The sequence below is a fragment of the Flavobacterium sp. HSC-61S13 genome (assembly GCF_024171535.1).
Classification (GTDB): domain Bacteria; phylum Bacteroidota; class Bacteroidia; order Flavobacteriales; family Flavobacteriaceae; genus Flavobacterium.
Window position 1 is genome coordinate 173,014 of the sequence record NZ_JALJZV010000001.1, and the last position, 230,686, is coordinate 403,699.

At 36.4% G+C, this 230,686-nt stretch carries 184 protein-coding genes, 4 tRNA genes and 3 pseudogenes (2 of these 191 running past the window's edge); 97 read left to right on the plus strand and 94 right to left on the minus strand.

Annotated features, from left to right (window positions below; all coding sequences use genetic code 11):
- On the plus strand, positions 1 to 303 hold the end of the coding sequence (locus L1275_RS00725) for a hypothetical protein (protein WP_253468711.1). Its footprint begins 876 nt before the window's first position; the window shows 303 of its 1,179 coding nt (coding positions 877-1,179); its start codon lies beyond the left edge, outside the window; its stop codon occupies positions 301 to 303.
- Positions 303 to 2,564, plus strand: coding sequence for a hypothetical protein (locus tag L1275_RS00730; protein WP_253468713.1), 2,262 nt, complete (start codon positions 303 to 305; stop codon positions 2,562 to 2,564). The genes L1275_RS00725 and L1275_RS00730 overlap by 1 nt, the downstream gene beginning before the upstream one ends.
- Positions 2,565 to 2,597: 33 nt before the next feature.
- Here L1275_RS00730 and L1275_RS00735 read toward each other — a convergent pair whose 3' ends face one another.
- The 3 genes and pseudogenes from L1275_RS00735 to L1275_RS00745 form a co-directional block, all read right to left on the minus strand.
- On the minus strand, positions 2,598 to 2,990 hold the full coding sequence (locus L1275_RS00735) for a DNA-binding response regulator (protein WP_253468714.1): 393 nt from the start codon (positions 2,988 to 2,990) through the stop codon (positions 2,598 to 2,600).
- Positions 2,991 to 3,262: 272 nt separating this feature from the next.
- Positions 3,263 to 3,562 (minus strand): helix-turn-helix domain-containing protein, encoded by a 300-nt coding sequence (locus L1275_RS00740; RefSeq protein WP_253468716.1) that lies wholly within the window; start codon positions 3,560 to 3,562, stop codon positions 3,263 to 3,265.
- Positions 3,543 to 3,855 (minus strand): annotated as a pseudogene (locus L1275_RS00745) (helix-turn-helix domain-containing protein). Before L1275_RS00745 ends, L1275_RS00740 begins: the two are co-directional and overlap by 20 nt.
- 216 nt (positions 3,856 to 4,071) lie before the next feature.
- Between L1275_RS00745 and L1275_RS00750 the strand changes: the two are divergent.
- Together L1275_RS00750 and L1275_RS00755 are read left to right on the plus strand one after the other, a co-directional pair.
- Positions 4,072 to 4,821 carry a hypothetical protein gene (locus tag L1275_RS00750; RefSeq protein WP_253468720.1) on the plus strand — a complete coding sequence of 250 codons (750 nt, stop codon included), beginning with the start codon at positions 4,072 to 4,074 and terminating at the stop codon, positions 4,819 to 4,821.
- Between the two features lie 162 nt (positions 4,822 to 4,983).
- Entirely contained in the window at positions 4,984 to 5,787 is an 804-nt protein-coding gene (locus tag L1275_RS00755; protein ID WP_253468722.1) for a TIGR02391 family protein, read from the plus strand.
- 39 nt (positions 5,788 to 5,826) lie between these two features.
- Here the strand turns inward: L1275_RS00755 and L1275_RS00760 are convergent, their stop codons facing one another.
- Positions 5,827 to 6,123: a molybdenum ABC transporter permease gene (locus L1275_RS00760; RefSeq protein ID WP_253468724.1), complete on the minus strand. Its 297-nt coding sequence runs from the start codon at positions 6,121 to 6,123 to the stop codon at positions 5,827 to 5,829.
- 246 nt (positions 6,124 to 6,369) lie between these two features.
- Positions 6,370 to 6,972, minus strand: a complete 603-nt coding sequence (locus L1275_RS00765; RefSeq protein ID WP_253468726.1) for an NAD(P)H-dependent oxidoreductase — start codon at positions 6,970 to 6,972, stop codon at positions 6,370 to 6,372.
- A 96-nt stretch (positions 6,973 to 7,068) separates the two neighbouring features.
- Here L1275_RS00765 and L1275_RS00770 point away from each other — a divergent pair, with 96 nt between their 5' ends.
- Positions 7,069 to 7,416: a helix-turn-helix domain-containing protein gene (locus L1275_RS00770; RefSeq protein WP_253468728.1), complete on the plus strand. Its 348-nt coding sequence runs from the start codon at positions 7,069 to 7,071 to the stop codon at positions 7,414 to 7,416.
- Between the two features lie 54 nt (positions 7,417 to 7,470).
- Here L1275_RS00770 and L1275_RS00775 read toward each other — a convergent pair whose 3' ends face one another.
- The 11 genes and pseudogenes from L1275_RS00775 to L1275_RS00825 all read right to left on the minus strand — a co-directional run bounded on the left by L1275_RS00775 (position 7,471) and on the right by L1275_RS00825 (position 16,498).
- Positions 7,471 to 7,920, minus strand: a complete 450-nt coding sequence (locus L1275_RS00775; RefSeq protein ID WP_253468730.1) for a DUF3872 domain-containing protein — start codon at positions 7,918 to 7,920, stop codon at positions 7,471 to 7,473.
- 12 nt (positions 7,921 to 7,932) lie between these two features.
- Positions 7,933 to 8,493: a conjugal transfer protein TraO gene (locus tag L1275_RS00780; protein ID WP_253468732.1), complete on the minus strand. Its 561-nt coding sequence runs from the start codon at positions 8,491 to 8,493 to the stop codon at positions 7,933 to 7,935.
- Positions 8,494 to 8,514: 21 nt separating this feature from the next.
- Entirely contained in the window at positions 8,515 to 9,408 is an 894-nt protein-coding gene (traN, locus tag L1275_RS00785) for a conjugative transposon protein TraN (RefSeq protein ID WP_253468734.1), read from the minus strand.
- 23 nt (positions 9,409 to 9,431) lie between these two features.
- A complete protein-coding gene (gene traM / locus L1275_RS00790; RefSeq protein ID WP_253468735.1) occupies positions 9,432 to 10,766 on the minus strand; it encodes a conjugative transposon protein TraM in 1,335 nt (444 codons plus the stop codon).
- A pseudogene (locus L1275_RS00795) lies at positions 10,753 to 11,039 on the minus strand (nitrogen regulatory IIA protein). The gene traM and the pseudogene L1275_RS00795 overlap by 14 nt, the downstream one beginning before the upstream one ends.
- 10 nt (positions 11,040 to 11,049) lie before the next feature.
- On the minus strand, positions 11,050 to 11,673 hold the full coding sequence (gene traK / locus L1275_RS00800) for a conjugative transposon protein TraK (RefSeq protein ID WP_253468737.1): 624 nt from the start codon (positions 11,671 to 11,673) through the stop codon (positions 11,050 to 11,052).
- A 23-nt stretch (positions 11,674 to 11,696) separates the two neighbouring features.
- The gene (gene traJ, locus L1275_RS00805; protein WP_253468739.1) at positions 11,697 to 12,692 is read right to left on the minus strand and encodes a conjugative transposon protein TraJ; all 996 of its coding nucleotides are present in this window, start codon (positions 12,690 to 12,692) and stop codon (positions 11,697 to 11,699) included.
- A 2-nt stretch (positions 12,693 to 12,694) separates the two neighbouring features.
- Positions 12,695 to 13,327 carry a DUF4141 domain-containing protein gene (locus tag L1275_RS00810; RefSeq protein WP_253468741.1) on the minus strand — a complete coding sequence of 211 codons (633 nt, stop codon included), beginning with the start codon at positions 13,325 to 13,327 and terminating at the stop codon, positions 12,695 to 12,697.
- Between the two features lie 20 nt (positions 13,328 to 13,347).
- Positions 13,348 to 15,852: a TraG family conjugative transposon ATPase gene (locus L1275_RS00815; protein ID WP_253468743.1), complete on the minus strand. Its 2,505-nt coding sequence runs from the start codon at positions 15,850 to 15,852 to the stop codon at positions 13,348 to 13,350.
- The gene (locus L1275_RS00820) at positions 15,849 to 16,181 is read right to left on the minus strand and encodes a DUF4133 domain-containing protein (protein WP_074590698.1); all 333 of its coding nucleotides are present in this window, start codon (positions 16,179 to 16,181) and stop codon (positions 15,849 to 15,851) included. The genes L1275_RS00815 and L1275_RS00820 overlap by 4 nt, the downstream gene beginning before the upstream one ends.
- 11 nt (positions 16,182 to 16,192) lie before the next feature.
- Entirely contained in the window at positions 16,193 to 16,498 is a 306-nt protein-coding gene (locus tag L1275_RS00825; protein WP_074590696.1) for a DUF4134 domain-containing protein, read from the minus strand.
- A gap of 253 nt (positions 16,499 to 16,751) precedes the next feature.
- Between L1275_RS00825 and L1275_RS00830 the strand changes: the two genes are divergently transcribed.
- From L1275_RS00830 to L1275_RS00850, 5 genes are read left to right on the plus strand one after another with little or no spacing between them, the layout of a single operon-like run.
- Positions 16,752 to 16,967, plus strand: a complete 216-nt coding sequence (locus L1275_RS00830; RefSeq protein ID WP_253468745.1) for a helix-turn-helix domain-containing protein — start codon at positions 16,752 to 16,754, stop codon at positions 16,965 to 16,967.
- A 7-nt stretch (positions 16,968 to 16,974) separates the two neighbouring features.
- Entirely contained in the window at positions 16,975 to 17,871 is an 897-nt protein-coding gene (locus L1275_RS00835; RefSeq protein ID WP_253468747.1) for a hypothetical protein, read from the plus strand.
- Positions 17,868 to 18,149 carry a hypothetical protein gene (locus L1275_RS00840; protein WP_253468749.1) on the plus strand — a complete coding sequence of 94 codons (282 nt, stop codon included), beginning with the start codon at positions 17,868 to 17,870 and terminating at the stop codon, positions 18,147 to 18,149. Before L1275_RS00835 ends, L1275_RS00840 begins: the two co-directional genes overlap by 4 nt.
- On the plus strand, positions 18,115 to 19,926 hold the full coding sequence (locus tag L1275_RS00845; RefSeq protein ID WP_253468751.1) for a DUF2326 domain-containing protein: 1,812 nt from the start codon (positions 18,115 to 18,117) through the stop codon (positions 19,924 to 19,926). Before L1275_RS00840 ends, L1275_RS00845 begins: the two co-directional genes overlap by 35 nt.
- A complete protein-coding gene (locus L1275_RS00850; protein ID WP_253468753.1) occupies positions 19,927 to 20,739 on the plus strand; it encodes an endonuclease in 813 nt (270 codons plus the stop codon).
- A 16-nt stretch (positions 20,740 to 20,755) separates the two neighbouring features.
- Here L1275_RS00850 and L1275_RS00855 read toward each other — a convergent pair whose 3' ends face one another.
- From L1275_RS00855 to L1275_RS00865, 3 genes are read right to left on the minus strand one after another with little or no spacing between them, the layout of a single operon-like run.
- A complete protein-coding gene (locus tag L1275_RS00855; protein WP_253468755.1) occupies positions 20,756 to 21,391 on the minus strand; it encodes a conjugal transfer protein TraD in 636 nt (211 codons plus the stop codon).
- Positions 21,392 to 21,394: 3 nt separating this feature from the next.
- Positions 21,395 to 21,835 carry a DUF3408 domain-containing protein gene (locus tag L1275_RS00860; protein ID WP_253468757.1) on the minus strand — a complete coding sequence of 147 codons (441 nt, stop codon included), beginning with the start codon at positions 21,833 to 21,835 and terminating at the stop codon, positions 21,395 to 21,397.
- Positions 21,836 to 21,839: 4 nt separating this feature from the next.
- Positions 21,840 to 22,607: a ParA family protein gene (locus L1275_RS00865; protein WP_253468759.1), complete on the minus strand. Its 768-nt coding sequence runs from the start codon at positions 22,605 to 22,607 to the stop codon at positions 21,840 to 21,842.
- A gap of 725 nt (positions 22,608 to 23,332) precedes the next feature.
- On the opposite strand from L1275_RS00865, the gene mobA reads away from it, so the two are divergent.
- The 26 genes and pseudogenes from mobA to L1275_RS00995 all read left to right on the plus strand — a co-directional run bounded on the left by mobA (position 23,333) and on the right by L1275_RS00995 (position 53,026).
- The gene (mobA, locus tag L1275_RS00870; RefSeq protein ID WP_074590682.1) at positions 23,333 to 23,770 is read left to right on the plus strand and encodes a conjugal transfer protein MobA; all 438 of its coding nucleotides are present in this window, start codon (positions 23,333 to 23,335) and stop codon (positions 23,768 to 23,770) included.
- Positions 23,771 to 23,772: 2 nt separating this feature from the next.
- On the plus strand, positions 23,773 to 25,059 hold the full coding sequence (mobB, locus tag L1275_RS00875; protein ID WP_253468761.1) for a conjugal transfer protein MobB: 1,287 nt from the start codon (positions 23,773 to 23,775) through the stop codon (positions 25,057 to 25,059).
- A 101-nt stretch (positions 25,060 to 25,160) separates the two neighbouring features.
- Positions 25,161 to 27,155, plus strand: a complete 1,995-nt coding sequence (mobC, locus tag L1275_RS00880; RefSeq protein ID WP_253468763.1) for a conjugal transfer protein MobC — start codon at positions 25,161 to 25,163, stop codon at positions 27,153 to 27,155.
- 86 nt (positions 27,156 to 27,241) lie between these two features.
- Entirely contained in the window at positions 27,242 to 27,571 is a 330-nt protein-coding gene (locus L1275_RS00885; RefSeq protein WP_074590670.1) for a helix-turn-helix transcriptional regulator, read from the plus strand.
- Positions 27,572 to 27,630: 59 nt separating this feature from the next.
- Positions 27,631 to 28,095: a DUF6428 family protein gene (locus L1275_RS00890; protein WP_074590668.1), complete on the plus strand. Its 465-nt coding sequence runs from the start codon at positions 27,631 to 27,633 to the stop codon at positions 28,093 to 28,095.
- 19 nt (positions 28,096 to 28,114) lie between these two features.
- Positions 28,115 to 28,729: a low molecular weight phosphatase family protein gene (locus L1275_RS00895; RefSeq protein WP_253468765.1), complete on the plus strand. Its 615-nt coding sequence runs from the start codon at positions 28,115 to 28,117 to the stop codon at positions 28,727 to 28,729.
- 3 nt (positions 28,730 to 28,732) lie between these two features.
- Entirely contained in the window at positions 28,733 to 29,764 is a 1,032-nt protein-coding gene (arsB, locus tag L1275_RS00900; RefSeq protein ID WP_253468767.1) for an ACR3 family arsenite efflux transporter, read from the plus strand.
- A 223-nt stretch (positions 29,765 to 29,987) separates the two neighbouring features.
- Positions 29,988 to 30,551, plus strand: a complete 564-nt coding sequence (locus tag L1275_RS00905; protein ID WP_253468769.1) for an AraC family transcriptional regulator — start codon at positions 29,988 to 29,990, stop codon at positions 30,549 to 30,551.
- An 86-nt stretch (positions 30,552 to 30,637) separates the two neighbouring features.
- The gene (locus L1275_RS00910; RefSeq protein WP_253468771.1) at positions 30,638 to 33,175 is read left to right on the plus strand and encodes a heavy metal translocating P-type ATPase; all 2,538 of its coding nucleotides are present in this window, start codon (positions 30,638 to 30,640) and stop codon (positions 33,173 to 33,175) included.
- A gap of 56 nt (positions 33,176 to 33,231) precedes the next feature.
- Positions 33,232 to 33,443 (plus strand): annotated as a pseudogene (locus tag L1275_RS00915) (heavy-metal-associated domain-containing protein).
- A gap of 182 nt (positions 33,444 to 33,625) precedes the next feature.
- Positions 33,626 to 34,006 (plus strand): hypothetical protein, encoded by a 381-nt coding sequence (locus L1275_RS00920; protein WP_253468773.1) that lies wholly within the window; start codon positions 33,626 to 33,628, stop codon positions 34,004 to 34,006.
- A 95-nt stretch (positions 34,007 to 34,101) separates the two neighbouring features.
- Positions 34,102 to 34,971, plus strand: a complete 870-nt coding sequence (locus tag L1275_RS00925) for a DUF3347 domain-containing protein (protein WP_253468775.1) — start codon at positions 34,102 to 34,104, stop codon at positions 34,969 to 34,971.
- A gap of 12 nt (positions 34,972 to 34,983) precedes the next feature.
- The gene (locus tag L1275_RS00930; RefSeq protein ID WP_253468777.1) at positions 34,984 to 35,505 is read left to right on the plus strand and encodes a DUF305 domain-containing protein; all 522 of its coding nucleotides are present in this window, start codon (positions 34,984 to 34,986) and stop codon (positions 35,503 to 35,505) included.
- 39 nt (positions 35,506 to 35,544) lie between these two features.
- Complete coding sequence (locus tag L1275_RS00935) at positions 35,545 to 36,204, plus strand: DUF3347 domain-containing protein (protein WP_253468779.1); 660 nt, start codon at positions 35,545 to 35,547, stop codon at positions 36,202 to 36,204.
- 2 nt (positions 36,205 to 36,206) lie between these two features.
- Positions 36,207 to 36,656, plus strand: a complete 450-nt coding sequence (locus tag L1275_RS00940; RefSeq protein ID WP_253468781.1) for a heme-binding domain-containing protein — start codon at positions 36,207 to 36,209, stop codon at positions 36,654 to 36,656.
- A gap of 25 nt (positions 36,657 to 36,681) precedes the next feature.
- On the plus strand, positions 36,682 to 38,952 hold the full coding sequence (locus L1275_RS00945; RefSeq protein ID WP_253468783.1) for a multicopper oxidase family protein: 2,271 nt from the start codon (positions 36,682 to 36,684) through the stop codon (positions 38,950 to 38,952).
- A 222-nt stretch (positions 38,953 to 39,174) separates the two neighbouring features.
- Complete coding sequence (locus L1275_RS00950; protein ID WP_230154277.1) at positions 39,175 to 39,582, plus strand: Fur family transcriptional regulator; 408 nt, start codon at positions 39,175 to 39,177, stop codon at positions 39,580 to 39,582.
- Between the two features lie 59 nt (positions 39,583 to 39,641).
- Complete coding sequence (locus L1275_RS00955) at positions 39,642 to 39,968, plus strand: DUF6660 family protein (protein ID WP_230154275.1); 327 nt, start codon at positions 39,642 to 39,644, stop codon at positions 39,966 to 39,968.
- Positions 39,969 to 40,202: 234 nt separating this feature from the next.
- On the plus strand, positions 40,203 to 44,570 hold the full coding sequence (locus L1275_RS00960; protein WP_253468785.1) for a CusA/CzcA family heavy metal efflux RND transporter: 4,368 nt from the start codon (positions 40,203 to 40,205) through the stop codon (positions 44,568 to 44,570).
- A gap of 6 nt (positions 44,571 to 44,576) precedes the next feature.
- On the plus strand, positions 44,577 to 45,860 hold the full coding sequence (locus tag L1275_RS00965; RefSeq protein ID WP_113667145.1) for an efflux RND transporter periplasmic adaptor subunit: 1,284 nt from the start codon (positions 44,577 to 44,579) through the stop codon (positions 45,858 to 45,860).
- An 11-nt stretch (positions 45,861 to 45,871) separates the two neighbouring features.
- Entirely contained in the window at positions 45,872 to 46,471 is a 600-nt protein-coding gene (locus L1275_RS00970; RefSeq protein ID WP_253468787.1) for an isoprenylcysteine carboxylmethyltransferase family protein, read from the plus strand.
- Positions 46,471 to 48,507 (plus strand): heavy metal translocating P-type ATPase, encoded by a 2,037-nt coding sequence (locus tag L1275_RS00975; RefSeq protein WP_253468790.1) that lies wholly within the window; start codon positions 46,471 to 46,473, stop codon positions 48,505 to 48,507. The genes L1275_RS00970 and L1275_RS00975 overlap by 1 nt, the downstream gene beginning before the upstream one ends.
- An 82-nt stretch (positions 48,508 to 48,589) precedes the next feature.
- Positions 48,590 to 48,901: a hypothetical protein gene (locus L1275_RS00980; RefSeq protein ID WP_229941502.1), complete on the plus strand. Its 312-nt coding sequence runs from the start codon at positions 48,590 to 48,592 to the stop codon at positions 48,899 to 48,901.
- Positions 48,902 to 48,988: 87 nt separating this feature from the next.
- A complete protein-coding gene (locus L1275_RS00985; protein WP_253468792.1) occupies positions 48,989 to 51,160 on the plus strand; it encodes a TonB-dependent receptor in 2,172 nt (723 codons plus the stop codon).
- A 5-nt stretch (positions 51,161 to 51,165) separates the two neighbouring features.
- Positions 51,166 to 51,960 (plus strand): cation transporter, encoded by a 795-nt coding sequence (locus L1275_RS00990; RefSeq protein ID WP_125013919.1) that lies wholly within the window; start codon positions 51,166 to 51,168, stop codon positions 51,958 to 51,960.
- A 241-nt stretch (positions 51,961 to 52,201) separates the two neighbouring features.
- Positions 52,202 to 53,026 carry an RteC domain-containing protein gene (locus tag L1275_RS00995; RefSeq protein ID WP_132109836.1) on the plus strand — a complete coding sequence of 275 codons (825 nt, stop codon included), beginning with the start codon at positions 52,202 to 52,204 and terminating at the stop codon, positions 53,024 to 53,026.
- A 9-nt stretch (positions 53,027 to 53,035) separates the two neighbouring features.
- On the opposite strand, the gene L1275_RS01000 is transcribed toward L1275_RS00995, so the two are convergent.
- Positions 53,036 to 58,420, minus strand: coding sequence for an N-6 DNA methylase (locus L1275_RS01000; protein WP_253468794.1), 5,385 nt, complete (start codon positions 58,418 to 58,420; stop codon positions 53,036 to 53,038).
- Positions 58,407 to 58,844 carry a DUF1896 domain-containing protein gene (locus L1275_RS01005; RefSeq protein ID WP_074590612.1) on the minus strand — a complete coding sequence of 146 codons (438 nt, stop codon included), beginning with the start codon at positions 58,842 to 58,844 and terminating at the stop codon, positions 58,407 to 58,409. The genes L1275_RS01000 and L1275_RS01005 overlap by 14 nt, the downstream gene beginning before the upstream one ends.
- A gap of 215 nt (positions 58,845 to 59,059) precedes the next feature.
- Here L1275_RS01005 and L1275_RS01010 point away from each other — a divergent pair, with 215 nt between their 5' ends.
- Genes L1275_RS01010 through L1275_RS01030 form a run of 5 tightly spaced genes read left to right on the plus strand, consistent with a single transcriptional unit; the run spans position 59,060 to position 66,362 of the window.
- The gene (locus L1275_RS01010) at positions 59,060 to 59,248 is read left to right on the plus strand and encodes a helix-turn-helix transcriptional regulator (RefSeq protein WP_074590608.1); all 189 of its coding nucleotides are present in this window, start codon (positions 59,060 to 59,062) and stop codon (positions 59,246 to 59,248) included.
- Positions 59,245 to 62,211 (plus strand): type I restriction endonuclease subunit R, encoded by a 2,967-nt coding sequence (locus L1275_RS01015; protein ID WP_253468796.1) that lies wholly within the window; start codon positions 59,245 to 59,247, stop codon positions 62,209 to 62,211. The genes L1275_RS01010 and L1275_RS01015 overlap by 4 nt, the downstream gene beginning before the upstream one ends.
- On the plus strand, positions 62,204 to 63,463 hold the full coding sequence (locus L1275_RS01020; protein ID WP_253468798.1) for a restriction endonuclease subunit S: 1,260 nt from the start codon (positions 62,204 to 62,206) through the stop codon (positions 63,461 to 63,463). Before L1275_RS01015 ends, L1275_RS01020 begins: the two co-directional genes overlap by 8 nt.
- 3 nt (positions 63,464 to 63,466) lie before the next feature.
- A complete protein-coding gene (locus L1275_RS01025; RefSeq protein WP_253468800.1) occupies positions 63,467 to 64,714 on the plus strand; it encodes an AAA family ATPase in 1,248 nt (415 codons plus the stop codon).
- Position 64,715: 1 nt separating this feature from the next.
- Positions 64,716 to 66,362: a type I restriction-modification system subunit M gene (locus L1275_RS01030; protein ID WP_253468802.1), complete on the plus strand. Its 1,647-nt coding sequence runs from the start codon at positions 64,716 to 64,718 to the stop codon at positions 66,360 to 66,362.
- Between the two features lie 76 nt (positions 66,363 to 66,438).
- Here the strand turns inward: L1275_RS01030 and L1275_RS01035 are convergent, their stop codons facing one another.
- The 8 genes from L1275_RS01035 to L1275_RS01070 form a co-directional block, all read right to left on the minus strand.
- Positions 66,439 to 67,320, minus strand: coding sequence for an ORF6N domain-containing protein (locus L1275_RS01035; protein WP_253468804.1), 882 nt, complete (start codon positions 67,318 to 67,320; stop codon positions 66,439 to 66,441).
- Positions 67,320 to 69,407, minus strand: a complete 2,088-nt coding sequence (locus L1275_RS01040) for a type IA DNA topoisomerase (RefSeq protein ID WP_253468806.1) — start codon at positions 69,405 to 69,407, stop codon at positions 67,320 to 67,322. Before L1275_RS01040 ends, L1275_RS01035 begins: the two co-directional genes overlap by 1 nt.
- Before the next feature lie 6 nt (positions 69,408 to 69,413).
- Positions 69,414 to 70,871: a DUF3945 domain-containing protein gene (locus L1275_RS01045; protein WP_253468808.1), complete on the minus strand. Its 1,458-nt coding sequence runs from the start codon at positions 70,869 to 70,871 to the stop codon at positions 69,414 to 69,416.
- Between the two features lie 100 nt (positions 70,872 to 70,971).
- Entirely contained in the window at positions 70,972 to 71,265 is a 294-nt protein-coding gene (locus L1275_RS01050) for a helix-turn-helix domain-containing protein (RefSeq protein ID WP_074590589.1), read from the minus strand.
- Positions 71,266 to 71,291: 26 nt separating this feature from the next.
- The gene (locus tag L1275_RS01055; RefSeq protein WP_253468810.1) at positions 71,292 to 71,645 is read right to left on the minus strand and encodes a helix-turn-helix domain-containing protein; all 354 of its coding nucleotides are present in this window, start codon (positions 71,643 to 71,645) and stop codon (positions 71,292 to 71,294) included.
- A 246-nt stretch (positions 71,646 to 71,891) separates the two neighbouring features.
- A complete protein-coding gene (locus tag L1275_RS01060) occupies positions 71,892 to 72,737 on the minus strand; it encodes an RteC domain-containing protein (protein WP_253468812.1) in 846 nt (281 codons plus the stop codon).
- Between the two features lie 330 nt (positions 72,738 to 73,067).
- Complete coding sequence (locus tag L1275_RS01065) at positions 73,068 to 73,499, minus strand: LytTR family DNA-binding domain-containing protein (protein ID WP_253468814.1); 432 nt, start codon at positions 73,497 to 73,499, stop codon at positions 73,068 to 73,070.
- A gap of 3 nt (positions 73,500 to 73,502) precedes the next feature.
- The gene (locus L1275_RS01070; protein ID WP_253468816.1) at positions 73,503 to 74,552 is read right to left on the minus strand and encodes a sensor histidine kinase; all 1,050 of its coding nucleotides are present in this window, start codon (positions 74,550 to 74,552) and stop codon (positions 73,503 to 73,505) included.
- Between the two features lie 203 nt (positions 74,553 to 74,755).
- Between L1275_RS01070 and L1275_RS01075 the strand changes: the two genes are divergently transcribed.
- Entirely contained in the window at positions 74,756 to 76,102 is a 1,347-nt protein-coding gene (locus L1275_RS01075) for a serine hydrolase (RefSeq protein WP_253468818.1), read from the plus strand.
- Positions 76,103 to 77,266: 1,164 nt separating this feature from the next.
- Here the strand turns inward: L1275_RS01075 and L1275_RS01080 are convergent.
- Positions 77,267 to 77,971, minus strand: a complete 705-nt coding sequence (locus L1275_RS01080) for a transglutaminase family protein (protein WP_253468820.1) — start codon at positions 77,969 to 77,971, stop codon at positions 77,267 to 77,269.
- A 1,056-nt stretch (positions 77,972 to 79,027) separates the two neighbouring features.
- Between L1275_RS01080 and L1275_RS01085 the strand changes: the two genes are divergently transcribed.
- From L1275_RS01085 to L1275_RS01095, 3 genes are all read left to right on the plus strand, one after another.
- Positions 79,028 to 79,681, plus strand: coding sequence for a hypothetical protein (locus L1275_RS01085; RefSeq protein ID WP_253468822.1), 654 nt, complete (start codon positions 79,028 to 79,030; stop codon positions 79,679 to 79,681).
- A gap of 1,348 nt (positions 79,682 to 81,029) precedes the next feature.
- Entirely contained in the window at positions 81,030 to 81,689 is a 660-nt protein-coding gene (locus tag L1275_RS01090) for a hypothetical protein (RefSeq protein ID WP_253468824.1), read from the plus strand.
- A gap of 753 nt (positions 81,690 to 82,442) precedes the next feature.
- Entirely contained in the window at positions 82,443 to 82,703 is a 261-nt protein-coding gene (locus tag L1275_RS01095; RefSeq protein ID WP_253468825.1) for a helix-turn-helix domain-containing protein, read from the plus strand.
- A gap of 167 nt (positions 82,704 to 82,870) precedes the next feature.
- On the opposite strand, the gene L1275_RS01100 is transcribed toward L1275_RS01095, so the two are convergent.
- From L1275_RS01100 to L1275_RS01110, 3 genes are all read right to left on the minus strand, one after another.
- Complete coding sequence (locus L1275_RS01100) at positions 82,871 to 84,205, minus strand: site-specific integrase (protein WP_253468827.1); 1,335 nt, start codon at positions 84,203 to 84,205, stop codon at positions 82,871 to 82,873.
- 272 nt (positions 84,206 to 84,477) lie between these two features.
- Positions 84,478 to 84,551: transfer RNA gene (locus tag L1275_RS01105), tRNA-Ala, on the minus strand.
- A gap of 88 nt (positions 84,552 to 84,639) precedes the next feature.
- Positions 84,640 to 85,179: an NADPH-dependent FMN reductase gene (locus L1275_RS01110; RefSeq protein WP_253468829.1), complete on the minus strand. Its 540-nt coding sequence runs from the start codon at positions 85,177 to 85,179 to the stop codon at positions 84,640 to 84,642.
- An 803-nt stretch (positions 85,180 to 85,982) separates the two neighbouring features.
- On the opposite strand from L1275_RS01110, the gene L1275_RS01115 reads away from it, so the two are divergent.
- Both L1275_RS01115 and L1275_RS01120 read left to right on the plus strand, forming a co-directional pair.
- Positions 85,983 to 86,402: a hypothetical protein gene (locus L1275_RS01115; RefSeq protein ID WP_253468831.1), complete on the plus strand. Its 420-nt coding sequence runs from the start codon at positions 85,983 to 85,985 to the stop codon at positions 86,400 to 86,402.
- Between the two features lie 95 nt (positions 86,403 to 86,497).
- Positions 86,498 to 88,279, plus strand: a complete 1,782-nt coding sequence (locus tag L1275_RS01120) for an ABC transporter ATP-binding protein (RefSeq protein ID WP_253468833.1) — start codon at positions 86,498 to 86,500, stop codon at positions 88,277 to 88,279.
- A gap of 30 nt (positions 88,280 to 88,309) precedes the next feature.
- Here the strand turns inward: L1275_RS01120 and L1275_RS01125 are convergent, their stop codons facing one another.
- Together L1275_RS01125 and L1275_RS01130 are read right to left on the minus strand one after the other, a co-directional pair.
- Positions 88,310 to 90,127, minus strand: a complete 1,818-nt coding sequence (locus tag L1275_RS01125) for a mechanosensitive ion channel family protein (RefSeq protein WP_253468835.1) — start codon at positions 90,125 to 90,127, stop codon at positions 88,310 to 88,312.
- Between the two features lie 641 nt (positions 90,128 to 90,768).
- On the minus strand, positions 90,769 to 91,941 hold the full coding sequence (locus L1275_RS01130) for a proline dehydrogenase family protein (RefSeq protein WP_253468837.1): 1,173 nt from the start codon (positions 91,939 to 91,941) through the stop codon (positions 90,769 to 90,771).
- 91 nt (positions 91,942 to 92,032) lie between these two features.
- On the opposite strand from L1275_RS01130, the gene aroB reads away from it, so the two are divergent.
- From aroB to L1275_RS01180, 10 genes are all read left to right on the plus strand, one after another.
- Positions 92,033 to 93,100: a 3-dehydroquinate synthase gene (gene aroB, locus L1275_RS01135; RefSeq protein WP_253468838.1), complete on the plus strand. Its 1,068-nt coding sequence runs from the start codon at positions 92,033 to 92,035 to the stop codon at positions 93,098 to 93,100.
- 301 nt (positions 93,101 to 93,401) lie between these two features.
- Complete coding sequence (locus L1275_RS01140) at positions 93,402 to 94,823, plus strand: arginine decarboxylase (protein WP_253468840.1); 1,422 nt, start codon at positions 93,402 to 93,404, stop codon at positions 94,821 to 94,823.
- 27 nt (positions 94,824 to 94,850) lie between these two features.
- Entirely contained in the window at positions 94,851 to 95,822 is a 972-nt protein-coding gene (locus tag L1275_RS01145; RefSeq protein WP_253468842.1) for a deoxyhypusine synthase family protein, read from the plus strand.
- 93 nt (positions 95,823 to 95,915) lie between these two features.
- Positions 95,916 to 96,221 (plus strand): hypothetical protein, encoded by a 306-nt coding sequence (locus L1275_RS01150; RefSeq protein WP_253468844.1) that lies wholly within the window; start codon positions 95,916 to 95,918, stop codon positions 96,219 to 96,221.
- A 179-nt stretch (positions 96,222 to 96,400) separates the two neighbouring features.
- Positions 96,401 to 97,495 carry a redox-regulated ATPase YchF gene (gene ychF, locus L1275_RS01155; RefSeq protein ID WP_253468846.1) on the plus strand — a complete coding sequence of 365 codons (1,095 nt, stop codon included), beginning with the start codon at positions 96,401 to 96,403 and terminating at the stop codon, positions 97,493 to 97,495.
- Positions 97,496 to 97,667: 172 nt separating this feature from the next.
- On the plus strand, positions 97,668 to 98,375 hold the full coding sequence (locus L1275_RS01160; protein ID WP_253468848.1) for a TIGR02117 family protein: 708 nt from the start codon (positions 97,668 to 97,670) through the stop codon (positions 98,373 to 98,375).
- Between the two features lie 123 nt (positions 98,376 to 98,498).
- A complete protein-coding gene (locus L1275_RS01165) occupies positions 98,499 to 99,404 on the plus strand; it encodes a YihY/virulence factor BrkB family protein (RefSeq protein ID WP_253468850.1) in 906 nt (301 codons plus the stop codon).
- 93 nt (positions 99,405 to 99,497) lie between these two features.
- Complete coding sequence (locus L1275_RS01170) at positions 99,498 to 101,363, plus strand: DNA topoisomerase IV subunit B (protein ID WP_253468852.1); 1,866 nt, start codon at positions 99,498 to 99,500, stop codon at positions 101,361 to 101,363.
- A gap of 187 nt (positions 101,364 to 101,550) precedes the next feature.
- Positions 101,551 to 104,193, plus strand: a complete 2,643-nt coding sequence (locus L1275_RS01175; RefSeq protein ID WP_253468854.1) for a DNA gyrase/topoisomerase IV subunit A — start codon at positions 101,551 to 101,553, stop codon at positions 104,191 to 104,193.
- On the plus strand, positions 104,194 to 105,126 hold the full coding sequence (locus L1275_RS01180; protein WP_253468856.1) for a phospholipase A: 933 nt from the start codon (positions 104,194 to 104,196) through the stop codon (positions 105,124 to 105,126).
- 43 nt (positions 105,127 to 105,169) lie between these two features.
- Here the strand turns inward: L1275_RS01180 and L1275_RS01185 are convergent, their stop codons facing one another.
- Both L1275_RS01185 and hemN read right to left on the minus strand, forming a co-directional pair.
- On the minus strand, positions 105,170 to 105,364 hold the full coding sequence (locus L1275_RS01185; RefSeq protein ID WP_253468858.1) for a hypothetical protein: 195 nt from the start codon (positions 105,362 to 105,364) through the stop codon (positions 105,170 to 105,172).
- A 10-nt stretch (positions 105,365 to 105,374) separates the two neighbouring features.
- Positions 105,375 to 106,739: an oxygen-independent coproporphyrinogen III oxidase gene (hemN, locus tag L1275_RS01190; protein ID WP_253468860.1), complete on the minus strand. Its 1,365-nt coding sequence runs from the start codon at positions 106,737 to 106,739 to the stop codon at positions 105,375 to 105,377.
- A gap of 192 nt (positions 106,740 to 106,931) precedes the next feature.
- On the opposite strand from hemN, the gene L1275_RS01195 reads away from it, so the two are divergent.
- From L1275_RS01195 to L1275_RS01210, 4 genes are all read left to right on the plus strand, one after another.
- On the plus strand, positions 106,932 to 107,303 hold the full coding sequence (locus tag L1275_RS01195) for a rhodanese-like domain-containing protein (protein ID WP_253468862.1): 372 nt from the start codon (positions 106,932 to 106,934) through the stop codon (positions 107,301 to 107,303).
- Positions 107,304 to 107,399: 96 nt separating this feature from the next.
- Entirely contained in the window at positions 107,400 to 107,675 is a 276-nt protein-coding gene (locus tag L1275_RS01200) for a DUF4834 family protein (RefSeq protein WP_253468864.1), read from the plus strand.
- 433 nt (positions 107,676 to 108,108) lie between these two features.
- The gene (locus tag L1275_RS01205; RefSeq protein WP_253468866.1) at positions 108,109 to 110,547 is read left to right on the plus strand and encodes a YfhO family protein; all 2,439 of its coding nucleotides are present in this window, start codon (positions 108,109 to 108,111) and stop codon (positions 110,545 to 110,547) included.
- A 1-nt stretch (position 110,548) separates the two neighbouring features.
- Positions 110,549 to 111,865, plus strand: coding sequence for a glycosyltransferase family 4 protein (locus L1275_RS01210; protein ID WP_253468868.1), 1,317 nt, complete (start codon positions 110,549 to 110,551; stop codon positions 111,863 to 111,865).
- Positions 111,866 to 111,937: 72 nt separating this feature from the next.
- Here the strand turns inward: L1275_RS01210 and uvrA are convergent, their stop codons facing one another.
- Complete coding sequence (gene uvrA, locus L1275_RS01215; RefSeq protein ID WP_253468870.1) at positions 111,938 to 114,745, minus strand: excinuclease ABC subunit UvrA; 2,808 nt, start codon at positions 114,743 to 114,745, stop codon at positions 111,938 to 111,940.
- A gap of 248 nt (positions 114,746 to 114,993) precedes the next feature.
- Between uvrA and L1275_RS01220 the strand changes: the two genes are divergently transcribed.
- Positions 114,994 to 115,578, plus strand: coding sequence for an RNA polymerase sigma factor (locus L1275_RS01220; protein WP_253468872.1), 585 nt, complete (start codon positions 114,994 to 114,996; stop codon positions 115,576 to 115,578).
- Between the two features lie 68 nt (positions 115,579 to 115,646).
- Entirely contained in the window at positions 115,647 to 115,790 is a 144-nt protein-coding gene (locus tag L1275_RS01225; RefSeq protein WP_253468874.1) for a hypothetical protein, read from the plus strand.
- Between the two features lie 30 nt (positions 115,791 to 115,820).
- Here the strand turns inward: L1275_RS01225 and nth are convergent, their stop codons facing one another.
- Positions 115,821 to 116,483: an endonuclease III gene (nth, locus tag L1275_RS01230; protein WP_253468876.1), complete on the minus strand. Its 663-nt coding sequence runs from the start codon at positions 116,481 to 116,483 to the stop codon at positions 115,821 to 115,823.
- A gap of 91 nt (positions 116,484 to 116,574) precedes the next feature.
- On the opposite strand from nth, the gene bcp reads away from it, so the two are divergent.
- Positions 116,575 to 117,030: a thioredoxin-dependent thiol peroxidase gene (gene bcp / locus L1275_RS01235; RefSeq protein ID WP_253468878.1), complete on the plus strand. Its 456-nt coding sequence runs from the start codon at positions 116,575 to 116,577 to the stop codon at positions 117,028 to 117,030.
- 210 nt (positions 117,031 to 117,240) lie between these two features.
- Here bcp and L1275_RS01240 read toward each other — a convergent pair whose 3' ends face one another.
- Positions 117,241 to 118,689, minus strand: a complete 1,449-nt coding sequence (locus L1275_RS01240; protein WP_253468880.1) for a TonB-dependent receptor — start codon at positions 118,687 to 118,689, stop codon at positions 117,241 to 117,243.
- 82 nt (positions 118,690 to 118,771) lie between these two features.
- On the opposite strand from L1275_RS01240, the gene L1275_RS01245 reads away from it, so the two are divergent.
- The 3 genes from L1275_RS01245 to L1275_RS01255 all read left to right on the plus strand — a co-directional run bounded on the left by L1275_RS01245 (position 118,772) and on the right by L1275_RS01255 (position 120,670).
- Entirely contained in the window at positions 118,772 to 119,542 is a 771-nt protein-coding gene (locus L1275_RS01245; RefSeq protein WP_253468882.1) for an MBL fold metallo-hydrolase, read from the plus strand.
- Positions 119,543 to 119,631: 89 nt separating this feature from the next.
- On the plus strand, positions 119,632 to 120,129 hold the full coding sequence (locus L1275_RS01250; RefSeq protein ID WP_253468884.1) for a hydrolase: 498 nt from the start codon (positions 119,632 to 119,634) through the stop codon (positions 120,127 to 120,129).
- Positions 120,130 to 120,157: 28 nt separating this feature from the next.
- Positions 120,158 to 120,670 carry a hypothetical protein gene (locus L1275_RS01255; RefSeq protein WP_253468886.1) on the plus strand — a complete coding sequence of 171 codons (513 nt, stop codon included), beginning with the start codon at positions 120,158 to 120,160 and terminating at the stop codon, positions 120,668 to 120,670.
- A gap of 64 nt (positions 120,671 to 120,734) precedes the next feature.
- Here the strand turns inward: L1275_RS01255 and L1275_RS01260 are convergent, their stop codons facing one another.
- From L1275_RS01260 to L1275_RS01325, 14 genes are all read right to left on the minus strand, one after another.
- Complete coding sequence (locus L1275_RS01260; protein ID WP_253468887.1) at positions 120,735 to 121,328, minus strand: DUF2652 domain-containing protein; 594 nt, start codon at positions 121,326 to 121,328, stop codon at positions 120,735 to 120,737.
- A gap of 70 nt (positions 121,329 to 121,398) precedes the next feature.
- Entirely contained in the window at positions 121,399 to 122,808 is a 1,410-nt protein-coding gene (locus tag L1275_RS01265; protein WP_253468889.1) for an efflux transporter outer membrane subunit, read from the minus strand.
- 19 nt (positions 122,809 to 122,827) lie between these two features.
- On the minus strand, positions 122,828 to 125,974 hold the full coding sequence (locus L1275_RS01270; protein WP_253468891.1) for an efflux RND transporter permease subunit: 3,147 nt from the start codon (positions 125,972 to 125,974) through the stop codon (positions 122,828 to 122,830).
- Positions 125,975 to 125,985: 11 nt separating this feature from the next.
- A complete protein-coding gene (locus L1275_RS01275; RefSeq protein WP_253468893.1) occupies positions 125,986 to 127,095 on the minus strand; it encodes an efflux RND transporter periplasmic adaptor subunit in 1,110 nt (369 codons plus the stop codon).
- A gap of 190 nt (positions 127,096 to 127,285) precedes the next feature.
- Entirely contained in the window at positions 127,286 to 128,182 is an 897-nt protein-coding gene (locus L1275_RS01280) for an AraC family transcriptional regulator (protein ID WP_253468895.1), read from the minus strand.
- 212 nt (positions 128,183 to 128,394) lie between these two features.
- Positions 128,395 to 129,042, minus strand: a complete 648-nt coding sequence (locus tag L1275_RS01285; RefSeq protein ID WP_253468897.1) for an alpha/beta hydrolase — start codon at positions 129,040 to 129,042, stop codon at positions 128,395 to 128,397.
- A gap of 2 nt (positions 129,043 to 129,044) precedes the next feature.
- Positions 129,045 to 129,380 carry a hypothetical protein gene (locus L1275_RS01290; protein WP_253468899.1) on the minus strand — a complete coding sequence of 112 codons (336 nt, stop codon included), beginning with the start codon at positions 129,378 to 129,380 and terminating at the stop codon, positions 129,045 to 129,047.
- A gap of 1 nt (position 129,381) precedes the next feature.
- On the minus strand, positions 129,382 to 130,632 hold the full coding sequence (locus L1275_RS01295) for a dihydroorotase family protein (RefSeq protein WP_253468901.1): 1,251 nt from the start codon (positions 130,630 to 130,632) through the stop codon (positions 129,382 to 129,384).
- Between the two features lie 119 nt (positions 130,633 to 130,751).
- Positions 130,752 to 131,510, minus strand: coding sequence for a carboxypeptidase-like regulatory domain-containing protein (locus L1275_RS01300; protein WP_253468903.1), 759 nt, complete (start codon positions 131,508 to 131,510; stop codon positions 130,752 to 130,754).
- Between the two features lie 69 nt (positions 131,511 to 131,579).
- Positions 131,580 to 133,472, minus strand: a complete 1,893-nt coding sequence (locus L1275_RS01305; protein WP_253468905.1) for a DEAD/DEAH box helicase — start codon at positions 133,470 to 133,472, stop codon at positions 131,580 to 131,582.
- 93 nt (positions 133,473 to 133,565) lie between these two features.
- Positions 133,566 to 134,141: a non-canonical purine NTP diphosphatase gene (locus tag L1275_RS01310; RefSeq protein ID WP_253468907.1), complete on the minus strand. Its 576-nt coding sequence runs from the start codon at positions 134,139 to 134,141 to the stop codon at positions 133,566 to 133,568.
- Between the two features lie 51 nt (positions 134,142 to 134,192).
- Positions 134,193 to 136,298 (minus strand): ATP-dependent DNA helicase RecG, encoded by a 2,106-nt coding sequence (gene recG, locus L1275_RS01315; protein ID WP_253468909.1) that lies wholly within the window; start codon positions 136,296 to 136,298, stop codon positions 134,193 to 134,195.
- Between the two features lie 180 nt (positions 136,299 to 136,478).
- The gene (locus L1275_RS01320) at positions 136,479 to 137,516 is read right to left on the minus strand and encodes a cytochrome-c peroxidase (protein WP_253468911.1); all 1,038 of its coding nucleotides are present in this window, start codon (positions 137,514 to 137,516) and stop codon (positions 136,479 to 136,481) included.
- Between the two features lie 215 nt (positions 137,517 to 137,731).
- Entirely contained in the window at positions 137,732 to 138,304 is a 573-nt protein-coding gene (locus L1275_RS01325; RefSeq protein ID WP_371923410.1) for a Crp/Fnr family transcriptional regulator, read from the minus strand.
- 68 nt (positions 138,305 to 138,372) lie between these two features.
- Here L1275_RS01325 and L1275_RS01330 point away from each other — a divergent pair, with 68 nt between their 5' ends.
- Both L1275_RS01330 and L1275_RS01335 read left to right on the plus strand, forming a co-directional pair.
- Positions 138,373 to 139,074: an HAD family hydrolase gene (locus tag L1275_RS01330; protein WP_253468913.1), complete on the plus strand. Its 702-nt coding sequence runs from the start codon at positions 138,373 to 138,375 to the stop codon at positions 139,072 to 139,074.
- A gap of 50 nt (positions 139,075 to 139,124) precedes the next feature.
- The gene (locus L1275_RS01335; RefSeq protein WP_253468915.1) at positions 139,125 to 139,760 is read left to right on the plus strand and encodes a chloramphenicol acetyltransferase; all 636 of its coding nucleotides are present in this window, start codon (positions 139,125 to 139,127) and stop codon (positions 139,758 to 139,760) included.
- 83 nt (positions 139,761 to 139,843) lie between these two features.
- On the opposite strand, the gene L1275_RS01340 is transcribed toward L1275_RS01335, so the two are convergent.
- The 5 genes from L1275_RS01340 to L1275_RS01360 form a co-directional block, all read right to left on the minus strand.
- Positions 139,844 to 139,921, minus strand: a tRNA-Val gene (locus tag L1275_RS01340).
- Between the two features lie 70 nt (positions 139,922 to 139,991).
- The gene (locus L1275_RS01345) at positions 139,992 to 140,366 is read right to left on the minus strand and encodes a DUF4258 domain-containing protein (protein ID WP_253468917.1); all 375 of its coding nucleotides are present in this window, start codon (positions 140,364 to 140,366) and stop codon (positions 139,992 to 139,994) included.
- 576 nt (positions 140,367 to 140,942) lie between these two features.
- A complete protein-coding gene (locus L1275_RS01350) occupies positions 140,943 to 142,139 on the minus strand; it encodes an alanine dehydrogenase (RefSeq protein ID WP_253468919.1) in 1,197 nt (398 codons plus the stop codon).
- Between the two features lie 6 nt (positions 142,140 to 142,145).
- Positions 142,146 to 142,565, minus strand: coding sequence for a tRNA (adenosine(37)-N6)-threonylcarbamoyltransferase complex ATPase subunit type 1 TsaE (gene tsaE, locus L1275_RS01355; protein WP_253468921.1), 420 nt, complete (start codon positions 142,563 to 142,565; stop codon positions 142,146 to 142,148).
- 4 nt (positions 142,566 to 142,569) lie between these two features.
- Positions 142,570 to 144,120 carry a PglZ domain-containing protein gene (locus tag L1275_RS01360; RefSeq protein ID WP_253468923.1) on the minus strand — a complete coding sequence of 517 codons (1,551 nt, stop codon included), beginning with the start codon at positions 144,118 to 144,120 and terminating at the stop codon, positions 142,570 to 142,572.
- Positions 144,121 to 144,407: 287 nt separating this feature from the next.
- On the opposite strand from L1275_RS01360, the gene L1275_RS01365 reads away from it, so the two are divergent.
- The 4 genes from L1275_RS01365 (at position 144,408) to L1275_RS01380 (ending at position 148,376) form a co-directional block, all read left to right on the plus strand.
- Positions 144,408 to 145,406, plus strand: coding sequence for a glycosyltransferase family 2 protein (locus L1275_RS01365; protein ID WP_253468925.1), 999 nt, complete (start codon positions 144,408 to 144,410; stop codon positions 145,404 to 145,406).
- 3 nt (positions 145,407 to 145,409) lie between these two features.
- Complete coding sequence (gene coaE, locus L1275_RS01370; protein WP_253468927.1) at positions 145,410 to 146,003, plus strand: dephospho-CoA kinase; 594 nt, start codon at positions 145,410 to 145,412, stop codon at positions 146,001 to 146,003.
- A 68-nt stretch (positions 146,004 to 146,071) separates the two neighbouring features.
- Entirely contained in the window at positions 146,072 to 147,655 is a 1,584-nt protein-coding gene (locus L1275_RS01375) for a sensor histidine kinase KdpD (RefSeq protein WP_253468929.1), read from the plus strand.
- Positions 147,656 to 147,659: 4 nt separating this feature from the next.
- On the plus strand, positions 147,660 to 148,376 hold the full coding sequence (locus L1275_RS01380; protein WP_253468930.1) for a response regulator transcription factor: 717 nt from the start codon (positions 147,660 to 147,662) through the stop codon (positions 148,374 to 148,376).
- Positions 148,377 to 148,521: 145 nt separating this feature from the next.
- On the opposite strand, the gene L1275_RS01385 is transcribed toward L1275_RS01380, so the two are convergent.
- From L1275_RS01385 to L1275_RS01420, 8 genes are all read right to left on the minus strand, one after another.
- Positions 148,522 to 149,268: an acyl-[acyl-carrier-protein] thioesterase gene (locus L1275_RS01385; protein WP_253468932.1), complete on the minus strand. Its 747-nt coding sequence runs from the start codon at positions 149,266 to 149,268 to the stop codon at positions 148,522 to 148,524.
- Positions 149,269 to 149,284: 16 nt separating this feature from the next.
- On the minus strand, positions 149,285 to 150,202 hold the full coding sequence (gene miaA, locus L1275_RS01390) for a tRNA (adenosine(37)-N6)-dimethylallyltransferase MiaA (protein ID WP_253468934.1): 918 nt from the start codon (positions 150,200 to 150,202) through the stop codon (positions 149,285 to 149,287).
- Positions 150,189 to 151,034, minus strand: coding sequence for an ion transporter (locus L1275_RS01395; protein ID WP_253468936.1), 846 nt, complete (start codon positions 151,032 to 151,034; stop codon positions 150,189 to 150,191). The genes miaA and L1275_RS01395 overlap by 14 nt, the downstream gene beginning before the upstream one ends.
- Positions 151,035 to 151,057: 23 nt before the next feature.
- Positions 151,058 to 152,407, minus strand: a complete 1,350-nt coding sequence (locus L1275_RS01400) for an exonuclease domain-containing protein (RefSeq protein ID WP_253468938.1) — start codon at positions 152,405 to 152,407, stop codon at positions 151,058 to 151,060.
- A gap of 19 nt (positions 152,408 to 152,426) precedes the next feature.
- A complete protein-coding gene (locus L1275_RS01405) occupies positions 152,427 to 153,098 on the minus strand; it encodes a YggS family pyridoxal phosphate-dependent enzyme (protein ID WP_253468940.1) in 672 nt (223 codons plus the stop codon).
- A 6-nt stretch (positions 153,099 to 153,104) separates the two neighbouring features.
- Positions 153,105 to 154,322 (minus strand): DUF1015 domain-containing protein, encoded by a 1,218-nt coding sequence (locus L1275_RS01410; RefSeq protein ID WP_253468942.1) that lies wholly within the window; start codon positions 154,320 to 154,322, stop codon positions 153,105 to 153,107.
- 77 nt (positions 154,323 to 154,399) lie between these two features.
- Positions 154,400 to 155,287, minus strand: a complete 888-nt coding sequence (locus tag L1275_RS01415) for a 3-hydroxyacyl-CoA dehydrogenase family protein (protein ID WP_253468944.1) — start codon at positions 155,285 to 155,287, stop codon at positions 154,400 to 154,402.
- 113 nt (positions 155,288 to 155,400) lie between these two features.
- Positions 155,401 to 156,366, minus strand: coding sequence for a Gfo/Idh/MocA family protein (locus tag L1275_RS01420; protein ID WP_253468946.1), 966 nt, complete (start codon positions 156,364 to 156,366; stop codon positions 155,401 to 155,403).
- Between the two features lie 151 nt (positions 156,367 to 156,517).
- On the opposite strand from L1275_RS01420, the gene L1275_RS01425 reads away from it, so the two are divergent.
- Entirely contained in the window at positions 156,518 to 157,159 is a 642-nt protein-coding gene (locus L1275_RS01425) for a protein-L-isoaspartate(D-aspartate) O-methyltransferase (RefSeq protein WP_253468948.1), read from the plus strand.
- A gap of 83 nt (positions 157,160 to 157,242) precedes the next feature.
- Here L1275_RS01425 and L1275_RS01430 read toward each other — a convergent pair whose 3' ends face one another.
- Positions 157,243 to 158,355 (minus strand): helix-turn-helix domain-containing protein, encoded by a 1,113-nt coding sequence (locus L1275_RS01430; RefSeq protein WP_253468950.1) that lies wholly within the window; start codon positions 158,353 to 158,355, stop codon positions 157,243 to 157,245.
- A 404-nt stretch (positions 158,356 to 158,759) separates the two neighbouring features.
- Between L1275_RS01430 and L1275_RS01435 the strand changes: the two genes are divergently transcribed.
- The 4 genes from L1275_RS01435 to L1275_RS01450 all read left to right on the plus strand — a co-directional run bounded on the left by L1275_RS01435 (position 158,760) and on the right by L1275_RS01450 (position 169,584).
- Positions 158,760 to 163,682 (plus strand): PKD domain-containing protein, encoded by a 4,923-nt coding sequence (locus L1275_RS01435; protein ID WP_253468952.1) that lies wholly within the window; start codon positions 158,760 to 158,762, stop codon positions 163,680 to 163,682.
- A gap of 103 nt (positions 163,683 to 163,785) precedes the next feature.
- Positions 163,786 to 165,675, plus strand: a complete 1,890-nt coding sequence (locus L1275_RS01440) for a T9SS type A sorting domain-containing protein (RefSeq protein ID WP_253468954.1) — start codon at positions 163,786 to 163,788, stop codon at positions 165,673 to 165,675.
- A gap of 72 nt (positions 165,676 to 165,747) precedes the next feature.
- Positions 165,748 to 167,634 (plus strand): T9SS type A sorting domain-containing protein, encoded by a 1,887-nt coding sequence (locus L1275_RS01445; RefSeq protein ID WP_253468956.1) that lies wholly within the window; start codon positions 165,748 to 165,750, stop codon positions 167,632 to 167,634.
- Between the two features lie 72 nt (positions 167,635 to 167,706).
- Entirely contained in the window at positions 167,707 to 169,584 is a 1,878-nt protein-coding gene (locus L1275_RS01450) for a T9SS type A sorting domain-containing protein (protein ID WP_253468958.1), read from the plus strand.
- Positions 169,585 to 169,608: 24 nt separating this feature from the next.
- On the opposite strand, the gene smpB is transcribed toward L1275_RS01450, so the two are convergent.
- The 5 genes from smpB to L1275_RS01475 form a co-directional block, all read right to left on the minus strand.
- On the minus strand, positions 169,609 to 170,061 hold the full coding sequence (gene smpB, locus L1275_RS01455) for an SsrA-binding protein SmpB (RefSeq protein ID WP_253468960.1): 453 nt from the start codon (positions 170,059 to 170,061) through the stop codon (positions 169,609 to 169,611).
- Positions 170,062 to 170,207: 146 nt separating this feature from the next.
- Positions 170,208 to 170,288: transfer RNA gene (locus tag L1275_RS01460), tRNA-Tyr, on the minus strand.
- 331 nt (positions 170,289 to 170,619) lie between these two features.
- Positions 170,620 to 170,700: transfer RNA gene (locus L1275_RS01465), tRNA-Tyr, on the minus strand.
- Between the two features lie 152 nt (positions 170,701 to 170,852).
- Positions 170,853 to 171,671, minus strand: a complete 819-nt coding sequence (gene kdsA, locus L1275_RS01470; protein ID WP_253468962.1) for a 3-deoxy-8-phosphooctulonate synthase — start codon at positions 171,669 to 171,671, stop codon at positions 170,853 to 170,855.
- Positions 171,672 to 171,712: 41 nt separating this feature from the next.
- Positions 171,713 to 172,201 (minus strand): DUF4199 domain-containing protein, encoded by a 489-nt coding sequence (locus L1275_RS01475; protein WP_253468964.1) that lies wholly within the window; start codon positions 172,199 to 172,201, stop codon positions 171,713 to 171,715.
- A 164-nt stretch (positions 172,202 to 172,365) separates the two neighbouring features.
- Between L1275_RS01475 and L1275_RS01480 the strand changes: the two genes are divergently transcribed.
- The 7 genes from L1275_RS01480 (at position 172,366) to L1275_RS01510 (ending at position 180,165) form a co-directional block, all read left to right on the plus strand.
- Positions 172,366 to 172,854, plus strand: coding sequence for a histidine phosphatase family protein (locus L1275_RS01480; RefSeq protein ID WP_253468966.1), 489 nt, complete (start codon positions 172,366 to 172,368; stop codon positions 172,852 to 172,854).
- Complete coding sequence (ppk1, locus tag L1275_RS01485; RefSeq protein ID WP_253468968.1) at positions 172,851 to 174,944, plus strand: polyphosphate kinase 1; 2,094 nt, start codon at positions 172,851 to 172,853, stop codon at positions 174,942 to 174,944. Before L1275_RS01480 ends, ppk1 begins: the two co-directional genes overlap by 4 nt.
- 4 nt (positions 174,945 to 174,948) lie before the next feature.
- Complete coding sequence (locus L1275_RS01490; RefSeq protein ID WP_253468970.1) at positions 174,949 to 175,860, plus strand: Ppx/GppA phosphatase family protein; 912 nt, start codon at positions 174,949 to 174,951, stop codon at positions 175,858 to 175,860.
- Between the two features lie 315 nt (positions 175,861 to 176,175).
- Positions 176,176 to 177,174 carry a polysaccharide deacetylase family protein gene (locus L1275_RS01495; protein WP_253468972.1) on the plus strand — a complete coding sequence of 333 codons (999 nt, stop codon included), beginning with the start codon at positions 176,176 to 176,178 and terminating at the stop codon, positions 177,172 to 177,174.
- Complete coding sequence (locus L1275_RS01500; protein WP_253468974.1) at positions 177,171 to 178,283, plus strand: GNAT family N-acetyltransferase; 1,113 nt, start codon at positions 177,171 to 177,173, stop codon at positions 178,281 to 178,283. The genes L1275_RS01495 and L1275_RS01500 overlap by 4 nt, the downstream gene beginning before the upstream one ends.
- 109 nt (positions 178,284 to 178,392) lie before the next feature.
- Positions 178,393 to 179,157, plus strand: coding sequence for a TIGR02757 family protein (locus tag L1275_RS01505; RefSeq protein WP_253469303.1), 765 nt, complete (start codon positions 178,393 to 178,395; stop codon positions 179,155 to 179,157).
- Positions 179,158 to 179,511: 354 nt separating this feature from the next.
- Positions 179,512 to 180,165 (plus strand): hypothetical protein, encoded by a 654-nt coding sequence (locus L1275_RS01510; protein ID WP_253468976.1) that lies wholly within the window; start codon positions 179,512 to 179,514, stop codon positions 180,163 to 180,165.
- 61 nt (positions 180,166 to 180,226) lie between these two features.
- Here L1275_RS01510 and L1275_RS01515 read toward each other — a convergent pair whose 3' ends face one another.
- The 8 genes from L1275_RS01515 to L1275_RS01550 all read right to left on the minus strand — a co-directional run bounded on the left by L1275_RS01515 (position 180,227) and on the right by L1275_RS01550 (position 186,294).
- Complete coding sequence (locus tag L1275_RS01515) at positions 180,227 to 180,748, minus strand: 4'-phosphopantetheinyl transferase superfamily protein (protein WP_253468978.1); 522 nt, start codon at positions 180,746 to 180,748, stop codon at positions 180,227 to 180,229.
- Positions 180,745 to 180,999 (minus strand): acyl carrier protein, encoded by a 255-nt coding sequence (locus tag L1275_RS01520; protein ID WP_253468980.1) that lies wholly within the window; start codon positions 180,997 to 180,999, stop codon positions 180,745 to 180,747. The genes L1275_RS01515 and L1275_RS01520 overlap by 4 nt, the downstream gene beginning before the upstream one ends.
- A gap of 25 nt (positions 181,000 to 181,024) precedes the next feature.
- The gene (locus L1275_RS01525; RefSeq protein WP_253468982.1) at positions 181,025 to 182,302 is read right to left on the minus strand and encodes a beta-ketoacyl synthase; all 1,278 of its coding nucleotides are present in this window, start codon (positions 182,300 to 182,302) and stop codon (positions 181,025 to 181,027) included.
- Entirely contained in the window at positions 182,299 to 182,736 is a 438-nt protein-coding gene (locus L1275_RS01530) for a 3-hydroxyacyl-ACP dehydratase FabZ family protein (RefSeq protein WP_253468984.1), read from the minus strand. The genes L1275_RS01525 and L1275_RS01530 overlap by 4 nt, the downstream gene beginning before the upstream one ends.
- A gap of 17 nt (positions 182,737 to 182,753) precedes the next feature.
- Entirely contained in the window at positions 182,754 to 183,806 is a 1,053-nt protein-coding gene (locus L1275_RS01535; RefSeq protein WP_253468991.1) for a type III polyketide synthase, read from the minus strand.
- Positions 183,803 to 184,516 carry a methyltransferase domain-containing protein gene (locus L1275_RS01540; RefSeq protein ID WP_253468994.1) on the minus strand — a complete coding sequence of 238 codons (714 nt, stop codon included), beginning with the start codon at positions 184,514 to 184,516 and terminating at the stop codon, positions 183,803 to 183,805. Before L1275_RS01540 ends, L1275_RS01535 begins: the two co-directional genes overlap by 4 nt.
- The gene (locus L1275_RS01545) at positions 184,513 to 185,640 is read right to left on the minus strand and encodes an NAD(P)/FAD-dependent oxidoreductase (protein ID WP_253468996.1); all 1,128 of its coding nucleotides are present in this window, start codon (positions 185,638 to 185,640) and stop codon (positions 184,513 to 184,515) included. The genes L1275_RS01540 and L1275_RS01545 overlap by 4 nt, the downstream gene beginning before the upstream one ends.
- A 72-nt stretch (positions 185,641 to 185,712) precedes the next feature.
- Positions 185,713 to 186,294: a YdeI family protein gene (locus tag L1275_RS01550; protein WP_253468998.1), complete on the minus strand. Its 582-nt coding sequence runs from the start codon at positions 186,292 to 186,294 to the stop codon at positions 185,713 to 185,715.
- Between the two features lie 113 nt (positions 186,295 to 186,407).
- Here L1275_RS01550 and L1275_RS01555 point away from each other — a divergent pair, with 113 nt between their 5' ends.
- Both L1275_RS01555 and L1275_RS01560 read left to right on the plus strand, forming a co-directional pair.
- Positions 186,408 to 186,908, plus strand: a complete 501-nt coding sequence (locus tag L1275_RS01555; RefSeq protein WP_253469000.1) for a hypothetical protein — start codon at positions 186,408 to 186,410, stop codon at positions 186,906 to 186,908.
- A 65-nt stretch (positions 186,909 to 186,973) separates the two neighbouring features.
- Positions 186,974 to 187,876, plus strand: coding sequence for a toxin-antitoxin system YwqK family antitoxin (locus L1275_RS01560; RefSeq protein ID WP_253469002.1), 903 nt, complete (start codon positions 186,974 to 186,976; stop codon positions 187,874 to 187,876).
- Positions 187,877 to 188,033: 157 nt separating this feature from the next.
- Here L1275_RS01560 and L1275_RS01565 read toward each other — a convergent pair whose 3' ends face one another.
- From L1275_RS01565 to msrB, 4 genes are all read right to left on the minus strand, one after another.
- Positions 188,034 to 188,855 carry a ferritin-like domain-containing protein gene (locus L1275_RS01565; RefSeq protein WP_253469010.1) on the minus strand — a complete coding sequence of 274 codons (822 nt, stop codon included), beginning with the start codon at positions 188,853 to 188,855 and terminating at the stop codon, positions 188,034 to 188,036.
- A gap of 24 nt (positions 188,856 to 188,879) precedes the next feature.
- Entirely contained in the window at positions 188,880 to 189,593 is a 714-nt protein-coding gene (locus tag L1275_RS01570) for a ferritin-like domain-containing protein (RefSeq protein WP_253469012.1), read from the minus strand.
- Between the two features lie 44 nt (positions 189,594 to 189,637).
- The gene (locus L1275_RS01575) at positions 189,638 to 190,207 is read right to left on the minus strand and encodes a fasciclin domain-containing protein (RefSeq protein WP_253469014.1); all 570 of its coding nucleotides are present in this window, start codon (positions 190,205 to 190,207) and stop codon (positions 189,638 to 189,640) included.
- Between the two features lie 172 nt (positions 190,208 to 190,379).
- Entirely contained in the window at positions 190,380 to 190,904 is a 525-nt protein-coding gene (gene msrB / locus L1275_RS01580) for a peptide-methionine (R)-S-oxide reductase MsrB (RefSeq protein ID WP_253469016.1), read from the minus strand.
- Between the two features lie 91 nt (positions 190,905 to 190,995).
- Between msrB and L1275_RS01585 the strand changes: the two genes are divergently transcribed.
- Both L1275_RS01585 and L1275_RS01590 read left to right on the plus strand, forming a co-directional pair.
- Positions 190,996 to 191,559: an RNA polymerase sigma factor gene (locus L1275_RS01585; RefSeq protein ID WP_253469019.1), complete on the plus strand. Its 564-nt coding sequence runs from the start codon at positions 190,996 to 190,998 to the stop codon at positions 191,557 to 191,559.
- 1 nt (position 191,560) lies between these two features.
- Positions 191,561 to 192,388 carry an anti-sigma factor domain-containing protein gene (locus L1275_RS01590; RefSeq protein WP_253469021.1) on the plus strand — a complete coding sequence of 276 codons (828 nt, stop codon included), beginning with the start codon at positions 191,561 to 191,563 and terminating at the stop codon, positions 192,386 to 192,388.
- Positions 192,389 to 192,418: 30 nt separating this feature from the next.
- Here the strand turns inward: L1275_RS01590 and L1275_RS01595 are convergent, their stop codons facing one another.
- The 3 genes from L1275_RS01595 to L1275_RS01605 form a co-directional block, all read right to left on the minus strand.
- On the minus strand, positions 192,419 to 192,886 hold the full coding sequence (locus L1275_RS01595) for a hypothetical protein (protein WP_253469023.1): 468 nt from the start codon (positions 192,884 to 192,886) through the stop codon (positions 192,419 to 192,421).
- A gap of 205 nt (positions 192,887 to 193,091) precedes the next feature.
- On the minus strand, positions 193,092 to 194,510 hold the full coding sequence (locus L1275_RS01600) for a DUF5074 domain-containing protein (RefSeq protein ID WP_253469025.1): 1,419 nt from the start codon (positions 194,508 to 194,510) through the stop codon (positions 193,092 to 193,094).
- A gap of 288 nt (positions 194,511 to 194,798) precedes the next feature.
- Positions 194,799 to 195,725 (minus strand): leucine-rich repeat domain-containing protein, encoded by a 927-nt coding sequence (locus L1275_RS01605; protein ID WP_253469027.1) that lies wholly within the window; start codon positions 195,723 to 195,725, stop codon positions 194,799 to 194,801.
- A 698-nt stretch (positions 195,726 to 196,423) separates the two neighbouring features.
- Between L1275_RS01605 and aspA the strand changes: the two genes are divergently transcribed.
- From aspA to L1275_RS01625, 4 genes are all read left to right on the plus strand, one after another.
- On the plus strand, positions 196,424 to 197,833 hold the full coding sequence (gene aspA / locus L1275_RS01610; RefSeq protein WP_253469029.1) for an aspartate ammonia-lyase: 1,410 nt from the start codon (positions 196,424 to 196,426) through the stop codon (positions 197,831 to 197,833).
- Positions 197,834 to 197,890: 57 nt separating this feature from the next.
- Positions 197,891 to 198,946, plus strand: a complete 1,056-nt coding sequence (locus tag L1275_RS01615) for a type II asparaginase (protein WP_253469031.1) — start codon at positions 197,891 to 197,893, stop codon at positions 198,944 to 198,946.
- Between the two features lie 87 nt (positions 198,947 to 199,033).
- Entirely contained in the window at positions 199,034 to 200,374 is a 1,341-nt protein-coding gene (locus L1275_RS01620; RefSeq protein WP_253469033.1) for an anaerobic C4-dicarboxylate transporter family protein, read from the plus strand.
- 110 nt (positions 200,375 to 200,484) lie between these two features.
- On the plus strand, positions 200,485 to 201,687 hold the full coding sequence (locus L1275_RS01625; RefSeq protein WP_253469035.1) for a porin: 1,203 nt from the start codon (positions 200,485 to 200,487) through the stop codon (positions 201,685 to 201,687).
- Between the two features lie 124 nt (positions 201,688 to 201,811).
- On the opposite strand, the gene L1275_RS01630 is transcribed toward L1275_RS01625, so the two are convergent.
- From L1275_RS01630 to L1275_RS01650, 5 genes are read right to left on the minus strand one after another with little or no spacing between them, the layout of a single operon-like run.
- The gene (locus L1275_RS01630; RefSeq protein WP_253469037.1) at positions 201,812 to 202,567 is read right to left on the minus strand and encodes a LytTR family DNA-binding domain-containing protein; all 756 of its coding nucleotides are present in this window, start codon (positions 202,565 to 202,567) and stop codon (positions 201,812 to 201,814) included.
- Positions 202,568 to 202,578: 11 nt separating this feature from the next.
- Positions 202,579 to 203,679: a sensor histidine kinase gene (locus tag L1275_RS01635; protein WP_253469039.1), complete on the minus strand. Its 1,101-nt coding sequence runs from the start codon at positions 203,677 to 203,679 to the stop codon at positions 202,579 to 202,581.
- A 3-nt stretch (positions 203,680 to 203,682) separates the two neighbouring features.
- Positions 203,683 to 205,080: an efflux transporter outer membrane subunit gene (locus L1275_RS01640; RefSeq protein WP_253469041.1), complete on the minus strand. Its 1,398-nt coding sequence runs from the start codon at positions 205,078 to 205,080 to the stop codon at positions 203,683 to 203,685.
- A 6-nt stretch (positions 205,081 to 205,086) separates the two neighbouring features.
- Positions 205,087 to 208,212, minus strand: coding sequence for an efflux RND transporter permease subunit (locus L1275_RS01645; protein ID WP_253469043.1), 3,126 nt, complete (start codon positions 208,210 to 208,212; stop codon positions 205,087 to 205,089).
- Positions 208,202 to 209,365 (minus strand): efflux RND transporter periplasmic adaptor subunit, encoded by a 1,164-nt coding sequence (locus L1275_RS01650; RefSeq protein WP_253469045.1) that lies wholly within the window; start codon positions 209,363 to 209,365, stop codon positions 208,202 to 208,204. The genes L1275_RS01645 and L1275_RS01650 overlap by 11 nt, the downstream gene beginning before the upstream one ends.
- 425 nt (positions 209,366 to 209,790) lie before the next feature.
- On the opposite strand from L1275_RS01650, the gene L1275_RS01655 reads away from it, so the two are divergent.
- From L1275_RS01655 to L1275_RS01665, 3 genes are all read left to right on the plus strand, one after another.
- Positions 209,791 to 215,592, plus strand: coding sequence for a choice-of-anchor J domain-containing protein (locus tag L1275_RS01655; protein ID WP_253469047.1), 5,802 nt, complete (start codon positions 209,791 to 209,793; stop codon positions 215,590 to 215,592).
- A 187-nt stretch (positions 215,593 to 215,779) separates the two neighbouring features.
- Positions 215,780 to 221,569 carry a choice-of-anchor J domain-containing protein gene (locus L1275_RS01660; RefSeq protein ID WP_253469049.1) on the plus strand — a complete coding sequence of 1,930 codons (5,790 nt, stop codon included), beginning with the start codon at positions 215,780 to 215,782 and terminating at the stop codon, positions 221,567 to 221,569.
- A 15-nt stretch (positions 221,570 to 221,584) separates the two neighbouring features.
- The gene (locus tag L1275_RS01665; protein WP_253469051.1) at positions 221,585 to 222,508 is read left to right on the plus strand and encodes a type IX secretion system membrane protein PorP/SprF; all 924 of its coding nucleotides are present in this window, start codon (positions 221,585 to 221,587) and stop codon (positions 222,506 to 222,508) included.
- A gap of 157 nt (positions 222,509 to 222,665) precedes the next feature.
- On the opposite strand, the gene L1275_RS01670 is transcribed toward L1275_RS01665, so the two are convergent.
- Entirely contained in the window at positions 222,666 to 224,429 is a 1,764-nt protein-coding gene (locus L1275_RS01670; RefSeq protein WP_253469053.1) for a hypothetical protein, read from the minus strand.
- Positions 224,430 to 224,864: 435 nt separating this feature from the next.
- On the opposite strand from L1275_RS01670, the gene L1275_RS01675 reads away from it, so the two are divergent.
- On the plus strand, positions 224,865 to 230,686 hold the 5' portion of the coding sequence (locus L1275_RS01675; RefSeq protein WP_253469055.1) for a choice-of-anchor J domain-containing protein. Its footprint extends 31 nt past the window's final position; 5,822 of the gene's 5,853 nt are visible here — the first part of the coding sequence; the start codon lies at positions 224,865 to 224,867; its stop codon lies beyond the right edge, outside the window.

Consider the following 230,686-nt stretch of genomic DNA (forward strand, 5'->3'; position numbering starts at 1 on the left):
GTTATTAAAAAATGTCTTGTAAAAAATCAAACTTCTTCCACTTCTAACCTTAAATCGAAGAAAGGTATAGGATTAGACCGTATTTTAAACATATTAAATAAAAAAGGTTTTGTGAAAATTTCAACTGATAAGTATTGTGTTTACAGGGATTTAATAAAAGACAATTACAAACCTATTGACGTAGAAAAACTAAAGGATTTAAAGCTTGAAGATTGGAATAACGATGATTTCAGAACGGATAATATCATTAAATCGAGAGGTTCTTATATCAGTATTCTATATCCATTTAAAAGCAATAGATAATGGGGAAATTCTACATCTACAACTCAAATATTGAAGATAAAAAATATAAGAGTGCTACAATAATATTTAATCCAAATATCGAATTTGATTTTGGTGCTTTAAAAAATGAATTAACGGAACATTTTCGAGATTTTCATCAAACGAACGCCCTTGTTTTCCTTCATTGCTCTACTGTTTCTACACCAGATTCCCTTTTGAATGATAACCTTGATAAGATATTTAGAAGTATTCCAAAAGCAGAAGAAAATTCACTTATTGAGAGCATTTTTTATGTTGGTTACAATAAATCAGAATTTATCTTTTCAAAGAAGGATAACTTTTTGAAAGAAAACTTTAAGGAGATTATTAATCAAGGATTAGCAAACATTTTTATATCAAATGGAGGACTAGTAGAAAGTAATGGTATTTCTCACCATTATGTTTTTCCATCAGGTAAGCATTCAACCAAATTTTTAAGGACAGCAAATGTATTAGTGCAAAAAAGTGAAATTGATTTTATTGGATTAAATCTTTTACATTTATTTAAACACGCAGAAATTAAAAATATTTATTGTGATACATTATCGATAAATGTAATTGGGTATTCTATAGGTCAATATCTCAAAAGATATGAGAATAGAGAAGATATTAATATTGAATCTTTTAAATCTTACGATGGTATATTTAGTAAAAATACAAGATTCTATAAAGATTCTATTTTTTTAATATCTGCATCGACATCAGGTGGATTGGTTCATTATTTGAAAGGAAATCATCCAGAAATAGATTCGAAAAATGTTTGTGTTCTTTACTATCTTCCAATAGAAAAAGCCTCAAATCTTTCACTTGAAAGAGTACTTTGTAATTTAGAACGAAATGAAAAATTTAGATATGGATTAGAAATTTACAAACAATTCAAAGCAGGTGAAAAATGTTCGTTTTGTGAAAATCAATCGACTGCAATTAAGATTGTTGGTGATTCCTTCAGTTTGGACGAACCTATTATAAATACTAGGAATATTGTTGCGAGTAAATATATATCAAAGTCCTTAAAAGATTTTGTGGAGGTATTCAAATATAACAAGGAAACAGGTACTTCCTTAAAAGTTTCTTTTAGTGAAGATACTATTAACAGGAAAAAATATAACTTGTATATTGATTATGAGAATATTATTAAAAATATAGAAAATGAGCAATATGAAAGTCATAAAAATAAGATAGATGCTTTTATTAATCAGTATGTACCAGCATCGTTAAAATATATAATTCATCTAAACGATAAGGGATCAGAGTTATTAGCAAAGTATATCTTAGAAAAGACAATATGCTTTTCTAAGAATTCTATTGAAGTGATAAATCAATCGGAACTAGTTGAAAGAAAGATTCTTGAAGGCGAATCTGGTTCCATTTTGATCGTGGCCTCTTGTATCACAAATGGAAAAAACTTGCTTTATTTAAGTAGGTTTTTCAGAAACTACAATAATATCCGGCTTATCTACTTCGTTGGAATCAATAGAATTAGTGATTCTGATAAGCACAAAGAGCTTAAAAGTAATATTAAATATGGATTGTATGGAGCCGAAAATAGTTCTTTTGTCGAAATAGAAACTATTAATTGTGATAATTCTAATTTCCAAACACCTTGGGAAATGGAGTTGGATCATTTGAAAGAAATTCAAGAGAGCTTAAATGAACAATCAAATTTTATAAACGAACGAATTAATATAATAACCAACTTTTCAAGTAAGGAATTCAGAGGTGGCTCACAAAACATATTTTATCATGATATTTCAGGAAATGAGTTGAAAATCCGGAAAAATTCAGCTTTCTTTAATAGTAATGATTATTTTAAAAATGTATCTCAGTCGGATGTCTATTTTACTATTTCTTGTGTTTTAAACAATATGAGAAATAATAGATTTGACGGGCTTTATCAAACTAATTTTGTAAAAAATTTACTTGATCCATTTATTTTCAATCGTTTCAATGATGGTATTATTCAAGCAGCAATTCTTCGAGCAGCAAAAAATGATGAACTAAACTATTCATTTAGTCGGAAGAATTCTGAAGACATGTTGATGCTTTTAAAGACCTTTGCCAAGCATAGTGACGAATATCAAGGAGAAGCATTATTGGAGTTTCTACATGCGATGTCTATAGGTAAATTACGTTTGTTTAAAGAACATTACCTTCCTTTGACAGATGAACTTAGCAAAATTGAAAATGAACACATCCAGATTTTGAGTAAAATAATTTTCAAAGTTTATGAGAAGAGTTTATAGTGTATTGGTATTATTATATCCGAATTAAAATGATTAGCCATTGGAAACACTTTCAATGGCTTTTTTAAAATCGTCTGCATCGCTACCAATGAGCAGATAACCAGAAAAACCAATTGCTAAAATAATTTTTATAGTTTTTTCTTCATCAATATCACTATGGGCAATCAATTTTAAGGCTGGATATTTTGTTGTTAATTCTTGAAGCTGTTTCAATATGTTTTTTTCGTAAAAATCAAGGTCAATAATACAAGCTTGGGGAAGTGTTTTTAATTCAGATAATTGAGCTATTCCGTCTTCAATACTCTCCAATTTGAATAATATTTCAAATCCATAAGTTAAGAGGTCTTTGCTAATAGCATCTACAATCGGGCTTTTATCGTTGATAAATGCAATGCTAATTTGCTTGGTTTCTTTTTCAGTGTCCATACCGTCTTTTTTTTAAATTGTGGAGCACTGCAAAAAAATAAGGCGCAGGCAACTACACTTACACCGACATTGAGGCACTGGTATACCCGACTACGAATAAGCGAGCGCCCACGCCTATGGCATGAGCGTTCTTCCTTATTGTCCCGTAGTCTTAAAAATTACCAGTTTTCAATGTGGGACTTAAAGTAAAAACACTTTAAGATTTTTCTATATGTTCCTACAAAGATACTAAAGTCGTTCCGATACGAAAACACAATCTGAATAAAAATTGGTTATATATGGTGGGTATTATTGGATTTGTAATTATGTTCCAAGACTGTCAGAATATCACTTTCCCTGTAGATTATTTTACCCCCTATTTGTATATACGGCAGGATTTTATCATCTCTATATTGCTGTAAAGTCCGTTTGCTGATATGGAGCAGTTTGCCTACATCTTCGCCCGACAAGTAAATTTCTCCGTTCATTACAGGGCGGTAGTTTTTCAATATTTCATCGATACGGTTTTTCAACTGTATTATCATCGTCTGATGAGCGATGATCTCTTCTGTTTCATTCGTCAGTAAATCCATTGTTGTTTGGTATTGTACGGCTGACCAGCTTCGAGCAAAACCTGTACGTCCGAGCGTTTATAATAATTTTTGCGATTCAGTTTAGAATAAGGCAACATACCTTTGTCTTTATAAGTCTGTAAAGTCCGTTTGGTAATGTTCATCATCAAACACACTTCCTGGTTATCCAGCCACTTCACTTCTTTGAAAATCGGTGTATATTTCCTTGTGGCGTTTTCGGTCATTGCCAAAAGTTCCCTTAGCTCATTCTTCATTTCATCCAATGCGGATTTTTGTATTGCGATAACTTCCATAGTTTGTTATTTTTTCAGTGGAAGTTGAATTTACAAAGGGTTTCTAAGGGATTGTACAATATTGTAGCCATTGGCATTGAATGGCGGTATTTGGCGTATGACTGTAATTACGAGAGGAATTATTTTGTAAATTTGAAAAGATAAGTACTACTGAGGAATATACAAAATAGGCAATGTGTATATTTGAGAGTTGGGAGATATAATAAAACTGAAAATATGGAGAAAATAAGATTCTATTCAAGTAACATTGGTCCAATAAAAGAAAATGAATTAAAAGCTTTAAAAAAAGCTATTCAAATTTGCTTTGAGAATAATGAAATTCAAGAAATTACTGCTTTAATTCATACAAAAAATAATACTGGATATTTAGAGAGAATTTTTGAAACAAGAGATGCGAAAAAAATTTTTAACGGAATAAAAATTGACCCATCAGTTCCAATTATAAAAACGGAAACGATAAAAACAATTAATGATGATTGGAATAAAAAACGCGTTTTAATAGCTTTTGGTTTACGCTCCGAAGAATTATATTTATATGATGAATTTGAAAGTGTTGTTGCGATAATTGCACATCAATGGAATGAAAATAGTGTTCAAGAATGGGCTAAAACTTGGGGGGCAGTTGATATTTTAACTAATCGAACTTCTGAAAAATATAATCAACCTGATAAAGTTGTTCAAAATGCTCTAAATGATTTAACGAGATCTATTAATATGTCCACAGGAATAACGCATCCATCGGATGAAAATTTATGCAAAACATATTTAAGAGCATTAAACAAATATGAATATAAACTAAATCCAGTTGAAATTAACAGTTATTTATTATCTGAACTAAATTGGCAATCTGATGATGTAAAAGACGTAGTAAAACTAATTGATAAGCTAAACTCTGGAGGCTATTTTAAAGGAGGTGATAAAACTGGACTTCAAAATCATATTAAAAGATGGAAAACTGAAAATTAAAAATACATTACCCAACCGCTTGGCAACATGGTAGGTTTAGACTTAATTTGAAGTTCGTTTTTTTCTCGTAAAATCAGTATTAACTGAAAGGTTAGACTTCCTTAATCCGCTACATCGCAAGCCGTCAAATGTTATACCTCATTATAAACACACCTTATATCAATGACAAAAAGTTTTAATCCGAGCACATTAAGAAGTATTTCCATAATAATTGGAGAAGAAATTTTGACTCATAAGCAAATTAATGAGCAATTTCACAATTCAGGACTTATAGATACTGGTGAAGGAACAAATAAGCCAGATAGAATTTATTACACATTAACATCAAGACAGAAACAAGATAATTGTGGTAATAATGTTTTAAGCTTTATAATAAAAGTTATAGATCCTAAACGTTACGACAGCGAAGCGAGTTTTGAAAAGCACCGAACTTCTATAAATGAAAAATTACTTTATGAAGGAATTGAAATAAATAAAGAAGGTCAACCAAAAATTGTAGATAAAGCTAAAACTATACCTGAAGCCAAGAATCGTTCTATGAAAATAAAGGAACGAGTTCACGGAATAGGAATTCATCAGGATATTTTACTGTATTGCGAATCTGAATGGCTTAACGAAAATTATTTTCATGCAATCCTTGAAATCACTAAAAGTATTGCTCATAAACTTCGCCGGAAAAGCGGTTATATCTCTGACGGAGCATTATTAGTTGATGAATGTTTTGGTTTGGGGAGTGAAAAAAAACCAATGCTAGCATTTAACCTTTTACAATCTGAAAGCGATGAAAGCGAACATAAGGGATTTGCTAATTTTATAAAAGGATTTTTTAGTATGTATAGAAATCCTAAAGCGCATGATCCAAAACTATTAGAAGACACGCAACTGACAGAAATGACAGAAGTATTAGTCGTTGCGACAATTATTCAAAACAAACTTGATAAAACATACAAAACGGGATACAAATAACTAAGGATAAAAACTTAAGATAGAATTCCCCTTTTTCAATTATTGAGATAAAAGGCTTTTTTTCGTTATTACTTCCTGCTTTTGTTTTTGCTTATTTTTCTTCATTTGCGAATACGACCAAATAAAAAGAATACCGATAACAATCAAAGCGTAGGCAATCCACTTGCCCATACGCTCTATAAAACGTATAAATACGGATGATTCAAAGCTCGAAAAGCCTTCTGAGCCTATTGCATTACGTCTGTAAAATTTCCTGCGATTTATCCAATAAACAAGCCCAAATCCAACAACAAGAGGAATAATGCCTAGTACCAATTGAGAAGTAACTGCATCCATACTTTTAAAATTATTATTCAAGTAAATTTAAACAAAATCATTCATACACTGAAAGTTGAAAAATAATCTGCAAAATTGTGCACAGGTTGATTTTATGTTGATTCAATAGTAAATTCTATTCCTCCAAAGGAAAGCCATTGTGATACAGAATCATCTATTGATAGCTATATTTTACGGTATTACAAACAACAAAATCGGATAACCTTTTGGGTTATCCGATTTTGTTTCAATATATTTCTTCTTATTTTAAATGGATTGTATCACCTCGTCCTGTTCAAAACGGGATTTTGGCGAGACAGTTGGGTGTGTCCAATCATTTATATCAGCATAACCTACGGCAACGGCAAATAGCGGTGTATAGCCGTCTTTTGGTAATATCTTTTTATAGGCTTCACGATTAATACCCTCCATTGGAGTAGCGTCAAGTCCTATACTTATACAAGCACTCAAAAAGTATCCTAATGAAAGATAAACTTGATGTTCCATCCACGATTTTGTTGCTACTTCTCCATTTGATTTTATCATTGGTTCATAAAATCCAGTTCTCCATGCTTCTGGTAGAATGGAAATATTGCGTTCCTCAAAATGTTCAATATTTTCCATTACACTGAAGACAATTAAAAGATCGACATCATTAATCGAGGCCTCGTTCATATAGGATTGTGCAGCCAATTCTTTTTTTACAGTTTGGTTTGTGACAAAAGTAAACTTCCAAGGTTGACTGTTGATAGAAGATGGACTTAATCGTATTATTTCTTTTAGCTCTTCAATCTGTTCTGTCGTAATTTTTTTAGTTATATCGTACTTTTTGGTAGCGTATCTGCGTTTTGCAAGGTCTAAAAAACTCATATTTATCAATTTTAAATTTATACTATACTTTTTACTGTAGCAAAACTAAGTATAGTATATTATCTTTGCAATAACGGTCAAAATGGATAGTAACAGATGTATAGTATAGATGATAAGCAATTTCCTTGCAGCACAAGTCTGACAATGAAGTATATAGGAGGTAAATGGAAAGCAGTAATTCTCATTCATTTAATCGAAAAAAAACGGTATAGTGAATTACGAAAGGAATGTAAAGTGATTACTGAACGAACTTTAAGCCTGCAACTAAAAGAATTAGAAACAGATGGATTAATAATTCGAACTGTACATACAAGTAAACCTCCACTAAAAGTTGATTATGAATTGACTGAATTTGGTAAAACACTTATTCCTTTGCTAAAATCTATCGCAGAATGGGGAACAACAACAGGAAGAACCCATAAACGGATAAAGGTGATGGATTAAATAGAAAACGGCTTATCTTTCTAATAAGCCGTTTTTGTTAATATTCAAGTATTTTTAATCACTACTATTAAAGTCAAAGCTTAATTGCTTTTCGTTTCCGAAACTATCCGAAATCCAAACCTCAAAAGATTGTGATACGGTGGAATTTGATGTGTAATACAACCTGAATTGTTCCGTAGGTAATGAATACAAATCGTTCGGGAGGTACGGAGTTTCATCGTAATACCGAAGTGTTCCTTGTCCGTCAAACTGAAAGTAACGAAGATAATATTGCGTGTTGTTATAATTCCCCGTTCGCTGTATGGTTAACCTTATTTCTACCGTCTGCCCATTGGCTATTTCTTTCGGAACAGGCATCATTTTTACCTCAAAAGGAAAATCATTTTGTATTTCCAGTTCATCGTCTTTGCTACAAGATACTAACGTAACCGAAGCTATCAGGATTGCCAAGAGTACATATATCTGGCTTAATCCTATCCTGAATTTATTGAATACTGCTATCATTGTTTTTACGTTTTAAAAGTTAAATCTTAATCCTACACCTGCTGATGGTCGGAACTGTTGCAGATCCGTACCCCATAATACTTTTGTACGTCCTTGCAAGACTAATACAAATCGGTCGGACAGGTATGTTTCAAAAGTCAATCGTCCGCCAGCTCCGTAAATGAAGTTGTCCTCACTCAAAATCTTTGCTCCGTCATACAACATCGCTTCGCCACGGTTGATGTTTTCATAACCAAATACACCTGTTATTCCGGCATTCAGCGTAATGTTCTTACGGGCATCGCCCAACAAAAAGAAACTATAACCACCCTCGGCAGTATAACTTTCTTGTGGTATGCGAAGTTCTTTATAGTCGTGGTATTGGTGCGTATATTCCAACGCCCAAAGCTGGTAATTGCCGTTTTTACCGTTCACGGTCATTCCGATATTGATGTAATAATCATTCCCGATTTTATCATTGGATAATACGCCTGTGTTAATTTCCAATCCTTTCTGTTTAGGCAACATTCGTTGTGCCTGGCTTGCAGTGATACTCATCAAAACGAGCATCACGGTATAGATATACTTTTTCATATAATTACTTTAAAAAGGTTATTAAAATTTTAGGTGCATATCGTCAATCAAACGAGCTTTTATTAAATCCGAATTTTCTATTTGAAGCGTTTGATGTCTGCCACCGTTTTTTTCAAAAATCTCAATCAGTAGTATTTTGTCATCAGTAATGGTAAACTGGTCTAATAGAAATACGTTTTGTTCGGTCGATTTTCCGTTAATACCGTCCAATGGTTTGTAAGTACGTAGCGGTATCATCGGACGTTCCTGTACCACGGTGCGTTTGGCAATCTTTTTGTCTACTACTTTGAAATTGATAAAATCAATCTGAAAAGGTACATTGGTACGGTTCCCGAGTTCCGTATGAAAATAATATTTCCCATTATGAATGTAAATCCCTTTGAGAATAAACTGAATGCCGAAACTCTTAGCTCCGATATGTTTTACAATTCGTTTGTTGTTTTTATAGATGGTTTCTAATAACAAGCCTGCTAAAGAAGGGGAATTGTTACCCAATTCTTCAAAAAGCACATCGTTTCCGTTGGTTTTGTCCACTGCCTTTTGCATCGTCAAAAGATCATAACTCAACACATTGGGATAAGAACTGTAATACACATTGAAGCTATAAAAGCGTCCGTCATTGGTAATCACTGAAAAATTGGTTTCGGGTTCAAAATCCCTTAATGAAGCTTTTACACGCAACACGTTTTCAGCGTCTTCTGCTTTTCCTGCGATGAGGTATTCGCTTCCCAAATCGACGTATCTAATACCGGTCGGGAAAATTAAATGGGAAGTTTTATCGTAAGTCACTTCCATTTGGTAAGGTTCTATTTTGCCTAAAGCAAGCGGTGTTCTTATACTGTCTTGTGCAAAAGAGGATATGGCAAAGCCGATCATCAGGGCGATTGTCCAAAAAGTTTTTAAATGATTTTTCATTGTTTAATTTTTTATGTTCAACATTATTTTTTAGTAACAAGAAATACTTGATGCCCTGCTTTTAGGGTCACTTTGGGTGTTCTTACTTTCTTGGCGAAATAACCAGAAATTCCCTGTACCACGCCACGACTAAGGTCTGCCGCTGCCTGCTGTCCTGCTGATTGAGTAAGCATTACGCTTGTTCCAGAAGTCTGGCTCATATTGCCAGCCATTTCGGTAAGGGCATTCATTTCTGATGAATACGGTACGTACAAACCTTGCTGTCCATCCAAATCGTAAATGGTTATATCTACCGGAATGATGTTGCCTTCCAATTCTATGGAACTAATTTTTAGCTGTAATCGTCCGCCCTGAAATTTTGCATTAGCGGTTACAATAGTTCCTTTCGGAATGGTGCGATTGGGTGTTTGGGCAGATTCCAACAAGCGCAAACGAACTCCCGTTTCGCCGATCACGGTTTGCGTTTCGTGTACACAGGCTTTGATACTGTTTTTGGGTTGTACGACTTGTTCCGTCAGACCTGCGGTAAAAAAACCTCGGTTTCTGGTTTCGTTCCATTCGGCTAAAAAAGCACTATCGGTAGGTTCACGGTACAAGGAAGAAACGGTATTCTTTCTTGATGATGTAAAGGATACAAATTGCTCTTTTTGTGTTGAAGTTGTTGTAGCTGGAGGAGTACTTTTAGTAGGTACAGCTTCTGTCGAATTTGTTCCTGTTGGCAAATACTTTGCTGCCATTTGGTAGGATTTCTCCATTAGTGCAATCTGGTCATCTACAGTTGTAACTGGAGGTACATCTTTTTCAGCCAGTTTTTCTTTCATCTCATCCAACTGTTTACGGAGCTCCATTGTTTCGGCATTATCATTCTGATAAAATGAACCCAATGTGCTTTGCATATTACGGTAACTACTTAATGCAGGATTGCCAGATTTTCCTGGATTTTTACCACCGCCAGAACCGTAACTTTCGTCTTCTTCGGGTATTTCGTTTTCATTATCCTCTGAGCTGTCCGTGTTCCAGTAGTCCGAAAGCGTAGTTAAAGCATTTCGCTTTTCCTGATCTTTGCGTTCCAACATTTCCAATTCGTAAGCCTTGCCTTTGTCGGCAGGCATTCCTGCACCCGTTGCTTGCGGGACAGCATCGTTTAACCCAATGTTTTCGATTTCCTTTTTGTCTGTGGATGGTTTAAATATTAGGTACATACAACCAAGGAAAACCACACTCATTAAACCAAAGATGAGCGGTTTCTTAAGTTTGTCCATTTTGTTCTGTGTACCGTCTTGCAGGACATCAGCGGTTGCTGTCGGGTTTCCTTCCGTTACCCGAACAACCAATTTTTTGTTCTCATTTTCTTTCATAAATCGTATTTTTTAGAATTGTTGATAATGTGTCCTGTAATCTTGTAGGACTTTCATTTTTTTAAGGACAGGGTTTTCGATATGTTCGATGACCATATCGTTACCAGACTTAGCCGTGTCGTACCATACTTTGAAAATGACAGCTGCAGTAAGCAGTAGATATCCCACAAAGAAATACAAGGTGTATTGGTGCTGTTTCCGTAGAGGGAATGTCCGCCAGCGTTCATCCAGCTTGTCAAAATAGCTGTCAATGTTTGCTCTTAATTTTTTCATATCTTGAATTTTAGCGTTCAATGACTTCTATATCTTTGTTTTCAACCACCGCAAACTTTTCAATGTTAAAGCCCTGTGGATTGTTGTCTGAACGAACAGAGTTCACCAGATAGCAGGAAGTAGTCAGACTTCGTTTAGTTACATTGCTCGAACGGATAATGAATTGTTTGGCGTAGGTACGCACCGAATACGGATAGGTATCAAAATTGCACACCACACTATCCACTTCGATGCGCTGCTGAACATTCCCTGATATGATACGGCTGTAATACCCTTTCTCTGACAAGTCTTTGTAATAATCAAAGGCACTTTTGTCAGCAAGATTAAATGCCCGTTTCATATTGCTTTCGATAGCACTCTTATCAGGTGCCAAAGTGAAAAACAATTCGTGAAATCGTTTGAGGTGTTCCCTTGCTTCCACAGGGCGGTTGATACTTGCGTCTTGTGCTAAAGCCAACGTCAATGATTTGCCATTGTCCAAGACATATACTTTTTGGCGTTGTAGCTCCGCAAAGTGGTAAGATTGCCAGACGGCATATCCTACAACACTTATGCAGAGTACGGCAAATACAATGGCGTACAGCCTGATTTGGCGAAAACTGTTTTCAATATTTCTTAAGGTTTTAAATTCCATTTTCTTTAATGATTAAATTGTTTTTATTTGCCCATTAACTTACCACCGATATTTCCTGTTGCTGAACCCACTCCAGCTCCAGCGATATTTCCGGCTTTCATCGTCGCTTGGTTTACATTACGGGTAAAGTTTCCTGCACCTCCTGCTTGGATAACCCAACCTGTTACCGTTGGAATGGTAAAGTATCCTACGATACCGATAATCATAAAGATGATATATACGGTATTGCTCGTATCGGGTATGTACGCCGGGTCGGCAAGCATTGCGATATCTTTTTCGATGATGAGTGACTGTATTTTGGCTAACATAGAGCTGAACAAGTCAGCGACTGGAAGCCAGAGATAAACACTCACATATCGGGTGAGCCATTGCGTGAGCGTACTCTGAAAACCATCCCATACAGAAATAGCAAAAGCTATGGGTCCGAGAATGGATAAAACGATCAGAAAAAACGTCCGTATGGTATCAATTACCAATGCTGCCGCCTGAAACAGAACTTCGAGCAGGTTACGAAACCAGTCCTTTACGCTTTGTTCCATACTGTGCATACCACGTTCTATGTACATTCCCGACATCGTTGCCAAATCGGATGGCGACCAACCCAATTCTTCGAGTTTTTTGTCGAACTCTTCATCGCTCGCGAGGTAAGCGGTTTCGGGATTTCTCAACATCGCTTCCCGTTCCAACAGGTCTTTTTTAGCCTGCAAATCATTGAGGTCAAGCACCTGATTTTCAAGAATAGCGTGAGTACCTTGTACGACCGGGCTTAACACGGCATTAATAGTTCCCAATACCATGGTTGGAAAAAACATGATACAGATGCCCAATGCGAAAGGACGGAGCAACGGATACATATCAATCGGTTCTGCTCGGCTGAGTGCCTGCCATACTTTTATGGCGACATAAAACAAAGCTCCCAAGCCCGCTACGCCTTTAGCCACTGCCGCCATATCGGCGGAGAGAGGTAACATTTCATCATACAAGGAACGCAGGACTTCGTGAAGATTTTGAAATTCCATAACTACCAGTATTTTTGATTTGAAGTGCCATACAGCTCAAGTACTCTTTGAGTGTTGTTCTGTTTTTTCGATCTTAAAAAACTTACGGAGATATTTTTATTGGTGTAGTAGCGTACCAGACTGTGATATTCTTTTACTTCTTTATATACTTTATCAATAATATCCATACGCTCTTTGTCATTTAGTGACAAGCTTGATGACGATACGATTTGTTTGAGTTCTTTTAATAGCTCCGTACTTTCATTAAGCAATGCTGAATAGCCGTTGGCGATAGCTGCTAATTCCTGAGGAGAAAAGTTCGGATCGTTCATCATTTTACCAAAATTCTGAACGTACATTTCGGATACATTGCCTACCAGAAGTACGGTTTGTTGCACCTTACGGGCATCTTTCACAAGGTTATTTACCGCCTGTAGTTTGTCGTAATATTCTTTGCCTTGTTTATATACCTTTTCCACTTCTTTGAAGTTTTTAACAACATTGGATACGGTAGATGAAGTCTGTATGATTTCATTGGCACTGTTAAGAATACCCGATGCCAGATTTGCTGGATCGGTGACTACAAATTGCGCTTTCGCTGATGGTGCTACGGTAAGCATAAGTGCCGTACATACCAAATACATGATTTTTTTCATTGTTTTAAAATTTAAAATTGTTACTGATTTGATTTATCACGTCGCTCGATGGCGATATGCTTAATGGCGAGTTCTACATTACCGTCCAATTCGGAAGCTAGATTCATAACTTCCATTTTTTCGGTTTCTTCGGTCGTGTATGCGAGATATTCCTCCATGCTAACTTCGGTAGCATAGACTGCCGAGTGTGTACCACCTAAACCAATCCATACTTCTTTGTATAATCGTGAGGGATCGTTGTTCATGTTAATGGAAAGTACCTGTGCCTTCTCTTTGTCTGTAAGTCCAAGCATCGTTTGTATGTCATCAAACTTGTTCATGTACTTACGTTGGTCGAGCAGGATTTTACAATCGGAGTTGTTGATGATACTTTCTTTGACAATGGGCGATTGGATGATGTCGTCCACCTCCTGGGTTACCACAATGGCTTCACCAAAAAACTTCCTAACGGTTTTAAAAAGGTACTTTATGTATTCCGCCATTCCTTCTTTGGCAATTGCTTTCCAGGCTTCTTCAATCAGGATGAGTTTTCGGATACCTTTTAAGCGACGCATCTTGTTGATGAACACTTCCATAATGATGATGGTCACGATTGGAAAGAGGATTTTGTGATCCTTAATAGCATCGATTTCAAACACAATGAAGCGTTTAGAAAGTAGGTCTAACTGTTTGTCGGAGTTCAGCAGATAATCATATTCGCCTCCTTTGTAATAAGGTTCCAATACATTAAGGAAATTGGCAATATCAAAGTCTTTCTCACGAACTTGTTTTTCTTCCAATACCTTGCGGTAATCTCCTTTTACATATTCATAAAAACCATTGAAGGAAGGAAATTCGTTGTGTTGTTTAATACGGTCGATATAACCACTTACAGCATTGGACAATGCCACTTCTTCTGAACGAGTTGGTGGTTCATCATCACGCTTCCATAAAGTCAAGATGAGCGTTTTGACACTTTCCCTTTTTTCAATATCGAACACACCATCATCGGTATAGAAAGGATTAAAGGCAATAGGATTATCTTCGGTATAAGTAAAGTAAACGCCGTCTTCACCTTTGGTTTTGCCTTTGATGAGTTCGCATAAACCCTGATAAGAATTACCGGTATCAACCAACAAAACGTGAGCACCTTGCTCATAATATTGGCGAACCATATGGTTAGTGAAAAATGATTTTCCACTTCCCGAAGGACCAAGTATAAACTTGTTCCGGTTCGTGATGATACCCCGTTTCATCGGTAAATCCGATATATCCAAATGAATAGGCTTTCCGGTCAATCGGTCAGCCATCTTAATACCAAATGGCGATGGCGAATTGTGGTAATTGGTTTCTTCTGTAAAAAAACACAAAGCAGGTTCGATAAACGTGTAAAAACTTTCCTCACTCGGAAAATCGCCTGCATTGCCCGGCATTCCTGCCCAGTACAAAGTAGCTACGTCCGTAGTGTTGTGGCGTGGTTTGCATTCCATTAATGCCAAAGCGCTACCACTATCATTTTTTATTTGTTTGAGCTCGTTGGCATCATCTGACCAAGCCATAATATTGAAATGCGCTCTGATGGATGACAGTCCAAAACTATGTGCCTCATTCAGGTATTTTTCTATCCACTCTTTGTTTATTTGATTTGCCCGACTGTAGCGAGCCAACGAGTGCATATTTCTTGCAGACTTTTCAAACTTTTGCAGGTTGGCTTCGCTGTTATCCAAAAACAAATACTGGTTGTAAATGTGGTTACAGCTTAACAGCAAGCCCACAGGTGCAGCGAATGACAAACGGCAGTCGCTTCGGTCGGTAGATAGTTTTTCAAAACGGGTATCAGCAGATACTGTTCCGGGTAAATCGTCGGTATCAGATAAAGTGTGCAGGCACAATCTTTTGTTACCAATACGAATTTCTTCGCCACCCAATGCAATGTCTTGCATCGGTGTTCCAACTTCTCTTGATAATGTTAGGTATTGCTCCAATAATCCCTGCTTTCCATCTGTACCTATGATTTCGTCTTCGGTCAACCGTTGCAGTTTGATAAACCCGCTATCGTTTACGATACGTTCAAATTGTGCTATGGCTTCCATAAAGCGATGTATCACTTCCTTATCCCTGATTTCCTTCGGTATCAGTGTTCCTCTGCAAAGCGAACTGAAATTACTCTGCATTCGCATACGCTCTTTGCTCGTTTTAGTTATGAACAGATAACAATAATGGTTCAGAAAAGGACGTTCATTGAAATGGCGTTGGTAGGATTTTGCTAGAAAACTTTGGTCATCTTTTGCCAGATCTGGCGCATAATTTTCTTTGATGTACCAATCCTGTTTATGGACTATCGTGAAATCTGGCAAGGTTTTGATAGCCTTATGCCAAGCGGAATGGATAGCTTCATATTCAGCAGAAGCCACGGTAAACAGCTCCGGCAGATGTACTTCAAAGCAGGCAGTAATGTCCGCATCTTTTGACAGAATACAATTGTTCTCTACCGCCAATAATGGAAACTTGCTTTCCAGTGTTGTTGATTTTGCTGTATTTATCATCGTACATTAGGTTTAGTGGTAAATTTTAAATAACGATGTACAGGCTTGCGACAAATGATGTAGCGAGGATGCCGTTTATTAGCCGCTATTTTCATTAATCCGTATTCGCCATATTTTCTGTTCAGCGAGAAGGTTTGCCACACAATCAGCGAAGCACCACCTGCTCCAAGAAAAAGACAGATGTAAGAATTAACCCCGATCATATATAGTATCATCACCAGGATTAATGTGCCGAGCAATCCACCTGCGAAAATGAACAAGTATTGCGCTTTCAACCCTTTAAATTCCACCGTTCTTCCAATACCCTTATTGATGTTATAATTACTCATAAGGCAGGGGATTAAAGAAAGAATGAACGAAGGACGGTTGCCGCTACGATGAGGAAAATACACGCACCGAACCACGAAGCCGCCGTTTTGCTCGTATCAGGATCACCCGAACTGAACTTGTTGTACACTTTAACACCTCCGATGAGACCTACTACGGCACCAATGGCGTAGATGAGTTGTGTGGCAGGATCGAAATAAGACGTTACCATTTGGGTTGCTTCGTTGATACCGGCTGTACCATTTCCTTGTGCGAAGGCACCAATTCCCGACAGCATAGCCACGGCTGCCAGCAAAGCTTTTTTTCTCTGTTTTTTCATAATTGAAACACATTAAATTGTTATTCTTTCCCACACCTTGCGGGCTTTCGTGACAAAGGTGTTATAGAAAAAGAGGCCTTATAACAATGTGGCAGTGAGTGGAATTACTTGGCTGTAGGTGGCTATCTGTTGCGATATTTCAATGTTGAAATTGTTTTTACAATTTTTTTTTTTGGAAGTCCAGTGTTTGCTTAATGCAACTTTTAAATTACATTTGTACTTTCGTAATGAAATCTATTTTAATCATTTTAAGATGAAAATATCTGGTAAACATATTGGAGAGATGTTGAAACAAGCTAGAGAACAGAGACATTTGACACAAGAACAATTAGCGCAAAAAGTTGGGAAGAAAAGGAGTTATATCTCCAAAGTAGAAACTGATTATGGCAATAACATTAAGCTCCAGACCCTTAAAGAAATTGTAGAAAAAGGATTTGATGGAAGGGTTAAAATTAATTTAGAACTCTGATTTGTTTATGGATAAACTATTAAAAAATGCCTTTAAAATACAAATTCAATCCAAAGAAGGCTTTGAGTTCGAAGAATTTGTTGATGAACTGTTTCTTTTGAAATATGGTGTAGATGACTATGTACCTATAAGGAGGAACAAAGATAAGGGCAATGATGGTACTGTTTTGCCTGAACAAAAAATATTAGCTTGTTATGCTCCAAGAAAATATAACAGACCTGATTTTGAAACAAAAGTCTTAGGGGCTAAAAATAAAGAAGGTGATTTTGAGAAGTATCAAAAAAACTGGAAGGCTGAATATCCTAACTGGGAAATGTATGTAAACCACGAAGTTGCTCCCGAGCAACTAACCTTAATTCAGGGATTAGATGGAAATACTTCAATCAAAGGGATAGACCAACTTCTTTCTATTATAGATGAACTGACATCAAGTAAAAAACGAAAACTTGCAGCTTATTTGGGAATTGAAAATTTCTTTATCCAAGATTATATCCAGGAAATCATTAATGATTTATTAAATGCTTCAAATGTAGAAGACAAAGCCATTCATTTTGACAAAAAAACCTTGGTTCCTCCTCAAAAGAAAATTGAGTTGAACTTTGAGCAGGACGATTGGGACGGAATGAATTCGGAAATGATATTGGTAATGGAGGAATTTACTACAATTAACAATATACTTTCTGGTTATAACGATGATGAAATCAATGTACTAAAAAGAAGAATAATAAATGATTACAATAAACTTTCAGGCAGTTTTAAAGAAAGATTATACAACCTTACAGACCAGTACACCAGAGAATACGGCAATATTAAAGACGATGAATATGTAAAATGCGTTAAATCCATATTGTTGTATATGTTTGAGCAATGTTTAATTGGAAGAAAAACAGATAGTGAATTATGATACTACCTCAACCAGAAAGCAATTTAAAAACCAATCTTATGGTATTGGGAGCAGATATTATCAGTATTATGGGTAATGCTCCATTTAAAAACAAATATGCTATTGTCGATGATGTGATGCAAAAGTTTTTAAAAAGAGACAAAGACAGAACACCGGATCTTTTTCTATATGCGCTAACTTTTTTGCACACTCTTGGTAGTGTAGAAAAAAAAGGATATAAAATAAAATTGGTGAAGAAAGAAAATGAAGAAGAAATCCAAACAACTTTATTCGACTAAGATGTTAATTAGAATATATTCAGATACCAACCTTATAGATGCTGTTCCATTTCACAATGGTATAAATATCATATTGGGTAAATATTCGGAAGATAAGGAAGCCAGAGGAATTAATGGAATTGGTAAATCTACTTTAGTTAGGCTTATAGATTTTACTTTATTAAGTGGTAAAGCTGAAAAAAGATTTAATCAAAAAAAATATGACTTTTTAAGAGACGATGAACATACGATTACTTTAGAATTTCAAATTCAAGGACAAAAATATTTTATCAAAAGAGGTTTTGCTGATACAAAAAAAATATTTTTTGGTAAACGACCAGATGTACTGGATGAATATGAAAAATCTGAAATGCCCAAAGTTCTGGAGGGAATATTTTTCCCCACTGAAAATAATGAAGTATTCTTTGAAGGAAAAAGATATGGAACGTTGATGGAGTTTTTTGTTAAGGATGATTTACAAAGTCAGCAAAGAGCAGATCCTTTAAATTTCGTTTCTTATAATGCAAATGCTAGAGAAAAAGCATTATATAATTTTTATCTGCTTAATCTTCCGACTAAAACACTTTTAAAATATAATGAAGTCTCTTCCGAATATGAAAAATATAATAACACCGTAAAATCCTTATCTGAAAAAATTAAAGCAGATACTGGTAAAGATATTCAGGAATTTAGAACAGAACGGTTAAAAATCGAAAAAGACATTTCTGCAATTGAAAATAGTTTGAAAGAATATAATTTTCTCGATAATCACAAAGAGATAGAGCAAAAACTAAATCAAGTTATTTCTGAAATCAATGAGCAATCTGTAATCTATCACAATGCAAATCGAAAATTAGAAAAACTAAAATCCTCTTACAGTGATGTCTCATCAATTGACCTGGCTAAAATTCAAAAGCTTTACAACGAAACGATAACAACTTTTGGAAATTTTGTTAAGAAAAACTTAGATGAGGTTATCGATTTTAAAAAGCAACTTCTTGCTAATAGAAATAAATATCTTTTAGAGGAAGAAAAAAAGCTACAGTCTTCCATAGACCAAAGCTTAAAACAGCTTGAAAAATCAGAAAAAAATAGAAGTCAATTATTTTCCTTGTTAAAAGAAAGAGGTGCTTTGGATAGAATTGAAAGTACTTATGAAAGATTAGTGAATGAGAAAACACTTTTGGAACGTAATACATCAATTGTAAGAGAGATTGACGAAATTGAGGAAATATTGGGAAATTCTAATATTGTCATCGCTGAACTAAAAAGAGATATGCTCAGCGAATTAAACAAGCAACAACCTTATATTGATGAATTAAGATTGCTATTTCAGCAAATTCTTGAAAATGCTATTTATTTAGATGAAGAGTTCGATAATTCTTACTTCAATATTCCATTGAATTCTACAACACCAAGAAATCAGTTACCTTTCAAGATTAATTTAGAAATTCCAAAAGCAGATGCTTTAGGACAAGAGCGGTTAAAGATTGTAGCCTATGACTTAATGGTGTTTTTGAAAAGCCGTATCGACAATCGAAATCTTCCTGATTGCTTGGTACACGATGGAGTGTTTCACGCTATATCGAACAAAACGATAACCAATGTTCTGAATTATATGTTCCAAAAATCAAATGAGCTACACAATTTTCAATATATACTTACATTCAATGAAGATGAAATTGATTTAAGCCGAGATGAAAATAAGTTTGGCAAGTTCGACTTTGATTGGTCTAAACAAGTGATAGCAGAGTATTCTGATAGCGAACAAGAAACAATTTTTAAAAGATTTTTTTAAATGGCAAAATATCAACTACCGCCTTTAAAGGATGAAAGATTATTTGAGGAATTCACGTGTGATTTATTCAATTTTGTAGAAAACACGCTGTCTTATGAAAACATAGACTTTCAGACTTTTGGTGTGAAGGGTCAAAATCAAAAAGGGATTGATGTCTTTTCCGCAAAAACTAAAACGGTAATACAATGCAAATTAAAAAGCATTGAAAAAAAGGATGACGCAATTAGAAAAAATTTAATTCAAGATATAAATGCAGATTTAGAAAAAGTAAAAGATTTAAAAATTGATTTTGACAAGTTTATTTTTGTTTCAACATTTCGGGATGATACACAAATACAAGAGTATTTAAATCAGATTGCGAAAGAACAAGAATTACCATTCCACTTATATTATTGGGGATGGGATACTATAACGAAAAACATTGAACAGTCAGAAGCTTTATTACATAAGTATTTCCCACAGTTTATAAAGAAAATCAAACCGGTAAAACCAAAATTTGAATTACCTGAAGGAGCTTTAGGCAAAGAACTTTCTAAAAAGAACTACATCGATTATCTTAAAAAACGATACGGAGATTGGAAACAATTTGAACTAAGCAAAAAAGGCGAAAAATTCAATTGGGCTTCATTCACTATTTCGTTATCCAAAAGATATAAAGCTTCAGGGATTAATTATATTGATGTTAAATATTTTGATGATTTGGCATTGTACCTAAAAGGTCGAATTGATGGGACAATAATGGGAAAAATAAACAAATCTAAAGGCTCAAAAAACTATTCGTTATTTGAAGATTTTTTGGAAAATCCTTTATAAAAAAACATTGGGAAGTCTATACAAACTTCCCAATGTCAAAACTATCAAAATCATTTTTCCGCAAAGTGGAAGAACCAGCTTCCGTTTCAGAAGAAAGGCTACTATCCAATAGCTCTGCTATTTTACGAGAAGCGCCTTCCATAGAATTTTCCAAAAGACTGAATAATTCAGTTCCCTGTATTTTCTGAACTATAGCTATCGCTGTTTCCTTTTGAGATTGCACCAGTTTTTCTTTTTGAAGCAGTATCCCCACGGAACTTAGTTCTTCAAAGGTAACCCCTTGGGCGAAACCGTTATCGCCATCGGATAATTCGTACCTGTTCCATTCTTCCTCCTCTTCCTCAAAATCAGGTATATTACTGAAAACTTCGTCCAGTTCTTCCTGCGGAATTTGAATGCCGACGTTTTCATTTTCGTCGTATTCTATGTCAAAATTATCAGGATTTATTTCCAGTTCTTCAACTTGGCTTTCGGTGGCATTGTTTGGCACCGAAAGGCTTCTCTTAGGTCTAGGTTGCCCCATAATATCGGGCAGTTTAGTGTTGCTTTTTTCCTGTATCGGTTTTCTTTCTGAACTTTTTTTGATTACAATCTTGTCCTGCACAAGCAGGGCAATCACAATCAGCAGGCATATCACAATTACTATTTCCATAACTTATAAAATGGGTTTGTATTTATCATTAAAACTCCTGGTAATCTGCTCGCCAAATTCCTGAAAATGGTAGTCCACTAAATTGTCTAAATAACCGTAAATGGATATTTTGTCTTCGCCTATTACTTGTACAATACGTGACAATTTTTCGTGAAAATCTGGTCGGATATATACCGTTTTTCCATCTCGGGCATTCGTGTCTGTTCTTTTGAAAAAGAGGCTTTCGTAATCTGTTTCGTTTGTTTTTTTAATTTTGGTCTTTTCCTTCACCGCAGGTTTCTCCAATGGTAGTTTTTCGGTCTGAACATATTCCTTTTCGAGGGCTTCAATAGTTTGTTCTGTGGGTAACTGTAATCCCTCTTTTTTTACGCCATCTACCATCAGGCTCATCATCAGTTCCTCGTTAATATCGGGCGTGTTTTTTTTCTTGTTTTCTTTTTCCATTAGACTATAATTTAATGATTTTTAAAAATTCATTTACAAATTGATCTAACTGACAGGCTTTCATCAAGCGTTCATCAGGTGGCATTACCGTAGAGCGGAAAACGGCTTTGCTGTTTACTTCACTTTCTTTGCGAAAACGGGTGCTGTTTTTGATTTGGCTCTGCATCAGGCTTAATCCTAATTGGTCGATGAGTAGGTTATAAACCTCGTATAAAGGTGTACTTTCCCTGCCATCAACCTGGTTCCAAAACAGATTGATGGTTTCTATGGAAGTTTCGCCTTTTTTCATAATCACATCCTGCAAAAGCTGTGTAAAAATCAGTGTGCTTTCCATTACCACTCGGTCTGCCGTGATAGGTGTAAAAATGTGGTGCATTCCTGCCAATGCATTCAAAATACCAGGCGTGTTAACCGTTCCGGGCAGGTCAAAAAAGACCACATCAATCGGCACTGAAGAACTACTTAAAAATTCGTGAGCGGTTTCTAATACACTATCAGCTTTGGATTGCATAATCGGATAGGCTTTTTTGTTGATGGTGGTAAACTGTTTGTAAGCCAGCTTTTTTAAAGCTTCGTTTTCCATTACCATCGCCAAATCACGGGTTTTCATTTTCATCAGGCTGTGCTGTGGAAAATCCGCATCAAATACGGCAACATTGTAGCCCAACCGATAGTGCATCGTACTCGCAACAAGCGCTGTAAATGTACTTTTACCGACACCGCCTTTTTGAGAAGAAAAGGCGATAAATACTGTTGTGTATTTTGCATTCATATTTCTACTGTTTTTAATTATTTATCCATTTACTTATGTCCGTATATCCGCAGCTATCTACTTGTTTATTACTGCATATATGTTTGTCGCTCGGTACATATTTATATAGTTAAGCAGATAATTATGCACCAAGCTGTCTATGTACCTGAATACACGCTTATGGTTATATGCAGACAGATGCGTTTGTACCACCAGACTTACTTATGTACATGAATATGTCCGTACCGGGATGCATAATAAGGTATTTCAATAGATACTTTTTCATATCCGTATAGTTGTACTTTTCTACATAGCTGATTGCGTACTTATGTTGTTACCTGCATACCTAACTATGCCCTTATATCTGTTTATAGGTACAAAGAAATGCAGATATATAGGTGCTTTTATCATCGTGGTAGTGTTTGGCATTCAAAGGCAGTGTTAGTCCGGGTATTGCATTGCAATACTCTTACGGGTAGGTCTTTACTTTGTAAAGAGATTTTTATTAACGGATTTATGCAAAAGCATCTTGACAGAATGGACACTAAGCAGAACGGCATCGAGCCGTTTTTCCCTGCTACATTTAATCCGTCCCGAAGGGCGGATTTTTGTGTTCATCAGAACACGGCAAGTTGTGTTTTGAGCATCTCGAAACGATTTCGGATGCTCAAAACAACTTGCCCTGCCGGGGGCTGAAAAACACCTTCCGAAGTCAGGGTTTTGTGTAAATTATAAATGGATTTGTGATGAACGAAAACAACAGAAAACAATTAAAAAAGACCGGACGCCGACCTAAAGAAGACCCGGCGAAGATTAGATATACAATTTCCTTTAATGAAGAAGAGCACAGCCGATTTCTTTCGCTCTTTGACCAGTCGGGAATGCTGGTAAAGGCACATTTTATAACGTCCTGCATCTTTGAAAAAACGATAAAGACCATTCAAATTGATAAAGGAACAGTTGATTTTTATATGCGATTGACTTCGTTTCACAGTCAATTTCGCTCGGTCGGTGTAAATTATAACCAAGTTGTAAAGCTATTGTACAAGAATTTTTCAGAGAAAAAAGGATCTGCCTACCTCTATAAATTGGAAAAACAGACGATTGAAATGGTATTGTTATGCCAAAAAATCATTCAGCTAATCGAAGAATTTGAAGCAAATCATCTAAAAAAACAGGTCTAAAAATGATAGCAAAAATTGGAAGGAGCAGTAACTTATATGGTGCTTTGGCATACAATAATCTTAAAGTGGAAAAGGAAAACGGACAAATTCTGTTTGCCAATAAGATAATTGAAACACCAAGCGGGCATTATTCTGTAGCACAATTGAGCCAATCTTTTACGCCTTATCTTATTGCAAATCGAAATACCGAAAAACATACGTTGCATATTTCGCTCAATCCCGACCCGAAAGATAATGTTAGTGATGAAAAATTTAGAGAGTTGGCAGAGCAGTATATGCGTGAAATGGGTTATGGCGAACAGCCTTTTGTCGTGTTCAAGCATACTGATATCGACAGAATGCACATACATATTGTTTCGGTTTGTGTGAATGAAGAAGGCAAAAAGATTTCAGATAAATTTGAGAAAATGCGGTCTATGAATGTGTGTCGAGAACTCGAAAGGCAACACGGATTGGTATCTGCAACAGATAAGGAACACAAGCAGAACGATAAGATTTTTAGCCCTGTGAATTACCAGAAAGGTGATGTAAAAAGTCAGATAGCTTCGGTACTTCGCCATTTACCGAAATATTACCAATATCAGACATTGGGCGAATACAATGCATTGCTTTCGTTATTCAATATTACTACTGAAAAAGTGACAGGCGAACTACAAGGTAAACTCCAACAAGGACTATTATATTTCGCATTGAACGATAAAACTGAAAAAGTAAGTCATCCTTTCAAAGCTTCCTTATTCGGGAAAAATGCAGGGCTTTCAACTTTGGAATTGCATTTTGCGAAATGCAAAGAGGTTTTAAAAGACCACCGGACAAAATCAACCATTAAAGCTGCCGTAACTATTGCTCTAAAATCAATAAGTGATGAGCAGGCTTTTAAGAAGCAGTTAAGTGAACAGGGCATTAATGTAGTGGTGCGTAGAAATGATACAGGACGTATTTACGGAATAACTTTTATAGACCACAATTCTAAAACGGTTTGGAACGGTTCACGTTTAGGCAAAGAACTTTCTGCCAATACCTTTGATGCTTATTGGAATAATAATATCAAACCCGATATCAAAGAACCTGTTGAACTACAATCGAAAATATCAAGACCGAACGATGCAAATCTTCCTGCGGAAAAACCTCATCATTTATTCGATTTCATGAATACTGAAAAACACGAAGACGGCTTGATTGAAGCATTTGGCGGATTGTTACCCGAAGCACAGGGCGAAGATTATGAGGAACTGGATTTTGCCGATAAAATGAAGAAGAAGCGGAAACGGACAAGAAGTCAGAGGTAACCGAAAGCCAAACACTGCCTCTCACCGCCATTGACGACCACTTTCCTCAAGCCATTATTTACAGTCTTTAAATTCACGCCCGAACATTAAAAATTAAAATAATGCAGGGAGAAGATGATTTACGAGGACTTGCCAAGATTATGGCTTTTATGCGGGCAGTCAGCATTCTTTTGGTACTTATGCACCTTTATTGGTTTTGTTATGGTTTCTTTATAGAACGTGGCTGGACACTGGAACTCATCAACAAAATATTAGGCAATTTTCAACGGACCGCTAGATTGTTTTCGCATACCTTATATACCAAAGTATTTGCTTTGGTATTGCTGGCTTTGAGTTGTTTGGGAACCAAAGGTGTTAAAAATGAAAAAATAACTTGGACTAAAATTTATGTGGCTTGGGGAATTGGCTTTGTCCTGTTTTTTCTGAACACACCTTTACTAAAGTTATCATTAAACACAGCTACATTCCTTTATGTCCTTACCACAGGTTTAGGCTACATCGCTTTGATGGTAGCTGGCGTTTGGATGAGCCGTTTACTTCGCACCAACCTGATGGACGATGTTTTCAATAATGAAAACGAAAGCTTTCAGCAGGAAACCAAATTGATGGAAAATGAATATTCTGTCAATCTTCCCACAAAATTTTATTACAAAAACAAATGGAATAACGGATGGATTAACATAGTCAATCCTTTTCGGGCAACCATTGTTTTAGGAACGCCAGGTTCCGGAAAATCGTATGCTATCGTAAACAACTATATCAAGCAACAGATTGAGAAAGGGTTCTCAATGTACATCTACGATTTTAAATTTGACGATCTTTCTACCATTGCCTATAACCATTTACTGAAGCATAAGGATAAATACGAAGTACAGCCCAAATTCTATGTGATCAACTTTGATGACCCTAGAAAAAGCCACCGTTGTAATCCACTCAATCCTGATTTTATGACGGACATCTCTGACGCTTACGAAGCAGCATATACCATAATGCTGAACCTCAACCGAAGCTGGATACAAAAGCAGGGCGATTTCTTTGTGGAAAGTCCAATTATTTTGTTAGCAGCAATTATCTGGTATCTCAAAATCTATGATAATGGGAAATACTGCACCTTTCCACACGCCATTGAATTACTGAACAAGAAGTATTCGGATGTATTCACTATCCTTACTTCATATCCTGATCTAGAAAATTATCTTTCGCCGTTTATGGATGCGTGGCAAAGTGGTGCACAAGACCAATTACAGGGGCAGATTGCATCAGCAAAAATTCCTTTATCAAGAATGATTTCGCCACAATTGTATTGGGTAATGACTGGCGATGATTTTTCACTGGACATCAACAATCCCAAAGAACCGAAAATCCTTTGTGTTGGAAACAATCCCGACCGTCAAAATATTTATTCGGCAGCTTTGGGATTGTATAATTCAAGGATTGTCAAACTCATTAATAAAAAAGGGCAATTAAAGAGTTCTGTTATTATTGATGAGTTGCCCACTATTTATTTTCGTGGATTAGATAATCTTATTGCAACTGCCCGAAGTAATAAGGTGGCAGTTTGTTTAGGCTTTCAGGATTTTTCGCAATTGATAAGGGATTATGGCGATAAAGAAGCAAAGGTTATCCAAAACACTGTGGGCAATATATTTTCGGGCCAGGTAGTTGGCGAAACTGCAAAGAGCCTTTCGGAAAGGTTCGGGAAAGTATTGCAAAAGCGTCAAAGTATATCAATCAACCGAAATGATACGTCAACTTCCATTTCTACACAATTAGATAGTCTTATTCCAGCTTCCAAAATTTCAACACTAACACAAGGTATGTTTGTGGGGTCTGTATCCGATAACTTTGATGAACGTATCGAGCAAAAAATATTTCACGCTGAAATTGTTGTGGACAATGAAAAAGTTGCCGCAGAAACTAAAGTTTATCAGGAGATACCGCAAATCTTATCCTTTGTTGATGTGCAGGGTGAAGATAAAATGAAACAAGAAATCGAAAGCAATTATCGCCAAATAAAAAAAGACATCGTTCTAATTATTGCAACGGAATTGGAAAGGATTAAGAATGATCCGGATTTGCAACATTTGGTGCAATAGGGATAAACATCACTAAATATTTTTTTAAACAATTTTGGTAGTTAAAATATTAATCGTAATATTGCGATGTATAATTATAGATAAAAATGGGAGTTACAAAAACTGAAATATTTACGGAACAGCAGAACCGTTTAGCAACTTCGCTAAAGGCATTGGCTCATCCTGCACGCATAGCTATCCTACAATATATCATTAAACAAAATACCTGTATTTGTAATGACTTGGTAGAGGAATTGGGATTGGCACAAGCTACCATTTCGCAGCATTTGAAAGAACTAAAAAACATTGGTATTATTAAAGGAAATATAGAGGGAACCAGTGTATGCTACTGCATTGATGAAAATGTTTGGCAACAGATTAAGAAGGAACTCAATACTTTCTTCGTTGACGATATAGGTATTGATAAATGCTGCTAAGCATTTATTTTGACTAAATCAATCGCAACAATGCAATATAACAATTAAATAATAGAATTATGAAACTATCAAAAATCAAAGAAATCTTACCAACATTAGAGAATGTTGAATTTCAATTAGAGAACGGAACATTTGTTCCTGAACATTTCCACGTTACCGAAGTGGGGCAAATCAATAAAAAATTTATTGATTGTGGCGGTGTAATCCGCAATGAAAAAGTAGTCAACTTTCAGTTGTGGAATGCTGACGATTTCGAACATAGATTGAAGCCAACCAAGCTATTAAACATCATCAAACTATCCGAAGAAAAATTAGGTATGGAAGATGCTGAAATTGAAGTAGAATATCAAAGTGATACTATCGGGAAATATGATTTGGATTTCAACGGAAAAACATTCGTACTGAAAAGTAAAACAACAGCTTGTCTTGCTCAGGATGCTTGCGGTATTCCTGTCGAAAAGCAAAAAATAAAATTATCAGCGTTGAATAATGCTTCCTGTACACCTAATTCAGGCTGTTGTTAAACCCTTTAAATCAATCAAAATGTATAAGAATTTAGTTGAAACAATAAACAATGTTGTTGCTTTTCAAAGCATAAGTGAAGAGCGAAAAAGCACATTGCAACCGCTGATAGATTTTGTACAGCAAAAAGTAAATGACAAGCAGGAAATAAATATCAATTTCATTTGTACCCACAATTCCCGAAGAAGCCATTTATCGCAGGTTTGGGCACAGGTAGCAGCAGCACACTATGTTATCCCAAAGGTACATTGTTATTCGGGTGGTACAGAAGAAACGGCATTATTTCCGAAAATTGCAGAAACATTGACCAGTCAGGGGTTTAGTATTTTCAAAATAGCCCACAATAATAATCCTGTATATGCCATAAAGTATAGTGATAATTCTTTGCCGATTGTTGGTTTTTCTAAAAAATATGATAGCCCTTTCAACCCTGTATCAGAATTTGCTGCTATTATGACCTGTTCACAGGCAGACGGCGGATGCCCTTTTATTGCAGGAGCAGAAAAGAGGATACCTATCACATTTGAAGACCCTAAAATTTCAGACAATACACCGGAACAGACACAGGTTTATGCCGAAAGAAGTTTACAGATAGCAACGGAAATGTTTTATGTCTTTTCAAAAATCAGCAGATAATCAATGCAACCAAAACTAAAATTTCTCGACCGTTACCTAACCTTATGGATATTCCTTGCAATGGCAGTAGGTATAGGATTGGGATATATATTTCCCGGTATCTCAAAAATTACAAACGCTCTATCCGTGGGCACTACAAATATTCCGTTGGCAATAGGTTTAGTATTGATGATGTACCCACCATTGGCAAAGGTTGATTATTCATTATTGCCTATGGCATTTAAGGACAAAAAAGTAATCAGTATATCATTATTACTGAATTGGATTATTGGACCTGTTTTAATGTTCGTATTAGCCATTCTGTTTTTAAGAAATGAGCCGGATTATATGATAGGCTTAATATTGATAGGTTTGGCAAGATGTATCGCAATGGTTATCGTATGGAATGATTTAGCAAAAGGCAACAGGGAATACGCCGCCTTATTGGTCGCATTAAACAGCATCTTCCAGATATTTACTTACAGTTTTTTAGTTTGGTTATTCATCAACGTATTACCTGCAAAATTAGGATTAGCCAATTTCAATGTAAGCGTACCTATAAAAGATGTGACCGAAAGCGTACTGATATACTTGGGTATTCCATTCTTGGCAGGTTTTTTAAGCCGCTACTTCCTTGTAAAATCAAAAGGAATAGAATGGTATAATCGGAAATTTGTACCCAAAATATCGCCCATTACATTGTATGCTTTACTGTTTACCATCGTATTAATGTTCAGTCTGAAAGGCGATAAAATAGTAGAGTTGCCAATGGATGTGGTAAAAGTAGCTGTACCCTTAATCATCTATTTTGTACTGATGTTTTTTGTGAGTTTCTTTATCAATAAATCCCTTAAAGTTCCTTACGACAAAAACGCATCCATCGCATTTACAGCCACAGGAAACAATTTTGAATTGGCAATAGCTGTTGCAATAGCTGTTTTCGGCATTCATTCGCCACAGGCATTTGTGGGCGTTATCGGCCCACTGGTGGAAGTTCCGGTACTCATATTATTGGTAAAGGCAAGTTTATGGCTAAAGAAAAAATATTATAAATAGGAAAATAGCCAGTGCTTTGAATGATGGTATGCGGTAATGCACATTAGCAAATTACTTGAGCATTCTTCCTATCTGCAAACAGTAGGTATATACAAAATTATAAGTGAATAATTAGACAAGCAGAGAATAAATAGGTCGATTGACAACAATTCGACAATTATCAGGAAATATTAATTGTAATTTTATAGAGCCGTAATATAATTTCAAATAAACCCCAAAATATATGACAACACTCTTTATAAAAAATATGGTTTGCAACCGTTGTATTATGGTAGTGCAGAATGAATTGGAGAAGCTTGGATTGACTGTGAAAAATATAAAGCTGGGAGAAGTTACCTTGGACAAAGAATTACCTGAAAACGTTAAAACCAATTTAGTGAAAGCACTGACTGTATTAGGCTTTGAATTAATAGATGATAAAAAAAGCCGAATTATAGAAAAAATAAAAAATATTATTATTGACCTCGTTCATCATCAGGATGGAGAAACAAAATACAATTTGTCGGATGTTTTAAATAGCAAGATACACCACGACTATAATTATCTCTCTAATTTATTTTCAGAAATTGAAGGCACTACTATCGAAAAATATTTTATTGCCCAAAAAATAGAGAAGGTAAAAGAATTATTGGTATATGATGAACTGTCTTTGAGTGAAATTGCTTTCCGTTTAAATTACTCAAGTGTAGCCTATTTAAGCAACCAATTCAAAAAGGTAACAGGACTAACGCCAAGTCATTTCAAGCAAATACGGGAAGATAAAAGGAAGTCTTTGGATAAGGTCTAAGTAAATCTTACAAATCATTCCCAAAATTCCACAACGAAAAAATGGAAACAATATGGAACTTTGTATCACAATAAAACTCATACAAAATGGTACACAAATATCAAGTAACAGGTATGACCTGTGGAGGTTGCGAAGCAAAGGTGAAATCGGCTTTATTAAAGGTTGAAAATGTGACAAATGTTGAAGTTTCAAAAGATGAAAACTCAGCTACCCTCACTATGGATAAACACATTCCAACTACACAATTGCAAAAAGCATTAACCGCTGTTGGAAAATATACCATAGAAATGAGCAATAACAAAAGCCCACAACATACCACGACAAATGAACCAGTGGCAAAATCCTGCTGCTCCGCTCATTCTCACGATGATAAAACAATCGAAGTGACTAGCAATATAAAAGGCAAATACTATTGCCCAATGCATTGTGAAGGCGATAAAACCTATGATAAAGCTGGCGATTGCCCTGTTTGTGGAATGCATTTGGTAAAAGAAGCAGAATTGAATGTAAAGAAAACGATGTACACCTGCCCAATGCATCCCGAAGTTATTCAAGATAGTCCGGGTTCATGTCCTATATGCGGAATGGATTTAGTACCCATGGAACCAAGCGATTCCGAAGAAAAAAAAACCTATCTGGATTTGCTTAAAAAAATGAAAATTGCAACCCTCTTTACGGTGCCAATTTTCATTATTGCCATGATGGAAATGGTGCATAACAATCCGTTATTTCAAATAATGGACAGTAACATGTGGAACTGGGTGCAATTTCTGTTTTCAATTCCTGTTATTTTCTATGCTGGTTGGATGTTTTTTGTACGAGCTTGGAAATCCATAATCACTTGGAATCTAAACATGTTTACCCTTATCGGAATAGGAACTGGAGTTGCATTTTTGTTTAGTATTGTAGGAATGCTGTTTCCGAATATCTTTCCCGAAGAATTTAAAACCGAACACGGAACCATTCATCTTTATTTTGAAGCGGCAACAGTAATCATTACACTGGTCTTGTTGGGACAATTGTTAGAAGCAAGAGCACATAGCCAAACCAGTGGAGCTATAAAAGCGTTATTACAATTAGCGCCAACCGAAGCTACTTTGATTGGTGAAGGGGGCGATAAAGTGATTTCCATTCATGATATTAAGAAAGGTGATTTATTACGCGTAAAACCAGGAGATAAAATTCCAGTTGACGGAAAAATAACCGATGGTGAAAGCAGTATTGATGAAGCAATGATTACAGGAGAACCAATTCCCGTTGACAAAAAGAAAGACGATAATGTAATTTCGGGAACAATCAACGGGAACAAATCATTTGTAATGATGGCCGAAAAAGTAGGTTCTGAAACATTACTTTCTCAAATTGTACAAATGGTTAACGATGCTTCTCGTTCAAGAGCACCCATTCAAAAATTAGCCGATAGTATTTCTAAATATTTTGTACCCATTGTAGTAATCATTTCAGTAATTACTTTTTTTGTTTGGGCACTATTTGGTCCAGAACCAGCGAAGGTTTATGGATTTATAAATGCCATTGCAGTTTTAATCATAGCTTGTCCTTGTGCTTTAGGTTTAGCCACGCCGATGTCTGTGATGGTGGGTGTGGGCAAAGGAGCACAATCTGGAGTATTAATTAAAAATGCCGAAGCCTTAGAAAATATGAATAAGGTGGATGTTTTAATAACAGATAAAACAGGAACGCTAACAGAGGGAAAACCTTCGGTAGAAAAAATTTACGCATCAACTAATAACGAGGATGATTTATTGCAAAATATAGCTTCCTTAAACCAATACAGTGAACATCCATTGGCACAAGCAGTAGTCAATTATGCCAAAACAAAATCTATTTCATTAATTGGAGTCAAAGATTTTGAAAATGTTACAGGAAAAGGAGTTACAGGAACGGTTACCAATAGAAAAGTAGCATTAGGCAATAAAAAACTAATGGAACAGGTTAAGGCAACTATTTCTGACGATTTAGAAAACAAAATTATTGCAGAACAAAAACTTGGTAAAACGGTTTCTTACATTGCTGTTGATGGTGTTACAGTTGGTTTTGTTTCAATTACCGATGCGATAAAAACTTCGAGTGCAGCAGCGATAAAAGAACTAATGCTTCAAGGTGTAGAAGTAATTATGCTTACTGGTGACAATGTTAATACAGCCAAAGCAGTAGCGGATGAATTAGGTTTGTCTTCCTATAAAGCAGGATGCTTACCCGAAGATAAACTCAACGAAATTAAACGTTTACAAGCAGAAGGGAAAATTGTAGCTATGGCTGGTGATGGTATAAATGATGCTCCGGCATTAGCACAAGCCAATATCGGAATAGCTATGGGAACTGGAACCGATGTAGCCATAGAAAGTGCCAAAATAACTTTAGTAAAAGGCGATTTATTAGGTATCGTTAAAGCAAAAAATTTGAGCCATGCTGTTATGAAAAACATCAAACAAAACTTATTCTTTGCCTTTTTCTACAATGTGCTTGGTGTTCCAATTGCAGCAGGTATTTTATATCCGTTTTTCGGAATTTTATTATCACCAATGATTGCAGCTTTAGCAATGTCTTTAAGTTCTGTATCAGTAATCGTAAATGCATTGCGATTACGCAGTTTTAAACTTTAATGAATTATTCAATAAACAAAATGGAAAAGAATTAAGACTTACAATTCAAAACAAATATTAACTGTGGTGGATGTGTAGCATCTGTAAAACCTCATTTGGATAATGCCGATGGTATAGCCATTGGGAAGTAGATGCAACTAAAGACAAGGTGCTTACCGTAAAATCGGAAGGAATTACACAAGAACAGGTAATTGAAACTGTACAGAAAGCAGGTTTTAAGATAGAACCATTAAACAAAGATAATTTCCTTATCCTAATACCTGTTTAGTTATTTAACTTGTAACAAACACTTTAGGTAATTAACTGTATATTTATTTTAATAAGCATAAAAAGGACTATGCAGACTAGTGATTTGGACATTTTATCTATAATTCTGTGTTTGCAGTTCACGAAAGTGCAAAATATAGCAATTAAAAGAAATAATTTCATAATTTTGTAGTGTTGAAAAATTTGAGTAAACATATCAGCTTTGTCATCTTACTATGTTTGGGCTTTTTCCTAATGCCAAGCATAAGCTATGCTTGTGCAAAAAAAGCAAGTAAGACAGAGCAAAAATCCTGCTCAAAAGACCAATCTGCAAAAGCAGAACATAAAAGCAGTTGTAAGGACAAGTCCTGTAAAAAATGTAAAGATAGTCACGACTGCGACGGCAATTGTAAGCACAGTTCTTGTGGATGCAGCACTTCTTCATCTTCTGTAAGCTTACCAATACCAATAGATTTAAAAACAGCTAACCCTTTTGCTGAAATTAAAAAGCAAAAATTCGGTTTCAAAGAAGCCTACTATTCTTCAGGCTACTCTTCCATTTGGCAACCACCTAAAATAAGCTAAAACGATGGCTTGTTAGCCATACGTGTGCCTTGTCGAAAGCTGAATCCAGTTTTCGCAAACTCTTCGTATATCTTATTAAATTAAAAAAAATAAAAATGAAATCAATATCAAAAATATTGATGGTAATCACCGTATTACTATCAGCTGTAAACAGTTTTGCACAAATCAAAAATGCAAAAACAGAAACTGTAAAAATATATGGCAACTGCGAAATGTGTAAAACAACCATCGAAAAAGCAGGAAATTTAAAAAATGTAGCCACGGTAGATTGGAATAAAGATACCAAGATGGCTACACTCAACTATGATGGTAAAAAAACAAATCAGGACGAAATATTGAAACGCATTGCCTTAGCAGGTTATGACAGTGAGAAATTTTTGGCTCCAGATGATGTATATGCAAAATTATCCGACTGTTGCCAGTATAAAAGGGAACTAAAACCAGTTGCAAAAACCAGAGATGCAGGTATGGATATGAAAGCAGAACACGGTAACCACAACCCAAAAGAAATGGCAACTACCCAAATCGTTCCACAACTGAAAACTGTTTTTGATAACTATTTTTCAGTGAAAGATGCGTTGATAAAAACTGATGCAGGTACTTCATCTGCAAAAGCTTCTGAACTGGTAAAAGCAATTAAAGCAGTAGAAATGACAAAACTTTCCAACGAAGAACATACCGTTTGGATGAAAGTAATGAAAGATTTAACTGCTAATGCAGAAAAAATTGCTGTAGCAAAAGATGTTACCAAACAAAGAGAAATTTTCGCTTTACTGGCTAATAATATGTACGAATTAGCCAAAGTTTCAAAACAAGAAACACCTGTTTATTATCAGCATTGCCCAATGTACAATAATGGTAAAGGAGCAAATTGGCTAAGCAAAGAAGAAGCAATTAAAAATCCGTATTACGGCTCCAAAATGCTTACTTGCGGAAGCGTACAGGAAACTATTAATAACAAATAAAACGCTATTGTTATGGAAAGTATGGAAAACCAACACGAAATGCAACATAACCATAAGAATGAAAAGCATAATACTAATCACTCTTTAGCAATGTACAAACGCTTTGCTGTAATGGCTGTTGCTATGTTCATAGCTATGTACTTCATTATGTATGCTATGATTGACGGCTTACAGAACCTTATCCTGAACATCAATAATTTGTATATGACTTTGCTGATGGTTTCTGCAATGTTGATTATAGAACTATTGATAATGAAAGGAATGTATGAAAGCAAAAAAATCAACTGGGCAATCATAACGGTTTCCCTTGCGATTGGTATCTTTTCTTGGTTTGGTATTCGGGAGCAATTATTTGTGGGCAATAAGGAGTTTGTAAAAGGTATGATACCGCATCACGCAGCAGCAGTATTGATGTCTGAAAAAGCTAAGCTTACCGACCCCGAATTGATACGGTTACAAAAAAACATACTGGAAACACAGGCACAAGAAATCGAATTTATGAAGCGTAAGCTAAATGAATTTGAAAACAAATAAATAAGATAAATTTCTTCAATAATATCAAAAATAAATAAAATGAAAAATATAATTTTCTCAATCATTACATTAGTAACAGTTGCAGCGGTAACAATTTCCTGCAATCAATCTTCAAATAAAAATAGCGACCAGCAAGCTAATGATAGCACAACAATTGCTGCAACTCCGGAGTTACAATCACCTACACACAATGATACGGTAGCAACTGTTACTTCAACGGATACGTCTTCTCAAGAAGCAGAAAAATCCGATGTGAAGCAAGCTCAAAAGTTTACTATCGCACCTATAATTAAGGATTATTTGGCTTTAAAAAATGCACTTGTTGCAGATAATGACAAAGCAGCTGCTAACGCAGGAAAGCAATTGTTTATTACCTTAAAAAATGTGGATATGAACGCTATCCCAGCGAATAAACATAAAGAATATATGGAAATAGCGGAAAATGCCAAAGAAAATGCAGAGCACATTAGTGACAATGCTGGTAAAATAGACCACCAGAGAGAGCATTTAGCATCGCTAAGTAAAGATGTTTCTGACCTCATTGCATTGTTTGGAACTACCCAAAAATTATATCAGGATTATTGCCCAATGTACAATGATGGTAAAGGTGCGGTTTGGATTAGCGAAGCTAAGACTATCAAAAATCCTTATTATGGCAGCAAGATGCTTACGTGTGGCTCTGTAAAAAAAGAGTTCTAAAAATGAAGAGAGTATTAAAGATAATGTTGACAATAGTGCTGTTTATTTTTATTGCTATTCAATTTTATCAGCCTGCCCTTAATGTAGATAAAGGGCAGGTTTACATAACTGATTTTACCCAAGTATATAAAATGCCTGTTGAAGTAAAAGCGATGCTTCAAACCTCTTGCTACGATTGTCATAGCAACAATACTAATTATGTTTGGTACGACTATATACAACCTGCAAGAGCATTGGTAGAAAACCATATCAAAAACGCAAAACAGGATTTGAATTTTAATGAATGGGGTACTTACTCAAATCGGAAACAGGAAAGATTATTAAACTCAATTAAAGAACAAATCGAAACCAAGCAAATGCCTTTATCATCATATACAATAATGCATGAAAATGCAAAACTAAATGATGAGCAAATCAAAGTATTAACCAATTGGTTAAAAGAGCAGGACTAAGTTTCATTAATAAAAAAATATTAAAATGAATATACCCAAAAACATTACCACAAGGTTGCTACAGGCAGTTATCATACTGTTGTGTTCGCAATCTCTTTTTGCACAAAAGGTGGTTCGTTACGACCTTTATGTAAAAGACACACTTGTAAACTATGCAGGCAAAGAAAAAAGAGCCATTGCCGTAAATGGTCAAATACCAATGCCAACGCTCACTTTTACCGAAGGCGATACAGCCGAAATTGTTGTACACAACCAATTAAAAGAAAGTACATCACTACATTGGCACGGTGTGTTCCTACCCAATAAAGAAGATGGTGTGCCTTGGCTTACACAAAAACCAATTGAACCAGGAACAACATACACCTATCGTTTCCCGATTATCCAAACCGGAACGCATTGGTATCATTCACATTCGGGCTTGCAAGAGCAGATTGGTATGTATGGTAGTTTTATAATGAAGAAAAAGGATGATGATAAAACCTTTAGAAAAGGAATTGATGATTTACCTACCGTTCCTATTATTTTAAGTGAATGGACAAACTTAAATCCCGATAACATCAACCGAATGTTGCATAATGCCAATGATTGGTCTGCCATCAAAAAAAATGCAACACAGTCTTACACAGAAGCCATTAGAGAAGGACATTTTAAAACAAAAATAAAGAACGAATGGAAACGTATGTTGGCAATGGATGTAAGCGATGTTTATTATGACAAAATTTTAATCAACGGAAATCATACGACCGATTTAAAAACGGTTGATGGCAAAACTCTAAAAGCAGGCGACAAAGTACGATTGCGAATTTCAAACGGTGGTGCTTCGTCCTATTTTTGGTTGCGGTATGCAGGCGGTAAAATTACCGTAGTTGCAAATGACGGCAACGATGTAGAACCTGTGGAAATAGATAGATTAATCATTGCCGTTTCTGAAACTTACGATATTGTAGTCACCATTCCTGAAGATGGTGTTGCTTATGAATTTTTGGCTACTACCGAAGACAGAACACAATCTGCAAGCTATTTTGTGGGTAATGGCATCAAACAACTCATTTCTCCACTTCCCAAATTGAAATATTTTGAAGGAATGAAGATGATGAACGATATGATGAAGATGGACGGTAACCTTGACGATATGGGAATGAAAATGAGCCTGAACCAAATGGATATGAATGTGGTAATGTATCCAGAAATTACAGGCGATTCTAAGCAGAAAGAAGACCATAGCCAACACAATATGAATATGGAAAATGACCCCAACCGTTACAATGCAAATGCTTTGGGAGAAATCAAAACGCTAAATTATGCAATGCTACAATCGCCATACAACACAACACTACCAAAAGATGCACCAGTAAGGGAACTCAAATTTACTCTTACAGGAAATATGAACCGCTATGTGTGGAGTATGGATAATAAAATACTTTCAGAAGTTGATAAAATACCTGTTAAAAAAGGCGAAATTCTACGAATTACCATTCATAATAACTCGATGATGCGCCACCCGATGCACTTGCACGGTTTTGATTTTAGGGTAATCAATGGCAAAGGCGAAAATTCGCCCTTAAAAAATGTGTTGGATATAATGCCAATGGAAACTGATACCATTGAGTTTTTAGCAAACGAAGAAGGAGATTGGTTTTTCCACTGTCATATCCTTTATCATATGATGGGCGGAATGAATAGAGTTTTTGCAGTGGATGACTACCAAAACCCATACTTACCCAACAAAAAACAAGCCTACAATAAATTGCAAAGAGAAAGCAATATGCCACATTTTATGGCTCAAAACGATTTTGCAACCAATGGAAATGATGGTGATGCAATGGTTCAAAATGCAAGATGGTCTTTAGGGACAGAATGGCGTTTAGGTTACAATGATATGCACGGTTACGAGGTGGAAACCCATTTAGGAAGATATATAGGAAAAACGCAATGGCTTATGCCGTTTATTGGTTTTGATTGGCGTTATCGTAAAATGGGAATGGACGAACACGAAACAAATTTGTTTGGGCAAAAAAATGAGAAGGATACACGTAGAGCCTTTAGTTTAGGTTTTATGTACACATTGCCAATGTTAGTCAATTTTCAGGCAGAGGTATATCACGATGGAATTGTTCGTTTGTCATTAATGCGGGAAGATATTCCAATTTCCAAAAGAATAAGAGCAGGATTTATGGTTAATACTGATATGGAATATATGGCAGACCTAAAGTACATCATCAACAAAAACATTGGCATCCGTACACATTACGATAGCGATATGGGTTTTGGAGTGGGGCTCGCACTGAATTATTAGTAAACAGTGTATATAATACGAATTAAGGGTTAAAACCATCAATTAATTTGCGGTTTATTACAAAAAATTAAATATTGCAAAACCATAACTATTAAGACCCAACCCTTAATTCGTATTAATAAGAAATTATATTGTAGATTAAATAGCAAAACCGTTAGTTTGAACACCCATTTTAACATAGCCTCTCGATTTTGGAGTAAATGGCAATAGGAATTGATCATTATGAAAAATGAAGAAAATATTTTACAACAAAGAAATATTAAACCCACAGCAATGCGTTTGTTGGTAATAGAAAAATTGTTGAAACTGCAATATGCCATCAGTCATAAGGAATTAGCAGAACAGTTTGAAAATGCAGATAATGTTACGCTATTCAGAACGCTGAAAACTTTTTTAGAGCACAAACTTATCCATACTATTGACGACGGAACAGGAGTTGTAAAATATGCACTTTGTCAATCGGGTTGCAATTGCAAACCTTCAGAACAGCATACGCATTTTCATTGCTCCCAGTGCCAGCGAACTTTTTGTCTTACCGATACCGAAATTCCAAACATCAATATTCCACTAAATTTTAAATTAGAAGGCATCAATTTGGTACTTAAAGGACGGTGTGACAGATGCAACTAAAATACTATGAAACTTTGCAATCCGATTGCAAAGTTTATTTTTCTATATTTGCACTATAAATGAGATGGATAATCACAATATGGACTTTTTACCTAATGGTACTTTTTTCATTGCCTTGTAGCGATGGAAGTAATCAGTGTGAAGATACCATTCCTAAAATTGAAACCGTTCAATCTCACGACCACAACAAAGATAGCGATGACAATTGCGGTCCTTTTTGTTATTGCAATTGTTGTAGTATAAGTATTACTACTTACCATTTCAAACCTTTTGAAATCAAGCAACCTAAACCCACTCTTATTGTTAAAAAAATTACACTTCGTGATTTTACTTTAATTTCCTTCTACTCAGGAAGTATTTGGCATCCTCCCAAATTTACTGTTTAATTTTTTCAGATTTTCTTAATGCTATTGATGGTTTGTTGCAAGCCTCAGTAATTGTATGCCTTTTATTGGCTTTACGGTACTGTTAGCGTGTTCGTGTTATGTGTTTTCTATGAATGTTTGTTTATAGAAATAATTACAGGCATTATCCACTTCATCCAATAGTTATTTGATTATCTGTTGGCTTCTTATGGCAAGAGGCAATAATTTATTTATCAAAAAATTAAACAGATACACGTGTTAGATAACATTATAAAATTTAGTATTCAGAACAAGCTCGTCATTGGGATAATGACCTTGTTACTCATCATTTGGGGAGTGTGGAGTGCCACAAAACTACCCATTGATGCCGTACCCGATATTACTAATAATCAGGTGCAAATAATTACGGTTTGCCCTACATTGGCAGGGCAAGAAGTAGAACAATTAGTAACCTTCCCTATTGAGCAAAGCATTGCCAATATTCCAGATATAGAAGAAACAAGGAGTATTTCAAGATTTGGCTTATCGGTAATTACAGTAGTATTTAAAGATAAAGTAGACATTTATTTTGCCCGTCAGCTTATCAATGAAAAACTAAAAGAAGCAGAGGAAAATATACCTAAAGGTATTGGCAAGCCAGAACTTGCACCAGTAAGTACCGGATTGGGAGAAGTCTATCAATACATCATCCATCCGAAAAAAGGCAGTGAAAAAAAATACAATGCAAAAGACCTACGCACAATGCAGGATTGGATTGTAGCAAGACAATTATATGGAACTCCCGGAATTGCCGAAGTAAATAGTTTTGGTGGCGAACTGAAACAATATGAAGTAGCAGTAAATCCCAATCGCTTAAAAGCTATGGGGGTAAGTGTTACCGACATTTTTACCGCATTAGAAAAAAACAATCAAAATACTGGTGGTGCATATATCGACAAAAAACCAAACGCTTATTTCATCCGAGGTATCGGTTTGGTAACTTCATTGGATGATGTAAAAAATATCAGTGTAAAAAATGATGGCGGCAGTATTCCCATTTTTATAAAAGACGTAGCAGATGTACGTTTCGGAAGTGCTGTACGATACGGAGCAATGACCTACAACGGCGAAGTAGATGCAGTTGGCGGTGTGGTAATGATGTTGAAAGGCGAGAACAGCAATGAGGTTGTAAATCGCATCAAAGAAAAATTGCCTATTATTCAAAAATCCTTACCCGAAGATATAATTATTGAACCCTATTTAGACCGTACAGATTTGGTTGACAGAGCTATGAGTACCGTTGAAAAGAACCTGATAGAAGGCGCACTGATTGTCATTTTTGTATTGGTGCTTTTTTTAGGGAATTTTAGGGCAGGATTGATTGTAGCATCCGCTATTCCTTTGGCGATGTTGTTTGCATTGGCTTTAATGAATGTGTTTGGCGTAAGTGCCAATTTAATGAGTTTGGGAGCAATAGATTTTGGATTAATTGTAGATGGTGCGGTAATTATTGTAGAAGCTACATTGCATCATTTAGGTTTAAGGAAATCTACACAAAGGCTCACACAGCAAGAAATGGATAATGAAGTATTTACCTCAGCTTCCAAAATTCGTAATAGTGCAGCCTTTGGTGAAATCATTATCCTTATAGTTTATATTCCTATTCTTACATTGGTAGGTGTAGAAGGTAAAATGTTCCGTCCTATGGCACAAACAGTAGGTTTTGCAATATTCGGAGCATTGATATTATCTTTAACATATATCCCGATGATGTGCGCTTTGTTCTTATCTAAAAAGCCGATGCTCAAAGAAACCATTTCGGATAAAATGATGAATTGGTTGCAAAAAATGTATCAACCATTATTAGAAAAAGCCATCAAAATAAAATATTGGCTAGTAGGAATTACCGTTGGTATATTTGTTTTTAGTCTTTTCTTATTTAGCAGAATGGGTGGCGAATTTATACCACAATTACAGGAAGGAGATTTTGCCTTCCATTGTATTTTACCACAAGGCAGTTCATTGAGCCAGAGTATAGAAACCTCTATGCAAGCTTCAAGAATTATTAAAGAATTTGATGAAGTAAAAATGGTAGTAGGTAAAACTGGAGCGGCAGAAGTGCCAACGGATCCAATGCCACCCGAAGCTACTGATATGATGATATTGCTAAAGCCTCAAAGCGAATGGAAAAGTGGCAGAAGTTATGATGAATTGGGAGATGCTATCAATGAAAAATTAGAAGCAATACCTGGTGTGTTCTTTGAAAAAAATCAGCCAATACAAATGCGTTTTAATGAGTTGATGACAGGTATTAGGCAAGATGTAGCAGTAAAAATATTTGGAGAAAATTTAGATACGCTTGCCTTGAATGCTGATAAGGTTAGTAAAATTATACAAACAGTAGAAGGTGCTACATCTCCACAAGTAGAACGTGTGAGTGGTTTACCGCAAATAAATATAGAATACGACCGTACACGTTTAGCCAATTATGGGATAACGGTAGAAGATGTAAACAATGTAGTAAGCACTGCATTTGCAGGAAAAAGTGCTGGTGTAGTATATGAAAACGAAAGAAGATTTGAACTGGTAGTTCGGTTGGATAGTGTTTACCGTAACAGTATCGAAGATGTAAACAATTTGATGATACCAACTTCAACTGGTAATCAAATTCCGCTTTCGCAAGTAGCAACTATTGATTACAAATTAGGACCGGCACAGATAAGCCGTGAAGCAGGAAAACGTAGAATTGTAATCGGGTTCAACGTTGCAGACAGGGATGTACAAAGTGTGGTAGAAGAAATTCAGCAAAAATTAAATACACAGGTAAAATTACCACCGGGCTACTATTTCACGTATGGCGGTCAATTTGAAAACTTGCAGGAAGCCAGTAACCGATTAATGATAGCCGTTCCGGTTTCTTTGTTATTGATTTTTGTATTGCTCTATTTCACGTTCCGTTCCTTTAAACAGGCAGGCTTAATATTTACAGCTATCCCAATGAGTGCGATCGGTGGTATATTGGCTTTATTACTTCGTGGTATGCCGTTCAGCATCAGTGCAGGAATTGGATTTATTGCTTTGTTTGGTGTGGCAGTTCTCAACGGAATTGTATTGATAGGCACTTTCAACCAATTAGAAAAAGAAGGTGTAAAAGATGTTTTCAAACGAGTAATAGAAGGAACTAAAATCCGACTGCGACCAGTATTGATGACAGCAACTGTAGCCAGTTTAGGTTTTTTACCAATGGCATTAAGCAGTAGTGCGGGTGCAGAAGTACAAAAGCCTTTAGCCACGGTAGTAATTGGCGGATTAGTTACAGCAACATTCCTTACCCTATTTGTACTGCCATTACTCTATATCATTTTCAATTCAAATATTAAATTAAAAAGAAAGCCACAAGTGAAACCCATTGTAACCATAATTGTATTGCTTTTATCAATGGTAGGCTTTACAGCAAATGCACAGACAAAAAGTTTAACTAACGTTGACGATGCGATAAATATTGCACTTCAAAATAATCAAACCTTAAAAGCTTCAGATTTAGAAATTGATGCCAGCAAAGCTTTGAAAAAAACTGCCGGAGAATTACCAAAACTTGATATTAATGCACAGTTGGGACAGTACAACAGTACCAAATTCGACCAGTCTTTTCAGGTGTCACAAACCATTCCGTTTCCATCATTATTCGGAGCTAAAAAGCAACTGATTAATGCCGAAATAAAAGGTAAAGAATTGCAAAAAAACCTTACTGTATTGGAGTTAAAAAATCAAGTACGTACTTATTATTATCAAATTTTGTACTTGCAACACAATGAAAAACAGTTACAGCAATTGGATAGTTTGTACAACGATTTTATTAAAATAGCCCAGCTTCGTTATAAAACTGGCGACACCAAAAAAGTGGACATCAGCACAGCGGAAGCTAAGAAAGGCGAAATCAATTTATTGCTAAAACAAAATGGAGTGTTCTTATCCAATGCTGTTGCCAATCTGAAAACATTGATGAACACAAAAGACGATTTTACCATTGCAGAAAACGGAATATTTCAGCCTCTACAAATCAGTAATTTGTTGGATAATGAAGTCGTAGAAAATCATCCTGCCATTCAATCTTTGTATCAGGATGCCATTATTGCCGAGCAAACCAAAAAGGTAGAACGTTCGCAAGGTTTGCCCGATTTCACCATTGGTTACGTCAATCAGTCTTTAATTGGTTTTCAAAATGTAAACGGAGCCGAACAATTTTTCAATGGCGGAAACCGATTTAGTTCTGTAAACATTGGTATTGCTATTCCCATCACTTATGGTGCTACCAAAGCCAGAATAAAATCTTTAGATTACAGAAAACAAGCAGCCGAAGCCAATGCACAGCAACAGCAAAAAACATTGGCTACGCAAATGCAAAATGCCTTGCAACAATACCAGCAAGACCTACAGCAGTTCAATTATTTTGAGAAAGAAGCATTGCCAAATGCCAAGGAAATTGTATCAGCAGCACAATTGGGTTACAGAACAGGCGAAATCAGTTATGTAGAATATCTTTTTGCGCTGCAAACTGCCACCGATATTCAGCTGAATTACCTCAAAAGTATTCAGCAGGTAAACCAATCTGTAATCACTATTTATTCATTCATCAATCAATAAGAAAAAATGAAATTCAATATAAATAAAATCACGTTTATAGCAACGATAGTTGTTTTAATATTTAGCTTTTCGGCTTGTAAAAACGATAAGCAAAACGAAGGTCAATCTACAGAAGCAGCAGCAACCGAAAAAGCTGAAGCTCCTCACGAGGAAGAAGCACCAACCATTGCCACACTAACTGAAGAACAAATAAAAACGGTAGGCATACAATTAGGCGTAATAGAGCAAAAAGAATTAACGGCAACCATCCGAGCAAATGGTTTGCTGAAAGTTCCCAATAACAACAAAGCCAACGCAACTTCTTTGTATGGTGGTGTAATAAAAACACTGAACGTACAAATTGGAGATTATGTAAAAAAAGGACAAGTAATAGCCACTATTGCCAATCCGCAGTTTATACAATTGCAGGAAGAATATTTGAGTACTGCCAGCAGAATTACTTTTGCAGAACAAGAATTATCAAGGCAAAAAGAACTTTTCGAAGGCAATGCAGGAGCGAAAAAAAATCTACAAAGTGCCACAGCCGAACTCAATAGTTTACGTACCAGAAGAGCATCTTTGCAACAACAGATACAATTAATGGGCATCAATCCAGGCTCTGTTTCAAATGGTAATCTAAAATCAGCATTGGTTGTAATCAGTCCTTTGAATGGTACGGTTAGTAAGGTTTCCGCTAAAATAGGAAGCTATGTAGATGTATCTTCTCCTGTTATTGAAATTGTAGATAACAGTTCCTTGCATTTGGATTTGAATGTTTTTGAAAAAGATATGCCGATGCTCAAAGTAGGGCAAACTATTCATTTTAGAATAACCAACAATGCAGTAGAAGACTATAATGCTAAAATATTTGCAATAGGCTCATCTTTTGAAAACGAAAGCAAAACAATTGCCACTCACGCCGTGGTACAAGGCAATAAAACAGGACTTATAGACGGAATGAATGTTACTGCCATTGTAAGCCTTAACAACGTAACTACTCCTGCTGTACCCAATGATGCTATTGTAAATGCTGATGGCAAATACTATGTTTTTGTGCAAACCGATAAAAAAGCAGAAGAGCATCACGAAGAAGGCGAAAAAGAAGGAAGCCATAAAGAGAGTGAAGAAGAACATAAGGAAGATAAGTCCAGTAAGAATTTTGAAAAAGTAGAAGTGCTGAAAGGTGTATCTGATATGGGTTATACCGCTGTAACCTTTGTAAACGAAATTCCTGCAAATGCAAAAATTGTGGTAAAAGGAGCCTTTTTTGTAAACGCAAAATTGAGCAATACTGGTGGTCACGAACACTAAAAAAAGAAACTATGATTTGGCTAAATTTTTATTTGCCTTTGTATTTGGTGTTGTATATGATGGTAGCTTTTGTGCTACCGTCATACCGCACCTATAAGCAAACAGGCATCAATCCGATAACATTTGGCAAAACGGATAACGCACACGATTACATCGGTTTTGTAATGAAAGTATTGATAGCCTTGCTTTTTATAGCGGTATTCATTTATTCATTCAGCGATAAAGCATATCAGTATCTAGTACCCATTTCTTATTTAATGAAAGAAGTGTTTATGACAGTTGGATTAATCTTGATACATCTTTCACTACTCTGGATTTCGGTAGCTCAATATCAAATGAGCAACAGTTGGCGTATTGGTATAGATGAAAACAATAAAACCGAATTAATAACAAAAGGCTTATATTCTTATAGCCGAAACCCGATATTCTTAGGAATGATAGTCAGCGTTACCGGAATATTTTTCATACTGCCAAATACAATTACATTTTTCCTGATGCTATCCATTTACATCGTTATCCAAATTCAGATAAGATTGGAAGAAAAATTTTTAGAAAAACAACACGGACAAGAATATTTATCCTATAAACAAACTACTAAAAGATTACTATAATGGAACATAAACATAAATATGATGCACAAGGCAAACAGCTTTGTTGCACACCTCAAGAAGAAAAAATATATACCGATGCCGATGCTAAAATGCTATTGGAAAAACATCACGACGATGATGGACACAACCACGAACACACCGATGATGACGGTCATAACCACGGAAGTACCGATAAATCTACCTTTCAAATGTTTTTACCTGCTATCATCAGTTTTGTATTATTGATGATAGCCATAACTTTCGATAATTGGCTTCCTCAATCTTGGTTTACAGGTTGGATAAGAATTGTTTGGTATGTTGTAGCCTATGCGCCTGTTGGATTGCCCGTAATTAAAGAAGCCTTTGAAAGTATCAGAAAAGGCGATGTATTTTCAGAATTTTTATTAATGAGCATTGCAACCATCGGAGCTTTTTCTATTGGCGAATACCCTGAAGGTGTAGCTGTAATGTTATTTTATGCCGTTGGCGAAGTATTCCAAACCTTAGCCGTAACAAGAGCGAAAGCTAACATTAAAACGTTGCTCGATCAAAGACCAGATGAAGTAACTATTTTAGAAAATAATCAAGCTAAAACCATAAAAGCAGAAACTGCAAGTATTGGCAATATCATCCAACTAAAACCCGGAGAAAAATTAGGGCTAGATGGCGAATTATTATCCGAAACCGCTTCATTCAATACAGCAGCACTTACAGGAGAAAGTAAGCCAGATACCAAAACCAAAGGCGAAACCGTATTGGCAGGAATGATAAATTTAACGACCGTTGCACAAGTAAAAGTGACGACCGCTTATACCGATAGCAAACTTTCTAAAATTTTGGAGTTGGTACAAAATGCCACCGCACAAAAAGCACCGACAGAATTATTCATCCGAAAATTTGCAAAAATCTACACTCCGATTGTTGTGTTGTTGGCAGTGCTAATTACCATAATACCTTATTTTTTTGTGAGCGATTATGTATTTAGTCAATGGTTGTACAGAGCATTGGTATTCTTGGTTATTTCTTGTCCGTGTGCTTTGGTTATCAGTATTCCTTTAGGTTATTTTGGAGGAATTGGAGCCGCTTCCAAAAATGGAATTTTGTTTAAAGGAAGCAACTTTTTAGATGCCATTGCCGATATTAAAAACGTAGTGATGGACAAAACGGGTACAATGACCGAGGGTGTTTTCAAAGTTCAAGAAGTGGTATTAAAATCTGAATTTAATAAAGATGAAATCCTGAAAATGGTCAACGCTTTAGAAAGCCAAAGTACACATCCGGTTGCTACCGCTATCCATCAATATGTAGGTGAAATTGATAGCTCGATAAAGTTAGAAAATACAGAAGAAATTGCAGGTCACGGTTTGAAAGCCAATGTAAATGGAAAAGAATTATTGGTAGGAAATTTTAAATTGATGGATAAATTCAATATCAATTATGATTTAGACCCAACCACAATTGTTTATACCTTAATTGCCATTGCTTACGATAGAAAATTTGCAGGTTACATTACCATTGCCGACAGCATAAAGGAAGATGCACAGCTAACCATTGACAAACTGAAAGCATTAGGTGTAAAAACCACAATGTTAAGCGGAGATAAAAGCACAGTAGTAAAATTTGTTGCCGATAAATTAGGAATTAATAATGCCTTTGGCGATTTATTACCCGAAGACAAAGTAAATAAAGTAAAAGAAATAAAAGCCCAAAACGAAACCGTAGCATTCGTAGGCGATGGCGTGAACGACGCACCAGTAGTAGCTTTGAGCGATGTAGGAATTGCAATGGGTGGTTTAGGAAGTGATGCCACCATCGAAACTGCAGATGTGGTTATTCAGGATGATAAGCCAAGCAAAATCCCGATGGCAATCAATATTGGGAAGCAAACAAAAAAAATAGTTTGGCAAAATATCATTTTAGCATTTGCTGTAAAAGCAATCGTTTTAGTACTTGGCGCAGGTGGTTTAGCCACAATGTGGGAAGCCGTTTTTGCTGATGTTGGTGTGGCTTTATTGGCAATTTTAAACGCTGTACGCATACAAAGGATGAAATTTTAAAGAATAGTTGGTTTTATACAAAATGGGTAGTAATGATAACAGGGGTAGTAGTTTGTAACGTAGTTTTCAATATCTTTGGGAAATGAAACATTTATCATCCATATTAGCATTAATGGTCTTGGTCTTATCGACCTTGCCAGGCTTTATGGAAGATAAATGCTTTGACGTCATACATCAAACAACAAATAGTCAGGAAGAAGATAGCGACGGTTGCGGTATGGAATGTTGCTCGCCTTTTTCTAAATGCAATACCTGTACCGGATTTGTAATTACCTCTTTTTATGCTTTAACAACAAATTCTGCCCAACAACCTGAAAAGAAATTAAGTGTAATAACTGCCTCAGCTGTTTCAGACTTCCTCTCTTCCATTTGGCAACCGCCTAAGATTAATTAATGTTTTTAGTGTCTTCGGCACAATAACAAATTGCGGTGCTACAAACCGTCAATTCTTATTTTTTAAACATTAATAATTTTTCATATAATGAAAAAAATACTCTTTATGTCATTTTTTATGACACTAAATCTCTGTGTCTTTGCACAAAACACATTTAATGCTGTTGTTAGAAACAGTGAAAACAAAAATCCTTTGATTGGTGTGACAGCATCTATAAAAGGAACCTCGCTTGCCGCTACATCAAACGAAAACGGTCAAATCATAATAGTAAATGTTCCTGATGGTGTACAGGAAATACATTTTAGTTACGTAGGCTTTTATGAACGTATTGATACACTGGAATTTCCATTAAAGGACACCAGCGTTATTGAAATCTTACTCAAAGAAAATTCAGAAGAATTGGATGAAGTGGTTATATCTTCTACAAGAAGTACAAGGAGCATACAAAATATTCCAACCCGTATTGAATTTATCGGAAGTGAAGAATTGGGTGAAAAAGGCAATATGAAACCAGGAGATATTCGTATGCTTTTGGCGGAAAGTACAGGTATTCACGTACAAACCACTTCGCCTACCAGTGCCAATGCAAGTATCCGTATTCAAGGACTTGACGGAAGATATACGCAAATCCTGAAAGACGGCTTCCCTATTTTTTCGGGTGCTTCAAGCGGATTAGGTTTGTTGCAAATTCCACCGCTTGACTTAAAGCAGGTTGAAGTTATTAAAGGTTCTACATCTACGCTGTATGGTGGTGGAGCAATAGCAGGTTTGGTAAACCTGATTTCCAAGACACCAACGGAAGAAAGGGATTTGCGTTTTCATTTAAACGGAACATCAGGAGGAGGTTTAGACATCAACGGTTTTTACGGACAGAAGTTTAAGAAAATCGGAACAACCATATTTGCTTCGCATAATAGAAACGGAGCTTACGACCCTGCAAAAATTGGTTTTTCTGCCATTCCAAAATTTGAACGTTTTGTACTGAACCCTAAATTGTTTGTTTATTTCAATGATAAAACAAAAATGAATTTCGGTGTCAATACAACTATCGAAAACCGTTTGGGAGGTGATATGCTTTACATCAAAGGTAAAGGAGATAACACGCATCAGTATTTCGAGAAAAATAAAACACAACGCTATTCCACTCAATTTGTTTTCGACCATTTGATTAATGAAAAAAGTTCTTTTCAAATTAAAAACAGCGTGAGTTATTTTAACCGAAATACAACAATTCCCAACTATCAGTTTGAGGGAACACAAACCGCAACTTTTACAGAAGCAAATTATACCAACAGTACAGAAAAATCGGAATGGGTAGCCGGGGTCAATATTTGGACAGACAATTTTAAAGAAAAGCAGATTACTGCATTTCCGTTGAGGGATTACAGCCAAAACACATTCGGAGCTTTCGTTCAAAATTCTTTTAAGGCTACTGATTGGCTTCAATTAGAAGCGGGTTTAAGAACGGATTACGTGATAGATTACGGAGCTGTATTTTTGCCAAGAGTATCTGCATTGTTTAAGATTGCAAACGGATTGACTTCACGTATTGGAGGTGGATTTGGGTATAAAACACCAACCATTTTTACAGAAGAAAGCGAACGCCTACAATATCAAAATGTAATGCCTATTGACAACAAAATCAATAAATTGGAAAAAAGTTATGGAGCAAATGCAGACATCAATTACCGCACCTACATTGGGGAAGATTGGTCATTTAGCATAAACCAATTGTTCTTTTACACCTATCTGGATAATCCCTTGTTACTTGAAAACCCCTCTGCAAATCTGTATCAGTTCGTTAATTCTCCAGGTTATATTCATACTAAAGGAACAGAAACCAATATTAAAATTGGTTACGATGACCTGAAATTATTTTTGGGATACACTTATACAGATGCTCGATTAAACCAAAATGGAATGACTGTAGAAAGCCCGTTAACGCCAAAGCACCGCATTAATTCCATCCTGATGTATGAAATAGAAGACAAATGGAAAGTTGGTCTGGAAGCCTATTATTTCAGTCCTCAAAAACTGAATAATGGAACTACGGGCAAAGGTTACTTTATTACCGGGTTTATGGCTGAAAAGATTTGGGAAAGATTTTCTCTGTACATCAACTTTGAAAACTTCCTTGACACCCGACAAACACGCTTTGGTAGCATTTATACAGGAACAATAACCAATCCGGTTTTTAAAGACATTTATGCACCTTTGGACGGATTTGTGATTAACGGAGGAATAAAATTCAAGCTTTAAAACAAATGGAAAAAACCATATTCAATATAACTAAAATGGATTGCCCAAGCGAGGAGCAATTAATCCGTATGAAACTGCAAGACTTTGATACGGTAAAAGGATTGGAATTTGATATAGCCAATAGAAAATTGGACGTTTATCACAATGGAAACCCAGAGCCAATTTTTTTGGCTTTGGGAACACTGAACCTAAATACGACATTGGTTTCAACTGAAAAAAGCAATTTTGTTGTTGAAACAGATACAAGCAACAAGCAACGGAAATTACTTTGGATCGTGTTGATTATCAACTTCCTGTTCTTTGGATTGGAAATGTTATTCGGTATTTTTTCAGGTTCAATGGGATTGATAGCCGATAGCTTGGATATGCTTGCGGACAGTGTCGTTTACGCATTGGCTTTAATAGCTGTGGGGGGAACAATCGCCCTAAAAAACAACATCGCCAGATTTGCAGGATACTTCCAAGTCTTACTTGCTATTGTAGGTTTCGTTGAAGTGATCAGACGTTTTATGGGAATTGAAGCTATGCCCGATTTCAAAACAATGATTGTCGTTTCAGTTTTAGCATTGATTGCAAACGTATTTTGCCTTTATCTCTTACAAAAGAACAAAAGTAAAGAAGCGCATATGCAGGCTTCGATGATATTCACATCAAATGATGTCATTATCAATTCGGGAGTTATTGTTGCTGGTCTTTTAGTTAATTGGCTCAATTCAAGTTATCCAGATTTGATTATTGGGGCTATTGTATTTGTAATTGTAGCAAGAGGGGCTTACAGAATATTGAAGTTGGCAAAGTAAATCCCTAAATCTATAATTGCCTTTATCTTAGAAGAATAGGAGATAATAGAAATAAAAAAAGAGTGTTCAGGAATTGTTCTAATAAACATTCCTGAAATCTTTTAACCGATTATGGAAGAAGCTAAGCTATTGCAAATAGGCTCTATAATAATTTCAAAAAAATTCATTAGATGTGATATAGCCTACAAATTACACAGTTTATTTTTTTCTCTAACCCAAATATAGATTTCAAAATAGCCAAATGAACAAATTTTATACAGAAACACTACACAAGCTGGAAACAGAAATCAACGATTTGGAGATTGAAACCGATCACTCTATACAACGGATAGAAGCCGTTATAGGTATCATTCTAAAATGTTTGTCGGAAGTAAAGAAATATGTTCTAAACAGAGGATTTAAGAATATTGGGGAAGAAATCCACTTTTTCAAACATCAGAAGCCTATTATTGTTTCAAAACTTATTTACTACAATGCCATATATAAAATTGAGGCGAAAAAGCCTTATGGAGCAAAACCAGTCAGAAAATATCTTAACAAAGAACTAAAAAAACTCAAAGGGTTCTTTGACAATAACATTGATTTTTATAAATATTACCGCAGTAATAACTCCTTTCTTGACGAAAGATTTTTTGTTCGTGGCAAACACGATATAAAACTATGGTTGGACACAATTTATTTTGAAACTGACCAAAGCTTCTCTACATCCCACGATTATAAAGTAGCTAAAATCGTAGCTAATGATTTGATACAAGTTTACATTGAAAACCAATTGAATACTAAAAACTATAATAAGATTTCTCATGAATCTCCTTTAAACTGGACTGGTAACAAAACAGCATTAACCGAATTGATTTACGCATTATATTCACTAGGCGTATTTGAAAACGGAAATGTTGACATAAAGCTTATCTCCAAAACTTTTGAAAGAACCTTTAATATTGACTTAGGTGATTTCTATCATACGTTCATGGAACTTAAATCCCGGAAGATAAACCGAACAAAATTCCTTGACAGCCTCCGAGATGCATTGATTAAGAAAATGGACGAACAGGATGAAATGTAGCTGACACTATTATAATACACCTCTTGATAAATGAATACCTTTCGTGTGTACTCTATTTTCTGAAACCGATGCAACTTCTTTCTGTTTTTCGGTTTGTTCCGCAGGTTCTTCTTTGGGTTCTGTTGTAATGGACAACTGTATTTTTCTATCGATAGAAGCCAATTCTGTTTTCAATTCGCTTAACCTATTTTCCTTTGTCCACGTACCTTTAACTATTTCCTGAAGTATCGGTAAATCTTTTTTCAGTTCCGTAATTTTCTTTTGTTCCTGCTCAATATAGCCAGGGAGTTTTTCCAATGCATTGAGAAAGTTCATAGATGCCAATTTTGCATCGTTGGCAATGATACCATTATTATAAGTGTATTTGATATTGCCTTCGCCCTGCACCAAAAAACGATTTACTCTTATATCCACGCCCTCTTTTTCGGATATTTCGGTTTTAACCAACAACGTAAATCCATATAAAGTACCTATTTCTTCATACTGACCTCCTGTGCGGGATTTGTCTGCAATCTGGTTAAGTTTAGCACCAATCTGTTTCATATCCGCATTGGGCAACAAACCATCCAATAAAACAGGGTTTGCAATAGTATCGTCCGAATTTTTCTGTATGCGTTGTTGCAGGTTCTTCCAATCGAGGCTTATCCGTTCCAATCGTGATTGAGTGCTTTCCAACAAAGAAGTAACATCTTCCAACTTATATTTAGAACTGACTTTGGAACGGTTGAAAGCTTGCTTTTCGCTTTCCAGTCCTGCAACTTGTTTTTCAATTTTCGCTTTATCCAAAAGGTCGGTATTACCCGAAAGAATAGCCACATATTCCGAGAAATTCATTCCCGATTTTTCGTCCATACTTCCTTCATCAATGGTACGTTTGCCGAGGTTATTAGTTTTAAGCTGGTCTATAAAAAGTTGCTTGTTGTACAAGAGATTGAACTTATAGCTATCCAACGATTTTTCTGTAGCATAAATAATTACATCCACTTTATTGTTTGCGAAATGCTTAGCAATTTCATTACCCTTTCGTATTGCTCTTCCATCCCTTTGGGTAAGGTCGCTTGGTCGCCAAGGCGTATCTAAATGATGAACTGCAACGGCTTTTTTCTGTGCATTCACGCCAGTTCCAAGCATACTTGTAGAACCGAAAATCACACGAATTTTACCCTCGTTCATATCCTTGATAAGTCCTTTACGCTGGTTATCGTTTTTGGCTTCCTGTATAAAACGGACTTCGTGTGCCGGAATACCGTGATTTTCCACAAGTTTGCGTTTTATTTCAGAATATACATTCCATTCGCCAGGCTTGTAGGTGCCGAGGTCGGAAAAGATAAACTGTGTACCTTTCTGTGCATTGAATTTGTTGTAATATTTCGCAATGTTTGTCGCACAATGGGATGCTTTATTGTCGGGATGGTCATCATATCTACCGCCAACCATTCGCATATCTAAAGACATTTTTCGGGCATAGTCGGTAGCGATAAGCATTTTTGCTTTTTCTTCTCGTTGCGATAAAGGTGCTCTTCCCAGCAAAGTCGCATTACCCGATTTTGCAAAATCCATCAGATTTTGGATAAATGCTGTCTGGTCGGGTGTTGGTGGAATGTTATACAGTATTTCGTTCTTTTCAGGGCGGTCAATGCCAATATCTTTTGCCGTTCTGTAATCTGTAATTTCAGAGTAGAATTGTGCCAATTCTGGCACTTTAATAAAGTATCGGAAACGTTCTTTTGCTACAATATTGTTGGCAACCGAGAATTCATAATCCGTAGTTTTTCTTGCATAAATAGCAGACCACGCATCGAAGCAGTTAATTCCTTGCTTTTCCAACGCTCTTGGTCTCAGGTATTTGAACAAAAGGTACAATTCCGTAAGTGAATTACTGATTGTTGTTCCGGAAAGGAAAGTCGCACCCATATCCGCTTGTATTTTGTCTTGAATGGTTCGAATTGCAAAAAGCAGGTTCATTGCTTTTTGGCTTCCATCTACATTTCCCAATCCGGCAACCCTTGTGTGGCGTGTGTTGAACATCAAATTTTTGAATTGATGGCTTTCGTCCACAAACAAATGGTCGATGCCCATCATTTTGAAGTCTACTACATCATCCTTTCTGTTATCAATATCGTGTTGCAGGGTTTTCAGTTTTACCTCAAGATTTTCTTTCCGTTTGATAGCACCCGCAAGCATCCCTCGTGTAACTTCACTGCCTTCAGATTTTAGAGCATCGAGATTTCGCTCTACACTGTCTAATTCAATTTCGAGAATTTCCTTTTGCATTTCGGGCGATTGCGGTATCATACCGAACTGGTCGTGGGTTAATATCACACAATCCCAATCGTTGTTTTTAATATCCCCGAAAATCCGCAAGCGTTTTTTGGGCGTAAAATCTTCTTTGCCAGGATAGAGAATTTTTGCGTGTGGATAGGCGGTTCTGTAAGCTTCTGCAATTTCGTGAACGTTACTTTTTAACCCGATAATCATCGGTTTGTGTGCTAAACCCAAACGCTTCATTTCTTGTGAAGTCGTACACATTACCAATGTTTTTCCAGCACCAACTTCGTGGTCGCAAATAGCACCGTTGTTCAGCTTTATCATCCAAACAGTATCTTTCTGGCTCGAATACAAGTCTTCAATACCTAATGATTTTCTATCCAAACCCGGAAATTCCTGATGGCTTCCGTCATAATTCGGCCGTACAAAACAGTTGAAAGTGTTGTTGTATTGGTCGGTCAACCTGCTTTTAAATTCATCGTTTTGAGCGTGAAGCCAATCAGTAAAAGCAGTACGGATTTCGTCAATCTTGGTATTAGCCACCTGTACGGCTTCCATATCCCTGACCTTGACTTCTTGGTCACCAACCTTGATTTTTTTGGTAATGTCTGGTGTGGTATTTACGAGTGCGTGTTTAAGCAAAGCAATCCCATCAAAGGTTCTACTCTCTGATTTTACGGCATATTTGTCCCATATATGCACATTCTTTTGGTTGCACTTTACCGAAAAATCATCCGAACTTTCGGAATAATGGATATTGACTTCCGTATCAAACAAGTGCGAAGCAAAACGGGCATAAATCCCTGTGGGTATCCAGCGTTCGCCTAAATTAAAATCGAGTTCTTCAAATTCGATACGTCTTGGTTTGGCTTCTTCCAAAACGGTAAGACTTGGTTTGGCTTCTGCATCATCGGGACTACTTTCAAGATAGGCTTTGACCTCTTCATATTTCTCTACTATATTTCCAGCAATCCATCGTTCGGCTATATCATATTCCTTTTGTAAAGGATTATAGAAAATACGACCGTGTAGAGCCTCTTTCAAAGCATCGGCAGGCATACTGCTGATTTCGGACATATAATCCAAATCCACCTTGCCGTATTTGTTCAGTGATGATGTTAAAGCTTCATCGGGATTGTCTGTTGCTAAAGTGGTAGTAGAAAAAGTAACGGGACGACTGAATATATCCGCCTTATGCACCACACCGCCAACTACACGTTCCAGATAAGGAATTTCTTTCCCTGCACTGTCTGTTTTAATCAATTTGATATTTTCGGCACTGTTCAGGTTGCCATATCTTTTTACAAAAACATCATACAAATTATTCAGCGTTTCCCTTTCTACTGTATGTTCATTTTGCTTTTCGGCTTCCTTTTGATACAAATCGAGATAGCTATCTCTTACTGAAATGTAGGCTTCAGCTCTTCCTTTCTGCAATGATGGTAATTGCAAGGGATGGAACATTGCTGTTGCTCCATTTTTATCAACATCTTGCAAATGACCAACCCAACCATTATCTACAACAAGACAATCACTTCGATGAAATGATTGTAATCCTTTGCTGTATAAAGCAGGTTCAGGAATGGTACTGACAACGGTTTGCTTTTGAGCCTGACCATTTCCGTTTAAGCCCGAAAACAGGTCGCCGATAACTTCCTCATTTTTGCTGACAGTTGAAGTATTTCCATTTGAAATTGGAGGGACATAAGGTGGCTGTATCGCCGAACTGAACAAGTCTGCTTGGCGAACAATATTGGCTCTTCGCTTCGTGGAAGTTTGCCTTTGAGTTTGAGTACCTTTTTTTGGTGGAGCAATAACCGCTACTGGTTCGTCCACATTTTCAAACAAGTCGAAAATGCTTAATTGTTTTAATTCCTTTGGATTTTCCTGAATGGTTACAGGTGTTGGTTTAATTGTTATAGGCTCTACAATGGGAGCTATAACAGTTGGTGTAATTGGAATTTGTATGTTCGGCTCGCCTTTGTATAAACTCAAATTCAGATGATTTTCAAAATCTTCTGAAAGCATTTTTTTAAGGTCTTTGGTAATTCCGGTAACGCCATCTTTATGCGTATAAATTAAGGCTGGTTTTCCATAAGGGTCGGTGTCTAATTTTCTATCTGTATGAACAATTCTTGTGCTATCCTGAAAAAAAGCATTGTTTGGTGTATTATATTCTGTTGTATTACTTTGGCAAAACAGTTCTTCCACTTCGGTCAGACTTTGTTTTGTCGTATTTTTTTGCAGGATAATCAGGTCGCTTCCAACTTCTGTACCTGCATATTCAGTAAACAGATTATTTGGCAATCTAACAACCGAAACCAGACTGCTATTCTGCATCAATGCCCTGCGTATCGGTTCGTTTTTTGGGCTATTTAGAATACCCTGCGAGGTAACAAATGCCAACAAGCCACCGTCACGTAGCATATCCGTTCCTTTTAAAAAAAAATAATTGTGGATGCTTCGGGATGCCTGTATTTTTGCTTCGTCCTTACTTCGGGAATACGAAAGATCAAATATGGAAGTATCGCCAAAAGGGATATTACTTGCAATTACATCATAAGTGTTTTGTTCCTTTTCGGGTATTTCCTCAAAACCACTTATACGGATATTGCTTTCGGGATAAAGCTGTTTTAAAATCTTGCCTGTCAGCAAATCCTTTTCATAAGCCGTTACATTGGGTTGCTGGTTTTCGGAAAAGGATTGTATGAAAGAGCCGATACCTGCGGAAGGTTCAAGGAATTTTTGAATGTTCAAACCGCTATCACTCAATGTTGAAGAAATTGCATCTATAACCTGTGGCGGTGTATAAAAAGCCGTCAGCACCGAACTTTTCATACTGTCCACATACCTGCGGTATTGCTTTTCGTCTTCGGAATTTTCTCTTAATAGTTGGTGGAGCTCCTGTGTAAGTGGAAATAAATCATGTTCAGTTTTTCGCCAATTATTGATGTCTATTTCATTTTCTATGGGGTTTAATACGAATTTAAGACCGCCAAATCCGCTGTATTGCATCATTAGCAGTCTTTCGCCTATGGTAGTTTGTCGGTTCTCCTTTTCAATTTTGAAAGCAATTCGTAAGGCATCAATGTTCTGTTGGAGATGTTGCTTTTTACTGAAGCCCATTTTCCGCTATCCATATTGCGATGGTTCCGGTTATTTCGGTGTAGAGCTGGTCATACTCATAACCATAAGCGAAGTCATCAGTTAGTTCATAGTTGGAGAAAATAGGTTCACAAACACGGAACATTTTTAAAGTAAATGGTCGCAATTCTTCATCTGCCATTATGGTGTCGAACTCATTACAAACCACCTGAAACACGGTATCGAACTTAGAAAAATGTAAACCATCGAAAAGAATATAATTGGCGATTTCGTTACATTTTTCAATATCATTTCCCGATTGAAAAGCACCTTCATAGGCATTGGTAGCCCAAGAGGAACGCTGGTTTATAAATTTTTCGTCATGAGCCTTTTCTGGAAAGCTGGTGTTTAATAATTCTTGTAGTCGTAATCTAAAATACGACAGTTCTTTTTGTTGTGTATCCATGCTATAAATTGTTTATGATTTTGCTTGACTGATAAAATTAGTGTTGGAAGTAATGGTTTTCGAAAAAGTGGTAAGGTTTGGCGTTGAAAGGTAGAATTTGGCTGAAGTAATCTTTTATAATTCTTTTTAAAACCTCACGATATTATGGTGAGTATTTACACTTTTTGCTATTGTATATTCACTATATTTGACACTGTAATTTAATTAGGCACCGAATGAACCGAATTAAAGAAATTTTGAAAGAGAAAGGTATCTCACAAGCTTGGCTTGCAAAAAAACTAGACAAAAGCTACAACACAATTAATGAGTATGCTAGAAATGTGAGACAACCAAGTATTGAAGATTTGTACCGAATTGCAAAAATTCTAGACGTTAACGCTAAAGATTTATTGACAGAAGAATGAGTAAAGAAAACCAAATAGAAGATAACCTGATAGAGCAACTAAAAGGGCTTAAATATGTCTATCGTCCTGAAATTGTCGATAGAAAATCATTAGAAAACAACTTCCGTCAGAAATTTGAGGCACTCAATCGTGTTCGATTGACAGATGGCGAGTATTTGCGATTACGCGAAGAAATCATAAACCCTGACGTTTTTGAAGCTTCTAAATTATTACGTGAAAGGCAATATTTTCAACGTGAGGATGGAACGCCCTTTCATTACACATTAGTAAACAACAAAGACTGGTGCAAGAATGATTTTGAAGTCATCAATCAATTACGAATTAATACAGAAAATAGTCATCAAAGATATGATGTTATTATCCTCATTAATGGTTTGCCTGTAGTACAAATTGAGCTCAAAAAAGGTGATATTTCGCATCGGAAAGCCATGCAACAAATTGTTGATTATAAAAATGAACCAGGGAATGGTTACGCTAACTCGCTGCTTTGTTTTATGCAAATGTTTATCGTTAGTAATAGTGGAAGAACACTTTATTTTGCTAACAATAAAAATCAACACTTCGCTTTTAATGCAGATGAACAATTTCTGCCCGTATATGAATTAGCAGATATCGACAATAAAAAGATCAATAATTTACATGATTTTGCTGATAAATTTCTAACCAAATGTACTCTTGGTGAAATGATCAGTAAGTATATGGTACTAGTAGAGAGCGAACAGAAATTGCTTGTAATGCGACCATATCAAATATATGCGGTAAAAGCTATTGTAGACTGCATAAAAGACAACAGAGGTAATGGTTATATATGGCATACTACAGGTAGTGGAAAAACACTAACTTCTTTTAAGGCCTCTACTTTACTAAAAAACAATCCAGATATTGAAAAATGTTTGTTTGTGGTTGATAGAAAAGACCTTGATAGACAAACAAGAGAGGAATTCAATAGATTTCAAGAAGGCAGTGTAGAAGAAAATACCAACACTGAAACTTTAGTAAGACGTCTATTATCTACCGACTACGCAGATAAGGTTATCGTTACCACAATTCAAAAGTTAGGATTGGCACTTGATGGTACCAACAAGAAAAACTATAAAGAGCGTTTAGAGCCTCTCAGTAATAAACGTATAGTTTTTATTTTTGATGAGTGTCATCGTTCTCAGTTTGGAGATAATCACAAAGCCATTAAAGAGTTTTTTCCTAATGCTCAGTTATTTGGGTTTACTGGTACACCTATTTTTGATGAAAATGCAACTTACAACATTCGAGAAGGTGAATATGCCTCGTATAAAACTACGAAGGATATTTTTCAACAGGAATTACATGCTTATACGATTACTCATGCTATAGAAGATAAGAACGTTTTGCGTTTCCATATAGATTATTTCAAAGGTAAAGGCACGCAAAATGCTAAGCCAGGTGAAGCGATTGCGCAACAAGCAGTTGTAGAAGCCATTTTGGAAAAACACGATACAGCTACAAATCAACGTAAATTTAATGCGGTATTAGCAACAGCTTCCATTAATAATGCTATCGAATATTACAAACTTTTTAAAGAGGCTCAAAAAAGGAAACAAACCGAGAATACAGAATATGTTCCTCTGAATATTGCCTGTGTATTCTCTCCACCAGCGGAAGGAAACAAAGATATTCAGCAAATACAGGAAGATTTAGCACAGGAAAAAGAAGATAATAAGCAAAATCCGGAAGAGAAGAAAAAAGCTTTGACGGAAATAATTACTGATTACAATAAACAATTTGGTTCCAATCATAGTATCAATGAGTTTGATTTGTATTATCAGGATATACAAAGACGTATTAAAGACCAGAAATACAGCAATAAAGATTACCCACATAAAAACAAGATTGATATTACTATCGTAGTAGATATGTTGCTTACAGGTTTTGATTCCAAATACCTGAATACCTTGTATGTAGACAAAAACCTTAAATACCACGGACTGATACAAGCGTTTTCACGAACTAATCGTGTATTAAATGACACGAAGCCTTATGGTAATATTTTGGATTTCCGTTCTCAACAGGAGTTGGTTAATCAGGCAATTGCTCTTTTTTCAGGTGGAAACGGTGGAAATGCTAGAGAGATATGGTTAGTAGATCCTTCACCAGTGGTGATGGATAAATTCAAACAAGCCGTAGAAAAATTAGGGGTATTTATGCAGGATCATAATTTGCTCCGTGAACCAGAAGAAGTCTATAATTTAAAAGGTGATGCAGCAAAAATAACTTTCATTGAAAATTTCAAGGAAATACAACGTTTAAAATTGCAGTTAGATCAATTTACTGATTTAGACGAAGAACAAAAGGCGAAGATTGAAGCTATTTTACCAAAAGAAAATTTTCAGGAGTTTCGTAGCTCGTACATAGAAACCGCTAAACAGTTTCAAAAAAGACAGCAGAAAGAAGGCGATGATGCACCACCTGAAATTCAGCAATTGGATTTTGAATTTGTTTTGTTTGCTTCTGCCGTGATTGATTATGATTACATCATGAATCTTATTGCAGACAGCACACAAAAGAAACCCGCTAAGCAAAAAATGACCAAAACACAGGTTATTAGCTTAATGAGTGCTAATGCAAATATGCTGGACGAGCAAGAAGATTTAACGGAGTACATTAATACATTAGACTGGAACAGCGGACAAGATGTAAATACTTTGCGTAAAGGTTACGACACTTTTAAAGACGATAAATATAACAAAGAATTGGCTGCCATTGCCCACAAACACGGTTTGCAAACAACAGCTTTAAAAAGCTTTGTAGAAAAAATAATGAGCCGAATGATTTTTGACGGAGAAGAACTAACGGACTTACTACAACCATTGCAATTAAGCTGGAAAGAACGCAGAGTAAAAGAATTGGCATTAATGGAAGATTTGGTACCACAATTAAAAAAAATAGCCCAAGGGCGTGAAATTTCAGGACTAGCAGCTTATGAATAAAGTATTAATACCAGAATTGCGGTTTCCTGAGTTTTTAAATGAAGGAAACTGGAATATTGAAAAACTAGGAGAAATCTCTGAAATAGTCCGTGGTGGTTCTCCAAGACCAATTCAAGATTATATGACTAACAATAAGGATGGTTTAAATTGGTTAAAAATCGCTGATGTTGCTCCTGAGTCAAAGTACATAACTAGTACAAAAGAAAAAGTATTAAAAGAAGCTTTAACTAGTACAAGAGAAGTAAGCAATGGAGACTTGATTCTGTCCAACTCTATGAGTTTTGGAAGACCATACATTTTAAAAATAAAAACGTGTATTCACGATGGTTGGATTGCAATAAGAAAGATTTCAGATATAACTTTTGAAGATTATTTATACTATTTTATTTCTTCTCACTCATGCCAATCATATTTTCAAACAAATGCTGCAGGTGCAGCGGTGAAAAATCTGAATGCAGAAATTATAAAACGACTACCTATTTATTTACCTAAGAAAAAACAAGAGCAACAAAAAATAGCATCTTGTCTTTCCTCTTTAGATGAAGTAATTGCAACGCAAAGTCAAAAGTTAGAATTATTGAGAGACCATAAAAAAGGTTTAATGCAAAACCTTTTTCCGCAGGAAGGAAAAACTGCTCCGAAGTATCGTTTTCCTGAGTTTGAGAATGATGGAAAATGGAATGAGAAAACGCTAAATGAAGTAGCAACATTCTTAAAAGGTAAGGGAGTTTCAAAATCTGATATTGTTGAAAACGGAAGGTTACCCTGTATCAGATATGGAGAGCTTTATACTCACTATAAAGAAACTATTGGTATCATAAAATCTTACACAAATTTAAGCGCTGATGGTTTAGTAATGAGTAAAGCGAATGATGTGATTATTCCAGCATCAGGAGAAACACAAATAGATATTGCAACAGCTTCGTGTGTGTTAGCTGATGGAATTGCTCTGGGAGGGGATTTAAATATCATTAGAACAAAAATTAACGGAGTGTTCTTGTCTTACTTGATGAATAATGTTAAGAAGAAAGAAATAGCTCAATTAGCACAAGGTATTTCAGTAGTACACCTTTACTCGAACCAGTTAAAAACCCTAAAAATCAACATTCCAAAGCCAAAAGAACAACAAAAAATAGCTTCTTGTCTTTCTGCTCTCGATGAACTCATTGCTTCACAGGTAAAAAAAATAGAACATTTGAAACAGCACAAAAAAGGTTTAATGCAAGGTTTATTTCCAAAAATAAATGATTAGAAAATGAGTACAATAACTAATTTCGCAACCCTAACAGAGGTGGCTCAGCATTTTCGAAAAGATTTAATTGGAGATCATCGACCAATGAAAGATTTAGTACTATTCTTTGCTCATAATGGCATTGGTAAAACTAGGCTTTCAATGGAGTTTAAAGAGGTCGGTAAAGCGTTTGATAATGATGGCAGGGTAACTCAAAGAGATACTTTGTATTTTAACGCTTTTACAGAAGATTTGTTTTCATGGAATAATGATTTAGAGCATGATACCAATAGGACTATTAAACTTAATTCTGATTCTGCATTTTTTGATGGACTACATGAATTAGATTTAGATGTCAAAATTGAATCCTTCTTTAATAATTATGTAGATTTAAAATTTGACATTGATTATGATACATCTACCGTAACTTTTTCCAGAAGTATAATTGTTGATGGAAATGAGCAAACTATAGAAAATATTAAAATATCAAGAGGTGAGGAAACTTTATTTATTTGGTGTTTTTTTCTTGCTATTTGTCAATTAGCCATCGATAAAGACCCTGCATATAGTTGGGTAAAATACGTTTACATTGATGACCCTATATCCTCTCTTGATGAGAATAATGCTATTGCCGTGGCTTGCGATTTATGTAATTTAATAACAACCGAAGGAAACGAGATTAAAACTATAATTTCTACGCATCATAGTCTATTTTTCAATGTGCTTTATAATGAATTTGGCAGAAAGGTCAAAAACAAGCGTTACTTTCTACACAGTAAAGGACATGATGGTTATGCGTTGCAAGACACGAATGATACGCCTTTTTTTCATCATATTGCTACATTAAGCGAACTGAAGAAAGTTGTTGAATCGAACAAAATCTATACGTATCATTTTAATTCGTTAAGGAGTATTTTAGAAAAAACTGCGACGTTTTTTGGTTATGATAAAATTGATAAATGTATAGATGGTTTAGAAGACGATGTGCTTTTTGAACGGGCATTGCAATTATTCAGCCATGGAAAGTATTCAATATTTGACCCCGTAGAAATGGGTGATGACAACAAAGAACTTTTTAAACGAATTTTAGCTGGATTTCTAGGTAAATATGAGTTTTACTTTCCAGAAATTTTCAATGAAAATATAATAGCTGAACCAGTGGAAGAAGATGCTATTCCAGTACCTGAAATTCAAGTTGAACAAGAAATTGGAGTAACGGAAGAAGTTGCAATACAAACACCAGAAATGGAATCAGAAAAGAACGAAAATTAACATGACACAAAAGGAACAACAACGATTGGGTAAAACCCTTTGGGATATAGCAAACGATTTACGTGGAGCAATGAATGCGGATGATTTCCGTGACTATATGCTTTCATTTTTGTTTTTAAGATATTTATCTGGCAACTATGAAGAGGCTGCAAAAAAAGAATTAGGTTCAGATTATCCTAATATAGATTCAAATATTGTAACGGAATTTGGTGTATCCACACCACTTCAATTATGGTACGAAGGAAATTCGGATGATATTGAAGAGTTTGAAAAACAAATGAGAAGAAAAGTCCATTACGTGATTAAGCCACAATATTTGTGGAGTAATATTACAGAAATGGCAAGAACTCAAGATGATGAACTAACAGTAACCTTAGGTAAAGGTTTTAAATATATTCAAGACGAATCTTTTGATAGTGCATTTCAAGGTTTGTTTTCTGAAATCAATTTGAATTCTGAAAAATTAGGAAAAACATCTACAGATAGAAACGAAAAACTTTGTAAAGTTATTACTAAAATAGCTGAAGGTATTGCCGATTTTTCTACTGATTCTGACACCTTGGGAGATGCGTACGAATATTTAATTGGTCAATTTGCCGCAGGTTCTGGTAAAAAAGCCGGTGAATTTTATACACCTCAACAAATTTCAACTATATTATCTGAAATTGTAACCTTGGATAGTCAAGACCCCACAACAGGTAAAAAAGACAAATTGGACAAGGTGCTAGATTTTGCTTGTGGATCAGGTTCTTTATTGCTGAACGTTCGAAAACGAATTAAAGACAGTGGAGGAATTATTAACAAAATTTACGGTCAAGAAAAAAACATTACAACCTACAATCTTGCTCGTATGAATATGCTCTTGCATGGTATAAAAGATACAGAGTTCGAGATTTTCCACGGAGACACCTTGATCAACCACTGGGATATATTGAATGAAATGAACCCCAGTAAAAAGATTGAATTTGATGCCATAGTTGCCAATCCTCCTTTTAGCTTACGATGGGAACCTAATGATACATTGTCTGAAGATTTTCGCTTCAAAAGTCATGGTTTAGCACCTAAATCAGCTGCTGATTTTGCTTTTTTACTACATGGTTTTCATTTCCTAGGCAAAGAGGGAACTATGGCAATTATTTTACCACACGGTGTTTTATTCCGAGGTGGTGCCGAAGAAAGAATTCGTACGAAATTATTAAAAGACAACCATATTGACACGGTAATAGGTTTACCTTCTAATTTGTTCTATTCAACAGGTATTCCAGTTTGTATTTTAGTCTTAAAAAAGTGCAAAAAACAAGATGATGTTTTGTTTATTAATGCTGCTGAACACTTTAAGCCAGGCAAAAAACAAAATACGCTGAGAGAAGGCGACGACGGAGAACCAAACGACATTCAAAAAATTGTAGAAACCTATCAGTTCAGACCTGAACATATTGAAAGATATGCTCGTAGGGTTTCAATGGAAGAAATCGAAAAAAATGGTTACAATCTGAATATCTCTCGTTATGTAAGTACATCAGAAGACGAAGTACAAATTGATTTGGAAGATGTTAATGCTAAATTGGCTTCAATAAAAGAAAGCATCAAAATAAATACGGATAAACATAATGAGTATTTGAAAGAATTAGGCTTAAATAACATTTAATTTTAGTTGTATTTATATCCGATTTTGATTGTAGATTAATTTGAAACAATAAACCCTCTGAAAATTTTCAGAGGGTTTATTGTTTGTTTAAGATTTGCAGTATTTTCCCAACCTCAATATCCATTCTCGAAAATGCAAACCATTTTTTGCCTAAATCTTTAAGTGATGCTCCGATATGATAAAGTTCCGTACCGTCAATGATTAAAAAGCGGTCGTGGGCATCTGAAAATAGCTCAACTTCAATAGGCGGATATTGACTGTTGTACCGTTGTAAATCCAATCGTAATTGATTACTGATGCTTTTGGTATAAATTGTTACGATTACATTGTCATTCCGTTTGCCCAATAAGGTCAATACCGTATCATCCACATAATTATCCAGCAAGATAATGGAGCTTTTGGCACTTCGGATAATATCGGAAACAAAGGCATAAGCATCAAAAACCTGCCCGTTATAAAAAATACCTTTTTCGCTGTGGAGTTTATCACTTTCCAAAGCTTTAAAAATCTCTTCGAATTTCTGGTCGGCTTCTAATTGTTTGAGTTCAATCTTATCCAAACGATGAAAAAGCGAAGCATTGCTGATGAGCATCCTACGCATTTCTACAAAAGCGTTCATAATTTCAATACTGACTTTTATGGCAATTTCTGAACGAAGTACAGCAGAAAGCATTGCAATGCCTTGCTCGGTAAAAACATAGGGCAAATAACGTCTTCCACCATAATTTAAACTTGAGGTTCCAAACTGGAACCTCAAGTTTTCAACTTCCTCTTCGGTCAGTTGAAAGCAAAAAGAAGCAGGAAATCGTTCAGTATTTCTTTTTACGGCTTTGTTGAGGTTCTTTGTTTCTACCTGATAAATCCTTGCCAAGTAGCTGTCGAGCATAACTTGTTGGTCTCTTACGGTATAAATCTGATTTTCAATTTCCTGCTTACTAATGATAGCTTTATTTTCCATTACTTTTTATAATTCTTGTTTTTCTCAAATTCAAAGGAACTTTCGGCTTTATCATTCAATACGATATAGGCATCGAATTTCTTTCCAGCTTTGCTTTTCATCCCTTTAAGCAGAGCCGTTTTGCCTTTATTGACGAGGCTTTCAATATCAGCAATGCTGATTTGTAGGCCACAAACATTGCGGAACTGTACCCAATTACAAACTTCATCAGGGCATTTAACAATCTTATCTCTAATAATCAGTTGCTGGGTTTTACATTTTGGGCAAATAAGTTGAGGCAGGTTTTCGTGGGCAATGGAAGTTTGCAATAATTCATTAGTAATAGATGAAGCGTATTCTTCCATTTCCTTTTGAAAAGTCCCAGCATCCGCTTCATTGTTTTCGATTTTTAGCAAGGCTAATTCCCATTCGGCAGTCATTGCTACGTCAGCAATTTTTTGGTCTTTGACCAATTCATAAACCTGCAATCCTTTTTCAGTCGGGATTAAAGATTTCTTTTCCCGTTGGATATAATTTCGGGTAAATAGTGTTTCAATTATTGATGCCCGTGTTGCAGGTGTGCCAATGCCTATATTTTGCAGAGCTTTACGTTCTTCTTCATTTTCTATCCCGTTTCCGGCAGTTTCCATAGCCGATAAAAGCCCAGCTTCAGTAAATAATACAGGTGGTTTAGTTTGTTTTTCTAAAACGAAGGCTTCTTTTATTTTAAGTTCATCGCCCTTTTTCAATTCGGGCAAATCTTGCAAAGGTTCGGCTTCATCATCTGCGAAACTTCCTTTTATAGAGCGCCAACCTGGTTCGGTTATCTTACAACCCTTTGCAGTAAAATCATAATGTATGGCTTGTAAAGCAATGTCGGTAATCTCTTTCGTACAAGCTTGAGAAATCGCTTCCAGCAGTCGAAAAGCAATCATATCGTAAACTGCATTTTCTTTTGCATTTAATGCCGATGGAATTTTTTCGGTAATCAATAATGCGTGATGGTCGGTTACACGCAAATCATTCACGATGCGTTTATTGAAACGTCCCCATTTTATTTTAGACAAGGCTTGTTTGCAATTTTCCCTGTCTTGTAACGCTCTTACAAGATTGGGGATTTCAGCCCACATATCTTCGGGAATATATTTGCTTCCGCTACGAGGATAAGTGATGAATTTCTTTTCGTAAAGGCTTTGGGCAATGTTCAGCGTTTCTTCGGCAGAAAGGTTTAGCTTTTTATTGGCTTCTTTTTGTAAACCTGTCAAGTCAAAAAGCAAAGGTGGTTGTTCCGTGACGTTTTTGATTTCTACGGATGTAACCGTTGCAGTATTTCCGTTTCTTTCGATAGTTCTCAATGCATCGTCTGCCAGCTTTTTATCGTCCCATTTGGTTGTAGAAAGACTTTTAAAACCAATCATTTCTTTGTGATGCAATAATTGTATCTGATAATATTTCTTTATTGAGAATTTTTTGTTGTCGAGATAACGTTTGCAAATCAAGACAAGTGTTGGTGTTTGCACTCTTCCGAGCGAATAAATCCCATTTCCTGCAACAATGCTCAATGCTTGCGTAGCATTAATGCCCACAAGCCAATCGGCACGGCTTCTGCCTTGTGCAGATTGATACAATCCGTCAAATTCTTTTCCGTTTTTGAGGTTATCAAAACCTTGTTTAATGGCTTTTTCAGTTAATGAACTTATCCATAATCTTTGAAAAGGTTTGTTGCATTTGAGGTATTCATAAATGTACCGAAAGATGAGTTCGCCCTCACGACCTGCATCAGTAGCTACAATTATGCTATCACATTGATTAAATACTTGCTCAATTATTTTCAATTGCTTTAATGCACCTGTATCAGCTACATAACTTTTGTCCTTTTTTACTTTACGCACGGTTAATAAAAATGGGTTGGGAAGTATCGGAAGCGAAGCTTTATGAAAACTTGATATTCCGTAATCTTCGGGCATTCCTAATCCAATTAGGTGTCCAAATGCCCACGTAACACAATAGCCGTTGCCTGTCAGGTATCCATCCTTTTTTTCGGAAGCACCCAACAAGCCGGCTATTTCTCTTGCTACGCTTGGTTTTTCTGCAATTATTGCTTTCATAATTTACTACATTTTTCTGCCTTTAGATTTAGCAGGTGCTTGGAGTTTTTCCTGTTGCTCTTGCTGTTTTTTATCTTTTGGCGTTTGTTGTTTCGGTTGTAAAGGCTCTTTGATATTCTTTGTTGCTTCATTGGTTTTACCATCCGAATTAACCGCGGTTTGCGTTTTATGAGCTTCAGTAGGTTTCGCTTGTTCTTTGAGTTTATCGGGATTTTGAAAAGAAAAATTGGTTTTGTTGGTTTCCTTATTCAAAGTGATATAACCTTGGTACGGTTTACCTTGCTTGTCTGTCAAGCCACTGATGTAAACAGTCTGACCAGCTTTGAACTCATCATATTGCTCATTATCCAATTCCTTACCTCTAAAAATTCTCGGAACTTCCTGCGAATTATTTTGCTGATTATTTTGTCCGTTGCTTTGCGTTTGCTGATTGGTATTGCCTCTATCGAATAGAAATTCAACATAACGTTTGTCTGCATTGAACTGTACCGTAGCTTCAAACTCAGTTCCCTTTTTTGAAATCATTCCCTCTAAATGAAGTGGTTTGCCGTCCATTAAAGTTTGTTTTTGCTCATCATTCAGTTTTACCCCTTTTATTTCATCGGGTATTTTTATGTATTCTATTTTTAGTGCAATCAATTCATTGGTTAACCTATCCACACTAATAATTGACGGAATGGTTTCACCTGTTTTGGGGTTTTTCAAATCAACCACACGTCCCATATTTCCTGCATCGAGTAAGTTTTTCTTGTCTTCATCAGTAAACTTGTGTCCAAAAAACTCAAAATTTAGGTTCGGCTCTTTTCGAATACCGTGAATGGCGACCACTACCTTACCTTCATCATTATGTTGCAAGGAAAGACGGGCATCCATTCGGGTAACGGCAGTACCGAGATTAAGGCTTACAGGTACAAGTTCATTGGTTTTAAAACCTTTCAATAAAGGTTCAAGTAGGTTCATTTTTTCAAGGCGTTCTTTGCCTAATCCAAGATTGTTCATTGTTTCCCAATCAATTTGTTCCGGCTTGTAACGGTATTCGTTATTTTCCGGTGCTTTTTGTGTTGTTTCCATATTATTTTGATTTTCTTGTTTATGTTCAGGCTCAACTTTTACTTCGTCTTTTTTCATTTGTTTTTCGCCTTCTGGAGTAGGATGATCTACCTGTTTTTGAAATTCTTTTGCTTTTTCTAAGGCTTTATCGGCTGGTACTTTAAAGAATGTAAATTTGGTAGGATCTTTTAGCTGTCTGTAAAAATTTGAGAAGAAATTAGAAATCAAATCACCCTGTTTGTCCACCCGCATAAATTCGCTTTGGTTCTTTTTTGTGGGATCAACGCTTTCCATTTTTCCGTTTTTGTCGATACTTTTTACAGCTTGGATTTTCATTTTTTCTTTATCCAGCACCAACAATATGTCCGATAATTGTTCGGGCTCTTCTTGCTTATTTGTAGTTTCTTCGCTCATAATCTGAATATTTTAAGATTTCAATTCCGAAAATAAAAGAAGCATTTACTGCATTGCACTAAGTGGCATTCAAAGGCGGTATTTGTCATTCAAAGGCATTTTATTTAGGTGTCGGAGGATTAAAACTTTCTCTTATAAATTGATGAACATCCGACAATTTGTAATACAATTTTCCGCTTATGGTATAATAAGGCAGTTTCCCGTTAGAGCGGTAACGTTGCAATGAACGATTGCTGATTTTAAGCATTTGAAGCAAATCCTGATTGTCGAGCAATTCCTCGCCATCAATACTATTTCGTTTCTTTTGAAAGTCTTCGATATGATCGCCAAGCATATCAAGCCTGTCCATTAGGCGTTCCATCCACGCCAAAAATTCCATTCTGTCAATATTCATAGGATTATACTTTTAAGAGTTCGTACCTATTTTTTATCTGTCTTTAGTTTCCTGCCTTTTTCGATATAGCTTTTGCCTGTTGCTATAAGTTCCTTTACATACGCATCACTGCTTTGTACAGCATTGGCATTGAGCATATCTTTGATAGCACCAATCGTGTAGAAGTATTGTCCATAGATTTTTGAATAAGCAATCTCACCTTTGGTACGCATACGCCAAAGCGTTTTTTCGCTAATGTGCAGGTATTGACATACCTCGTGGTTGTTGAGCCACAGGTCATCATAATTGGTCACTTCCAATCTTTTCAGATAGTCAGCGATAGCAGTGATACGATTGTTTAGCTGATCCCACGCTTCTTCTTCAATGGTTATTATTTTCATTGCATAACTTTTAAAGTTTACTATGCAAAGTTGAAAAGAGTGGCAGAGTTTGTCTGCCAAGCCTTGCCAATTGGTTTGGCGGTTTTTTGAAAATTTTTACAATTAGGGAAAGCCTTATCAGTAAAGGATTTTAGGGGATTTTGATTGTTTAACAATAGTATTTTCCAAACTTTACCAATTGGTTGATATGGGCAAAAAAAAAGCAGTACGATGATGTACTGCTTTGAAATAAATAACTCATTTAAGCTAAAGGTCTTTATCCATATATTCTTCAAGAGAAAACTTAAGCTGGTCTAAAAATGAAGTCCTGGAACCACTTCGGGTTTTCATTCTATGGAAAGCGTGATGTAGGTCGCCGAGAGGAATACGGAAAAGTATTTGAAACACCAGACTAATTTTTCGGATACCGATTTTTCCGTGAGAAATTACGCCCGAAGCATAAAGGGCATATATCAATTCGATTATAGCATTTTTGCTATCCGTCCAAAATATATCTTTGGAACTTTCCGGCTTTTGTAATATCATATCGGGACTTTCATCGGGATTAATTTTTGTGAGCAGATAAGTGTAGAGCAATTCATTGGAGATAATCCTTGCAGTTTTATAATCGAAGAAAGTCGAGAATTCCGGGTCTATTTCAAATACTATGCTATTAAGCCCATCGTGGTAGTTAATGTTTCCACGTTTGAAGTAAGTATCATCACGGTCTGTCCGTCCTGAGCGGTAATATCTGTAAAAATCCGAATTGAAGAGGTGCTCAGTGTATTCCCGTTTAAGATTTGCCAACTGTCCAGAAAAATAATTATAATACATTTTACCGTTACTAACAGGGCAAGTGGTTTCAATGCGATATATCTTATTGTAATAAATCAGCTTACCGAGTATTTGGGGTTTAATACAACGAAAAAAATGGATTTCTTCCTCATCGTTTTTAAACCCTTCCTCAATAAGGTATTTCTTAACTGAACCTAAAAGATCTTGAAGATACAGGGTCATTTCATAAGCCTCATCAATCAATCTTTTGCTTTGTGATAAAATCTTATCCTCGTTATTGTGAATTTCTAAAAGGATTTTGTCTAAAGAATATTTCATAGCTAATAAATTTTGTGATGCTTGCCAAATTTGAGATTTGGTTTACGTCTAATTAATTCACAAAATTTCAAACATTTAATGATAATAATTCCACAGTTTCACCCCACTGGGGAGAAATTTTTTCTACCGATGAAGGCAAAAAAACATCAAAATTTCTAAAAACTATAATAGTTAGGTCATGAAAAGGAGTTTTAAATCACATAGATTTATTATATTTGCTACTGATTTACAAGGAAATTGAGTAAAAATGAATGCAATGAGCACCATTACTAAATCGTTACCGACAACGATTTCCAACAGTGTAAACCCCTCTATTTAAGCTCCTTTTTGCTACATTAATTTTTTTACATAAAAAAAGTTGTTGTTATCAATCGGTAATGAGATTTTAGGGTAATTAGGTCTTAAATATTGACTTGCTTTTTGAATACTTTGAGAAAATCGTTCGAGGGATATGGGTTTCAACAAATAATCTAGGGCACTTTGGTTAAAAGCATCTACTGCATAATTGTTGTACGCCGTAGTGTAGATAATTGCAGGAGGATTATTAAACATAGAAACAAAATCGGTTCCGCTGATTTCAGGCATTTTGATATCTAAAAAAATTAAATCAATTTCTTTATTTTTGTTTAGAAAACTGATTAACTCAAATACATTGTTGCAGATGCCTTCTAGTTGTAGATCCTCAAATTTTGAAATATGATGAACTAAAACTTCCTGAGCAAGTCTTTCATCATCTACAACTAAACATTTTATTTTCATCATTCCTTAGAATTTTATTTCAAGAGTAACACTAAAGGTATCTCTATTTTTTTTAATTTGTAATAGGTGTTTTGATGGATAAAGCAACTGTAGACGTTTACGTATATTTTCAATGCCTATTCCTCCAAAATCTTTAGTCGCCCGTTCATTAAAACTGTTTTTACACTCAAATATGAGTTTGTTGTCGTCACAGTATAAATTAGCAGCAATATAAGAAAAGTCAATAGTAGAATCAGTGCCGTGTTTAAAGGCATTTTCTATCAGCGGTAATAAAAGCATTGGCGCAATTTTAGTGGAATCTTTAACTTGATCGTAATGAAATGAAATGCTAGCATTTGAAGGCATTCTTAATAGTTCAATATCAATGTATGTATTTAGAATATGTATTTCCTTGATGATGGAAATTTCTTTTTCTTGGGTTTCGTATAAGGAGTAACGAAGTATGTCAGAAAGCTTAAGAATAACATCCGGCGTTTCTTTAGCTGTTTTAAGTGATAGTGCATACAAACTATTTAGGACGTTAAAAAGAAAATGTGGACTAATCTGAGATTTCAACAAACCAAGCTCTGCAATGTTTTGTTGAGCTGTAATAGATTCTTCTTTTTTAATCTTTAATAGATATTCTTGCAAAACATATCCAATTAGCATTATAGACATAATTAGAATGATTCCTGGGAAGATATCAAAGTAATGTTGATGATTCTCTAAAGAGGAAGGCACCGATGAAGTCACTGCCAATGCTGTAAAATCAGTTAATTCGCTTTTTTCAAATTTATTATATAGCCATTTTAAGTACTGTCCTGAAATGATTACCGAAATTAAAAAAAGCACCACTGCATCCATTATATAACGTATGATGTTTTTATGAATTCGAAACTTTGGTAATAACCAAAAAATATTGATCCAAGCAGGTGCAAAAAGCATTAGGTTGTATACCAGAATATAGCCCACAGATAAATTTTCACCCTTGTTGTTTACACTGACAAATACTATAAAACCTACAAAAAAAACATTTAGTAGGAGCCTTGAAAAATTAAACCTATTGAGTGAATTCATTATCGAGCACTTCTTTAAAAGCGTAAAGTTAATTTTTTTCTATTACTGCCTATTGGTTTTTACACTAACGGCGTTTTTTTATAGACAAACGCTATTTAATGCGATATGAATTTTGTATGTCCCAGTTATAATAACATTGGTCAAAAAAAAATAAAAAACTTATGCGAGCATCGCTTTATTTGCACTAAACAAATATTTAAAAGATGAAAAAAATCTTCCTTACTCTTGCACTCAGTATTTTTGGGTTAATGTCTGCACAGAATCCAGATTACACAAAATCTATAGATAGCCTAATGATTTCTTTAGAAAAAAACAACGCTTTTTCTGGAAGTGTTTTGCTTCAAAAAAATGGTAAAACAATCTATAAAGGGGAATTCAACAAATTTGAAGACTATTCTGATAAATACAGAGTTGGTTCCATAACAAAGATTTTTACGGCAATTATTACTTTTCAACTTATAGAAGAAGGTAAATTAACGCTCGATACCAAGCTTAATGAATATTATCCTGATATTAAAAATGCGGATAAAATTACAATAGGTAACCTTCTAAACCATACAAGTGGGATTTACAATTACTTGGAATGGGAGGATTATTATATTTCAAAAAAGAAAAAATTCACTAAAAAAGAAATGTTGGATTTAGTGATACAAGGTAAACCAGATTTTAAACCGGGACAAGATTGCAGATACAGTAACTCCAACTATTTACTTTTGGGCTACATTATGGAAGACATCACCAAAAAATCATACGCAGAAAATTTAAATGTAAGAATAGTAAATAAAATAGGATTGCAAAACACGTATTGCGAAACCGATGAAAAAGAATACCCACAAAGGAATACTTCTTATTTGTTTGATGGCGAAAAATGGAGTAAAGAATCACAGACCCATCCAAGTTTTACATTTTCCGCAGGGGCAGTGGTTTCCACTACGGAAGATTTGTCAAAATTGATGGATGAGCTTTTAAAAGGAACGTTGGTTTGCGAGAGTTCGTTATCACAAATGAAACAAACCAATCAGAAAGGAATTGGATATGGATTGTTCCTCACTCCATTTTATGATAAAAAAGGCTATGGACATTCTGGTAACATTGATGAATTTCATTCATTTACGGGTTATTTTCCAAACGAAGGATTATCTATTTCATTGTTATCAAACGCCGGCAATATAAAACTTAATGAAGTTGTCCTGGGCGTAGCCTCTAAGTATTTCAATAAAGCCTATCAAAATCCAGATTTCACAACCTATAAGAGTAAAACTTTACCTCAAACAAAAATTTATAGTGGTGTATACAAGGCAAAGTTGATTGGACTTATTAATGTGGGAACATTCCAGATAAGTGAAGCTGCAAACAATTTTCTTTTTTTAAGTATGTACGAAGATGGAAAGGATGGACAAAAAATTTTATTGGAGAGAAAAGGAGAAAATAAATTCTATGCCAGGAAGAATAATGCGACATTTGATTTTATCATAGACAAAAAAGGAAAAGTCACGGGTATGAAACTTACACAAAATAAACAATCAATAAATTGTAAGAAAGTAATGTAATATAGAAGTAAATATTAGATAGTATATACAACTCTATTGGACTATTATGAAATATAACCTCTTGGAGTCCACATCAGAATTACTCTTTTCTAAATTATAATAGAAAGGTGCCATATCGGATTTACAAACATAACATCAAAATCCCATTCAACTTAGACAAAAGTAGTTATAATAAAAAAGGACTCTCGTTATTTTCTTTATAATTAGATAATGATTTTAAGTTGTAATTTGGTAATAAATCTTAGTATATTTTGAAATATAAAACGGTAAAAGATAGATTTATTATAAAACATCCCATTTATAGCACAATACCTTGACTATTTGTACTACGAAATGATTAATGCTTTGTTGCTAAAAAACAGTAAGTGAATAATCTCTTGTATAAAACAATTTATAAAAAAAAATATAATAAAGCTAAACCTAGAGGGGAAATGGTGAGATGATTTATGATACTTCGTGATTACAGGAAAATCAAATTGTTGTTGCAATAAAATCATCAAAAATAAACAGAACACATTAGAAACATCTAATAATAGAAGGTTTTGTCAAGGAAGCATGTATAGAGGTTAGAACTATGTATGAAATCCTCTAGAAGTTGCTGGATACACTAATTCCTGGTTATAATATTATTGGCAATTTTATTATCACCATCTAAGGGATAAATGTGGTAATGCCTACTGTATGTCAGCCAATCTGTGTTGAAGATGAAAATATAAGTGTTATGTAAAACGTTATATGGCTTAGTGATTACAGATGATTCGAATGAAAGTTTAATGTTTTATTTGCTATCCATTTTATTTTAAAAGACTAAAAGACTTTCCGTCAAAACTTGCAAAGACCATAGTCAGAGAAGATTCCTTGTTATTCCATGGTCATAAAAATCAAAATGGTGTTGTTCTCTAACGAACTTAATAGCTCTCTAGCCTCCTAATCAAGGTTTAAATCTAATTATCGGGGAGGATATGCAAAAGCTACTTTATCTTATGAAAGGAACTATATAATAAAATCATGATAAAAAGATATTCTCATTAATACAAATCGTTGTCAAGATTAATTACAAAATATTATTTCTATAATTTTTTTGAAATATTCCCGAAAAACATAAGGATAGATAGAGATTGATTATTTTTATCTTTTGATATGTCGGTGATTTACTCGCATTTATTATTTTAATTCATTTCTTATTCTTTGTACATTGGCATTCATAAGATGTCTAACTACATTTTGATATATAAATCGTTCAAATGCATTTAATTTCTGTTGATGTTTGGCATAAAACTCATCAGGTGTATTAAAAACCCCAAAATCTTGATTGATACCTTTATCCTGAATAAAAGTATTGTTAAGATTCCACTCTATTGTAGGATTTGCCAGGTTATCTGTAAAAACACCATAACCGCAAAAGCTAGTTTTGCAATCTTTGTTCTTTTCTTGTAATTTGGTCAAATAGGAATTGTCTAAAATCACTCCCTCTAAAAAGTACCATTGATCATTTACTAGTACTTCGACCCAACTGTGCAGGATATTTTGAGGAGATAATTTATACCAAATACCCGTCAAAGCCCCTTTCTGTAAGGCCTTGTCAATGGTAAACCCATGAATGCGATTAGGTATTCCGGTTGCTCGCAACAAAGTCATTAATAATATTGCTTTCGTATTGCATTGCCCGTAACCATCTTTCAAAATTTGAGATGCAGGAATATTATCTGAATTGTTGTAACCAAACTTTATTTCATCTTTAACAAAATTGTAGATAGATTTTACTCGAGTCAATGTATCCATACTTTTCCATTTTTTACACTTTATTAAATTCTGTATAGCTGTATTTGAAATGTCGAGTATTTCTGTTTCTGCAAGATACTTTTCCATATTTTTTATTGAAATGTAAAATTAAACAAAGAAATAGTGCAATAGTATTGCAAATTTTTATTTGGGCTGTTTTTAAAAATGCGTAATGGAAAATCTCTTCGACATTACTATATCTAGGTACTTAAATGGTCGCTTTTTGTGTTTTCATAAACCTTTAATTTTCAAGATAGTTAAGTCATTTTTTTTTGCTTTTCTTTAGTTTATTTATTTTAAGATATAATCTAAAATCTCTTAACAGATATTAGTTCAAACCAATGCAGGGATATAAATTACTAAAATATGGAGATTTATGTTTGACTACTGCTAAGAAATTAATCTCTTAAATAGTATTCTAGAATATTCTTGTCACTTTTAGAAAAAGTGTATTGTTTTTTAAGTTCACATATAATCTGACAAAACTTTTTCAAAGGCACATGTAGCGCTAACAATGTTTACTTGTGTTAATTATTTAAGAACCTAATTTCTAATAGTATTCTTAAGTTGAATTAGTAGGTGTTATTTCGGCTTTTGTGTTTCACTTTTATTTCACATTGAATATGGGAAAATTGCAGTGCGAAGGTTTAATCATATTATTATTCGCCAAGAAAATCATTTACGTGGAAGAACAGAACAAGAAATAATTAACCTTTTATTATAAGGGATAAGACTTGCAAATATAAAAGTCACTTACGAAAGTATTCCAAAAGAAGTGGAAGCTATCAAACATGCCCTTTCCATAGCAGTCGAAGGAAATTATATAGTAGCGTCAAGCGATGTTGTATCAAATGCTTTAACTCTTGTTCAATCATATATTGAAAATGAATAATAGATAGCATAATTTAAATTATTCTTCAAATTTGAATGAATTTACTCTTTGTTGAATACTCAAAATTTACCAATTCCATTGTTTAGATCAAATTTTTTATGGAGTCTTTTCAGGTTATTGTATTTATAGGAGCTCGAGAAAGCAATTTATCGGATTCTTATATAATAAATATTCAATGACTTAATATAGTAATGGATTTTTATTATTTTAGTATTTCAAATAATACTAAAATTGAATATTATAACTATAAAATGAGGAAAATAACTTTTGAATATTCTGAAAAATGTGATTTAAAGAGTTTTATTGTTAATGTTTTAGGGGGAGATGACAACGGAAATACTATAAGTTGTAACAATAAACTTTATACTGGAAATCATTTTGTTTCTAATGTACAAGACGGGATATCTGCTATTTTGATCGATGGTAAATATAAAGATGATGTATATATAGAACAGAGAATTGTAGATGAGAATATTATTGGGCTGTACTACTTTAATGCAGAACAATGTGTTGATATTACATTAGATAATTCTATTAAACTGAATAACACACAATCTACTAATTTATTACTAGTAGATGTTGGGTTACCAATTGATTTCCTATGTAGAAAAGGAACCACTATTTATTCAGTATGTATTTTTGTAAAAAAAGAATTTATTAAACGCTTTATAAAACAAATAATTTTATATGATCCAAGTTTGAACGCTTTATTCAATGAAAGTAAAAGATCTATATTGTTTAATAATTATTTAAGTGAAAATAGTTTGGAGTTACTTAATGATTTTAAAAAAACAACTTACAATAGTCCTTTTTATGAATTCTACTTTAAGGCCTTAGTATTTGAGTTACTAAATGATTTTTTTATACAAATTCAAGGTGACAATTATTTTATTCAGAATAATTAGAATGTTAAAAAAAAACAGCATTTATATTCTAAATGTATTTTTTGCTATACTTTATCCCATCGTTGATAAATATCGCAAGGTTTAGTAACATGAACTAAGATTGATATTTCATCGAAAATATAGGCAACTCTTATTATGTAACTAATATTATTGAAAACCTTTAAATTCCAAACAGAAAAATTATATTTAACTGTTTTTTTGCAAACATTTGCTCAAAATGTTTGCACATCCCTAGAATAAGTGTTATTTGGGGTTAAGAATCTTTTTTACATGGTAACTGAAATTATAAGTCAGGACCTAAAGAATCATTTCAATTTGTTTGCCTGCGTTGTTGTGCATGAGAATAAAAACTAAAAAGAAAAGAAAGTAATTAGAATGTTTTTAATTTTGTAGTTATTCTTCTTTCAGTCGTTTTCCGAGCCACAGCCCGACAGCTAGAGTTGGCAAACTTCCAAATAGCAGAAATATAAGGATTACTCCTAAAATTTCCGATATTTCATTAATTTCATTTCCATTGATTAAGGAAAAAGATATTGTCCCTGTAATGACACCAAGTGTTAGTAATACAAAAATAATTGCGACGCCTTGCCATTTTTTGAAATAGTAGCCCTTATGAAAACAATTGGTGATAAACCAAGGTTTTCTTTACCAAGAGTTTTGTTTACGGTGGGCTGAAGTAGTAAACTCAACAATAGCTCAGATTTTCGAACAAATTATAGAAATAATAAATTTAGAAAATAAGAATTAGGATGAAAACAAAAATAAAACGACATATTCTTAAAGCAGTAACTATCCAGATATTAGCAACATTAATTGTTTTTTCATTTTTTTACACTCTCCTTTTCGGATTAAAAGATACTATAGGAATACTTCTGTATTTACTTGTTCCAATATTTATTGGTTGTAGTTCTGCGAATTGTTTTGGTTCGGTAATATTAGACAATATATTATTTTGTACGAATATAATTATAATTCGTAAAAGATGACTAAGGAAAGAATAATCCATTGCATCATAGCTATATAAAACTTATAATTAGAATTATTTTTATGATTAAATTTATTATTTTAGATTTATGCAGTTGTTATGTTTATAATTTGATTACTATTGATCATATTAGCTATATAAACAATTAAAATAAGGATAGGTTTCTTAAATTTGATATAAGTGGTAACTTAAATATTTTATAAACGCTTCGGCTTTACATTGTAGAGACTAATCTTTAGCTAAATAATGAATTTATTGCATTTTTATGTAGTATTTTTTTATACTTTATAGAAAGTTATTTTTTATAAAAGCAATCTAGGGAATTTAGTTAACAAAGAGTGATTTTAAACAATATTTTTTTGAATGAAGGCAATCATATACAATTACGATAGTATTGAAAATTCTAATTTAACAACGGTAATTTCAAAAGCCTTAGGGGGGGTAGCTAAGGACAATCTAATCAAAGGAGATAATAACTTGTATAAAGGAGTTCATTTTGTATTAGATGTGGGACATATGATTTCAGCAGTGGTTGCGGATTTACTTTATAAAGACGACACATTTATTAGTTATCGTAATAAAGAAAGTAACTCAATAGGATTATATTTTTTTTATACAAATAAATTTGTTGATTTTAGGATAGATGATAAAATCAGTTTAGCCGGATCAGGAACATATAATTTATTGTTTATGGACGTAGGTTTGCCAATTGACTATTTTGTAGAGGAGGGTACTTCTATTTATTCCATAAACATATTTATAGAAAAAGAACTTATGAGAAAATATTTAAAAGATATGCTTTTACCAAATAAAAGTATTAATGAAATTATGGATTCTAACAAAAGAGCTATATTATGTAATAATTATATTAGTAGTAAAAGCCTTAAATTGATAAATAAGTTTAAAAAACATTCTCATACCAAACCTTTTTATGATATGTATTTTAAAGGCCTTGTATTTTCATTAATAAATGATTTTTTAGTAGAAATTCAAGATGAAAACTATTTTATTCAAAATAATTGATTTTTAGTTAGCGCTTTTTTTTCTGTATGAAGGTAGCTACTATAATCAATTCTTAACTGAGAACAAATATTTGTTAGATTATAAGTTTATTTCAAATAGAAGCTAATGGATGTAATAGACTATAAAGACTAGAATTAGAACGATTTTAGACAAACTAATTTGCAGTCATTAATTTTCGATTTACCAGTGTTTTATGTTTATTTTGGTTTGCCGAATAAATTATACTTTGAGTTAGTTAATAAAAAACGTCATAATCTAAGGCTTTAATATAAATTTGATATATCCCGATCATAAAGAAAACCTGGCTTTAACTTTGGAAGGAGATAAACGAAAAGTAAAATATTCCGATTTTGAGTAGTTAGCGATGAGTTTATGCATTGCAGAAATTGGTCATATTAATATCTTAAAACTATTTTTCAAAACTGTTGAATTTAGTTCTAGATTTGATCAGTTGACCTTTTTTAATAAATAAATACAAAAGGCAATATATTGAGGTTTTCAAAACCAAAATGAAGGAGATGGACTTATAGATTTTTATCATTTTTTTTCTTTTCAATCGCAATTATACCTTAATAGATTTAACTTACAATATTAATGTTGTTAGTTTCTAAGTAGTACATAAAATTCATTCGTTATTATTACTTTATTGGAGATGTTTTTGGGCAATGATGGACAAATAAAGTAGCGCTTGACCGCTGTTATGATTTAACTCCAAGTCTAGATTAGATTTGGACATTAAAAAAAACTGACAGTATGAAAGATTTAATAACAAAACAAGATTTAGAAAAATTTGAAGAGTCCTTAATGAAGAATTTAGAAGAACTTTTAGCCCGTTTTTTAAATACTAATAACGCTGATGATTTTGAATGGTTAAGAACTAAAGCTATTCGCAATTTGATGAATATAAGTGCAGGAACATTACAGAATTTGCGAATAACTGGTAAATTAAGATATAGGAAAGTAATGGGTTCTTACTATTATAGTAGAAAAGATGTACTGTCACTTTTTCAATGAAGAGGCAATAAATAACTTAAGTTTTGCTTTAATTAATTACTTTAGGTTATTGTGTTTAATTTGTTGATTAAAAATGGATTACTTTATATGTAGGTAATAGATTATTACTCCCTTATATATTTAGAAATACTTAATAAATCTAAGAGTTTATAAGGGAGTGATTTAAGCTATACTAGTTTATTTATAAATTCAGTAAGGATGCTTAGTTTTTCTTTGTCTAAATCTAATTTTCCTATGTAGTTTACAAATTCATCAAGATTAGATTTAGTGTTTTTACTATTTTTCTGTTCCTTATCTGTAAGTTTTTGTTTTAGTATATTCATTTCTGAGTTAATTGCTTGCTGCTCGGTTAGGGCATATTCTTCTGTTTGTTTAACTGATGCATGACCAAGCATTTCCTTTACGACATGTATAGGAACGCCATTAGCTAGTGTAACGGTACTTCCGAATGTTCTTCGGGCCTTATGAGTGTTTAGTTCACTTATATTACATAGGAAGGAAATTTCTTTTAAATATTCATTCATTTTTTGATTAGAACGAACTGGTAGCACTTGATTATGTTTACTACAGTCTGGGTGATTTTCATATTTTTTAACGATTTCAAGTGCTTTAGGTAGTAGAGGAATTATAATATTAGCATCAGTCTTTTGACGTTGGGTTTTAAGCCAATAGTTATCGTGTTCATCGCAATAGATGTTATTTTTTTTAAGTTGAAAGGCATCAATATAGGCTAATCCAGTATAACATTGGAAAACAAAAACATCTCTAACTATTGAAAGCCTCTCTGTTTCAAAGTTTTTATTCTCTAAAATGGATAGCTCCTTGTTAGTTAGAGGAAGTTTAATTAATTTAGTTTTTTTTGGTTTATATAATTTAAATGGATCAGTTGGTATGATGTCTTTTGAAACTGCATGTAAGACAATCTTATGAAAATTTGATATATATTTTATAGTCGTATTGTTTGAACATTTCCTAACTGTTTTTAAATAATGCTCGTAGCTTACTATGAATTCATAATTTAATTCTCTTAACTCAAAATCATCTCTTTTGTATTTTCGCTGAATAAACTCAGCAACGTGGGACCTCGCTGTTACATATCGTTTATGAGTCGCTGGAGCAAACTCTCTAGGTACTAGTTTGAGCATTTCATCATTATGCTTTTGAAATTCTACTAAAACCCTAGGTTTTTCTTCAGAATTGCCTTTAATAAAGTTCATCAATGGTTCTATTGATAAGGTTTTGTCTGTATTCATCAGTACAAGTTTGTATTGATGAATTTTAGATACAATAGAATCTAAATGAAGATTTAAAATTTTCGCATCCTCTTTATTTCCAATTGCTCTTTCTGATTTTTGGTTCCAACGAGTTAAATCCCATTTGTAACTTATAGAGGTTTCTTTACAAATACCGTCTATTGTAACTCTTAGATACACGTACCTTGAATTAGAATCTTTCTTACTTCCTTTTAAGAAGAAATTAATTGATAAATTTTTCTCTAACATAATTCAATTTTTAATGATTAATAAATATTGAATTAAAATGCTTTAAAATCTGATTTGAATCCTCGCTCGTCCCTTTATGGCGTTGAGTTTGTGCTCTAATTCGTGGCAAAATTTTTCAAGAAGTGATTTTGCCACGAATTTGCCATGAATATTATGAGTTCTTTTGAAAGATTTGTTCAGTGTATAAAAAAGAAAAAACCTATAACTCATTGAGAATCATAGGTTTTGTGTGGTTTTGTGCTTTTTTGAGAAACACTGTATTTCTTAAATAGTGGAGGAGATGGGGCTCGAACCCACGACCTCTTGGCTGCCAGCCAAACGCTCTAGCCAACTGAGCTACACCCCCATTTAGGAATGGCAAATTTAAACAAAAAAACGACAAATCAAACCGTTTTATTGACTTAATCGGTTTTTTGTTTTTTGCAATTGATATTTTACCGTTTTTGACTTTCCACCAACAGTTCTGCCATCAATTTCATCTTGCTTTTATAAAAGGATGACAAATCATTGTCCTGATATAAATCCATATTACTGATCGGTATTTGGTAGGGTAATGACCAGCCACGAAGGGCTTTGACGATATTGTCCATCGATTGAATTCCCTGCATAGCCTGATTTCCGGCAGACCAACACGTTAATCCAATTACTTTATTGGTCAGGTAAGCCGGTTGATTGGCTGCGGTGATCTCCAACCAATCTAAAGCGTTTTTCATAACTCCAGTCATCCCACCGTGATATAAAGGGCTCAACCAAACCTGTATGTCGGAATCAACAAAGGCCTGTGCAAATTCAATAACAGAATCAGGTACTGATTTCTCACGAGGATTATATATGGGTATTTGAAAATCGGATAAATGAAGTTGTTTTACTTCAACATTCAAAACTTCAAATTGATCTGCGAAATATTGTGTCAACCTTCTAGAGGTTCTAAAGGCTTCTTCATCTAAAGAGCCGTTGAATAGGATTGCTTTCATAGTAGCGCTCAATTGCTATAATAAATCTAAGGCTCAAATTTAAGCTTTAAAAACTAGTTTTCACTAACTTAATTCGATTCATTTCGCTTTGTTAAAATTGTTGTTATATAAAAAGGGGACTTAAAATCCGTTGAGATTTAAGTCCCTTAAAAAGAATGTATTTCGACGCTTTATTTAATGAAGTCAGACGGTTCATGAGATATTGTGAATCAAAAGAACATTTCTTTTTTTATTAAAATCAATGATTTGAATAGGACTTGAAAGGGAAACTGTTTCGGGGACGTTTTCCGTTTTTAATTCCGACAACAAAAATATCACTCCAAATGCAATAAAACAAGTTTTTAGTTGTTTTATAGGTACTTTTTTTTTATTTAATTTTAATAAAAGTAATTTTGAGGTAGAATCGAAAAAAAATATCATTAATAGCGATTTGTCGCACTATAAATTAGAAAGTGTTAAATATCGTTGCCGTATTTAATGTTATATTAATGATTTGGCAATATAAATATAACGTAAGTATATTTATTCAAGTAAATTTGGTTAAAAAATATATTTTTTACTGTTTTTTGTGTTTAATTTAAAAAAATGTCGGAAATTGGACAATAAAGTAAGCGGTTTATATGTTAATAATTAACAATGTTTTGGAGTGGGTGAATGTGGGTTTAAAATTTACAGAAAAGTAGTGTAAGGAAAATGTTTTCTGGTTGTTTTGATTCAAGATATTGTAAAGATTATTTAGATCTTAAATTTATTAAAATATAGAAACTGGAAAAGGTATTAAGTATCAAACAAGAATGCGACCTATGAAATGTGTATACCTATTAATCTTGATGTTTGTGTTCGTAGGTTGTTCCAACGAGGATCACGAAAATGATGGCGATATTTTAGGGCCTTGGACGCTGACGCGTGAAATTGTGGTTCAAACATCAGATCAAGTACAGCGTTCGATCAATACAGAAGAGATTTTGCATAGCAACCAAGCTATTGTTTACGACTTTAAAAAGGACAATCAATTGTTGATTAAGGAAGAAGGTAAAACGGATTTATTAATGCGCTACAGTTGTTATAGCGATTTTGGTTCTAGATTTGAAAATCCAAAATTTGCAATACAAGAATTTATCGACATCAACAATCGCACTTATATTTTAAGTCATTCAGAGGGTAAGCTGATTCTGGATGCTTCACAAAGAAACGGGCCTATTCTATATCTAGAACGAAATTAAATTCATAACTTACACTGTAATCCACTATCAACACCGTAGTTGCTTTTGTACCCAGTTACACTTCCTTTTTGTTTTATCAGTAAAATAGATTTACAATGACCTTATTACAATTATTAAAAAAAATTCGTCCATTTGTAAAGCCTTATCGCAAACTGGTTATAGCAACTTTAGCTTTAACTGCTGTGGGTTCTTTTGCTGTACAAATCAATGCATTGATTTTAAGATATACCGTAGATACCATCAGTGAGTTGATGGTTACGAACCAGCCCTTGCAAAACGGTTTTCATTTATTGACGACCATTAGTATCGTTTTGCTGGCGAAAGAGGTCATTTATACCCTTATTCAATTTGGACAAAAGTTCTATGGAGAAAAACTGCGAATATATATATCGCGTGATTTCTCACAAGCCATAGTTGATCGCATTTTGACTTATCGAATGGCTTTCTATACGTCTACGGAAAATGAAAGTGGAAAGTTGCAGACTCGAATCGACATGGGGATAAGCAGTCTAACCCGTTTGGTTCAAAACTTCTTTATTGATATCATGCCTTTGTTTGCCAATGCGATAGTGGCTTTAATTTTTATTTTTCTAGCAAATGTCTATGTGGGCTTGGTCAGCCTAGCTATCGTTCCAATCTATTTTTATGTGAGTCAGTTGCAAGCCAATAAACTCAGCGGTTTTAGACGGAAGATGCGAAGCTTTCGAGAGACCAAAAACAACGGTATCATTTCTTTAATCGATTCTATTACGGTGATTAAATCCTTTGTTAGAGAACCTTTAGAAGCGGAGAAGCATTTGGAAATACAGTACGATATGACTGAAAATCAATTGCAAACGCGAAAAATGAGTTTTTTATTCGATGGTATCAAAAGTTTTTTAGAGCAATTTGGTCTGGTACTGATCATTATACTAACGGCATATTTCGTTTTAAATGGCCAAATGACTATTGGTGCGATTATGTTTCATGTGTTGTTATTTAATAACGTTACAGCGCCTATTAGACAGTTGCATAGAATTTACGATGAGATCAATGATGCGATGATTTATTCGGAGAGTTTTTTCGATATATTGGAGTCCGAGCATGAAGTTGAAATCTCCGGAACCTACGTTGCGGCTAAGATCGTCGGACGCCTGGAGATGAGGGATGTATCGTTTACTTATCCCAATGGGACTGAGGCATTGAAACAGGTAAATATGATTATAGAGCCAAACGATACAACGGCACTAGTAGGGTTGAGTGGTGCAGGAAAGAGTACTATTATTAACTTATTGGACAAATTTTATGCGCCAACTCGCGGTCAAATATTTTTAGATGGTGTGGATCTGGCAGACTACAATACTACAGAATTGCGTAAGAATATTGGTTTGGTATTGCAGAAAAATCATATTTTCAAAGGTACTATCGGCGAGAATATACAGTATGGCAATCCAATGGCATCTCAAGAAGAAATTGAAAAGGCTGCAAAGCAAGCCTATATCCACGATCAAATTATAGAACTACCACAGGGGTATGATTCTGAAGCGCGCTTACTTTCTGGTGGACAGCAACAGCGAATTGCTATAGCGCGTCTTTTCTTAAAGGATCCCGCTATTATATTTTTAGATGAACCTACAGCGAGTTTAGATGCTATTGCTACGGAACAGATCAAACAGAGTTTAGACGCGATAAAAAAAGACCGAACCGTGATTATTGTTTCACATAGTATCTCACAAATTATAGATTCATCTCATATTGTGGTTATGGAGAAAGGTAGAGTAGTGGAAACGGGAACTCATGATTCATTGTATGATGAAAAAGGTACTTACTACGACATTTTCACAGCTATGGCCAACAGCCTTAATATCGAGAAAATTACCCAATCGATGAATAGCTAGTAGGGATATTCCTACTAGCTATTCATCGATTTACTTCTGCTGGTATTCTTGTGGGAATATCGGAGTATTTCCATCTCTTTGCGCCACATAATGTGGTGATAGCAACTCAATACCTTTTTCATTAAAGACTTCTTGAATGTTTTTGTGTAGTGTAGACAGTATACCCGCTTTTTTAGTGACCTCCTTAATGTACACATTGATTTCATAGGTGATGTAAAAATCATCGTGTGAAGTTTGGAAAACGAAGGGTTTTGGCTCGGCTAGTACCAAGGGGGTTCTCAGAGCTGCATCGATGAGCGTTTGTTGTGCTTCGGTCCAACTGAGTTCGTAACCGATGCCTACCTTAGTAGAAATAATCAATCCTTCTTCTTGACCCTGAGCGTAAACGGAATAGTTGGTGGTATTTCCCGATAGTACCGTAGAATTTGGAATGGTGATCTCTTCGTTCTTAGTCGTTTTTAAACGGGTTACTAACATGTTTTTTTCGATAACTACACCGGTCATATCGCCAATTTTAATTTGATCGCCAATTTTAAACGGACGCATATACGTTATGACTAGTCCAGCAACCATATTGGAAATCGCAGAAGAGGATCCCAAAGAGAATAGTATACCCATAAATACAGATACTCCTTTAAAAATAGGAGAGTCTGAGCCTGGTAAATGTGGAAACATCAAGATAAACATAAAGGCGAAAAGCAATATCTTAACCAAACTAAAAGTAGGCATTGCCCAATCTTTATGAAAACCGGAAATCTCCAATTTGCCCAATTCAATTTCGGTAAAGATATATTTGACTAATCGGATAAAATATTTCATCACAAAATAGATCACCAGTATACTAAATAAATTGGGTAAATAATTAAAAATGGCACTAAAAATAGATTTAAAAGGCAACCAGATATATCCAAAAAGGACCTCGCCCCAGGTTTGCGTAAACGGAAAAATACTAAATACCAATGGGATTGCTAAGTAGAATAAAAGTAAGATAAAAAAAGTCTTTACACCTTTTAGGACAACGAGAGCAACGTTTAGTTTTTGTGCAGAAGTCAGGAAAACATAGTTTTTATAAGTGAGATTTTCTAACCAATGTTTTTTCTGCGCTATTAAAACATTGCGCAACCGAGCGTGCAATTTGTTGATTCCAACAAGCAGCAATGCAAATACAACAACGACTAATAAGACAAGTCCAATTCTAATCAGCAATTTTTCAATGCTATTTTCTGCTTTTTGTTTGAGTATGGTGTTTTTTAAAATGCTTACATAGGTGTCGGCTAATTCCTGTTTGGTTTGATCGAACCATAAGGCATCTAAGTCAGAAACGCTCATGATGACTAAGTTGTCATAGGTGATATCCAAAGAGTTTTCCCAGGGCTGTGCAACGATCTTTTGCGCATCGAAAAAATCATCTTGATACAGTGCCTTAACTTTTTCGGTGATGTTTTTGGCTCGTTCTTGAGGAACTAATGCGCCAACTTTGGTGTACACATTGAATAGGGTATCCCTCAATAATATAACCGGATGCCCTTTTTCAGTCTGTTTTAGACGTTCTATTTTAGCCCTAGATTTTGTTTTCGATTCCAATTCCGTGGCTTCAATTTTTTTTAATTCCTCTAAAAGTTTATCTCTTTTGAGTTTTTCACTCTCTTTGACATGACTAATCTGATCGAGCAATTCCATCTTACGCAGTGAGTCCACATATTGGCTCTGCTGCGTTTTCAATAGCAGTTGTTGCAGTTGTTCAACTTGTTTAAGTTGCTCTTGTTGTTGAATAGAATCGGTGTCCTGCGAATGACTTAGGTGTGGTAGGAGCGATAAAATGAATAAAAACAGAATTTTTGCTTTCATCGTGTAAAAAGTGTCTTTTAGTTTTAATATGAATCTTGCGTTGACTATATTTTATATAATAATAGTAAATAATATTAAGATAGCCGGTATTTTTTATAATTTATGTTTTTTAATTCTTTTTTCCACCAAATCTCAGGTCTTTTCAGTTCCTATAAAGTGGAGAAAAAACAACTTTAACTTTTTTTTAACTTTAAAGTTGTAAGGAAAATCTAAAAATGCAGTCTTTAATAATAGAGATCAATCTTATTGCGATTGTTACTTCTTAAATTTAAAAAAGGTACTTGCGGCTAAATTTATAGTGTCTAATAATTATTGGTTAGTTTAAGAGTTTCTATATTTCAGTGCCATTACGCAAGTACCTGTTTTTAAGAATAGTATTTATTAGACTGAATCGAAGCTGCTTACGATTTAAGCATAAGCATTAGTGCTTTAAGATTTTTTGCCAGACATCGTTTAAAATTATTATTAATAAGCGGATAAAACATGTCGTGTTCTGGTGGGAGAATTATACCAATTGATTTGTAGAAGTGGTCGTTGGTATAATTAATAACTGTTTTTTCTTAGAGTTATTTAATGAAAGAGGCAACCTTTGGGGTTGCCTCTTTTTTATGGTGTAAATCGTAAAACTTGTTTTTGATGGACTAAGCGTTTTTACGTCTTTTAATTTCGGTTTCAATTAGGGATAGTTCTCTGTTGGTTTGACCGGCTACTGAGGTGTTTTCTTCAGCGCGTCGAATCAAATAAGGCATAACCTCATTGACTGGGCCGAAAGGCAAATACTTAGCTACGTTATAATCGTGATCAGCTAAATTATAACTGATATTGTCACTCATACCATACAATTGACCAAACCACATTCTAGTGTCGTTATGACGGATGTTGTGTTTAGTCATCAGTTCCATCAGCATATAAGAACTACTTTCATTATGAGTACCTGCAAACAAGGCCATGGTATCAAGATTTTCTAACATATAGGTCACTGCAGCATCAAAATTGATATCCGTAGCAGCTTTATCTACACAGATCGGAGAAGTGTAACTACCCTCCAAAGCTCTACTTCTTTCGATTTCCATATAAGCACCACGTACTACTTTTAATCCAACGTGGAAACCTTCATTCTTAGCTGTTTCATGCAATTTTTTCAGAAATTCCAAACGATCCCAACGATACATTTGTACCGTATTGAAAATGATTGCTTTTTCTTTATTGTATTTGCGCATCATTTCTAAAACAACTTCATCTGCAGCATCCTGCATCCAGCTGTGTTCTGCATCGATCAATAAGTATACATCCTTGTCGAAGGCATCTTTACAAGCGATTTCAAATCGTTCCAATATGCGATCCCACTCTTGTTGTTCACTTTTGGTAAATGGAAGTTTTTCACCTTTTTTCTCAAAAAGAAAAAATCGACCAAAACCCGTTGGTTTAAATACGGCAAAAGGGATGGCTTGATGACGATCTTTGGCAAATGCTATGGTTTTTAAAGTCATGTTTAACGCAGCGTCAAATTGCTCCTCTGTTTCTTTTCCTTCTACAGAATAGTCCAATACAGACGAAACTCCTTTGCTATACATTCTATCGACTACTTTTAAACAGTCGTTCTCACTAATTCCACCGCAAAAATGGTCGAATACTGTTGCACGAATAAGCCCTTGAACCGGTAAATGGGTTTTAATCGCAAAATTAGCTAGACTAGAACCGATTTTCACCAAAGCTCTATTGCTGATCATTTTAAAGAGAAAGTGTGCTCTTTTAAGTTCCTTGTTATTTTTTAAAATAAAGGCAACCTCTGTATTATTGAATATTTTTTCCATTCTAAAAATAAAATATTCCAGCAAAGATAAACACTCATGGTCATATAATTGATAAAAAATGATTTATTTTGCAGTATAAAAAGGCTAATTAATGAAAAAGATCCATTCTGATCAGTATGACATTACTTTTGGTGCAGAAGCGTATGATTACTTAGGTGTTATGCTTAATGAGCGGGCATATTCTAAAATATTTTTAATTACCGATACAGTATGTAATGATGCTTGTGTTCCACATTTTCTCGCCAATTTACCGACCAATGTCGCATTTGAAATTATCGAAATAGAGACCGGTGAGGAGTTTAAAACCATGGAGACAGCTTATTCTGTTTGGCAAGCGCTATCGGAGTTAAAAGCAGATCGCCAAAGTGTCATCATCACCGTAGGTGGTGGTGTCGTTACAGATCTTGGTGGTTTTGTCGCTGCGCTATTTAAGAGGGGAATCGATTGTATAAATATTCCTACTTCCTTATTGGCTATGGTTGATGCTTCTGTCGGTGGCAAAACAGGGATTGATTTGGATGGAATCAAAAATCAGCTGGGAACGTTTACCATGCCTCAAAACGTGTTAATTGATGTGCGCTTTCTAGAAACACTACCGGCAGAACAAATGAGGTCCGGCCTGGCGGAAATGTTTAAACACGGATTGATTTATGACCGCGAATATTGGGAGGTCCTACAGCATTTAAGCGAATTGACTAGCGATGATTTAGAAGACTTAATCTATCACTCTGTTGTTATTAAGAATCAAATTGTACAACAAGATCCCAAAGAACAAGGATTGCGAAAAATTCTCAATTTTGGACATACTTTAGGTCATGCAATTGAGAGTTATTTTCTTAATTCAGATACGCGAACTACCTTACTACATGGTGAAGCGATCGCAATGGGAATGATTTTAGAAAGTTATTTGTCATGGAAAACCGGAAAACTGTCCGAACAGGAATATTATTCGATTAAAACAGTTTTATTTGATACCTTTGCCCGTATAGATTTAGATCCCTTAGAAGTTGAAGCTTGTTTGGAATGGTTACAACACGATAAGAAAAACGCCTTGGGTATACCGCAATTTGTACTATTAAATACAGTTGGTGTTGCGGTTATCAATCAAGTAGTGAGTAAGGATTTGATATTGAGCTCTTTTGAGGATTATTTATCCTAATGGTTTTTTAATAATTTCTTTGGAAATTGCAGGTTTAATTTTTTTACATTTGCCCTCGTAAACGCTATGGGAAATAAGTTTTTTTTTAGTGCAAAAGGCACACGTAAAAAGCGGATGTTTGTAAAAAAACATCAGGCTAATTTTGTGTTTCACCTTCTCAGGTTATATAGGATGTTCTTAAACTCCTTTTTGTATAATGATAAATTGTCGATCGTATTTGCGAACATCCGAGTTTGAAAATTTTAGTATTCTTGGCTTTTTATTATATTATTAATTTTTCTAATAGTGATATTAAACAAAAATGAACACAAAATATTCAGATTTAATCAATCAAACTTTTTATTTTCCACAAGAGGAATTTAAACTCAGCAACGATAACTTAACTTTCCACAACATCGATTTGATGAAATTAGTAGAACAATATGGGTCGCCATTGAAGTTTACTTATTTGCCTAAAATCACAGCAAACATCAATCGTGCAAAGGGTTGGTTTAGAAATGCTATGGAAAAAAATAATTATAATGCGAATTATTATTATTGCTATTGCACCAAAAGTTCGCATTTTCAATTTATTTTAAATGAAGCTTTTAAAAACAATATTCACGTAGAGACCTCTTCGGCTTTTGATGTTAATATTGTTGAAAGTTTATTGGCTACTGGAAAAATAACCAACGATACTTTTGTACTGTGCAATGGATTTAAAAGAGCACAATACATTGATAATATTGCTCATTTGATCAATAATGGGCATCAAAATACCATTCCAATCTTAGATAATTACGAAGAATTGGACTTGCTTCAAGAAGCTATTGAAGGCAAATTTAAAATTGGAATTCGAATTGCTTCGGAAGAGGAGCCTAAATTTGAATTTTATACTTCACGTTTGGGTATTGGTTATAAAAACATTGTACCGTTTTACAGAAAACAAATTCAGGACAACGATAGAGTAGAGTTAAAGATGTTGCATTTCTTTATAAACACGGGTATTCGTGATACTTCTTACTATTGGAATGAATTGGTAAAATGTTTAAAAGTATATATTTCTTTAAAAAAGGAGTGTCCTACTTTAGACAGTTTGAATATCGGTGGAGGATTTCCAATCAAAAACTCTTTGGCATTTGAATACGATTATCAATATATGGTTGATGAAATTATCAATCAAATCAAAATAGCTTGTGATGATGCTGGTGTTGCTGTGCCAAACATTTTTACCGAGTTTGGTTCTTTCACAGTAGGTGAAAGTGGTGGAGCGATTTATCAGATTTTATATCAAAAACAGCAAAATGATAGAGAGAAGTGGAACATGATTGATTCGTCTTTTATAACTACTTTGCCAGATACTTGGGCGATTAATAAAAGGTTTATTATGTTGCCTATCAATCGTTGGAACGATTCGTATGAGCGTATCCTTTTAGGGGGATTGACGTGTGATAGTGATGATTACTACAATTCAGAGCAAAACTTAAACGCGATTTATTTACCAAAATACAATAAGGAGAAGCCATTATATATCGGTTTCTTTAATACGGGCGCTTATCAGGAGTCTATCAGCGGGCATGGAGGAATTCATCACTGCCTGATTCCACAGCCGAAACACATTTTAATCGATAGAGATGAAAATGGTATCTTGGCCACCGAGGTATTCTCGGAACAACAGACTGCAGAACAGGTATTGAGTATCTTGGGCTATGATGTGTCGTTGACATTTAAAAATAAAGAATAACTAATTAATTATAAAAATACAAATACGATGAGTAAAGGACCGATAAGTCAGTTTATTGAGAAGTATTATTTACACTTCAACGCAGCTACTGTTGTAGATGCAGCAAAATCTTATGAAGAGCAATTGCAAAAAGGCTCTAAAATGATGGTTAGTATGGCAGGTGCAATGAGTACTGCTGAGATAGGAAAAATATTTGCAGAAGTTATCCGTCAAGATAAAGTGCATATTATTTCTTGTACTGGGGCTAACTTAGAGGAGGATATCATGAATTTGGTTGCGCATTCTCATTATAAGAGAGTTCCGAATTACCGTGACTTAACGCCACAGGATGAGTGGGATTTGATGGAAAAAGGGCTTAATCGTGTTACGGATACTTGTATTCCTGAAGAAGAAGCATTTAGACGTTTACAAAAACATATTTTCAAAATCTGGAAAGATGCAGAGGATAATGGAGAACGTTATTTTCCACATGAATTTATGTATAAAATGTTGCTTTCAGGATGTTTGGAAGAATATTATGAAATTGACATCAAAAACAGCTGGATGTATGCGGCTGCGGAGAAAAACCTACCGATTGTTGTACCAGGATGGGAAGACAGTACCATGGGGAATATCTTTGCTTCTTATGTAATTAAAGGAGAGTTAAAAGCATCTACTATGAAGTCTGGTATTGAATACATGACTTTCTTAGCGGATTGGTATCCTAAAAATTCTAGTAATGGAATTGGATTCTTCCAAATTGGTGGAGGAATTGCTGGTGATTTCCCAATCTGTGTAGTTCCTATGTTATATCAGGATTTAGAGCAAACTGAAACACCTTTCTGGAGTTATTTCTGTCAGATATCTGATTCTACAACGAGTTATGGATCATACTCTGGGGCGATTCCAAATGAAAAGATTACATGGGGTAAATTGGATATCAATACACCAAAATTCATTATTGAGTCAGATGCTACCATTGTAGCACCTCTAGTTTTTGCTTATTTGCTTGATATGTAATTAGTAATAAATTTATCTAAATTTAGTTATTTTTTTATTTGATAATTTAATTTTGGGTATTACATTTGACGTGAAATAAAGTAAGAAAAAAGAATGAAAAGAATAATTGTTGATTACGCAAAATTAACAAATGAGATTTTGTCTCTTCTAGTTGAGAGGTTCCCTGACGGCTATGATGATGCGGATATTGTCCGTTTCAAAAACGTTAAGAACGAAACCATAGAAGCTGTGGAAGTTCGTACAGAAGACACAATTTATCTCGTAAAGGTTAGTACAAAATTAGCTGATAGAATAGAGAATTTTGATGAAGATGATGAAGAAGAAGACATTGTAGATACTGTCGAAGTTTCATTGGATTCCTTGAAGGATCTTGAATTGGCTGAAGAAGAAGAAGACTAGTTTTTTATATTCTTAAATTTTATAAACCCGTTTCCTTTGGATTCGGGTTTTTTTTATAGAAAAATGGAAATAATAGGATAGATCACAAAAAAAGATGCTTTTGTAATTGTTGATTTGATATAAATTACTTTAATTATCAATATATTTGCATCCATAAATAAAAACTTTAATAACAGAACATGAAAGCAGGAATTGTAGGATTACCGAACGTTGGAAAATCAACTTTGTTTAATTGCTTGTCAAATGCCAAAGCACAAAGTGCTAACTTTCCTTTTTGTACAATTGAGCCCAATATCGGAGTTGTGAATGTACCAGATCCTAGATTGTTGAAATTGGAGGAATTGGTTAATCCAGAGCGTGTTTTACCTGCAACGGTTGATATAGTGGATATTGCTGGATTGGTTAAAGGAGCAAGTAAAGGAGAAGGATTGGGAAATCAGTTCTTAGGAAATATTAGAGAATGTAATGCTATAATTCACGTATTGCGTTGTTTTGACAACGATAATATTATCCATGTTGATGGAAATGTGAATCCAATTAGAGATAAAGAGACGATCGATATTGAGTTGCAATTAAAGGATTTGGAAACGGTTGAAAAACGTTTGGAAAAAGTCAAAAGAGCAGCTAAAACTGGAAATAAGGAAGCTCAGGTTGAGGAGGCTTTATTGGAAAGAGTGAGAGGTGCTTTGTTGCAAGCGAAGTCAGCTAGAACCGTTGAATTATTGAATAATGATGAAGTGGTTTTGATGGAAGATTTTCAATTGATCACGGCTAAGCCGGTTTTATATGTTTGTAATGTTGATGAAGATGCTGCGGCAACTGGAAACGCTTACGTAGAACAAGTAAGAGAATTGGTTAAGGATGAAAATGCTGAAGTTATAGTCTTGGCTGTAGGTACAGAGGCAGACATTACGGAATTAGAGACTTTCGAAGAACGTAAGATGTTCTTAGAAGATCTTGGATTGGAAGAGCCGGGTTCATCAGTATTGATTCGTTCAGCTTATAAATTATTAAACCTTCAGACTTATTTTACTGCTGGAGTAAAAGAAGTACGTGCTTGGACCATTCCTGTTGGGGCGACTGCACCACAAGCTGCGGGAGTGATTCATACCGATTTTGAAAAGGGATTCATCCGTGCGGAAGTTATTGCTTACAATGATTTTGTTCATTTTGGATCTGAGGCGAAAGTGAAGGAAGCTGGAAAACTAAGAGTAGAAGGAAAAGAGTATATCGTTAAAGACGGTGATGTTATGCACTTCAGGTTTAACGTATAATTTTTAAAATTATATATTTGAAAAAGTGGAATTAGTAATAATTCCACTTTTTTGCTTTAATACGGTGATAAGTTTATTTTATTTGAAGTTTTTTTAGTAGTTTAGTTGATGACGACCAGTTATAAAGGGGTGTCCAAATAAAGCGAGTAAAATATTTATAACATAGAAAATTGTGGGAAATATCTGGTTTAGATTAGTCGTGGTATTGGGAAAAATTTTGGCTGGAATAGTTTTATTTGTCGTATTTTATTTATTGATAGATTTTATACTATCACATATTACTGTAGCAGAGAAGGAAAATTCGAATACAGTAAAGCACATCGATGTTTATCTGTATTCCAACGGTGTTCATACCGATATAGTCGTGCCGCTTCGATCGGCTGAAATAGATTGGACTACTCAGATTGATCCGCTTCATACCGAAGCCCAACGAACGGATATGGAATTCTTAGCGGTTGGATGGGGAGATAAAGGCTTTTACCTCGAAACACCGGAGTGGAGTGATTTAAAACCCAGTGTAGCATTTAAAGCGGCTTTTTATTTGGGATCAACTGCTATGCATACGACTTTTTATAAAAAAATGTACGAAAGTGATCACTGTATCAAAGTGAAGATCACTACAGATCAATACCGTGCACTGATAACGTATATACAAGCTAGTTTTGATCGCGATTCCAACGGTAACTATATTTTAATAACAGCGCCCACTTACGGTAAAAATGATTCTTTTTATGAGGCTAAGCGAACTTATGGTTTGTTTTATACCTGTAATACCTGGGCTAATAATGCTTTAAAAGCCGCCGGTATGAAAGCGTGTTTTTGGACGGCTTTTGATCGTGGAATTTTGTATCAATACCGAAAAGAGGTTGTAGTAAATTGATTAAGTAAATTGCGAATAGAAGTTATAAACTCGATGTTTATTTTGAGATTAGCTCGTTAAGTGAAGCAAATTTTTTAAAGAAAAAACAGTATTTTTGAACCTTATAATAAGTCCCCCTTTATCATGAATTTTAAAAAAATTATTACACTTCTTAAAAATACGGTTAATGAATTTTTAGATGATAATGCGATGAAGTTCAGTGCTTCACTATCATATTACACCGTGTTTGCCTTACCTCCTTTGTCGATTTTAATTATTTCCATCAGCGGATTTTTCTTTGGTGAAGAAGCGGTAACTGGAGAGTTTTATGGTCAAATTAAAGAATTGGTTGGAGATAGTGCCGCGTTGCAAATTCAAGAGGCGATAAAAAATGTGCGTTTGTCAGATTCGGGCACTTTAGCGACTATATTTGGTGTGATTATGTTGTTTTTCGGAGCTTCTGCCGTGTTTGCTGAAATTCAAAGTTCGATAAATTATATTTGGGGTTTAAAAGCCAAACCCAATAAGGGATTGGTGCGTTTTGTAAAGAACAGGTTGTTGTCCTTTTCGATGATCGCTTCAGTTGGTTTTTTGTTGTTGGTCAGTCTGATTGTCAATTCAGTGGTTGATGTTTTATATGTGCAATTGACCAAATTGTTTCATGAGGAAACCGTCTACCTGGTTGGTGTTGTAAATAATATTGTTGTTTTTGTCATCATCACCTTGCTTTTCTCTATTATTTTCAAAACTTTACCCGATGGTAAAATTGGATGGAGGGAGACGATTGTAGGATCGGGATTTACCTCTTTATTTTTTATGATAGGAAAATTTGGTATTGGAATGTATTTAGGTAATTCATCGTCCTCGAGTTTGTATGGCGCTGCGGGTTCCATCATTGTAATCTTGATTTGGGTATATTATTCGGCGATAATCCTGTATTTTGGCGCGGAATTCACTAAGGTTTATGCCGAAATGTATGGAAAAAAAATTGAGCCAAATAGCTATTCTGTTCTGATTCGAAAGTCCATTACGGAGGTAGATGAAAAATAAGTCTGTTTTTTGATGTTTTTCACTCAAACTGAGCATTTCACATTTTTATTTTTTAGTAATAAGTCTTAAATTAGCGAAAATTCCTACACCTTTATGCAAGATCAAAATCAATATACCGAAGACAATATTCGTTCATTAGACTGGAAAGAACATATCCGTATGCGTCCTGGAATGTATATCGGGAAATTAGGTGATGGCTCTTCTCCAGATGATGGTATTTACATACTGATTAAAGAGGTATTAGACAACAGTATCGATGAGTTTGTAATGGGCTCGGGAAAAACTATTGAAGTAACTTTAAAAGACAAAGTGGTTAGTGTACGCGATTTTGGTCGTGGTATACCCTTGGGGAAAGTAATCGATGTGGTTTCCAAGATGAATACCGGTGGTAAATATGATTCCAAAGCCTTTAAGAAATCAGTAGGACTTAATGGAGTGGGAACAAAAGCGGTCAATGCGCTTTCGTCTTATTTCAGAGTGGAGTCAGTACGTGATAATCAACAAAAAGCAGCGGAGTTTCAAGCGGGTAATCTTCAAGTTGAAGAAGAGTTAACGGAAACGACGAAGCGCAAAGGGACGAAAGTCACTTTTATCGCTGATGATGCGATCTTTAAAAATTACAAATACCGTAAAGAATACATCATTAAGATGTTGAAAAACTATTGTTATCTAAACACCGGTTTGACGATACTCTTTAATGGTGAAAAGTTTTATTCGGATAACGGTCTAAAGGATTTGTTAGAAGAAAACATCGATCAAGAGGACATGATCTATCCGATCATTCACTTGAAAGGTGATGATATTGAAGTAGCTATCACCCACAGTAAAACACAATATTCGGAAGAGTATTACTCTTTTGTGAATGGACAGAACACTACACAAGGAGGGACGCATTTAGTCGCTTTTAGAGAGGCTTTAGTCCGAACTATTAAAGAGTTTTACAATAAAAACTTTGAGGCTTCGGATATTAGAAAGTCAATTGTTGCGGGTATTTCTATTAAAGTGGAAGAACCGGTCTTTGAATCTCAAACCAAAACCAAGCTTGGATCTACTGATATGGGACCAGAATCTCCGACGGTTCGAACGTATATCAGTGATTTTCTTAAAAAACAATTAGATAACTATTTACACAAGAATCCAGCGGTTTCTGATGCCTTATTGCGAAAAATTCTACAAGCAGAACGCGAGAGAAAAGAGCTGTCTGGAATTCGTAAGATTGCTAAAGAACGCGCTAAGAAAGCGGGTCTGCACAATAAGAAACTTCGTGATTGTCGGGTACATTTGACCGATATGAAACACCCGCGTTATTTGGAAAGTACCTTGTTTATAACAGAGGGAGATTCGGCTTCGGGATCGATTACAAAATCGAGAGATGTCAATACGCAAGCCGTTTTTAGTTTACGTGGTAAGCCGTTGAATTCCTATGGAATGTCTAAAAAAATCGTTTATGAAAATGAAGAATTCAATTTATTACAAGCGGCATTAAATATCGAAGAGGATTTGGGCGATTTGCGTTACAACAATATCGTAATTGCCACAGATGCCGATGTCGATGGAATGCATATTCGTTTGTTGTTGATTACATTCTTCTTGCAATTCTTTCCAGAGCTAATCAAAGAAGGGCATTTATATATATTGCAAACCCCATTGTTCAGGGTTCGAAATAAGAAAGAAACCATTTACTGTTACAGTGAAGAAGAACGGGTTTCAGCCATAGAAAAATTAAAACCAAAACCGGAGATTACTCGATTTAAAGGTTTGGGTGAGATTTCCCCTGATGAGTTTAAGTACTTCATTGGAGAGGATATCCGCATTGATCCAGTGATGTTGGATAAAGCGACATCGATTGAAAAGCTTTTGGAATTTTATATGGGTAAAAACACGCCGGATAGACAAGAGTTTATCATCAATAACTTAAAAGTTGAACTGGATGTAGTCGTTGTACAGGATACAAATTAGTTTAAGCGGGGTACAACAAGATTGAAGAATTCAGCAGTACCACGTTATGGTCGTGTCACCGTGATTTTATGGGAGTTCTAAAATATATGGAATAATAGATAAGAAGTTAGTCGTTAAATATTTTTAGAAAGAGAAGTACAAACTTTTTATTAAAAACGAAAAGATTAGTTTTATTCAAAGAAATTAAATGAGCACAGAAGAAGAAAATGTAGATCCAATAGAAGAGGGACAAAATAAAAAAGAGCTTCATTTTTATGAAAATGTAGATAGTCCGGAAACCATTACGAAAGTAACGGGAATGTATAAAGATTGGTTTTTGGATTACGCTTCGTATGTAATTCTTGAAAGAGCAGTACCGGCTATTGAAGATGGATTTAAGCCTGTTCAACGTCGTATTATGCATTCGATGAAAGAATTGGATGATGGGCGTTATAACAAAGTGGCTAACGTTGTCGGTCATACGATGCAATATCACCCTCACGGTGATGCGAGTATTGGTGATGCGATGGTGCAGATGGGTCAAAAAGAGTTGTTGATTGATACTCAGGGAAACTGGGGAAATATATTAACGGGTGATGGTGCGGCGGCATCGCGTTATATAGAAGCGCGTTTAAGTAAATTTGCTTTGGAGGTTTTGTATTCTCCAAAAATTACTGCTTGGCAATCCTCTTATGACGGTAGAAGAAATGAACCGATTAATTTACCGGTTAAGTTCCCGTTGTTATTGGCTCAAGGTGGTGAGGGTATTGCAGTTGGTTTGTCGACTAAAGTACTGCCGCATAACTTTATAGAGTTGATCGATGCATCTATAAAAATACTTAAAGGAAAACCTTTTGTATTGTATCCCGATTTTCCCACTCAAGGTATTGCAGATGTTTCTGCTTATAATGATGGGCTTCGAGGAGGACGTATTCGCGTGCGCGCTCGAATTTCACAATTGGATAAAAACACCTTGGTCATTACCCAAATACCTTTCTCAACCAATACCTCAAGTTTGATTGAGAGTATTTTGAAAGCCAATGAAAAAGGAAAAATAAAAGTTAAGAAGATTGAGGATAATACCGCTGCAGATGTAGAGATTTTGGTGCATTTGCCTCCGGGAGTTTCTCCAGATAAAACCATAGATGCCTTATATGCCTTTACGGGTTGTGAAACCTCTATAGCGCCGTTGGGTTGTGTGATTCAAGATAATAAACCGTTGTTTGTAGGTGTGAGTACCATGTTGGTAACATCCACGCACAGAACGGTATCCTTGCTAAAAAGTGAATTGGAAATTGAACTCCAAGAGCTCAACGAACAATGGCACTTTTTATCGTTGGAACGCATATTTATTGAAAAGAGAGTGTATTATCTGATTGAAGAGGAAAAAACTTGGGAGGGTATCTTAAGAGCTATCGATGAGGGCTTGCGTCCTCACGTTAAAAACTTAAAGCGAGACATTACTGAAGAGGATTTAACGCGATTAACCGAAATTAGAATTAAGAGAATTTCTCGATTTGATATTGACAAAGCCAATCAAAAATTGGAGTCCTTAGAAGATGATATCGAAAAAGTCAAGCACCACTTAAATCATCTAATTGAATTTGCGATAAATTATTTTATACGATTAAAAGAGAAGTACGGTAAAGGAAGAGAACGCCTTACGGAAATTCGCAGTTTTGACACTATTGAAGCGACTAAGGTGGTCTTGAGAAATACCAAGTTATATGTCAATATGGAGGAGGGATTTATCGGTACAGCTCTTAAAAAGGAAGAATATGTAGCTGATTGTTCGGATATTGATGATGTAATAGTCTTTTTGCGCAACGGTAGTTTGATTATTACCAAAGTGGATGAAAAGAAATTTGTTGGTAAGGATATTATTCACGTAGCGGTTTTCGATAGAAATGATAAACGCACGATTTATAATGTCATTTATAGAGACGGAAAGTCTGGAGCATCTTATGTCAAGCGATTCAACGTATCTGGTGTGACACGAGATAAAGTTTATGACTTAACACAAGGCAAACCGGGGTCTCAGGTATTGTATTTTTCTCACAATCCGAATGGCGAAGCCGAAGTGGTGAGTGTATTATTAAGACAAATCAGCAGTGTCAAAAAACTAAAATTCGATTTAGATTTCGCCGATTTATTGATTAAAGGGCGCAGTTCCAAAGGGAATTTGGTCACTAAATACGCAATTAAAAAAATCGAATTAAAGGAAAAGGGAATTTCAACATTGCGACCGCGAAAAATTTGGTTTGACGATACGGTTCATCGTCTTAATGTAGATGGGCGAGGGGATCTATTGGGCGAATTTAAGCCTAATGATCGTCTATTGGTTATCAATCAATCTGGAAAAGCGAGAACGATCATTCCGGAGTTGACGAGTCATTTTGAAGAAGATATGATCGTATTGGAGAAATGGGTGCCAAATAAGCCAATTTCAGCGATTTATTTCGATGGAGAAAAGTCGCGCTACTACGTCAAACGTTTCTTAATTGAAAATGAGTCTCGCGAGGAAATGTTTATTTCAGAAGCCGAGAATTCGAGGCTCGAAATCGTGTCGACCGATTACCGTCCATTAGCGGAAGTATCTTTTTATAAGGTTAAAGGGGTTCAAAAAGAAAATTTAATTGTAGATTTAGAACAGTTTATAGTTGTCAAAGGGATAAAAGCGCAGGGAAATCAGTTAACTGCCGATAAAATTAAAATATCTCTTTTAGAACCACTTCCCTATGAATTACCTGAAGAGGAAAAAATGGTGGAAGTTACATCTACTGAAAATGGAGATGAACCAACGGATTTATTATTAGACGACGACGGACAAATTACTATCCCCCTTGAGTAAATGCTAAAAAATGTAAACAAAACCATCCAACATTCGCTGTTGGTTTTATCAACCGTATTCCTTTCGCAAACCGTATTTTCTCAAGATGGGAAAGGCGGTTTATTTGATGGAGAAACACAAGCCAGAACGCTGACAGAGCGTTGGGAACTGAGCTCTGAAACCAAAAAAGGAACTTTTGTTATTACGCCTTACAAACCAATTTATGTGAGTCCACTGCGTTGGTCCAGTGATCCCAACAAATTACCAACGAGTGACAGTCCCGACAACAATGCCTTGATTCCACAAGATTACAACAGTGTGGAGTCGCGATTTCAATTGAGTTTTAAGACCAAAGTGATGCAGGGTATTTTTTGGGGAGCTGGGGATATTTGGTTGGCCTTTACGCAAACAGCCAATTGGCAGGTGTATAATGCCGATTTATCGAGGCCTTTTCGCGAATTGAACTACGAACCCGAAGTGATTTTAAATTTTGCTACTAATTTTGAGGTTTTTGGGGTAACCAATCGGATGATGGGGATTTCATTGAATCACCAGTCCAACGGGAAAAGCTTACCGGGATCGAGAAGTTGGAATCGGGTGATTTTTCAAACCGCATTTGACTATAAGGATTTGAGCGTTATTATCAGACCGTGGATTCGCATGCATGAAAAGATTGAAGAAGATGATAACCCAGGAATAGAGGAATATGTAGGTCGCGGAGATATTACGTTGATTTATAAATATAAAGAACAAGAATTTAGCTTGTTGGCTCGTAATAATATGCGTTTCAACAAAAGAAATAAGGGATATCTTGAAATGAACTGGACGTATCCCATATCGGGCAATTTAAAAGCGCATTTACAAGTAGCTAACGGTTATGGTGATACCATGATCGACTTCAATCATAAACAGACCATTATAGGTTTGGGGGTGTCTTTAATAGAATGGTTGTAGAGATACTATAAAGCCAAAAGAAATTCAATATGGAGGATAAATTTTAATAAAATTTATCCTCTTTTTTTTCTTTTTTACTAGCTTTTTTCAGGGAGTAAATAAAATAGGCTATAAAAACAATAAAGCCAATATATGAAGGGATATTGGATGTTGATAGCGCGTTTTTGGTATCAAATTCTAGTATACCATAAACAAACATTAGAAGTACAATAAATGTAATTGCTTTTTGTAATATCATAGTTTAATCTTTATATAGTCATAGAAAATAATTGTCTGGTTGGTTTATTGCGCTGTAGTCGTAAATCAAAAGCCATACATACATTTCGAACATAGGGGCGACCCTTTCGAGTGATATACAATTGCTGGTTTTCGATTTTGATCAAGTTATCTTTTTCGAGTTCACGTAGGTCTGCTAAAATTTCATTCATACAATCCAATTGTTTAGATGATTGACTGTAATTGGTTGTAAAAGTGCACATTAGATTGAGTATGTGTTTACGGATTATAAGATCTTCGTCTGTCAGTACATGTCCCTTTACTACTGGAAGTTGATTTTGTTCCAGCATTTCATAATAGGTTTCAATCGATTTCTCGTTTTGAGCAAAGGAGTACCAACTGTCGCTAATAGCAGAAACACCTAATCCAATCATCAGTTGTGTGCTAGAAGAGCTGTATCCCATAAAATTGCGGTGAATAGTACCTTTTTCCATGGATGTATACAGACTGTCGCTGTTTAACGCAAAATGATCCATTCCTATTTCGTGATAGCCATTTTCCAAAAGCAATTCCTTACCTTTTTCATACAACTCCCGTTTTTCGGAATCTTTGGGGATGTCTTCATCTTTATAGCCGCGTTGCCCATTGCCTTTTAGCCAAGGCACATGCGCATAACTATAAAAAGCCAAGCGATCCGGTGAAAGGGACTTTGTTTTTTCAATAGTATCGATTACGTGTTCGAGTTGTTGAAAAGGTAGGCCGTAAATCAAATCATGAGAAATGGAAGTATAGCCTATTTCACGTGCCCAAAGTGTTACTTTGGCTACGGTATGAAAGGGTTGTTCGCGATGTATGGCCTTTTGAACAATGGCGTTGTAGTCTTGAACTCCAAAGCTCACCCTTCTAAAACCGATATCATATAGGGTTTGTAAATGTACTCTTGTGGTGTTGTTGGGGTGTCCTTCAAAACTAAATTCATAGTTTTCTGCGAGTTCCACTGTATCTAGTATTCTTTTAATTAGATATTCTAAATTGGCCGCCGAGAAAAAAGTCGGAGTACCGCCTCCTAAATGCAATTCTTTTAAAATGGGTTTTTCGGGAAATAGGGCGCAATACAAACTCCATTCCTTTAAAACAGCCTCGATATAAGGATTCTCTACTTCGTGTCTTTTAGTGATTCTTTTATGACAACCGCAAAAAGTACAGAGGCTTTCACAAAAGGGCAGGTGGATATACAGACAGATACCTTCTTTGGAATTGGATTCAACAAAGGACTTAACACAGGTCTCGATCCACTTATCGCTACTAAATGTTGCTTGATCCCAGTACGGAACCGTGGGATAGCTCGTGTATCTAGGACCAGCAACATTGTATTTTTGTACTAAAGAAAGACCCATAAAAGTAGTTTTTTGACAAAAATAGAAGTAATGTAACATTTGTAGCATGATATTTATCATAAATGTATAATATTTGTATTCGAATCTGTAAGGATAATTTGATCACTCAGGTCGTATAACAGGGATTGATTTTTTGGTGAATTGCTGAAAAAATAGGAATACACTGTTTTAATAATTTAAAAATATATCATTATGTATTGGAGATTAAACCATTTATTGTTGTTGCTGATGTTGGTGTTTTCTTGTCAAGCGCAAACGCAGTCTAAGGATTACTTGTTGGATGTTGCCAAGTTTGAAAAGCAACAGTTAAAAGAAAAAGGGCAGTTGGTCGATGTTCGTACGGCTTCGGAGTTTGAAGAAGGGCATATAAAAGGAGCTCAGAATATCGATTTTCTACAAGATGATTTTACGGCTAATACAGCTAAGCTCGATAAAAATAAAGCGGTCTATGTGTATTGTAAGTCTGGGGGGCGTAGTGCTAAAGCAGTAGAGGTGCTTAGAAAACAAGGTTTTACGAATATATACGAACTCGATGGCGGTTATACCGCTTGGAAGAAAAAGTAAAACTTAAAGTAGGGGAAATAGTGAATTTATCAATATTTTAAGATTTAAGAATTACTCCTTTAAAATAGATTTGCTATTTTTGATAAAAAATAAGATATGGATACAGCATCTTTTGGAGGTTTTTTAAGAACATTGCTGATTATTGTATTGGCCTACTACGCATTTAGGTTTATTATGCGTTACTTGTTTCCTGTATTAATTTACAGAGTAGCAAAAAAAGCAAATGAAAACTTTCAACAAAAACAACAAGATTTTTATAAACAACAATCCGAACCTACAAATACACCACCTACTTCTGAATTCGTTAATCCCGATAAACCGCGGGAGAAGAAAAAAGTTGGTGAGTATATAGAATTCGAAGAATTGGATTAAAAAAAGCTAAAAGGACTGTCTTAATAAGACGGTCTTTTTTTTTGCTGATACGCGGATGTGCTGATACGCGGATGTGCTGATACGCTGATACGCTGATGGGCAAATAGGCTTATCTGGGGATAAGTTAGAAGGCTGTTCCATTTTTACGAGTAAGGGCGAATGGGCGTATGGGCGAATGGACATATAGGCTTTAGATGCTGATACGCTGATACGCGTATGGGCAAATGGGCAAATAGGCTTATCTGGGGATAAGTTAGAAGGCTGATCCATTTTTACGAGTAAGGGCGAATGGGCGTATGGGCGAATGGACATATAGGCATAGAAGATACGTGTAAGCTAATTACAATAAAAGTCTCGTTTAAATTTGTGAATTCTTTTGATATAGTGTTATTTTAGCAAGATATTAAAATGCTCAATAAAAGCAATTCCATTTATGAAGAATTACAAAGTATATCTACCCCATCTTTTGGCATTAATCGGTTTTCTTGTTATCGCCTTGATTTATTTTTCGCCGGTACTTTCTGGAAAAGTTATTCAACAGTCTGATATTGCTCAATATACTGGTATGGCGAAGGAACAAATCGACTTTAGAAATGAATTTAAGGAAGAGGCCTACTGGACAAACAGTGCTTTTGGGGGAATGCCTACTTATCAATTAGGAGCACAATATCCTCACAATTACATCAAAAAATTGGATTCCTTGATCCGTTTTCTACCGAGACCGGCAGACTATCTATTTGTATATTTTCTCGGATTTTATCTGTTGTTAATTTCTTTGAGAATCAATCCTTTAAAAGCTTTTTTTGGAGCTTTAGCGTTTGGTTTCTCGACCTATTTGATCATTATATTGGGGGTTGGACACAATGCAAAGGCGCATGCAATAGCCTATATGCCGATGTTGGTGGCTGGGGTACTATTGGTCTTTAGGAAGAAGTATGTTTGCGGGGGCTTGCTCACCGTATTCGCAGCGGCTTTAGAGATCAATGCCAATCACTTTCAAATGACTTTTTATCTGTTGTTGTTATTGTTGATTATCGGAATTTTTTATTCGGTTCAATATATTAAAAGTCGCGATTTTAAGGGCTTGGGTATTGCGATATCGATCTTTGTCGGAGCGGCTCTATTAAGTATTGGAGTTAATGCGACCAATTTAATGGCAACTGCCGAATATACTAAATTCAGTACTCGTAGTGATAGTGAGTTGACATTTGAACCTAATGGTGAACCAAAAACGTCATCCAATGCGATGAGTTATGATTATATCACAGAATACAGCTATGGTATATTTGAGAGTTTGAATCTCTTTGTACCGCGTTTAACAGGTGGTGCAAATTCAGAAGATGTTGGAAAGGATTCTCAGGTATATAAATTTGTGACTGACTTGGGGGCAAGTCCTCAAGAAGCCGAACAATTCTCAGCAAATGCACCGACTTATTGGGGAGATCAACCGATTGTAGCAGCTCCGGCATATATTGGAGCAATCGTATTATTTCTAGCGGTTTTAGCGTTGTTTGTTGAAAAGCGAAAATTCAAATACATATTTTTAGCAGGTGGTCTTTTGTCGTTAATGCTGTCGTGGGGTAAGAATTTCCCGATTTTAACCGATCTTTTTATCGATTATTTCCCGATGTATAATAAGTTTAGAGCCGTATCATCGATTCAAGTGATCTTGGAATTGTGTATGCCTACTTTAGCCTTGTTGGGATTGCAGGCCTTTGTTAAAACCGAAGCTAAGCAGCGTGAGAAAGCGTTGAAATTAACCCTGTATATCACAGCAGGTGTTGTTGTGCTTTTGTTTTTAATCAAAGGTAGTTTGAGTTTCTCAGGTGCAAATGATGGTTATTATAGTCAAATGTATGGAGATATCGGTCCGGCGTTTATCGATGCGTTAACACAAGATAGAAAATCGTTGTATACCGGAGATTTAATTCGAACATTGCTATTGATCGTTCCGGTTTTTGGAATTATGTGGTTGTACAGCAAAGATAAAATCAAAACAACGATGATGGTTGTTTTGGTGGGCATACTGATGGTTGGCGATTTGATTATGATCGATTTGAACTACGTCAATAAATCCAATTTTGTCAGCGCAAGAAATATGACACATCCGTTTGAAGAAACTAGCGCAGACGCCTTCATTAAAGAGGATAAAGGAAACTTTAGAGTATATGAAATACAAGGTGGTTTAAGCAGTGCTAGAACGTCCTTTTTCCATCATTCCATCGGTGGTTATCACGCGGCAAAGCCAAGGCGTTTTCAGCAACTTTACGATTACCAATTGGTAGAAAAAAGCAATATGAGTGTATTGAATATGCTCAATGTGAAATATGTAATCCAAAAGGACGAGAAAGGGCAGGATGTACCGATGAAAAACGAAGAAGCCAATGGCAATGCCTGGTTTGTTAGTCAAGTGAAAATGGTTAACAGCGCCGATGAGGAAATGAAAGCCATGGATGATTTTGATTCTAAAAAAATAGCGATTTATAATGTTAATGCGTTTAAAAACAAACAATTAAAGGCTTCTTATGAATTGGATACTTTAAGTACAATTAAACTTGAAAGTTATAAGCCTAATTACTTAAAATACAAATCTTCTAATAAAAACGACGGACTAGCTGTGTTTTCTGAAATCTACTATCCGCATGGATGGAATGCATATATAGACGGTAACGCCGTTGACCATGTTGCGGTTGATTATGTCTTGCGAGCTTTGCCAATTCCTGCGGGTCAACATGAAATTGAGTTTAAGTTTGAACCAGAAGTGATCAAAACGGGGAGTAGTATTGCTTTGATAAGCAGTATTTTGATGGTTTTGGTAACTGTGGGCAGTTTGGCATATAGTTTGGGGTATATTAGAAAGAAAAACAAATAATTTGAAAGATACAAACAGCGATTCCCCTGCTTTAAAAAAAGTATTGATTATAACGTATTACTGGCCGCCTGCAGGTGGTCCGGGGGTGCAACGTTGGCTAAAATTCGCCAAGTATCTACCCGATTTTGGAATCCAGCCAGTGGTTTATACACCGGAGAATCCAACATATCCCTTGTTGGACTCAAGCTTAGTAAAAGAAGTTGCTGATCATGTCATAGTAGTGAAAAATGCTATCAAAGAACCCTATGGTTTTGCGGGTTTGCTATCTAAGAGAGGAACGAAGAACTTGAGTTCTGGAATCATTCCGCAACAGCGTAAACAAACGATGATCGATAAACTCCTGTTGTGGGTGAGAGGTAATTTTTTTATACCTGATGCGCGTATAGGTTGGGTTAAACCATCGGTGAGTTTTTTGGAAAAGTATATTGCTGAAAATAATATTGACTGTATCATTACGACTGGCCCACCACACAGTTTACATTTGATAGGGATGGAGCTCAAAAAAAGATTGCCGATTCGATGGATCGCGGACTTCAGAGATCCTTGGACTACTATAGGTTATCATAAAGAATTAAAATTGAGTGCATCAGCGCGCAAGAAACACCAGCAATTGGAACTGGATGTACTAAAACAGGCCGATCAAATTACGGTCACTAGTTTTTCAACAAAAGTGGAGTTTGCCGCTAAAACGATTAAGCCTATTACGGTAATCACCAACGGTTATGACGTGGAGTACCTCGAAAAAAGAGAGATGGATCAAGCTTTTACTTTAGCGCATATCGGTTCTTTTTTATCACATCGGAATCCGCGGGTGTTGTGGAAGGCCTTAAGCGAATTGCGAAAAGAGAATCCCGAATTCAAGGCCGCTTTTCAATTTAAGTTGATCGGTAAAGTAAGTCAGGATATTTTGGATGCCCTGTCAGAGTTTAAACTAGACGATTGCACGGTCAATATGGGCTATTTAAGCCACGAAGAAGCCTTGGTGCAACAAAGGGTTTCTCAGGTTTTGTTGTTGGTAGAAATCGACTCTGAAGAAACGAAGGCTATTATACCTGGTAAGCTGTTTGAATATATGGCTGCGGAAAGACCTATTTTAGCTATTGGACCAGAAGGAGCTGATTTTTTTAGAATCATTGCCGAAACCAATACCGGGCGTACGGCACTGTATGATGAGAAGGATCACATCAAAGAAGTGCTGTTGGATTATTTTTCGAAATACCAAAACAACCAACTGAAAGTGCTCGGTATGGGATTGCAGTATTATAGCCGTAAAAAGTTAACAGAAAAATTGGCGAGTCTCGTGAACGAAAACTCGTAAAAATAACCTTCGCAAATTCACCTAATTATCAATAGGCGAATTTGCGAAGGTTAATGTAAAGACAGTACTAAATTACAGTTTGTCTTTCAGGTACTTTCCAGTAACTGATTTTTTGTTTTTGACAATTTCTTCAGGGGTTCCAAAAGCAATTAATTGACCACCATTTTCTCCTCCTTCAGGTCCGATATCAATGATGTAGTCGGCACATTTAATTAAGTCTAAGTTGTGTTCTATCACAATGATAGAGTGTCCTTTTTCAATCAATGCTTCAAATGACTTTAATAGCTTTTTAATATCGTGAAAATGCAATCCCGTAGTGGGTTCATCAAAAACGAACAAGGCTTTTTCTTTGGTATTACCACTGATCAAGAAGGAAGCGAGTTTGATACGCTGGGCTTCACCTCCAGAAAGAGTGGATGAAGATTGACCTAGTTGAACATAACCTAATCCTACATCTTGAAGCGGTTTAATCTTCTGAACGATTTTGGTTTGTTTGTGGGTCTCGAAAAAGCTAATAGCGTCATCGATGGTCATCGTTAAAATATTATCGATGTTTTTACCTTCAAAATTGACTTCCAATACTTCCTTTTTAAAGCGTTTTCCTTGACAGGTTTCGCATTCGAGATGCACATCTGCCATAAACTGCATTTCGATAGTTACCGTTCCTTCTCCCTTACAAGTTTCACAGCGACCACCATCAACATTAAACGAGAAGTGTTTGGGTAAATAACCTCTTAGTTTGGACAATTGTTGTTTGGAATACAGATCGCGTATATCATCATAAGCTTTGATATAGGTCACTGGGTTGGATCTAGAACTGCGTCCAATCGGATTTTGATCGACGTATTCCACGTGTTTTAAAAAGGCATATTCACCAGTTAGTTCCGTAAACTGTCCTGCCTTTTCCCCAACGCCTGTCAATTGTTTTTGTAAAGCTGGATAGAGTATCTTTTTGACTAAGGTACTTTTTCCACTACCAGAAACTCCTGTAATAACGGTCAAGCACTCTAAAGGAAAAGTGACATTGATGTTTTTAAGATTGTTTTCTCGAGCTCCAACGATATGTAAAAAATGTTTGTAATGTCTTCTCTTTTTGGGCACTTCTATCTTTAATTCGCCATTGAGATATTTAGCCGTTAGCGAATCGGATTTTAAAATAGTAGCGTAATCCCCTTGTGCAACGAGTTCCCCTCCATAACTTCCCGCTTCTGGGCCGATATCGATGATTTGATCAGCGGCTTTCATGATGTCTTCGTCGTGTTCTACAACGATAACCGTATTTCCAAGCGCTTTTAAGTCTTCGAGTACACGGATCAATTTCTCAGTATCTTTTGGATGCAATCCAATACTGGGTTCGTCTAATATATACATCGATCCAACTAAACTACTTCCCAAAGAAGTTGCTAAGTTGATCCGCTGCGATTCACCTCCGGATAAGGAAGCGGAATTTCTATTTAAAGTTAAGTAGTCCAAACCGACTTCGGTCAGGAATTCCAATCGATTGTTGATTTCCAATAGCAATCTCTTAGCTACTTTTTGATCGTAATCGGTCAATTCCAATTTTGAAAAGAACGCGATCAAATGCTGAATCGGTAAGTCGACCAAATCCGAAATCGTTTTTTGTGAAATTTTCACATAATTTGCTTCGACTCTCAGACGTTTGCCTTTACAGGTCGTGCATTTTGTTTTTCCTCTATAACGGGAAAGCAGAACGCGGTTCTGTATTTTGTAATTCTTGGATTCGAGTTCTCTGAAAAAATCGTTTAAACCGGTGAAATACTGGTTTCCGTCCCAAAGCAGTTGTTTTTGTTCCTCACTAAGTTCAAAATATGGTTTGTGTATGGGAAAGTCAAACTTATAAGCATGACTGATCAACAGATCTTTATACCAACTCATGCTTTCACCACGCCAAGGGAATACCGCATTTTCAAATATGGATAAGCTGGTGTTTGGAAAAACCAATTCTTCATCGATACCGATTATATTGCCATACCCATCACAAGTTGGACAAGCTCCATACGGGTTATTAAAGCTAAATAAATGCACATTGGGCTCGAGGAAGGTAATTCCGTCTAGTTCAAAATTAGAAGTAAATTCGAATTGATGTTTCGGATCATCTAGGGATTGTAAATAACAATAACCTTTACCTTCATAAAAAGCGGTTTGTATGGAGTCGGCTAGTCTATTGAAAAATTCTTCTTCATCCGAAACGACTATACGATCCACGATGATTTGCACGTCCGAGCTTTTAACTTTGGAGAGTTCTGCTTTGTTTTCTAACCATTGATCCAATCGCATCATCTCGCCTTTGACAAACACTCGGGCAAAACCCTGTTGTAGTAATACGGTGAGTTTATCTTCTAAAGTACGTCCTTCTTCAAGGAATACAGGCGTTAATAAGAGCCATTTAGATCCGAGGTCCATTTTTTTGACCGTTTCAATAACATCGCTTACCGTATCTTTTTTAACTTCTTTTCCCGAAACAGGAGAATAGGTTTTCCCGATTCGAGCAAATAATAATTTTAAATAATCGTATATTTCTGTAGAAGTACCAACGGTCGATCGAGCATTGGTCGTATTGACTTTTTGTTCAATGGCAATAGCAGGGGCAATACCCTTAATATATTCTACCTTGGGTTTGTCGATTCTTCCTAAAAATTGACGTGCATAAGCCGACAAGCTTTCCACATATCTTCGTTGTCCCTCAGCATATAAGGTATCAAAAGCCAAACTCGATTTTCCTGAACCGGATAAGCCTGTGATAACCACAAATTGATTTCTAGGGATAACAACATCAATATTTTTTAAATTATGAAGCTGAGCTCCTTTAATTATGATGTTTTTTTTAGGGTCTATCTTAGAATAATCTATCTTTTCCATACGAGTTTACAGTAATATACAAAGGTAATCATTTATTATTTTGGGTTGAAATTAATTGAATTTATATTGCTGTTCAAATATAAATCGGGCCGATGAGAGTTGCCGATATACTTTACATAAAAAAACTTAATAATTAACACTTGTTTAAAAAAAATAACATATATTTGGGAATCATAAAAAAAACCAAAAGCCTATTGCTCAAAAGTACTTTATAAAAATTTCGACATAAATATTTTAAAAGTATTATTATGGAATATATCAATATGCCAGATTCCTTGTTGATCCAACACTACGTTAGTGGAGGTGAGAAAGCATTGGAGGTTTTGATTCAAAGGCACCAGTCAAAAATTTATGGGTTCATTTACTCCAAACTTGGAGATCGTGACATGACAGAAGATGTCTTTCAAGAAACCTTTATCAAAGTTATACATACCCTGAAAACGAAAAAATACAATGAAGAAGGTAAATTCTTACCTTGGGTCATTCGTATTGCTCACAATTTGGTAATCGATCATTTTCGACGCACAAAGAAAATGCCGATGCAAAGAGATTCTGATGAGTTTTCTATCTTTTCTTTTATTACGGATAACGACCCCAATATGGAGCATCAAATGATTTCTGGGCAGTTGGAAGTGGATTTAAAAAAATTAATCGAAGAATTACCCGAAGATCAAAAGGAAGTCTTAATCATGAGAATTTATCAAGATCTCAGCTTTAAAGAAATTGCTGTGATTACCGATGTCAGTATCAATACCGCTTTAGGACGAATGCGTTATGCGTTAATGAATATTCGCAAAATGATCGACCAAAGAAATTTAATACTACTCGATTAACTATTTGTTTTTTTTAAATAATAAAATAATTTATTTGCCGTTATTAGTAAAACTAACTGATACAAAATATGGCAAAAAGTTACTCACCAAGATTAAAGAAATTTGAGATTAATGCTCCAAAAAAAGAAACCATAGATTTTTTACTGCGTTATTCAAGAGCGTTACAAGTGATCCAGGTTAACAAGCTTCAAATTCAAGTTTTACTTAATTAAGTCAAATTCAAATAAAAAAGCCCTTAAAAATTATTTTTTAAGGGCTTTTTTATAATATGCATCGAGTACGCTTTTACGACCGATTACTTTGGTTATAATGTCCAAATCCAAATTCCATCCTCGCGCTGGCGAATATTCTCGGCCATACCAGACCATCTGCAAATGCAATCGGTTCCATTCGGATTCGGGAAATAAACGTTTGGCATCTTTTTCGGTTTGTTGAACCGTAGTGCCGTTAGATAAATTCCAGCGATACATTAAACGATGAATATGGGTGTCAACAGGAAAGGTAGGGATATCAAATGCTTGTGCCATGACAACACTGGCTGTTTTATGTCCCACCGCAGGTAGTTCCTCCAAATCAGGGAAATTTTGAGGTACTTCACCTTGGTGTTTATCGATTAAAATATGGGATAAACCGTGTATACCTTTTGACTTCATCGGTGATAATCCACAAGGGCGGATGATTTCTCTGATTTCTTCGACAGACATTTTTATCATGTCGTAAGGATTGTCTGCTCGGGCAAATAGTGCTGGAGTGGTTAAATTCACTCGTACATCCGTGCATTGCGCAGAGAGTAATACGGCAATCAATAGGGTATAGGGATCCTTGTGATCAAGGGGGATCGGTATTTCAGGATAAACAGCATCTAGGGTGTCTAATACAAATTGGACTTTTTCTGCTTTAGTCATGAATTTTTTTTACGAAGATAAGAAGTTATAATCAAAGGTAAAAGTAGATTAAGTGCGATACTTTTATTATTTTTGATTAAAACAGCGTATTATGACTACATTACAAATAGGTGATGCAGCACCCGATTTCAAGGGAGTTGATCAAGATGGTATTACACACGAATTAGGGGATTATAAAGGTAAAAAACTAGTGGTTTTCTTTTATCCTAAAGCTAGTACACCGGGCTGTACTGTGGAAGCATGCAATTTACGTGATAATTTTCAACGCTTCCAATCGCAACATTTTGAAATTTTAGGTGTTAGCGCAGATTCAGAAGTTAGACAAGCGAAGTTTAAAGAAAAAAACGAACTGCCGTTTCCTCTATTAGCAGATGAAGACAGGTCGATCATTGAAGCTTTTGGAGTTTGGGGACCCAAGAAATTTATGGGAAAAACCTATGATGGTATTCATCGTACCACATTTGTTATTGATGAAAACGGTATTATAACCGATGTTATCAGTAAAGTAAAGACAAAAGAACACGCAGCTCAGATCTTGGATTCGTAATTCTGCAGTTAGCAGCTATTAAAGCCATGCCTTCGATGGCTTTTGCAGAGCGGCTGCCTTGTAGGGGTAGAAATACTTTATAGATTAGCAATGGAGGTAGAAGTCTGTAGATATAGTTTCTGCAGTAGCGTTTATTCCCGTTTTACAATAATCGAAACACCCCACTTAGTGTAATCACTGAGTGGGGTGTTTTTTGATGATGAGTATCTACTACAAATCTTTATATCCAAATAGTTTTTTAGTTTTAATTTCATTTGCAATTCCCTCTGGAAGAGCAGTTTCCCAACCCGTTTGTTGTTCGTGTATCAATCGGTAAATTTCTCGAGAGAAAATACTTAAATTCTTCTCTTCATAATTGGTGATATCAACAATTTTTCCTGCTTTTTTGAAATATTTGTACAATTCTTTGATGTGCAAGTCCACTTTTAAATTCTGTGAAGTTAAAATTTGTTGGTGCTCATCTTTCATCGGATAGAGATATACTTTTAAATCGCGGTAAAACAATTTACCCAATCCTTCGAGTATTCCACCGTGTAAATGGGTGTAATATTTCTCGTCAAAAATATTCAGTATCGAACTAACTCCCATGGTTAAACCGATTTTCTCTTTGGTATATTGAGAAAAATATTCGACCACTCGATAATATTCTTGGAAATTGGAGATCAAAACAGTTTGTCCTAAAGAGCAAAGCAATTCTGCTCTATGTAGGAAGTCGACTTCATCGATTTCTCCTTCCATCAGTAAATTGGATAAGGTCATTTCAAAAACGACTAAGGTTTCGTTTTTATCCAACTGGTTTTCATCGACAAACAGTTTTAAGGATTCCTCATACATATTCATGTTTACTACAGTTACCGGTCTAAAACTACCGCGTAAGGCCAAAATATTTTTTCTGTATAAAGCGGTGGCAGGTAGCATACTTTGACCATCCGGTCCAAACATAACGGCATCAGTCATGCCGTTTTTAACCAATTGCAAACTCATCAGACGGTTGTCTACGTTTTTAAATAGCGGTCCTGAAAAGTTGATACTGTCAATCTCAATTTGATCCTTGTCGAGGTGATCGTATAATTTACGTATTAGATTTTTTGGGTCGTTGTGCTGATAATAAGCACCGTATATTAAATTTACCCCCAATATTCCTAAAGTTTCTTGCTGAAGTTTGGAATCGGTTTCTTTAAATTGGATGTGTAAGATAATTTCGCTATATGCTTCGTCGGGTTTGGATTGAAATCGAATTCCTACCCATCCGTGTCCTTTAAAGCTCTTGGCGAAATCTATAGTTGCTACGGTATTGGCATAGCTGAAAAAAGTTTTACTCGGGTGTCTTTCGCGTTCAATACGGTCTTCAATCAGATCGGTTTCGTGAATCAACATTTTTTTTAGTCGACTTTCGGTAACATATCTACCGTCATTCTCGACTGTATAAATCGCATCACTAAAATCTTTGTCATAAGCAGACATCGCTTTAGCTATCGTTCTCGATGAACCACCTGCTCTAAAAAAGTGACGGACCGTTTCTTGTCCGGCGCCAATTTCAGCAAAGGTTCCATAAATATTTTTGTTTAAGTTGATACGCAGTGCTTTATCGGATATGGCAGGCTGGTGTTCAATGATTCTGTCCCCATCAAGTACCAAATCTTCGGCGAAATTTTTCATAGTCTATTATAATAATAACAAACGTAGTAAATTATACAGTTTAAAAAAAGATAAAACCTTATTTTTGTAAAAATTGAACGCTGTGAGAGTATATTTTTTAGGTACCGGAACTTCTCAAGGAATGCCAGTGATCGGCAGTAAAGATCCAGTATGCTTGAGTACTGATATGCGAGATAAGAGGCTGCGTACTTCGGTATGGATAGAATGGAAAGGTCTGAGTCTTTTAATCGATTGTGGACCGGATTTTAGGCAACAAATGTTGGTCTCAAATTGCCAAAGAATCGATGCAATTTTATATACCCATGAACACGCCGATCACACCGCGGGTTTGGACGACATTAGACCTTTTTGTTTTCAAATTGGAAAAATGCCAGTTTATGCTTTGCAAAGGGTAATGGATAGTCTGAGAAAACGTTTTGACTATGTTTTTGCTACCGAAGACCGATATCCTGGTGCCCCAGCAGTTGAGCCACATATCCTCGATGCGGAACGCGATTTTAGGATTAAAAACCAAACGATCAGCCCCATTGAAATTTTACACGGCGATTTATCGATCCTCGGATTTCGTTTTGACGATTTTGTTTACATTACCGATGCAAAATACATTCCAGATAGCGAATGGAGCAAACTTAAAAACATAAAAGTTTTGGTTATAAACGCCTTACGGATTAATCCTCATCCGACACATTACAACTTAGAAGAAGCCTTGGCTTTTATTGAAAAAATTAAACCGGAAAAAGCTTATATAACCCATATCGGTTATGAATTAGGTTTTCATGAAAAAGTACAACAAGGTTTACCAAAAAACGTATATTTGGCGCACGACAATTTACAAATAGATATTGCCGACTAAACGGTAAAGCCTCCTGATAAAGGATTGGGAAGCATCGTTTAATAGACAGGCTATTCGACAGTGGTTATTAAAAAAACAAACTCTTATTTATGAAAAAAGCATTTTTTTACCTTTTTGTATTTTCTTTTTTATTCAACATTTACCAATATGTCAATGCCAACAAAATACATAAGGGAAAGGAAAAAGAATTGGAAATTTCTCATAAACGCATAGAAACGGTTCGCGACTCCTTAAAGATAAACGAGAAAAATTTAATGGAAGCCAATTATTTTTCAATCATTCAAAATGAGGAAGCACAGGATTATTTTAAAGATTATGATTTTGATGAAGTCATGGCAAAAGTAGAAGGGGAGTTGATGGCGTTAAATCATCAGCCCAATGGAAATCCATTGATTCCTTATGCTCCTGTTGATGGGAATAAATTTATTTTAAATAAAGCCAAAGTAATTAACCACCGTTGGATTATTGCAGATTTTTATTCGGGTAAATTGCATGGGGAAGTGTTGATAAAATATTTCTTTAAGGCAGATGCTCCAACAGAATTTAACACTATTGAAACCGTTTTATATACTTCTACAAGCAATTAAATTGGTATATTTGAATTTTACTAATACAATGAAAAAAATACTTGTTTTATTTCTTAGTGTCTTTCTTTTCGTTTCTTGCGATTTTATATTTAAAAAAGAGGAGAAGGCAGAGCCTGTTTTTCCAGCTAAAGAAAACGTGGTTTTAGGGTCTGATTTAGATTCAAACGGTTGTGCGATCAGTGCAGGTTACCGCTGGAGCCAACTCAGAAATGACTGTATTCGAGTTTTTGAAGAGGGATTCCGCCTTAATCCAACCAACATTGAGGAGGGTAATCCGGAGGAAAATGAACTTGAAGATAATGATGTAAGTGGTTTTGTGGTATTTAATGAAGAAAAATCTAAAGCAGAGATTTTCTTACCGTATCAAGAGAAAAGCATTTTACTAAGTGAAAAAAGCCCTAGCGGTTTATATGGTGACCAAAATTGGGAATTGGATACTCGAAAGGACTGGCAGCTTAAAAAGGGTGGGATTGTTAAATACACTGCAGCCAAAGCCATAGATTTGAAGATTACCGGTAGTGACCAAGTGGATGATGAGTAAAAGTAATATCGTATAAAAAAAAAGCGTCCGAAGGAACGCTTTTTTTATGACTTAGTTCTCGGAATCAATCTCCTGAGTCCTTTTTTTCGAGTTTATTTGAAAGCAGTTCTTCAAAAGTCGGATAATAAATAATACCAACCTTTGGTATGTTGAGCGTGTTGCTAAGAATAGGTAATTTTGGACTTTTCGAAGCGTATAAAAAGGAATCCGTTAGAAATATATAGGATCCCTTTTCAGTATAATTGTTTTTTAGGAGTTTGTGCGCTTCTATTACGGGTTTTCCGTAAAGTTTGTTGAAATATTTTATCGTATATCTCGAAAAATAACCGTGATGAACAATGAATTTTAACGACATATTTATCGTAGTGTCAAGGGCTACTTCCAATTCAACCAATTTTTGATTAAAGGAATACAACATTCTTTTTAAAACTTCCATAACACTATCAAAACAAGGTGTTTTACTATACTTGTAAAAAAGTATGGCATCACCTTCAATCTCGGAGATATAAAAATGTTTTTTGTTAGCTTCTATAAGGGTTAAGAGAAGTTGCTTTATGATATATCCTCCCGTATGGATTTTGGTAGCAAACACAAATTCAGTGAATCCACTAAAATCTGGAATCAATATAATACCTTCTCTTTCTTTGTGATTTGTCATGATTTTAGTTGTTTTTAAATAGCAGTAATCGGTTACTTTCTTTAAGTAACCGATTGATCTACTCGTTCATTTACTGCACACCACCGCCTAAGGCTCGGTATAAGGTTGCAATAGCGTTGAGACGTTGTGTTTTGACTGCAGCTAACTCCAGTTCAGAGTGGAGTTTGTTGGATTGCGCTAACAGTACTTCCAAATAGGTTGCTTCAGCGTATTGATATAGGGTGACGGAATTGCTAACAACTTGTGTAGCTTTTTCTACCAAGTTTTCTCCAATTTGTTGTTGGCGTTCGAGTTTTTCGATAGCCACTAACGCGTCAGAAACTTCACTAACGGCATTTAACACAGATTGTTTGAATTGGATCTCAGCCATTTCCGAATTAATCTTTGCCTGTTCGTATAGTGTTTTTAGTTGTTTTCCATTTAGAAGAGGCTGTGTAAGTGAGGCAGTAGCTAATCCAAATAGCGAACCGGGTATCGTAAACCAATTGCTTGTTTTTAATGCATTTAAGCCTCCTTGCGCTGTTATATTCAAGCTGGGATACATACTGACTTTTGCAATGTGAATCGAGGCTATACTCTTTTTAAAATTGAGTTCGCCACTTTTTACATCCGGTCGATTACTCAGTAATTCAGCGGGAATTCCACTTGCAAGACTTTCGGGATGATGTGCTTGATCCAATCCTATTTTTCGCTCTACTATATTGGGCATGGAACCGCTAAGAACACTTAAGCTGTTTTCTTGTACGCTGATGGCATTCTCAATGGCAGGTATCGTTTTTTCTATTTGTTCTATAGCCATTTCTTGTTGTTGTACAGCTAGCGAAGTGATCATACCCAACTCGTATTGTTTCTGTAGGATCTCGTTGGTTTGCTTTGCAAAAGATAAATTTTCTTGGGATATTTCCAATTGCTTATCGAGCATTAAGAGGTTGTAATAACCAGTAACTACTTCCGATACCAGCCGGCTTTTAACGGCTTTGGCGGCCTCTTGTGTAATGAGGTAATCGTCGAGTGCCTGCTCTTTAATCCCACTAATTTTCCCCCATATATCGGCTTCCCACGAAAGGTTTATCGCAGTATTGTAGTCTTCCTGGTATTTTTTTCCGTTGGATGGACTATTGTTGTTTTCTGCTGGACGATTAACAGTTGCGCTTCCTAGCGTTGCGTCGATTTTTGGTAAATTTCCCCATTTCGATTGTTTATAGGTCATCGAGGCAAATTCAATTTGCTTTAAGGCTAATCGCAAGTCGTTGTTTTGTTGTACAGCCTTGTCAATCAAGGCTACAAGTACCGTATCCTTAAAGAAATTCTTATAGTGAATTGGCGCTATGCTGATGCTGTCGATATCGGAGCTATTGGTTCTAAATGACTGAGGAAGTTCAAGTTCTAGCGGTTGCTGTTTTTGCACGGAACAAGAGCTAATAATAATTGCCGTACCTATGGTTGCCGTCAGTTTTAACGTATAAATAATAGATTTCATCTTAAATGTTTATTTTGAATTAATATTCCCAATCTTCAGCGGTTACTGCTTTTCCGCTTATTTTCTCGTTGAGATGCTGAAATATCACAAATAGGACAGGAGTGATAAAAAGACCTAAGATAGTTCCAAACAACATTCCGAAAATGGCGGCATAACCGATGGAATGATTTCCTAACGCGGATGGACCTGCAACAAAAAGCAAGGGTGTTAATCCAGCTAAAAAAGCTAAGGATGTCATCAATATAGGTCGTAAACGTGCCTTGGCTCCCTCGACAGCAGAAGCAACAATACTTTTGCCCGAACGTCGCCTTTGAATAGCAAATTCCACTATCAAAATTCCGTTTTTAGCCAACAATCCAATGAGCATAATCATCGCTATTTGTACATATATATTATTGGAAATTTCGGCAAATGTTATACCTATAAAAACCCCGCTTAAACCTATGGGAATCGCTATCAGTACCGAGAAGGGTAAAACATAACTCTCGTACTGCGCTGATAATAAAAAGTAGACAAACAAGATGCACAGGGCGAATATTAAAGTCGATTGGGCTCCCGATTTACTTTCTTCGCGGCTCATCCCTTTATAATCATGTGTATAACCTGCTGGTAACACTTGTTGGCTAACCTCTTCTATAGCGGACATGGCTTGACCTGTACTGTATCCAGGGGCAGGCATTACGGTTAGATTCGAAGAATTATATAAATTAAATCGATCTACTACCTCGGCTCCCGTTGTTTGTTTTAGAGTGACTAAGGTATTGATGGGAACCATTTCGTTTTTTGAATTTTTAACGAAAATGGCACCAAGTGATTCTTTGTCTTTACGCATTTCGGGGGTCGCTTGTACCAATACTCTATAGTATTTTCCAAAGCGATTGAAATCCGACGACTGTATACTGCCATAATATCCTTGCATAGCACTCATAACAGCTGCGACGGTGATTCCCAATTGAGCCGCTTTTGTCTCATCGACCAATACTTCAAATTGCGGATACGAAGCGTCAAAAGTGGTAAAAGCTACAGCGACTTCAGGGCGTTGCATCAAGGCACCCATCATCGCATAGGAAGCCTGACCTAGTTGTTGTAATTGACCGTTATTTCTGTCTTGCAATACCAATTCCATTCCGCTAGTATTGCCAAAACCGTCTACTGTCGGGGAATTTAATACGAGAAAGTTCGCTCGCTTATCATCGGATAGCGCAGCAGTTAACTGTCCGATTAAATCATTAATTTTCTTGATTTCGCCGCGCTCGTCTATTTTCTTAAGTTTAATAAAAAAGGTCGCTGAGGATGACGACATAGAGCCGCTAAATAGGTTAAGCCCGTCTACCGATATGACGTTTTCAATAGCGGGATGAGAAACCAGTTTGTTTTCGGTGTCACCAATAACCGTAGTCGTTCTGTCTTTAGATGCTCCGGGTGCTAGGTTGGCAGTAACAATAATAAAACTTTGGTCTTCATCGGGAATAAAAGCCGTCGGGGTGGTGAATGCCATCCATGCGAACAAACCTCCAAAAAGAGCAATCAACGCATAAGCGATCCATTTTTTCTTAATCAGGAATAATACTGATTTCCCGTATCTAAAGGTCAATTTATTAAAAGCAGCATTAAACCCTATGAAAAAGCGCTGCTTAAAGCTCGTTTTAAGTGGTGTATTACCTTCAATGTGTTGGTGTTTTAAGAGCAAAGCACATAATGCAGGGCTAAGTGTTAAGGCATTTATCGCTGAAATAATAATGGCGATGGCTAGGGTAAGGGCGAACTGCTGGTAAAACAAACCAATCGAACCTTGCATAAAAGCTACTGGTACAAAAACCGCAGACATAACTAAGGTGATTGAAACGATGGCTCCAGAGATTTCGTTCATCGCAGACATGGTTGCTGCTCGGGCATTGAGTTTGCGTTTTTCCATCTTGGCGTGTACTGCTTCTACCACCACTATGGCATCATCAACTACAATTCCGATAGCCAATACTAAGGCAAAAAGAGTTAATATATTGATGGAAAACCCCAGCAGGTGTATAAAGAAAAAAGTACCCAAAATCGATACGGGAACGGCTATAGCCGGTATTAAGGTAGAACGAAAATCTTGAAGAAATATAAAAACCACAAGGAAAACGAGTATAAAAGCTTCTATCAATGTAGTGATTACTTGATTGATGGATTGGTCTAGGGATTCTTTTGTTGTAAAAGGAATTTGATAGACCATTTTGTTGGGAAAAGATTTCGATAACTGTAGCATGCGTTCCTGTAGTGCAATTTGAACTTCATTGGCATTGGAACCCGACATCTGAAATACCGCCATAGTAACGGCTGGTTTTTTATCCGATTTTGAGGAAACGGTATAACTATAAGCGCCGAATTCAACGGTAGCAACATCTTTTAAACGGAGAATAGCCCCGTCGTTTAACGCTCTAACTACGATGTTTTCATATTCGTGTGATTCTGTAAATTTACCTTTATATCGCATCACATACTCCAACGATTCTGTGCTGCGTTCTCCAAATCTTCCTGGAGCTGCTTCTAAGTTTTGAGATTGTATCGCTGTCGAAATATCGGCAGGAGTGAGGTTATAAGCGTTGAGCTTTATAGGATCTAACCAAATTCGCATCGAATAATCTTTATTGCCATAGGCCATCGCATCTCCAACCCCTGCTATCCTTTTAAGCTCTGGTAGTATATTGATTTTGGCATAATTTTCCAGAAAGAGATCGTCTATGCTACCGTCTTCACTAGTGAGGGTGACCATAGCAATCATGCTGTTTTGTCTTTTTAAGGTAGTAATACCGGCTTGAATTACTTCAACGGGTAGTTGATTGGTGACTTGAGCCACTCTGTTTTGTACGTTGATAGCGGCTTGGTCGGGATCGGTACCCAATTTAAAAATAACAGTTATGGTCAGTGTTCCGTCATTACTAGATACGGAGGTGATATAATCCATATTTTCAACACCGTTAATGGCATTTTCTAAAGGCGGTGCTACAGAACGGGCTAAGGTTTCCGCATTGGCTCCAGGGTAAGTTGCCATAACCGATACGGTAGGAGGTGCGATATCTGGAAATTTGGTGATGGGCAAACTCAGCATGCCGACTATACCTAGTATAACTAAAAGTACCGAAATAACCGTGGCCAGTACAGGCCTTTTTATAATAGTTTTTAACATCTTTTGTCGTTTTATTTGGTAGTTTTAAAGTTTTGAGTTGCCGTTTTTTGAATAATCGGACTACCCGGTTGTAGTCTTTCAAATCCGCTGATTATATAGGTGTCACCCGCTTTAATTCCACCAGAAACAATATAGTTATTGCCCGATTTTCCCGCTACTTCAATAGGAAGCTGCACCGCATTACTTTGTTTATCTACAGAGAATACAAAAACTTTATCTTGCATAAATAGCGTAGATGCGATCGGTATAAGTATCACATCGTTATATTTTTGTGTAATTACTATTTTCCCAGTATTGCCACTTCTTAATAGTGATTTTGGGTTATCAAATTTGGCTCGAAGGGTGATGGAACCGGTGGTTTTATTAAATTGTCCGTCAATCGCGTCAATCTTACCGGGAAGTTCGTATTCTTGACCGTCTGCAATTAACAGTTTAACGGCAGCTATGTTGGTCAGTTTTTGTTCTAGGGTATTTCCATCATATTGATTTTGGAATCGAATATAATCCGCCTCACTTAGACTAAAATAGGCATTGATCTTACTGATGTCGGTTAAAAATGTTAAAGGGTCTTGGGTAGTTGGTGTAATTAAACTTCCCAAGCGGAAAGGTATTCTACTGATATAGCCGCTAACAGGCGCTTTGATCGTACAGAAATTCAAATTAATCTTAGACAATTCGGCTTGTGAAAGGGCACCCTTATAGATCGCTTCGGCTTGCTGCACTTGTAAGTCTGAAACAATTTTACTCTTTAATAATTCCTTTTTTCGATCAAAATCAATCTTTGCAGTAGTTAAGTTTGCCAAACTGTTGTTGTATTGTTCTCTGTAAACACTGTTTTCAATTTGAAAAAGCACTTGCCCTGCTTTTACATAGGCTCCTTCATCTATAAGAATTTTTTCGAGATACCCCGACACCTGAGGTCGGATCTCTACATTGGTCACTCCCTCTATACTAGCAGCATAGGTTTGTGTCAGTATGGCCGTGTCTTGTTTGACAACTTCAACGGGAAGTTCTGGAACAGCACCGCCATAGGCTTGTTTGGTTTGATTTTGAGTACATCCCGCTAGAAGAAGCAAGGCGAAAATAAGTCCAGCGGACTTAAAAGTAGAGAAGCGATTCATTGATTTTTGATTTAGTGATTATTTAATCGATGGCAAATTTCGATTATATAAAACCGCATGAAAAACTCATAAGTCGCTAAAATTTGTCTAGAAGTCCCCTAAAGTAATTGGGGCATTTTTCTTTGTATTGTGGTATATGTAAGACTGTAAAGCATCAAAAATGGATTAGATATGACCAAAAAGGCAAGTTTTAAAAAAGATCGTTTTTTTTGTACGCTGAAGGTGTTTTCCCCGCGTGTTTTTTAAAAAATTTACTAAAAACTGCCTGGTCAGAAAAATTCAAGATAACCGTAACTTCATTGATGCTTATTGCGGTGTTTTTAAGTAATAGTTTTGCTTCAATTAGCAATACTTGATTGATGATATCACGGGGTGTTTGTGACATGGTTTTTTTAATAACACGACTGAGATACTTTCTGGTAACAAACAATTGATCGGCATAAAATTGTACATCGTGGTGATCCTTAAAATGTGTTCGGACTAAGGAGAAAAATGTTGTAGTGAGCTCCTCTTCACGAGAGGTATTTGGCGTAAGGTTGGTTTCTTTAAAATAATTGTTTATTTCGTAAATCATCAGTGAAAAATGATGCCAAATCATTTCTGAAAAATAGTAGTGACTGCTCTCTGGTTTATTGAGTTCTTGAAGTTCTTGGATATGAAATAGCAACCGTCTAAACAGGGATTCTTTCTGATGAATTACATTGGAGGGGTTATTGGACAGGCTTTTTAGTATGTCGTTGGATTTGTAATTGTATCCCGCAACCGAAATATAATCCACGGAAAAGAAGATCTGTTTGGCTTTATAATCATCGGATATGGCATTTACTCTAAAAATTTCGGAGGGTACACAAAATAGAATATCTCCTTTGGAAAGATGATAAGCCGTTTCTTCAACGCCAATATTATAATCACAGCATCCTTCCATCACCATAATTACTCCGAAATAGTCGGCTTTATAATAGTATTCAAGTTTTAGGGATAAATTGTTATGGTTGGTGTCAAAAATAAAGTAATCTTTTGTTTTTACAATAGTGGTGAATTGCTCGATAAGCTCATTCATGGAAAGTAGCGAAATGGATTTTATCATTTTGGCGCGCTTTAGGTACAAGTCAAAAGTAGTTTATTATTTTGAAAAACCGTGTTGAAAAACAGGGCTTATCTCTGACTGTACTGTAAGTAAGTGTTTTTAATTCTTTAATCTAGACGCAGGTAGTTACAGCTTTTATACAAAGGAAAACCATCGTTATAAAAAGTATAAAACGATGGTTGTATCTATTAAAATAAGTGTGATTAGCAGTATTATTCTTTAAGTATAAATTGAAGTAAATCTTTAAAGTTCTGTGGTGCTACGCCATGTCCAACAGGGTATTCTTTATATTCAAATGGAATGTGGAGACTTTCGAGTACAGCAGGTGTTTTTCGGGCCCATTCTACAGGTACTACTTGGTCTACTGAGCCGTGAGATACAAAAAATCGCAATTTAGACAAATCGTTGTTTCTATAATCTGGGGCTACGATATTTGGATTAAAGTAACCACTTAAGGCAATGGTCTTATCGATTTTTTCAGGATAGGACAGGGATACGGCATAACTCAAAATCGCTCCTTGGCTAAACCCAAGTAGGCTTACTTTGTGCGCATCTATAGGGTATTGGGCAATCATTTCGTCAATGAATTGCACGATTAAATCGCGAGAAGTAATCGCTTGTTGGTCGTCGGAAAATTTGTTCTGATCGGCGTCAAAGTTGATTGCGTACCAAGCATTGCCATAAGGAGGCAAAGGGTAGGGTGCGCGCACTGAAATCACATAATGTGTTTTAGGTAATTCTGAGGCAAAGGAAAACAGGTCTTCCTCATTACTTCCATAGCCGTGTAACAACAACAGCATGGGATTTTTTTCTAAAATAACTTCGGGTTCACGAACCAAATAAAATAGGGAATGACTCATAATTATGCGGATAAATTTTTAAACCAGATTTGAAATTTAGGACCTAAAACCGGAACGGTATGGTAGATTCCCTGTAAAACTCCGATAAAACTATAGGTCCAAAAAATAAAGATAAATAAGAAGAAAGCGCTAGAAATCATCCAACTATCAAAATAACCGATAAAGTAAGCCAGTGCATAAAAAACGATATGGATTCCGAAAGCTTGTTTAATATAAAAACCGGCAAAAGTATTGCGGGGTTCCTGATTCATAAAAATAGCGATGATGGCACCTATTATGGTAAAGTGTGCAATAATGGCTGTCGTTTTTCCTTCAGTAGGTATTTTTTTTGTTTCCAATTTATTTTAAAATTAATTGATTTTGATTAAAGATTCCATACACATTTCCTTGGATTGCATGGTTTAAGAAAATCGAATTTTTCGATTTTGATAAAATATCTGCTTCGGTGAATGTACTGTGCTGTTTCGGGCTAAATAGCGTTAAACAAGCCGTTTGACCGACATTGATGCTGTTGCTTGGAATCTTAAAAATGTTTTTAGCAGCAGTTAATTTTTCGACGATTACTTCTAAGGGTAAAACCGTTACTAAGGCACCAAATATGCTTTCCAGACCGATAGTTCCGTTAGAGGCGTTATCGAATTCTAATTTTTTATGCTCGATATCGAGTGGATTGTGATCAGAAGTGATGCAATCGATTGTGCCGTCTAGTACTGCTTCAATCAAGGCCTGTCTATGACTCTCATCTCTCAATGGGGGTGTTACTTTGTAACGGGTATCAAAATCCCTTAAGGTTTCGTCATTGAGTACCAGGTGATGAGCGGATACGCTACAAGTTACCTGCAATCCTTTCGCCTTAGCTTCGCGAATTAAATGCACACCATTTTTAGTAGATACCGTAGGTATGTGCATTTTACCGCCTGTATACTCAAGAATATATAAATTTCTGGCTATTTGTAGTTCTTCTGCTAAAGCGGGGATTCCCTTTAGTCCCAGTTGAATGCTAACCGCTCCTTCGTGTACCACACCGCTTCCTTTGATGTCTTGATCTTGGGAATAGGCGATGACTAGAGCGTCAAAGTCCTGAGCGTACTGAAGTGCAATTTTGAGAAGGTTGCTGTTTTTTTGAGATTTGTTATAATCTCCAAAAGCGATGGCACCAGCGTTTTGCATATCGTAAAGTTCGGCCATATCTAAACCTTCGGATTTCTTGGTCAGTGCACCTATTGGGAAAACTTCAGTAGCAGCAGCTGCAGTTTTTTGTTTGATAAAGCTGACGATACTTTGGGTATCGGTAACTGGGTTGGTATTGGGTTGTACTGCTATATGTGTAAAGCCGCTTTTAGCAGCAACATGAAGACCGTTTTTTAAGGTTTCGCGTTCCTCGTATCCCGGTTCTCCAAATGAAACGGAGCTATCCATCCATCCTGGAGATACATGTAGATCATCCAATTCGATTTCGGTAAAATCCTTAGCAGTGATGTTGTTATCTATAGCAATTATTCGGTTGTTTTGAATTTGAACATCGGCTATTTGAAGGTGAAAGGGACTTTCGGAATCAATGATTTTAGCTTTTTTTAGAATGATATTCATTTTTATGCGGTCTAGATTAGAAGTTAATATTTGATGTGGTGTTTGCTTTACAAAAATAAGCCTATTTTCAAACTAAAACAGGGCTAGGTAAAATAATTGCTAAAAAAAATGCATCCTGATTAAAGGGATGCATTGGATTTGGATTTTGACAACACCCGAGCTTGATCATAACATTCGTTTAACGCGATATAGATTTGATAGTCGGTAGCGGTATAGATAAACTGATCGGAATTGTTGCAACCCTGTAGGGTTTTGACAATATCATCTTTGGTGATACCTAATAGCCCACAAATGGTTTCCCGGTCATAACGCGATTGCAGTAGTGCAATCATGTTTTGATCTTCTTTAATAGCGCTAATCTTCTTTAAATTAGAAGATTTTCCTTTAAATAAGTTGTAGACCGCATCAACAGGACTGAAAAAAGTTCCAATCGGTGATGTGAAATAAGCGTGTTCATTGTTTCGACGAAAACGGTTAAACTCCATTTTGTCGTTAAGGGTAATTAATTTGGTATCTGCTTCTAGGAATCCGGTAAGGTTGTAACGGTGGATGACAATCTCGTTCATTTCAATCGATTTCTCGGTCAAATAAACTTTTAAACGATCGTCGTTTAACCAGTCGTTGGTCACGCGAATTTTAATAGAGAGATATCCCGGATAAGAAAAGTGAATCGAGTCATTGAGTACCGCTTCGATCTTAAAGGAACCATCCGCATTGGTGGTAGTACCTTTGACCTTAGTCAGGTTAATAACGTTCACATCTTCAATAGGAAGAAAAGAAATGTCGTTGAGTACCGTACCTTTGATTATTGCCTTTTGTTGTGCAAAACTAGTGGTTGCGGTAACGACTAAAAATAGAAAAACTGTAAAATATCGCATGTTATAAAAGATTGCTCTAAAATAATGGATATTTTACAGTTTGGAGTATTATTTTGTAAAAATTAACAATTAACTTCTACGAGGTCTTCTAGCAAAGCCACCACCGGTGCTACTTCCGCTATCAGATCTTCTTCCGCTGCCGCTACTGCTGCTTCTTTCGTTTCTTGGTTGACGATCTCTATCTGAAGAGAAACCTCCTCTATATGAAGAAGATGAAGAAGATCTTCTTTCTCCACCACCATTAGATGAACGGAATCCACCACCACCGCTGCTTCTGCGTTCACCGCCTCCGCTACGACCGTTATGGTCTCTTCTTGAACTTCCACCTCTTGATCCACCACCTTCATTTTTAGAAATCTCAACATTGACTCTACGGCCTTCATGTTCAAATCCATTCAAAATATCCATTACTTTGTCAGAATGCTCTGCTTCCGTATTAAAGAAAGAGAAACCTTCTTTAACGTCTACTTTAAATAAATCATCTTTTCCTAAATCTAAAGTTTCACGTAAGAAATCTTTAAGACTCATCCAGTCAAAATTGTCTCTAGTACCTAAGTTAACGAAGAATCTAGTAGACGATCCATTATCTGTATAGTTTGAAGCTGATTGACTGCTACGCTCACGGTCATTAGACGATGATTGTTGAGAAATATTGTTTGCTTTTTTGTAGTAGTTTAAGAAACGATTAAATTCAACTGAAATCATTTTCTTAATTACATCTTCTTTTGAAAGATCTTTCATCACTTCGTAAATAGCTGGAAGATAAGTTTCGATTTCAGAATCTACTTCTACATCTTTAATCTTATTAGCTAAGTGAAACAATTGAACTTCACAAATTTCAATACCTGAAGGAACTGGTTTCTCTTCAAATTTTTGTTTGATGATACGTTCAATTTGCGAGATTTTTCTCAACTCACTTTTAGTGATGATTACTAAAGAAGTACCAGATTTACCAGCACGTCCCGTTCTTCCACTACGGTGAGTATAAGTTTCAATCTCATCAGGTAATTGGTAGTTGATTACGTGAGTAATATCATCTACGTCAATACCACGAGCAGCAACATCAGTTGCTACTAACATTTGAATTTGTTTACCACGGAATGATTTCATTACGCCGTCGCGTTGTGCTTGAGATAAATCTCCATGTAAAGCAGCCGCGTTGTAGCCATCTTCTACCAATTTCTCGGCTATGGCTTGGGTGTCGCGTTTTGTTCTACAAAACACAACAGAAAAAATGTCTGGATTAGCATCCGCTAAACGTTTCAAAGCTGCATAACGATCTCTAGCTCCTACCAAGAAAAACTCATGGCTGATATTGGCGGAACCTTGATTTTTGTGACCTACAGTAATCTCTGCAGGATTTGTCATGAACTCTTTTGCAATTCTTGAAACCTCAATAGGCATGGTTGCAGAAAATAACCAAGTGTTTTTGTCGTCTGGAGTATCAGATAAAATAGAAGTAATGTCTTCATAGAATCCCATGTTTAACATTTCATCTGCCTCATCTAGTACACAAAACCGAATGTTTTTAATGTTAATCATACCACGATTAATCATGTCTTGCAATCTTCCAGGAGTGGCGATAATAATTTGCGCCCCTCTCTTTACATCTCTAGCTTGTTCTGTAATACTTGCACCACCATAAACAGCTACGGAGTGTAAACCTTTTACGTATTTCGAGTATTGTTTGATTTCATTCGCAATTTGCAAGCATAATTCTCTCGTTGGAGATAGAATGATACCTTGCGTTTGCTTGTCATCAACGTTGATTTTTTGAATTAGAGGAAAACCAAAAGCTGCGGTTTTCCCAGTCCCAGTTTGGGCTAACGCAACTATGTCAGTATTTTTTTCTAATAATAAGGGAATCGCTTTTTCCTGCACTTCAGACGGATTTTCAAATCCTAGATCTTTAATCGCCAGCAATAGCGACTCATTTAATCCTAATTGTTCGAATTTATTCATATAAAATTTAAAATAGCGACAAAGATACTGCAATTTCGTCAAAAACAATACATCTGGAACTATTATTAATATTATTTTTATATAGAATTTAATTTATTGGCTTTTCAGAAAGCGAATTAATTCAGCAACGGCTTTACCGCGATGGCTCATTTGATTTTTTTCAGCCATGCTTATTTCAGCAAAAGTTTTTTCCATCCCAAGGGCTTTAAAGACAGGGTCGTATCCGAATCCAGAGTCGCCATTTCGCGAATCCATAATCTCACCGTCGACAATTCCTGTGAATAATTTTAGCTCCCCTTTCCAATGTAAAGCAATAACCGTTTTAAAGTTCGCACTGCGGTTTGTCGATCCGTTTAATTCCTCTAACAATTTGTCTATATTGTCAGAATCGTTCCTTTGTGGGCCTGCGTATCGTGCAGAATATACACCCGGTGCTCCGTTTAATGCATCGACTTCTAAACCGCTATCGTCGGCAAAACAGTCATAACCGTAGTGACGTTTGATGAAATCGGCTTTTTGAATTGCATTGCCTTCTATGGTATCCGAAGTCTCGGGTATGTCGATAACACAACCGATATCTTCTAAACTGAGGATTTCTATGCTATCCGGCAATTGGTTTTTGATCTCCGCTATTTTGTTTTTGTTGTTTGAAGCAAATATGAGTTTCATGTTGTTGCGTTTTTTTAGTAAATCAAAGTTCTTATATAAGGAATAAGGTAGTTAACTGATGTAATTCCAAATCGAACTCTTCTTGGATAATTCAATAAGTTGCGTTTTTAAGAATTGATTTTCTGATAGTTCTAGTTTGGGATCAGCTTTTAGTAAGATGATCGCATGATGACGGGCCAATTGAAGGATATCCTGATCTCGTACCAAATCGGCAATTCGCAGAGCCATCACACCGCTTTGTTGTTTTCCCATCAGGTCTCCCGGGCCTCGTAATTTTAAATCGACCTCAGAAATTTCAAAACCGTCGTTGGTTCTACACATGGTTTCCATCCTTATTTTGGAATCGTTGCTCAATTTTGAACCGGTCATTAATATACAATAGCTTTGTTCAGCGCCCCGACCAACTCGGCCGCGCAATTGGTGTAATTGAGACAGCCCAAAGCGCTCGGCACTTTCTATGATCATCACGCTGGCATTGGGAACGTTTACCCCAACTTCGATTACCGTAGTGGCTACCATAATATTGGTTTGCCCTTGGGCAAATCGTTCCATTTCGCGATCTTTCTCTGCTGGTGTCATTTGACCGTGAACGATACTAATGCTGTATTCAGGTAATGGGAAATCTCTCGAAATACCTTCGTAACCTTCCATAAGGTTTTTGTAATCCAAAGTTTCACTATCCTGAATCAACGGATAAACGATATAAATTTGACGACCTTTGGCAATCTCGTCTTTGATAAAACGCCAAACGCTGAGTCGTTTTCCTTCAAAACGATGTACGGTTTGTATCGGTTTACGACCTGGTGGCAACTCATCAATAACAGAAATATCTAAATCTCCGTACAAGCTCATGGCTAAAGTACGGGGGATAGGGGTGGCTGTCATGACCAATATATGTGGTGGAATGGTGTTTTTTTTCCATAATTTGGAACGTTGCTCAACACCAAATCGGTGTTGCTCATCGATAATAGCCAAACCTAAATTCTTGAATTTTACTTTGTCTTCAAATAGGGCATGGGTGCCGATTAGAATTTGCAGTTCACCGGATTCCAAGTCGTTGTGAATAAGTCGACGCTCTGCTGTTTTACTAGATCCGGTAAGTAGTTTAACTTGAATTCCCATAGGAGCTGCCAATTCGCTAATACCGACAAAATGTTGATTCGCTAAGATTTCTGTCGGTGCTACTATACATGCTTGAAAGCCGTTATCTAAAGCTAATAGCGCACTCATAAAAGCGACTATCGTTTTCCCAGAGCCGACATCTCCCTGTAGTAATCGGTTCATCTGAGCCGGATTACCGAGGTCATTGCGGATCTCCTTTAAAACTTTTTTCTGCGCATTAGTTAGTGGAAAGGGTAAGTGATTTTGATAAAAATCATTAAAATAAACACCGACCTGATCAAAGGGGAATCCTTTAATCTTGTTTTTACGCGTGACATTTTTGATCAATAACTGCAGTTGAATAAAATACAATTCCTCAAATTTTAATCGAAATTGAGCTTTGGCAAGCATTTCGGAATTTTTCGGGAAGTGTATGTTAAACAAGGCTTCGCTACGACTCATCAAATCGAGCTCCTGAACTAACGATTGTGGTAATTGATCAACAAATAGGGTATGAGTTTCAATAAAGACCTGTTGCATTAATTTATTAGCCACGCGATTGGTGATACCGCGTTGAACGAGTTTTTCGGTGGACGGATATACCGCCTGCATCGCTGAGCGTAGGTTTTTCTTGTGTTCTTCTACCAATTCTAAGTCGGGATGTGGCATAGAGAAACTGTTGTTGTAAACATTGGTTTTTCCAAAGGCGACATAGGGGGTATTGATTTGCAGAGAATCCTGTATGTATTTTGTTGCTTGAAACCAAACCAACTCAATTTGTCCAGTTCCGTCTGTGAAAGTCGCTACCAAACGTTTGCCGCGTTGTTGTCCGACTGTTTTAATATGAATGATTTTGCCTACTATTTGAACTTCACTGCTGGTTTGAATTAATTCATTGATTTTATAATAGCGGGTTCGATCCATATATCGGTTGGGATACCAATGCAGTAGATCTTTATATTTGAAAATTTGCAGTTCTTTCTTGAGTAAGTCACCTCGAGTGGGACCTACGCCTTTTAAGTACTCTATAGGTGTATCAAGAAGATTGTTTTGCATGATATAACATTATAATCGACGAAGATAAGGTTTTTGTCGATTTTCAGGAACAATTAAAAGAGATTAATCCAGTAGTCCTAAAAAAAAGCAAACAACCTATTTTGGGAAATAGGCTGTTTGCAGAATTAATAAAAACTAAAAAACAGCAAATTTATGTCAAACTTGTTTTTTTACAGGATTTTATGTCTGAGTATTAAAAGGGGATTGTTTGTCTTCTGGCGATATATCGGCATTTAAGGTCTTTAGAAAGGCGGCGATATCGCTAATTTGTTCCGTTGTTAAATCGACGTTATTTTGTGCTTTGGCCATTATTTTAATAACTTTTTCAAGGGATTCCACTGACCCATCGTGCAGATATGGTGCTGTTTGAGCCACATTGCGCAGTCCCGGTACCTTAAAGATGTATTTATCGGCTTCTTTCTGAGTAAGGTCATACAAACCATTATCGATCTTGTCGCAGTTGGTTAAGGACCAATAATCGGTGTACACTCCGAATTTTTGCATGATTTGACCTCCTACGGCAATTCCGTTATGGCAAGTGATGCATCCGGTATCCATAAATGTTGTGAGTCCTCGTTTTTCTTGGTCGTTAAATGCGGTTTCGTCACCGTCCAGGTATTCGTCAAAACGACTGCTGGGGTTTAATTTTCTTTCAAAAGCACCGATGGCTTTGGTGATGTTGTTATAGGTAATGGGGTCGGGAGTGTCGGGATATACTTTGCTAAACCATTTTTGATACAGTTCGATTTGCTTTAGTTTGTCTACCAAATATTGTTCGTTCGGTATATTGTGTTCTATAGGATTGAGTATCGGTCCTCCGGCTTGTTCTTCGACATCCTTTGCACGACCATCCCAGAATTGCATCTGATGCAGTGAAGCGTAAAATACAGTAGGGGAGTTTCGGGCGCCAAAGGTACCGTTGTCTCCAGGAGAGGTGGCTAAATTGTCCACGCCAAAGGTATTTAGGTCATGGCACGAATTGCAACTGATGTTTTCTTTTTTGGATAAACGTTTGTCAAAATATAGCATTTTTCCAAGTTGAGCCTCATTGGGTTGAATCTCTTCGTAATCTTTCGCTTTGATTGATTTAAAATAGGTGGTAGCTTTTTCTAGTAATTCTGACTTTGGAACGGAATTTTTTGGATCAAAAGAACTGTCCTTCTCTTTTTTACAAGAAACCGAAACTACTAGTAAACTGAAAAATAGCAATTGTTTCATCTTAACTTAGGTATACATTTATTTTCTAAGTGATAAAATTAAAGAAACATCTATTTTTAAATTATAACATTTATCATGTTAAAATTATAATTTTTGATGCATAATATTTTTTATATTGTGATTTTTTATTATATTACAGTATATGGAGTTACAGGAAAATAGCTAACGGCTTATATGGCGCTAAGTTTTTTTGATGTTTATTTAGAGTTGAGTGTCTACGGTTTTAAATTTTTTAAGCCGCGATTTAAAGTTCGAATGGAAACTCCTAAGTAGGCTGCTAGATCGTCTTTAGATATCGAAATATTTTGCTGTTTCTGAATTTCTAATAATTTGTTTAAATTGTGTTCAACGGTATAAAGTTGTTGGTAGGACGCGCGACTTGCTGTGTTGACTATCCGCTCTGAAAAGGCGAAAAGCAACAAATTGTTGAGTTGTAGGTCTTCTTGAATCAGTTTTTGGAAATAAGGAATCGAAAAGGCATAAGTAGTTACTGTAGTTAGTGCCTCAATGGTACACAGACAAGGAATTTTTTGAAAATACTCTATTTCGCCGATGACTTCGCCTTGTCCTAAAAATTCTAAAATATATTCCTTGCCATTATTTTCAGTAAAATAACACTTGGTAATGCCCTCTTTGATCAACATAATTTTAGAGGTAGGTTCATTTTGTAAGAATATTCTATCTCCGGGATTATAGTGTTTTATAATAATATTTTCTTTACGTTGCTGTTGCTCGTAGATTTTCTGCACATAAAGCAGAAAAGAGTCGTTGGTTCTTAACATAGTCATCTGGGACAAATGTCCTTTATTAGATTAGTATATTTTGTGAATTTAGCCTTTTTAAAAGTACAAAAATAATGAAGAGTAAAATAAAAACAATCGCTTTTGATGGGGACGATACGCTTTGGCACAACGAGACTTATTTTCAGCAAGCAGAACTAGCGTTTTGTGATTTGTTGGCTGATTATATGGATCAAAGTGAAGTGTCCAAAATATTACTGTCGATAGAAGTAAAAAATTTACCACTGTACGGATATGGTGTTAAAGGTTTTGTATTGTGTATGATAGAAGCTGCTAATAAAATATCTAATTTTTCTGTCAGTGGTGAATCTATTGGTCGAATAGTGGAAATCGGTCAGGATTTATTGAATAAGCCCACAATGTTGTTAGACGGAGTACAGGAAAGCCTTGATCAACTTCAACCAAATTATCGTTTAGTTTTGGCAACCAAAGGAGATTTGCTCGATCAGCAAAGCAAATTAAAAAAATCTGGATTAGGAGCTTATTTTGATCATGTAGAAATTATGAGTAATAAACGCGTTGATGATTATCAGAAGTTATTAAAGCAATTGAACTGCCAACCTGAAAGCTTCTTGATGGTAGGAAATTCTCTGAGGTCAGATATTCAACCAGTATTGGCATTGGGCAGTTCGACTGTTTATATTCCTTATCATATCACTTGGGCGCATGAGGAACAAGGTGTGTCAGATCATTTTTTTGATGAATTGAAGTCCTTTAAAATTAGTGAAGTCATCGAAATATTGCCCTTTTTGATTTAGATGATCAATCAACACAGTAAGTAATAATACGTTTTAATATACAATAAATCATGAAAAAATTATTAAATATGGAATTGTGGAATCGAAAGGAGCACTTTCTTTTTTTTAAGCAATTCGACGAACCTTTTTTTGGCATTACGGTTGTTATTGATTGCACAGTGGCCTATAAACACGCTAAGGAGCACAACATGTCTTTCTTTCTGTATTACCTCTATCGAGCGTTAAAAGCAGCTAATACTATCGAAAATTTTCGCTATAGGATTTTGGATGAACAAGTTTTCGTTTATGATTATACGCATGCATCTCCTACAATAAATAGGGCAAATAAAACTTTTGGATTTGCTTATTTTGATTTTAACATAGATGAACAACTTTTTATAAAAAACGCTTTAATGGAAATTGGTCGGGTGCAGATTTCAAATGATTTAATGCCTGCAACATCTGGGGAAAACGTTATACATTTTTCGGCATTACCTTGGTTGAATTTTAGTGCATTGTCGCATGCGCGCAGTTTTTCACATAGAGACAGTGCTCCCAAAATATCGTTTGGTAAATTGACTGACTCTTCGAACGTCAAGCAAATGTCTGTTTCAATACATGTACATCACGCTTTGATGGATGCGTATCATGTAGCACAATTTGTAGAGGTGTTTCAAAATTTAATGAACGAAGGTAAAGTGGGATAGAGATATGAAGAACCGTTTAGTTTTTTTTTTTGAAAGTCAACGGCATAAAAAAAGGACAAAGAAGAAAAATTCTTTGTCCTTAATGGTGGGCGATGAGGGATTCGAACCCCCGACCCTCTCGGTGTAAACGAGATGCTCTGAACCAACTGAGCTAATCGCCCTTGTGTATCCTTGAATACGAGTACAAATATACGCTAAAAATCATATTCTGCAAGGGATTGCCGAAAAAAATTAATCTTTTCTTACATCTTTTAAGACCACCTTATCGTCGTAATTAATCATTTCAACGGTAATCGGCTCATTTTTAGTATTCTTTCCCTTGATAACGTAGATCTTTCCGTTTTCAAAATTTTTCTTACTATTTTCAAAATCAACTTTTCCATAGGTCAAACAGTTTCTAACATCGTCAATGTTTACCCAATCTTCTTTTAGTTCTTGTTCTGCACTAGCAGATAACATCAAAGGTTTGGTTCGTAAATCCTGTAAAACACGACAATTTGGCAAATAACAAAAAGTGGTTTTTTTCTGCCCAAATACAAAAACTAAAAAAAGCCCCCCAATTAAAAAACCAAATAAATAGTATGCTAAACGCTGTGTGAATTTCATGTTGAATTGTTTTGTGCAAAATTAGCAATTCAGAATTGGAAAACTAAGGTATTTTTGGAAAATTATTCTTTTAAGCCTATTCGCTGATACATCTATATGCTGATATGCTGATGGGCTGATGGGCGAATAGGCTTTTACGCTGATACGTCTATACGCGGATGGGCTGATACGCGGATGGGCTGATACGCGGATATGCGAATAGATTGAATGGCAGATCCTTTTTACGAGTAAGGGCGAATACGCGTATATGCGAATGTGCAAATAGGTTTTTACGCTGATACGTCTATACGCGGATGGGCTGATACGCGGATATGCGAATAGATTGAATGGCAGATCCTTTTTACGAGTAAGGGCGAATACGCGTATATGCGAATGTGCATATAGGCTTTTATACGCGGATATGCGAATAGATTGAATGGCTGTTCCATTTTTATGTGTAAGGGTGAATGGGCGTATATGCGAATGGACATATAGGCTTATCTGGGGATAAGTTAGAAGTCTGATCCTTTTTTACGAGTAAGGGCGAATACGCGTATATGCGAATGGGCCTATAGGCTTAAGAGCAATAGGCTAACATCAAAACATAAACAAACCAATATCCTTATATTCCAAATCATACCAATCCGCAACGGATTTATGAGTGATCAATCCTTTGTAAACATAAATTCCACTGCGGATGATGGATTCATACGTGATGGCTTGTTCAAGCGTACCGCTTTCTGCAAAATCTATAATAAAAGGCGTAATAATATTACTGATAGACATCGATGCTGTTTTGGAATAACGAGACGTTATGTTTGGCACGCCGTAATGCACCACACCGCTTTTGATAACGATTGGATTTTCATGGGTAGTTATCTCGGAGGTTTCAAAGCAACCGCCGGTATCGATACAGACATCCATAATAATAGCACCTTGTTTCATATGGTCAACCATCGCTTCGGAAACCACAATTGGAGAACGGTGTTTACCGCGAATCGCTCCAATGGCTACATCGCAACGCATCAAGGCTTTTTGCAATAGTTTTTCCTGTATGGTTGAAGTGAATATTCGATAGGGTAAATTGTTTTGTAGTCGTTTTAGTTTTTCAATGGAATTGTCAAATACCTTGACATTAGCGCCGAGTCCTATAGCGGCTCTGGCGGCAAATTCCGCGACGATGCCCGCTCCAATAATCACTACTTCCGTTGGAGGTACGCCGGTGATGTTTCCAAACAGCAATCCCTTCCCGTTTTTTAACGAAGTCATCAGTTCTGCTGCAATTAATACGGATGAAGTACCTGCTATTTCACTTAAAGCGTGTACCGCAGGAAGCGAGCCGTTTTTGTCTTTCATAAAGTCAAAGGCTAGCGCGGTGATCTTCTTATTGGATAAGGCTTCAAAATAGGGCTTACATCGCGATTTAATTTGGATGGTCGACCAAAGACAACTACCCGGTATCATCCATTCGATTTGCTCGAAAGTAGGAGGAACCACCTTGATAATCATCGGACAGGAAAATACCTTTTTGGTGTCTTTAGTGATTTCTGCCCCAGCTTTACTGTATTCTAAATCAGAATAATTGGATGCCTCACCAGCGCCCGATTCAATTAAAACCCGATGACCATAAGAAGCCAGAGTATGAACCGATTCGGGAGTCAAACAAATTCGCTTTTCATTTTTGATATCCTCTTTTGGAACACCTATAAATAGCGAAGATTTTGACTTTTGTACCAATAATCGTTCTTCCTGCGGGATTAATTCGTGTGAAGAAAAGGGTGTGGTTATAGCCATGGCAAATTAATTTAATCGATTTTTTAAAGTTATTTTTCGCTGCCCATCCGCTTGAAGGTCTAAATAAATCTCCGAACGAACTTCGGGTAGGAGGTCAGGCGTGTTGTCAGGCCATTCCACAAAACACCAATTTCCAGAATCAAAATATTCATCCAAGCCCATATCATAAGCTTCTTCTTCATTTTCGATACGATACAAATCAAAGTGGTACAGTATCGTTCCCTGCTTCGACTGGTATTCGTTAACTATGGAGAAGGTAGGGCTAGTCGTAGCACCTTCCACGCCCAATTGGGCTACTAATGCTTTAATAAGAGTCGTTTTTCCGACTCCCATACCCGCGTAGAATAACACCACTTTATGCAAGTTGCTCGACAACAATTCCTTGGCTACATCATCAATTTCGTGCAGTGAAAAAATCTTTTCCATCTTTTTATTTTGGATTTAGGATAATAAACGGAACAATCATTTCCTCTAACGAGATACCACCGTGTTGGTAAGTGTTTTTAAAATAGCTGACATAATAATTGTAATTATTGATGTAAGCCAGAAAGTAATCGCTCTTGGCAAAAATAAAAGAACTGCTCAAATTAATGGCTGGTAATTGTATTTTTTTAGGATCTTTAATATGATAGACATCTTTGTGTTCAAAAGTCAAACTCTTCCCGGTTTTATAACGCAAGTTTAAACTCGTGTTTTTATCGCCAATTACTTTAGAAGGATTCTTGCAGTTGATCGTTCCGTGATCAGTAGTGATGATCAGTTTAAAACCGGCAGCCTGCCCTTGTTGTATGATTTCTAAAAGCGGTGAATTTTTAAACCAACTTTGAGTTAGGGAACGGTATGCTTTATCATTTGAAGCGAGTTCTTTAATCACTTCCATCTCCGTTTTAGCATGAGATATCATATCGACAAAATTGTAAACCACCGTAACGAGTTTGTTCTCTTTTAGGGTTTTAAAATTATCGACCAGTTTTTTACCGTCTTTATAATTGGTGATTTTAAAATATTCGTGTTTGATGTCGAGGCGCAATCGTTTCAATTGCTCTGCCAAGAACTCTGCTTCATAAAGGTTTTTACCCCCCTCATCGACGTCATTTCTCCAATATTGAGGTAACTGTTGTTCCATTTGTAAAGGAGTTAATCCAGAAAAAATGGCGTTTCGTGCATACTGGGTCGCCGTTGGTAGTATGGAGTAAAAGATGTTTTCTTTAGCGGTCTTATAGTGGTTGTTGACCGTTTCCTCCAAACTTCTCCATTGGTCAAAACGCAGGTTATCAATCACTATAAAAAGTACGGGTTTTTCCCCAAGTAATTCAGGTGCCACCCATTTACGGAAAATCTGATGTGAAAAAACAGGACCTTCCTCTGGATTGTTAATCCAAGATTCATAGTTCTTCTCGACAAATTTACCGAATTGTGTATTGGCCTCTGCCTTTTGACTTTCGAGTATATCAATCAGGTTCTGATCGTCTATGTTTTCTAATTTCTGCTCCCAAAAAACCAATTTTTTATACAGATCACTCCAGTCTTCATGACTGTTAACCAACTGCATATCCATGGCTATTTTTCGAAATTCCTTTTGATAGTCCAAAGTTGTTTTTTCAGAAACCAAACGCGATACATCTAAGTTTTTCTTTAAGCTCAACAAGATCTGATTGGGGTTAACCGGTTTAATCAGGTAATCGGCTATTTTAGAACCAATCGCTTCTTCCATGATGTACTCTTCTTCACTTTTGGTGATCATGATTACGGGAATAGCTGATTTGATCGCTTTGATCTCGGAAAGGGTTTCCAAACCACTAAGGCCTGGCATATTTTCATCTAGAAAAACCACATCGAAATTGGAGTCTCGAAACAGTTCTATAGCGTCTTGTCCGTTATTTGCAGTCGTAACTGCATAGTTTTTCTTCTCTAAAAAGAGAATATGTGGTTTAAGTAGGTCGATTTCATCATCAACCCATAATATTTTTATTGTATTCATCGATTTGTCGTTCTCTGGTTTATCAGCTGCAAGTTATAGTAAAAATAGTGGAGTTTTAGGTTTGAAAAAAGCTTTTTAACAACAAGAAAAGATACTTTTTATGTGGAAAACCACATTTAGTGAAAAAAAAGTAATTTCGCTCAACCTCCCATTTTTCAAGACTTCACTGACGATTGTTGTAAAAAAAAATTCCTTTTATATTATTATTTATTATAAATATAACAATGAATTTCATAATTACAATACTTAATAATACATTTGTTGAATGTTTTAATAAAACTTTATAAATGCGTTATTCTTTTGTTATACCTATCTACAATCGTCCCGATGAAATGGATGAATTGCTTGAAAGTTTGTGTCACCAATCGTATACCTCAGAATTTGAGGTAGTTGTTGTAGAAGATGGCTCTACGATTGCTTGCAAACACATTATAGAGAAGTATCAACAACGATTGAATATCGCTTATTTTTTAAAAACCAATTCCGGTCCTGGTGATTCTAGGAATTACGGTATGCGCAAAGCTCAGGGAGATTATTTTATTATACTGGATTCAGATTGTATACTTCCCGCTCCATATTTGGCTGTTGTAGATGCCAATTTGCGCAGGGAATATGTGGATTGTTTTGGAGGACCAGATCAGGCATTAGACAGTTTTACTCCCATCCAAAAAGCCATTAATTTTTCGATGACTTCTTTTATAACTACGGGCGGTATCCGTGGCGGTTCTGAGAAATTGGATAAGTTTCAACCGCGAAGTTTTAATATGGGTATCTCAAAAATAGCTTTTGAACAATCTGGGGGGTTTGGAAATATTCATCCCGGAGAAGATCCAGATCTGACCATTAGGCTGTGGAATTTGGGCTTTCAGACCAAACTTTTTCCAGATGCTTATGTGTTCCACAAAAGAAGAATTGATTGGAATAAATTTTATATACAGGTTAATAAGTTTGGAAAAGCACGCCCGATACTAAACGCACGCTATCCGGAACATACCAAAATAACCTTTTGGTTTCCGACTTTATTTATGTTAGGAGCTGTGATGAGTCTCGTGCTCGCAGTACTCGGTTTTTCCGTATTATTAGGTTTGTATATATTGTATTTTGTGATTTTGTTTTTTAGTGCTTCATTGAAAAATAAAAGTTTTTTGATTGGTTTTTTGGCAATTTTTTCAACAATAATTCAGTTTTATAGTTATGGTACGGGTTTTGCTATATCATATTATAGAATATTTATAATGAAGTTAAAACCAGAATTGGCATTTCCTGAATTATTCTTTAAAAATTAAGAAATGAAACGAGTTATTTGTTTAACGGGTGGTATAGGTAGTGGAAAGACTACGGTATCGAATTTCTTTAAAGAAGCGGGGATTCCGGTTTATATTGCTGATGAGCGTGCTAAGACAGTCATGGATAAACCTGACATTATTTCAGCTGTTCAACAATTGTTTGACGAAAATGTCATTTTGGACAACAAATTACTTAATCGTCAAAAAATTAGGGAATTGGTGTTTGTGAATTCTGAATTATTAGGAAAATTAAATGCAGTTGTTCATCCGGCCGTTGCATTGGATTTTGAAAATTGGTTAAAACAACAAACAGATGCAGTATTTGTCATCAAAGAGTCGGCGATACTCTTTGAATCGCATACCGAAAAGAACTGTGATGAAATCATATTAGTCACTGCTCCAGTGGATATACGTATCGAAAGAGTGATGAATCGAGATGGGGTAAATCGCGAAAATGTTCAAAATATTATGATAAATCAGATGGACGACCGCGAAAAACAGAAGAATTGTCAGTATATCATTGAAAATATCGATAAAAACAAAACGAAATTAGAGGTAAAAAAAATTATCAATAACATTTTAACTAAAAATAAATAATTATTGTGTGTTAATTTTAAGTTAATCATTTACTTAGTAATGCATTTTAATGTTAATTTTGATATAGCATGAATAAATTTAGGTTTCGTTTATTAGTACTGATTATGAGTTTCTCTTTGGTAGGGATCATTTTAGTTCAATTGTATTGGATTAATTCTTCCTATCAGAATAATGAGGAGCAGTTTAAATATCACGTTCAGCAGGTTATTGGAAATGTTGCTACAAAAGTACAACAGCGCGAAGCTTTGGAATTTTACCGCAAATACAACGAATTAAAAGATAGTATTGGCGTTGCCCCAAAACAGAATGAACTCAAGCAGTTTATGTATGTGGAGCGCAACTTAAATACCAATGAGCAGATTATATATTCGAATACGCTGATTTTAGAAGATTACAATTTAAAGGGGGCGCTTTTTGATAAAAATGCAGATAGTATAAAAATAAAGAATTTTGTTTCCCAAAGGAAGACACAATTCTACAACGGAACTTCGGTGGATAAATCGGCCATGAACCAAGGAGGTTTACCCGATCAAACGGTGGAAAAAACGGAGAATCTAGACGTTCTAGATCGCGCTCAATTCGATATTTATTTTAAGGATATCGTCGCTTTAAAACCGATAGGAAATCGAATTTCAAAAAGCGAATTGCGAAATCTATTGACGGCAGAGTTAAAACAATATGGGGTAACAGCACCCTTTGAGTTTGGTATTTACAGCAATGGTTTAGCGACGAAGATTAAATCGGATGAGTTTGTATATAAGGAAAATGCTACGTATGGCGTTCCGATCTTGACAGAAAATGACGGTAAAAGTAAATACCAATTGTATATTACTTTTCCCAACAAAACAAAGTATTTGTTTTCCTCGCTGATCGGTATCACGTTTATGTCAGTATTGTTTACGGTGGTGATTATCGCGGCGTATTTCAGTGCGATAAACCAATTGATCAAGCAGAAGCAGATCTCCGAGATCAAGACAGATTTTATCAATAATATGACTCACGAGTTTAAAACCCCTATAGCGACGATAAATTTAGCTTTAGATGCGATTAAAAATCCGAAGGTCACCGATGATAAGGAGAAAGTTGCCCGGTATCTGCAGATGATACGGGAGGAGAATAAGAGAATGCATGCACAGGTGGAAAACGTATTGCGAATTTCCAAATTAGAAAAGCGAGAGCTGGATATATCTAAGGAAACCGTAAACGTACACGATGTCATTGAACACGCTTTAGATCACGTGGATCTGATTATTCAAGACAGTGGAGGGGAGGCGCGTTTGCACTTGGATGCAAAAAGAACAGATGTTTTGATGAATGAATTTCATTTCACCAGTGTTATCGTCAATATTTTAGATAATGCTATTAAATATTCTATTAAAGAGCCACAAATAGATATTTATACAGAAAATGTAAAGGATTTTATTTTAATAAAAATAAAGGACCAAGGTGCTGGTATGAGTAAGATTGCTCAGAAGAGAATTTTTGAGAAGTTTTACCGAGAACACACAGGCGATTTACACAACGTTAAGGGCCATGGATTAGGTCTGGCCTACGTTCAACAGATCGTCGAAGATCACAATGCACAAGTTTTTGTGGAAAGTGAGAAAGGTAAAGGAAGTACCTTTATCATTAAAATGCCATTAATAAATTAGTAATATGGAAACAACAAACAACAAAAAGATTTTACTTGTAGAAGATGACCCGAATTTCGGAGCCATTTTAAAAGATTATTTAGTAATCAACGATTTCGAAGTTACTCTCGCTAAGAACGGAATGGAAGGATTTGAAAAATTCAAAAGAGATACTTATGACCTATGTATCTTGGATGTGATGATGCCTTACAAAGACGGATTTACCTTAGCACGTGAAATCAGAGACAAAAATAAGGATATTCCAATTATTTTCTTGACTGCAAAGTCTATGAAAGAAGATGTATTGAAAGGATATAAAGTAGGTGCAGATGACTACCTAAATAAACCTTTTGATTCTGAAGTTCTTTTGATGAAAATCAAAGCGATTATTCACAGAAAAGCCTCTGAGGTTAAAACGGATAATACTAAATTTGAATTCCAAATTGGTAAATTCCATTTAAACTCTAAATTGCGATTTCTAACGTTTGAGAATGACGAGCCAATCAAACTCTCACCTAAGGAAAACGAGCTTTTAAAAATGTTAGCAATTTACGAGAATGACCTAATGCCTCGTGAAGCAGCTTTGACCAAAATATGGAGAGATGATAACTATTTCACTTCTCGTAGTATGGATGTTTATATCGCAAAATTGCGTAAATATCTGAAACAAGACGAACAGGTGGAAATTTTAAATATTCACGGAGAGGGATTCCGTTTAGTTGTTAAAGAACTAAAACAATAATTTTAAAAAAAGGGTTTTACATGGGAAATGTAGGGCCCTTTTTTTATTCGTAAATCGAAAGTCGTAAATCGAAAGTCGAAGAACTCCGTAGTTTAAAAGTTGATGTGGCTCTTTTTATTAATCATGGAATACTGATTACTGATCACTAAACATCCCAAGTCAATTGACAAATAAAATGCGTGATTCCTTCACTGCTGATGGTGTAAGTATCGCAATGAGTTTGTTCGCTAGCTAAATTAACTTCATAAGGCATACCGTATACCATTTCTCTTTTAAAAATCATTTCTATAGTGGAGAACTCGTGTTTCATGATTTTTTCAAACGGTACTGTATCTAAAATCCATTCCACGTACTTGGTGTTGTTAACGTGATTAACCATATCCAGATCGGAGTAGAGCACGGTATTCTCGCGCACCTTATCAAAGGCTAGATCGGTTGGGATTTTGCTAAAATCGCCTTTAAGGGCTTTTTTGGAATTAAAGATGTCAAAATGGTCGTGTGGGATACTCATGACATCGGGCCTGCGCTTTACGGTATTGATGATTACCCAAAGCGTACTGATTCCCATGATTTTTTCGCCGTTTAAGAAAATCTCAAAATTTCTTATCGAGCGCGAGCCTTCTAGGCTTTGAATCCAAGTGTGAATTTCGATGATGTCTTGCCATTGCGGAAGTCGATCAATTTCAACCTTCATTTTGTTTAATACCCAGGCCAAGTTGTTTTGTTGTAAATCTTCAAAACTAATACCTCCTAAGATGGAGTGGGTGTTGGCTACTTTTTGTAGAATTTGTCCAATAGCAGCTGTCTTTAGTTTTCCGCTGGGTGCGCATTCTAAAAAGTCCACTTCGTGGGTTTGTGTATAAAGAGAAGTAAAGTTGGGTGATATAGGCATTAAATACGTATTTTAATTAGGGTGCTGTTTGATGGTGTATTTTTTGTATAATATCTTTTAAAGGGGTATGAATATCAAACCAGTTTACTGCATCGAGTTTTTTAAACCAGGTTAATTGTCTTTTGGCAAATCGTCGGGTATTTTTTTGTATTTCTGCTTGCGCAAACTCCAAACTGATCTCGTCGTTGAAAAAGGAGAATAATTCACGATATCCAACGGTTTGTAAGGCATTCAGGCTTTGATGTGGATAGAGCTGTCTGGCTTCGTCCACTAAACCTTGTTCCATCATTAACTCCACGCGCTGGTTGATTCGCGAATACAATTCTTGGCGATCTGCTTCGAGTCCGATAATTATAGGGGTAAAGTTACGCGTATTTTCCTTTTGTTTTAAAAAAGAAGAATAGGGTTGTCCACTGCCAATACAGACCTCTAAAGCGCGGATTAGGCGTTGTGGGTTTTGCAAAGCGACCTTTTTATAATGTATAGGATCTAATTCCAGTAGGAGTGTTTGTAGGGATTCTAGTCCCTGCTCTTCGAGTTGCTGGTTTAGTTTTTCGCGTATTTCGGGATTGATTTCGGGAAATTCGTCCAAACCATTCAACACGGCATTGACAAACAAACCCGAACCTCCAACCATAACTTGAATCGGATTTTGGGTAAATAACTGATCCAATTTAAGCAAGGCATCGCGTTCAAAGTCGCCAACTGAATAGGGATTGAATATGCTTTTGTCCTGAATAAAATGATGGGGCGCTGCGGCCAATTCTTCTAAAGAGGGTACAGCGGTTCCTATGGTCATCTCTTGATAAAACTGTCGACTATCGCAGGAGATGATTTCGCAGTTGAAATGTTTGGCGATTGCGATGGCCAAGGCCGTCTTTCCAATTGCGGTCGGACCAACTACGGTGATTAAATAATTATTATTTGTAGACATTTTTTAATTTTTGACCGCAATTATAGCAGTAGTTCGAATCTTCATCATAAATAATTGTGGTACAAGACGGACAATTGCGGTTTTTATTCTCTAACCTATTTCTCTTGGCATTGGCAAATTCAGCGGTCACAATTCCCGTTGGCACAGCAATGATACCATAACCCATGATCATGATAAAAGATGCGATGATTTGTCCTAAGGTAGTGACCGGAGCGATATCGCCATATCCAACAGTAGTCAAGGTTACAATACACCAATAAATACTTGTTGGGATACTGGTAAAACCACTTTCTTTACCTTCGATAACATACATTAACGCACCCAGCAAAACAGAAACGATCAAGATAAAATAGACAAAAACTATAATCTTTGTTCGACTGGCGATTAAAGCCAGCTTCAAGTGGGATTCCTGACCGACATACGGCATTAAATTCAATATGCCAAACAATCGTAGCAAACGCAAGGCTCTTACTACCGATAAAATGCGGGAACCCGGTATAAAAAACGATAAATACATCGGTAATATCGAAATCAAATCAACGATTCCATAAAAGCTAAATATATATTTTAGCGGTTTTTTATTACAAATGATTCTCAGGGTGTATTCAATCGAAAAGAACACCGTAATGATCCATTCCGATACGATGATAAACGTATGGTATTTGGTGTCTAGTTGTTCGATTGATTCCAGCATCACCAGTAATACGCTGAGTAAAATGACACCTAATAAAAGTAGATCAAATAACTTTCCTGCAAAAGTATTGGAACCGTAAATGATGATGTAGATTTTCTGTCTAAGAATATCGTATTTATTTTTAAACTTTTTCTCCATGAGTTAGTGCGTTTCTTAAACAGTTAAAATTTCAGCAGTTTATAACCGCGGCGTTTATTCATGTAGTTCAGAATAATATTTCTGTGGTTTCTGTGAAAGGCCAAGGGGATCAATATACTATGTAGGCGTTCTTTAGAGGTAATTTGAAAATTGAGGTCATAATAACAGTAGCCTAGCAATTTGCCGTTTTCAATAACCACAGCACTCTTTTCTTCAAGTTTGCGTCCCTTGTCGACTAAAAGTACATTTTTATCGTCCAAGACATAATCTTGTACGGCTTCTAATAGTCGCGGGTTGTATTGATCGAAAGCTTCTATACTGTCATCCGAGAAGGTTTCCGTATTTATTTTTTTATTGTTTTTGGCATTGAACTGAGCGATAAAAGGATTTAGATTGTGATCTAAGATGATTTTCTCAGTAAATTTTATCCCTTCAGCAGGGGAGTTGAATGCCATAACATTTTTTTTGCGCCCGTCGGTTTTTTCTATAGAAAAATACAAAAAACCTGCTGTATTGGTTTTGATGTATAGTGAATACGGGTAAATCGCTTTGGGACTTACTCGATTGTATATCGGTTTGTTAATTGCTATTTCTTCGGATTCTTTGAGTAAAGCAATTAATTCATTACCGGTTTTTTCAAAGGTAACGGTATATACTTCCTTTTGTATTTTTTTAAAGACCGCGGTGTTGCTGGTAAAGTTTTGGCTGACTTTCTTTTTGATATTTGTACTCTTACCGATAAATATAATATTGCCTTGTTCGTTGTGTATATAGTAGATACCAGTTGAAGAGGGTAGTTGTTCAACGATATCCAATAATTTTGGAGCAATACCGATTTTGATATCGGACTTGATCATCTCTTTGAGTATGTTTTTCTCCAAATCCTTAGACAATAAAAGTTGGAATAATTTTAGTGTGGCAATCGCATCGCCGTTTGCGCGGTGTCGGTCGGCAATGGGAATTCCCAATGATCGCACCAATTTGCCTAAGCTATAGGATTGTTGCTCTAAAATAAGTTTTTTAGACAATTCTACCGTACAAAGTGTAGAACGTCTAAAATCGTATCCTAAACGCCTAAATTCAGTGCGTAGAATACGATAATCAAATTCGGCATTATGGGCTACTACCACACAGTCCTCCGTGATTTCTATAATGCGTTTGGCTACTTCATAAAATTTGGGAGCAGAGCGCAACATCGCATTATTGATGCCTGTAAGTTTAACCACAAACGGCTGTATCTCAATTTCGGGATTGACTAAGCTTATGAATTGATCAACCACCTCAGTGCCATCAAATCTATAAATGGCAATTTCGGTAATGCCTTCTTCATTAAATTGTCCCCCTGTGGTTTCAATATCTAATATGGCGTACAAATTCTTACAAGATTATATATTAATAATTACGACTGCCAAAAATAGTACTACCAATTCGTATCATGGTGCTTCCAGAGCTTATAGCCGTGATATAATCGTTACTCATCCCTATTGAGAGCTCTTTAAAGTCTACATTTTCAAGTTCTTTATACTGAAGTTGTACCCGATGAAAGATCGTATTCAAATGGTCAAATTCCCCTTTTATTTTGGTCTGATCATCTGTAAAGGTGGCCATGGCCATCAAACCAACAATCTTAATGTTTTTTAATTCTCTTAATGCTGGCGAAGATAAGATCTCATCGAGTTCGGATTCTTCGAGCCCAAATTTGGATTCTTCGTCGGCTATATATACTTGTAACAAACACGGAATGACGCGTTCGTTTCGCTTGGCTTGTTTATCAATTTCTCTAAGCAGTCTAAAACTATCCACACCGTGGATTAAACTGACAAAAGGGGCCATGTATTTTACTTTATTAGTTTGGACATGCCCAATCATATGCCACTGAATGTCTCTCGGTAAAACCTCGAATTTATCTGACATTTCTTGAATTTTGTTCTCTCCAAAGATTCTTTGTCCAGCTTCGTATGCTTCCAAAATATCTTCCACCGGTTTGGTTTTTGAAACCGCAACCAAGGTTACCCCAACAGGTAACGCCTTTTTAATTTCCAATAAACGAGATGCTATAGTCATGATTCTTTAAATTTCATAGATGATTAACCCACTTCTAAATTTGGGTTCAATATAAGTACTTTTTGGTGGCATAATTTGATTATTGTCCGCAAGTTCTTTAATTTCTGTCACATTTGTTGGATATAACATAAATCCAACCTCAAATTCGCCACTATCAACCATTTCTTTGATGGTGATGATCGATTCTGTACCCGGAACATATTCGATACGGCCATCTGTACGTAAGTCTTCAACACCCAAAATAGGATGTAGCAGTTCGGTATACAGTACTTGTGCGTCTAAATTATTTAAAACCCCTTCGGAATTGCCGGCACTCTTTAACTGCAGCGAATAAAATTCACCGTCGAGATACATCCCAAACTCTGTTTTTTTAGTCGGCTTCCACAAATGTTGCTTTTTGTTTTTTACGACAAATTTTTCATTTAATAACTGTAGAAAATCCGTTTTTGAATGTTGATTTAAATCGTGAATTAAACGATTGTATTCATAAATTTTAATGTTGTTTTCCGCGATCAGGAAACTCATAAAATAATCCAGATGTGGATTATTGGATTCGTGATCTTGTTTGTACAACAGCTCTGCAGAAGCTGAACGGTGGTGACCATCAGCTATATACAATTGATCAATAGAACCAAAGGTTTCAATGAGCCAATTTTGATCACTGATTTGATCGATTTTCCAGAAGGTATGTTTTTCCTTGTTGGAAGTAGTAAAATGGTATAAAGCCTGCTTTTGCTTAAATTCGTTTATCCAAGTATTCAGCGCTTTATTTTCGGGATACATCAACAAAACCGGTTCGGTATTAAATCGCGTAAAATGCAAATAATCTTTAAAAGTATGAACGCGGTATTCGAGGGTATCTTCGTGTTTTTTAATTAAGTTATTCTGATAATCTTCAATAGCAGTACCTGCTAAAATACCGGTAAATTGATGGTTTTTAGATTCGATTTGGTACAAATAAAAAACGGGATTATCTTCTTTTACAAAGATGCCCTCTTTTTTAAAATCCATAAATTTGGTTGCTACGGCCTTATACCGCTTTTCAATATTCACTTTTTGCTGATTGGCGTAGGCCGGATTCAGTATGTGTAAAAACGAAAAGGGGTTAAATTCTAAAGAATAAGCGAGTTCTGTGGTGCTGTAGTCGTCATAAGAACGGGTAGTCACCAAACTGACTTTATCTGAGGTAGGTCGCAAGCCTTGAAATGGAGCAATTTTTGCCATTGTAAAGCAGATTATAAAGGTGAAAAGTCAGCCGACACGAAAGTCAGCTGACTTTTTTGTTTTAGTATAGGGGTGGATTAAGAAAACATCTTGGCCACTTTTTCAGCCTTTTTGCTTTCGGAATAATCATAGAATCCCTCGCCAGATTTAACGCCTAATTTCCCTGCCATTACCATGTTTACCAACAGCGGACAAGGAGCGTATTTTGGGTTTTTAAAGCCATCATGCATCACATTAAGGATGGATAGACAAACGTCTAATCCAATGAAATCTGCCAATTGTAAGGGTCCCATTGGATGCGCCATTCCCAACTTCATCACCGTATCGATTTCTTCCACACCAGCAACGCCGTTGTATAACGTTTCGATGGATTCGTTGATCATCGGCATCAAGATTCTATTGGCTACAAATCCTGGATAGTCATTGACTTCAACAGGAGTTTTATCCAATTGTTTAGACAAGTCCATGATTTGTTGAGTAACCGCATCAGAAGTGTTGTAACCGCGGATGATTTCAACCAATTTCATAATCGGCACTGGATTCATAAAGTGCATACCGATAACGCGCTCTGGATTGGATACGACAGAAGCGATTTGAGTAATGGAGATAGATGATGTATTGGTAGCAAGTATGGTGTCTTTAGAACAAACCTGGCTTAATTCTTTAAATATATTTAACTTCAAAGTGCTGTTTTCCGTAGCTGCTTCAACCACCAAATCCGCATTGATTACACCGTCTTTGATGTCGTTGTACGTAATGATGTTTTCGATAGTCGCTTTTTTATCGGCTTCAGTAATAGCGCCTTTTGCAATCATTCTATCCAAGTTTTTAAGAATGGTATTCATTCCCATTTCAATTGATTTTTCAGAAATATCAATTAAAAATACTTTAAATCCTTTTTGAGCAAAAGTATGAGCAATTCCATTTCCCATAGTTCCTGCACCGATTACAGCTATATTCTTCATATGTTTTTATTTAATTTTTATTTAATTCAATAACAACCGTTTTAACAGTGATTTGCCTGTTAAGCAAAGGTGTGATTGCGGTCAATTTTCTAATTTATAGGTTGATTTTACGGTTATTTTTTAAAACACCCGATGATTTGTTGAGCCAATCGTAAAGCGGCTGCACCATCTTCTAAGGTAACTACCGGGGTAGTTTGGTTGTTGATGGCATCAGCAAAGGTTTCAAGTTCTTCTAAAATCGCGTTATTACTACCGACTTTAGGGTTGTCGTAATAGATTTGTTTAGAAACCCCTTCGGCATTTTGGAAGATCAAATCAAAATCGCCCGGCGTTTTCGGAGCTTCTTTCATTTTGACTACCTCACAGATTTTTTCTAAATAATCTACCGAGATATAGGCATCTTTTTGAAAGAAACGCGTTTTGCGCATGTTTTTCATCGAAATTCTACTGGCGGTAATATTGGCAACGCAACCGTTTTCAAATTCTACACGGGCATTGGCGATATCTGGTGATTCACTTAAGATGGACACCCCGCTAGCGCTAACCGTCTTAACTGGGGAGTTGACCACACTGAGTATAACATCGAGGTCGTGTATCATCAAATCCAAAACAACGGGAACATCAGTTCCGCGTGGATTAAATTCAGCCAATCGATGGGTTTCAATAAACATCGGTTGCTCGATTTTTCCTTTAATCGCTTGAAATGCGGGGTTAAATCGTTCCACATGTCCAACCTGTCCTTTTACATCGTACTGTTGAGCTAGGGCAATGAGTTCCTCAGCCTCTTCAACGGTATTGGTAATCGGTTTTTCAAGAAAGACGTGTTTACCTTGTTGAATCGCTTGTTTGGCACAATCAAAATGCGAAAGTGTTGGTGTAACGATATCCACAACATCAACTGCTGCTATCAATTCGGCTATGCTTTCGAATGATTTATAGCCAAACTCTGCGGCTACTTTTTTGGCATTTTCCTGAAAAGGATCATAAAATCCTACTAATTCATATTTATCTGATTGATTTAGTAAACGAAGGTGAATTTTACCTAAGTGTCCCGCTCCCAATACCCCAATTTTCAACATAAAAATTCAATTTGGAACAAAAATAAAACATATTTACTTAATCCCTAAGATTTAAAGTCTAAACTTTTGGCCATTCTTTATTCCACTTGGGTTTTTGGCTGTTTTTATACTGAAATATTGCGTAATTTTACGCAAATTAATATATGCAATAGTGAGAGATTCTGCCAAACATCAAGGACTTCGAAATCAATTAGTAGCCGTTTTACAACAAAAGGGAATTACCGACAAAAATGTACTTCAAGCCATCAAATCCATTCCTCGACATCTGTTTTTAGACTCGAGTTTTGAGGATTTTGCTTATCAGGACACGGCTTTCCCAATTGGTGCAGGACAGACGATTTCGCAGCCTTATACGGTAGCTTTTCAATCGCAACTATTAGAACTGAGCAAAGATGATAAGGTGTTGGAAATCGGCACTGGTTCGGGTTATCAAACCGCAGTATTGTATGCCATGGGGGCTCGTGTATTTAGTGTGGAAAGACAAAATGAATTGTATAAAAAAACATCGCAGCTGTTGCCAAAATTAGGAGTACGTGCCCGCCATTTAACCTTTGGAGACGGTTATAAAGGACTGCCGAATTTTGCGCCTTTTGATTCGATTATCGTCACTGCCGGAGCTCCTTTTATCCCGCAACCCTTAATGGCACAACTCAAAATCGGTGGTCGATTGGTGATACCTGTAGGGGAGGATGTACAAATCATGACTTTACTGATTCGCAAATCGGAAACCCAATTCGAAAAACACGAATTTGGAGATTTTCGCTTTGTTCCAATGTTGGGAGATAAAAATTAAAATTACAGCATCATAAACTGAAGTCGGGAATATAGAAGCTCTACAAGCAGACTATAGTTCCCGAGCTCAGTGAGTTCTTCTGATTACTCCATCTCTTGAGTGAATCGTGCTAAATACTGAGAAAGGGGTATGTGCATGACTTTAACGAAGGCTTTTGAAAAACTGCGTGCGCTAGAAAAACCCAATTCTTGACCAATAGCCGCAATTGTTAAACAGCGAAACCTCTTGTGGTTTTCTTCTAGGTTTTCAATGAAGTGTTTTATTCTCAGATCGTTGACATAGTCAATAAAACTTTTTTCTTTATAGGTGTTGATGCAATTAGAAAGGTAGTTGCGGTTGGTGTGCCATCGCTCAGCCAAGTTGTTTAAATGGATGCCCTGGCTTAAAAATTCTTTGTTCTTTTCAAAATCCTCTAAATGTTGTAATATTTTCGATACGATACTTTCTTTAAGAGTAAGTGTATGGGGCTTCTTTGAGGCATCGCTCAATTCTAAAGTTGCAATCGCAAGTTTATTTCTTTGTTTTTTAAGTAGTTGGTATTTTAGGTAGATAAAAATTAAACAGACAAAGAGGTGGTCTATAAGCAAAAGGACAAAGACTACAGCAGTCCTTACAAAGGTACTGGAATCTTCGAAGCGTTTTTCTTGATTTATGACATCTACAGTGGTTTGCTGCTGTTTCCATATCGAGCTTATCCGTGTTCTTGTGTCGTTGTACTTCCTTTCCAAATGCACGGATACTGCGGGTAGTTGCTTGTTTATGTTTAAGATTTTTTCTCCATTCCCGTTTTTCTCCAACTGGTCGTTAAAGTGGCTATAGTTATCGTAGTGATGAGGGTGTTTTAGTTTGGTAGCTAACAGATCTTTAATACCTGTGAAATCCATTTCGATTTGTTTGTTTCTGTATAAGCCCTTTTGCAGTTTTTTAATGAGTTTTGCGGAATTGTTTTGCGGACTAAGAAAGGGAAGTGTATTGTCACTGATTTTAATTGTCTCCAAGCAACTCCGTAGAGGTAGCGCCTTCATCAATCTCTTGTTGTAATTCCACGGTTTGCTGTTAAACTGCTCTTTATAATTCCCAAAATAGTTATCAAACAAAAATGAATGTTGAATTCGTTTTATCGTTACAGCTTTAACCCAAAGGTATCTTAAGGATCTCTTATCGGGCAGCGATGTTGTTTTAGCTGAAACTTTCATTGTCTTAGATCGAATTTCGAATGAAAAATGAAGGAAGATACTCTTGTATGTTGGCTCGATACAGCTAAGATAAGCGTTTAAGTAGGTCAGTAAAGTGAGGTAATATAATTTCATAATTGTTAAGAAAAGATTAAAGTTTTAGGTGTTTAAAAATCTGATTTTTTTTGTAATATTTTGATTAGCAGTATGTTGAATTATAAATGTATGTAAAATGATCAATGTGCACAACAATATTTTTGCATAATTAATCATAAAGTTTAGATTTGAGTTCTATTATTATGAATGTATTAGTAGTTAATAAATGTTAATTGTGTGAAAAAGAACCATTATTTACAAGTATTCAAATGGTGTTGCTCCATTTTAGTCACAGGGAGAAAATAAATAATCGTATTAAAATTAAAATTATGACAAAAAAAAACATATATCCGCTAACAGTGCAGACGGCATGCCTGTTATTTTTGTTGCTGTTCTATTCTATTTTAGTTACGGCGCAAAGCAACCATCCTTCCTTATCTTGGAATCAGCAGGTGGGCTGTATTGAATTTGACGACAGTAATGTTGCTTATACCGATTTTGGCTTGAGTGCAGATCTGATTGAAGCGATGAACGGCAGTAAGTGCTTGCGTTTTTGCGGGGGCAGTCGGGTTACTTACAAGTTGGAAGACGCTAATGTCAAGAGTGTTCAATGGCAGGTTGCAGGGGGAACCATAGAGACTAGCAACAATATCAATGCGGTGGTAATATGGGGTCTTCACGGTCATGGAGCCTTAACGGTCAACGTGACCTATACCAACGGTACCAGTAGTACATTTAGTTATTGTATTGAAAAAATCACCAGCCCCGAAGCCTTATTTCGAGTGAATAGCCCATACCCTGATCAGTTGGAGTTTTGTACAGGTAGCCCGATATCGTTTGACAACTTATCCAACAACAGAGGTGGTACAGCCATAATTAACTATAATTGGGATTTTGGAGATGGAAATACCTCCAATCTTTCTGCTCCGGTACATACCTATCAATATTCAGGTATCTATAAGGTGGTCTTAACCGTTACCAACAGTTGTAATTGTAGTTCAAGTTATGCTATATCAATTCATGTAGTAGGCGTTAATCCTACAGTGATTACTTGTAATAGTGTGACCTGCGAAGGCAATATAGAAACCTATAGTGTCAACACAGGTTGTGGGGGTGAATGGCAGGTTGAAGGTGGAACTATAATTAAAAACTACGGAAATTCTATTGATGTTAAGTGGAATAAAGTGGATTGGGAAAAGGGATTTGGAACTGTAAGTTATAGATCTCACTGCAGCTGTCCATTTTGGAATACGATAAAAGTACCCATAATTCTAAAAACGGGTATTATCAAAGGTCCCCATGTCATTTGTATGAATAGTCAGGGGCGTTTTACTTTACCGCAGTGGCCGAGTACAGAGTTTAAATGGCAAATCAATGGGGATCCAATTCATCCGGCATTGGTACTGACCGATCAACACAATGAAATTGTGATTAATGGGGCAGATTTAACTCCTGGTCTTCATCAATTAACTGTTGAATATCGGAATACCTTGATTGATAATTTCAGTTGTATGGGCTATGCGACTACTTCCTTACGAGTAAAGCCGACGGTTGAAATTCATACCGATCCGGCCCTAACCGTTTGTCAAGGCACGGTCAAAACTTTTAATACAACAGATGGAAGTTCTATAAATTGGATCGTCAGTTATAATAAAGGACTGATTCACAGCTCTATTGGAAGGCAACTTACCTATACCTTTGATCAAGGTGGGAGTTATGTGGTCGGAACCAATAGTAATTGGTGTATAGATGCGCCGATTGTGGTTGATGTTATCGATAAACCGACTATAAGCGGACGTATTGTAGGGCCGCAATACCTATGTTTGAATACGCCTTATACTTATAAAATAACGGATATCTCCCCCGATGTGACTTTTGTCTGGAGTGTAAGTGGAGGGACAATTATTGGAAGTAATGCCGGAACTGAGGTTTCTCTGTGTATTTCAAATCCATCGGCTGTGATTTCGGTTGTAAAACAAGTGGTCAAAGATGGCGTGATTTGTGTATCTGATCCGCTAACTTATTCCGTTAACGAGGTGGATGTGGATCCCTTTATCGTCAATAACAATATGGTCAATGAATTCTGCCCGAGTAATGTATATAAATTCTCAGCAAATCTAAACGGTATTAAAGTAGATCATATCGAATGGAGTATTAAAAGCTCTACGAACCAAACTAACTTTGGAAACATTGTCAGCGGAATCAATGCTCCAAACGTAGAAGTCAGTTTTAATGAAGTCAGTAGTTCCTATACAGGTATACTCACCTTAAAAGTGACCAAATGTAATGTGATAACGACTACCACCAGAACTATCAACTTGCTGAAAATGCCGGTTCTAACTATTGCACCCATAGCTGATGTTTGTCCGGGTTCTGGCACAATTACCTTGAATATTAAGAGTTCACCTCCGGTTAGCGGTATTATCAAAGTGGGTTTTGACGGGGCAGTTCCTTCGGGATCCTATTCGTTCACCAGCGGTGTTCCTTTAACAGTAGGTAATGGTTTTGTCAACAATAGCACGACAAATATTACAAAATCCTTGTCAATCAGGTTAGAAAAACCCAACGGTTGTAATTATGTGGCTGTAGCTTCGCAAAATGTAACCATATTTCCATCTACTAAAATAGATATTACACCGGGATATCGCCATTTGGTATGTCCAGCCACCTATACTTCGATTCCCTTATCTGCTACGATATCCACCGGAGTTACCGCTTCAGTATCGTTTCAATGGTTTAAAAACGGCAATTGGATTCCAGGAGCCAATACGTCCAATTACACGATTAAGGGAGCTCATCCTGAGGGATTGTATCGCTTGGATGTGCGGGATAAAAACGGCTGTACTGTAAGTTCGAAATCGGTTTATGTAGAAATTAAATGCAATACGAATCCGGGTTGTACCGTTACCCCAGATCCGAATATGAAAGTAAGTGCAAATTGGGATAGCTGTGATGTGATCAAAGCTCAGGTTACTTATGTCGGTACACCGACCAATATCACTTGGCAAGGCAGTACTGGTGTTACATCGGCTGGTGCTAACCATACGGCAAATGCGACCTTTAATGTGTCGATTGCTGGAAACCATACGATCACCGCAATACTGAATTACAACGGTTGTTTTGTTCACAAATCCGTACAAGTCAGTAAAAGTTACGAGCCTATTTTAAAGAGCAGTATTACTTGTAATGCAGACGGTACTTACAACGTCGTATTATTAAATAACACCAACATTTACGGCGTGACAGCGGGCTCTATGAAGTATAGTTATTCTGGATATGGGATTACTGGAACGGCAGGGGGAAACAGCCATACGATTAACAATGTGCCACCGGGCGATTATACCTATACCCTTAGCGCAAGGTCTGGAAACCTGCCGCTTTGCAGCACACAGTTAAACATCACATTGGATCCAAAACCCGAAACGGCTTTTAGCGTATCGGGTCCTTTCTGCTCGGAATCGGCTATCAGTTTGACCGTGCCGGGAACCTATAAACCCGAAAACCGCTATGAATGGCATTTTAGTAGTACACATTATGTTGCCAGTGGACCGACTTCATTGATAAATTTTGGTAGTAGTGGTCAAAAAACAGTTTATTTAAAAGTTATTACTCCTTATGGTTGTGTGTATCAAACGTTGAATCCCGTGGATATTGTAATTAGCAAAGCGAAGTTTAATGGAGATATTTTACCGGATATAGTCAATTATTGTGAAGGATCGCCTTTTGTTTTGAGTTATATTCCTGTAGGAGGAACTACGATACCAGTAGACATCCTTTGGATGCGCGACGATGAACCGATGGGTGACGGTCTCACTTATACTCCAACGGTTAGCGGTTCCTATTGGCCGGTTTTGCAAGATATTAAGGGCTGTAAGGATTACAGTATGGCTACTAAAACGCGTAATGTAATTATCCGCAAACCGCCTTTTGTCAGCATTAACGGCAATACCAGTATCTGTGCTGGCGAACGCGTCAGTCTAAGCGGTATGATTACCGAGGCAGATGTTGAGCACCGGTGGATCGGGCCTTATTTACCGGCAGGTTATAGCAATTGGGTTACGGGCAATACCAACTTGCTGATTGAATACCATACTCTACCAGCCGGCACCTATACCTATACCTTAAGTGCGCGGGCGCCTCAAGATCCCATTTGTGTAAATAATGTCAGTGTTACGGTAGTAGTACACGAAGCGGTAAAACCACCTGTAATTCAATATAAATTAGTGAATTGTAGACCATATACCTTACAATTAACGGCAAGCGGACCCGCTAAAGGTGTTTACAATTGGAGCAACGGTCAAACGGGACGCAGCATAGAGGTTACTCATGGTGGTGCTTATGGGGTCACCTATACCTCACCGACGGGTTGTAGGGCTACTAGTAGCATTCAAGCACCAAATAGTCCCGAACGTGCCCTATGGGTGGTTCCAACGGGTTGTTATGACCTGTGCTTGGGAACTGGAGCCTATTTGATCGGACCTATTGGTATCTATAACGGCAATCGTTGGAAGGTTGATGGCAATACGGTGCAAAGCGGTAACAATACCTTTGTGCATACACAACCGATTAATGCGATGGGTGATTATCGATTGGAGATTGATTATACCTCCTGTACATTTGGTAGTGGAACGATGAATGTGACTCCGGCTTATCCAGCTTGTCCGAGTATCCCATGTCAAGTAGATATGCGTATGATTATGGTTGGCCATGTTCAAAACGGTTTTATTTATCAATTGTGGATATATAATACGGCTGCAACAGCCGTGACCATGCATTTGAGTAGTCAAAATAATTTGGGGGTGTTTTCTCCAACGACGGCAACGCTAAATCCAGGTTTCAATACTATTATGCTCGAGTTTTATCTAAATGCGAATTACCAACCGGGTGCACAAGATGTATTTGTCATTCAAATGGCAGGTTGCCATATCAATGTATCGACGCAAACTTATGGTCTTTTGGACAAATCATTGGCAGGAAAAACAGCAATCGCACCGAGTTTACCGCAATTGACTTTAACGCCAAATCCGGCAACGGAAAATACCGCAGCTCATTTTGATATCGGTAGCGAATACATCAAGGCTCAAAATTTGGTGATTTACGATTTACTCGGGATGCAACGCGCCAAGTTTAAACTGAGCGGAACCACCGGAGCATTGAACGTGTATGTGGGGAATCTGGTACCCGGTACCTATCTGATTAGTTTGGAAGCCGACGGTAAGCGTATAGCCGAACAAAAACTAATAAAGAAATAACGAATAATTAAAATTCACATGAAATACGAAAACGATGTTGAATTATTGTATCAAAATGTTTTGGCATCGTTTTTTTGTTTTAAACTATATAAAGCTTACAATTATGAAAATACAACTACAAAAAACAATGTTTTTTTTAATAGGCTTGTTGTCAATTCTAGTATCGCCTTTAAATATTCAGGCGCAAACCAACGATCCTTTGGTTTATAATTGGCAATGGGCTTTCAACGGTGGTGGATCTTTGGGAAGAGGGAGTTGGGATTATAGTGTAGAGCAAATTCTCGATGTGGTTGTCGACAGTCAAAACAATTATTATTTTTTGGCGAACATCACCAACGGCAGTCCCAAACTCGCTGGTGAACCGGTTACGGTTTATGGGAATCTTGCAGGGGGAAACGACGTTTTTATCTTTTCAACTACTTGTGAAGGGGAAGTGCGTTGGAGTCAAGCGATAGGTGGAGGAGGATTATTTGATGCAGGATATAAATTATCATTGGATAGTAATGACAATGTTTATGTGGGGGTACGACTAAATTTTTCGAACTCAGATTTTCCTGTTCATTTTAGCCCTAAGGATATAGTCCCACCACTCGTATACGATTTTAACGATCCCTTTGGTCACATCCCTCAGGAGGGGTATAGAACATCTTATATCGCAAAATATAATACCAACGGAGTGTTTCAATGGAAAAAAGCCTTGCAAGGCGAGGTAAATCAGTTTAATTATGATTCTACAGTTCAGAATATTTTAATCGACAGTAAGGATGACATTCACTTTATAGTAGGTTTATCCGAAGGTACTCATTTGGATAAAAAGGTTACCGTTGCCAACGGCAAGTATCAGTATTTTTTGGTTCAAATGAATTCAACTACCCAAGTTTTTGAAAAAGTCATGTTGTTGCCCACCGAGGGGTTTTTAGTACAACCGAGTATACAGTTTAATTTGGATGAAAAACTGGGACGGTATTATATCTCGGGCTTTCGTTCGTGGGTTAATGTCGATGAAAACGTTGCACTGAGTTATCAAGGTGACGCCTTTACTAAAAATGCTTATATTTTGGCCATAGACGCCAAGACGGGTACAGAATTATGGCGTCGTGAAATGGATTCGGGTACTAATGTCGATGATTGTCGTATTTACGATCTCGATCTCGATAGTAACGGTGATTTGTTTATTGGAGGTAAGTTCGCAGTAGGTTCATCTAATGGTGGAGGAGCTGTAAAATTTATTAATCCAAAAAATCCAACACTAAATCCATATACATTCAAATTAAATATCACAGGAAATATGCCGTTTATTGCCAAACTCAATAGCAGTGGAGATGTAATATGGGCGCAAACTCCTACGGGTTATAATTGGAGAACAGCAATAACTGGTCAATACCATGCTTTTGGTGTCGCATTAAACGGTGATGAGGTGGTTTTGGCTATGAATGGAAACAATACGATATGGGATGATTTTCAGATTGATCGACCGATGAATCATAAAGCGGATCCGATGTTGGTTCGTTTTAATAAAAAGACAGGAGCTGTACTGGGCATGCATGATATAATGGGATTACACGGTTCTTATCAGTTAATGACGGCAGTTGAAACGGATAAGGATGGTAATTATGTAGTGGGCGGTGCTATGGAAGGTAGTCTTTTTAACGATAATGCGGGGGGTATTGAAACCCTATATTGCAACGGGCATTACGATTTTTATGTTGCCAAATTAGCCGCAGGACCTTGTGGTAAAAATCTAAATACCGAAACCTTTAATCCTATGGGGTTACAGTTGTATCCCAATCCAACTAGGGGTATGTTAAATGTAGTCAGCGAGGAACAGCTTCAAAGTTATGTGATACACAACTTACTGGGTCAACAAGTGCAAAACGGTCTGTTTAACGGTAGTTCACAAGTGAATATACAGGACTTAGCCGCTGGGACGTATTTTATAACGATCCAAACGCAACAGGAAATTAATAATACTTTGAAAGTGATAAAGAATTAGTTAATATCCGTCTTTATTCTGAATGGGATAGTGGATTGCATCGGGAATCCGACTGCTATAAAAAATGAAAAAATGAAAAAAATATTTTATATAAAACTAATTTTATTATTAGGTTTCTGGTCAGTTTTGTTGACGCCTTTAAATATTCAGGCGCAAACCAATGATCCTTTGGTTTATAATTGGCAATGGGCTTTTAACGGTGGTGGATCTTTGGGAAGAGGACCGTGGAGTTATAGTGTAGAGCAAATTCTCGATGTGGTTGTCGACAGTAAAAACAATTATTATTTTTTGGCGAACATCACCAACGGCAGTCCTAAACTCGCTGGTGAACCGGTTACGGTTTATGGGAATCTTGCAGGGGGAAACGACATTTTTATCTTTTCAACTACTTGTGAAGGGGAAGTGCGTTGGAGCCAAGCTATTGGAGGAGGGGGATTGTTTGATAAGGCTTTTAAAATAGCTTTAGACAGTAAAGATAATATCTATGTCGGTGCTTTTGTGAATTTTTCGGAGCCTGACTTTCCAGTCCATTTTAGTCCTGAGGATATTGTGCCTCCAAATGTATATGATTCTAAAGATCCGTATGGTTATTTACCTCAAGAAGGTTACAAAACTTCTTATATCGCAAAATATAACAGCAGTGGAGTGTTTCAATGGAAAAAAGCCTTACAGGGCGACGTAAATCGGTATAATTACGGTTCGAGTATGCATAAAATCCTAATCGACAGTAAGGATAATATTCACTTTATAGTTGGACTCACGGAGGGAGTTCATTTGGATAAAAAAGTCACGGTCGCTAAGGGCAAATACCAGCTTTTTTTGGTTCAAATGAATTCAACTACCCAAGTTTTTGAAAAAGTCATGTTGTTGCCCACCGAGGGGTTTTTAGTACAACCGAGTATACAATTTAATTTGGATGAAAAACTGGGACGATATTATATCTCGGGCTTTCGTTCGTGGGTTAATGTCGATGAAAACGTTGCACTGAGTTATCAGGGTACTGCCTTTACCAAAAACGCTTATATTTTGGCTGTAGACGCCAAAACGGGTGCAGAGTTGTGGCGACGTGAAATGGATTCGGGTTCTATAGATGATTGTCGCATTTACGATCTGGATATCGATAGTAACGGTGATTTGTTTATTGGTGGTAATTTTTTTAGAGATCCTGCTAACGGTGGTGGATTCGTGAAATTTATTAATCCAAGAAATCCTACATTAAATCCATATACATTTAAATTAAATTTTATAGGTAACATGCCTTTTATCGCCAAACTCAATAGCAGTGGAGATGTAATATGGGCGCGAACTCCTACGGGTTATAATTGGAGTACAGCAGATTCTGGTCAATACTATGCTTTTAAAGTGGCATTAAACGGTAATGAGGTGGCATTAGCTACACACGGCATGAATACGATTTGGGATGATTTTCAGATAGATCGCCCCAAGAATCATTTAAATGATCCGATATTAATGCGATTTAATAAAAAGACAGGTGCTGTATTGGGCATGCACGACATAATGGGATTACACGGTTCTTATCAGTTAATGACCGCTGTGGAGGTAGACAATGATGGTAATTATGTAGTGGGCGGTGCTATGGAAGGCAGTCTTTTTAACGATAATGCGGGGGGTATTGAAACCCTATATTGCAACGGGCATTACGATTTTTATGTTGCCAAATTAGCCGCAGGACCTTGTGGTAAAAATCTAAATACCGAAACCTTTAATCCTATGGGGTTACAGTTGTATCCCAATCCAACTAGGGGTATGTTAAATGTAGTCAGCGAGGAACAGCTTCAAAGTTATGTGATACACAACTTACTGGGTCAACAAGTGCAAAACGGTCTGTTTAACGGTAGTTCACAAGTGAATATACAGGACTTAGCCGCTGGGACGTATTTTATAACGATCCAAACGCAACAGGAAATTAATAATACTTTGAAAGTGATAAAGAATTAGTTAATATCCGTCTTTATTCTGAATGGGATAGTGGATTGCATCGGGAATCCGACTGCTATAAAAAATGAAAAAATGAAAAAAATGTTTTATATAAAACTAATTTTATTATTAGGTTTCTGGTCAGTTTTGTTGACGCCTTTAAATATTCAGGCGCAAACCAATGATCCTTTGGTTTATAATTGGCAATGGGCTTTTAACGGTGGTGGATCTTTGGGAAGAGGGGGTTGGGATTATAATGTAGAGCAAATTCTCGATGTGGTTGTCGACAGTAAAAACAATTATTATTTTTTGGCGAACATCACCAACGGCAGTCCTAAACTCGCTGGTGAACCGGTTACGGTTTATGGGAATCTTGCAGGGGGAAACGACATTTTTATCTTTTCAACTACTTGTGAAGGGGAAGTGCGTTGGAGCCAAGCTATCGGAGGAGGGGAATTGTTTGATAGTGCTTATAAAATAGCCTTAGATAGTGAGGACAATATCTATGTGGGGGCTTATGTGAAGAATACTTATGAAACGGATTTTCCAACGCATTTTAGCCCGACCGATTTTTTACCTCCTTATCCGTTTGATCCAACAACAATCAGTGATGCCTATAAAACTTCTTACATCGCAAAATATAATACCAATGGAGTGTTTCAATGGAAAAAGGCTTTGCAAGGTGATATTAGTTATGATTTCCGAGACTCTAGTATGCATAAAATCCTAATTGACAGTAAGGATAATATTCACTTTATAGTAGGACTCACGGAGGGAGTTCATTTGGATAAAAAGGTAACCGTTGCTAAGGGCAAATACCAGCTTTTTTTGGTTCAAATGAATTCAATTACCCAAGTTTTTGAAAAAGTCATGTTGTTGCCCGCCGAGGGGTTTTTAGTACAACCGAGTATACAGTTTAATTTGGATGAAAAACTCGGACGATATTATATCTCGGGCTTTCGTTCGTGGGTGAATGTCGATGAAAACGTTGCACTGAGTTATCAGGGTGCTGCCTTTACTAAAAATGCTTACATTCTGGCTATAGACGCCAAAACGGGTGCAGAGTTGTGGCGACGTGAAATGGATTCGGGTACTAATATCGACGATTGCCGTATTTACGATCTCGATCTCGATAGTAACGGTGATTTTTTTATTGGTGGTAAGTTTGCTGTAAGTTCATCTAATGGTGGAGGAACTGTAAAAATTATTAATCCAAAAAATCCAACACTGAATCCGTATATATTCAAATTAAATATCACAGGAAATATGCCGTTTATTGCCAAACTCAATAGCAGTGGAGATGTAATATGGGCGCGAACTCCTACGGGTTATAATTGGAGAACAGCAATAACTGGTCAATATCATGCTTTTGGTGTCGCATTAAACGGTGATGAGGTGGTTTTGGCTATGAATGGAAACAATACGATATGGGATGATTTTCAGATTGATCGACCAATGAATCATAAAGCGGATCCGATGTTGGTGCGTTTTAATAAAAAGACAGGAATTGTATTGGGCATGCATGATATAATGGGATTACACGGTTCTTATCAGTTAATGACCGCTGTGGAGGTAGACAATGATGGTAATTATATAGTGGGCGGTGCTATGGAAGGCAGTCTTTTTAACGATAATGCGGGGGGTATTGAAACCCTATATTGCAACGGGCATTACGATTTTTATGTTGCCAAATTAGCCGCAGGACCTTGTGGTAAAAATCTAAATACTGAAACCTTTAATCCTATGAGGTTACAGTTGTATCCCAATCCGACTAGCGGTATGTTAAATGTAGTCAGCGAGGAACAGCTTCAAAGTTATGTGATACACAACTTACTGGGTCAACAAGTACAAAACGGTCTGTTTAATGGTAGTTCTCAAGTGAATATACAGGACTTAGCCGCTGGAACGTATTTTATAACGATCCAAACGCAACAGGGAACTGATAAGACTTTAAAAGTGGTGAAACAGTGAGCAATTAAACAATTGACTTAAGTATTAAAATGCTTTTTTAATTCGATCGATATCTCTTTGGTTATCGCGGTCTTTGATGCTATCTCTTTTATCGTAATTCTTTTTACCCTTACACAAACCGATTTCAAGTTTGGCTAAACCTTTCTCATTGGTAAACAATCGAAGTGGGATGATAGTTAAACCTTTGTTTTGAACGCTTTTTAAGAGGCTTTTAAGCTCTTTTTTATTCAATAGTAACTTTCTTTCCGTTTTGGGTTTATGATTGAAGTGCTTGCTAAATGCATATTCTTCTATATGGGTGTTGATCGCGAATAATTCGTGACCCTGAAATTCGCAAAAACTTTCCGTGATACCTGCTTTGCCCAAGCGTATTGATTTGATTTCGCTTCCAGCCAGTACCATACCAGCAGTATATTTTTCGAGGATTTCATAGTCGTACCTCGCTCGCTTATTTAAAATGTTTACTGTTTTTTGCATAAAACAAATGTAGTAAAAAAATTGCTAATTAGTGTATGGGTCTGTTTGTGTATCGGCATTTAGATGAATTTACCTATTGGCCTATAGACGCGTTCATGTACTTGAGTGTTTTCCAAAAAAAAACAGACCATAAATGGTCTGTTTTGTGGGGAGAGTAGGATTCGAACCTACGAAGGTTTCCCAACGGATTTACAGTCCGTCCTCGTTGGCCGCTTGAGTATCTCCCCAGTAAGCGACTCGCCTATGTTTTTCAACGGTGCAAATATACAGTAGTTTTTGTAATCTGCAAGTGTTTGTCGCTAATATATGCTGTGATTTTTGATTTTTTATACGGTTTTTTTGTAAGGGTGAAGAGTATCAGTTAATTAGTGTTTATGCTTATTTGCACATTCGCACATTCGCACATTCGCACATTCGCACATTTGCACATTTGCACATACGCCCATTCGCTCTAACTCGTAAAAATGGAACAGCCTTTCAACTTATTCGCCTATCTGCGTATGGGTACCAAAAGTTTTTCCAAAAAAAAAACAGACCAAGTAAACTTGATCTGTTTTGTGGGGAGAGTAGGATTCGAACCTACGAAGGTTTCCCAACGGATTTACAGTCCGTCCTCGTTGGCCGCTTGAGTATCTCCCCAGTAAGCGACTCGCCTATGTCTTTCAACGGTGCAAATATAAGGCAGTTTTTCGATTCTACAAGGGTTACAGAGATTTTTTTTAAAAATAATTAACAGCAAATGCTTAACTGTTTGAGTATTAAAATTGTAAGAAAAATCTTTTTTTAGCTTTTTAGAATTGAATGATCGTTTGACGAATAGCTACCAATTTTTTCATCAGATCTTCGAAATAATCTAGGTGAAGCATGTTGGCACCATCGCTTTTTGCGTGTGCAGGATCAAAGTGCGTTTCGATAAAAATTCCATCGACTCCAACGGCAATTCCCGCTTTGGCAACCGTTTCAATTAAATCGGGTCTTCCTCCGGTAACTCCAGAAGATTGATTGGGTTGTTGTAGGGAATGTGTAATGTCTAATACGGTTGTTGCATATTGTTGCATGGTTGGTATGCCACGATAATCCACAATCATGTCTTGGTAGCCAAACATGGTTCCACGGTCGGTAATCATCACGTTTTCGTTGGCGCAATCCAATACTTTTTGCACGGCGTGTTTCATGCTTTCCGGACTCATGAATTGACCTTTTTTTAGATTGATGGTCTTTCCGGTTTTGGCCGCTGCAACAACTAAATCGGTTTGACGTACCAAAAAGGCCGGAATCTGTAAAATATCTACATATTCCGCGGCCATAGCAGCATCGGAATTCTCGTGTATATCCGTTACTGTAGGTACATTAAATGCTTGACCGACCTTTTGAATGATCTTAAGGGCTTTTTCGTCACCAATTCCAGTAAAACTATCTATTCTCGAACGGTTGGCTTTTTTGAATGAACCTTTAAATACAAAAGGAATCTTTAAGTCGTCGGTAATTCGAACCAAACGCTCGGCAATTTTAAAGGCCATTTCTTCGCTTTCGATGGCACATGGACCGGCGAGTAAAAAGAAATTTCCACTGTCTGTATTCTTTATTAAGGGGATGTTATTGATATCCATTATTTGAGTATTTTGTACTATCAAAGATAGTGAATTTTCAATTATTTTTTGACGTTTTTCGTTTGAATAAAATAAGCAACTGCAGCCGAGGTGACAACTCCTAATGAAAGGTTGTTGTATGCGCCTTGTCTCAAATAATTATCAAATGAAAAATAAGTAGTTGCGGTTTCTATATTCATGCTGCCTTTGGCCACAATCACAGCGGCTAACTTACTAAAGAATTCCGGCGAGATCTGCGTATAAGTAATATATTGAACCAAGGGAAAGAAAATCGTAATCATCAAGGTTAACACCATACCCGAAAAGAACGCTTGTTTCCATGTGATTAGGGAGTTAAAAAAGTGTTTTTTCTTCTCTTTTAAGGCAAGTATATACACCGCGATTAGGATGATAGAAAACAAATTGGTAAACAAAATCTGAATCCCGATTTTCTCGTCGTGATATCCTAGGGTTTTTTCTAAATACATCCAGGCTATCGCTAAAACAGTACTGATCGCAGCCCATTTGAATTCAATAGAATAGTTTTTCATGCTCAGGTTTTTAATAAAAAATCAAAATTAAACTAATTATCTCGTTATAAAAAAATAAAGTTCTAATGTATTTTTCAACTAAAATTGATTATATTTAAAGGAATAAAAAAAGAAATTACCTACGAGATTGTCATTATAATAGTAGAAAACTTAAAATTATACCGATGATGAAATTAATTTTAATAAGACATGCCAAATCCAGTTGGAATACTCCAGTTCAGGATCATGATAGGCCGTTATCTAAGAAAGGGATTAATGACGCTCATATCGTTTCGGATAAACTAGCAGAAAACTTACCGAAAACCTCAATAATTTGGACCAGTACAGCAAAAAGAGCGCGAGAAACTGCGGTTATTTTTGCGCAAAATTTTTTAATTCCCTTGGAGTCTCTGATTCAAAAGCCCGAATTATATACTTTTGAACCAGCGGAATTAGAAAAAATCATAAAAAGTTGTGAAAATGCTCATTCCAATCTAATTCTTTTTGGACACAATGATGCTATAACGAAATTTGTTAATAAATTTGGTGACCTTTCGATTGAAAACGTCCCCACTAGTGGAGTGGTTGAAATTAATTTCGACACGGATCAATGGAGCAAAATCTCGAAAGGTAAAGTTGTGCAAACTATTTTCCCAAGAGATTTACAAGTATGAGTCCAAAACCTATTAAGTTTAGATATTTAGATCGCGAAAAAAGCTGGTTAGCTTTTAACGAAAGAGTATTACAAGAAGCAGGAGATCCCTCCGTGCCTTTATTAGATCGGCTTCGGTTTTTAGGAATTTTCTCAAATAATTTAGATGAGTTTTTCAGGGTTCGCTATGCAGCTGTACGTCGCTTTACCTTGTCGGGTAATGCGCATAAAAAGCTAGAAAGTGGTATTACCGCTCAAGATTTGATTGCGCAAATCACCAAGATTGTGATCAATCAGCAAACGGAGAGTTTGAGGATTCTTAAGGAAATCGAAGACAAACTTCAGCATCACGGCATATTCGTGTTGGATGAAACTCAAATCAATAAACAACAACAGAATTTTGTTAAGGAATTTTTCCTTCATCAGGTAAGTCCCGATTTGGTGACGATTATCTTAAATGATTTGGCAGAGTTTCCTTTGTTAAAAGATACATCAGGTTATTTGGCCGTTAAATTGGTGATGAAACAACCGTCGGAAATCAATCCTCTTAAAAAGGAAATTCGATATGCCATAGTTGAAATACCCAATACGATCAACCGCTTTGTCGAATTACCATCGCAAGACAATCAGAAGAATATTATATTATTAGACGATATCATTCGATTTAATCTCCATCATATTTTTAGTATTTTTAATTATGAGAGTATTTCGGCTCACATGATTAAGATCACTAGGGATGCTGAGTTGGATTTTGATACCGATTTGCATAAATCCTTTGTTGAAAAGATCTGGACCAGTGTTCGCGATAGACGCGACGGGGAATTGGTGCGTTTTGTTTATGACCAATCGATGGACAATGACACTTTGGTATTTTTATTAGGGCGGGTTAAAATTGAAGCGATCGATAGTATTATTCCTGGAGGACGTTATCACAATAGGAGGGATTATATGAATTTTCCAACCTTGGGACGAACGGATTTGATCTCGCAAAACGATGCTCCATTACCCGTTCCGGGTTTGAGTTTTGAAGGTAGTGTGATCGATGAAATTCAACGTCGCGATTTTATGATACACACTCCGTATCAGTCCTTTTCGTATATCGTCAGATTTTTGCGTGAGGCGGCATTAGACCCGAGAGTGCTGTCGATTAAAATCACCTTATACCGACTGGCTAAAAATTCTCAAGTGATTAGCTCGCTGATCAATGCTGCTAAAAATGGTAAAAAAGTCATTGTGCAAATCGAATTGCAAGCTCGTTTTGACGAGGTTAGTAATATTTACTATGCGGAATTGATGCAAACCGAGGGAATCGAGCTGATTTTTGGAGTTCGTGGTCTTAAGGTACACAGTAAGATTTGTGTCATAGAACGTATGGAAAACAAAAAGGTTAAGCGTTATGGATTTATATCAACCGGAAACTTTAATGAAAGTACGGCCAAGATTTATACCGATGTTACCTTATTGACCAGTCATTCCCAAATATTAAAAGACGTATCCAAGATTTTTGACTTTCTACAGGTCAGTTATCGCGTACATAAATACAAGCATTTGTTGGTATCGCCTCATTATACGCGTTCCAAATTTTATAAATTGATCGAACGAGAAACCAAAAATGCCCAACTGGGTAAGGAGGCTTATATTAAGTTGAAGATGAACAGTTTGTCGGATATTAAAATGATTGACCGATTGTATGAAGCCAGTAATGCAGGAGTTAAGATTCAATTGATTGTGCGAGGTATTTGTTGTTTGATTCCCGGTGTTCCTGGAATGAGTGATAATATCGAAGCTATAAGTATAGTCGATAAATACTTAGAACATTCAAGAGTGTATATTTTCGGAAACGAAGGCAATCCGGATATTTATATTTCTTCAGCAGATTTTATGACGCGAAATTTAGATGATCGCGTCGAAGTTTCCTGTCCTATTTACGACAACAATATTAAAAAAGAATTGTTAGATACCTTCGCCATAGGATGGAAGGGCAATATAAAAGCGCGTATACATTCGGAAGATCTATCCAATGAATACCGCCACGAAGGAGAATCTGCCTTTCAAGCGCAAACGCAAACCTACAGATATTTTAGAGACCAATTAGATGTAAATTTAGACTAGTGCTATGTTAAAAATAAAGAGATACGCAGCCATTGATATTGGTTCTAATGCCATGCGCTTATTGATTATGAATATTATTGAAGAAGAAGGTAAACCCACTATCTTTAGTAAGAGTTCGTTAATTCGTGTTCCGATTCGTTTGGGACAAGATGCCTTTACGGTAGGCGAGATATCGGAAGAGAATATTTCGCGTATGCTCGATGCTATGAAAGCCTTTAAGTTGTTGATGCGCGTATATAAAGTCGAGCGATTTATGGCCTGCGCTACGTCGGCCATGCGGGAAGCTTATAACAGCCAGGATATCGTCGATTTGATTTTGGAAGAAACCGGAATTAAAATTGCCGTGATCGATGGTAAAAAAGAGGCGAGTATTATCGCTTCGTCGGATTTAAAACAATATATCACTTCTGATAAAACGGTCTTGTATGTTGATGTGGGCGGTGGAAGTACTGAATTCACCTTGTTTACCAACGGAAAAGCTTCTGTATCTAAGTCGTTTAAAAATGGTACCGTGCGTTTAATCAATAATATGGTGACGGATTCCGTTTGGAGTGAAATAGAAAAATGGTTAAAAATTCAGACCGAACAACACAAGGATATCTTGCTTATTGGTTCTGGTGGAAACATCAATAAAATTTTTAAAATGTCGCGTAAGGCACAAGACAAGCCTTTGGGATATCTTTATTTGATGACGCAACTAAATCTGCTAAAATCACTGACTTACGAGCAACGAATAGCTACTTTGGGATTAAATCCCGATCGTGCTGATGTGATCATACCAGCTTTAAAGATTTATGTCAATGCGATGAAGTGGAGTGGTGCTAAACAAATTTTTGTTCCCAAAATAGGGCTTTCGGATGGTGTAGTTAAAGCGATTTACTACAACAGCATTCCTCTGGATTATCAGGATCTTTAAATGAACAACTAAGAGCACCGCTGTATTCGATACACTTGGAGTAGCTATTCTCTTGAAAGTATTGTTATACATGGAGTTGTGGGAGTTTGGGGCGCGTTCTAACCATTAAATTTAGAGACAAATTTTTAAAAGTTTGGATCTAAATTTAGTGGTTATGCGATCGTTTAACTGTTTTTATCAAAATGCTAAAAGGTCTATTTTGTTTTTTTTGATGTTTTGATGTGTTTATTTGTGTTTTTGTTTGTTTTTATAGCTAGTTAATGTTTATTATTGTGTAATGTACAATCTTTGAGTTCGGAGATTTATTTTTATACAATGGGACTAGTTAAAAATGTTTTATATGCCGCTTCACATAAAAAATTCTTAAAACTTTTTAAGAGCCAAATTATCCTTCCTTATTATCACATCGTAAAGGATAATCCTGTGGCACATATAGAAAACTTATATAAGTATAAGACCTGCCAGCAATTTGAAACGGATATAGACCTTTTATTAGCACATTATAAACCGGTAGATCCTAAAGATTTAATAAGCGGTCAAACCCTTTTATCCAATTCTTTTTTACTGACTTTTGACGACGGTTTACAGGAGGTTTACACGCATATTTATCCGATTCTCAAGAAGAAAAATATCAAGGCTATTTTCTTTATTAATCCTGATTTTATAGACAATAAGGTGGGATTGTACAAACATTATATTAGTTTTATCCTTTCTCACTTAGATAGCTTATCCTTTGAGAATACAATTTTAGAGAAAATCGGTAACGTATTTGGTTTTTCCTTTTATAGTATTGAAGATTTCAAAAAAAAAATTTTAAATATTGATTTTTCCGATAGAAATAAAGTCCATAAGGTCTTTGAACTTTTAGGTTTGGATGTTAAGCAGTATCTTGATCGGCATCAACCGTATCTTACTTGCGTACAAATAGAAGAAATGATGGCGGATGGTTTTTATTTTGGAGGGCATACGATGTCGCATGCGACGCTAAATCGACTGAGTCATCACGAGCAGAAAGGCGAGATTATCGAATCTGTAGATTGGATAAAGAAACGTTTTCAAGTTGATTATAGTTTATTTGCTTTTCCCTATTCGGATAAATCTATATCAAATCAATTGATTAGAGAGTTATTTGAATACGATAGCAACATCAAGCTTTTTGGAAACTCCGGTATAAAAAGTGATGTGGATCATAGAATCTTTCAGCGTTTTTCTTTGGAAAACCCTGCAAGGGAGACGGGTAAACAAATTGTCACAGAAAATTTATATAAATACTACAATAAAATAGTCGGCAAGTATCATATCAAAAGAGCATGATAGAAATTAAGAAAATACATAAAAGGGATATTCCTGAACTCCTAGATAATGAGGACTTTTGGAATCATTCGTTTTTGGCTACAAGCAAACACAGGCTGTTGGCACATTTTAAAAATCCGCATTTAGAGGATGGAGATCTGGTATTGTTATTGGCTTATAAACAAGGCGAGCTACTTGGATATATGGGCTTATTTATCGATCAGATAACGATCAATAATAAAATAGAAAAAATCGGATGGCTTTCTACCTGGTGGGTTGATCCCAAAACAAAAGGAACGGGAATTGGTCGGGATTTACTCAATACGATGTACGCAGAAAATCATGGAAAAATAGGCATTTCTCAATTTACTCCAAGTGCTAAACGCGTTTATGATAAATCGGGTTATTTTACCACCTTAAAAACCAATAGGGGAATAAAGGCGGTATTGCGTAGTAACCTCAGTTTTGTGATGCCCCAGCTGTTGCCAGAAAGTAGTAAGCTAGCGGGTCTCTTGAACAACGCCGATCACTTTTTGAATTTCTTTATCAATATAAAACTGTGGATTCAAAGTAGTTCAATCACCAATCGATTAAAAGACATCGAGTTAACATACTTAAATTCGCTTGATCAAGAAACCTTATTACTGATTAAACAATATAATACTAAGGATTTATCCGATAAAGGCAGCGCTTTTTTTGAATGGCTCAAAGCGTATAATTGGGTACAAAAGGCCCCTTTATTAGCGCTGACCAATCATCGTAAATATGCCTTTTCGATTTACGATAAAGCGTTTGAATTTTCGCTTATAAAAGTCAATAAGAATAACCGTTGTATCGGTTTTATAGTTTTGCAGAAGAGAAATTACGTGACCAAAGTATTGTTTACTTATTACGATGCAAACTTACACAGTAAGGAGATCGCCGACATCATCAAACTACAAGCAGTCAAACAAAATACACGAGAAATCATTTGTTATGATGATGCCCTATGCGCAAATTTCAACAAATCGAATTTGTTTTTGTATAAAACCACAAAAGTGAAACATTCGATTATATCGAAGGCATTTGATAAAATTGATTTTGCAGATATTAAAATGCACTTTGGCGATGGCGATTGTTCCTTTGCTTGATTTTTTTGCGAGCTATTCTAATGTACTCCTAAGGACGTTTCTCTTATATTAGTTTCAAACTACTTATCTTTGTATTCTAATATGTTAGAACGTTTATTACATCATGGTCATACCTGAAAATGAGTTAAAGGATTTTTTGGACTCCAAAGTTTTACAATACAATACGCTAGATTTTATCGAACCCGATCCGATTAGCGTACCACATCGATATACTTTAAAAGAAGATATTGAGATTGCGGGGTTTTTAGCCTCAACTATAGCCTGGGGAAATCGTAAGATGATTACTAAAAACGGCCATCGGATGATGGATTTGTTGGGTAACTCCCCTTATGATTTTGTAATGGAGCATCGCGAAGATCAATTGCAACAGTTGGAAGGTTTTGTACATAGGACTTTCAATGCTACGGACTTTGCTTATTTTATAAAAGCCTTAAAACACATCTACACCGTACACGGTGGATTAGAACGTGTCTTTACAACCTACCAAACCGAGGACTCTCTACAACCCGCTATCGAACATTTTCATGAGCTGTTTTTTGAAATACCTCATCAATTGAGAACGCGAAAACACGTAGCAAATCCTGCTAAAGGTTCGGTTGCAAAGCGGATTAATATGTGCTTACGTTGGTTTGTTAGAAACGACAATAACGGTGTTGATTTGGGAATTTGGAAAGATATAAACCCTTCAAAGTTATCTTGTCCCTTGGATGTACATTCTGGTAATGTCGCTCGGAAATTGGGACTGCTAACGCGAAAACAAAACGATGGGAAAGCTTTACTAGAGTTGGATAGCAGTCTGAGGATTTTGGATAAAAATGATCCCGTGAAATACGATTTTGCCCTCTTCGGATTGGGAATATTTGAAGGTTTTTAAGAATAATTTCGTGATTCGTGATTCGTCGTGATTCGATTTTCGACTCCCGACTTTCGACTCCCGACTTTCGACTTTCGACTCCCGATTTTCGACTCCCGAAAAATATAGCTTTATATTGTGTTTTCAGGAAGAATTGGAGGCTTCTTAACAAAGTCAAATGCTATAATTTTGCATAGGTATTAGTAAGTTAAACTCATAACAATAAATTTTAATCCATTTTTATTGAGAACCGTGGAAATGAAATTTAGATAGCTAAGAAATAAAAGGATTTTTTTTGTGGATATCTTTAAGATTAAAAGAAGTTTATAGTGAGCACTAATTTACTTGTAGTTTAATGAATAGTAGATGAAATAAATGGATGTAAACGATTTAATACTAGAGTTTCAACCTATTGTTTCTTTAACCTTAGTTAGGCAGCAAAATTTTGTAAAGAAAATAGGAGCAACGATGCGTGAAGAGAGTAAGATGCGTTTTAGTAAGGAGAAACCGCGTGGTTTTGGTCATTTTTTGGAAATGTCTCCCGAGATATCGGTATATGTTTTAGATGTAGAAACCGATGAGACTATTCGGCTAATAAGTGTACCTTCTCAGCAAGAATTTTGGGTTATTAACTATCAGATTCAATGTGATATCACCGAGCAGGATATAAGCCAGGTGAACGCAGATCATTTTGAACATGTCTTTACGATAATCGATAGTCAGCATAAGGGTAATTTGATATGTGAAAAAGGATTGAGAATGTTTTCATTGCGATTGTTCGTTAGTAAACCTTATTTTGAAAACCCAGATTTGAGAATTGATTTAAAAAAGATATTTCGAGAGGATCATTTCTACAGAGGAGTTATGGATGATAAAAGCCTATCTATAGTAAAGGAACTGATGCAAAGAAGTTATAATCAATTCAATTTTGATGCGGTATTCAAGCCGGTGGTATATAATTTAGTTGCTTTATTGGTGGAGCGTTTAACGAGTGCTGATCTTGATGATTTTGTTGTTTCTGGTAATTAATACTTGTTAATAGTTCGTTGTGTGGTTAAATGGAAATATTTCCTGTCTGTGAACGAGTTATTTATATCGAAATAGTATAGTGAGGTGTCAGAGCAACTGTTTTTTTATAGCGGCCGTGATGACTAATGGAAACGGCTTGCCGATCAAGTTGATTCGCATTGATCCGGTAGGGAATACCGTATTTATCTTTTAAAATGACTTGATTTTCGATTTCGCTTACTCGGTTAAAATCACTGATTGCTGTGACTGCAACACTGTGTATACACGAATCGGATAGTGTGGTTTGGGTATAATAGACCGTGCCTTCACAGTACACTTTTCCACAAGCCATTTCGCTGTTATGTAAATGTAGACTACATATTAGTTTTATGGGTATATACTGTCTTATTTTGGTTTGTCTGTGATGTATCTTATAAGCAGCTTCCTTCATACTCCACAGTAACCACAAGGTGATTTCTGAGTCTTTACTAGTTGCAATTAGCTGTTGTTCGTGTAGGGTAAAAAGCTTTTCGCGTAAACCTTTGCGTTGCCAGTTGCTTTCCACACGACTCTGTCTGATATCGATTACATCATTGCCAATCATTTGGTTTCTAATTTAGTTTGAATGATTTCGACTGCGGTTTGTACGTCAAGCATACGCTCCATAGATTCATTATCGATGATGATGTCAAAGGCACTTTCAATATCTAATACGATATCGACTAGATTTGCCGAATTAATTTGTAAATCCTTGATAAAATCGGTTTTCTCTGTAAGGTTCTGATGTGCTTCGGACTGTTCGGTATAGGGTTTAACGATCACTTTTAGCTGTGCAATGAGTTCTTCTTTTGTCATGAGTACTTTTTTAGATTGTATTGTTTTATTTTACTTCGTCGTATTTTTTAAAAATAAGACACGCATTTACATCGCCAAAGCCAAAACTTGCTTTGGCTATGATATTCAAATTGATATTGGTCGTCTGTAAAGGTATTTTAGACGGATGAATAAGCGAGGCTATTTCCGGATTCAAATCAGTGCAATTGGTATTTCCAAATAAAAAACCGTGATGAATCTGCAACACTGTTGCTACGCTTTCGATACTACCGGCGGCACTAAGGCAGTGACCTGTCATACTTTTTAAGGAATTGATATATGGAAAATCATCATGATGACGATTCAATGCCTTGGTCCAGTTTTCGATTTCCAAACTATCTTTGGACGTTGCAGTGAGATGGCCATTGATCGCGTCAACCGCTGAAGCTTCTATACCCGAATTTTTCAGGGCATCCGTTATACAGCGTTGAACTGCGATGCTGTTAGGTGCGGTCATACTGCCTGTTCCGCGTTGTCCACCAGAATTTACTTGTCCGCCCAATATTTCGGCATAGATTGTAGCACCGCGTTGTAGCGCGCTTTGGAGTTCTTCAATAACCAAGGCACCAGCGCCACTGCCGGGTACAAATCCCGAGGCTGTTGCGCTCATTGGACGAGAGCCTTGTTCTGGATCGTCGTTAGATTTTGAATTGCACACACGTAGCGCATCAAAGCCAGCCCAAATATAAGGACCGCTATCTGAAGTACTACCAGCCAATATGCGCTTGGCTTTGCCAGATCGGATGCGGTCATACGCCATTAGTATAGCCTCTGTTCCCGTAGCGCAGGCCGATGAATTCGTCGTTACTTGATTGCCAAGTCCGAGTTTTCCGCCCAGATAAGCACTTATACCGCTATTCATCGTTTGAGCCACAACGGTGCTGCCTAATCTACGGGTTTGTAAATCGTCTATTTTATAAATGCTTTCTCGAAATTTATCAATACCCGAAGTACCCGCTCCAAAAATTGTACCGCTGTCATAGTCGGGTTCTTCGGTGACTTCGCCGTGTAGTCCCGCATTTTCCCAAGCTTCTATACCTGCTATCACCCCATATAAGATGCCCGTGCTGTTGAAAGCCCGAAGTTCAAGCTCGGTAAAATACTGCGATTTTAGGTCAGCTGTAATTTGAGGTTGACCGGCTATTTGACAAGAAAATTGCAATTGTTGTAATTGTTCCTGATGGCGGATACCCGAAAGTCCCTTTTTGAGGGCCTGAGTAAAGTCCTTAATTCCAATCCCATTTGGGGCGACTACCCCCAAACCCGTGACAACTACGCGATTCATAGCCTAGCAGTAATCATACCGGACAATATGCCTTTGCAGACTTCCTGCCCAGCTTCATTTTTCATAACTACAGTACACTTGAGTTTTCCAAATCGAAAAAATGTCTTTTCAGAGCTCACCGTTACTTTTTCGTTGGGGTATACCGGTTTTAAAAACTGCACATCTGCAGATGTAAATGCGATCACCGTATCCTTTTTTAAGTCGTTATTTAGTAAGTAGATACCCAAACAAACCATACCAATTTGCGCCATGGTTTCCGTTAATATCACTCCTGGAGTAACCGGATTACCATTAAAATGGCCGCGGTAAAAGTCGAGGTTTTCATCATAGGTATAGGTACCTATGGTACCGTTTTCATCGGCATGTAGCAATTCATCTACAAATAAAAATGGTTTGCTATAAGGTAGTTGTGCAATAATATCGTTTAAGTTCATCGTTTTTTTTTTAGTGATTACCATTGTAATAAAACCCGTTGTGCAGAGAATCCAGGACCGAAGCTCAGCATCAATCCCTTTTCTCCAGGTTTGGGTTTGTTCTCCATAATTTGCTCCAATACATAAAGTACCGTAGCGCTAGACATATTGCCGTAGTTCATTAGGACTGCTTTCGTATGGTCGATATTTTTGCCCAAACCAGAGAATAACTCCTCAACAGTAGCTACGATTTTTTTGCCGCCGGGGTGAAATATCATATGGTCTATATCTTTGATTTCCAGTCCATTTTTCTGTAGGAAAGGATGGATGATCGCATCAAAATGGGATGCTATGGTGTTGGGGACCTCAATATCCAAGACCATCTGTAAACCGCTGTTGGTCAATTTAAAACCCATCATCTGTTCGGCATCATAAAAGTGATACATTTGCTCGTCGATAATTGCAGGTCCGTTGTCTTCCTGATTTGATGACAACAAGCAACAGGCTGCACCATCACCAAAGATAGCGGCACTGACTATATTGGGCATCGAAAAATCATCGAGCTGAAAGGTTGCAGTAGGGGCTTCTACGGCAATGACTGCAGCGCGTTTGCCCGGATTGGCCTTAAGAAAGTTTTTGGCATATAAAACACCCGATACTCCCGCGGCACAACCCATCTCAGTAACGGGCAATCGAACGATGTCCTGACGCAGTTTCATTTTGTTGATCAGATAAGCGTCTAGTGACGGAATCATGATGCCCGTACAACTCACGGCAATAATAAAGTCCAGGGATTGCGGGTCCCAAGCCGCTTTGTCAAGCGCTTTTCTCAGGACTTGTTCTCCTAAAATTATCGCTTCACGACAATAAATATTGTTTTTATCTTCAAAAGAGGTTGCTGTAAAAACTTCAACAGGATCCATGATCGAGTAGCGTCTATGTACGGCGGCACCCTCAAATATCTTTTTTACTTTTTTTATAAAGCGTTCGTCTTGTCCCTGTAACCAAGTATCCAGTAAAGGAAGTATCTCTGCTGTGCTGCGGGAATATGGTGGTAGTTGCTTGGCAACCGTAACTATTTTTACTTTCATATCTTAAAGATTAACCATTGGTAACGAAAAGCCCATTTCCACTTAATGTTGTATTTTTTTAACTGTGCTATTTCGGAGAAATTTTGCAATTCCCGTTTTTTAAACCCCCTTAATATAGAGGTCAGTCCATCTTCTCTCGACATGCGGTTTAAGCTAATAACAACAGCTATGATGGCAAATAGCCTATAGGCCAGTTTACTGCGTTGTAGATCATTGATTACAATACCCATACGGGCATTGGTCTTAAATATAGTGATTAAATCGATTACTTGCTCGTTGGTAAAATGATGTAAAGTCAATGTACACAAGACGATATCGTAAGTTGTTTTTTGAAATTCATCGCTAAAGATATCCATACAACGGTAGTCAATGTTGGGATAATCTGCGGATAATTTTTGTGCATATTGGATTGTAAAAGCATTGGCATCTAGGCCGGTTAGTTTTAGACTTAAATGATTTTTGTAGCCATAATCGGCGAGCATCCGCAACATATCGCCATTACCACAACCGATGTCGGTAATGTGAATGACTTCATGAGCAGTTGCTTGTTTGAGTAGTTGTTTAATACCGTCAAGAGTGAGTTTATTACCACCTAAGAGTTGATTGATTCTCGCAATTTTATCCAAAGCCTCGACTAGTTCTTCGCCTTCAAGCGAAAAATCGTCCATGATTTCGGTTTTTTCGGTTCGGTCTTTAGTGTTGATGCTCATGAACTGGATACGGGTTTACCGTGGGTTTGTTTGATGATCCAAGGCAATATGGATGGGATGGATACAGCTGCGTATAGTACGATTGCCGTAATGGTTTCGTACTGTAAAGTCGTAGCTAATAACCTGCCGATAAATAAACGTTTGGCGAAATGGTTTTTCCAATATTGGGTATATTTTTTTTCTAAATCGATGCGGGATCTTGTTTTACTTGTATAGTATTCCACGACGAGTTCTGAAGCGATTTTAGCACTGTGAATGGCCATAGCCATCCCGTTGCCACAAAGCGGGTGAATTAGTCCGGCGGTATCGCCAATCATCAGTATATGGTTTTCTATGGTGGATTTTTGATCAAAGGAAATTTGACCTATCGTCAGTGGTTTCTCAAAAAGAAGGCTACTGTTTTCAAAAACTTTCTTTAAGTATTTGTTTTTATAGAGTACTTCTTGTTGATAATCAGCAATGTTTTTATACTTCTTAAACGTTTTATAATCGGCGAGATAACAGATGTTGATGCTGTTGTTTTCGACTTTAGATATACCGCAATAACCGCCTTTAAAGTTGTGTAAACCCACCATATCGTTGGGGAAATCGCCAGAATAATGCGCTTTTACCGCTAGCCATGTTGAGGGCTTGCGCATAAAATCGCGGGTTAAAACCTGATCGATATTAGAGCGTTTGCCATAGGCACCTAATAGTATATTGGCTGTTAATGTTTGCTTGTTGGTCGTAACTTGAAATACATCATCGATAAAGGCGATGTCGGTAACGGTTTCCATTAGTATAGTACAGCTGTTTTTTACGGCTTTTTGGTATAGAAAGTCGTCCAATGTATAACGACTGATTCCAAAACCTCCTAGTGGTAGTGTTGTAGTAACGATCTTTCCACGACGGTTACTGAATTGCAGTTTTGTAATCTGCGTTGGATTCAATTGAAATACATCAACATCTAAGTCTTGGAGGTAGTTTAAAATTTCATTCGAAACATATTCGCCGCAAACCTTATGACGCGGATAAGCGGTTTTTTCGATCAAAGTCACGGCTAATCCCGCTTTGGATAAATGTATAGCGGCTACCAAACCGGCAAGTCCTCCACCAACAATAACTACCTCGGGATTTGTTTTCATATAGCAATTTAACTAAAAAAATATAATATTCTTAGTTCTCATTGCTTATAATTTATTTTTTTTAGTATGGATTTACTGTAAGTGTTTTGGTTTTTGTTTGAGTTCGGCACAACGGACTATTTCGTCGATGCGTTTTTGCCTTGTTTCGGCTCTTTTGGCGAGTATAAGCCATTGTAATATGGCTTTTTTTACGGATTTACTCAAGCTTTCAAAATATTCCTTGGCTGTTGATTTGTTGATAAAGGCCGTTTCTAGGTCTGTTGGAACAATGAGTTCTTCTACTTCATCGAGTATCGTCCACGAACCGTTTTGTTTGGCGATGTCAATACTTTCGTATCCCTTTGCAGTCATCTGACCTGAAGCGATCAATTGTTCGATTTTCTTTTTGTTGATTTTTGACCAGGTGCTTTGTGCTTTTCGTTTGCTGAAAAACTGTTGAGAGGATTCCGCATCGATCTTGATTTTTTTGCTGTCGATCCAACCAAAACACAACGCAACATCAACTGCCTCACTCCAGCTTATAGAATTTTTAGCAGAACTTTTATTATAGAATACCAACCACACTGAAGCTTTGCTTAAGTGGTTTTTTTCTAACCATTCTCTCCATGCGATAAGCGTGGTCGGGTGAAATATTTCGCTTTCTGTTTTTTGCATGTTTGGTTTGTTAGAATTTCGAAATATAATGAAATGTTCGTTACTTAGACAAGTAAATGAAAAGGAGGTTAACTAATTGAAAAAGTTTATATTCGCAAAAAAGGAATCTAATCATGAGTGTCATCTTATTTGAGGAAAAACAACGTTTTAACCAATGGTGGTTAGTCTTAATCTTATTGATTCCCTTTGGTATAATGCTTTACATCGCTTCTAGATCATTGTTGTTTAATGAAACAGTTGGTACTACATTCATCAACAATACAGCCTTGCTTATATTTATGGGTTTCTACCTAATTTTTTTATTTTATTTTTTCAACATTCAATTGGTTACTCAGATAAAAACCAATGGAATACAATTTGTTTTTAGACCGTTTTCCGATCCGCAATTTTATCGATGGGAGGAAATCAAAAGTATTTCTATGGTTCAATATGCCCCCATAAAGGACTATATGGGTTGGGGGATTCGCAGTGGAAAGAACGGTGAAGCATTTACTGTAAAGGGTAATAAGGCGATAAAAATAGTTTTGACCAATAACCGCAGTTTGCTTATCGGGACACAGCTTCCTCATGAAATAGAAGTTATTTTAAATGCTAAAGGAAAAAATATACACTAGATGCATAATCGATGAATCTGCGAATGGGCGTATTCATAAAATAAACTATTAATAAATATATTATAATGTCAAAATACCTTTTAGCTGTTCTTGCCTTATTATTTTTGGCGTGTAAAAATTCGGACTTTGATGATGCTTCTAAGCGCAATGTGGATTGGACGTATTGGATTGATGACAAGACAGGAGAAGGATCTTGGATACGTATAAGCAACAAAACCACAGTTGAAGATGGTGTTTATTATATGTTTTACTATAACGGTAAAATCTATGAAAAAGGAAAACTAAAAGACAAAAAAAATATAGACACCGTTTTCGTGTATGGAATTAATGAAGAATTGATAAGATATAAAGTCATCACTGCCGATACAACCCGTGAGATCTATGTGAAAAATGGTGCATTTATTGAATATTATCAAAATGGCAATGTATACCAAAAAGGCACGGTAACGGATAATAAGTTTAAAGACGATTGGATACGATATTATAAAAATGGACAACCCGAATGGGTTCAAGATTTCGTTAACAATACGGGCATGGTGACTTGGTACTACGAAAATGGTAATATGAAAGATATTTCAAATTGGAAAGATGACTTAGAAGATGGTGTAAATGCTTCTTTTTTTGCCAACGGTCAAATGGATATAAAATTAAATTGGAATAAAGGAACCAAAGAAGGTATAAGTGAAATATGGTATGACAGCGGGATCAAAAAATCTATTCGTTATTTTAAAAATGATACCTTGGAAGGTCCGTACCAACAGTGGACAAGCAAAGGTCAAATCGAGGCTGAAGGTACTTACGTTAAAGGGCAGTTTAACGGTGTATCGTGGCTTTACCATGATAATGGAGCGGTAGCTATTAGGGGAAATCGCAAAGGTAATCAACTAGATGGAATTTTGGAAAAGTTTGATGAAAAGGGAAATCTTATCGAAAGTTTTTATTTTGAAAACGGCGTAAGGATGGAGTAGCGGGATTACCATTTTATACTAAAGTAATTCACTTTGCTGTCTACAACCCGTTATAATTAAAAAACAGTAGTAAACGCCTGTCTACTACTGTAATGATAATTGGGTTTATTTAATTTGTGGGGCAAGTCAAAATAAATTTTCAGGAAATATTCGCGATTTATACAATAAACAAACCGGCTATTGCCGCGGCATCGCTTCCGCTTAGTACTTCATCATAAGCAGCAGAGCCAGCAGCTGCACCAAACGCATTAGCCGTATTAAAACCAGCTTGATTGGTATTTTCTTCTCCTGCATACACGGCATCGGTTGCTGTGGGCATGTTTCCGCCATTTCCCAATTCTATCCAACCTTTATTGGCACGCATTCGTCTAACTTGAGAGGCATGTCGTGCTTCGACTGAGTGAATTTGAAGCGCAGCTTGTAAAACTTGTTTATTACTCATTACATTACCAGCTTGACCTTTATAAGCACGCACACCAGTATCTTCAAAAGCTTGTGCTAGTATCAAAAATTGATTATAATCTGTAAAAGGACTAAAGTTTCCGCTTACTGTAAAGTCAAAAGTGGGTTTGTTTGTAGGTAATTCTCCTAGAGATGTTAAGGTTGATTTTAAAAAGGCGACATGTGCTGTTTCGTGCTTGGATATTTGCATAAAAACGGTTCTATCATCCGAAGGGATTAATCCTGATTTACTTAAGCCCATTCTGTAAAATTCATCTTCCAAATACTCTAAAGTTAAAGCTAATTGTAAAGCGTCGGTCAGTGCACTTGCCAAGAATGTAGGAGCAAATATTTTTGAAGGGTTTGTATTATCCGCTTTTGCGGGTGTAGATAACATTGCACCTAAACCAAATGGTACAGCTGCTAGAGCGGTGTTTTTACCAAAGTTTGCTATACTGGCTATAGCGTCTGATCTTGAAGCTTCTTTTGAGAAAAAATTATCATCAGAAAGTTTGTCTAATAATCTAAGAATGTTCATAATAGTCGATTTAAAGATGAAAAATTATTGAATTCCCTGTTCTTTCCAGGTGAATGATGTTTTTATAAAACCTGCAGCGACCATTATAATATCTTTGGGTTCTTTGGCTAAGTCTAAGCCATTGGCATCTATAACATCATCACCCGAAAAATCGGAAGAACTGGGATTGATCATGTCCCTTATCGCTGCGGCATGTCTTGCTTCGACGGAAACAATCTTTCCAGCAATTACGAGATAGTCAGGATTGGAAATGTATTTACCTGCACCATTATATGCTGCTACACCGGTATCTTCTAAAGCTTTTGCAGTGGCAAGAACAGAGCTTCTATCGTTGAAATTAACATGGTTATATTGGAATTCTAATTTGGGTAGTACCTGAGATGTAACACCGCTAATGGCGGCCTTAAAGAAGTCTCTATGTATAATCTCATGATGATACAAATCTGTAAATAATTCGCGTTCTTTACTAGAAATACCGTTATAAAAATTATTTACAACTTTGCTGTAAAAATCCGCTTCTAATTGTTCTAAAGCATAAGCATAGTTCAAAACTCCGACATCGCCACTACCCAAATCAAATTTTCCATTTGGTTCTATTATTGTGGTTGAATCATCTTCACATCCGACCAAGGCCAATCCTGCTATGGCCAGTCCCAAACCACTGAATTTTAAAAATGTTCGTCTGCTGTTATCCAGTGTTGCATGTTCACCAGATACATTTATAATTGCTTTTTTCATAATGATTGATTAACTTGTTGAAGAGGTTAAAAATTAAAAGAGCGTTAAGGCATTAATACCGCATCAATTACGTGTATCACACCATTAGATTGATTTACGTTGGCAATGGTTATCTTGGCGTTGTTTCCCTTTGCATCTTTTACGTATAAATCTTTTCCTTTTGTCCAAAAGGTCAGTTCTTCTCCTTCAACTGTTTTAATCATCGCTTTGCCATTTCCAGCTGTTACTGCCTCCCATATTTTTTTTGCACTATAATTACCTGAAATTACGTGGTATGTTAAAATCTTGGTCAACATCGCTTTGTTTTCGGGCTTTACAAGATTAGCAACAGTACCTTCGGGTAATTTTGCGAAGGCTTCATCTGTTGGAGCAAAAACGGTAAACGGTCCTTTACTTTCTAAGGTTTCTACTAATCCAGCGGCTTTAACAGCGGCAACTAAGGTTTTGTGATCTTTAGAATTAACAGCATTTTCGATGATGTTTTTAGAAGGGTACATCGCAGCGCCACCGACCATAACCGTTTTTTCTTTATTGGTTTGTGCGGCTACATTTTCACAACAAACAAAAGCTAATGAAATCATTAGCAATGCGGCGAGTTTGGAATTCGTTTTCATAATTAGATTTTTTAAAGGTTAAATGATTGGTTTATAGAAATCACTTACGAGGGAAAGTTGTGTTTTGGTTTTGTTATTTCTAATTTTTTTTAGTAAAATTTTTGCTGTTGCTTTTGTTTAATTTGTTTTAGTTTATTAATCATTTAATATTCAGGATGTTTGGTTGTGAATTTTATTTTAAACTTATTGGAGAAAATGGAACAAAATCTAAACAAATGGAATTCATACAATAACGTTTTCCAGTAGGTGGGGGGCCGTCATTAAAAATATGACCGAGATGCGAATTGCATCGTCCACAAAGGACTTCTAGACGTTCCATATTATATGAGTTGTCGTTTTTAAAAGTAATGGCCTCTTTTCTCAAAGCTTTATAAAAGGAAGGCCACCCACAAGTGGAAGCAAATTTTGCCGTAGAAAGAAAAAGAGGATTACCACAAACTGCACAATAGTAAGTACCGTTCTGATCAAATTGATCATATTTTCCTGTAAATGCAGTCTCTGTGGCTGCCTCTCTTGCAACTTGGTAGAGTTCGGGTTTTAATATTTTCTTCCATTGAGAATTTGGCACACTTAAAATACGGGTATCAGTTTGAGAATAATAAGGATTTTTCGCTTTGAATTTTTCAGTTTGCGCCAAGCAATTGCTGGTGATCAAAATTAATAGATAGCTGGTGATTATTTTAAATAGCGGATTCATATTGTTAAATTTTAGATTTTATACTATAGTATTTACGATAAAAAAGATTTTATGGTTTTTGTTTTATCGCTGTATTATTTGTTTACATTTGATGAGAAAAATCAGCACTATTAAAACAACCTATTCAGAAGAAGAACTTGTCGTTTTACTTAAAGAAAAGAACGAAACAGCATTTAATTACCTGTATGACAACTATTCAGGTGCATTGTATGGTGTTGTTTTACGTATAGTACTATCAAAAGAGTATACAGAAGAAGTTATTCAGGATGTTTTTGTCAAGGTTTGGAATTCCATTTACCAATACGATACTTCTAAAGGTAGATTTTACACCTGGATGATTAATATTGCTCGAAATACCGCAATTGATTATCTCAAATCTAAAGGCTTTAAAAACGAGTTAAAAAACCAAACACTTCCTGATTTCGTATATAATTCTACCAAGCTATCCGTTTCTAGTACAACTGATTTTATCGGTTTCAATAAAGTTTTAGAGGGTTTGGAATTAGACAAACAAGAATTGATTAATCTTGCCTATTATCAGGGATTTACTCAAATTGAGATTTCCGAGAAGTTAAAGATACCTTTGGGAACCGTCAAAACAAAAATGAGAAACGCCCTAATAAAATTAAGAGAATTACTTAAAGAATTTCAATAAATTGAACAGTAAAGAATACATATCATCCGGAATCATAGAATTGTATATTCTAGGACTTGCATCTGTTGAGGAGGCAGGGATTTTGGAATGTGTTATGAAAAATAATACAGAAGTAAGAGCGGCTTTTGAGGAAACTCAAAAAATCATGGAAGACCTTGCGACTGCACAGGCCATAGCTCCGCCTGTGGAGTTAAAAGCAAAAATTTGGGATAAGATAAATCAAGAAAACAAACTTGATAAACCCGTGTCAAGTGATTGGATATATACTAAAGATTTGAAATCGGATGAGATTCAAATAGATAATCCAATCGCCACAGTTGTAAAAACGACGAATTGGAAGCATTTTGCAGTAGCTGCTTCAGTGCTGTTTTTAATCAGTACTGTTGGAAATGTATTTTGGTTTGCTAGTCAAAAAAACAAACGGGATGAACTGGCAAAATTGGAATTTGAAAATGAAACCCAAAGTTTAGCTTTACAGAAAATACAACAAAAGTGGAATTTGGTTTCCAGTACCAAAATGCAAACCATCGCATTAAATGGGGTTGAAAAACATGCCGACTTAAAGGCTATGGTGTTTTGGAATAAGGAGTCAAAAGAAGTTTATTTAACTGCGGAAAATTTACCTGCAGCTCCTGAGGGAATGCAATACCAGTTATGGGCAATTGCCGATGGAAAACCCGTAAGTGTAGGAATGTATACCTATGAAATAGATAGTGAAGTACCTCTTTCCAAAATATCCAATGCGCAAGCTTTTGCCATTACATTAGAAAAGGTAGGAGGCGTAGAATCTCCTACAATGGAAAATATGTATGTGCTAGGGAATGTTTAGATAAATTAGTCTGTTTGGGTAAATCTTTTATTAGATTTTTTTTGCTGATTTTGCATATCCGTGATGCGTATCAAACTCTTCAGTGATAAGCCATTTAGTTTGACATTTCTTGCATTGATACATTTCTTCTTTAATACTAGAGCAACCTCCATTTTCTTCCTTTATAATTTCGAGTAAAATCAAGGTTTTTGGAGTGCATCTCAGATTATGAATCGTTTTAGTCTCTTGCGGATTTCCACAGTATATAGTGTTATCATAATAGTAGGCCTCGTCTGTAGTAAAATATTCAATCGGGTAATAGCCGTATTGATCAAACGGAATATAGTTTTCTTGAGCTACGGTTACTTCACCGACTTCTAACCATTTATCGATTTCATTAAACGTCGTTCTCTTCCATAAACCATTGCAGCAGCTGCATTGATAGATTTGTATATGCATTTGGTCATTTCTCAAATAATAAGCATCGATTTTTACAAGTAAGTCTTTGTTGCAAGTCAAATTGTTATTTGTGTAATTGGTTAGATGGCAATAGTTATAAACCATAGTAAGTATAAGGTTTCTGATTAGGCATTTTATTATGAATAGGGTATTTCTTGCTACGATTAAAGTTACAAAATAAGCAATAATAAAAAAACCGCTCTAAAATAAAATTTGAGCGGTCGTATAGTGTTTATTTTTTGCACTTGAATTTTGGCTTTAAAAACTACTTCACAAAAAGGTCTATTTGTTTGGTAGTGATTTTCCCATTGGAATTGGCTTTTATGGTAAAAGTTGATTTTCCAGCTTTTTGCAAGGCTTTAATTTGCAATTTACCGGCTACTAGTTCAATGCTGGCAAAAGTAGGATCGACGTTTTCAAGGCTAACTTCTATTAATTTTTGAGGATTGTCTTGATCGATGATGCTTCTTTCTAACTCGATTGTTTTGGTTTCGTCAAGTTTTAGCCCAATCTGATTTAAGGTGATTTGCGGTGCATTATTATCTTGAAATAGTGGAATGGCTGGAAACCAGTAATGTCCATTAGATGGATTTTGGGTTCCACCAGCTATAAAAATCTCTTTCTTTTTTACTCCGGTATTGGAAACTATTTGCGCCCAATTATAACTACCGTTGATACCGTAATTTTCTCTTTTCACCATCAACACCAAATCATCACTGACCGGATCAACTCTTAAACCCGCACCGTAAAAAGAAAGTTTGACATCGTCAGCATCCGTACCTAAGGTGTAGAAACTATTATTGATGTTAGCCGTTGTTATATCAAAAGATACAATATTTTTTCCACTTGTCCAATATAATATGTCGTGTTTTGAGCTGGAAGATAAGGATCCCGCATTCCAAGCTCCCGCGCTTGAAGGTATAGGTGCTGTGCTGGTGTCGTAGCTAATCGATGCTGCGATTTGCTGGTCTACTGCTAGTGAAGTGTCGTACTTTCTTAAAGTGTTAGCGGTACCTGCCCAGATATTTCCCTGTCTATCTATAGTCAATTGATTAACTCTTTCTTTAGTGTCTGCCACAATCTCATCGGTTTGGCTATCTATGATCAATAGTCCATCCATTGTAGCGGCATATACATAGTGGTTTCTATAGATTAGTGTTCCGACCTCCTTATTATATCCCGAGATGGTTTTAACTAGATGAATTTGGTTTGCGCTAATGTCCAATACGGAAATTCCCTTTGAAGTGGAAATATAAGCTTTGTTCTCGTTGATACCCGTGAAAGACCTTCCGTCTCCTCCGATATCGGTTAAGATGGCTTGACTTTTAAATTTCTTATCCATCATTACCAAGCGATTTTCCATTTTGGATACCGCGAAATAATGCTGTCCATAGGCCGTAGCAAATTGAGTAGTGACTCCCAATTCCAGTCCTGGATTGGTGTTTTCGAATATGCGATAGTTGATGTTTAGGTCGGAATCGATACCGTTAATACTTCCGTTTTCGTGACCGAACCAACCTTCATTGACCAGGTAAAAAGAAGTCGGCTGGATTAGGGCTTCAATTTGATCATCAGGTTTTAATTCGTTGGTTTTTTCTATAACACTATTGTCGTCAGAACTGCAAGAAATACTGATAGAAAGAAGTCCGAGACAAAGGAACTTCACATAATTTGATTTGTACATTATACTGTTTTGTTGGTTTTATACAATCGCAAATTTAAGTTTTATTGAAGGCTAAAACAAGGTTTAGTTATTGACAGAGGCAAACAGCAGACCCATGCAACCTTAACTTGTAGATTTGCTTTAATTTAGGGTGTTATAAACCCAAAAGAAGTTCCTAGCAGTGGTTTGATAAAGCATAATAACTTTATGCATTGGAATGTAAATAGTGGCTAAATAAGGTGCTCACAGCTTTTAGTTGATAAATTATTGGTTGACCTATTTTTATTAAATTTTTTTAAAGTGTACGGCTTAATAATACAGATCGTGTTTTGGAAGTAACGCTTGTAATTCCTCGTATTGAGACTGGGTAAAGCCTACATCTGCTAAATACAATAGACCCCGCCAACTGATCCCTTTTAGGGATTTTTTATAGGCTTGAAAATCGAGTGGATTATTACTCATACCAAAGACTTCTAACTTGGGAAGCTTTTTGACCGTATAAGGAAAAACGAGCAGTTTATTTCCATCGAGATACAATTCGGATAGTTTTGTTAATGAAACTATTGAACTCGGTAGTTCTGACAGTTCCGTATTGGAAATATTAAGCGTTTTTAGTTGGGATACTTGTTGGAATAAGTCGGGAATAGCAAGTATTCTATTGGAGCCATCTCGATTGAAATGCCCGCTTATCAATAGGGTTTCTAAAGAGGGAATTTCAAAGATAACTGTTGGAAATTCTTTGAAATTGGTAACTAATAAGGATAAATACTTCAAGTTTTTAAGCGCACTTAAACTTTGAGGTAACTGTTCAAAGTGAGGGTTTTGTAACAAACTAAGCTCTTCTAGTACCTTTAAATTAGATAGGCTTTCAGGTAGTGTTTTAAGATCATTATAAGCTAATTCTAGGGTCTTTAAAGAAGTGTTTTGGTGAATGATCTCTGGAATAACTGTGATATTATGGCTGATGCTCAACTTTTGAAGTTTGGGCATTTCATTTAAAAATAAGGATAAGATTTCTTGATTGAGTATTTCTTTAGAACCCGGTTGTGCTTGCAGCTTTGCTTCTCTGACAGCATTGTAATCGATGTTTTTGAGTTGATCAATATCGTTAAATGACACGATTTGGTTGTCGAGCATCGTCAAGCGAAAAGATTTTGCTGCTAGGGTCGGTTCTATTTGGGCTTGAGCATCATAAAAAAACAAAAGAGCAACTATCAAAAACATGAATTTGTTCATAGCAGTATGGTATAATTGGAACGGGTAAAACAACGAATTTAAGTCTTTAGGAAATACAACAACATTATTTATTCCAAATTGTTTTCAAAATTATCATTTTGCGATTAATTCATAAATAGTAATAGATTTATTTACAGTATATGAGTGAAAATTTCAATTATTAATTTTTGTTATGTGTTCAGTACCTGCTGAAAATTTCTGTAGTACGTTTTTTTAATTAATTTTATTTTTAGTTATGACTATATTTTAACAAAAATTATGTGATTTTGGTAATCCAATAATCTTGATTAATCCTATTTAGATTAAGTAAAAAACAATTTTTGGCAGAATATTCAGAATATATGTAAAAATTTTTAGCTTTTTTGACTTGAATTGATAAAATTTTTTTATCTTTAATCTGAATTAAAGCAATAATTTAACCATTGATTATTTTTTGAAGAGCGCCTTGATAACATAGGGGGTGTTGTGTTCTTAATTTTAAATTTTTAACGGTTTTGTTTTTTTCTAATATCAGCTTACATTTTGTACCCATAAATTTAGATGATGGTATAATCATGAAGTTCTCAAGGCTGCTGGTCATGAAGTTGCAAAAACTTAGAACGCGATTTGTAGTCGTATTCTAAGTGTTATGATGCTTTGTGCAGGGCTGTTTATTTTACCTTTTAATAAATCTTTATAAACTATATAATACTGTCATTATGAAAGCAACAAGAAGAGAACATGATTTTTTAGGGGAATTGGATATTCCAGATCATTTGTACTATGGGATCCAAACTTTTAGAGCCGTTGAAAATTTTAATATAACAGGATTACCCATTTCCAAAGAGCCTTTGTTTATTAAGGCCTTGGGTTACGTAAAAAAAGGAGCGGCCATGGCAAACAGAGATTGTGGCGCTTTGGATCCAAAAATTGCTGAAGCCATTTGTTATGGGAGTGATCAGGTAATAGCAGGAAAATTTAATCAAGAATTTGTTAGTGATCTTATTCAAGGTGGTGCAGGTACTTCTGTGAATATGAATGCCAATGAGGTGATTGCCAATATAGGTTTAGAATATTTAGGTCATAAAAAAGGGGAGTATAATTTTTTACATCCCAACAACCACGTGAATTGTTCTCAATCGACTAACGATGCCTATCCTTCAGCGTTTAGAATCGCGTTATATCTGAAGATGGATAGTTTTATTAAAACTTTAGAAAAGCTAGAAGTGGCTTTTAGAGCAAAAGGAAAAGAGTTTAACAGAGTTTTGAAAATGGGAAGAACTCAATTGCAAGATGCTGTACCGATGACTTTAGGGCAAGAATTCAATTCGTATGCCACTACCATCGGTGAGGATGTTAAGCGATTAAAAGATGCTCAGAGTTTGCTGTTGGAAATCAATATGGGTGCTACGGCGATTGGTACAAAAGTCAATGCTCCAGAAGGATATCCTGAAATATGTGTAAGTTATTTAGCTAAGGAAGTGGGTATCCCGTTGACTTTAGCACCTGATTTGATAGAGGCTACTGTAGATACAGGTGCTTATGTACAAATTATGGGGACGATGAAGAGAACGGCAGTTAAGGTTTCGAAAATCTGTAACGACCTCCGACTTTTAAGTTCAGGACCCCGTACTGGTTTTAATGAAATTAATTTACCAGCGCGTCAACCGGGTTCTTCTATTATGCCAGGAAAAGTAAATCCAGTAATACCGGAAGTAGTTAATCAAACTTGTTTTTATGTGATTGGTCAGGATTTAACTGTTACTATGGCCGCAGAAGCCGGACAATTGCAATTAAACGTTATGGAACCGGTTATCGCTTTCGCGATGTTTACATCCTTGGATTACCTAGGTAAAGCCATTGAGGTATTGATCGATAAATGTATTAATGGAATCACAGCAAATGAAACACATTGTTTTAATATGGTGATGAACAGCATCGGGATCGTGACCCAGTTAAATCCGATATTGGGATATGAAGAAAGCGCTAGTATAGCGGGAGAAGCATTAAAAACCAATAAAAGTGTACACCAGATTGCCGTGGTTGAACGCAAGTTGATTACCCAAGAAAAATGGGATGAAATTTATTCTTTAGAGAATTTAATCAATCCGAAATTCATCACTTCTTAAACGCTTTATAGAGACTTTAAGTTTTCCATATAATAGGTTTAATTAAAATATACAATTATGAGAAAAAGCATTCTTTTATTACTACTGTTTGTAGTAAGCATTCAAGTACATGCTCAAGAGCAATCCAAAGGGTCTCCTAGAATAATTATATTAGCTACTGGTGGTACTATTGCCGGTTCAGGAGAGTCGGCTACCAAAGCAGCTTATACTGCGGGTAAAGTTCCCATTGATGATTTGCTTAATGCTGTTCCGCAGATTCACAATTACGGAAAAATTAGCGGGGAACAGATCGCTTCTATTGGTAGCCAAGACATGAACATTGCTACTTGGTTAAAATTGACCAAGCGTATCAATGAAATTTTTGCAAAAGACGAAGCGGATGCTGTTGTGGTTACCCACGGAACAGATACTCAAGAGGAGACCGCTTATTTTTTAGATCTTACGGTAATGTCTGACAAACCCGTTGTAATTGTAGGTGCTATGCGCCCTTCAACGGCAATGAGCCAAGATGGTAATAGAAATTTATTAGATGCTATTGTCGTTGCTGCAGATCCTAAGAGTGTTGGCAAAGGCGTGCTGGTTGCAATGAACGAAAAGGTTTTTGACGCTAGAGATGTCACTAAAACCAGTACAACGGATTTAGAGACTTTTAAATCTAAAAATTTCGGACCGGTAGGTTTGATTTACGACGGTAAAGTGCAATACTACTACCAATCGTTGAGAAGTCCGTTGAAAAAATTTGATGTGACTAAGTTAAATTCTTTACCACAAGTAGAGATTATCTACGGCTATGCGGATGCCAATCCAAACAGTGTGTACTGTGTCACCAATTCTGGTCCAAAGGGAGTGGTCTATGCTGGTATGGGTAACGGTAATTTTAATGCTCCAGTAGGAAAAGCCTTAGCGGAAGCTGCTAAAAAAGGGATCATCGTATGCCGTTCTGGTCGTGCGGGTTCTGGTCGTATCACCTTGGATAATGAGGTTAAAGATGCCGAACTGGGATTTGTAGTTTCCGATGATTTAAATCCACAAAAAGCTAGAGTTTTATTGATGTTATCCCTGACGGAAACTTCTAATAGAGCCAAAATTCAGCAAAATTTCTTTGATTATTAATATCCTTAAGAAAGAGAATCTGTAGTTTGATATAGATTCTCTTTTTTTCACCAACAACAAAGTAGTCATTAACTTAAAATTCTAACTATGATCTGGATTGAATTTGCTATTCTCATTGCTATGATCCTTATAGGATCGCAAATGAAAGGAATTGGCTTGGGTGTTATGGGAATGGTCGGACTTTTTATCTTTATCTTTATTTTTAAGATGAAGCCGACGGATCCTCCTCTAGATGTGATGCTGATTATTATGGCTATTGTTACTACAGCAGCTACGCTACAAGCGAGTGGTGGTTTGGACTATTTAGTCAGTTTGGCCGAAAGAATCATTCGTAGCAATCCATCCAACATAACTTTTATCGCACCATTTACCGTCTATTTTTTATGCCTGTTTGCAGGTACTGCCCATATTGTTTATTCCTTATTACCGATCATTTCAGAAGTATCTGCTAAGAAGCGTATTCGTCCGGAACGCCCTTTAAGTATATCGGTTATTGCTTCACATTTGGCACTAACGGGAAGTCCGATGAGTGCTGCTACTGCTGCCTTAGTTGTTATTTTGGCTTATCACGGTGCCATGGTTGACATCATGATGATCTGTATACCAGCTAGTATTATCGGTTTATTAATCGGCTGTTTTTCGGTAGTAAAAAAGGGGGTCGAACTCAATGACGATCCAATTTTTATTGAAAAAATGAAAGACCCTGAATTTGCCAAATCGATGAATAGTGGTATGGAAGGTAAAGAGGTTGCCTTAAAACCGGGTGCTAAAACATCCGTTTTAATATTTGGTGTAGCGATATTGTTAATCGTAATTGCTGGAGCATTTCCCGCTATCGTTCCGAGTTTTGAGGCCGGTACTGAATCTCTGGCCGTAAAAGCTGATGGTTCGTTAACCATGGTTAGCATAATCAGTGTGATCACACTAACGGCCTCCGCCGCGATGATGTTGATTACGAAAACCACTACTACGGAAGTTACCAAAGCCAGTTTATTTGTCTCGATGGCTTCGGCCGTAGTGTCGGTATTTGGAGTGGTATGGATGAGTTCTACCTTTATGTCGTCAAATAACGATATCATACAAAAGGCATTAGGAGGAATCGTTTCAGAGTATCCTTGGACTTTTGCAATTGCCGTGTTTATCATGGGTGCTCTAATGTTTAGTCAGGCCGCAACAACCAAAACCATGATGCCATTGGGGATTGCCCTAGGTTTACCACCATCGGCATTAATTGCAATTTTCCCCGCAGTCAATAGTGATTTTGTTTTGCCGGGTTATCCTACTTTACTTGCGGCGATCAATTTTGACAGAACGGGAAGTACCAAAATCGGGAAATTCGTCATCAATCACAGCTTTTTTGTCCCTGGAGTGGTCACCATATCTGTAGCCATTGCCGCAGGATTTTTACTGGGTTCTTTTTTGTTATAAATCTGTAAAAGTATCATCATGTTATCGCTATAGTAAAGCGTTTGACTCCCCCAAACCCCCTGAAGATGAAGCGATTTCATATGAGTATAAATATTTAAAAAAATCAACATATGAAAAAATTTTTCTTCTATTTGATAATCGGATTACTTCCGGTTATTGTACTTGGACAAGTAGATCAAATGCAAAAGCAGACAGATCTAGGGAATTTTATTATTACGGATTCCGCCAAATCGCTAATTCCCATTTCAAAGCAGTCGCTTTTGAGGGACGTAGATGTCATTTTCAATACGCGGATGGCTTTTAATAGTTCTTTTACCGATGGTAGCCATACGGGTTCAAAATTTAATGCCGACCAGTTTCGGTTTGAAATCAAAGGTAAGATCCACGATAGAGTGTATTTTAGGTTTCGAAATCGATACACTAGAGAGCAACTTCCCGGAGATCTAGATAATATTAGTAGATCAGTGGATTTGGCTTTTATCAAAGTGGATTTGTCGCCAAGAACAAATATATCTGTTGGAAAACTATGTGCAGATTGGGGTGGATATGAATTTGATCTCAATCCGATTGATATCATTACCTACAATGATATCATCGAATATGCCGATAACTTTTTAGTAGGTGCGGGAATATCCCATACGCTGGCAGATGGGAAAAATTCATTTTCTTTTCAGGTATTGAATTCCAGAACGAAAAGTTATGAAGAGCAATATGGAGCCAGTGCACCGCCCGATATCACGGCTTCTAAATTTCCATTAGCTGCAGTGGGGAACTGGCGAGGAAGCTTTTTTGACGGTAAATTTGAAACGACCTATAGTTACAGTTTCTTTAATGAAGCCAAGAATACCAATATGAACTATTTTGCGTTGGGAAATAAGTATAAAGCCAAGAATTTCGTTTTGTACTATGATTTCCAATATCGCGATGAAGCGCTCGATCGTTTGGGTATTGCCTCTGATATCGTTAACTCTCAATATCCTTTTGCGACGCAAAAAACAAAGTATATAGCCAATTGGATCAGAGCGGAGTATCTGGTAACACCTAAAATTAATGTGCTCTTAACGGCTATGAATGCTACACATTCGTGGAACGATAATCCCGATCCGAATGGAAGTTCTAAATTATCGACGAGTTATGGCCTTATTCCGATGGTTGAATACATGCCATTCAAAGACATGAATATTCGCTTTTATATTGCATATACGGCTCGAAAGTACGATTATACCAAGTATGCTGAAAATGCTTTTGGTGTTAAAGATTATAATACCGGATTTTTAGGTATCGGTTTTATCGCTCCTTTGTTGGTTTTGTAGGAACATGATCAAAGTAAGATTAATGCCTCGTATTAAAAATTTAAAATCCATAAAAAAAGCAGTTACCGAAGTAACTGCTTTTTTTATGAATTAAATTATATAACAAGAAGACTGTACTAAATAATTATTGATTGAGCCATAATTTAAATTGAGGCATTTTGATACGGCTAACGATGACTTCTGCATCGCGATCTTTTCTGAGTATGATTTTTAATTTTTCATTAAAGTGTTTATGAATACTATCAATACTATTTATATGTAAAATGTACTGTCTGTTTACACGAAAAAATAATTGTGGGTCCAATTGTTCTTCCAGTTCATCCAGGGTGTAAGGAACGGCAAATCTCGTATTACTCAATAGTTTAAAATAGACTGTTTTATTTTCCAAAGTAATATAATCAATATCTGTCACTGCAATCATTTTGTAAGTTTCGCGATGATGCAACAAAAAACGGGTTTTATATGTTTTCTGTTCCGTTTTTAACATCGTTAAAAGCGCAGTGACGTCTTCGTTGGTAAGTAGTGTTTTGAGTTGCCGTATTTTTTGCAAAGCTTCGGTTAGTTCTTCAATTTCGATCGGTTTTAATAAATAAGCGACCCCATATACTTTGAAAGCCTGTAAGGCATATTCATCATAGGCCGTAGTAAAGATCACTGGGGACTGAATTTGTATTTGCTTAAAAATTTCAAAAGATAAACCGTCGGCAAGTCTAATATCCATAAAAATAACGTCTGGTTTAGCTTGCGAGTCAAGCCATTCGACACTTTCTTGTATACTTGGTAGTACTGCTAGTAAATTTGCTGTATAATCTACTTTACGGACTAAACTTTCGAGTAGTTCGGCGTTGTATCGTTCGTCTTCAATAATCAGGTAATTCATCTTACTTGGTTTTATAGATGGAGCAAAGGCAGTTTAATAATAAATGAATTTTCATTGATGATGATTTCGGGTTTTGTACTTTGTAATAATTGATAGCGTTCGTGAATGTTTTTCAATCCCATTCCCGTTGTTTTATAATCGATATGAATTGCTTGCAAATTGTTTTTTACGCTGATATATCCCCCTCCTAAACTTTCAATCGACATATACAAGGGTTGTTTTATAGTAGAAATATTATGCTTAATTGCATTTTCTAACAATAATTGAAGTGTCACTGGTGGAATTCCCTTCGTTTTATCGCTATTGGTTATCTTAACTGATAGATGAATGCTCTGGCCATGACGAATTTTAATGAGGTGAAAATACATCTCTACAAATTTCAATTCTTCTTCCAAAGTTACTACATCTTTTTTTCCAGTAGTGAGAATATAGCGGTACATACGCGAAAGATTGGACAAAAATTCTTGAGCAGATTTCTGATCGGTCTCTATCAATTGGGTTAGTATACTAAAATTGTTAAATAGAAAGTGGGGATCCAATTGCAATTTTAAAACTTCTAATTCGGCTTGTAAGGCATTTTGTTTCAGTTGATGAGAGAGGAGTTCGAGTTGATTGCTTTCAATGACTTTAGATTTCCACTGTTCAAAGAATAAAAAGGAATTATAAAAACTATTTACAAATGCTGCTACCACTAAATTAACCACCAAATAGTATCTAATAGACAATTCAATCTCCTGACTGTTGGTCGACGGATCGGGCCAGATCCATTCATAAACTATGTTTTCCAGACACAAAAGTAAGAACATACAAGCAATGACTACTCCCGTGGTAATCATAAATTGAATAAGGATGTTGTTATTAGAAACCAATTGACGATTAACCCATTGTGATAGTAATCGAATTACCCAAAACAACACTGCATACATCAGTATACCTCCGAGTAGGGTAATTCCTATTTCCGACCATTTAGCTTGTGTATAAAAATCCCACCAACTGCTTGAAGGATTTAGAAGGTATTGTACCAAATTGGCCAAGGCCAGTGAAACCGGTATGCCGCTCCAGTGGAATAATCGTTTCCACAAATGGTTACTAGAATTTATCTTATCGATCATTGATTAATTACCACCTAAAGATTTATATAAGGCAATGTAAGCATTTATTTCCTTTTGCTGAGCAATAGTATGTGCTAAGGCAGTCTGGAAATAGCTTTGTTGTATGCTTAGTACTTCTAGGTAATTGGCTTCACCGTATTTATAGAGTAGTTGAGCATCAACGATTGCTTTATCCATAGTGGTCACCCGGTAGTTAATTATTAGCATTTGTTCTTGTATGTAGTTGATGGTGCTCAGTGCAGTACTCACTTCTTCTACAGCGACCAAAACCGATTTCCTGAATTCGTGTACCGCAGCTTCTCTTTGATGTATGGCTTGTTCGTAAGCGCTTTTAATTGATCGTTTGTTGAATAGGGGTTGTGTCAATCCAGTTGCTGCCGTTCCGAATAGGGATGCGGGAAGGGAAAACCACTGGCTTGCTTTGATGGCATTCAGCCCGCCTTGAGCGGTGATTTTTAAGCTCGGATAGAATTCCGTTTTAGCAATTCCTAGGCGGGCATTGGCTTCTTGCAAATGTAATTCGACTTGTTTCACGTCTGGACGATTGGCCAGTAAGCTAATAGGAGTACCAGCTTCGAGCTGTTGCGAGAATGCGGCTTGTGTTAGTGATTGTGCACGCACAACCGTATCGGGATAATTACCTGCTAGAAGCTGTAAAGTGTTTTCCTGAATTTTGATACTGGATTTAATGTCGGGAATGATTGCCCTAGTTTCTGCTAATTGTACTTCCGATTGCTTTATTGCTAAGCTACTAACTTCTCCAACGATGTACTGTGTTTTTAGCATCAATAGGGTTTCTTCCATGCTTTTTTCTACTGCTTGAGTGATGCGCAACTGCTCATCAAGACTCAATAGATTATAATACGATTGCGCTGCTTGTGCAATTAATTGCACGCGCAAGGCTCTTCGGTTTTCAGCCTGCCCCAGGTAATTTGACAAGGCTCCTTCGCGTTGCCTTTTTAATTTACCCCAAAAATCGATATCCCAAGAAAGGTTAGGTGTTAGGGTATATTCTTCGGATAAAATTTTTGCTGCAGTGCTGCCCATTGCGCTGTTTTTGGAGAGGCGTTGTATACCCGCATTCACTTGCATATTAACCTCTGGGAGGTAGTTGAGTTTTATGCTTTTTAATACTTCCTCCGCGGCTAAAACATGCTCTGATGCAATGAGTAAATCGTAATTGTGTTCGAGTACTTGATCTAAAATTGCGAGCAATGCCCGGTCAGCGAAAAACTGATTATAAGCGGGAATTTCTATGATTTCTATTGCACTATTTTGGCTAGTATTGGGAAAACTCGTCGGAAGGTTGAGTTCAGGACGCACGTAATCTTTGGTCACTTGACACGATTGTAAGAACACAACAACTAACAAAGCACTGTTTAGTTTTATAAATCCTTTCATCTTTATTTATTGTTTATTAGCAGTTAGTTTTTCCTGTAAGTTTTGAAATATCATATACAAAACCGGTATAATTAACAGACCGAGTAAAACGCCACTAAGCATACCTCCTGCAGCACTGATACTGATGGATTGGTTACCTATAGCTGTTCCGCCCTTGGCAAACATCAAAGGCACTAAACCCGCCACGAAAGCTAGGGAAGTCATTAATATAGGACGTAGTCGCATTTTAGCTCCTGCAATACCCGACTCGAAAACACTGAGACCAGCTCGACGTTGTTGTAAGGCGAATTCAACGATCAAAATAGCGTTTTTTGCAAGCAGTCCCACAAGCATGATTAAAGCAATTTGAACATATATATTATTGTCAATACCAGCTAATCCGGTTACTATAAATACACCTAAAATTCCAGTTGGTAAGGAAAGTATTACTGCTAATGGCAGTAGATAACTTTCATATTGAGCTGCTAGCAGAAAGTACACAAAAAGGATACTCAATCCAAAGATAAAGATCATTTGAGAGCCGGAGTTACGTTCTTGTAAACTCAAACCACCATATTCATAACTGTATCCTTTTGGCAGTTCTTTTTGCAGTACTTCGTCTATTATACTCATCACTTTTCCACTACTTGCACCATTGCCTGCATTAACATTAACACTTATACTGTTGTAGAGGTTATAACGACTTATCCCTTGTGGACCAAATACTTTTTTTAAGCCCACTAAGGTGGATATAGGTACCATTTGCTGAAGGTTGTTTCGGATCATAATATTGTTTAAAGAAGCTTCGTCTTTTCGGAAGGCTGCTTCAGAACGTACGTTGACACGGTATAGTCTACCGAAGCGAATAAAATCAGTGGTTTGTGATCCGGTTAGATACAATTGTAAAGCATCCATGATTTCTTTTGGTGTTAGCCCCAATTGTTGGGCTTTATCTTCATCTAAAATTACTTCATATTGCGGATAATCACTTCGGAAGGAAGTAAAGGCCATACCGATCTCTAAGTGTTTGTTAAGTTCGGAAATAACCTTTTGACTAACAGCTTCAAAATCAGAAATAGTACCAGAGGTTCTGTCCTGTAAAACAAATTCTACACCACCAGCTGTACCAAAACCTTCTACAGCGGGGTTACGGAAAATCAAGAATTCCCCTTGAATCTCGCCTTTGATCGCTTGCTCTATTTTTTGCATTACTTCGTTGATATCCGATATGTCCCCTCGATCTTTGGGGTTTTTCAGGGTGATGAAACCCATAGCTGAGTTCGGAGCAGAACCGGAACTGAAAAGACTGAATCCAGAAACGGTGCTGATGCTTTTTACTTCAGGAAGCTCCAATACGAGCTGAGTAGCCTTTTCCATTTCTTTGGTGACGAATTGAAGATTAGCCCCTGCTTGTAGATTGACTACGAAAGTGAGGTTATTATCATCTTCTTCAGGTACAAATCCTTTCTGAGCAGTATTCATCGCAAAAAAGGCGGCAAGTGAAATTAGGGACAAAGCGATTAGAGCCATTCCTTTTTTCTTACCTAAAAAACGAACAGCACCGATATATTTATCCGTTAAACGCTCAAAACTCGTGTTGAATGCTTGGGCGAAACGTTGGGTAAATTTCGTCTTTGTAGCCTTGGGATCAGACTGGTGGTTTTTTAATATCAAAGCACATAATGCAGGGCTCAGAGTCAAGGCATTGACTGCAGAAATTAAAATGGCAATTGCCAAGGTATAGGAGAACTGTTTATAGAAGATACCGGCAGGACCTTCCATAAAGCCTACAGGCAGAAATACTGCAGACATCACTAATGTAATCGAAATAATTGCTCCACTGATTTCACTCATTGCTGAGGCTGTTGCTACCTTGGCCTCTTGTCCCGTTTGCTGCATTTTGGTGTGAACGGCTTCTACTACTACAATAGCGTCGTCAACAACAATTCCAATGGCTAAGACAAGTGCGAATAAGGTTAAAACATTGATAGAAAATCCAATTAAATAGATGAAAAAGAAGGTTCCAATAATGGAAACCGGTACTGCGATAGCTGGTATAATGGTCGATCTAAAATCCTGAAGGAATATCAATACAACTATAAATACCAAAATAAAGGCCTCGATCAAAGTCCATTTCATTTGTGAAACAGATGTGTCCAAACGGTCTTTCATATTTTGGATAATTTCAAAGTGTATACCGTCAGGTACGTTTTTTTGAAAATTAATCAAGGTTTTTTGAACTTCAATTGCAATGTCATTCGCGTTGGAACCACTGGCTTGAAGCACAGCAAATACCACAGAAGGTTTTCCATCGGTGTAGGTATCGCTGGAATAATTGGAAAGTCCAAATTCGATACGCGCTACGTCTCCCAAACGCAGTACCGCTCCATCTATTTTAGAGCGCAGTATGATTTTTTCAAATTCTTCGGGTTTGTTTAGTTTGCCTTTATACCGCAAGACATATTGTAACGAAGCATCTGTTTCTTCACCTAAACTACCTGGTGAGGCTTCAAAACTGTAGTTTTGGATAGCGGTTTCCACATCGGCAGGTACGAGCCCGTAGTTGGAGAGTTTGGTAGGATTTATCCATACGCGAACGGAATAGTCTTTTTGACCAAAGAGGCTGACATTTCCAACACCGGGAATACGTTTTAATTCGGGGATAAGGTTGATGTTGGCATAGTTTTGTAAGAAGGCCTCATCGTATTTTTCAGGTTTCTCACTGTTGATATTGACAATCATCAGGTAGCTCGTCTGCTGTTTGGTAGTGGTTAGTCCGAGTCGAATTACCTCTGAGGGTAGTTGAGCATTGGCTTGAGCTACACGGTTTTGTACGTTGACAGCAGCCTGATCGGGATCCACCCCTTGTTTAAAAATAACCGTAATGGAAAAACTCCCGTCATTGGATGCGCTCGAAGTGATGTATTGCATATTCTCCACGCCGTTGATGGCTTGTTCTAATGGCGTAATTACCGATCGAATGACACTCTCGGCATTGGCACCGGGATATACACCAGCTACAAATACCGTAGGAGGTGCAATTTCTGGAAATTGAGTCATCGGTATACGCAGTAAACCGACAATTCCCAGTAATACTAAAATCAAGGAGATGACAGTAGCAAGTACAGGTCTTTTAATAATTTTATTCAACATGGTCTACAGTGTTTTTGTTAGCTTCTTTTGGCATAATCAAGGCATTTTCTGGAATGTTTGCAAGCTCGTTTGCAACGATGCGATCACCGGGTTTAAACCCGGATTTCACGATGTAAAAATTAGCTGACTTGATATAATCTTTTAAAGCGTAGAGCTCCATTTTTTGGTTGCCGTCAATCAAGCCTACAAAGAGTTTGTCTTGTACTTCATAGGTTGCTAGTAATGGTATTTTATATACGCTTGATTCGGTAGTTTTTAAAACAATTCTACCTGTATTCCCAGTTCGCAATAAGGATGCGGGATTCGAGAAAGAAGCTCGTAGGGTTACAGAACCCGTGTTTGGATCAAACTGACCGTCCATCATGTCTATTTTACCTAAATGCGTATAGGGAGTACCATCGGCAAGGACTAAATTAATATCCTGAAATGTTTTGAGTTTATCCAACAAAGTAGTTCCTATTCGCATATTGTTGATTTTTAAAATCTCATTTTCTGGAAGAGAGAAATAAGCGTAAATTTCGCTTACTTGCGACAAAGTTGTCAAGGCTATAATGTCCGTTGGCCCAACTAAGGCGCCTACGCGATGGTGGATTCTGCCTATGTAACCGCTTATAGGAGCTTTTACAAGTGCAAAACCAAGATTTACCTCTGCTGATGCTAGCAATGCTTTTTGTTGTTGTACAGCAGCTCGAGCATTCTCATAACTCGTCTGCGCCTTTTGGTACTGAAAGTCAGCTACCACTTTGTTTTCACTGAGCGCTTTGTATTTATCCAGTTCCAATTGAGCTGTAGCCAATTGAGATTTCGCCATGGACAATGCTGCTAGAGCAGTGTTTTTTTGCTCGTTAAATACACTGGCATTAATTAAAAACAAATTTTGTCCCTTTTGAACAAAAGCACCTTCATCAACAAAAATTTTGTCGATATATCCACTGATTTGTGGGCGAAGTTGGATGTTGTCTTTCCCTTGTAAACTAGCAGGAAAGGATTGTTCTATGACAGCAGTAGTGGGGTGAAGTGTAAGTAACTGTGCTTGCACGGTTACAAGTTCTGTTTGAGATTCAGTTTCGGCTTGTTTACAGCTGTGAAATAGAAGTATAGCTGTGCTAAACAGTACGAATATTGGGGTGTTTTTCGCTAGTAAACGTTTCATCGGTTCTTTTTTTTTGACTATTAGTGAAATCAAAACTAGTTCGATTCTTTCTATGTTTTAAGGAGGAAGTGGTTGAAGTGCTGAAAATGGAAAGTGAAATGAGGATTATAGGTGTTGATTATTCGATGAGTTTTTGAACATGACAGCGGATTGGATAAATCATAGAGAAAACCTCAGCAAAATTTAAGGAATTTTTTATCCCAAGATGTCATCCAGTTAAACAGATTTATCCGATAATAAGCAGTAAGCATTTAGGCGTTTTTATAAAACTGCTGTTATTCTTTATTATAAGTGTTTGATTTGAAATGGTCTATGTTTTTTTTAAAAGGAATTGTCTATCATTTGTCTATTTTTTGAAATAGTTTAATGTTGTGGTAGTCATTAGTTTAGTGAATATAAATATCATTAACGAAACACGGACTAGCATGAAATTTAAATTCACTTTTATAACTGGGATAATCACCCTGTTTTTTAGCTGTTGGCTTTTTGCAAATAACTTTTCTGAAAACTTATTGGATTTTGGTTTTAAATCTCCTTCTGCTTTAACATGTCCACTGCAGCTTTTGCCTTTTATAGAGAAATTCAATTCCAATTCTCCAACAGCCGATTGTTGGACTATTTTGGATGAAAATAAAGATGCGACATCTACTACAGCAAATAATATTTGGAAATATAGTGCAACGGCACCGCAAGAAGGGGATCGCGCTATGACTTTTAGTGGTGTTGGACTTACAGCAGTACACAATGATTGGTTGATTTCACCAAGTATTCGAATGAATGGAGGAATTTATGCGATTACCTATCACTATAAAACAAGTGCTTTTAACGATAATGAATTTGAAGTTTTGCTGTCGAAAAACGGTACAAATCCCTCGGATTTTACTTGGGTTTTGGAGTCGTCTTCCAAGAGGAACAGCGTTGCTTATGTCAAAAAAGTGTTGTATGTCAAAAACATCACAGGAGATATCAATATTGCCTGGCATATCGTAGCGAAAGGAACAGCATCCTTAAGTGTTGATTTTGTTACGGTTGAACAGGTAAGTTGTATGGCTCCCGATGATAACATAACTATAAGTAAATTAAAAAAAGATGAAGTAACTATACAATGGACAGACAATACGTACAGCTTATGGGAGTATTTTGTGTTACCTATGGGATCTGGGATTCCCCCAATTGGAAGCGGATTGTTGTCCAAATTGACTACTGTAAATGTATTAAAAACCACCAATGGTGGTGGAGTTAACTTAATACCCAATACCTGGTATGAATTTTATGTGCGTTCCAAATGCAGTAATAGTAGCGGTGATCACAGTTTTTGGGTTGGGCCGATTAGGTTTAAAACCCCTTGTGACACTGGTGTTCTACCTTTTTGGGAAGGATTTAATAGCACTTCCAAAACCTTGGATTGCTGGAGTATTATTGACAACAATAAAGATGCAATAGCGACCACAGGACCTAATATTTTTTACCCTTATAATTTTGGTACATATGAGGGAGATCGGGCCATGTATTTTTTAGGTAATTCACTGACTACTAAAAATGATGATTGGCTTATTTCGCCGACTTTTACTTTTGATCCAAACAAATTTTATCGTTTGAGGTATCACTATAAAACCAACGCAACTTATAAGACGGACTTTGAATTGGTACTCTCAAATAATGGTACGGCTTTGAATGATTTTAGCAAAGTTTTATCGATTAAAAAACAACACAGTAGTGATCTTTGGCAGGAAGAAACGATCATAATAGGTAAGATTGGGGGAGATATTAATTTGGCTTGGCATATAACTTCGGATAAAGGTTATGCCGCATTATATTTAGATAATGTTTTTCTCGAAGAAATAAAAGGCTGTGCTGAACCTCTTAACTTAGATGTTAAAGATGAGAAAGTAAACGAGGTAACCCTTGTATGGGAGGATCAGTTTGGCAGTAATTGGGAATATGTATTGCAGAAATCTGGAGGAAAAACACCCAATGGTATAGGAACTGCTACAAATACAAAGGAAAATACCGTTTCAAAGGATTTTTTAGGCAAGCATCTTGAATCGAATACCGAATACGAATATTACGTACGTACGGTTTGTGGAAATGGCGATTTTAGCATTTGGTCAGGGCCTTTTGTTTTTAGGACGGCTTGTGAGGTTTTTTCGATGCCGTTTTGGGAAGGTTTTAATTCGGATTCGAAGTTACTGTCGTGTTGGACTATCGTTGATGAAAACAAGGATGCAACGGCGCCCACAATTAGCAATATATGGCACAGTAATAACATAGGAGCATACGAGGGCAATGCGGCGATGTATTTCTATGGCAATAGTCTAGATAATGCCAAATTGCCTCATAACGATTGGTTAATATCTCCGAGAATCAAAATGGACAGTAAAAAAATATACCGTTTGAAATATCATTTCAAGGTTGCAGCTGTTTTGAATATGGATTACGAATTTGAAGTATTGTTGTCGAATTCGGGATTGGATAACAAGCAATTTACAAAGTCGGTTGTTGCAAAGAAGAAATACAATCCGAGTATAGAGTGGCAGCAAGAATATGTTTTTATCAGCGGGGTTAGTGGTGATGTTAATTTAGCATGGCATGTTACTTCACCGACAAAAGGTGTTTATCTAACTGTCGACAATGTGTTTGTAGAAGAAGTATTTGGGTGTCCTGAGCCTATAAAATTAACGGCCAAAAATATAGAAACCAAAAAGGCAACAGTCTCTTGGACGGATGATTTTATGGCTAATTCTTGGGAGTACTACATACAAGAAGAAGGGAAGGGAATTCCGAAGGGAACCGGTACTGCGACAGTTTTAAAGGAAAATACGGTTAGCGTAGAGCAATCGGGGAAAATTTTAGAAGCCAATACCGATTATGAGTTTTATGTGCGTACGATATGTGGTGATGGTAGCTATAGTATATGGTCAGGTCCGTTTAAGTTCGTTACGAGTTGTACTGCTTACAAGGCTCCGTTTTGGGAGGGATTCAATACCACTTCCAAGTCTATGAGATGTTGGACTTTATTAGATAAAAGCGGTATTGAAGTTCCACAAGGAACCAATTGGAAAACCAATAGCAATGCGTATGAGGGCAATCAAAGCATGAGTTTTTACTTATACGATGGTAAGAAAGAGCCTTTCAACGATTGGTTAATTTCACCAACCATTACTTTAGATGGAGGTATGTATGTGCTTAAATATCGATATAAAACGACGACGACTTTGACTTTTAATAATGAATTTGAAGTCCTTTTATCAATGACTGGTAAAGAGATTACTAAGTTTAATACCTCTCTTTTAAGTTCTCAGAATTATCGGGTAGGTGAGTATGTGGAAGAAGTCTTATTTTTTAATGGAGTAAATGGAGATATAAATATTGCATGGCATATAAAGTCACAAAATACCACTTCATCTTATTTCTTTTTGGATGATGTAAATTTAAAGAAGGTGGAAACATGCCCAGAGCCATATGCTGTAAAAATAAGCAATCAAACCAGCAACAGTTTTGATTTGGAGTGGCAACAATTAGGAGGTGTTACAAACTGGGAAGTCCTAGTAGTTGATTTAGCAGGGACGGTTAATTCGTCGGTTGTTAAAAGTGCCGTGGTCAGCGACAATCCAAAAACCACAATTAGTGGATTAGATGCGAGTAAGGGATATACCGTTTATGTGCGTGCACAATGTACTGATGTTAAATCCAATAGTGATTGGTCAACAGCTGTCAATGCGGGAACAAAAATTGGTATAGAGGACAACTGTGATGGTGCCTTAAATATACCGGTTAATGCATCGATCATTTGTGACAGCACGGCTTCGGGATCTTTATTTGGAATTACTAAATCAACCGTGTTATTACCAAATTGTACCAATGCGGGAAAACTCGTTAAAGATATTTGGTTTGAATTTACAGCTGCCTCAAAAATACATTTATTGACATTGACTAGTTTGGTAAGTATTTCAGGTGTAAGTGGTGCGCCAGAGCTTTATGCAGTTTTATATGACCAGCCTTGCCAATCGTTAACCGCAAATTCTGTTTTGTGTTTTAGCCTGACCTCAAGCAACAATACTAAGGTATTGTCAAATCTGGTTGTAGGGAGAAAGTATTATTTGCGTTTAGGGGTACCCGAAACAACGGTATCTGATTTTGTATTTAAACTGTGTTTAACAACATCAGCAACATCGGGTCTGGAAGTGAGTCCGAGTGGAATTAAGTACAGTATTGAAGAATTGGTTAAGGATGTTTTTGTAAAGTCGAATTGCGATTTGGTCACTAATGTAAAATATCAAAATGGGGATGGAAACAGCAAGGCGATGAGTTATAATACCTTTGGTTATTTCAACAAAGCAGGATCTGATTTCCCGTTTAAGGAAGGAATTGTATTGTCGACCAATAATGTAGAATATGTACCAGGGCCTTATTTAGGCTATAATGATTTTCGTGGAGACAATAACCAAAGGTGGCTAGGCGATAAAGACATTAATGATGCTATCCAAGATGCTGGTGGCGGGCCTTATCAGGAGAAAAGGGTGACTCAGGTGGAATTTGATTTTATCCCAATTAAAAAAGAGTTGAAATTTGATTATTTGTTTGCATCAAACAGTTATCATAAACTTTGTGGAGAGGTTTGTAACACCGGAGCCTTATTTGCAGCTTGGTTAGTAGATTCTACAACGGGAGAAGGTCAAAATTTGGCTAAGATTTCAGGTACCAATACACCAATTGCTATTAATACGGTTAAGGATGCTGCCAAGTCGGGTATAACATGCGGTAGTTCGCATCCCGAATCTTTTTGGAAGTATTACGATCACTTTGATAGTCCAATCGAGGCAGCTATAGATTTTGTTGGCTTGACTACGGCGATGAGTTCTGATATGATCGAAGTTATTCCAGGGCGAAAATACCATATCAAATTGGCTGTCATAGACTTTTGTACTACTACGAGTCATACATCGGCCGTATTTTTTAACGCGGGAAGTTTTGACTTAGGAGAACTAGACTTGGGGGTTGATATGCTCGTCGATAGTGGTAATGCCCTGTGTGATGGGGAATCAAAAATTCTTAATTCAGGTTTGGGTTCAGAAGATATTACCATACAATGGTACAGGAACGGTACTTTGATCCCTGACGCGAATCAGGCCGATTTGGAAGTCAAGGAATCCGGTGAATATAAAGTGGTAGGTAAATATGAGTCGATTAATTGCGAGGTGATGGGAACGATTAAAGTTGAGGTATATCCGCCGATTTCATCTGTGATCCAGGCACCTGTTAATTTAAAGGTTTGCCGCAATGCTTTAGGTTCGATAAAATTTGATTTGACCGAAGTCGAATCTGGTATGCTCATTAACCAAGATGGCAGTAACTATCAATTTATATATTATAAGTCTAGGGCAGATGCAGAAGCGTCAATTAATGCTATTACTGATCCTAAAAATTATCAAATAACAGTTTCTGAAACCGAAGAAATTTTGTATATTAATGTAAAGGATATCCATACTACTTGTTCAGAAATTTTTAGTTGGATCATAGAGCCAATAGCGGGATCTATCCCTACAAAGCGAGAAAACGAAGTAGTGTGTGCCAGTTATGCCTTTCCAAAATTGGAAAGTGACCAGTTTTATTATAGCGGTACTGCTAGAAGCGGTATTTCTTACAAAGCAGGCGATGTATTAAATATTCCGGGACTTTATACCATTTATGTATTTCAGGACAATGGAGGTGGTTGTTATGAAGAAATATCATATCGAGTAACCGTTACTGCTGTAGTCGAAGCTGTAGTTTTGGAGAATGTTAATTATGAATGTCAGTTGTATACATTGGTATCCCTACCCAAGTATAATAAATACTTTACACAAAGCGGTGGTCAAGGTTTAGAATTGGCAGCAGGTAGTGTTGTTCGGAAAGCTCAGACTGTATATATATATGCCTCGTCTGATGACGGTTTGTGCACTGATGAACATAGTTTTGAAGTCAGCTACACCGATTGTCCAATTCAGAAAGGTATTTCTCCTAATGACGATGGTTTGAATGATCGTTTTGATTTGTCTCAACACGGTGTTACAAGTATGAAAATCTACAACCGATATGGTGTCGAAGTTTATGTTTTTGAGGGCGAATATATCGCTCAGTGGTACGGACAAGGGAAAGCGGATAAGCTTTTACCAGATGGCACGTATTACTATGTAGTGATTGCGCATGGTAAAACCAAAACGGGTTGGGTGCAAATCAATCGGTAATAAAGAGACGGCAAGGCCGATCTAATGATTTGTAATACAGCCATAATGGGTGCTAATGGGCATAGCCGCGCATCTATACATCGAGAAATGGGCAGCGACAAAGCTGTCTATCATTTGTCTATTGAATTAAATTGGTTAATTGGAATGGGGTAATTAGTTTAGCGGCAATAACTAATTATCATCCATAATGAAATTCAGGATAACATTTTTATCGGGTATAGTCGCGATATTATTTAGCTGTTTGCTCTTTGCAAATAGCGGTTTTAACGTGATATATAATTCCAGTTTTAAGGCGACTTGTAGTGCAGTTGCACTTCCATTTACCGAAGGATTTAATACCAGCTCACCAACCTTTGATTGTTGGACAACTATCGATGGAAATACCGATCAGTTACCCACAGGAAATAATGCTTGGAGGCAATTTATCAATACACCTTATGAGGGTGATCGCTCCATGTATTTTGTTGGAAATAATGTGAATGTAAACCACGATGACTGGTTGATTTCTCCTCCAGTTACCATGAATGGAGAAGTCTTCGCTATTACCTATTATTATAAAACGGGGGCTTCAGGTGAAAATGAATTCGAATTATTGCTGTCAGAAGACGGTATTAACCCAAGCGATTTTACGACTGTTTTGGAGACCAATATCAAATCTAATTTGCTTACTTATACAAAAAAGACCACCTATGTCAGTAATATCGTGGGTGAGATAAATATCGCTTGGCATGTTATGGGAAAGGGATCAGCGACCTTATTTGTTGACGCAGTTACTATCACAAAAGTAGATTGTATAGGACCGAATGACAGTATAACTATTGTAGGGTTGGAAAAGGATAAGGCAACGTTGTCTTGGACAGATTCCAATAACAGTTCTTGGGAGTATTATGTTCAACCTATGGGTGCAGGACTCGCTCCAATAGGTAGTGGTACCGTTTCAAAAGCCACTTCGGTGACCATTCTAAAAACTTCGGGTGTTGGTGGTGCTAATTTACAACCGAATACCTCTTATGATTTCTTTGTTCGCTCGAGTTGTGGAACGGGTAAAAACAGTCTTTGGCTAGGTCCATTTGTTTTTAAGACACCTTGTGATGCCACGGGTTTGCCTTTTGCTGAAGGTTTTAATACCGGCTCCAAAACCTTAGGATGTTGGACTATTATAGATCAAAACAAAGATGCCGCGAGCAATGTAGGCAATAATATCTGGTATCCTTATGGGAGCGGTGCTTTTGAAGGCGATAAAGCCATGTATTTTAACGGTTCAACGAATAGACCTAAACACGATGATTGGTTGATTTCACCAACTTTTAAATTAGACGCAACCAAATTATATCGATTAAAATATCATGTTAAAAGTACGGCTTCAACTAAGAATGATTTTGAAGTTCTGTTGTCCAATAAGGGAATAGCAATAAGCGATTTTACCAAAACGATCTCGACCGATCGAGGACATCTTAGCAGTGAGTGGACCCAGCGAATAGCTATTGTTGGAGGCATGGCAGGAAATATAAATATTGCTTGGCATGTAACTACGGCAAGTCCGATGACGACTTTGTATATCGATAACGTATCGTTTGAAGAAGTGGTAGGTTGTGCCGAACCAATGAATTTAGGCGTTAAAGATGAAAAGGATTCTAGTGCCACCCTATATTGGAGTGATGATTTTGGACAGGCATGGGAGTATGTGGTGCAAGACACTGGAGAAAAAGCACCGACAGCCAACGGAATTGCAACCACTCAAAAGGAAAATACGGTTAACCAAACTCAAAAGGGAAATAATTTAAAACCCAATTCGGAATATGAGTTGTATACCCGTACGGTTTGCGGGGATGGAACTTATAGTATATGGTCGGGGCCTTTTAAGTTTAGAACGGCTTGTGGGGTACTGAAAACCCCTTTTTGGGAAGGTTTTAATTCGGGAGCGGCGTCAATATACTGTTGGACGATCATCGATGAAAATGCAGATGCCGTTTCGCCGACTGGGGCTAACATTTGGAAGACAGCAACGACGAGATATGAAGGTAGTCAGGCCATGTATTTTATAGGAGCCAATAATAATGTGTCGCAAAGACCGCATAACGATTGGTTGATTTCACCGGCCATCAAATTTGATTCGGGAAAAATGTATCGATTGAAATACCACTACAGAACAGCAGCAGCAACTACAAATGATTATGAATTTGAAGTGTTGTTGTCAAGTACAGGAATAGATACTAAAAAATTTAATACGGTCGTTGTTGCAAAAGCCAAATATGCTCCAAGTGATCAATGGAAAGAAGCATATGTCTATATCTCTAATGTGAGTGGTGAAATCCATATGGCTTGGCATGTGACCTCAACAACGGCAGCTACAAATTTATATATAGACAATGTCTTTGTCGAAGAGGTTACGGGCTGTCCTGAACCTTTAAATTTAGGAATTAAAGACCTCGAAGCTCAAAAGGTAAGTCTTTTGTGGTCGGATGATTTTGGTGCTACTAATTGGGAGTACTATGTTCAAGAGCGCGGCAAGGGAATTCCTAAAGCTAGTGGAACGGCAACGATGATGAAAGTGAATACAGTAAGTTCCGAACAGTCTGGCAAATCTTTGGAGCCGAATGTAGACTATGAGTTTTATGTGCGAACACTATGTCCTACGGGAGGACAAAGTATATGGCAAGGCCCGTTTGTTTTTACGACGCTTTGCGGTGTGTATGCCAGTCCATTTTGGGAAGGTTTTAATAAAGACTCTAAAACAGCTCGTTGTTGGACTATAGTCGATAAAAAAGGTGAGGTCGTACCCGTAGGAACTAATTGGAAGTTTAACAGCGGTGCGTATGAAGGAAATCAAGCCTTGTATTTTTATGTGAATGATTCGAAGAAGGAACCGATGAATGATTGGTTGATCACTCCTAAAATCACTTTAGACGGGGGGACTTATGTGTTGAAATATCATTATAAAACTTCAGCTTCTACAACCTATAACAATGAATTTGAAGTGTTGTTATCCACTCAGGGTATCGATCCTTCGAATTTTACGACTACGGTGTTGAGTTCAAAAAACTACCGTGTTGGAAATTATGTGGAACAGGTTGTATTCATCAATGGTATAAAAGGCGATGTCAATTTGGCATGGCACGTAAAATCAGAAAACACGGCTTTTTCGTATTTATATTTGGATCATGTGAGTATAAATAAAGCGCAGGGGTGTGAAGAACCGTATTATGTTACAACTTCAAACATTACTACATCGAGTATGGATGTAGAATGGCAGCAGAATGGCGGGATTACAAATTGGGAGGTTATCGTTGTCGGTTATGCGGACGATGAAAAAGATGTACCGATCAAGACGCAAAAAGTGTCAGGTAATCCAAAAACGACAATTAACGGATTAGATGCTGGTAAGGCCTATAAAATTTATGTTCGTGCTCAATGTGAAGACGGAAAAACCTATGGAAATTGGTCTACAGCCTATGCAACAGCTACTCAGGTTGGAGGAAATGACAACTGTAGCGGTGCAATTAATATACCAGTCAATGACGATTTAGAATGTATTAAAACCGTGTCAGGAACTTTATTGGAAGCGACTGTTTCTACTACGGTCGTTCCGACATGTAATTCAAATAATATTGCCAAAGATGTGTGGTTTGAGTTTACGGCTACTGCAACATCACATATGTTGCATTTGACGGATTTAAAGAGCATCTCTGATAGCGAGCCTTTACCTTATGTGTACGCCACATTATACGATCAACCTTGCGGTTCGATCACTGCCAATACGTTTGCTTCAGATTGCTTTAGTTTCTTTCCAAACTCCAGCGAAAAGATGTTTTTGAATTTGATACCCGGCCAAAAGTATTACCTGAGGTTAGGGGTTTCTCCAACGAATAAAGTCTATGATTTTATTTTTAATCTTTGTATAACTACTTCAAAGAACGGAGCCATTGAGGTGAGCCCGAGTGGTGAAAAATATACGGTTGAAGAATTGGTTAAAGACATTTTAGTAAAGTCAAATTGTGATGTAGTATCCAATGTGCATTATCAGGTTGGCGATGGAAGTGTAGAAGCTCAAAAGATCAATACCATCGGTTACTTTAATAAAAAGAATTCGATATTTCCTTTTGATGAGGGAATAGTCTTGTCGACTAGTGAAGTAAAATATGTACCAGGACCACATATAGGTGCCAATAGTTTTAGAGGGACGAATAAAAATCGTTGGGTTGGAGATAAAGACATTAACGATGCCATTTTGGATGCTGGTGGCGGTCCTTTACCCGATAAAAGAGTTACTCAAATTGAATTTGATTTTGTTCCGATTAAAGACAGCATCAAATTTGAATATCTATTTGCTTCGAATAGTTATATCATCAATTGTATGCATATTTGTGATACGGGAGCATTGTTTGCTGCCTGGCTGATTGATTCGACTACTGGAGAAGGACAAAATTTAGCGAAACTACCCGGCACCAATACTTCTATTGCTTTAAACAATATCCGCGATGCTAGTAAATCCGGTATTTCTTGCAGTAGTGCGAATCCAGAGTATTATTGGAAGCATTATGCCAATAATCAAGACAGTCCGATTGCAGCTCCAATTGATTTTGTCGGTATGACCGTACCGATGGAATCAGAAACAGTAAAGGTGGTGCCTGGTCGTAAATACCACATCAAATTGGCTGTGATGGATTTTTGTACCAATGTAGCGCATACTTCTGCGGTATTTTTTAACGCATCAAGTTTTGATATAGGTACTCTAGATTTGGGTGCAGATCTTCTTGTAGAAAACGGTACAGCACTTTGTAGTGGTGCTTCTAGTGTTATTAAATCTGGATTGGGAACCGAAGACAATACGATCCAATGGTATAAAGATGAGGAAATGATTCCCGGAGCCAATTTACCGGATTTAGAGGTTTTCGAATCTGGTGTTTACAAGGTAGTATGCCATTATGGGGCTTTTAATTGTGAAGTTAATGGCAGTGTAAAGGTGGAAGTTTATCCGGCTATTTCGACCGTTGTAGCATCTCCAAAACCGGTATCATTCTGTAGAAGCTCATTAGAGCTAGTATCTATAAACCTGACCGAGGGAGAACCAGACATGTTTTCGAAAGTAGATCGAAATAATTATAAGGTCATCTATTATCAAACGCAAGAAGATGCTCAATCTAAGGAGAATTCTATTGCGCAACCGACAAATTATCTTTTTAAGCCCGATGGTAAAGATGTAATGATTTATTTGTTAATCGAAGATATTAGAACGGGTTGTAGTGAAATTTTTGAGCTGACTTTAAAAGCGACTGAGGGAAGTATACCAACGGCTTTTGATAATGTAACTGTATGTGATGTATATACATTTCCAGATTTAGAACCCAATCAACGTTATTATTTAGAATCTGGAGCAAGTGGTAAGGAATATAAAGCAGGGGAAAACTTGAATATTACAGGTAAACATACCATTTATATATTACAGCAAAATACAGAAGAGGGATGTTATGAGGAGAGTACGTATGAGGTAACGATCACAGCAGCCGTTCAAGCAGATGTATATGAAGACTTGGTTTTAAGCTGTACCGTGCATCAATTGGCACCGCTATCGCCGTTCAATAAATACTATACAGAAGCTGATGGGAAGGGCGAGGAACTGGCTGTAGGTAGCTTGATTCCTTTTGGACGAGTGATTTACATTTATGCCGCGTCAGCGGATGGACTCTGTACCGATCAAAGCAACTATACAGTTACTTATGAAGAGTGTCCAATTCCAAAAGGTATTTCGCCTAATGGAGATGGTTTAAACGATCGTTTTGATTTGTCTCAACACGGGGCAACGAGTTTGACTATATACAACCGTTATGGTGTTGAGGTATATAATTACGAAGGCAATTATACCAATCAATGGTTTGGACAGGGAACTAAAGGAAATATATTGCCTGACGGGACTTATTATTATGTGGTAGTATCTCATCATAAAACGAGAACCGGTTGGGTTCAGATCAATAAATAAAAAAAGATAACAACTATGAAAAAAATCAGTATCGTAGCATTTACCGTGTTTTGTTGTCTGGGTGGGGTTTTTGCACAGCAAGCACCTCATTACACCCAATACATGTACAATATGAGTGTGGTTAACCCCGCTTATGCAGGATCTCAGGAGTCGTTATCGATGGGCTTGTTATACCGCCAGCAATGGGCGGGTCTTGATGGAGCTCCTCAAACGGGAACCTTGTTTGGACATACTCGTGTCGGTAAGAAAGTGGGATTGGGCCTTTCGGTGATCAGCGATAAAATCGGACCGGTTAAAGAAAATAATATCTATGGAGACTTTTCTTATACCTTAGATTTGGGAGGTGAGCATAAATTAGCTCTAGGACTTAAAGCGGGAGTAACGCTGCACGATATTGGTTTGTTTTCTGATATAGGCAGTGAAAGTTATATGGATGCCAATGATCCGTCTTTTGCAGAAGATTCTAAAAGTACGCTTTTCAACATAGGTGCAGGAGCTTTTTATTATACTCAAAACTATTATGTGGGGTTGGGTGTGCCCAATATGTTAAAGGGACGTTATTTGGACTATGAAGGTAAAAAGTACGGTAGTCAAGTGATGCACGCCTTTTTGACTGGAGGCTATGTATTTGAATTGAATCGCGATTTTAAGTTGAAACCGTATTTTATGGTTAAATATGCAACGGATGCACCGGTATCAGCAGATATATCGGTAAACCTAATGTATATCAACAAATTTGAAATTGGTGCAAACTATCGTATTGACGATGCTATCGGCGGTATGGTTAATTATAGAATCACGCCAAATCTACGGGTTGGATATGCTTATGATCATGTGATGTCCGATTTAAAGGTTAAAGGCAAAGCATCACACGAATTTATTTTGCTTTACGATATTTACTTCTCTAAAAGAGTATCGAGTTCGCCAAGGTATTTTTAATGTTTTTTTTCAGTGTAAGGTTGGTTAGTATTTTCTTTTGCTGAAATTGCCAAGGGGTTGTCCGATAAAGACAGCCCCTTTTTTTGGTTATTGTGGAAATCAATGAAACCGTTTTTTGAGTACATTAGGTCGTACATGGTATTAACAACCAAATCTTTTATAGCGATTGTATATACTTATCGAGATCTTGTGTACTGTCGAGATTTAATTTTTTTCTAATTCTATAACGACTCGTGATCAGGCTTTTGTGACTGATGTTCAGTAATGAGGCCATTTCTGTATTCGCCATATTTATTTTGATATATGCACAAATACGCAATTCACTTTTAGATACTTGAGGGAAGTTTATTTGAATGTAATTGAAAAAATCAGGATGCACTTTTTGAAACACTTTTTGAAATTGACTCCAGTCCTTATCGACATTGGTCATTCGATTAATGGAATGTTCCAATTGTTTAAGTACTTTGTCCGAACTTTGTGGTTCGTTTTTAGTGGTGATAATTTCTTTCATTTCAGTGACAAAGTTGTTTTTTGTAAGCATTTGGATGTTCAATGCTGTTAATTCCTTATGGAGTAATTCCAGCTCATTAGCATGCAATGTTTCTTGAATGCGTTTGAGTTCTTTTTCAATGGCTACTTTCTCTTCTAAGTTTTTGTTTTCCAATTGAGATATTCGCAGTGTTTTGCTTTTGTTTTTATACATATACCAGATTAAAACCGCCAGTACTATGGTAAGTAAGGTGATAAAACTATAGATATAGGTTCTGAATTTATGGTCTTGTTCGGTTATTTCTTGTTTATAAGCCTGTTCCTTTAGCAGATTTTCCCACCTTATTTTTTCTGTCTTCTGGGTGACAGCGGTTCCCTTCACCTGATCAATTAATTGATAAAATTCTTTTAGATATTCGTTGCTTTTTTGGAAATCACCTTGATTTTCCGAAATGCGAGCTAAGGAACTAAGAATAATCATTTTGGTTCTTAGGGAGTCAGCAGTGCCGATTTTTTTTATTTGATCATAGTATGCAAGACTCTTATCATATTCCTTTAAGGCTTCATAGGTCAAACCGTAATTGCACAAAATAGTGGTTTGTAAATCCAGCGATTCAATGGCAAGCGCCATCGGATAAGCTTTATCTAGATATTCAATAGCCCGAGTATATTGTTTCTTATTCAGTTCTAGGATACTTAAAGTATTTAAATTGCTGACGATGGTTAGGGTGTCCTTAATTTCTTCGGACAGTTTTATCGATTTTTGCAAATAATCAATAGTCAAATTTTCTTCTCTCTTTATGTAGGATAGGTTGGCCATATTGGTGTAGAAAGAGGCCTGTCCTTTTTTGATGTCTAAAGCTACATAGATATCATGCGCTAAATTACTGTAATGTTTAGTTTGGTCTAAGTCTTCCAAATAAAAGTAAACACCGGCCATTCCGATATAAATATCGGCCATACTTTCACTTTGAGGTTGATCGTAAATCAAGTTCATCGCATTCGTAAAATGTTCTAAGCTCTTTACATAGTCGCTGCTTTTTAAATAGAATTTACCTGCGGTTTTATTGATTTGAAGGAGTAAAGGTACATCGTGACTCTTTTCTGCATTTTGGATGCTTTTTGTTAAATATAAAGAAACACTATCTAGTTGCTCGCGCTTTATATCCAATTTTAGTTTATAAAAATAGTAGTAGGCCGAATCTTCCGTTTGAGTAGAAGTTTTTAACGTTTGTTCCAATGCTTTAATCTTAGTTTCTACGATTCCTCTATCAGTATTTAATAGTGAATCGAGCTCCTTATAACCAAAGCGTTCTTTAGCAAAAGATGGAGTCTTTTCCCTTTTAGTGGTATAAACCAGGAAGCAGGTTAAGCCAGTGGCAAGGCATAGAATTATAAGGATAATTTTGTATTTCTTTAATTTTTTTTTCATTGTAATGGAAAGGGGATTTAGCATTAATTGGATAACTAAATCGAAATTTTTTAGAATAGAGTTGAAACTTATCGAGTTAAATTACTATTTATTTGTATGATAGTTGACTTTAAGGAAGATCTATTGTTTTGTATTATTCCTATCGGATTATGGTTTTTAGTGAATTTATAATTGAGTTTAGTTTGCTGATATTTTTGTTTATTAACTTTTAATTAAGATATTTCTTTAGGTTTAAAAATAGACCATTCTGTTCTTAATTTAAAATTATCGATTTTAATATTTTGAAGGATAATTTTTAATTTCCTGTATTACAGTTTTTTATGTTATTTTTTGATTTGTGTTGTCTATCATTAGTCTATCTGTAAATATACAGTCAAAAGTTTATATACGTTATTTTTGAGTTTGTCTAATTTAATTTTAACCAACATTTAACTTATGAGATTTAAACGTACTTTTAGTTTAGTAGGCTTGACCTTACTGATTGGTTTAGGGATGTATGCTGGAAATGATTTAATAAGATTATCCAGTTTAAATCTTCCGTTTTTCCAGGACAGATTGCAGCAACATTTTGAAAGGGTAATCGAGCGTAGCGATTTCTCATTTTTAGAGCTGAATGAAAATAAGGTTAATCAACCAGCGGCGGACATTATTACTAATTGCCCGACGATTGCATTGCCTTTGATTGAGGATTTTGAGAAGGATTCGAAAACTTTGAATTGCTGGTCTATCTTAGATCAAAATAAGGATGGTATTCCAACTTCAAATCAGTGGCAATTGTATAATTCGGCTGCATTTGCTTATAATGGTTTGAATAGTTACTATTTCTTAGGGACTGCAACAGTCAATATCCATAATGATTGGCTGGTGTCTCCATCGATTGCTATGGATGATAGCAGTATTTATAAACTGAGTTATTATTATAGGACCCATGCGAGTTATAATAATGAAATAGAGGTAGCCTTATCGATTACAGGGGTTGATCCGCTGTCATTCACTACGATTTTAGATAAGAAAGCCATTTATAAAAATGGTAATTATAAAAAGAAAACAATTTATATTACCAATGTAAAAGGGGAGGCGCGTATTGGCTGGCACATCACGTCGTCTGGTAGTACAGCGGTTTACTTGGATCAGATTTCACTTGAAAAGGTGGATTGCATAGGACCCAATGAGGATATAAAACTTTCGGATTTAGGTACAAATCAAGTGCGATTTGACTGGCAGGATACGGTAAATAACCAATGGGAGGTTTTTGTAAAGGATGCGGGATTTGGTGCACCGGTTGGAAGCGGTGTATTACTAAATACTACCAATACTATAATTACTAAAGTCAATGGAAGTGGAGCAAATTTACAAGCAGACACCGAATATGAATTTTATATTCGTTCTCGATGTGGTACCAATAAGACTAGTCCTTGGATCGGACCTATTCTATTTAAAACTTTATGTACAGATTTTAGTGTACCATTTTGGGAAGGCTTTAATTTGGATTCGAAAACCTACTCGTGTTGGTCGTTAGTAGATCATAATGGAGATTTTGCTAAACCACTGATACGCAATATCTGGCAACAATACGGTTTTGGGCAGTTCGAAGGAGATCGTGGTATGTATTTTTTTGGAAATGATGCCACAACTGTTAAAAGCCCTCATGATGATTGGATGATTTCCCCTACTTTTAAATTGGATAAGACAAAACTATATCGTTTAAGATATCATTATAAATCGAGTATCGTTGATAAGAATGATTTTAAGCTTTTATTATCGACAACGGGAGTCGATTTAACCGACTTTAATCAGATTTTAATTGATAAAAAACAACATAGCGATGCCAATTGGAGTGAGGAAACCGCTATTATTGGGAATACTGGTGGTATGGTTAATTTTGCGTGGCAGGTTAGTACGGGGAGTTTATCAAGTACCTTATATATTGACAACTTCTTTCTTGAGGAGGTTGTTGGTTGTCCGGAACCTACGCAATTAGGTACTAAGGACGAGAGCGAAAATGGGGTAACCATTATCTGGAACGAAAACTTCGGAAAGGACTGGGAGTATAGCGTTCAAGAGAAAGTGGGAATTAGTCCGAAAACGGGAACACCCACTACTAAAAAGGAGGCTATTATAACTCAGGATAAAAATGGTGTAAAATTGAAACCCAATACATTTTATGAGTTTTATGTTCGTACTCGTTGTTTAGATGGCAGTTATAGTGCTTGGGCTGGACCATTTGTATTTAAGACGGTCTGTGGCATTTTTTCGACTACTCCATATTTTGAAAATTTTAATACCGACTCAAAGACTTTAAACTGTTGGACGGTTTTAGATCAGAATAAGGATGCTATTTCTCCAGTGGGAAATAATTTATGGCGACCATTCGGAGGTACTGATTTTCCAGGATCGCAAAGCATGCGTTTTTTTGGTGATGCAGCTAAAGTCCATGATGATTGGTTAATATCTCCACGCTTGACGTTTAAAGCAAATACCGTTTACCGATTTAGATACAAATATAAAACCGATACCAATAGTGAAGCTAATTTTGAAGTATTAGCCTCCAATAGCGGTATACAACCCAGTGATTTTAAAAGAGAAATTGTAAAAGATGCTTTTTATAAAAGCGGCGTGTTTTCAGAGCATAAGTCATTTATCACAGGTTTATCAGGAACAGTGAATTTGGCTTGGCATAGCAGTGGACCGGGGTTTAAAATAGTTTTTATCGACGATGTTTTTGTTGAAGAAGTCGTCAACTGTCCCGAGCCTTTGGTTTTGGGTGCAAAAGATTTTGCAATAAATCAGGCTACAATTTACTGGACAGATGATTTTGCCGCAAACCAATGGGAATATTATGTTCAAGAAATAGGAGGAGGAACTCCAAAAGGAAATGGTACATCAACTACTACCAAAGAGAATACCGTTACCAAAGAACAATCAGGGGGGACTCTAAAACCCAATACCGACTATGAGTTTTACGTGCGAACTGTTTGCAGTAACGGAACTTTTAGTATTTGGTCTGGCCCTTTTAGCTTTGCAACGCAATGCGATTTATATCAGACGCCATTTTGGGAAAGTTTTAATAGCAATTCTAAAACGGCAAGATGTTGGGTAAGCGTCGATAGTAATAATGATGCTAATGCAAGTAGCGGTTCTTGGCGTTCCATGACAACCAATGCATTTGAGGGAAATGCAGGAATGGGTTTTATCGGTTTTGGCAATAATGACGATTGGTTAATTTCTCCGACTATTGATTTGGATGGAGGGATGTATGTCTTAAAATATCATTATAAGACAAATTCGGAGTTTGAGGTTTTGCTGTCACTAAATGGTATAGATACCAAGGAGTTTACTAAAAATCTGGTATCCAAAAAAACGTACAACAATGCAACTACTTTTATGGAAGAGGTTGTGTTTATCAGTGGAGTTAAAGGGAAAGTCAATATTGCTTGGCATGCCTCCAGCAAGACTTCAACGACTATATATGTCGATAATATTCACCTTTATAAAGTAGATACCTGTCCAGAACCTTATGGTGTTAAAACGAGTCATGTTGGTACAAGCAGTGTGGATGTGGAGTGGAAACAAGATGGAGGTATTTCAAACTGGGAGGTGATTGTTGTGGAGTACGGACAAAATGCCAGCGCAACACCAACTAAAACTTTAAATATAACAGGTAAACCCGAAGCGACGATTACAGGATTGGATCCCGGTAAAGGATTTACAATTTTCATACGCGTCAAATGTTTAGATGGCAAGTCATTCAGTGATTGGTCGACCCCAACTACCATTGGAACTATTGTCGATCAAAACAATAACTGTGATGGTGCGATTCCCATTCCAGTCAATCCGTTAGACAGCTGTGAATTTATGGCTTCGGCAGATTTTAATGATACGAAAGCATCTGCAAAACCAGAACCCGTTTGCGGTTCCGTGGCTTTAAAAAAAGACATCTGGTTTTTATTTGTAGCCTCGGACAAAACGCATATTTTAGAGCTTAAAAATTGGTTGAATTTAGTAGACACCACGGTACCGGTTTTGTTTGGATCCCTATACGACCAACCGTGTAGCAGTATTAATAATAATGCCTTGGAATGTTTTAATCTAACAGCAACGGTGACCAAGAAATTGTTTAAGAATTTGACGCTTGGTAAAACGTATTATATTCGTTTAGCCACCACAGTGGTTAGTTTAAAAGCTGTTTTCAATTTGTGTATCACAACTCCAAAGTATTTAGAGATCAGTCCAAGTGGTGTAAAGTATAGTGTTGAGGAGTTGGTTAAAAATGTATTGGTCAATTCCAATTGTAATTTGGTTTCCAATGTATCCAGTCAGAATGGTGACGGAGGAGCTAAGGCAATGGCCTATAATACCATTGGATATTTTAACAGAGGAAAGACAGACTTTCCTTTCGAAAAAGGCATCATACTGTCTACCAATGAGGTTGAATATGCTTATGGTCCTGCACAAGCGACGAGTCGTGATTTTAGAGGAAACAACGATGCAAGATGGGTTGGAGACAAGGATATTAATGATGCAATAAAAGCAGCCGGCGGGGCTCCTTCTGGTACGACGAATAAAAGAGTCACCCAATTGGAGTTTGATTTTGTCCCTATAGTCGATTCGATACAGTTTGAATATCTATTTGCGTCAAACAGTTATTATTCAGACTGTGCTAGTTTGGGATGCGCTGCTGGTGCGTTGTTTGCCGCTTGGTTAATAGATGAAACTACTGGAGAAGGGCAAAATTTAGCGAAAATTAAGGACACAGAACTCCCGATTGCATTGAACACGATTTTGAATCCGATAAAAACTGGTAAAATACAATGTCCTAGTTCTCATCCAGATCTATATTGGAAACATTACACCCCCAATCAAGACAATCCCTTTGAGGCTTATATCGATTTTGTAGGTTTGACGAGGGTAATGAAATCCAATAAAGTAGCTGTAGTACCCGGTCGAAAGTATCATATCAAATTGGCTGTGATTGATTTTTGTGCCATAGTTTCACATTCTTCTGCAGTATTATTTAATGCAGGCAGTTTTAATCTCGGCGAGCTTAATCTGGGCGAGGATTTAACTATAGAGAATCAAACAGCCTTATGTGCTGAACAAGAAATTATATTGAAATCAGGCATTTCTACTTCAGGAGAATTGAAAACAGCGATCAGCTGGTATAAAGATGGTGTTTTATTAAATGGGATTAATACTCCAGACTTAGTTGTTTCAAAACCGGGATTGTATAAGGTTGTTGTCGATTATACGGATATCGACTGTCAAAGGTCAGATGAAATTTTGATAGAAGTATATCCGCTGATTTCCAGTTTATTCAAAGCACCTAAACCAATAGCGGTCTGTAGAAATTCTTTTGAAAAGCAAATAGTGAATTTAGCTGCTGTAGAAGAGGAGATTTTTTTAACCGAAGATCGTAACTTTTATACTGTAAGCTACCATTTAACGGCTGTCGATGCGGAGTCTGGTGATAACCCTATTTCAACGGATTATGAATTGATCGGTTTACAAAATGTAATAATCTACATTCGACTCGTGGATACACGTATTGGCTGTCACGGAGTATTGACGCTTCCTGTCGTACTTGAAAAAGGTCCTGAACCGAGCAAACGAGAAGATGTCACCATTTGTTCTCGATATATATTTCCGGATTTAGAAGACCGTCAGTTTTATTTTGAAAAGACTGCTGGAGGCGGGCGGGAATACCAGGTAGGTGATGTATTAGATGTACCTGGACAACACAACGTATTTATACTGCAAAGGAATACTAACAAAGGCTGTTATGAAGAGATTTCTTATCAAGTCCATATCACAGAAAGGGTAGTTGCTGATGTATTCGAAGACCTTGTATTGGACTGTAAAACGCATCAATTAGCGCCTTTGTCTGTGAAAAACAAGTATTATACTCAATCTGGAGGTCAGGGAATTGAACTAGCGCAAGGCACTATCATAACTCAGTCTCAAAAGATTTATGTTTACGCTAGATCGAATGACGGTTTGTGTACCGATGAAAGCAGCTATACAGTGAGTTTTAATGATTGTCCGATTCCAAAGGGAATATCCCCGAATGGCGATGGCTCTAATGATCGTTTTGACTTGTCGGCGCATGGTGTAACGAGCTTGGTGATCTATAACCGTTATGGTGCTGAAGTATTTGCTTTTCAAGGTAGTTATACCGATCAGTGGAACGGGCAAAATCAAAAAGGTAATGGACTACCCGACGGTACTTATTATTATGTGATTGTTGCGCATGGAAAGAC

Bases quoted from the DNA above. Each gene is read 5' to 3' on its own strand.
- L1275_RS00730 (WP_253468713.1), top strand. From the start codon at position 303: ATGGGGAAATTCTACATCTACAACTCAAATATTGAAGATAAAAAATAT.
- L1275_RS00735 (WP_253468714.1), bottom strand. From the start codon at position 2,990: ATGGACACTGAAAAAGAAACCAAGCAAATTAGCATTGCATTTATCAAC.
- L1275_RS00740 (WP_253468716.1), bottom strand. From the start codon at position 3,562: ATGGATTTACTGACGAATGAAACAGAAGAGATCATCGCTCATCAGACG.
- L1275_RS00750 (WP_253468720.1), top strand. From the start codon at position 4,072: ATGGAGAAAATAAGATTCTATTCAAGTAACATTGGTCCAATAAAAGAA.
- L1275_RS00755 (WP_253468722.1), top strand. From the start codon at position 4,984: ATGACAAAAAGTTTTAATCCGAGCACATTAAGAAGTATTTCCATAATA.
- L1275_RS00760 (WP_253468724.1), bottom strand. From the start codon at position 6,123: ATGGATGCAGTTACTTCTCAATTGGTACTAGGCATTATTCCTCTTGTT.
- L1275_RS00765 (WP_253468726.1), bottom strand. From the start codon at position 6,972: ATGAGTTTTTTAGACCTTGCAAAACGCAGATACGCTACCAAAAAGTAC.
- L1275_RS00770 (WP_253468728.1), top strand. From the start codon at position 7,069: ATGTATAGTATAGATGATAAGCAATTTCCTTGCAGCACAAGTCTGACA.
- L1275_RS00775 (WP_253468730.1), bottom strand. From the start codon at position 7,920: ATGATAGCAGTATTCAATAAATTCAGGATAGGATTAAGCCAGATATAT.
- L1275_RS00780 (WP_253468732.1), bottom strand. From the start codon at position 8,493: ATGAAAAAGTATATCTATACCGTGATGCTCGTTTTGATGAGTATCACT.
- traN (WP_253468734.1), bottom strand. From the start codon at position 9,408: ATGAAAAATCATTTAAAAACTTTTTGGACAATCGCCCTGATGATCGGC.
- traM (WP_253468735.1), bottom strand. From the start codon at position 10,766: ATGAAAGAAAATGAGAACAAAAAATTGGTTGTTCGGGTAACGGAAGGA.
- traK (WP_253468737.1), bottom strand. From the start codon at position 11,673: ATGGAATTTAAAACCTTAAGAAATATTGAAAACAGTTTTCGCCAAATC.
- traJ (WP_253468739.1), bottom strand. From the start codon at position 12,692: ATGGAATTTCAAAATCTTCACGAAGTCCTGCGTTCCTTGTATGATGAA.
- L1275_RS00810 (WP_253468741.1), bottom strand. From the start codon at position 13,327: ATGAAAAAAATCATGTATTTGGTATGTACGGCACTTATGCTTACCGTA.
- L1275_RS00815 (WP_253468743.1), bottom strand. From the start codon at position 15,852: ATGATAAATACAGCAAAATCAACAACACTGGAAAGCAAGTTTCCATTA.
- L1275_RS00820 (WP_074590698.1), bottom strand. From the start codon at position 16,181: ATGAGTAATTATAACATCAATAAGGGTATTGGAAGAACGGTGGAATTT.
- L1275_RS00825 (WP_074590696.1), bottom strand. From the start codon at position 16,498: ATGAAAAAACAGAGAAAAAAAGCTTTGCTGGCAGCCGTGGCTATGCTG.
- L1275_RS00830 (WP_253468745.1), top strand. From the start codon at position 16,752: ATGAAAATATCTGGTAAACATATTGGAGAGATGTTGAAACAAGCTAGA.
- L1275_RS00835 (WP_253468747.1), top strand. From the start codon at position 16,975: ATGGATAAACTATTAAAAAATGCCTTTAAAATACAAATTCAATCCAAA.
- L1275_RS00840 (WP_253468749.1), top strand. From the start codon at position 17,868: ATGATACTACCTCAACCAGAAAGCAATTTAAAAACCAATCTTATGGTA.
- L1275_RS00845 (WP_253468751.1), top strand. From the start codon at position 18,115: ATGAAGAAGAAATCCAAACAACTTTATTCGACTAAGATGTTAATTAGA.
- L1275_RS00850 (WP_253468753.1), top strand. From the start codon at position 19,927: ATGGCAAAATATCAACTACCGCCTTTAAAGGATGAAAGATTATTTGAG.
- L1275_RS00855 (WP_253468755.1), bottom strand. From the start codon at position 21,391: ATGGAAATAGTAATTGTGATATGCCTGCTGATTGTGATTGCCCTGCTT.
- L1275_RS00860 (WP_253468757.1), bottom strand. From the start codon at position 21,835: ATGGAAAAAGAAAACAAGAAAAAAAACACGCCCGATATTAACGAGGAA.
- L1275_RS00865 (WP_253468759.1), bottom strand. From the start codon at position 22,607: ATGAATGCAAAATACACAACAGTATTTATCGCCTTTTCTTCTCAAAAA.
- mobA (WP_074590682.1), top strand. From the start codon at position 23,333: ATGAACGAAAACAACAGAAAACAATTAAAAAAGACCGGACGCCGACCT.
- mobB (WP_253468761.1), top strand. From the start codon at position 23,773: ATGATAGCAAAAATTGGAAGGAGCAGTAACTTATATGGTGCTTTGGCA.
- mobC (WP_253468763.1), top strand. From the start codon at position 25,161: ATGCAGGGAGAAGATGATTTACGAGGACTTGCCAAGATTATGGCTTTT.
- L1275_RS00885 (WP_074590670.1), top strand. From the start codon at position 27,242: ATGGGAGTTACAAAAACTGAAATATTTACGGAACAGCAGAACCGTTTA.
- L1275_RS00890 (WP_074590668.1), top strand. From the start codon at position 27,631: ATGAAACTATCAAAAATCAAAGAAATCTTACCAACATTAGAGAATGTT.
- L1275_RS00895 (WP_253468765.1), top strand. From the start codon at position 28,115: ATGTATAAGAATTTAGTTGAAACAATAAACAATGTTGTTGCTTTTCAA.
- arsB (WP_253468767.1), top strand. From the start codon at position 28,733: ATGCAACCAAAACTAAAATTTCTCGACCGTTACCTAACCTTATGGATA.
- L1275_RS00905 (WP_253468769.1), top strand. From the start codon at position 29,988: ATGACAACACTCTTTATAAAAAATATGGTTTGCAACCGTTGTATTATG.
- L1275_RS00910 (WP_253468771.1), top strand. From the start codon at position 30,638: ATGGTACACAAATATCAAGTAACAGGTATGACCTGTGGAGGTTGCGAA.
- L1275_RS00925 (WP_253468775.1), top strand. From the start codon at position 34,102: ATGAAATCAATATCAAAAATATTGATGGTAATCACCGTATTACTATCA.
- L1275_RS00930 (WP_253468777.1), top strand. From the start codon at position 34,984: ATGGAAAGTATGGAAAACCAACACGAAATGCAACATAACCATAAGAAT.
- L1275_RS00935 (WP_253468779.1), top strand. From the start codon at position 35,545: ATGAAAAATATAATTTTCTCAATCATTACATTAGTAACAGTTGCAGCG.
- L1275_RS00940 (WP_253468781.1), top strand. From the start codon at position 36,207: ATGAAGAGAGTATTAAAGATAATGTTGACAATAGTGCTGTTTATTTTT.
- L1275_RS00945 (WP_253468783.1), top strand. From the start codon at position 36,682: ATGAATATACCCAAAAACATTACCACAAGGTTGCTACAGGCAGTTATC.
- L1275_RS00950 (WP_230154277.1), top strand. From the start codon at position 39,175: ATGAAAAATGAAGAAAATATTTTACAACAAAGAAATATTAAACCCACA.
- L1275_RS00955 (WP_230154275.1), top strand. From the start codon at position 39,642: ATGAGATGGATAATCACAATATGGACTTTTTACCTAATGGTACTTTTT.
- L1275_RS00965 (WP_113667145.1), top strand. From the start codon at position 44,577: ATGAAATTCAATATAAATAAAATCACGTTTATAGCAACGATAGTTGTT.
- L1275_RS00970 (WP_253468787.1), top strand. From the start codon at position 45,872: ATGATTTGGCTAAATTTTTATTTGCCTTTGTATTTGGTGTTGTATATG.
- L1275_RS00975 (WP_253468790.1), top strand. From the start codon at position 46,471: ATGGAACATAAACATAAATATGATGCACAAGGCAAACAGCTTTGTTGC.
- L1275_RS00980 (WP_229941502.1), top strand. From the start codon at position 48,590: ATGAAACATTTATCATCCATATTAGCATTAATGGTCTTGGTCTTATCG.
- L1275_RS00985 (WP_253468792.1), top strand. From the start codon at position 48,989: ATGAAAAAAATACTCTTTATGTCATTTTTTATGACACTAAATCTCTGT.
- L1275_RS00990 (WP_125013919.1), top strand. From the start codon at position 51,166: ATGGAAAAAACCATATTCAATATAACTAAAATGGATTGCCCAAGCGAG.
- L1275_RS00995 (WP_132109836.1), top strand. From the start codon at position 52,202: ATGAACAAATTTTATACAGAAACACTACACAAGCTGGAAACAGAAATC.
- L1275_RS01000 (WP_253468794.1), bottom strand. From the start codon at position 58,420: ATGGGCTTCAGTAAAAAGCAACATCTCCAACAGAACATTGATGCCTTA.
- L1275_RS01005 (WP_074590612.1), bottom strand. From the start codon at position 58,844: ATGGATACACAACAAAAAGAACTGTCGTATTTTAGATTACGACTACAA.
- L1275_RS01010 (WP_074590608.1), top strand. From the start codon at position 59,060: ATGAACCGAATTAAAGAAATTTTGAAAGAGAAAGGTATCTCACAAGCT.
- L1275_RS01015 (WP_253468796.1), top strand. From the start codon at position 59,245: ATGAGTAAAGAAAACCAAATAGAAGATAACCTGATAGAGCAACTAAAA.
- L1275_RS01020 (WP_253468798.1), top strand. From the start codon at position 62,204: ATGAATAAAGTATTAATACCAGAATTGCGGTTTCCTGAGTTTTTAAAT.
- L1275_RS01025 (WP_253468800.1), top strand. From the start codon at position 63,467: ATGAGTACAATAACTAATTTCGCAACCCTAACAGAGGTGGCTCAGCAT.
- L1275_RS01030 (WP_253468802.1), top strand. From the start codon at position 64,716: ATGACACAAAAGGAACAACAACGATTGGGTAAAACCCTTTGGGATATA.
- L1275_RS01035 (WP_253468804.1), bottom strand. From the start codon at position 67,320: ATGGAAAATAAAGCTATCATTAGTAAGCAGGAAATTGAAAATCAGATT.
- L1275_RS01040 (WP_253468806.1), bottom strand. From the start codon at position 69,407: ATGAAAGCAATAATTGCAGAAAAACCAAGCGTAGCAAGAGAAATAGCC.
- L1275_RS01045 (WP_253468808.1), bottom strand. From the start codon at position 70,871: ATGAGCGAAGAAACTACAAATAAGCAAGAAGAGCCCGAACAATTATCG.
- L1275_RS01050 (WP_074590589.1), bottom strand. From the start codon at position 71,265: ATGAATATTGACAGAATGGAATTTTTGGCGTGGATGGAACGCCTAATG.
- L1275_RS01055 (WP_253468810.1), bottom strand. From the start codon at position 71,645: ATGAAAATAATAACCATTGAAGAAGAAGCGTGGGATCAGCTAAACAAT.
- L1275_RS01060 (WP_253468812.1), bottom strand. From the start codon at position 72,737: ATGAAATATTCTTTAGACAAAATCCTTTTAGAAATTCACAATAACGAG.
- L1275_RS01065 (WP_253468814.1), bottom strand. From the start codon at position 73,499: ATGATGAAAATAAAATGTTTAGTTGTAGATGATGAAAGACTTGCTCAG.
- L1275_RS01070 (WP_253468816.1), bottom strand. From the start codon at position 74,552: ATGAATTCACTCAATAGGTTTAATTTTTCAAGGCTCCTACTAAATGTT.
- L1275_RS01075 (WP_253468818.1), top strand. From the start codon at position 74,756: ATGAAAAAAATCTTCCTTACTCTTGCACTCAGTATTTTTGGGTTAATG.
- L1275_RS01080 (WP_253468820.1), bottom strand. From the start codon at position 77,971: ATGGAAAAGTATCTTGCAGAAACAGAAATACTCGACATTTCAAATACA.
- L1275_RS01085 (WP_253468822.1), top strand. From the start codon at position 79,028: ATGAGGAAAATAACTTTTGAATATTCTGAAAAATGTGATTTAAAGAGT.
- L1275_RS01090 (WP_253468824.1), top strand. From the start codon at position 81,030: ATGAAGGCAATCATATACAATTACGATAGTATTGAAAATTCTAATTTA.
- L1275_RS01095 (WP_253468825.1), top strand. From the start codon at position 82,443: ATGAAAGATTTAATAACAAAACAAGATTTAGAAAAATTTGAAGAGTCC.
- L1275_RS01100 (WP_253468827.1), bottom strand. From the start codon at position 84,205: ATGTTAGAGAAAAATTTATCAATTAATTTCTTCTTAAAAGGAAGTAAG.
- L1275_RS01110 (WP_253468829.1), bottom strand. From the start codon at position 85,179: ATGAAAGCAATCCTATTCAACGGCTCTTTAGATGAAGAAGCCTTTAGA.
- L1275_RS01115 (WP_253468831.1), top strand. From the start codon at position 85,983: ATGAAATGTGTATACCTATTAATCTTGATGTTTGTGTTCGTAGGTTGT.
- L1275_RS01120 (WP_253468833.1), top strand. From the start codon at position 86,498: ATGACCTTATTACAATTATTAAAAAAAATTCGTCCATTTGTAAAGCCT.
- L1275_RS01125 (WP_253468835.1), bottom strand. From the start codon at position 90,127: ATGAAAGCAAAAATTCTGTTTTTATTCATTTTATCGCTCCTACCACAC.
- L1275_RS01130 (WP_253468837.1), bottom strand. From the start codon at position 91,941: ATGGAAAAAATATTCAATAATACAGAGGTTGCCTTTATTTTAAAAAAT.
- aroB (WP_253468838.1), top strand. From the start codon at position 92,033: ATGAAAAAGATCCATTCTGATCAGTATGACATTACTTTTGGTGCAGAA.
- L1275_RS01140 (WP_253468840.1), top strand. From the start codon at position 93,402: ATGAACACAAAATATTCAGATTTAATCAATCAAACTTTTTATTTTCCA.
- L1275_RS01145 (WP_253468842.1), top strand. From the start codon at position 94,851: ATGAGTAAAGGACCGATAAGTCAGTTTATTGAGAAGTATTATTTACAC.
- L1275_RS01150 (WP_253468844.1), top strand. From the start codon at position 95,916: ATGAAAAGAATAATTGTTGATTACGCAAAATTAACAAATGAGATTTTG.
- ychF (WP_253468846.1), top strand. From the start codon at position 96,401: ATGAAAGCAGGAATTGTAGGATTACCGAACGTTGGAAAATCAACTTTG.
- L1275_RS01165 (WP_253468850.1), top strand. From the start codon at position 98,499: ATGAATTTTAAAAAAATTATTACACTTCTTAAAAATACGGTTAATGAA.
- L1275_RS01170 (WP_253468852.1), top strand. From the start codon at position 99,498: ATGCAAGATCAAAATCAATATACCGAAGACAATATTCGTTCATTAGAC.
- L1275_RS01175 (WP_253468854.1), top strand. From the start codon at position 101,551: ATGAGCACAGAAGAAGAAAATGTAGATCCAATAGAAGAGGGACAAAAT.
- L1275_RS01180 (WP_253468856.1), top strand. From the start codon at position 104,194: ATGCTAAAAAATGTAAACAAAACCATCCAACATTCGCTGTTGGTTTTA.
- L1275_RS01185 (WP_253468858.1), bottom strand. From the start codon at position 105,364: ATGATATTACAAAAAGCAATTACATTTATTGTACTTCTAATGTTTGTT.
- hemN (WP_253468860.1), bottom strand. From the start codon at position 106,739: ATGGGTCTTTCTTTAGTACAAAAATACAATGTTGCTGGTCCTAGATAC.
- L1275_RS01195 (WP_253468862.1), top strand. From the start codon at position 106,932: ATGTATTGGAGATTAAACCATTTATTGTTGTTGCTGATGTTGGTGTTT.
- L1275_RS01200 (WP_253468864.1), top strand. From the start codon at position 107,400: ATGGATACAGCATCTTTTGGAGGTTTTTTAAGAACATTGCTGATTATT.
- L1275_RS01205 (WP_253468866.1), top strand. From the start codon at position 108,109: ATGAAGAATTACAAAGTATATCTACCCCATCTTTTGGCATTAATCGGT.
- uvrA (WP_253468870.1), bottom strand. From the start codon at position 114,745: ATGGAAAAGATAGATTATTCTAAGATAGACCCTAAAAAAAACATCATA.
- L1275_RS01220 (WP_253468872.1), top strand. From the start codon at position 114,994: ATGGAATATATCAATATGCCAGATTCCTTGTTGATCCAACACTACGTT.
- L1275_RS01225 (WP_253468874.1), top strand. From the start codon at position 115,647: ATGGCAAAAAGTTACTCACCAAGATTAAAGAAATTTGAGATTAATGCT.
- nth (WP_253468876.1), bottom strand. From the start codon at position 116,483: ATGACTAAAGCAGAAAAAGTCCAATTTGTATTAGACACCCTAGATGCT.
- bcp (WP_253468878.1), top strand. From the start codon at position 116,575: ATGACTACATTACAAATAGGTGATGCAGCACCCGATTTCAAGGGAGTT.
- L1275_RS01240 (WP_253468880.1), bottom strand. From the start codon at position 118,689: ATGAAAAATTTCGCCGAAGATTTGGTACTTGATGGGGACAGAATCATT.
- L1275_RS01250 (WP_253468884.1), top strand. From the start codon at position 119,632: ATGAAAAAAGCATTTTTTTACCTTTTTGTATTTTCTTTTTTATTCAAC.
- L1275_RS01255 (WP_253468886.1), top strand. From the start codon at position 120,158: ATGAAAAAAATACTTGTTTTATTTCTTAGTGTCTTTCTTTTCGTTTCT.
- L1275_RS01260 (WP_253468887.1), bottom strand. From the start codon at position 121,328: ATGACAAATCACAAAGAAAGAGAAGGTATTATATTGATTCCAGATTTT.
- L1275_RS01265 (WP_253468889.1), bottom strand. From the start codon at position 122,808: ATGAAATCTATTATTTATACGTTAAAACTGACGGCAACCATAGGTACG.
- L1275_RS01270 (WP_253468891.1), bottom strand. From the start codon at position 125,974: ATGTTAAAAACTATTATAAAAAGGCCTGTACTGGCCACGGTTATTTCG.
- L1275_RS01275 (WP_253468893.1), bottom strand. From the start codon at position 127,095: ATGAATCGCTTCTCTACTTTTAAGTCCGCTGGACTTATTTTCGCCTTG.
- L1275_RS01280 (WP_253468895.1), bottom strand. From the start codon at position 128,182: ATGATAAAATCCATTTCGCTACTTTCCATGAATGAGCTTATCGAGCAA.
- L1275_RS01285 (WP_253468897.1), bottom strand. From the start codon at position 129,042: ATGAGTCATTCCCTATTTTATTTGGTTCGTGAACCCGAAGTTATTTTA.
- L1275_RS01295 (WP_253468901.1), bottom strand. From the start codon at position 130,632: ATGAATATCATTCTAAAAAAAGCTAAAATCATTGATTCCGAAAGTCCC.
- L1275_RS01300 (WP_253468903.1), bottom strand. From the start codon at position 131,510: ATGCGATATTTTACAGTTTTTCTATTTTTAGTCGTTACCGCAACCACT.
- L1275_RS01305 (WP_253468905.1), bottom strand. From the start codon at position 133,472: ATGAATAAATTCGAACAATTAGGATTAAATGAGTCGCTATTGCTGGCG.
- L1275_RS01310 (WP_253468907.1), bottom strand. From the start codon at position 134,141: ATGAAACTCATATTTGCTTCAAACAACAAAAACAAAATAGCGGAGATC.
- recG (WP_253468909.1), bottom strand. From the start codon at position 136,298: ATGCAAAACAATCTTCTTGATACACCTATAGAGTACTTAAAAGGCGTA.
- L1275_RS01320 (WP_253468911.1), bottom strand. From the start codon at position 137,516: ATGAAACAATTGCTATTTTTCAGTTTACTAGTAGTTTCGGTTTCTTGT.
- L1275_RS01325 (WP_371923410.1), bottom strand. From the start codon at position 138,304: ATGACTATGTTAAGAACCAACGACTCTTTTCTGCTTTATGTGCAGAAA.
- L1275_RS01330 (WP_253468913.1), top strand. From the start codon at position 138,373: ATGAAGAGTAAAATAAAAACAATCGCTTTTGATGGGGACGATACGCTT.
- L1275_RS01335 (WP_253468915.1), top strand. From the start codon at position 139,125: ATGAAAAAATTATTAAATATGGAATTGTGGAATCGAAAGGAGCACTTT.
- L1275_RS01345 (WP_253468917.1), bottom strand. From the start codon at position 140,366: ATGAAATTCACACAGCGTTTAGCATACTATTTATTTGGTTTTTTAATT.
- L1275_RS01350 (WP_253468919.1), bottom strand. From the start codon at position 142,139: ATGGCTATAACCACACCCTTTTCTTCACACGAATTAATCCCGCAGGAA.
- tsaE (WP_253468921.1), bottom strand. From the start codon at position 142,565: ATGGAAAAGATTTTTTCACTGCACGAAATTGATGATGTAGCCAAGGAA.
- L1275_RS01360 (WP_253468923.1), bottom strand. From the start codon at position 144,120: ATGAATACAATAAAAATATTATGGGTTGATGATGAAATCGACCTACTT.
- L1275_RS01365 (WP_253468925.1), top strand. From the start codon at position 144,408: ATGCGTTATTCTTTTGTTATACCTATCTACAATCGTCCCGATGAAATG.
- coaE (WP_253468927.1), top strand. From the start codon at position 145,410: ATGAAACGAGTTATTTGTTTAACGGGTGGTATAGGTAGTGGAAAGACT.
- L1275_RS01375 (WP_253468929.1), top strand. From the start codon at position 146,072: ATGAATAAATTTAGGTTTCGTTTATTAGTACTGATTATGAGTTTCTCT.
- L1275_RS01380 (WP_253468930.1), top strand. From the start codon at position 147,660: ATGGAAACAACAAACAACAAAAAGATTTTACTTGTAGAAGATGACCCG.
- L1275_RS01385 (WP_253468932.1), bottom strand. From the start codon at position 149,268: ATGCCTATATCACCCAACTTTACTTCTCTTTATACACAAACCCACGAA.
- miaA (WP_253468934.1), bottom strand. From the start codon at position 150,202: ATGTCTACAAATAATAATTATTTAATCACCGTAGTTGGTCCGACCGCA.
- L1275_RS01395 (WP_253468936.1), bottom strand. From the start codon at position 151,034: ATGGAGAAAAAGTTTAAAAATAAATACGATATTCTTAGACAGAAAATC.
- L1275_RS01405 (WP_253468940.1), bottom strand. From the start codon at position 153,098: ATGACTATAGCATCTCGTTTATTGGAAATTAAAAAGGCGTTACCTGTT.
- L1275_RS01410 (WP_253468942.1), bottom strand. From the start codon at position 154,322: ATGGCAAAAATTGCTCCATTTCAAGGCTTGCGACCTACCTCAGATAAA.
- L1275_RS01415 (WP_253468944.1), bottom strand. From the start codon at position 155,287: ATGAAGAATATAGCTGTAATCGGTGCAGGAACTATGGGAAATGGAATT.
- L1275_RS01420 (WP_253468946.1), bottom strand. From the start codon at position 156,366: ATGTTGAAAATTGGGGTATTGGGAGCGGGACACTTAGGTAAAATTCAC.
- L1275_RS01430 (WP_253468950.1), bottom strand. From the start codon at position 158,355: ATGAAAGTTTCAGCTAAAACAACATCGCTGCCCGATAAGAGATCCTTA.
- L1275_RS01435 (WP_253468952.1), top strand. From the start codon at position 158,760: ATGACAAAAAAAAACATATATCCGCTAACAGTGCAGACGGCATGCCTG.
- L1275_RS01440 (WP_253468954.1), top strand. From the start codon at position 163,786: ATGAAAATACAACTACAAAAAACAATGTTTTTTTTAATAGGCTTGTTG.
- L1275_RS01445 (WP_253468956.1), top strand. From the start codon at position 165,748: ATGAAAAAAATATTTTATATAAAACTAATTTTATTATTAGGTTTCTGG.
- L1275_RS01450 (WP_253468958.1), top strand. From the start codon at position 167,707: ATGAAAAAAATGTTTTATATAAAACTAATTTTATTATTAGGTTTCTGG.
- smpB (WP_253468960.1), bottom strand. From the start codon at position 170,061: ATGCAAAAAACAGTAAACATTTTAAATAAGCGAGCGAGGTACGACTAT.
- kdsA (WP_253468962.1), bottom strand. From the start codon at position 171,671: ATGGATATCAATAACATCCCCTTAATAAAGAATACAGACAGTGGAAAT.
- L1275_RS01475 (WP_253468964.1), bottom strand. From the start codon at position 172,201: ATGAAAAACTATTCTATTGAATTCAAATGGGCTGCGATCAGTACTGTT.
- L1275_RS01480 (WP_253468966.1), top strand. From the start codon at position 172,366: ATGATGAAATTAATTTTAATAAGACATGCCAAATCCAGTTGGAATACT.
- ppk1 (WP_253468968.1), top strand. From the start codon at position 172,851: ATGAGTCCAAAACCTATTAAGTTTAGATATTTAGATCGCGAAAAAAGC.
- L1275_RS01490 (WP_253468970.1), top strand. From the start codon at position 174,949: ATGTTAAAAATAAAGAGATACGCAGCCATTGATATTGGTTCTAATGCC.
- L1275_RS01495 (WP_253468972.1), top strand. From the start codon at position 176,176: ATGGGACTAGTTAAAAATGTTTTATATGCCGCTTCACATAAAAAATTC.
- L1275_RS01500 (WP_253468974.1), top strand. From the start codon at position 177,171: ATGATAGAAATTAAGAAAATACATAAAAGGGATATTCCTGAACTCCTA.
- L1275_RS01510 (WP_253468976.1), top strand. From the start codon at position 179,512: ATGGATGTAAACGATTTAATACTAGAGTTTCAACCTATTGTTTCTTTA.
- L1275_RS01515 (WP_253468978.1), bottom strand. From the start codon at position 180,748: ATGATTGGCAATGATGTAATCGATATCAGACAGAGTCGTGTGGAAAGC.
- L1275_RS01520 (WP_253468980.1), bottom strand. From the start codon at position 180,999: ATGACAAAAGAAGAACTCATTGCACAGCTAAAAGTGATCGTTAAACCC.
- L1275_RS01525 (WP_253468982.1), bottom strand. From the start codon at position 182,302: ATGAATCGCGTAGTTGTCACGGGTTTGGGGGTAGTCGCCCCAAATGGG.
- L1275_RS01530 (WP_253468984.1), bottom strand. From the start codon at position 182,736: ATGAACTTAAACGATATTATTGCACAACTACCTTATAGCAAACCATTT.
- L1275_RS01535 (WP_253468991.1), bottom strand. From the start codon at position 183,806: ATGAAAGTAAAAATAGTTACGGTTGCCAAGCAACTACCACCATATTCC.
- L1275_RS01540 (WP_253468994.1), bottom strand. From the start codon at position 184,516: ATGAGCATCAACACTAAAGACCGAACCGAAAAAACCGAAATCATGGAC.
- L1275_RS01545 (WP_253468996.1), bottom strand. From the start codon at position 185,640: ATGAAAACAAATCCCGAGGTAGTTATTGTTGGTGGAGGACTTGCCGGT.
- L1275_RS01550 (WP_253468998.1), bottom strand. From the start codon at position 186,294: ATGCAAAAAACAGAAAGCGAAATATTTCACCCGACCACGCTTATCGCA.
- L1275_RS01555 (WP_253469000.1), top strand. From the start codon at position 186,408: ATGAGTGTCATCTTATTTGAGGAAAAACAACGTTTTAACCAATGGTGG.
- L1275_RS01560 (WP_253469002.1), top strand. From the start codon at position 186,974: ATGTCAAAATACCTTTTAGCTGTTCTTGCCTTATTATTTTTGGCGTGT.
- L1275_RS01565 (WP_253469010.1), bottom strand. From the start codon at position 188,855: ATGAACATTCTTAGATTATTAGACAAACTTTCTGATGATAATTTTTTC.
- L1275_RS01570 (WP_253469012.1), bottom strand. From the start codon at position 189,593: ATGAAAAAAGCAATTATAAATGTATCTGGTGAACATGCAACACTGGAT.
- L1275_RS01575 (WP_253469014.1), bottom strand. From the start codon at position 190,207: ATGAAAACGAATTCCAAACTCGCCGCATTGCTAATGATTTCATTAGCT.
- msrB (WP_253469016.1), bottom strand. From the start codon at position 190,904: ATGAATCCGCTATTTAAAATAATCACCAGCTATCTATTAATTTTGATC.
- L1275_RS01585 (WP_253469019.1), top strand. From the start codon at position 190,996: ATGAGAAAAATCAGCACTATTAAAACAACCTATTCAGAAGAAGAACTT.
- L1275_RS01600 (WP_253469025.1), bottom strand. From the start codon at position 194,510: ATGTACAAATCAAATTATGTGAAGTTCCTTTGTCTCGGACTTCTTTCT.
- L1275_RS01605 (WP_253469027.1), bottom strand. From the start codon at position 195,725: ATGAACAAATTCATGTTTTTGATAGTTGCTCTTTTGTTTTTTTATGAT.
- aspA (WP_253469029.1), top strand. From the start codon at position 196,424: ATGAAAGCAACAAGAAGAGAACATGATTTTTTAGGGGAATTGGATATT.
- L1275_RS01615 (WP_253469031.1), top strand. From the start codon at position 197,891: ATGAGAAAAAGCATTCTTTTATTACTACTGTTTGTAGTAAGCATTCAA.
- L1275_RS01620 (WP_253469033.1), top strand. From the start codon at position 199,034: ATGATCTGGATTGAATTTGCTATTCTCATTGCTATGATCCTTATAGGA.
- L1275_RS01625 (WP_253469035.1), top strand. From the start codon at position 200,485: ATGAAAAAATTTTTCTTCTATTTGATAATCGGATTACTTCCGGTTATT.
- L1275_RS01630 (WP_253469037.1), bottom strand. From the start codon at position 202,567: ATGAATTACCTGATTATTGAAGACGAACGATACAACGCCGAACTACTC.
- L1275_RS01635 (WP_253469039.1), bottom strand. From the start codon at position 203,679: ATGATCGATAAGATAAATTCTAGTAACCATTTGTGGAAACGATTATTC.
- L1275_RS01640 (WP_253469041.1), bottom strand. From the start codon at position 205,080: ATGAAAGGATTTATAAAACTAAACAGTGCTTTGTTAGTTGTTGTGTTC.
- L1275_RS01645 (WP_253469043.1), bottom strand. From the start codon at position 208,212: ATGTTGAATAAAATTATTAAAAGACCTGTACTTGCTACTGTCATCTCC.
- L1275_RS01650 (WP_253469045.1), bottom strand. From the start codon at position 209,365: ATGAAACGTTTACTAGCGAAAAACACCCCAATATTCGTACTGTTTAGC.
- L1275_RS01655 (WP_253469047.1), top strand. From the start codon at position 209,791: ATGAAATTTAAATTCACTTTTATAACTGGGATAATCACCCTGTTTTTT.
- L1275_RS01660 (WP_253469049.1), top strand. From the start codon at position 215,780: ATGAAATTCAGGATAACATTTTTATCGGGTATAGTCGCGATATTATTT.
- L1275_RS01665 (WP_253469051.1), top strand. From the start codon at position 221,585: ATGAAAAAAATCAGTATCGTAGCATTTACCGTGTTTTGTTGTCTGGGT.
- L1275_RS01670 (WP_253469053.1), bottom strand. From the start codon at position 224,429: ATGAAAAAAAAATTAAAGAAATACAAAATTATCCTTATAATTCTATGC.